The sequence below is a fragment of the Formosa sp. L2A11 genome (genome assembly GCF_009796865.1).
Taxonomy (GTDB): domain Bacteria; phylum Bacteroidota; class Bacteroidia; order Flavobacteriales; family Flavobacteriaceae; genus Formosa.
Map to the genome: position 1 here is coordinate 2,364,532 of NZ_CP047028.1, position 230,686 is coordinate 2,595,217.

The 230,686-nt window shown below is 32.0% G+C and carries 207 protein-coding genes, 2 tRNA genes, 2 other RNA genes and 6 pseudogenes (1 of these 217 cut by a window edge); 107 read left to right on the forward strand and 110 right to left on the reverse strand.

Features of this window, described 5'->3' with window-relative positions; all coding sequences use genetic code 11:
• Nucleotides 1-59 precede the first annotated feature (59 nt).
• The 8 genes from GQR95_RS10250 to GQR95_RS10285 all read left to right on the forward strand — a co-directional run bounded on the left by GQR95_RS10250 (nt 60) and on the right by GQR95_RS10285 (nt 12,431).
• Nucleotides 60-473, forward strand: a complete 414-nt coding sequence (locus GQR95_RS10250; RefSeq protein ID WP_159023076.1) for a hypothetical protein — start codon at nt 60-62, stop codon at nt 471-473.
• A gap of 95 nt (nt 474-568) precedes the next feature.
• Nucleotides 569-4,318: an efflux RND transporter permease subunit gene (locus GQR95_RS10255; RefSeq protein WP_159023077.1), complete on the forward strand. Its 3,750-nt coding sequence runs from the start codon at nt 569-571 to the stop codon at nt 4,316-4,318.
• 5 nt (nt 4,319-4,323) lie between these two features.
• Nucleotides 4,324-5,565 carry a TolC family protein gene (locus GQR95_RS10260; RefSeq protein ID WP_159023078.1) on the forward strand — a complete coding sequence of 414 codons (1,242 nt, stop codon included), beginning with the start codon at nt 4,324-4,326 and terminating at the stop codon, nt 5,563-5,565.
• A gap of 25 nt (nt 5,566-5,590) precedes the next feature.
• Nucleotides 5,591-6,112: a DUF3347 domain-containing protein gene (locus GQR95_RS10265; RefSeq protein WP_159023079.1), complete on the forward strand. Its 522-nt coding sequence runs from the start codon at nt 5,591-5,593 to the stop codon at nt 6,110-6,112.
• 97 nt (nt 6,113-6,209) lie between these two features.
• Entirely contained in the window at nt 6,210-6,773 is a 564-nt protein-coding gene (locus tag GQR95_RS10270) for an AraC family transcriptional regulator (RefSeq protein ID WP_159023080.1), read from the forward strand.
• 65 nt (nt 6,774-6,838) lie between these two features.
• Entirely contained in the window at nt 6,839-10,171 is a 3,333-nt protein-coding gene (locus GQR95_RS10275; RefSeq protein ID WP_370514550.1) for a heavy metal translocating P-type ATPase, read from the forward strand.
• A gap of 93 nt (nt 10,172-10,264) precedes the next feature.
• Nucleotides 10,265-12,013, forward strand: coding sequence for an efflux RND transporter periplasmic adaptor subunit (locus tag GQR95_RS10280; RefSeq protein WP_159023081.1), 1,749 nt, complete (start codon nt 10,265-10,267; stop codon nt 12,011-12,013).
• A gap of 157 nt (nt 12,014-12,170) precedes the next feature.
• Nucleotides 12,171-12,431, forward strand: coding sequence for a heavy-metal-associated domain-containing protein (locus GQR95_RS10285; RefSeq protein WP_159023082.1), 261 nt, complete (start codon nt 12,171-12,173; stop codon nt 12,429-12,431).
• 517 nt (nt 12,432-12,948) lie between these two features.
• Here the strand turns inward: GQR95_RS10285 and GQR95_RS10290 are convergent.
• Both GQR95_RS10290 and GQR95_RS10295 read right to left on the reverse strand, forming a co-directional pair.
• Nucleotides 12,949-13,698 carry a C40 family peptidase gene (locus tag GQR95_RS10290; protein ID WP_159023083.1) on the reverse strand — a complete coding sequence of 250 codons (750 nt, stop codon included), beginning with the start codon at nt 13,696-13,698 and terminating at the stop codon, nt 12,949-12,951.
• Between the two features lie 65 nt (nt 13,699-13,763).
• On the reverse strand, nt 13,764-14,942 hold the full coding sequence (locus GQR95_RS10295) for an acetyl-CoA C-acyltransferase (RefSeq protein WP_159023084.1): 1,179 nt from the start codon (nt 14,940-14,942) through the stop codon (nt 13,764-13,766).
• Between the two features lie 126 nt (nt 14,943-15,068).
• On the opposite strand from GQR95_RS10295, the gene GQR95_RS10300 reads away from it, so the two are divergent.
• From GQR95_RS10300 to GQR95_RS10340, 9 genes are all read left to right on the forward strand, one after another.
• Nucleotides 15,069-17,120 (forward strand): HD family phosphohydrolase, encoded by a 2,052-nt coding sequence (locus tag GQR95_RS10300; RefSeq protein ID WP_159023085.1) that lies wholly within the window; start codon nt 15,069-15,071, stop codon nt 17,118-17,120.
• Between the two features lie 88 nt (nt 17,121-17,208).
• Nucleotides 17,209-17,292: transfer RNA gene (locus GQR95_RS10305), tRNA-Ser, on the forward strand.
• A 51-nt stretch (nt 17,293-17,343) separates the two neighbouring features.
• Nucleotides 17,344-17,418: transfer RNA gene (locus GQR95_RS10310), tRNA-Pro, on the forward strand.
• Between the two features lie 819 nt (nt 17,419-18,237).
• Complete coding sequence (locus tag GQR95_RS10315) at nt 18,238-19,200, forward strand: FecR family protein (RefSeq protein WP_159023086.1); 963 nt, start codon at nt 18,238-18,240, stop codon at nt 19,198-19,200.
• Nucleotides 19,190-19,786 (forward strand): RNA polymerase sigma factor, encoded by a 597-nt coding sequence (locus tag GQR95_RS10320; RefSeq protein WP_159023087.1) that lies wholly within the window; start codon nt 19,190-19,192, stop codon nt 19,784-19,786. Before GQR95_RS10315 ends, GQR95_RS10320 begins: the two co-directional genes overlap by 11 nt.
• A 33-nt stretch (nt 19,787-19,819) precedes the next feature.
• Nucleotides 19,820-23,197, forward strand: coding sequence for a TonB-dependent receptor (locus GQR95_RS10325; protein WP_159023088.1), 3,378 nt, complete (start codon nt 19,820-19,822; stop codon nt 23,195-23,197).
• A gap of 12 nt (nt 23,198-23,209) precedes the next feature.
• Nucleotides 23,210-24,877 (forward strand): RagB/SusD family nutrient uptake outer membrane protein, encoded by a 1,668-nt coding sequence (locus GQR95_RS10330; RefSeq protein WP_159023089.1) that lies wholly within the window; start codon nt 23,210-23,212, stop codon nt 24,875-24,877.
• 57 nt (nt 24,878-24,934) lie between these two features.
• Nucleotides 24,935-26,179: a YdcF family protein gene (locus GQR95_RS10335; RefSeq protein ID WP_159023090.1), complete on the forward strand. Its 1,245-nt coding sequence runs from the start codon at nt 24,935-24,937 to the stop codon at nt 26,177-26,179.
• Nucleotides 26,180-26,184: 5 nt separating this feature from the next.
• Complete coding sequence (locus GQR95_RS10340) at nt 26,185-28,263, forward strand: glycoside hydrolase domain-containing protein (protein ID WP_159023091.1); 2,079 nt, start codon at nt 26,185-26,187, stop codon at nt 28,261-28,263.
• A gap of 114 nt (nt 28,264-28,377) precedes the next feature.
• Here the strand turns inward: GQR95_RS10340 and GQR95_RS10345 are convergent, their stop codons facing one another.
• Nucleotides 28,378-29,340: a nucleoside hydrolase gene (locus GQR95_RS10345; RefSeq protein ID WP_159023092.1), complete on the reverse strand. Its 963-nt coding sequence runs from the start codon at nt 29,338-29,340 to the stop codon at nt 28,378-28,380.
• A gap of 2 nt (nt 29,341-29,342) precedes the next feature.
• A complete protein-coding gene (locus GQR95_RS10350) occupies nt 29,343-30,359 on the reverse strand; it encodes a phosphotransferase (protein WP_233265906.1) in 1,017 nt (338 codons plus the stop codon).
• A 385-nt stretch (nt 30,360-30,744) separates the two neighbouring features.
• Between GQR95_RS10350 and GQR95_RS10355 the strand changes: the two genes are divergently transcribed.
• Together GQR95_RS10355 and GQR95_RS10360 are read left to right on the forward strand one after the other, a co-directional pair.
• The gene (locus tag GQR95_RS10355) at nt 30,745-31,506 is read left to right on the forward strand and encodes a DUF547 domain-containing protein (protein WP_159023093.1); all 762 of its coding nucleotides are present in this window, start codon (nt 30,745-30,747) and stop codon (nt 31,504-31,506) included.
• 264 nt (nt 31,507-31,770) lie between these two features.
• Nucleotides 31,771-32,157, forward strand: a complete 387-nt coding sequence (locus GQR95_RS10360) for a DoxX family protein (RefSeq protein WP_159023094.1) — start codon at nt 31,771-31,773, stop codon at nt 32,155-32,157.
• Nucleotides 32,158-32,234: 77 nt separating this feature from the next.
• On the opposite strand, the gene GQR95_RS10365 is transcribed toward GQR95_RS10360, so the two are convergent.
• From GQR95_RS10365 to GQR95_RS10395, 7 genes are all read right to left on the reverse strand, one after another.
• Nucleotides 32,235-32,915 (reverse strand): Lipl32 family lipoprotein, encoded by a 681-nt coding sequence (locus GQR95_RS10365; protein ID WP_159023095.1) that lies wholly within the window; start codon nt 32,913-32,915, stop codon nt 32,235-32,237.
• 517 nt (nt 32,916-33,432) lie between these two features.
• Nucleotides 33,433-34,020 (reverse strand): LUD domain-containing protein, encoded by a 588-nt coding sequence (locus tag GQR95_RS10370; protein WP_159023096.1) that lies wholly within the window; start codon nt 34,018-34,020, stop codon nt 33,433-33,435.
• Nucleotides 34,021-34,024: 4 nt separating this feature from the next.
• The gene (locus GQR95_RS10375) at nt 34,025-35,398 is read right to left on the reverse strand and encodes a lactate utilization protein B (RefSeq protein ID WP_159023097.1); all 1,374 of its coding nucleotides are present in this window, start codon (nt 35,396-35,398) and stop codon (nt 34,025-34,027) included.
• A gap of 42 nt (nt 35,399-35,440) precedes the next feature.
• Nucleotides 35,441-36,178: a (Fe-S)-binding protein gene (locus tag GQR95_RS10380; protein WP_159023098.1), complete on the reverse strand. Its 738-nt coding sequence runs from the start codon at nt 36,176-36,178 to the stop codon at nt 35,441-35,443.
• A 69-nt stretch (nt 36,179-36,247) separates the two neighbouring features.
• The gene (gene fucP / locus GQR95_RS10385) at nt 36,248-37,546 is read right to left on the reverse strand and encodes an L-fucose:H+ symporter permease (RefSeq protein WP_159023099.1); all 1,299 of its coding nucleotides are present in this window, start codon (nt 37,544-37,546) and stop codon (nt 36,248-36,250) included.
• Nucleotides 37,547-37,768: 222 nt separating this feature from the next.
• Nucleotides 37,769-39,208 carry an aldehyde dehydrogenase gene (gene aldA / locus GQR95_RS10390; protein ID WP_159023100.1) on the reverse strand — a complete coding sequence of 480 codons (1,440 nt, stop codon included), beginning with the start codon at nt 39,206-39,208 and terminating at the stop codon, nt 37,769-37,771.
• Between the two features lie 517 nt (nt 39,209-39,725).
• The gene (locus GQR95_RS10395; RefSeq protein WP_159023101.1) at nt 39,726-40,625 is read right to left on the reverse strand and encodes an AraC family transcriptional regulator; all 900 of its coding nucleotides are present in this window, start codon (nt 40,623-40,625) and stop codon (nt 39,726-39,728) included.
• Between the two features lie 100 nt (nt 40,626-40,725).
• Here GQR95_RS10395 and rhaD point away from each other — a divergent pair, with 100 nt between their 5' ends.
• From rhaD to GQR95_RS10410, 3 genes are all read left to right on the forward strand, one after another.
• Nucleotides 40,726-41,520 carry a rhamnulose-1-phosphate aldolase gene (gene rhaD, locus GQR95_RS10400; protein ID WP_159023102.1) on the forward strand — a complete coding sequence of 265 codons (795 nt, stop codon included), beginning with the start codon at nt 40,726-40,728 and terminating at the stop codon, nt 41,518-41,520.
• A gap of 18 nt (nt 41,521-41,538) precedes the next feature.
• Nucleotides 41,539-43,326, forward strand: a complete 1,788-nt coding sequence (locus GQR95_RS10405; RefSeq protein WP_159023103.1) for an L-fucose isomerase — start codon at nt 41,539-41,541, stop codon at nt 43,324-43,326.
• 246 nt (nt 43,327-43,572) lie between these two features.
• The gene (locus GQR95_RS10410) at nt 43,573-44,883 is read left to right on the forward strand and encodes an FGGY family carbohydrate kinase (RefSeq protein ID WP_159023104.1); all 1,311 of its coding nucleotides are present in this window, start codon (nt 43,573-43,575) and stop codon (nt 44,881-44,883) included.
• Between the two features lie 379 nt (nt 44,884-45,262).
• Here the strand turns inward: GQR95_RS10410 and GQR95_RS10415 are convergent, their stop codons facing one another.
• The 3 genes from GQR95_RS10415 to GQR95_RS10425 form a co-directional block, all read right to left on the reverse strand.
• Nucleotides 45,263-46,957 (reverse strand): right-handed parallel beta-helix repeat-containing protein, encoded by a 1,695-nt coding sequence (locus GQR95_RS10415; protein ID WP_159023105.1) that lies wholly within the window; start codon nt 46,955-46,957, stop codon nt 45,263-45,265.
• 284 nt (nt 46,958-47,241) lie between these two features.
• Nucleotides 47,242-47,727, reverse strand: coding sequence for a GyrI-like domain-containing protein (locus GQR95_RS10420; RefSeq protein ID WP_159023106.1), 486 nt, complete (start codon nt 47,725-47,727; stop codon nt 47,242-47,244).
• A 79-nt stretch (nt 47,728-47,806) separates the two neighbouring features.
• Complete coding sequence (locus GQR95_RS10425) at nt 47,807-48,373, reverse strand: peroxiredoxin (RefSeq protein ID WP_159023107.1); 567 nt, start codon at nt 48,371-48,373, stop codon at nt 47,807-47,809.
• Between the two features lie 590 nt (nt 48,374-48,963).
• Here GQR95_RS10425 and GQR95_RS10430 point away from each other — a divergent pair.
• The 9 genes and pseudogenes from GQR95_RS10430 to GQR95_RS10450 all read left to right on the forward strand — a co-directional run bounded on the left by GQR95_RS10430 (nt 48,964) and on the right by GQR95_RS10450 (nt 57,283).
• Nucleotides 48,964-49,845, forward strand: a complete 882-nt coding sequence (locus tag GQR95_RS10430) for an NAD(P)-dependent oxidoreductase (RefSeq protein WP_159023108.1) — start codon at nt 48,964-48,966, stop codon at nt 49,843-49,845.
• Nucleotides 49,846-51,072: 1,227 nt separating this feature from the next.
• Nucleotides 51,073-51,816 (forward strand): reverse transcriptase domain-containing protein, encoded by a 744-nt coding sequence (locus GQR95_RS16755; protein WP_233265907.1) that lies wholly within the window; start codon nt 51,073-51,075, stop codon nt 51,814-51,816.
• 108 nt (nt 51,817-51,924) lie between these two features.
• On the forward strand, nt 51,925-52,104 hold the full coding sequence (locus tag GQR95_RS16760; RefSeq protein ID WP_233265908.1) for a group II intron maturase-specific domain-containing protein: 180 nt from the start codon (nt 51,925-51,927) through the stop codon (nt 52,102-52,104).
• Nucleotides 52,098-52,346, forward strand: a complete 249-nt coding sequence (locus tag GQR95_RS16765; RefSeq protein WP_233265909.1) for a hypothetical protein — start codon at nt 52,098-52,100, stop codon at nt 52,344-52,346. Before GQR95_RS16760 ends, GQR95_RS16765 begins: the two co-directional genes overlap by 7 nt.
• 286 nt (nt 52,347-52,632) lie before the next feature.
• Nucleotides 52,633-52,833 (forward strand): phage integrase N-terminal SAM-like domain-containing protein, encoded by a 201-nt coding sequence (locus GQR95_RS16770; protein WP_233266046.1) that lies wholly within the window; start codon nt 52,633-52,635, stop codon nt 52,831-52,833.
• Between the two features lie 151 nt (nt 52,834-52,984).
• Entirely contained in the window at nt 52,985-53,437 is a 453-nt protein-coding gene (locus GQR95_RS16775) for a tyrosine-type recombinase/integrase (protein ID WP_233265910.1), read from the forward strand.
• Nucleotides 53,437-54,573 (forward strand): annotated as a pseudogene (locus GQR95_RS10445) (IS91 family transposase). The gene GQR95_RS16775 and the pseudogene GQR95_RS10445 overlap by 1 nt, the downstream one beginning before the upstream one ends.
• Before the next feature lie 1,431 nt (nt 54,574-56,004).
• Entirely contained in the window at nt 56,005-56,403 is a 399-nt protein-coding gene (locus GQR95_RS16780) for a maturase (protein ID WP_233265911.1), read from the forward strand.
• Between the two features lie 7 nt (nt 56,404-56,410).
• Complete coding sequence (locus tag GQR95_RS10450) at nt 56,411-57,283, forward strand: reverse transcriptase domain-containing protein (RefSeq protein WP_233265912.1); 873 nt, start codon at nt 56,411-56,413, stop codon at nt 57,281-57,283.
• 342 nt (nt 57,284-57,625) lie between these two features.
• Here the strand turns inward: GQR95_RS10450 and GQR95_RS10455 are convergent, their stop codons facing one another.
• The 5 genes from GQR95_RS10455 to GQR95_RS16955 form a co-directional block, all read right to left on the reverse strand.
• Complete coding sequence (locus GQR95_RS10455) at nt 57,626-58,396, reverse strand: acyltransferase (protein ID WP_159023109.1); 771 nt, start codon at nt 58,394-58,396, stop codon at nt 57,626-57,628.
• Between the two features lie 85 nt (nt 58,397-58,481).
• A complete protein-coding gene (locus tag GQR95_RS10460; RefSeq protein ID WP_255473261.1) occupies nt 58,482-59,114 on the reverse strand; it encodes an IS3 family transposase in 633 nt (210 codons plus the stop codon).
• A gap of 288 nt (nt 59,115-59,402) precedes the next feature.
• A complete protein-coding gene (locus GQR95_RS10465; RefSeq protein ID WP_233265914.1) occupies nt 59,403-59,708 on the reverse strand; it encodes a transposase in 306 nt (101 codons plus the stop codon).
• Nucleotides 59,709-59,795: 87 nt separating this feature from the next.
• A complete protein-coding gene (locus GQR95_RS16950) occupies nt 59,796-60,518 on the reverse strand; it encodes a sulfatase/phosphatase domain-containing protein (protein ID WP_159023111.1) in 723 nt (240 codons plus the stop codon).
• Nucleotides 60,519-60,543: 25 nt separating this feature from the next.
• A complete protein-coding gene (locus GQR95_RS16955; RefSeq protein ID WP_255473211.1) occupies nt 60,544-60,966 on the reverse strand; it encodes a sulfatase-like hydrolase/transferase in 423 nt (140 codons plus the stop codon).
• Nucleotides 60,967-63,156: 2,190 nt separating this feature from the next.
• Here GQR95_RS16955 and GQR95_RS16800 point away from each other — a divergent pair.
• Together GQR95_RS16800 and GQR95_RS10485 are read left to right on the forward strand one after the other, a co-directional pair.
• A complete protein-coding gene (locus GQR95_RS16800) occupies nt 63,157-63,534 on the forward strand; it encodes a tyrosine-type recombinase/integrase (RefSeq protein WP_233265915.1) in 378 nt (125 codons plus the stop codon).
• Between the two features lie 73 nt (nt 63,535-63,607).
• Nucleotides 63,608-64,746, forward strand: a pseudogene (locus tag GQR95_RS10485) (IS91 family transposase).
• A 286-nt stretch (nt 64,747-65,032) separates the two neighbouring features.
• Here GQR95_RS10485 and GQR95_RS10490 read toward each other — a convergent pair.
• From GQR95_RS10490 to GQR95_RS10515, 6 genes are all read right to left on the reverse strand, one after another.
• Entirely contained in the window at nt 65,033-65,449 is a 417-nt protein-coding gene (locus GQR95_RS10490; RefSeq protein ID WP_159023112.1) for a T9SS type A sorting domain-containing protein, read from the reverse strand.
• 5 nt (nt 65,450-65,454) lie between these two features.
• Entirely contained in the window at nt 65,455-65,790 is a 336-nt protein-coding gene (locus GQR95_RS10495; protein ID WP_159023113.1) for a hypothetical protein, read from the reverse strand.
• Between the two features lie 191 nt (nt 65,791-65,981).
• Nucleotides 65,982-66,224, reverse strand: a complete 243-nt coding sequence (locus GQR95_RS10500) for a hypothetical protein (protein ID WP_159023114.1) — start codon at nt 66,222-66,224, stop codon at nt 65,982-65,984.
• Nucleotides 66,225-66,280: 56 nt separating this feature from the next.
• A complete protein-coding gene (locus GQR95_RS10505; RefSeq protein WP_159023115.1) occupies nt 66,281-67,918 on the reverse strand; it encodes a YCF48-related protein in 1,638 nt (545 codons plus the stop codon).
• The gene (locus GQR95_RS10510; protein WP_159023116.1) at nt 67,908-68,276 is read right to left on the reverse strand and encodes a YCF48-related protein; all 369 of its coding nucleotides are present in this window, start codon (nt 68,274-68,276) and stop codon (nt 67,908-67,910) included. The genes GQR95_RS10505 and GQR95_RS10510 overlap by 11 nt, the downstream gene beginning before the upstream one ends.
• A gap of 802 nt (nt 68,277-69,078) precedes the next feature.
• The gene (locus GQR95_RS10515) at nt 69,079-69,933 is read right to left on the reverse strand and encodes a hypothetical protein (RefSeq protein WP_159023117.1); all 855 of its coding nucleotides are present in this window, start codon (nt 69,931-69,933) and stop codon (nt 69,079-69,081) included.
• A gap of 793 nt (nt 69,934-70,726) precedes the next feature.
• On the opposite strand from GQR95_RS10515, the pseudogene GQR95_RS16805 reads away from it, so the two are divergent.
• Nucleotides 70,727-71,345 (forward strand): annotated as a pseudogene (locus GQR95_RS16805) (reverse transcriptase domain-containing protein).
• Nucleotides 71,346-71,443: 98 nt separating this feature from the next.
• Complete coding sequence (locus tag GQR95_RS16810) at nt 71,444-71,914, forward strand: group II intron maturase-specific domain-containing protein (RefSeq protein ID WP_233265916.1); 471 nt, start codon at nt 71,444-71,446, stop codon at nt 71,912-71,914.
• Nucleotides 71,915-72,027: 113 nt separating this feature from the next.
• On the opposite strand, the gene GQR95_RS10525 is transcribed toward GQR95_RS16810, so the two are convergent.
• From GQR95_RS10525 to GQR95_RS10545, 5 genes are all read right to left on the reverse strand, one after another.
• The gene (locus GQR95_RS10525) at nt 72,028-73,806 is read right to left on the reverse strand and encodes an ATP-dependent endonuclease (protein WP_159023118.1); all 1,779 of its coding nucleotides are present in this window, start codon (nt 73,804-73,806) and stop codon (nt 72,028-72,030) included.
• A gap of 317 nt (nt 73,807-74,123) precedes the next feature.
• Nucleotides 74,124-74,786, reverse strand: a complete 663-nt coding sequence (locus GQR95_RS10530; protein WP_159023119.1) for a hypothetical protein — start codon at nt 74,784-74,786, stop codon at nt 74,124-74,126.
• A gap of 3 nt (nt 74,787-74,789) precedes the next feature.
• Nucleotides 74,790-75,248 (reverse strand): hypothetical protein, encoded by a 459-nt coding sequence (locus GQR95_RS10535; RefSeq protein WP_159023120.1) that lies wholly within the window; start codon nt 75,246-75,248, stop codon nt 74,790-74,792.
• 178 nt (nt 75,249-75,426) lie between these two features.
• Nucleotides 75,427-75,897 (reverse strand): hypothetical protein, encoded by a 471-nt coding sequence (locus tag GQR95_RS10540; protein ID WP_159023121.1) that lies wholly within the window; start codon nt 75,895-75,897, stop codon nt 75,427-75,429.
• Between the two features lie 252 nt (nt 75,898-76,149).
• Nucleotides 76,150-76,731, reverse strand: coding sequence for a hypothetical protein (locus GQR95_RS10545; protein ID WP_159023122.1), 582 nt, complete (start codon nt 76,729-76,731; stop codon nt 76,150-76,152).
• Between the two features lie 1,045 nt (nt 76,732-77,776).
• Here GQR95_RS10545 and GQR95_RS10550 point away from each other — a divergent pair.
• Both GQR95_RS10550 and GQR95_RS10555 read left to right on the forward strand, forming a co-directional pair.
• Nucleotides 77,777-78,541, forward strand: a complete 765-nt coding sequence (locus GQR95_RS10550) for a tyrosine-type recombinase/integrase (RefSeq protein ID WP_233265917.1) — start codon at nt 77,777-77,779, stop codon at nt 78,539-78,541.
• A pseudogene (locus tag GQR95_RS10555) lies at nt 78,541-79,679 on the forward strand (IS91 family transposase). Before GQR95_RS10550 ends, GQR95_RS10555 begins: the two are co-directional and overlap by 1 nt.
• A gap of 330 nt (nt 79,680-80,009) precedes the next feature.
• On the opposite strand, the gene GQR95_RS10560 reads toward GQR95_RS10555, so the two are convergent.
• The 14 genes from GQR95_RS10560 to GQR95_RS10625 form a co-directional block, all read right to left on the reverse strand.
• On the reverse strand, nt 80,010-80,939 hold the full coding sequence (locus tag GQR95_RS10560; protein ID WP_159023123.1) for a Dyp-type peroxidase: 930 nt from the start codon (nt 80,937-80,939) through the stop codon (nt 80,010-80,012).
• A gap of 781 nt (nt 80,940-81,720) precedes the next feature.
• A complete protein-coding gene (locus tag GQR95_RS10565) occupies nt 81,721-82,689 on the reverse strand; it encodes an alpha/beta fold hydrolase (protein WP_159023124.1) in 969 nt (322 codons plus the stop codon).
• 9 nt (nt 82,690-82,698) lie between these two features.
• Entirely contained in the window at nt 82,699-83,679 is a 981-nt protein-coding gene (locus GQR95_RS10570) for an alpha/beta fold hydrolase (RefSeq protein ID WP_159023125.1), read from the reverse strand.
• 187 nt (nt 83,680-83,866) lie between these two features.
• The gene (locus tag GQR95_RS10575; RefSeq protein ID WP_159023126.1) at nt 83,867-84,613 is read right to left on the reverse strand and encodes an SDR family NAD(P)-dependent oxidoreductase; all 747 of its coding nucleotides are present in this window, start codon (nt 84,611-84,613) and stop codon (nt 83,867-83,869) included.
• Between the two features lie 23 nt (nt 84,614-84,636).
• Complete coding sequence (locus tag GQR95_RS10580; protein ID WP_159023127.1) at nt 84,637-85,080, reverse strand: cupin domain-containing protein; 444 nt, start codon at nt 85,078-85,080, stop codon at nt 84,637-84,639.
• Nucleotides 85,081-85,133: 53 nt separating this feature from the next.
• The gene (locus tag GQR95_RS10585; protein WP_159023128.1) at nt 85,134-85,697 is read right to left on the reverse strand and encodes a TetR/AcrR family transcriptional regulator; all 564 of its coding nucleotides are present in this window, start codon (nt 85,695-85,697) and stop codon (nt 85,134-85,136) included.
• A 118-nt stretch (nt 85,698-85,815) separates the two neighbouring features.
• Entirely contained in the window at nt 85,816-86,748 is a 933-nt protein-coding gene (locus tag GQR95_RS10590) for an alpha/beta hydrolase (RefSeq protein ID WP_159023129.1), read from the reverse strand.
• Nucleotides 86,749-86,818: 70 nt separating this feature from the next.
• A complete protein-coding gene (locus GQR95_RS10595) occupies nt 86,819-87,541 on the reverse strand; it encodes a hypothetical protein (protein ID WP_159023130.1) in 723 nt (240 codons plus the stop codon).
• Between the two features lie 460 nt (nt 87,542-88,001).
• Nucleotides 88,002-88,550, reverse strand: a complete 549-nt coding sequence (locus GQR95_RS10600) for an RNA 2'-phosphotransferase (protein ID WP_159023131.1) — start codon at nt 88,548-88,550, stop codon at nt 88,002-88,004.
• A 173-nt stretch (nt 88,551-88,723) separates the two neighbouring features.
• A complete protein-coding gene (locus GQR95_RS10605; protein ID WP_159023132.1) occupies nt 88,724-89,443 on the reverse strand; it encodes a hypothetical protein in 720 nt (239 codons plus the stop codon).
• Between the two features lie 240 nt (nt 89,444-89,683).
• On the reverse strand, nt 89,684-90,103 hold the full coding sequence (locus tag GQR95_RS10610; RefSeq protein ID WP_159023133.1) for a hypothetical protein: 420 nt from the start codon (nt 90,101-90,103) through the stop codon (nt 89,684-89,686).
• Between the two features lie 6 nt (nt 90,104-90,109).
• Nucleotides 90,110-91,054 carry a peptidase gene (locus GQR95_RS10615; RefSeq protein WP_159023134.1) on the reverse strand — a complete coding sequence of 315 codons (945 nt, stop codon included), beginning with the start codon at nt 91,052-91,054 and terminating at the stop codon, nt 90,110-90,112.
• 472 nt (nt 91,055-91,526) lie between these two features.
• Entirely contained in the window at nt 91,527-91,790 is a 264-nt protein-coding gene (locus GQR95_RS10620; RefSeq protein WP_159023135.1) for a hypothetical protein, read from the reverse strand.
• Nucleotides 91,791-92,087: 297 nt separating this feature from the next.
• Nucleotides 92,088-92,846 (reverse strand): NADAR family protein, encoded by a 759-nt coding sequence (locus tag GQR95_RS10625; protein ID WP_159023136.1) that lies wholly within the window; start codon nt 92,844-92,846, stop codon nt 92,088-92,090.
• Nucleotides 92,847-93,193: 347 nt separating this feature from the next.
• Here GQR95_RS10625 and GQR95_RS10630 point away from each other — a divergent pair.
• Both GQR95_RS10630 and GQR95_RS10635 read left to right on the forward strand, forming a co-directional pair.
• A pseudogene (locus tag GQR95_RS10630) lies at nt 93,194-94,164 on the forward strand (IS110 family transposase).
• Nucleotides 94,165-94,257: 93 nt separating this feature from the next.
• Nucleotides 94,258-95,454 carry an IS256 family transposase gene (locus GQR95_RS10635; protein WP_159023137.1) on the forward strand — a complete coding sequence of 399 codons (1,197 nt, stop codon included), beginning with the start codon at nt 94,258-94,260 and terminating at the stop codon, nt 95,452-95,454.
• Nucleotides 95,455-95,529: 75 nt separating this feature from the next.
• On the opposite strand, the gene GQR95_RS10640 is transcribed toward GQR95_RS10635, so the two are convergent.
• The 5 genes from GQR95_RS10640 to GQR95_RS10660 form a co-directional block, all read right to left on the reverse strand.
• Nucleotides 95,530-97,242, reverse strand: a complete 1,713-nt coding sequence (locus tag GQR95_RS10640) for a hypothetical protein (RefSeq protein WP_159023138.1) — start codon at nt 97,240-97,242, stop codon at nt 95,530-95,532.
• Between the two features lie 152 nt (nt 97,243-97,394).
• Nucleotides 97,395-98,969 (reverse strand): ribonuclease Y, encoded by a 1,575-nt coding sequence (rny, locus tag GQR95_RS10645; RefSeq protein WP_159023139.1) that lies wholly within the window; start codon nt 98,967-98,969, stop codon nt 97,395-97,397.
• A 60-nt stretch (nt 98,970-99,029) separates the two neighbouring features.
• Nucleotides 99,030-99,158, reverse strand: a non-coding RNA gene (gene ssrS, locus GQR95_RS10650) — 6S RNA.
• Nucleotides 99,159-99,210: 52 nt separating this feature from the next.
• Complete coding sequence (locus GQR95_RS10655; RefSeq protein WP_159023140.1) at nt 99,211-99,504, reverse strand: cell division protein ZapA; 294 nt, start codon at nt 99,502-99,504, stop codon at nt 99,211-99,213.
• Between the two features lie 19 nt (nt 99,505-99,523).
• Nucleotides 99,524-99,814, reverse strand: coding sequence for a hypothetical protein (locus tag GQR95_RS10660; protein WP_159023141.1), 291 nt, complete (start codon nt 99,812-99,814; stop codon nt 99,524-99,526).
• 179 nt (nt 99,815-99,993) lie between these two features.
• Between GQR95_RS10660 and GQR95_RS10665 the strand changes: the two genes are divergently transcribed.
• The 3 genes from GQR95_RS10665 to GQR95_RS10675 all read left to right on the forward strand — a co-directional run bounded on the left by GQR95_RS10665 (nt 99,994) and on the right by GQR95_RS10675 (nt 104,774).
• Nucleotides 99,994-101,682: a M23 family metallopeptidase gene (locus tag GQR95_RS10665; protein ID WP_159023142.1), complete on the forward strand. Its 1,689-nt coding sequence runs from the start codon at nt 99,994-99,996 to the stop codon at nt 101,680-101,682.
• Nucleotides 101,683-104,157: a carboxypeptidase-like regulatory domain-containing protein gene (locus GQR95_RS10670; RefSeq protein WP_159023143.1), complete on the forward strand. Its 2,475-nt coding sequence runs from the start codon at nt 101,683-101,685 to the stop codon at nt 104,155-104,157.
• Nucleotides 104,158-104,297: 140 nt separating this feature from the next.
• The gene (locus GQR95_RS10675; protein ID WP_159023144.1) at nt 104,298-104,774 is read left to right on the forward strand and encodes a hypothetical protein; all 477 of its coding nucleotides are present in this window, start codon (nt 104,298-104,300) and stop codon (nt 104,772-104,774) included.
• A 283-nt stretch (nt 104,775-105,057) separates the two neighbouring features.
• On the opposite strand, the pseudogene GQR95_RS10680 reads toward GQR95_RS10675, so the two are convergent.
• The 7 genes and pseudogenes from GQR95_RS10680 to GQR95_RS10705 form a co-directional block, all read right to left on the reverse strand.
• Nucleotides 105,058-106,196: pseudogene (locus GQR95_RS10680) on the reverse strand (IS91 family transposase).
• Complete coding sequence (locus tag GQR95_RS10685) at nt 106,196-106,798, reverse strand: tyrosine-type recombinase/integrase (RefSeq protein WP_233265918.1); 603 nt, start codon at nt 106,796-106,798, stop codon at nt 106,196-106,198. Before GQR95_RS10685 ends, GQR95_RS10680 begins: the two are co-directional and overlap by 1 nt.
• Nucleotides 106,799-106,803: 5 nt before the next feature.
• Complete coding sequence (locus GQR95_RS16815) at nt 106,804-107,076, reverse strand: phage integrase N-terminal SAM-like domain-containing protein (RefSeq protein ID WP_370514551.1); 273 nt, start codon at nt 107,074-107,076, stop codon at nt 106,804-106,806.
• A 556-nt stretch (nt 107,077-107,632) separates the two neighbouring features.
• Complete coding sequence (locus GQR95_RS10690) at nt 107,633-109,129, reverse strand: S10 family peptidase (RefSeq protein ID WP_159023145.1); 1,497 nt, start codon at nt 109,127-109,129, stop codon at nt 107,633-107,635.
• 57 nt (nt 109,130-109,186) lie between these two features.
• On the reverse strand, nt 109,187-109,951 hold the full coding sequence (locus GQR95_RS10695; RefSeq protein ID WP_159023146.1) for a TIGR02757 family protein: 765 nt from the start codon (nt 109,949-109,951) through the stop codon (nt 109,187-109,189).
• Entirely contained in the window at nt 109,951-110,532 is a 582-nt protein-coding gene (locus GQR95_RS10700) for a CPBP family intramembrane glutamic endopeptidase (RefSeq protein ID WP_159023147.1), read from the reverse strand. The genes GQR95_RS10695 and GQR95_RS10700 overlap by 1 nt, the downstream gene beginning before the upstream one ends.
• Nucleotides 110,513-111,175 carry an ABC transporter ATP-binding protein gene (locus tag GQR95_RS10705; RefSeq protein WP_159023148.1) on the reverse strand — a complete coding sequence of 221 codons (663 nt, stop codon included), beginning with the start codon at nt 111,173-111,175 and terminating at the stop codon, nt 110,513-110,515. Before GQR95_RS10705 ends, GQR95_RS10700 begins: the two co-directional genes overlap by 20 nt.
• Before the next feature lie 224 nt (nt 111,176-111,399).
• On the opposite strand from GQR95_RS10705, the gene folE reads away from it, so the two are divergent.
• Nucleotides 111,400-111,996, forward strand: a complete 597-nt coding sequence (gene folE / locus GQR95_RS10710) for a GTP cyclohydrolase I FolE (protein WP_159023149.1) — start codon at nt 111,400-111,402, stop codon at nt 111,994-111,996.
• Nucleotides 111,997-112,047: 51 nt separating this feature from the next.
• On the forward strand, nt 112,048-112,359 hold the full coding sequence (locus tag GQR95_RS10715; RefSeq protein WP_159023150.1) for a hypothetical protein: 312 nt from the start codon (nt 112,048-112,050) through the stop codon (nt 112,357-112,359).
• A gap of 38 nt (nt 112,360-112,397) precedes the next feature.
• On the opposite strand, the gene GQR95_RS10720 is transcribed toward GQR95_RS10715, so the two are convergent.
• The 7 genes from GQR95_RS10720 to GQR95_RS10750 form a co-directional block, all read right to left on the reverse strand.
• Nucleotides 112,398-114,611, reverse strand: a complete 2,214-nt coding sequence (locus GQR95_RS10720) for a TonB-dependent receptor (RefSeq protein ID WP_159023151.1) — start codon at nt 114,609-114,611, stop codon at nt 112,398-112,400.
• Nucleotides 114,612-114,667: 56 nt separating this feature from the next.
• Nucleotides 114,668-115,000 (reverse strand): hypothetical protein, encoded by a 333-nt coding sequence (locus GQR95_RS10725; RefSeq protein WP_159023152.1) that lies wholly within the window; start codon nt 114,998-115,000, stop codon nt 114,668-114,670.
• A gap of 1 nt (nt 115,001) precedes the next feature.
• On the reverse strand, nt 115,002-115,496 hold the full coding sequence (locus GQR95_RS10730) for a DUF6787 family protein (protein WP_159023153.1): 495 nt from the start codon (nt 115,494-115,496) through the stop codon (nt 115,002-115,004).
• 25 nt (nt 115,497-115,521) lie between these two features.
• Entirely contained in the window at nt 115,522-115,962 is a 441-nt protein-coding gene (locus GQR95_RS10735; protein WP_159023154.1) for a DUF6146 family protein, read from the reverse strand.
• Nucleotides 115,963-116,081: 119 nt separating this feature from the next.
• The gene (locus GQR95_RS10740) at nt 116,082-116,540 is read right to left on the reverse strand and encodes a hypothetical protein (RefSeq protein WP_159023155.1); all 459 of its coding nucleotides are present in this window, start codon (nt 116,538-116,540) and stop codon (nt 116,082-116,084) included.
• Nucleotides 116,541-116,798: 258 nt separating this feature from the next.
• Nucleotides 116,799-117,038, reverse strand: a complete 240-nt coding sequence (locus GQR95_RS10745; RefSeq protein ID WP_159023156.1) for a macro domain-containing protein — start codon at nt 117,036-117,038, stop codon at nt 116,799-116,801.
• 42 nt (nt 117,039-117,080) lie between these two features.
• Nucleotides 117,081-117,728, reverse strand: coding sequence for a DUF937 domain-containing protein (locus tag GQR95_RS10750; protein WP_159023157.1), 648 nt, complete (start codon nt 117,726-117,728; stop codon nt 117,081-117,083).
• 181 nt (nt 117,729-117,909) lie between these two features.
• Between GQR95_RS10750 and kdsB the strand changes: the two genes are divergently transcribed.
• From kdsB to GQR95_RS10770, 4 genes are read left to right on the forward strand one after another with little or no spacing between them, the layout of a single operon-like run.
• Complete coding sequence (gene kdsB, locus GQR95_RS10755) at nt 117,910-118,638, forward strand: 3-deoxy-manno-octulosonate cytidylyltransferase (protein WP_159023158.1); 729 nt, start codon at nt 117,910-117,912, stop codon at nt 118,636-118,638.
• Complete coding sequence (locus tag GQR95_RS10760; protein ID WP_159023159.1) at nt 118,629-119,333, forward strand: HAD family hydrolase; 705 nt, start codon at nt 118,629-118,631, stop codon at nt 119,331-119,333. Before kdsB ends, GQR95_RS10760 begins: the two co-directional genes overlap by 10 nt.
• 30 nt (nt 119,334-119,363) lie before the next feature.
• Nucleotides 119,364-120,446 carry an iron-containing alcohol dehydrogenase family protein gene (locus GQR95_RS10765; RefSeq protein WP_199269584.1) on the forward strand — a complete coding sequence of 361 codons (1,083 nt, stop codon included), beginning with the start codon at nt 119,364-119,366 and terminating at the stop codon, nt 120,444-120,446.
• Between the two features lie 24 nt (nt 120,447-120,470).
• Nucleotides 120,471-121,022, forward strand: coding sequence for a 1-acyl-sn-glycerol-3-phosphate acyltransferase (locus GQR95_RS10770; protein WP_159024287.1), 552 nt, complete (start codon nt 120,471-120,473; stop codon nt 121,020-121,022).
• On the opposite strand, the gene GQR95_RS10775 is transcribed toward GQR95_RS10770, so the two are convergent.
• The 9 genes from GQR95_RS10775 to thrA all read right to left on the reverse strand — a co-directional run bounded on the left by GQR95_RS10775 (nt 121,019) and on the right by thrA (nt 130,444).
• A complete protein-coding gene (locus tag GQR95_RS10775) occupies nt 121,019-121,345 on the reverse strand; it encodes a multidrug efflux SMR transporter (RefSeq protein ID WP_159023160.1) in 327 nt (108 codons plus the stop codon). The two genes, GQR95_RS10770 and GQR95_RS10775, sit on opposite strands and share 4 nt — an antisense overlap.
• 59 nt (nt 121,346-121,404) lie before the next feature.
• Complete coding sequence (locus tag GQR95_RS10780; protein WP_159023161.1) at nt 121,405-122,187, reverse strand: DUF3050 domain-containing protein; 783 nt, start codon at nt 122,185-122,187, stop codon at nt 121,405-121,407.
• A 168-nt stretch (nt 122,188-122,355) separates the two neighbouring features.
• Complete coding sequence (locus GQR95_RS10785) at nt 122,356-123,084, reverse strand: YebC/PmpR family DNA-binding transcriptional regulator (protein WP_159023162.1); 729 nt, start codon at nt 123,082-123,084, stop codon at nt 122,356-122,358.
• A 73-nt stretch (nt 123,085-123,157) separates the two neighbouring features.
• Nucleotides 123,158-123,451 (reverse strand): 4a-hydroxytetrahydrobiopterin dehydratase, encoded by a 294-nt coding sequence (locus tag GQR95_RS10790; RefSeq protein WP_159023163.1) that lies wholly within the window; start codon nt 123,449-123,451, stop codon nt 123,158-123,160.
• Nucleotides 123,452-123,506: 55 nt separating this feature from the next.
• Nucleotides 123,507-124,337, reverse strand: coding sequence for a sugar nucleotide-binding protein (locus tag GQR95_RS10795; RefSeq protein ID WP_159023164.1), 831 nt, complete (start codon nt 124,335-124,337; stop codon nt 123,507-123,509).
• Between the two features lie 33 nt (nt 124,338-124,370).
• The gene (gcvT, locus tag GQR95_RS10800; RefSeq protein WP_159023165.1) at nt 124,371-125,441 is read right to left on the reverse strand and encodes a glycine cleavage system aminomethyltransferase GcvT; all 1,071 of its coding nucleotides are present in this window, start codon (nt 125,439-125,441) and stop codon (nt 124,371-124,373) included.
• Between the two features lie 222 nt (nt 125,442-125,663).
• Complete coding sequence (gene thrC / locus GQR95_RS10805; protein WP_159023166.1) at nt 125,664-126,962, reverse strand: threonine synthase; 1,299 nt, start codon at nt 126,960-126,962, stop codon at nt 125,664-125,666.
• 47 nt (nt 126,963-127,009) lie between these two features.
• Nucleotides 127,010-127,933, reverse strand: coding sequence for a homoserine kinase (locus GQR95_RS10810; RefSeq protein ID WP_159023167.1), 924 nt, complete (start codon nt 127,931-127,933; stop codon nt 127,010-127,012).
• Nucleotides 127,934-127,996: 63 nt separating this feature from the next.
• Nucleotides 127,997-130,444: a bifunctional aspartate kinase/homoserine dehydrogenase I gene (thrA, locus tag GQR95_RS10815; RefSeq protein ID WP_159023168.1), complete on the reverse strand. Its 2,448-nt coding sequence runs from the start codon at nt 130,442-130,444 to the stop codon at nt 127,997-127,999.
• Between the two features lie 366 nt (nt 130,445-130,810).
• On the opposite strand from thrA, the gene GQR95_RS10820 reads away from it, so the two are divergent.
• On the forward strand, nt 130,811-132,358 hold the full coding sequence (locus GQR95_RS10820; protein ID WP_159023169.1) for an NAD(P)H-hydrate dehydratase: 1,548 nt from the start codon (nt 130,811-130,813) through the stop codon (nt 132,356-132,358).
• Nucleotides 132,359-132,434: 76 nt separating this feature from the next.
• Here GQR95_RS10820 and fumC read toward each other — a convergent pair whose 3' ends face one another.
• On the reverse strand, nt 132,435-133,832 hold the full coding sequence (fumC, locus tag GQR95_RS10825; RefSeq protein ID WP_159023170.1) for a class II fumarate hydratase: 1,398 nt from the start codon (nt 133,830-133,832) through the stop codon (nt 132,435-132,437).
• A 175-nt stretch (nt 133,833-134,007) separates the two neighbouring features.
• Between fumC and GQR95_RS10830 the strand changes: the two genes are divergently transcribed.
• Both GQR95_RS10830 and GQR95_RS16615 read left to right on the forward strand, forming a co-directional pair.
• Nucleotides 134,008-134,649: a peroxiredoxin gene (locus GQR95_RS10830; RefSeq protein ID WP_159023171.1), complete on the forward strand. Its 642-nt coding sequence runs from the start codon at nt 134,008-134,010 to the stop codon at nt 134,647-134,649.
• A gap of 94 nt (nt 134,650-134,743) precedes the next feature.
• Nucleotides 134,744-134,920 (forward strand): hypothetical protein, encoded by a 177-nt coding sequence (locus tag GQR95_RS16615; protein WP_199269585.1) that lies wholly within the window; start codon nt 134,744-134,746, stop codon nt 134,918-134,920.
• A gap of 78 nt (nt 134,921-134,998) precedes the next feature.
• Here GQR95_RS16615 and GQR95_RS10835 read toward each other — a convergent pair whose 3' ends face one another.
• Nucleotides 134,999-135,322 carry a YbaB/EbfC family nucleoid-associated protein gene (locus tag GQR95_RS10835; RefSeq protein ID WP_159023172.1) on the reverse strand — a complete coding sequence of 108 codons (324 nt, stop codon included), beginning with the start codon at nt 135,320-135,322 and terminating at the stop codon, nt 134,999-135,001.
• A gap of 82 nt (nt 135,323-135,404) precedes the next feature.
• On the opposite strand from GQR95_RS10835, the gene GQR95_RS10840 reads away from it, so the two are divergent.
• The 3 genes from GQR95_RS10840 to GQR95_RS10850 all read left to right on the forward strand — a co-directional run bounded on the left by GQR95_RS10840 (nt 135,405) and on the right by GQR95_RS10850 (nt 139,966).
• Nucleotides 135,405-137,462: a S9 family peptidase gene (locus GQR95_RS10840; RefSeq protein WP_159023173.1), complete on the forward strand. Its 2,058-nt coding sequence runs from the start codon at nt 135,405-135,407 to the stop codon at nt 137,460-137,462.
• A gap of 74 nt (nt 137,463-137,536) precedes the next feature.
• Nucleotides 137,537-138,577, forward strand: coding sequence for a PLP-dependent cysteine synthase family protein (locus GQR95_RS10845; RefSeq protein ID WP_159023174.1), 1,041 nt, complete (start codon nt 137,537-137,539; stop codon nt 138,575-138,577).
• 132 nt (nt 138,578-138,709) lie between these two features.
• On the forward strand, nt 138,710-139,966 hold the full coding sequence (locus GQR95_RS10850) for an aminotransferase class I/II-fold pyridoxal phosphate-dependent enzyme (RefSeq protein WP_159023175.1): 1,257 nt from the start codon (nt 138,710-138,712) through the stop codon (nt 139,964-139,966).
• A gap of 67 nt (nt 139,967-140,033) precedes the next feature.
• Here GQR95_RS10850 and GQR95_RS10855 read toward each other — a convergent pair whose 3' ends face one another.
• Entirely contained in the window at nt 140,034-141,152 is a 1,119-nt protein-coding gene (locus tag GQR95_RS10855) for a GTP cyclohydrolase (protein WP_159023176.1), read from the reverse strand.
• Nucleotides 141,153-141,219: 67 nt separating this feature from the next.
• Nucleotides 141,220-142,230, reverse strand: a complete 1,011-nt coding sequence (locus tag GQR95_RS10860) for a transporter (RefSeq protein WP_159023177.1) — start codon at nt 142,228-142,230, stop codon at nt 141,220-141,222.
• A gap of 114 nt (nt 142,231-142,344) precedes the next feature.
• Between GQR95_RS10860 and GQR95_RS10865 the strand changes: the two genes are divergently transcribed.
• Genes GQR95_RS10865 through GQR95_RS10880 form a run of 4 tightly spaced genes read left to right on the forward strand, consistent with a single transcriptional unit; the run spans nt 142,345 to nt 147,833 of the window.
• A complete protein-coding gene (locus GQR95_RS10865) occupies nt 142,345-142,623 on the forward strand; it encodes a DUF4834 family protein (protein ID WP_159023178.1) in 279 nt (92 codons plus the stop codon).
• Nucleotides 142,624-142,652: 29 nt separating this feature from the next.
• The gene (locus tag GQR95_RS10870) at nt 142,653-145,073 is read left to right on the forward strand and encodes a YfhO family protein (RefSeq protein ID WP_159023179.1); all 2,421 of its coding nucleotides are present in this window, start codon (nt 142,653-142,655) and stop codon (nt 145,071-145,073) included.
• A 25-nt stretch (nt 145,074-145,098) separates the two neighbouring features.
• Entirely contained in the window at nt 145,099-146,376 is a 1,278-nt protein-coding gene (locus GQR95_RS10875) for a glycosyltransferase (RefSeq protein WP_159023180.1), read from the forward strand.
• The gene (locus GQR95_RS10880; RefSeq protein WP_159023181.1) at nt 146,376-147,833 is read left to right on the forward strand and encodes a lipopolysaccharide biosynthesis protein; all 1,458 of its coding nucleotides are present in this window, start codon (nt 146,376-146,378) and stop codon (nt 147,831-147,833) included. The genes GQR95_RS10875 and GQR95_RS10880 overlap by 1 nt, the downstream gene beginning before the upstream one ends.
• 57 nt (nt 147,834-147,890) lie before the next feature.
• Here GQR95_RS10880 and GQR95_RS10885 read toward each other — a convergent pair whose 3' ends face one another.
• Nucleotides 147,891-148,955, reverse strand: coding sequence for a hypothetical protein (locus GQR95_RS10885; protein ID WP_159023182.1), 1,065 nt, complete (start codon nt 148,953-148,955; stop codon nt 147,891-147,893).
• 163 nt (nt 148,956-149,118) lie between these two features.
• Nucleotides 149,119-149,691, reverse strand: coding sequence for an NUDIX hydrolase (locus tag GQR95_RS10890; RefSeq protein ID WP_159023183.1), 573 nt, complete (start codon nt 149,689-149,691; stop codon nt 149,119-149,121).
• Nucleotides 149,692-149,781: 90 nt separating this feature from the next.
• Here GQR95_RS10890 and GQR95_RS10895 point away from each other — a divergent pair, with 90 nt between their 5' ends.
• Nucleotides 149,782-150,765 carry a DUF3667 domain-containing protein gene (locus GQR95_RS10895; protein WP_159023184.1) on the forward strand — a complete coding sequence of 328 codons (984 nt, stop codon included), beginning with the start codon at nt 149,782-149,784 and terminating at the stop codon, nt 150,763-150,765.
• 9 nt (nt 150,766-150,774) lie between these two features.
• Here the strand turns inward: GQR95_RS10895 and uvrA are convergent, their stop codons facing one another.
• The gene (gene uvrA, locus GQR95_RS10900; protein WP_159023185.1) at nt 150,775-153,558 is read right to left on the reverse strand and encodes an excinuclease ABC subunit UvrA; all 2,784 of its coding nucleotides are present in this window, start codon (nt 153,556-153,558) and stop codon (nt 150,775-150,777) included.
• A gap of 235 nt (nt 153,559-153,793) precedes the next feature.
• Between uvrA and GQR95_RS10905 the strand changes: the two genes are divergently transcribed.
• A complete protein-coding gene (locus GQR95_RS10905) occupies nt 153,794-154,378 on the forward strand; it encodes an RNA polymerase sigma factor (RefSeq protein ID WP_159023186.1) in 585 nt (194 codons plus the stop codon).
• Nucleotides 154,379-154,593: 215 nt separating this feature from the next.
• Here GQR95_RS10905 and nth read toward each other — a convergent pair whose 3' ends face one another.
• The gene (gene nth / locus GQR95_RS10910; protein ID WP_159023187.1) at nt 154,594-155,253 is read right to left on the reverse strand and encodes an endonuclease III; all 660 of its coding nucleotides are present in this window, start codon (nt 155,251-155,253) and stop codon (nt 154,594-154,596) included.
• Nucleotides 155,254-155,282: 29 nt separating this feature from the next.
• On the opposite strand from nth, the gene bcp reads away from it, so the two are divergent.
• A complete protein-coding gene (bcp, locus tag GQR95_RS10915; protein WP_159023188.1) occupies nt 155,283-155,735 on the forward strand; it encodes a thioredoxin-dependent thiol peroxidase in 453 nt (150 codons plus the stop codon).
• Here bcp and GQR95_RS10920 read toward each other — a convergent pair.
• Nucleotides 155,732-156,652, reverse strand: coding sequence for a hypothetical protein (locus GQR95_RS10920; protein WP_159023189.1), 921 nt, complete (start codon nt 156,650-156,652; stop codon nt 155,732-155,734). The genes bcp and GQR95_RS10920 overlap by 4 nt on opposite strands.
• 87 nt (nt 156,653-156,739) lie before the next feature.
• On the opposite strand from GQR95_RS10920, the gene GQR95_RS10925 reads away from it, so the two are divergent.
• Nucleotides 156,740-157,888: a cysteine desulfurase family protein gene (locus tag GQR95_RS10925; protein ID WP_159023190.1), complete on the forward strand. Its 1,149-nt coding sequence runs from the start codon at nt 156,740-156,742 to the stop codon at nt 157,886-157,888.
• A 50-nt stretch (nt 157,889-157,938) separates the two neighbouring features.
• Here GQR95_RS10925 and GQR95_RS10930 read toward each other — a convergent pair whose 3' ends face one another.
• Genes GQR95_RS10930 through GQR95_RS10940 form a run of 3 tightly spaced genes read right to left on the reverse strand, consistent with a single transcriptional unit; the run spans nt 157,939 to nt 160,857 of the window.
• Entirely contained in the window at nt 157,939-158,520 is a 582-nt protein-coding gene (locus GQR95_RS10930) for a tRNA-(ms[2]io[6]A)-hydroxylase (RefSeq protein WP_159023191.1), read from the reverse strand.
• Between the two features lie 5 nt (nt 158,521-158,525).
• Complete coding sequence (locus GQR95_RS10935; protein WP_159023192.1) at nt 158,526-159,113, reverse strand: hypothetical protein; 588 nt, start codon at nt 159,111-159,113, stop codon at nt 158,526-158,528.
• On the reverse strand, nt 159,106-160,857 hold the full coding sequence (locus GQR95_RS10940; protein WP_159023193.1) for a DNA polymerase III subunit gamma/tau: 1,752 nt from the start codon (nt 160,855-160,857) through the stop codon (nt 159,106-159,108). The genes GQR95_RS10935 and GQR95_RS10940 overlap by 8 nt, the downstream gene beginning before the upstream one ends.
• 147 nt (nt 160,858-161,004) lie before the next feature.
• Here GQR95_RS10940 and rnpB point away from each other — a divergent pair.
• An RNA gene (gene rnpB, locus GQR95_RS10945) (RNase P RNA component class A) lies at nt 161,005-161,321 on the forward strand.
• Between the two features lie 85 nt (nt 161,322-161,406).
• Here the strand turns inward: rnpB and GQR95_RS10950 are convergent.
• The 4 genes from GQR95_RS10950 to GQR95_RS10965 form a co-directional block, all read right to left on the reverse strand.
• Complete coding sequence (locus tag GQR95_RS10950) at nt 161,407-161,928, reverse strand: nuclear transport factor 2 family protein (RefSeq protein WP_159023194.1); 522 nt, start codon at nt 161,926-161,928, stop codon at nt 161,407-161,409.
• 188 nt (nt 161,929-162,116) lie between these two features.
• Nucleotides 162,117-162,674, reverse strand: a complete 558-nt coding sequence (locus GQR95_RS10955; protein ID WP_159023195.1) for an RsmD family RNA methyltransferase — start codon at nt 162,672-162,674, stop codon at nt 162,117-162,119.
• Nucleotides 162,674-163,495 (reverse strand): DUF3822 family protein, encoded by an 822-nt coding sequence (locus tag GQR95_RS10960; RefSeq protein ID WP_159023196.1) that lies wholly within the window; start codon nt 163,493-163,495, stop codon nt 162,674-162,676. The genes GQR95_RS10955 and GQR95_RS10960 overlap by 1 nt, the downstream gene beginning before the upstream one ends.
• Nucleotides 163,479-164,225, reverse strand: a complete 747-nt coding sequence (locus GQR95_RS10965) for a hypothetical protein (RefSeq protein WP_159023197.1) — start codon at nt 164,223-164,225, stop codon at nt 163,479-163,481. Before GQR95_RS10965 ends, GQR95_RS10960 begins: the two co-directional genes overlap by 17 nt.
• 128 nt (nt 164,226-164,353) lie before the next feature.
• Between GQR95_RS10965 and GQR95_RS10970 the strand changes: the two genes are divergently transcribed.
• Nucleotides 164,354-165,781, forward strand: a complete 1,428-nt coding sequence (locus GQR95_RS10970) for an ATP-dependent RecD-like DNA helicase (RefSeq protein ID WP_159023198.1) — start codon at nt 164,354-164,356, stop codon at nt 165,779-165,781.
• A gap of 306 nt (nt 165,782-166,087) precedes the next feature.
• Here the strand turns inward: GQR95_RS10970 and GQR95_RS10975 are convergent, their stop codons facing one another.
• From GQR95_RS10975 to GQR95_RS10985, 3 genes are all read right to left on the reverse strand, one after another.
• Nucleotides 166,088-167,038, reverse strand: coding sequence for a D-2-hydroxyacid dehydrogenase (locus GQR95_RS10975; RefSeq protein WP_159023199.1), 951 nt, complete (start codon nt 167,036-167,038; stop codon nt 166,088-166,090).
• Nucleotides 167,039-167,088: 50 nt separating this feature from the next.
• Nucleotides 167,089-168,153, reverse strand: coding sequence for a 3-phosphoserine/phosphohydroxythreonine transaminase (gene serC / locus GQR95_RS10980; RefSeq protein WP_159023200.1), 1,065 nt, complete (start codon nt 168,151-168,153; stop codon nt 167,089-167,091).
• 78 nt (nt 168,154-168,231) lie between these two features.
• Nucleotides 168,232-169,290 carry an acyl-CoA reductase gene (locus tag GQR95_RS10985; RefSeq protein ID WP_159023201.1) on the reverse strand — a complete coding sequence of 353 codons (1,059 nt, stop codon included), beginning with the start codon at nt 169,288-169,290 and terminating at the stop codon, nt 168,232-168,234.
• 68 nt (nt 169,291-169,358) lie between these two features.
• Here GQR95_RS10985 and GQR95_RS10990 point away from each other — a divergent pair, with 68 nt between their 5' ends.
• The 5 genes from GQR95_RS10990 to GQR95_RS11010 all read left to right on the forward strand — a co-directional run bounded on the left by GQR95_RS10990 (nt 169,359) and on the right by GQR95_RS11010 (nt 176,467).
• Nucleotides 169,359-169,712, forward strand: a complete 354-nt coding sequence (locus GQR95_RS10990) for a 4Fe-4S dicluster domain-containing protein (protein ID WP_159023202.1) — start codon at nt 169,359-169,361, stop codon at nt 169,710-169,712.
• 600 nt (nt 169,713-170,312) lie between these two features.
• Complete coding sequence (gene ychF / locus GQR95_RS10995) at nt 170,313-171,407, forward strand: redox-regulated ATPase YchF (RefSeq protein ID WP_159023203.1); 1,095 nt, start codon at nt 170,313-170,315, stop codon at nt 171,405-171,407.
• Between the two features lie 127 nt (nt 171,408-171,534).
• Nucleotides 171,535-173,400 (forward strand): DNA topoisomerase IV subunit B, encoded by a 1,866-nt coding sequence (locus GQR95_RS11000; protein WP_159023204.1) that lies wholly within the window; start codon nt 171,535-171,537, stop codon nt 173,398-173,400.
• A complete protein-coding gene (locus GQR95_RS11005) occupies nt 173,390-173,872 on the forward strand; it encodes a hypothetical protein (protein WP_159023205.1) in 483 nt (160 codons plus the stop codon). The genes GQR95_RS11000 and GQR95_RS11005 overlap by 11 nt, the downstream gene beginning before the upstream one ends.
• A 6-nt stretch (nt 173,873-173,878) precedes the next feature.
• The gene (locus tag GQR95_RS11010; RefSeq protein WP_159023206.1) at nt 173,879-176,467 is read left to right on the forward strand and encodes a DNA gyrase/topoisomerase IV subunit A; all 2,589 of its coding nucleotides are present in this window, start codon (nt 173,879-173,881) and stop codon (nt 176,465-176,467) included.
• 152 nt (nt 176,468-176,619) lie between these two features.
• Here GQR95_RS11010 and GQR95_RS11015 read toward each other — a convergent pair whose 3' ends face one another.
• On the reverse strand, nt 176,620-176,991 hold the full coding sequence (locus GQR95_RS11015) for a DNA topoisomerase IV (RefSeq protein WP_159023207.1): 372 nt from the start codon (nt 176,989-176,991) through the stop codon (nt 176,620-176,622).
• Between the two features lie 31 nt (nt 176,992-177,022).
• Nucleotides 177,023-177,442 (reverse strand): helix-turn-helix transcriptional regulator, encoded by a 420-nt coding sequence (locus GQR95_RS11020; protein ID WP_159023208.1) that lies wholly within the window; start codon nt 177,440-177,442, stop codon nt 177,023-177,025.
• Nucleotides 177,443-177,745: 303 nt separating this feature from the next.
• Between GQR95_RS11020 and GQR95_RS11025 the strand changes: the two genes are divergently transcribed.
• Nucleotides 177,746-178,900: a M14 metallopeptidase family protein gene (locus tag GQR95_RS11025; RefSeq protein ID WP_159023209.1), complete on the forward strand. Its 1,155-nt coding sequence runs from the start codon at nt 177,746-177,748 to the stop codon at nt 178,898-178,900.
• A gap of 73 nt (nt 178,901-178,973) precedes the next feature.
• Nucleotides 178,974-179,453 (forward strand): Lrp/AsnC family transcriptional regulator, encoded by a 480-nt coding sequence (locus GQR95_RS11030; RefSeq protein ID WP_103191616.1) that lies wholly within the window; start codon nt 178,974-178,976, stop codon nt 179,451-179,453.
• Between the two features lie 56 nt (nt 179,454-179,509).
• Here GQR95_RS11030 and GQR95_RS11035 read toward each other — a convergent pair whose 3' ends face one another.
• The 7 genes from GQR95_RS11035 to GQR95_RS11065 all read right to left on the reverse strand — a co-directional run bounded on the left by GQR95_RS11035 (nt 179,510) and on the right by GQR95_RS11065 (nt 185,869).
• The gene (locus tag GQR95_RS11035) at nt 179,510-179,833 is read right to left on the reverse strand and encodes a hypothetical protein (RefSeq protein WP_159023210.1); all 324 of its coding nucleotides are present in this window, start codon (nt 179,831-179,833) and stop codon (nt 179,510-179,512) included.
• Nucleotides 179,834-179,913: 80 nt separating this feature from the next.
• Nucleotides 179,914-180,987 carry a 3-dehydroquinate synthase gene (gene aroB, locus GQR95_RS11040; RefSeq protein WP_159023211.1) on the reverse strand — a complete coding sequence of 358 codons (1,074 nt, stop codon included), beginning with the start codon at nt 180,985-180,987 and terminating at the stop codon, nt 179,914-179,916.
• Between the two features lie 388 nt (nt 180,988-181,375).
• On the reverse strand, nt 181,376-181,753 hold the full coding sequence (locus GQR95_RS11045) for a hypothetical protein (protein WP_159023212.1): 378 nt from the start codon (nt 181,751-181,753) through the stop codon (nt 181,376-181,378).
• Nucleotides 181,754-182,953 carry an alanine dehydrogenase gene (locus GQR95_RS11050; protein ID WP_159023213.1) on the reverse strand — a complete coding sequence of 400 codons (1,200 nt, stop codon included), beginning with the start codon at nt 182,951-182,953 and terminating at the stop codon, nt 181,754-181,756.
• Nucleotides 182,954-183,015: 62 nt separating this feature from the next.
• Complete coding sequence (locus GQR95_RS11055) at nt 183,016-183,537, reverse strand: hypothetical protein (protein WP_159023214.1); 522 nt, start codon at nt 183,535-183,537, stop codon at nt 183,016-183,018.
• Nucleotides 183,538-183,823: 286 nt separating this feature from the next.
• Complete coding sequence (tsaE, locus tag GQR95_RS11060; protein ID WP_159023215.1) at nt 183,824-184,243, reverse strand: tRNA (adenosine(37)-N6)-threonylcarbamoyltransferase complex ATPase subunit type 1 TsaE; 420 nt, start codon at nt 184,241-184,243, stop codon at nt 183,824-183,826.
• A gap of 69 nt (nt 184,244-184,312) precedes the next feature.
• A complete protein-coding gene (locus tag GQR95_RS11065; RefSeq protein ID WP_159023216.1) occupies nt 184,313-185,869 on the reverse strand; it encodes a bifunctional response regulator/alkaline phosphatase family protein in 1,557 nt (518 codons plus the stop codon).
• A gap of 76 nt (nt 185,870-185,945) precedes the next feature.
• Between GQR95_RS11065 and GQR95_RS11070 the strand changes: the two genes are divergently transcribed.
• The 19 genes from GQR95_RS11070 to hisIE all read left to right on the forward strand — a co-directional run bounded on the left by GQR95_RS11070 (nt 185,946) and on the right by hisIE (nt 207,199).
• Nucleotides 185,946-187,166: an HD domain-containing protein gene (locus GQR95_RS11070; protein WP_159023217.1), complete on the forward strand. Its 1,221-nt coding sequence runs from the start codon at nt 185,946-185,948 to the stop codon at nt 187,164-187,166.
• 24 nt (nt 187,167-187,190) lie between these two features.
• Nucleotides 187,191-188,204 carry a UDP-3-O-(3-hydroxymyristoyl)glucosamine N-acyltransferase gene (gene lpxD / locus GQR95_RS11075; protein ID WP_159023218.1) on the forward strand — a complete coding sequence of 338 codons (1,014 nt, stop codon included), beginning with the start codon at nt 187,191-187,193 and terminating at the stop codon, nt 188,202-188,204.
• Nucleotides 188,204-189,610, forward strand: a complete 1,407-nt coding sequence (locus tag GQR95_RS11080; protein ID WP_159023219.1) for a bifunctional UDP-3-O-[3-hydroxymyristoyl] N-acetylglucosamine deacetylase/3-hydroxyacyl-ACP dehydratase — start codon at nt 188,204-188,206, stop codon at nt 189,608-189,610. The genes lpxD and GQR95_RS11080 overlap by 1 nt, the downstream gene beginning before the upstream one ends.
• A 10-nt stretch (nt 189,611-189,620) precedes the next feature.
• On the forward strand, nt 189,621-190,406 hold the full coding sequence (gene lpxA, locus GQR95_RS11085) for an acyl-ACP--UDP-N-acetylglucosamine O-acyltransferase (protein WP_159023220.1): 786 nt from the start codon (nt 189,621-189,623) through the stop codon (nt 190,404-190,406).
• A gap of 9 nt (nt 190,407-190,415) precedes the next feature.
• Nucleotides 190,416-190,985 (forward strand): elongation factor P, encoded by a 570-nt coding sequence (gene efp, locus GQR95_RS11090; protein ID WP_159023221.1) that lies wholly within the window; start codon nt 190,416-190,418, stop codon nt 190,983-190,985.
• A gap of 4 nt (nt 190,986-190,989) precedes the next feature.
• Nucleotides 190,990-191,928: a UDP-3-O-(3-hydroxymyristoyl)glucosamine N-acyltransferase gene (locus tag GQR95_RS11095; protein ID WP_159023222.1), complete on the forward strand. Its 939-nt coding sequence runs from the start codon at nt 190,990-190,992 to the stop codon at nt 191,926-191,928.
• Between the two features lie 114 nt (nt 191,929-192,042).
• A complete protein-coding gene (gene sucD, locus GQR95_RS11100) occupies nt 192,043-192,924 on the forward strand; it encodes a succinate--CoA ligase subunit alpha (RefSeq protein WP_159023223.1) in 882 nt (293 codons plus the stop codon).
• A 109-nt stretch (nt 192,925-193,033) separates the two neighbouring features.
• The gene (locus tag GQR95_RS11105; RefSeq protein WP_159023224.1) at nt 193,034-196,021 is read left to right on the forward strand and encodes a pitrilysin family protein; all 2,988 of its coding nucleotides are present in this window, start codon (nt 193,034-193,036) and stop codon (nt 196,019-196,021) included.
• A gap of 114 nt (nt 196,022-196,135) precedes the next feature.
• Nucleotides 196,136-196,882 (forward strand): 3-oxoacyl-[acyl-carrier-protein] reductase, encoded by a 747-nt coding sequence (gene fabG / locus GQR95_RS11110; protein WP_159023225.1) that lies wholly within the window; start codon nt 196,136-196,138, stop codon nt 196,880-196,882.
• Between the two features lie 3 nt (nt 196,883-196,885).
• The gene (locus tag GQR95_RS11115) at nt 196,886-198,913 is read left to right on the forward strand and encodes a VWA domain-containing protein (RefSeq protein ID WP_159023226.1); all 2,028 of its coding nucleotides are present in this window, start codon (nt 196,886-196,888) and stop codon (nt 198,911-198,913) included.
• Between the two features lie 10 nt (nt 198,914-198,923).
• Nucleotides 198,924-199,739, forward strand: a complete 816-nt coding sequence (locus GQR95_RS11120; RefSeq protein ID WP_159023227.1) for a prohibitin family protein — start codon at nt 198,924-198,926, stop codon at nt 199,737-199,739.
• 246 nt (nt 199,740-199,985) lie between these two features.
• A complete protein-coding gene (gene hisG, locus GQR95_RS11125; RefSeq protein ID WP_159023228.1) occupies nt 199,986-200,843 on the forward strand; it encodes an ATP phosphoribosyltransferase in 858 nt (285 codons plus the stop codon).
• Between the two features lie 15 nt (nt 200,844-200,858).
• The gene (hisD, locus tag GQR95_RS11130) at nt 200,859-202,148 is read left to right on the forward strand and encodes a histidinol dehydrogenase (protein ID WP_159023229.1); all 1,290 of its coding nucleotides are present in this window, start codon (nt 200,859-200,861) and stop codon (nt 202,146-202,148) included.
• Nucleotides 202,148-203,194, forward strand: a complete 1,047-nt coding sequence (hisC, locus tag GQR95_RS11135) for a histidinol-phosphate transaminase (RefSeq protein ID WP_159023230.1) — start codon at nt 202,148-202,150, stop codon at nt 203,192-203,194. Before hisD ends, hisC begins: the two co-directional genes overlap by 1 nt.
• Nucleotides 203,191-204,327 carry a bifunctional histidinol-phosphatase/imidazoleglycerol-phosphate dehydratase HisB gene (hisB, locus tag GQR95_RS11140; RefSeq protein WP_159023231.1) on the forward strand — a complete coding sequence of 379 codons (1,137 nt, stop codon included), beginning with the start codon at nt 203,191-203,193 and terminating at the stop codon, nt 204,325-204,327. The genes hisC and hisB overlap by 4 nt, the downstream gene beginning before the upstream one ends.
• Nucleotides 204,328-204,432: 105 nt before the next feature.
• Nucleotides 204,433-205,065, forward strand: a complete 633-nt coding sequence (gene hisH / locus GQR95_RS11145) for an imidazole glycerol phosphate synthase subunit HisH (RefSeq protein WP_159023232.1) — start codon at nt 204,433-204,435, stop codon at nt 205,063-205,065.
• An 18-nt stretch (nt 205,066-205,083) separates the two neighbouring features.
• The gene (hisA, locus tag GQR95_RS11150) at nt 205,084-205,812 is read left to right on the forward strand and encodes a 1-(5-phosphoribosyl)-5-[(5-phosphoribosylamino)methylideneamino]imidazole-4-carboxamide isomerase (RefSeq protein ID WP_159023233.1); all 729 of its coding nucleotides are present in this window, start codon (nt 205,084-205,086) and stop codon (nt 205,810-205,812) included.
• Between the two features lie 6 nt (nt 205,813-205,818).
• Nucleotides 205,819-206,574 carry an imidazole glycerol phosphate synthase subunit HisF gene (gene hisF, locus GQR95_RS11155; RefSeq protein WP_159023234.1) on the forward strand — a complete coding sequence of 252 codons (756 nt, stop codon included), beginning with the start codon at nt 205,819-205,821 and terminating at the stop codon, nt 206,572-206,574.
• 25 nt (nt 206,575-206,599) lie between these two features.
• Nucleotides 206,600-207,199 (forward strand): bifunctional phosphoribosyl-AMP cyclohydrolase/phosphoribosyl-ATP diphosphatase HisIE, encoded by a 600-nt coding sequence (hisIE, locus tag GQR95_RS11160; RefSeq protein ID WP_159023235.1) that lies wholly within the window; start codon nt 206,600-206,602, stop codon nt 207,197-207,199.
• A 64-nt stretch (nt 207,200-207,263) separates the two neighbouring features.
• Here hisIE and GQR95_RS11165 read toward each other — a convergent pair whose 3' ends face one another.
• The gene (locus GQR95_RS11165; RefSeq protein ID WP_159023236.1) at nt 207,264-207,665 is read right to left on the reverse strand and encodes a hypothetical protein; all 402 of its coding nucleotides are present in this window, start codon (nt 207,663-207,665) and stop codon (nt 207,264-207,266) included.
• 106 nt (nt 207,666-207,771) lie between these two features.
• On the opposite strand from GQR95_RS11165, the gene GQR95_RS11170 reads away from it, so the two are divergent.
• The 4 genes from GQR95_RS11170 (at nt 207,772) to GQR95_RS11185 (ending at nt 210,572) form a co-directional block, all read left to right on the forward strand.
• Nucleotides 207,772-208,560: a tRNA pseudouridine(38-40) synthase TruA gene (locus tag GQR95_RS11170; RefSeq protein WP_233265919.1), complete on the forward strand. Its 789-nt coding sequence runs from the start codon at nt 207,772-207,774 to the stop codon at nt 208,558-208,560.
• Between the two features lie 175 nt (nt 208,561-208,735).
• On the forward strand, nt 208,736-209,236 hold the full coding sequence (locus GQR95_RS11175; protein WP_159023237.1) for a Dps family protein: 501 nt from the start codon (nt 208,736-208,738) through the stop codon (nt 209,234-209,236).
• A 47-nt stretch (nt 209,237-209,283) separates the two neighbouring features.
• Nucleotides 209,284-209,823 (forward strand): hypothetical protein, encoded by a 540-nt coding sequence (locus tag GQR95_RS11180; protein WP_159023238.1) that lies wholly within the window; start codon nt 209,284-209,286, stop codon nt 209,821-209,823.
• 80 nt (nt 209,824-209,903) lie between these two features.
• Nucleotides 209,904-210,572, forward strand: a complete 669-nt coding sequence (locus tag GQR95_RS11185; RefSeq protein WP_159023239.1) for a DUF2461 domain-containing protein — start codon at nt 209,904-209,906, stop codon at nt 210,570-210,572.
• Between the two features lie 22 nt (nt 210,573-210,594).
• On the opposite strand, the gene GQR95_RS11190 is transcribed toward GQR95_RS11185, so the two are convergent.
• A complete protein-coding gene (locus GQR95_RS11190; protein WP_159023240.1) occupies nt 210,595-211,008 on the reverse strand; it encodes a glyoxalase in 414 nt (137 codons plus the stop codon).
• Between the two features lie 121 nt (nt 211,009-211,129).
• On the opposite strand from GQR95_RS11190, the gene GQR95_RS11195 reads away from it, so the two are divergent.
• The 3 genes from GQR95_RS11195 (at nt 211,130) to GQR95_RS11205 (ending at nt 212,814) form a co-directional block, all read left to right on the forward strand.
• Nucleotides 211,130-211,522, forward strand: a complete 393-nt coding sequence (locus GQR95_RS11195) for an acyl-CoA thioesterase (RefSeq protein ID WP_159023241.1) — start codon at nt 211,130-211,132, stop codon at nt 211,520-211,522.
• Between the two features lie 92 nt (nt 211,523-211,614).
• A complete protein-coding gene (locus GQR95_RS11200; RefSeq protein WP_159023242.1) occupies nt 211,615-211,836 on the forward strand; it encodes a hypothetical protein in 222 nt (73 codons plus the stop codon).
• A gap of 303 nt (nt 211,837-212,139) precedes the next feature.
• Nucleotides 212,140-212,814: an OmpA family protein gene (locus tag GQR95_RS11205; protein WP_159023243.1), complete on the forward strand. Its 675-nt coding sequence runs from the start codon at nt 212,140-212,142 to the stop codon at nt 212,812-212,814.
• An 85-nt stretch (nt 212,815-212,899) separates the two neighbouring features.
• Here GQR95_RS11205 and GQR95_RS11210 read toward each other — a convergent pair whose 3' ends face one another.
• The 3 genes from GQR95_RS11210 to GQR95_RS11220 form a co-directional block, all read right to left on the reverse strand.
• Nucleotides 212,900-214,141, reverse strand: coding sequence for a mechanosensitive ion channel family protein (locus GQR95_RS11210; RefSeq protein WP_159023244.1), 1,242 nt, complete (start codon nt 214,139-214,141; stop codon nt 212,900-212,902).
• Nucleotides 214,142-214,432, reverse strand: coding sequence for a DUF3817 domain-containing protein (locus GQR95_RS11215; protein WP_159023245.1), 291 nt, complete (start codon nt 214,430-214,432; stop codon nt 214,142-214,144).
• 144 nt (nt 214,433-214,576) lie between these two features.
• Nucleotides 214,577-215,410, reverse strand: a complete 834-nt coding sequence (locus GQR95_RS11220) for an OmpA family protein (RefSeq protein WP_159023246.1) — start codon at nt 215,408-215,410, stop codon at nt 214,577-214,579.
• Between the two features lie 325 nt (nt 215,411-215,735).
• Here GQR95_RS11220 and GQR95_RS11225 point away from each other — a divergent pair, with 325 nt between their 5' ends.
• The 8 genes from GQR95_RS11225 to GQR95_RS11260 all read left to right on the forward strand — a co-directional run bounded on the left by GQR95_RS11225 (nt 215,736) and on the right by GQR95_RS11260 (nt 222,796).
• Nucleotides 215,736-216,452, forward strand: a complete 717-nt coding sequence (locus GQR95_RS11225; RefSeq protein ID WP_159023247.1) for a 3-ketoacyl-ACP reductase — start codon at nt 215,736-215,738, stop codon at nt 216,450-216,452.
• A 154-nt stretch (nt 216,453-216,606) separates the two neighbouring features.
• Nucleotides 216,607-218,154 (forward strand): SDR family NAD(P)-dependent oxidoreductase, encoded by a 1,548-nt coding sequence (locus GQR95_RS11230; RefSeq protein ID WP_159023248.1) that lies wholly within the window; start codon nt 216,607-216,609, stop codon nt 218,152-218,154.
• Nucleotides 218,155-218,257: 103 nt separating this feature from the next.
• Nucleotides 218,258-218,593, forward strand: a complete 336-nt coding sequence (locus GQR95_RS11235) for a helix-turn-helix transcriptional regulator (protein ID WP_159023249.1) — start codon at nt 218,258-218,260, stop codon at nt 218,591-218,593.
• 51 nt (nt 218,594-218,644) lie between these two features.
• Nucleotides 218,645-219,118: a DUF6428 family protein gene (locus tag GQR95_RS11240; RefSeq protein ID WP_159023250.1), complete on the forward strand. Its 474-nt coding sequence runs from the start codon at nt 218,645-218,647 to the stop codon at nt 219,116-219,118.
• A gap of 10 nt (nt 219,119-219,128) precedes the next feature.
• Nucleotides 219,129-219,737: a low molecular weight phosphatase family protein gene (locus GQR95_RS11245; RefSeq protein WP_199269586.1), complete on the forward strand. Its 609-nt coding sequence runs from the start codon at nt 219,129-219,131 to the stop codon at nt 219,735-219,737.
• 2 nt (nt 219,738-219,739) lie between these two features.
• The gene (arsB, locus tag GQR95_RS11250) at nt 219,740-220,804 is read left to right on the forward strand and encodes an ACR3 family arsenite efflux transporter (RefSeq protein ID WP_305038391.1); all 1,065 of its coding nucleotides are present in this window, start codon (nt 219,740-219,742) and stop codon (nt 220,802-220,804) included.
• A 61-nt stretch (nt 220,805-220,865) separates the two neighbouring features.
• Nucleotides 220,866-221,753, forward strand: coding sequence for a carbon-nitrogen hydrolase (locus GQR95_RS11255; RefSeq protein WP_159023251.1), 888 nt, complete (start codon nt 220,866-220,868; stop codon nt 221,751-221,753).
• A gap of 2 nt (nt 221,754-221,755) precedes the next feature.
• Nucleotides 221,756-222,796 (forward strand): agmatine/peptidylarginine deiminase, encoded by a 1,041-nt coding sequence (locus GQR95_RS11260; RefSeq protein WP_159023252.1) that lies wholly within the window; start codon nt 221,756-221,758, stop codon nt 222,794-222,796.
• A gap of 79 nt (nt 222,797-222,875) precedes the next feature.
• Here GQR95_RS11260 and nhaA read toward each other — a convergent pair whose 3' ends face one another.
• From nhaA to GQR95_RS11285, 5 genes are all read right to left on the reverse strand, one after another.
• Nucleotides 222,876-224,210, reverse strand: coding sequence for a Na+/H+ antiporter NhaA (nhaA, locus tag GQR95_RS11265; RefSeq protein ID WP_159023253.1), 1,335 nt, complete (start codon nt 224,208-224,210; stop codon nt 222,876-222,878).
• Between the two features lie 89 nt (nt 224,211-224,299).
• On the reverse strand, nt 224,300-225,979 hold the full coding sequence (locus tag GQR95_RS11270) for a SulP family inorganic anion transporter (protein ID WP_159023254.1): 1,680 nt from the start codon (nt 225,977-225,979) through the stop codon (nt 224,300-224,302).
• 47 nt (nt 225,980-226,026) lie between these two features.
• Complete coding sequence (locus GQR95_RS11275) at nt 226,027-226,503, reverse strand: hypothetical protein (RefSeq protein ID WP_159023255.1); 477 nt, start codon at nt 226,501-226,503, stop codon at nt 226,027-226,029.
• Nucleotides 226,504-226,661: 158 nt separating this feature from the next.
• Entirely contained in the window at nt 226,662-228,050 is a 1,389-nt protein-coding gene (locus GQR95_RS11280) for a HAMP domain-containing sensor histidine kinase (protein ID WP_159023256.1), read from the reverse strand.
• Nucleotides 228,040-228,738: a response regulator transcription factor gene (locus GQR95_RS11285; protein ID WP_199269587.1), complete on the reverse strand. Its 699-nt coding sequence runs from the start codon at nt 228,736-228,738 to the stop codon at nt 228,040-228,042. The genes GQR95_RS11280 and GQR95_RS11285 overlap by 11 nt, the downstream gene beginning before the upstream one ends.
• A 188-nt stretch (nt 228,739-228,926) precedes the next feature.
• Between GQR95_RS11285 and GQR95_RS11290 the strand changes: the two genes are divergently transcribed.
• The gene (locus GQR95_RS11290) at nt 228,927-229,778 is read left to right on the forward strand and encodes a universal stress protein (RefSeq protein WP_159023257.1); all 852 of its coding nucleotides are present in this window, start codon (nt 228,927-228,929) and stop codon (nt 229,776-229,778) included.
• 177 nt (nt 229,779-229,955) lie between these two features.
• On the forward strand, nt 229,956-230,686 hold the 5' portion of the coding sequence (locus GQR95_RS11295) for a universal stress protein (RefSeq protein WP_159023258.1). It continues 121 nt past the right edge of the window; only the first 731 of its 852 coding nucleotides appear in the window; the start codon lies at nt 229,956-229,958; its stop codon lies beyond the right edge, outside the window.

A 230,686-nucleotide genomic window follows, 5' to 3' on the forward strand; every position in this document is an offset into this window, starting at 1 on the left:
ATTAGAAAATTAAGGCGCTTAAAAATAGTTTAAATTAAAATGACTAGTTTTGTATTCTAATGAAAAGTATTTTCCACAACATATTATCTGTTTCTATGGCCATTGTAGTCTTGTTATCTACAGTGTCTTTTAGCTTAGATATGCATTATTGTGGCGATACTTTGGTAGATGTGGCTTTAAATACCAATGCAACAACTTGTGGTATGGATAGTATGCAGAGTTTGTCTTCAAAATCATCAATTACTAAAAAAGGATGTTGTACAGACCATAAAGTGGTTGTAAACGGACAAGATGAATTGAATACATCTCCGAATCAATTGTCTGTAGATCATCAATTATTTTTAACTTCATTTGTATACGTTTATCATTCTTTATTCGAAACGTTACCAAAACAAATTACTCCATTCCAGGAGTATCATCCGCCTATACTCGTCTCCGATATTCAATTGGATTGCGAGATTTTCTTAATCTGATTTTTTAAACAATAAAACACTGTTTTAACCATGAGTTAGAACAAAACTGCCTTGTGCGGTTCATTTTTCTATGTTTAATTGTTTATATATATATCATGCTGAATAAAAGCATAAAATTTTTAATAGAACATAAGTTTGTTGCTGTTTTAATGCTTGCCCTTTTTGTGGGGTGGGGAACGGTAAATTCACCTTTTGGTTGGCATACTGGGATTTTACCTAGCGATCCGGTGTCTGTAGATGCGATTCCTGATATTGGAGAAAATCAGCAAATTATCTTTACAAAATGGGACGGGCGTTCACCTCAAGATATTGAAGACCAAATTACGTATCCGCTTACCACAACCTTATTGGGCATTCCTGGTGTAAAAACTATTAGGAGTTCTTCCATGTTTGGCGTGTCTAGTATTTATATCATTTTTGAAGAAGACATTGAGTTTTATTGGAGTAGGAGTCGTATTCTTGAAAAACTAAACGCTTTACCAAGCAATTTATTACCTGCCGATGCAAAACCCGCTTTAGGTCCAGATGCTACCGGTTTGGGACAAATATTTTGGTACACTTTAGAGGGGCGTGATCAGGATGGTAATGTTACTGGAGGTTGGGATTTACAAGAATTACGTAGTATTCAAGATTATTTTGTGAAATATGGCTTGTCTTCTGCAAGTGGTGTTTCTGAAGTTGCTTCTATTGGTGGTTACGTTCAGGAATATCAAATAGATGTGAATCCAGAATTGATGAAGCAATATCAAATTTCACTTCAAAATGTGGTAAAAGCCATAAAAAGCTCTAATCAAGATATTGGTGCGCAAACCCTAGAAATTAATCAAGCTGAATATTTAGTAAGAGGTTTGGGGTATATTAAATCTATAGCCGATTTAGAGAATGCTGTAGTAACATCTACAAATTTTAAATCTATTCGTATAAAAGATATCGCTCATGTTGTTTTAGGGCCAGAAGCAAGACGTGGCATTCTCGATAAAGAAGGAGCCGAGGTTGTTGGAGGTGTTGTTGTGGCTAGATATGGTGCAAATCCCATGGAAGTGATTACCAATGTGAAGGAGAAAATTGCAGAAATGCATAAGGGTTTACCTTCAAAAGTATTAGCAGATGGCACTGTGTCCCAGCTTACTGTTGTACCGTTTTACGACAGAACTGTGCTTATAAAAGAAACCTTAAATACGCTAGATGAAGCCTTAACTTTAGAGGTTTTAATTACCATTTTAGTTATTGTTGTTATGGTATTTAATTTAAGAGCTTCTATTTTAATTTCTAGCTTATTACCTGTTGCTGTTTTAATGGTGTTTATTGCCATGAAATTTTTCGATGTTAGTGCTAATATTGTAGCGTTATCGGGTATTGCAATTGCTATTGGGACTATGGTAGATGTCGGGATTATTTTAGCCGAAAATATTATAAGACATCTCGATGAATACGATGATAATGCACCTATTAATGAAGTGGTTTATAATGCGACTACCGAAGTTTCAGGGGCAATACTCACAGCGGTTGCTACAACCATTATCAGTTTTATTCCTGTATTTACTATGGTTGGTGCAGAAGGGAAATTGTTTACACCTTTAGCTTTTACAAAAACCATGGCATTAGTAGCATCTGTTATTGTGGCTTTGTTTTTAATTCCGCCGTTTGCTGCATTTTTATTCAGAAAAAGAATCCTTAAAACCCAATTCAAGATTGTTATAAATAGCATTTTAATAGGAATAGGATTTTGGGCAGTTTTTAGCGGTTATACCATAGGCGTATTACTGGTTGCTTTTGGTGTTTTAGGATTTTTAAAACTAAAATTTAATTGGTCCGAAACTCGTGTAAATACTATTAATAGTATTCTTGTAGCGGTTTCAATTGTCTTTTTGTTAGCAGAATATTGGAGACCTTTGGGTGTTTCAAAAAGTGTATTGGTTAATCTTATTTTTGTATTTGTTATTTGCTTTGGTGTACTCGGTTTTTTCTTCGTTTTTAAACGTTATTACTCACAAATATTAGGTTGGGCTTTAGCAAACAAACTCTTGTTTTTATTAATTCCAACAACCATAGTGGTTCTTGGTTTTTTAATTATGAGAACTACAGGAAAAGAATTCATGCCTTCTTTAAATGAAGGTTCATTTTTACTTATGCCAACATCTATGCCTCATGCGGGAGTTTCCGAAAATAAACGTGTGCTTCAGCAGTTAGATATGGCTGTGGCAAGTATTCCAGAAGTAGAAACAGTGGTTGGTAAAGCTGGTAGAACAGCATCTGCTTTAGATCCTGCACCGTTGTCTATGTATGAAAATATGATTCAATATAAACCTGAGTATATGTTGAATGCTGAAGGGAAACGTCAAAGATATCAAGTGGATATAGACGGTTTTTTTATACTAAAAGATGGCCGTTTGGTACAAAATATAAATGCGGTCTATTCAGATGAAGCCATAAAAGATTCTAAAGCGATTTTATCAACTAAAATTAAAGTTTCAGCAGATCAATTAACAGCAGACGAGGATGGTGAATTCTATAGAAACTGGCGACCAGAAATTACATCGGCCAACGATATTTGGAATAAAATTATTTCTAAAACGAATCTTCCAGGTGTCACTTCTGCACCAAAATTACAGCCTATAGAAACTAGATTGGTCATGTTACAAACAGGAATGCGTGCACCAATAGGCATAAAAATTAAAGGTCAAGATTTAAAACAAATTGAAGCTTTTGGAAAAGCGCTAGAACCTATTCTTAAAAGCGCTAAAGGAGTAAAGAAAGAAGCTGTGTTTGCAGACCGTATTGTTGGAAAACCATATTTACTAATCGATATAGATCGTGAAAAATTAGCGCGTTATGGGGTTTCTATAGAAACGGTGCAAAACGAATTAAAAGTTGCTGTTGGTGGTATGGTTTTAACCCAAACAGTTCAAGGTCGGGAACGTTACGGTGTACGCGTGCGTTATCCTAGAGAATTACGTTCTAGTCCAGACGATTTAAATGGGATTTATATTCCTGTTGCAGAAGGAAATCCTGTGCCTTTAAGTGAATTGGCCACCATTCGTTACGAGCAAGGTCCGCAGGTTATTAAGAGTGAAGATACTTTTTTAGTAGGGTATGTTTTGTTCGATAAATTAGATGGTTTTGCTGAGGTTAATGTGGTAGAAAATGCTCAACAATTAATACAAGATCAAATAGATAATGGCAAATTAAACGTGCCAAAAGGGATTACCTATCAATTTACAGGAACGTACGAAAATCAGTTACGTGCAGAGCAAACATTACGTGTCGTTGTACCTCTGGCTTTAGCTATTATTTTCTTGATTTTATACTTTCAGTTTAAATCGGTGTCTACGTCTTTAATGGTGTTTACAGGCATTTCTGTAGCATTTGCGGGTGGATTTATCATGATGTGGTTATATGGTCAAAATTGGTTTCTTAATTTTAATGTGTTTGGAGAGAATTTAAGAGATTTATTTCAAATGCATCCCATACATTTAAGTGTTGCCGTTTGGGTTGGTTTTATCGCGTTGTTTGGTATTGCCACAGACGATGGAGTGGTTATGGCAACCTATTTAACGCAAACTTTTAATACTGAAAAGCCACAAACTATTAAGTGTATTCGCGAGGCTGCAATTCGCGCAGCAGAGAAACGTATTCGTCCGTGTTTAATGACAACGGCAACTACCATTTTGGCGCTTTTGCCTGTGTTAACTTCTACAGGACGAGGAAGCGATATTATGATTCCGATGTCTATTCCCGCATTTGGAGGGATGATTATAGATATTACCTCTTATTTTATCGTTCCCGTATTATACAGCTGGAAACAAGAATATATCATTAAAAGAAATCAAACTAAAATTGAATAAAACACATGAAAAAGTATAAAAAACAACTTCTAAAAATTTATGTGATAACCTTTTGTGTTTTAGGGTGTTTAGAAAGCTTAAAAGCACAAGATTTAGGACAATTAATTGAAATGGGCTTACAACAAAATACAGGTGTAAAACAAGCCGATTTACAATACAAATTGGCATCAGAAAAAGTAAATGAAGTACAGGTTATTCCGAATACAGAGTTTAGTGTTGGCTATTTTGCAACTGCGTTGGAAACACGTACAGGTGCACAAAAAATGAAAGCTTCTGTTGTACAAATGTTGCCTTGGTTTGGATCTATTACTGCTCGGGAAAATTATGCCGCGTCTCTTGCCGACGCGCAATACGAAAGTATAGCCATTGCCCAACGTAAATTGGTAATGGATTTGTCTCAAAATTATTATGAATTGTGGTCAAATATTTCACAACAACGGGTTTTGCAAGAGCAACTCGAAATTTTGAAACGTTATGAAATTTTAGCTTTAACAAGTATAGAGGTTGGGCAAGCTTCTGCTGTAGATGTTTTAAAATTACAAATGCGAGAGAATGATATTTTAGAAGATATAGCGATTTTAAAACAAGACTATTTAGCAGTTCAATCTCAAATTAATTTAGATTTAAATCGCGATAAATCTAATCCCATTATAGTAAAACCTGACTTAGAAATGCCAACTGATGAGGTGTTAGAATTAGATGAAATCACTAATTTGCATCCTGAATTATTACAGTATGATAAATTGTATGAATCTGTAGAACAATCCGACTTACTAAATCAGAAAGAGCGTGCACCTATGATTGGTTTCGGATTGGATTATATCGCTATTGAAGAACGTCAAGATTTAGAGATAGTACATAGTGGGGATGATATTTTTGTACCTATGGTTTCGGTGTCTATTCCCATATTTAACTCTAAATATAAATCTAAAAGTGTTCAGAATAAAATTCAAAAGGAAGCGTATAAATTACAGAAACAAGATAAAAAAAATAGTTTAACGGGAATTTTAGATGTAGCGGTAAAACAAAGAAATTCTGCTCAGATTAGTTTTGTAACACAGACTAAAAATTTAGAACAAGCAAAGAATGCGCAAGATATTTTATTGAAAAGTTATGAAACGGGTATGATTGATTTTGATGATGTTCTAGACATAGAAACGCTTCAATTGAAGTATGAAATTAACCGAATAGCTTCAATAAAATCATATTATAAACAACAAACAGTAATAAATTATTTAACACAGTAAATTAAATCAAAACAGCTTTTAAATTATGAAAAATGTAAAAAAAATAATGAGTATAACGGTATTAGGAATTGCTTTGTTTTCTGTAATCTCATGTAAAAATGAACCTAAAAAAGTAGAAAAACAAGAAGTTGCAGCGGCCGATATAAAACAATCAAATCCAGAATTTAAAGACACCATTGTAGCGGCAACATTTCAGCATTACTTACATTTAAAAACGGCTTTAGTAAAAACCGATGCTGTAGATGCTAAAAAGGGAGCAGAAATGATTGCCAATACTACAGAAAATCCAGAAATTAAAGCTTTGGCAACTCAAATTGCTTCAGAATCTGATATCGAGAAGCAACGTAAACTGTTTTCTGATTTAACAACAGTATTAAAACCAATTCTAGTTACTAGTTTGTCTTCTGGAGAAATTTACGAGCAAAATTGTCCGATGGCATTAAATGGAGGTGCAAATTGGTTTGCTATAGAAAAACAGATTAATAACCCTTATTACGGAGACCAAATGTTGCATTGCGGATTAGTGCAAGAGACTTTGAAATTGTAGGTGTATTTTAAAATTATTAGCCTAGCGGTATCCTGAACGTGTTTTAGGGACTTATTATGTAATTTATTTGAACATTTAATACACAGAAATAGAACTAATGGAACAACATCTTTATATAAAAAATATGGTTTGCGATAGATGTAAAGCATCTGTAAATCAGTTATTGGTAAGCATGAATGTGCCTGTGTATGCATTAAGTTTAGGCGATGTTATTGTAGAGCAAATGGATAATGAAACTCACGTTGCTTTAAAAGATAAGCTGAAACAAACGGGGTTTGAATTGATTGAAAGTGAAGACGATGTGCTTATTGAGCAAATAAAAACGATAATTATTGAAAATTTAGAGGATGAAGACTCTCCAATTTTAAAAGTATCTGAGTTATTGACAGGGAAAATTCCGAAAGATTATTCTGTACTAAGTAAGTTGTTTAGTAAACGTATGGGAATAACGATTGAGAAATATGTGATTCAGCTAAAAATAGAAAAGGTTAAGGAGTTTCTGCAATTGGGACAATTACAATTTTCTGAAATAGCAGATTGTTTAAGTTATACAAGTAGTAGTCATTTGGCAAATCAGTTTAAGTCTGTCACAGGAATGTCTATGAGCGATTATAAATCGTTACAACAATGGGACAGAAAAACCATTGACAAAATTATATAAGTATAGTCCATAATAATGCAATTGGAGTTGGTGATTAAGCGGTAATTTTACAGTCAATAAAAAAGATAATGAAACATATATATAGTATATCAGGTATGACGTGTAACGGTTGTCGTGGTCATGTAGAAAAGATTTTAAGCGCCATTGAAGGTGTTTTAAAAGCTTCGGTAGATTTAGAAAAATCTGAAGCGACTATTGAAATGGAACAAGCTATTTCGTTGGAGACATTTCAGCAAGCTTTAAAAGCCGATGGCGATAGATATAGTATAGAAAATCCCGATCAACAAAAGGAGAATGACAAAAGAGTAGCATCTACATGTTGTTCCAAAAAAGAAACTTCAAAATTAATATCTCATACATTTCATGTTCACGGCATGACGTGTAATGGCTGTCGTGGTCATGTAGAAAAGATTCTAAGCGAGGTTGAAGGTGTTTTAAAAGCTTCGGTAGATTTAGAAAAATCTAAAGCGACTATTGAAATGGAACATGCTATTTCGTTAGAGACATTTCAGGAAGCTTTAAAAGCCGATGGCGATAGATATAGTATAGAAAATCCCGATCAACAAAAGGAGAATGATAAAAGAGTAGCATCTACATGTTGCTCTAAAAAAGAAACTTCGAAATTAATATCTCATACATTTCATGTTCACGGCATGACGTGTAATGGCTGTCGTGGTCATGTAGAAAAGATTTTAAGCGAGGTTGAAGGTGTTTTAAAAGCTTCGGTAGATTTAGAAAAATCTAAAGCGACTATTGAAATGGAACATGCTATTTCGTTAGAGACATTTCAGGAAGCTTTAAAAGCCGATGGCGATAGATATAGTATAGAAAATCCCGATCAACAAAAGGAGAATGATAAAAGAGTAGCATCTACATGTTGCTCTAAAAAAGAAACTTCGAAATTAATATCTCATACATTTCATGTTCACGGCATGACGTGTAATGGCTGTCGTGGTCATGTAGAAAAGATTTTAAGCGCCATTGAAGGTGTTTTAAAAGCTTCGGTAGATTTAGAAAAATCTGAAGCGACTATAGAAATGAAACAAGCTATTTCGTTAGAGAAATTTCAGCAAGCTTTAAAAGCAGACGGAGACACATATACTATTCATCCGTTAGGCGTAAAAGAACACGAATTGCCTAGAAAAAAAGTAAAAGATACAGGTGCCGGAACGTATTATTGTCCCATGCATTGCGAAGGCGAAAAGACGTATGATGCACATGGAGATTGTCCTGTTTGTGGTATGGATTTGGTGAAGGAGCAGAGTTTAAAAGCTGCAAAAACGGAATATACATGTCCGATGCACCCAGAAATTATTGAAAATAAACCTGGAGATTGTCCTATTTGTGGGATGGATTTAGTACCAATAAAACCAGAAGCTTCTGCAGAAGAATTGGCATATCAGAAATTACTAAAAAAACTAAAAATAGCAACCGCATTTAGTATTCCTATTTTTATAATAGCGATGTCTGATATGATTTCAGGCAACCCGCTATATCATATTATGCCTTTAAAATATTGGAATTGGGTGCAGTTTACATTGTCTATTCCAGTTGTGTTTTATGCAACGTGGATGTTTTTTGAGCGTGCTTATAAAAGTGTAAAAACTTGGAATCTAAACATGTTTACTCTAATAGGTATAGGCGCGGGAATTGCTTGGTTGTTTAGTGTGTTTGGATTACTGTTTCCAGATGTAATTCCAGATCAATTTAAAACAGGTTCCGGTACTGTACATGTGTATTTTGAAGCCGCAGCAGTCATTTTAACTTTAGTGTTAATGGGGCAAGTTTTAGAAGCGAGAGCACATAATAAAACGAATGATGCCGTTAAAGCACTCTTGAAATTAGCACCTAATGAAGCCACTCGTGTTGAAAAAGGAAAAGAAGAAGTTGTTTCTATAGATGATATTATTTTAGGTGATTTATTACGTGTTAAACCAGGAGATAAAATTCCAGTAGATGGTGTTGTTTATGAAGGAGAGAGTAGCGTAGATGAATCTATGATTACAGGAGAACCTATTCCAATTCGAAAAACGGAAGGCGATGCTGTAAGTGCAGGAACGATTAATGGGAAACAGTCTTTTATTATGACTGCCAAAAAAGTTGGAGCAGATACTTTATTATCTCAAATTATCGAGATGGTAAATACCGCAAGTAGAAGCCAAGCACCAATTCAAAAATTGGCCGATAAAATTTCAGGATATTTTGTGCCTGTTGTTGTCGGAATTTCTATTCTAACATTTGTTTTATGGGTAATTTTTGGTCCAGATCCTAAATATGCGTTTGCCTTTGTAAATGCGATTGCAGTATTGATTATTGCGTGTCCGTGCGCGTTAGGTTTAGCAACTCCAATGTCGGTTATGGTTGGCGTTGGTAAAGGTGCACAAAATGGTGTGCTTATTAAAAATGCAGAGGCTTTAGAACATATGAATACTGTAGATGTCTTAATTATAGATAAAACAGGAACGATTACAGAAGGAAAACCTTCGGTAGAAAAAATAGAAGGTATTTCTACTAGCATAGACGAAAATACAATGCTTCAGTATATTGTATCGATTAATACATTAAGTGAGCATCCGTTAGCAGAAGCAACTGTAAAATATGGAAAAGAGAAGGATGTAAGTCTTTTAAAAGTGAGTGATTTTAATGCTGTTTCAGGAAAAGGAGTTACCGGAATTGTAGACGGTAAACATTTAGCTTTAGGAAATGTTAAAATGATGGCAGAAGCAAACGTTTCTATTTCTAAAACTTTAGAAGAATCTGCTTTAAGAGATCAAAAGAAAGGAAAAACAGTATCATTTTTATCAGTCAATAATGTTGCTGTTGGTCTTATTGTTATTGCAGATAAAATAAAATCGACAAGTAAAAAAGCCATTAAAACCTTACAGGATTCTGGTTTAGATGTGGTGATGCTTTCTGGAGATAATCAGGAAACAGCACGTGCTGTAGCTCAAGAATTAGGAATAAAACATTTTAAAGGCGGAATGTTGCCTCAAGATAAATTAAGTGAAGTAGAACGTTACCAAAACGAAGGTAAAATAGTGGCTATGGCTGGAGATGGTGTAAACGATGCACCGGCGTTGGCAAAAAGTAATGTGGGTATTGCTATGGGAACAGGAACAGATGTTGCTATAGAAAGTGCCGCAATAACATTGGTAAAAGGCGATTTACACGGTATTGTAAAAGCTAGAAAACTAAGTGAAAATGTAATGAAAAATATAAAACAGAACTTGTTTTTTGCTTTAATCTATAATTCTGTTGGAGTGCCAATTGCTGCAGGTATTTTATATCCCATTTTCGGACTATTATTATCGCCAATGATTGCGGCTTTAGCAATGAGCTTTAGTTCGGTTTCGGTTATAGCAAATGCATTACGATTACGTACAAGACGTATTGATTAATTACAATTGAATTTTATAAACCAGTTTCTATTTTTTTTTAGAGATAGATAAGGCTGTTTTATTATTTAATTCATTTATTAGAACAACATAAAAATGAATAAGAATACCATTTATATCGTATTGGCTTTAATTCTAGGGCTAGGATTGGGGTTTGTGTTTTTCGGAAATTCGGAAGCAGAAGTTGCTTTAGAATCACACGATCATGTTGTGACCGAAACTTCTGAAAAATGGACGTGTTCTATGCATCCTCAAATTGTGCGAAACGAACCTGGCGCGTGTCCTATTTGTGGGATGTCGCTTGTGCCTATAAATGGTGATGATAATGCGTTTACTGAGCAACAATTTCAATTAACAAAAACAGCTGCAGCTCTAGCAAATGTAGAAACGTCTGTAGTTGGTGAGAGTTCTGGTTATAATAAGTCTTTAGTTTTATCTGGATCAATACAAGTTAACGCTGATAAAACAGCTGTACAACCAGCGCATTTTAACGGGAGAATAGATAAATTATATGTTACGTCTGTAGGGCAGAAGGTAAGTAAAGGGCAGTTAGTGGCTGTTGTATATTCTCCTGCATTAATAAGTGCACAGCAGGAGTTAATTACGGCTTATAAAATGAAGGCTACACAACCAGAATTGTATCGGGCTGTTCGTAATAAATTTAAAAACTGGATGATTCACGACGGACAATTACACACTATTGAGACGACTGGAAACGTGATAAACCAATTTAAAATTTATGCTCATGTTTCTGGAACAGTTTCAGAAATTTCAGCGAAAGAAGGCGATCATGTAATGGATGGGAAATCTATTTTTAAGGTTTCTAATTTAAGTACCGTTTGGGCAGAGTTTGATGCTTACGAGAATCAAATTGCTACTCTAAAAGTGGGACAATCTATAGCTGTTTCGGCGAAAGCATACCCGAATACTATTATAAAATCTAAAATTACGTTTATAGATCCTATTTTAAATGCCTCTACGAGAACGGTAACAGTGAGAGCTGTTTTACAAAATAAAGAGGATATTTTTAAACCAGGGATGTTTATTGAAGGCACAATTTTAAATCTAAATGATGGTGAAAAAGCGCCATTAACAATTCCAGCTTCTGCAGTGATGTGGACCGGAAAACGATCTGTAGTATATTTAAAGGTAGATCCTGAACAACCTGTTTTTGAAATGCGAGAAGTGACTTTAGGAACAAAATTGGGTGATGCTTACAACGTTTTAGATGGATTGTATGAAGGAAATATTATTGTAACTAATGGTACCTTTACAGTTGATGCGGCAGCTCAATTACAAGGAAAGGCGTCTATGATGAATCAAAGTCAAGTGTCTAATGACGTAGTGAATACAATTGTTTCAAAACAAATTTCTAATGAAGAATTTAAAGCAGTTCCAGAAGTGTTTCAGAAACAAATAAAGACGGTTTTTTATTCATATATTTTATTAAAAAACACCTTGATAGCTAGTGATTTAGAGTCTGCTAAAATACAGTCAAATCTCCTTCTGAAATCTTTAAAAGCTGTTGATTCAAAATCTATTTCTACTGATACTAAAATGATGACAGATTGGACTGTAATTTCAAATAAAATGAAAAGTGATGTAGCCCAAATGCAGCATATTAATACTATAGAATCTTTTAGATCTGTATTTTCAAAAGTGTCTTTAGATTTAAAGCAAGGCATAGAAAAATATGGAATAAATGAGAATGTGTATGTTCAATTTTGTCCGATGGCAAATCAAAATAAAGGCGGATATTGGCTTAGTTTAAATGAAATTATCGAAAACCCTTATTTTGGGAATGTAATGCTAAGTTGTGGAGAAAATGATAAATTATTGCATTAAAAAGACTTCTGTTTTTTGTTATTATAACAATATGGTTATTTTGGTGAGAATTCTATAATATGTTAACAATTAAAAATTATAGATTATCACCCTATAATTGGTTTTTTAGTGCTATTTTGCGCTTGAGCTAATAATTTTATTAATCAAAAAATCAAATATGGAAGTCTTATTAGATAATGTAATACCAGAGAACCACCCTCGAACGTTTACAACAAATGCTTCAGAACATAAGGATTTAATTAAAATTAAACAAGCTATTTTGGCAATAGACGGCGTAGAATCTATTGAGTTTATGGATGTTGTTTTTCCTAAACAATTTAAGGTTACGTCTTCTAAAATGATTGAAGTAAGATTTGTTGAAGAAGCAGTTAACGAAGTCGGATTTAATGCTTTGCCAAGGGAGTTTTTATCCTTTTAAAAATAGAAAAGCTAGTAATATGTATTACTAGCTTTTTCATTTTATATATTATGGTATACTAACGGTTATTTTAAGCCATAAACCGTAACATTTGCAGTAGCATTTAAGATGACTTAGGTATTGTACCAAAATTCTATACTTTTTAGTTTACCTCCCTTTAAGTCGTATAATACGATTCTCTCCATTTTCGTAATCTACGACTAAGCGACGCGTGTTTACTGGAGTATCTTTAAATTTAATTTTTTATAGTCATAAAAAAGAAACCAGGAACATTTATTTTATTGTGGTCTCTTGTGTATTTCGCATTTTACCCAAGTTTCTGTTTTTGCAATAGGACTTTTAATGTTTTTTGTTCTGTGAGAAACTGAATGCTAAAGAAGTAAATAGCAAGTTTGGTAATTAAGGTTTTAGTAAGATTTTTATAATAGCGCTGTTTCTTTATTTTGGTTGTTGAAGCAAAAATATACAGAAAAACTTTCGAACATAAATTCGATTTTCACAAATGAAGTTCTCTTATTTAAATAATTTTCTTAATTACCCGTAATTTATGGGTGTGTACATTTCTATCTACATTATAGATTCCAGAATGATCTAACCTGTCAATTCTAACTTTTCCGTGAGCGTGAATAATATAGTTGTCGTTCATGATAATACCAACATGAACAATTTTTCCTTCACTATTGTCGAAAAAAGCGAGATCTCCAGCTTCACTTTCTTCAATAAAACTAAGCGCTTCACCTTGATTTGCTTGTTCTGAAGCATCTCTAAAAATAGCATAGCCATTTAGCTTGTAAACCATTTGTGTTAATCCTGAGCAATCTATACCAAAAGGTGTTTTTCCTCCCCATAAATAAGGTGCATTTAAATACATAAAGGCTGTATTTATAAGATTTGATTTTGGAAGTATTTCTGTAGATACGCTTCCGTCATGCGTATGGTTTAAAACATCTAAACAGTTTAATGTTGCGCCTAAAGGAATAGGGTAGAGCTCGTCGTTTGCATCGTTAATAAACTCTACTAAATCTGTAGCTACTTTAGGTTGCTCACTATTTAATTTGAAATACATCTCTTCAGATATTTCAAAATATTGTTTCGTATCAATCCAGCCTTCATACTTATCGAAAGCTAATCGAATTTTACACCAGTTTTTTCGTTGTTCCAAAACTTTAAAAAGGTCACCATAGAGTACTTGAGAAATAAGTTCTGAAGCATCAGATGGTTCAATTCTTAAAGGGACAATGCTTAAATTACAAACGCCGTATTGCATTAATTAACTATTGGATTTGGGTCTAAATATAGAATTTAATGAGTTTTTAAAAAAAATATTCTGATTTAAAGTCGTTCTAAAATTATTGATGAAGCACCGCCACCGCCATTACAAATTGCAGCTGCACCTATTTTTGCATCATTTTGTTCTAAAACATTTAAAAGTGTAATTATAATTCGTACTCCAGAACACCCTAATGGATGACCTAGTGATACAGCGCCACCGTTAACATTTACATTTTTATCTGTTAAGCCAAGAATTTTCATATTTGCTAAACCAACTACAGAAAAAGCTTCGTTAAATTCAAAGAAATCTACGTCTTCTAACTTAAGTCCTGCTTTGTCTAATGCTTTTGGTAAAGCCTTAGCTGGTGAGGTTGTAAATAATTCAGGAGCTTGAGAAGCATCTGCATAACTTTTTATTATTGCTAGAGGTTTTAACCCCAAAGCATCTGCTTTGTCTCTACTCATTAAAATTACTGCACCTGCGCCGTCGTTTATAGTAGATGCGTTTGCAGCTGTTACGGTACCGTCTTTAGAGAAAGCAGGACGTAATGCTGGTATTTTATCAAATTTTACATTGGTAAATTCTTCATCTTTTTTAAATATAATAGGTTCTCCACGTCGTTGAGGTACTTCTACAGGAACGACTTCATTATCAAACTTTCCGGCTTCCCATGCAGCAGCAGAGCGTGTATACGATTGTATAGTGTATGCATCTTGGTCTTCTCGATAAAAATTATATTCTGTAGCGCAAGCATCTGCAAAAACGCCCATGGCTTTGTCGTTGTAAGGGTCTGTTAATCCGTCTTTTTGAAGTCCGTCTATTATATTTAGAGGTCCAAATTTGGTACCTGTTCTTGCTTCCATATAATGCGGAATAAGGCTCATGTTTTCCATACCACCAGCAACTACAATTTCTGCATGACCTAAAGCAATAGTTTGAGCTGCATTCATAACTGCTTTCATACCTGAAGCACATACTTTATTAGTAGTTGTACAAGGTACAGAGCTAGAAATTCCAGCATAAATAGCGGCTTGCTTAGCAGGTGCTTGTCCAGAATTTGCCTGAACGACTTGTCCCATAAAAACTTCATCAACAAGATTTGCATCTAAATTAATTTTGTCTAGAGCACCTTTAATAGCAATAGCTCCTAATTTTGGTGCAGGAATTGTTGACAACGCACCTAAAAAACTTCCGATAGGAGTTCTAGCAGCAGAAACTATAACGACTTCTTTACTCATAACTATGTTTTTAGGTTTAATAGTCGCGAAAATAATGAAATTAATAGGAATTAAGAAGTATTACTCTCTTATAAACCTGTTAAAACGCTTTAATTTTTATTACTTTTGATGTACTTAATTCCATACATGAAAGACTTTGTAAATACCCTATACAGGAATCATACCTTGTTATATAAAGCATTACTATTTATTTGTACGACTTTTTTAATCGTGTATCTGTTTCCTAAAAGCGGACGGTTTAAATACGACTTTGAGAAGGGTAAACCATGGCAGTCAGAAAATTTATATGCACCTTTTAATTTTGCGATTAAAAAGAGCAATGAAGAAATTACGACAGAAAAACAAGCGATTACAGCTACGGCTATCCGTTATTTTGATATAGATAGCGGTATAAAACAGCAAGTATTCAAAGATTTTAAAATCACGTTTAAAGAAACGGTTCCTGATACCATTCCAAAACAAGATTCTAATGCCTTGTATACAGAAGGTATAAAAATCTTAAACGAGTTTTATCATTTTGGTGTGCTTCACGAAGATTATAATTTTAATGCAAAAACTACGGTTGTTTTATTAGATAATCGGGTAGAAAAACTGAATTCAGAATATTCGAATTTAGTAAAGCAAGAGAATATAAAACCGCAGTTAATTAAAACATTAGTTGATCATAAACTACAGCGATACGAAAAATTGTTTTTGTCTGTTTTTTACGATGTTATTCAGCCTAATTTAACTTATAATAAGGAGTTTACAGAACGCGCTTTAGAGGAAGAATTAAGTAAGATATCTTACACGCGTGGTAGTATAGAGAAAGAAACGCTCCTTATCTCTAAAGGAGAAATCGTTGAGGGCGATAAATTCCAGGTATTAAAATCTTTAGAATCTGAATACGAATCTCAGGTTTGGACTGCTTCAAATTATAATTGGATTGTTTTTGCTTATACACTATTAGTGTCTTTAGCTTTATTAATGTTATTGCTGTTTTTAAGAAAGTATAGACGCGATGTTTTCGAAAATAATAACAAGGTAACCTTCATATTTTTTAACGTATTATTTATGGTTTTTATAACCTCGTTGGTTGTAAATTATAATGCGCATTATATTTATGTGGTTCCTATTTGTGTACTTCCGTTGGTGTTAAAAGCCTTTTTCGATGCTAGGTTAGGGTTGTTTACTCATGTGGTTACGATGCTATTATTAGGGTCTATTGTGCCTAATAGTTACGAGTATATGTTTCTTCAAATTATAGCTGGAATTGTTACTATTTTAACGGTTTCAGAACTTTATAAACGTGCCAATTTGTTTATTTCTGTTGGTCAAATCACGGTTATTTATATTATCGCATATTTTGCATTTTTTGTAATTCATGAAGGCAGTATAGATAATTTACAATGGGAAACTTTTTTAATGTTTATTCTATGTGGATTGGCAACGTTATTTGTACAGCCGCTAATTTATGTTTACGAAAAAATGTTTGGACTGGTGTCGGACGTCTCTCTTTTGGAACTTACAGATACTAATACTAAGTTATTAAAAGAATTAGCAGAAAAGGCACCCGGAACGTTTCATCACTCTTTAAACGTTGCTAATTTAGCAGAAGCTTGTGCAAATGAAATTGGAGCAAACAGTATGCTAATGCGAGTAGGTGCATTGTATCATGATATTGGTAAGATGAAGAATCCTACGTATTTCACCGAAAATCAATCTACCGGTATTAATCCGCATGATGAATTAGCGCCTAAAGAAAGTGCAAAAATTATTGTAGATCATGTGCTTAACGGAATTGAAATAGGGAAGAAAAATAATTTGCCAGATCGTGTCATCGATTTTATAAGAACACATCATGGAACGAGTGTGGTGTATTATTTTTATATGATGGAAAAGAAATCGCATCCAGACGATGTAAATATAGACGATTTTAGATATTTAGGTCCGAAGCCTTTTAGTAAAGAAACAGCCATTTTAATGATGTGTGATAGTGTAGAGGCAGCGTCTAAAAGTTTAAAAGAACCAACCTCTACAAAAATCGATGCTTTTGTTGAATCTATTATAGATAAACAAATGGACGAGGGGCAATTTTTAAATTCTAATATTACTTTTAAAGATATTCAATCTATTAAAAAGGTGCTAAAACTCAAGCTAGCAAACATTTACCATTTAAGAATAGAATACCCAGAATAATTTTTAGAAAAAAAGACAAAAAAAGGTTGCGTATTTAATAACAAAGCTTAAATTTGCAATCGCAAAAATAACGAAATATTTATTTTTAGGAGAGGTGCCAGAGTGGTAATGGAGCAGATTGCTAATCTGTCGACGCGCAAGTGTCGCCAGGGTTCGAGTCCCTGTCTCTCCGCAATAAGTCTTTAGATATTAATATCGGGAATTTAAAGATAAACATACACCTCGGGGTGTAGCGTAGCCCGGTTATCGCGCCACGTTTGGGACGTGGAGGCCGCAGGTTCGAATCCTGCCACCCCGACGAAAAAAAAGCTTTACAGTTTCTGTAAGGCTTTTTTTAGTTTTAGACCTTTTCTACTGGTTTAAACTTATGCACGCTTTATAGGTTATAAAATAGGTGTTGAAATTTAATGATGCCTAATTGTTGTGTTTAAGCAAAAAGCATAATTAATATAAGCTGGAAGAATTCTATATTTTTTACACCTCTAAACTGTGCTTTAAAATAGATTCTACATTAGTTCGATATAAAATCATTTCAAGTGTTCTCTTTCTGCTCTTTGTTTTTACAGTGTGTGGTTTAGTCAATGCCTAAGTGTTCTGCCATATTCTCAATATAAATCTCCTAATCTTTAGCGTATTTTATTTCTTTCTAATCTTTACATTCATTTAAATAATCTAGATGTTTTATTTGGTACGTTTTGTCTTTAATATTATAAAATCTAGTAATAATATTACAATTAGAAGCTCTAATAACGGTTCATTTATTTAAAAATAAAGGGGCGAATTCAGAAGTTGTTTTTGATCTCTTTGTAACACTGTTCTAATCTCTGTATATAGCATTTCTAGTTGTTTTATCTAGATGTCCTGGAGTTCTACATGAAGATAAACGGTATTTCCTTCTAAAGGAAAGTCTAGAATAGTTCCTTCTTTTTAAAAGCATGAGTAATTATGATAATCTATTTTTTAGTGAATATGTAGATTTAACACTGTATTTGTTTTGAATTTCTTCAAATATTAAATAAATATTAAGAAAAAATATTTTGATTTTACCTTTTGTTGATATTAGAAACTAGGGGATTTTCCAACTTTCGTGCTCTTAGTATTAAACGCATTAAGGTAAATGAAAAATATTACGGAAAAGGATAAGAAATGTATTAGATATATTACTAATGAGATGTCTAATGAGGATCGTTCGGTCTTCGAAATAGAATTTTCCATAGATGATGAACTTAAACATTCTTACGAGTATTATAAGAAAATATGGGATGTATACCCTAAGAGAATAGTCGACTTAAATTCAGAAAGTAGTCTACAAAAAATAGAAGGGAATATAAAGAAAAGGACTGTTTTTAAAAAACGATATGCCATTGCAGCTGCATTGTTGTTATTACTTTTAACCGTGACATCTGCAATCTTACTTTCAGACACTACCGGTTATACCAATATTAAATTTGCAGATAAAGGTGAGCGATTACACTTTTTACTTCCTGATGGTAGTAGCGTTGTTCTAAACGCAGGATCTACTTTAAAATACAATAATAAATTTTCGGATGTAAGATCTGTCCTTTTAGACGGAGAAGCTTTTTTTGAAGTCGTTAAAGACCATGGGAATGAATTTATTGTTCATACAAAGGAAATTGATGTTAAAGTTCTTGGAACAAGTTTTTCTGTGTTTTCTTCTATAGATAAGCAATCTGTTTCCTTAGAAACGGGGAAGGTTAATGTTTTATTAAAGAAGACCAAGGATAAATTTAATCTGCTTCCTAAAGAACAGCTTATTTGGAATATAAAATCAAACGAGATTTCTAAAAAGAATTATAATCCAGAAAATACTTTGTCATGGAAGGACGACATATTGTTTTTGGACAATCTTCCTTTTTCAAAAGCAATACATAAGATTAATAAATTTTATGGTGTAGAATTTATAATTGAAGGAGATGCTATAAAAAAGCAAAGAATAACGGGGTCCTTTAAAGATCAGGGTTTAGATGAGTTTATTTCGACTTTGGAATACATAACAAATGTAAAAGTGACAAAATATAAAGATAAAGTATTCACTATAAAAGCTTCAGATGAAAACTAAAGATAAAGAAAATATACAATTACAGTATCAAAGTCAAGATCAAGAGCTTTTTTATAAAATATCAGAAGGAGAATATAAATCCTTAGAGACTTTATTTAATAAATATTATGAGAACCTCTGTGATTTTGGTTTAAGATACGAATCTAATCTAGCTATAGTAGAAGAAAAAATTGCAGATGTATTTATTCTTTTATGGAACAAACGTAAACAACTAAAAAGTATTGATAATCCTAAACCTTATATATATGTAATTGCAAAAAACAACCTTATAAAAAAAACTAAAATTAAACTGATGGATCGTCTAGACGAAAATTACGGTAAACATGTTTTGCTGTCTCCAAGTAAAGAGGAAGAAATGATAGTTAAAGAAGAAGAAATTTTAAATACAAGTGTCATGCTTTCTATAATGGATAAGATTCCTAAGAAATCTCTTAGAATTTTTGAACTCAGTAGAATTGATGGATTTAAATACAAAGAAATTTCAGAAATAGTAGGTCTATCTCCTCGTACAGTAGAGAATCATATTGCTTTAGCGATGAAATACATTCGTAAAGAATTAGAAGAATTAAATAAAAACAGAACATAAAATAGGTTACAACTTATAAACTCTTAATTTAAAATGAAAAATAAAATTTTACTTTTCTCTTTGGTTTTACTGTCCATTACACATGGGATGAAAGCAGAGCACACTAATCAGAATAATTTCAAAACTATCGAAATTGCTGAAAAAATTAATTTAAACCTTGAAAATTCAACTATAGAAGCTGTCTTTAAATTAATAGAGTCTCAAGCTAATAAATTGTTTATCTATAGATCAGATCAAGGTTTTCTTAAAGAAAAAATTAATATCAATATTGTTAACGCTAATTTAGAAGAGACACTTTCTAAGCTTGAAGAAATAACAAGTTTAGAATTTAAAATTTCTGTAGATGGCATTTTGGTAAAAGAGAAAGCAGAAAGAGCTAATCAGCAGGAACAACAAATTTCAGGAACAGTAAAAGATAATAATAGTTTACCTATTCTAGGAGCCAGTGTTTTTGTTGAAGGAACAAAAATTGGTACATCTACAGATTATGATGGAAACTTTAAATTAACGGTCCCAGCTAATACTAAGTCTATATCTGTAACTTATGTTGGGTACAAAAGACAAAATGTTAGTGTTTTAGGTAAGAAAACTATTGCTGTTGTATTACAAGAAGATACAAATCAATTAGACGAAATATTAGTAGTAGGATACGGAACAGAAAAACGAGAAAATATAACTGCAGCTATTTCTTCTGTAGATCCAGATGAAATAAAAACGTTACCAAAAGCTAACGTAGAAGAAATGCTACAAGGTAGAATGCCTGGTGTTCAGGTCATGAGTGATAATAGTCCTGGTGGAGGAACATCTATTCGTGTAAGAGGTTTTAGTACGATTAATAATAACGATCCCTTAGTTGTTATTGATGGTGTGCCAACGTCTAATGGATTAAATAGTATTAATCCTCAAGATATAGAAAGCATACAAGTACTTAAAGATGCTGCCTCTTCTTCTATTTATGGTTCTCGTGCAGCAAACGGAGTTATCGTAATTACAACTAAAAAAGGAACAAATAAAGATTCTTTTGAAGTGAATTTTGATGGTTACGCAGGAATTCAGACAGCTATTAATTTACCAAGAATGTTAAATGCACAACAGTATGGAGATTTATTATGGCAAGCATACCAAAATGATGGGCAAACACCATCACATGATATTTATGGAGATAATCCAAATCAAGCAGTAATTCCTACATGGTTAAATAGTGAAGAAACCTTACCTAGTAGTGATGTAGATTGGGTACAAGAAATTATGCAACCTGCTTTTGTTCAAAATTATAATCTTTCTATTCAGAAGGGGTCAGAAAAAGGTCAACATTCCTTTTCTTTAGGATATTACGATCAAGAAGGTGTTGTGAAATATACCGGATTTACAAGATATTCAGCGCGTTTTAATTCAAATTATAATATTACAGATTGGTTATCTGTAGGAGAGAATTTCACGGGATCTTATACAGAAGATGTTTCTGCAGGTACAAATAGTGCTTTAGGAAGTATTATTTATGATGCCTTTCAATTTCCTTCAATAGTACCTGTAAGAGATATAAATGGAGAATTTGGAGGTAACCCAGTTAATGATGTTGTAAATCCACTTGCTAGTCTTTATAGATCAAAAGATAATAAAGATAAGAATGTTCGTGCTTTTGGTAATGTTTATGCCGCTCTTAATTTTGGAGACTTTACATTTAAATCTTCTTTTGGTTTAGATTATAACAGTTATAATTATAGAGGCTTTTCTCCTGTCTATGATGAGATTCTTTCTCAAAATACAATAAACAGTTTAAGTACTTCAAATAGTTTTAATCACCAGTTTACATATACAAATACAGTAAATTATAATAAATCTATCGGACATCATAATTTAGATATATTACTGGGTCAAGAAGCCATTGAATATTATTCAGAATCGTTCTCTGCGTCTAGACAAGATTTTTTATATGAAGATCCTAATTTTTGGTATTTAAGTTATGGAACAGATAATCAGTTAAATTCTGGTAGTGCAAGTGAATGGAAGTTAAACTCTTATTTTGGAAGAATGCGATATAATTTTGATGAAAAATATCTTGTAACAGCAACAGTAAGAAGAGATGGTACATCGCGTTTAGCAAATAATAACTGGGGAACATTTCCTGCGTTTTCAGCAGGTTGGAGATTAGATAAAGAAGATTTTTTCGATTTCGGAACTACTTTTACAAGTATGATGCTTAGAGCGAGTTGGGGGCAAACAGGTAATCAAGAAGTGCCTTCTTATTCTACTGTAGATAGTTATACAAATAATAGTAGTAATAGTGATTATGCTATAGACGGTGGTCAGAATTCTGTATCTACTGGGCTTACGCAAACTAGAATTTCTAATTCAGATTTAAACTGGGAAACGACAACACAAACATCGGTAGGTGTCGATTTAGGTTTTTTTAGTAATAAATTAAACATAACAGCCGAGGTTTATAAGAAGGTTACAAACGATATTCTTGTTTATAATTCTGTTCCATTAACGTATGGTGGTACAAATGATGGACAGTGGATTAATGATGGTGTTATGGAAAATAAAGGATACGAGCTTAACTTAAGATATAGCGATAAAAGTAATGATTTTGGTTACGACATAGGTTTAAATATATCTGGTTATAAAAATGAGTTAACAGAGCTTCATAATGTCGCTTATTTAGGGATTCCAAGTTCTTCTTTACATAGTGTAAATTTCGATCAGGAAGTGTCTAGAAGTGCAGTTGGAGAGTCTATAGCATCTTTTTATGGGTATCAATCAGAAGGCTTATTTAGAAGTCAGGCAGAAGTAGATGATTACGGTTTACAACCAGACGCACAAGCAGGAGATCTTAAATTTGCAGACGTAAACGAAGACGGTGTGATTGATGATCAAGATAGAACTTTTATAGGTTCTCCGCATCCAGATGTTGTTATCGGTTTAAATATAAATTTAAATTATAAGAATTTCGATTTAGGTATGTTTTTTAATGCAAGTATTGGTAATGATATTTATAATCTAACAAAATATAAAACGTATTTCTTTAACCAATCGGCATATAACAAAGATTCTGCCTTATTAGGAGCTTGGAGTACAGATAATCCTAATTCAAATATTCCAAGATTAAGTTTAGACGATCCAAATAATAACATCAGACCTTCATCTTATTATGTTGAAGATGGATCTTATTTAAAATTAAATAATTTGCAAATTGGTTACACATTACCTGCAGAGATTTTAAATAATTTAGGATTAAGAATATATGCTCAAGCTAGTAATGTATTTACAATTACAGATTACAGCGGGATGACACCAGAAATTGGACTTCAAAATTATTCAAGCAGTAGCAGAAACTTAGATATTGGTGTAGATAGAGGAATTTATCCTCCTTCTAGAACGTTTATATTAGGATTTAACCTTAATTTTTAAAATTACTTAGCGATGAAATTTAAAATATATTTTACAAAGATTATGGTTGCTTTTACAGCCATATTAAGTATTACTTCGTGTTCAGACGATTATTTAAATGAAGTAACATACGGAGAAGTTTCTCCATCAGAAATGAGTACTCCAGAGAATGTAGAACTGGCAATAATTTCTGCTTATAGTGTATTAAATGGCCAGTTTGATGATGCTAGTAATGCCTATAATTCTCCTGCTTCTAACTGGAGTTTTGGAGATGTAGTTTCAGACGATGCCTACAAAGGAGGTGGAGGTACTGGAGATCAGAATAATATTCATCAAATGGAAATCTTCAATACATTACCTACTACTATTGATGTTGAACGTAAGTGGATGGCCTTGTATGAAGGTGTTAAAAGAACTAATGAAGCGATGCGTTTACTTGATGCTTCTGAAGGTTTTGATGATGATTTGAAAACTCAAAGAATAGCCGAATTACAATTTTTACGCGGACATTTTTATTTCGAATTGAAAAAGATTTATAATCATATCCCTTATATAGATGAAACTGCAGAAACAGTTAATGACTATGCTAAATCTAATACAGAATTTACATCAGATGAATTATGGGAGAAAATAGAATCCGATTTTCAAGCCGCTTACAATGTATTACCAACCACTCAATCCGAAGCAGGAAGACCTACAAGAATTGCTGCAAAAGCATACTTAGCTAAAACCTATTTGTTTCAAGAAAAATGGCAATTGGCTTTTGATGCTACAACAGAGGTTGTAAACAGTAGTTATGGTTTAATGGACGATTTTCAAGAATTATTCTTACCAGAAAACGATAATAACAAGGAAATTATTTTTGCAGTACAGCATTCAGTAAATGATGGTCAAGCAGATAATTATAATGGAAGTATTGGAGATCGATTATTAGCTCCAGGAGGTCCTTTTTATTCGCAATACGGGTTTCATAGGCCATCACAGAATTTAGTAAATGCTTTTAAAGTAACAGCAGAAGGTGTGCCTGCAAATAGCAATGAAAACCTAACAGATACCGATCTTGTAGATCCTAGATTAGATGTCACTATTGGTAGACCTGGAATTCCTTATAAAGATCTTGGTATTCTGTATGATTCAAGTTGGGCAAGAGATTTAGCAACGTATGGAGAATTTAGTCCTAAGAAACGAATTGTTTCTGCAAACTCAGCTTATTTCGTTACAGTATGGCCTTATGTAAGTGCTTTAGATTATTACATTATAAGATATGGAGAAGTATTATTATGGAGAGCAGAAGCTGCTGTAGAGATTGGGCAATTAGAAGAAGCTCGTACACTAGTTAACCAAATTAGAGATAGAGCTAAAAACTCAATTTATGTGCAAACATTAGATGGTAGTAACGACGCAGCAAACTATAAAATTGATTTATATGCTAATGTGTGGAGTAATCAGGATGAAGCTAGAGACGCTGTGCGTTTAGAGTCTCGATTAGAATTAGCTTTAGAGGGACACCGATTTTTTAACTTAGTACGTTGGGGAGAAGCAAACAATGTAATTTCAGATTATCTTCAGGTAGAGAAAACGAGAAGAACACATTTGTCTAATGCAGCGTTTCAAAATGGTAAAAATGAATATTGGCCAATTCCTCAAGCCTATATAGATGGCGTAGAAGATGGCTTGGTTACTCAAAATGCTGGGTACTAATTAACTTTTTAATTCAGCAGAGGTATTATAATGCCTCTGCTTTTTATTTTATAAGACATGAGAAAATATATCATAGTATTATGCTTATTACTAACGGTAATAAGTTATGGTCAGGCTTTAAAAAACACCAATCCTAAAGTTTATGAAACCTTAGCGAATAAAAATTATTACTTGTTAGATGCAATTAATAAAAATCAAGCTGTAAAAAATCTTTTTGAAACGGATGAGGTTTTAAAAGACATTTCAAAAAATAAACATGCCGCAATTTTAGCATCAGCTTCAGGTGAACCACAACAAGTAAATGCGAATAAGCTAGTGGGATCTTATCTTTTTTCTGATTCTGAAATCACTAAAATAAGTACACGTTTAGAAGCATTGTATGGCACTTCGAATGTGTTAAGAGATTTTGTGAAGTCGGAAATAAGAACCTCCGGAGCGTATAATTTATATGACGATAAAGGAGATCAAAAATTATTATCCCAAGCATGGGAATCATGTGCTCGAGGCGTAAATCATGTTCTAAAAGTTTATGGACAAGGTGAGTCACCTCAATACGCGTCAATCGATTCTATTTCTTATAATGTGAATAGTGTATATTATAAACAGACATTATATGTTTGGAGTCAACACATGTCTTCAATGAACGTAGAAGCTTTTTATTCTGAATCTACAAATTTTGCATTATCGCTTTTGTATTTAAATCATAGAGATGAAGCTGTTAGATATGAACCATTAGCAGAACTTGAAAATAAAAAAGTTAAAGAGAAAATTTATAGTATAGATTTTAATAAGTATAAGTACACTTCTGTTTTGGTTTTAGGAAATGGTCCTGAAAATTACAGAGATAGACTTTCTGCTTTAGGAAAATTGAATATTAGATTGGGAGCAGAGAAATTTCTATCAGGACAGGTTCCTCTTATTATGGTATCCGGAGGTCATGCACATCCTTATAGAGCTGCATTTGCTGAAGCTATAGAAATGAAAAAAGAATTAATAGAGGAATATAATATTCCAGAAGATCAAATTATTATAGAACCTTATGCAAGACACACCACTACAAATTTAAGAAATGCGAGTAGGCTTTTAGCAGCGTATAACGTACCAATGGATCGTCTTTCTTTAGTTGTTACTAATAATTTTCATAGTGAATATGTAGGTAGTGAGTTGTTTGTTAAACGTTGTTTAGAAGAATTGGGATATCAACCTGCTGTTATTAAAAAACGTTTAAATAAAACGACTTTAGAGTTTCTGCCAAGAATAGAATCTCTTCAGCAAAACCCTTTAGAACCTCTAGATCCTTAGAATTTATGTGTAGATCCTTTTTTGTAATTTTAGTACTTGTCTTAACGATAAGTAAAGCAACTGCTCAAGCAAATATTAATGCCTCAAGCAGTCCGGCAGATATGGTGAATGTGTTTCTAGGTACTTCTGGAGATCATGGGCAATTATCGCCAGCGGCGTCTTCTCCTTTTAATATGATGAGTATTGGTCCACAAACACGACCACATATTCATACGGGTTACGATTATTATGCAAAAGAATTTGAAGGCTTTACACATACACGAATAGAAGGTGTAGGTTGCAAAGGAAGTGGAGGAAATATTCTTATAAAACCAATTTTAGGAGAAGATAAAACGACATGTCTATCTAAAAAGAAGGAAAAAGCTTCTTCGGGATTTTATAGCGTGTCTTTCGATAATGGCATCTCGGCTGCAATGACAGTAGATACAAATGTTGGTATCCATGAATATGCCTTTCCAAATGAAAAAAGCAGCTTATGGATTGATTTATCATTTGCTTTTGATGACCGATTTGTATCAGAAACTCATGTTATAAAAGATAATGTAATTACGGGGTATATCGATACAAAAACTACGTGTAGTGTTGGAGTGTATCGTATTTATTATGCGCTTCAAATTAGCAATGTTTCAGAAATTAAATCTAGCGGAAATCATGGTTTGTTAGCGTTGCGTAAAAATAGGATAAAGCCTATGGAAGTTCGTGTCGGGTTTTCTTCAGTAAATGAAGATTATGCAATACAGAAAATAGAAAAGACACCTCCAACGCTTCAAGATGTAAAAGAAAAAACTAAAAATAACTGGAATCAATTACTTTCTCGTGTAGAGGTAAAGGGAGAGAAAGCACGAGAAGCTCTTTTTTATTCATTACTTTATAGAGGTCTCCAAGCGCCTTACCTTATTTCAGAGAAAGATGGTACTTATCGTGCTATAGATGGATCTAAACAAAAATCAGATTTTCCTGTGTATAACGGTTGGGCAATTTGGGATAATTATAGAGAACAGTTACCCATGTTGTCATTGCTTTATCAGGATAAATTCGAGCCAATAGCAAAATCTATAGCTAATTTGTATCCCTACGGAAAAAAAAGTTGGGCAACCATGCACGAGCCTTCTCCTACAGTGAGAACGGAGCATGCCATTGTTGTGCTTTTAGATGCGTATAAAAAAGGGTGTGATATTAATTTTGAAGCTATAAAAGATGCATTACTTAATGAAGTCGAACACCTTGATTATAGTTCGCCAGATAAAGCTTTGGAGTCTTCTTACGATACTTGGGCTATGGCAGAAATATTAAAAATAACAGGAGATACGGTATTAAGTAAAACGTTTACAAACAAAGCTTTAGAATATAAAGCCTATTGGAAAAAAGATTTTGCAGATTTATCTAAAGACGATGTTGATAAAATGCAAGCACGTGGTCTGTATCAAGGTACAATCTGGCAATATAGATGGTTTGTTCCGTTTGATGTTAGTGGGCTAAAATCATTAGTAGGAGGAGAAGACGTATTTTTAAAACAGCTAGACCAGTTTTTTGACGATTATAATTATAATCATGCCAATCAGCCAGATTTACAAGTTCCTGGTCTTTATAATGCAACAAAACAACCTTGGAAATCACAGAAGCTTTTTAGAAATATTATGTTAGATACGGTTGTGCAAACTTACTTTAATGATAATAGTAAAGGGGTAGATCCTTATATTGGTACAATATATAATAATAAGCCTAAAGCGTATTTACGGACTATGGATGACGATGCCGGAACGTTATCTTCTTGGTTTGTAATGAGAAGCATTGGGCTTTCTCCTGCAAATGTTGGTGATCCTATTTATTATGTAACAGCTCCAATATTTAAATCTGTTAAAGTGGATATGGGAGATGGTAAATTTCTAAGTATAGAAGTAAAAAACTATAACAAGGATTATTTTTATATTCAATCCGTTACCTTTAATGGAAAAGAATTAGATAGAAATTGGTTAACTCAAAAGGAACTGACACAAGGTGGCGAGATTATTATAGAAACAGGGGCTGAACCCAATAAAAATTTTGGAATTAGAAATCAATGGATTTCATGTGTAGATAAGTAATTTCTATTAAAAATAGATTAATCAAGAATAATTAGCTCAATTAATGTTTGTGCTGTTTTAAGCTAGAAGTTGTGAAAACTGAAATGATTTATTTCTAATAAAAAAAAAGTGCGACTATCTTGTCGCACTTAATGTTTCTAAAATCTTTTCTTCAAAGCCTAATAAAGCTCTTCGGGCATATTTTACTTTCTTTTTAGTCTTGAAATCATAAGAGACTTCTAAGAATTTTTTAGAAGGTGTATCTGGCTGAACCACTAAGGCATCATTCTTTTTGTAAGTGACTTTAATAGGGATGTCTTCATAATATGTGAAATACTCAGGGTGAGTGACTATTCCTAATGTAGAACAATCAAAAGGGATAAAACCACGAATTCCAAACAGTTTTTCATTAAACTCCATCCAAGGCTGAACAATATCAAATAACCATTTATCTGCTTCGTTTGTCATGTCTAAACTTGCTAAATCTATGTTGCCAATAAAGGTATAAGAACTAGGCTCGTATCCTGCAAATTCTAAAGGAACAGCTGTGTTTAATAAAACATCCATAGATTGGGTGTCGAACTCGTAATTGTAATCAAAAAGATTAAGTTTTCCATGTCCTGGATTAAAAGTTAAATCGGGTGTTCTAGCAGCACAAATAACTACGCGTTCTATTTGCGGAATAATATCTGGATGATTCTGAACTAATGTAGCAATATTAGTCATTGGTCCGAGAGCCAAAATAGTCAGTTTTTCTTTTTTTAAGGCTTTGTATAACGCTCTAGTCGCATCGTTTTCTATTCCCGTATCATTAGCTAAATTCGAGCCTTTGTACACAGGGATTACTTCACCTTTATTGTGCCAGTTTAAAATTTTATTAATCACATCGTAACCATAATCTACGTATGTAATGTTGCTTATGCCTACAATTTCAATTTCAGGTTGTTTTAATGCCATTATAAGTGTAATTCCATCGTCTACCTCACGGGCGCGATTATCTGGCATTCCAATCATAATATCGGTATCAAACCAAACCTTAGTTTGTGCCCTAATACCGTTACTAATTAGTAAAATTAAAATTAATGTATATGTTTTCATCTCTAGTTTGTTATTAATTGATATGCTAATTTTAAAAGTCTTTCTTTGTCTTTTAAGTCCGATTTTAAAGGTAATTGTGCGAGTCCTATTAAGCGACGCATAATTTCAACACCTATAAAACCATTTAATATAGCACTATTTAATTCTTGATAATCGTTATAATATTTTTTTACTTTATCTATTGTGTTTTCATCTTGATTAGATAAATATAAATGTGCTATAAATACACCCAAATCAAATTCTCTTAAGCCATAATAACAAAATTCAGGATCTATAATTTTAATTCCATCTGCTGTGTGTAACCAACTTGCAGGATAATAATCGCCATGTAATAAGTAGTTTCCTTTAGTCATGTAAGCAGTGCCTAAAAGTTCTATTTTTTGCTTCAGAATAGCATCTTTTTTATAAATTAAAGCAAGTGTTTGTAAACCGTCCTGTATTGTGTCTAAATTAAACCCATTGTCTTCTAAAAAAGGATAATGAAAAATGTGTTCGTAGTTTAATTTACGCATCTCCAAATTAGCCAATTCATCATCAATTGTAGGTTTTTTAAAATTTTGATGTAATACATTTAAATAACTTACTAATACGCTAATTTCTTCTTCTGTAATATTCTGCTCCAGATTATATAATACATTAAAATCGTTAGCCTGTCCTAAATCCTCTAAAATCATAATGTTATTTAAAGTATCTAAACCTAATAGTTTAGGCATTCTTTTCTGGATGGTTTTCTCTGTGCTAATTTTTTTATAGAAAGCAGCTTCAGTAAGTACGCGTTTTTCAGGAGCTGCAATTTGAGGATATTTTTCAACGTAAGCACGAGACTGTTTTATAATAAAAGAACCTTGCATAGTTGTTACTCGCAATACATAATTCATGTTTCCTTGTCCGGCTACAGATAACAATGTAATGGCATCGTTATCAGATATCCATTCATTTTTTTTTAAGTAATATGCCAATTCATTAGGCTCATTAGCATTTAATATAAACATAATTGTTTTTTGTTTCGTAAGTATCATATTCCAAATTTATGGACTTGTTAATGACGTGCTTTATTACGTTTCTTCTTTGTAATTTACCACACCTAATTATTTGGAATGGAATTAATTCTAAAAGCCTTAATTTACAATTTAAATCACAGTTAAATGATTTAGATATTTTGAAAAGTATTAAGAATCTCTACTTTAATTTTCTCTACAATAATACATTTTGTTTTGTGTAAATAGAAGCATTATCGCTGTTGAAGAATCGTTCTTTTAAAATTCATATAGAAAATAGACGAAACGATCTTGTATTCCTAACAATTTAGTTGTGTAGAATATAAAAATATAGTTTTTAAAAATATTTTAAAATTATATTTGTTAGGAAAGTATAAACGCATCGTCTGTTTAATAAATAACATAAATGAAAAATTATATATTATTAATAGTTGTCCCGTTGTTGTCTCTTTTTGCTTTTAATAGTATAAATAAAGCACCTATTGGTTTTCAAACTTATAATGAGAATACTATTGAAGCTCCAAAACCTATAGATCATACTTTATGGAATGCGTTACTGTCTAAATATGTGTCTAAAGATGGACATGTAAATTATAAAGGCTTTAAAGCAGATGAGCAACGTTTTCAAGAATATTTAGAAATTTTGAAACAAGATACACCTTCAAGTTCTTGGACAAAAAACGAAAAATTAGCTTATTGGATTAATGCCTACAATGCGTTTACAATTCAATTAATTCTTGATAATTATCCTGTTAAAAGTATAAAAGATATAAAAGATCCTTGGGATTTAGAATTTATTAAAATTGCAGATAAAACATATAGTTTAGGAGATATTGAACATAAAATTCTTCGTAAAATGGATGAACCTCGTATTCATTTTGCTATAAATTGTGCATCTTATTCTTGTCCTAATTTATTGAATGAGGCTTATAATGCAGAAGATTTAAATGAACAATTAAACGTGGCTGCAACACAATTTGTGAATGATACTTCTAAGAATACAATCTCTAAGGATAAGGTTGAGGTTTCAAAGATTTTTGATTGGTTCTCTAGTGATTTTAAAAAGCAGGGGAGTGTAGTCGATTTTCTGAACACGTACAGCACCATTAAAATAGATAGTAAAGCCAAAGTTAAATACAGAGATTATAACTGGAATTTAAATGACTAATTTAGTTCTGTCTGAATAAAAAATGATAATAAAGTAGACTTAAAGTGTTTTAAATACAACTTATTAATGTCTATATAAAGAATTTCCTTTTTTACATCTAGAATTAAAAGACATGCAATGTGATTATAATATAATCCATGTTGTAAGGGGAAGATTTGCCTTGTTTTTATAAAATTAGTTTTATAAACAAACCCTTTAAATAATAGAATTACCTTAATATAAGTATGATAATCATGCTTAACACTAATTACATATAATTATACAATGAATAGAACAACAATTTTAAATAAAGCGAGTAATATAATAGCAGCAGCACTCATGATATTTTTTGCAATACCAAAATTATTGGGGGCAGAAAAAAGTATACAAGGGTTTGAGCAATTTAAATCTTTAGTACCATTAGATCCCAATGTGTTTCGAGTTTTTACAGGTGTAGTAGAATTTATAATTGCATTACTATTAATTTTTTATACCATTAAAAATACAAATAACTTAGGGAAATTAGCTTATTTTTTATTGTTGTCTACTATGATTGGTGGTTTAATTATGGAATTTTTTGCAAGACCAGAACCTGCCATGCCGCTTGTTATTATTGCTATAATTCTTTCTGTACTTTCTGTGTTTAAACTTAAATCATTACTTAAGAAGTAACTCGTAAAACAAAATTTAGAAACAAAAAAAAATCCAAGTCTTAAGACTTGGATTTTTTATATGTTAAATAAAAATAATTATTTCATTTGTTCTAATAAACCTTCAATGGTGTTAGACATTACAACACCCGGTAATTTTACTGGAGAACCTATTTGAGCAAGGAACGTTCCGTTTACTTCACCTGTTTTGTATGTTGTAAATCCAATTCTGTATAATCCTTTAGTTAACGCTTTTACAGGGTCACTAGTTTGGCTTTCGTAACGTAAAAGAGAGTTGTAAGAACTACCACTTGGTTGTTTAGGCATTTCTCCACTATCATCATTACTTGCTAATTTAGTCCACGTTGCACTTGCAGAATCAGCAATTTTATCTTCTGTAAATACTGTAGATCTTTCTAAAGTAATGTAAGTATCGAAGAAGTCATCAGAACCTTTGTTGTCCTCATATCCAGCTCCAATAATTGCATTTTTAGTTTTTGCATCTCCAGCAGGAGACATCATTCTTAATCCTAATTCAGGAGCAACAGCAGGAATCCATACATAAATGTAGTAAAATTTCTTACCGTCTTTTACTTCGTCTTCAGAACCAGGAGCAGCATGTCCTAAGTAACTAATAACATCTGTGTAAGGTACTTTTTTTGTAACAGGACCTACTTTTTTCTCGATAGAACTCCCGAAAGATTTTAATTTTTGAGCATTAACTGTGGTCATTGTAAGTGCAAAAACAAATAATAGACTTACATTTTTAATAAATTTCATGTTGTAGTGATTTTTAATTTGATGCAAAATAAAGCTTTTAACTTAAAAATGTATAATTATATTATTAATTATTAATTTTGATTTTTTAATAAAAAAACTACTTAATTTAACTTTTTTTGTTGATAATAATGATTTTATAAAGTTTTTTTGAGATTATATAGCAATAGAAAAATAAGGGTAATAAAGCTGTTTATTAGACGTGTAAACGAAAAATTAACGCCAAATAGAGGTGTGTTTTTTCTGAGGACATAAGTTTAAAGTAAATATATTTTAGAACTTTTTTAGAGGTTGGACAAAATTGGAACTAGATCGTATAAAATGATTATTGCCAGTGTTTTAACAAGAAACTAGTTTTGTAAATAGTGGAAATTTTAGCTTAATTATAAGTTTGTATATAATATACAGCCTATTAATATTTTAAAAATTACGATTTAGTAATTCAAATTTCTAAGAAAAATCTGTTTGTTTTGAGACGATGTTGAATACTGTTTTAAAGAAAAATCGACTTTAACTAATTTTACTGTTTTAAGAATATGGTAATACTTAAGGCGCCTTGAGCACCAATAACTAAAGATTGCTCAATATCTGCTGTTTTTGAAGGTCCAGCAAGGAAAACACCATAATTAAAACCTGAAAGTCGACTGTAAGCTTCATGCATATATTCTACAAGATCTTTTTTTGAAATTACCACGGCTAAATGTTTTGTTATAAAAGGTAACACGCGAACAGGAATTTCTTGATCCGATAACCATACTGATCCATTTTCAGCAACACCTAGTGTGCTTTCTAAAATCAAGACATCTAAATTTTCTAGATCATGTGGATTTTGAATCGTTTCTAAACTAATTGTATTGAATCCTTGAGTGCCTTTTATATGAGAATAACAGACTTCTTGGTTTGTAAAAGTTGACTCAATTTTATTAATGACATCTTGATTAGATGTAACTTCTAAAACATTTCCGCCAACAACTTCTACTTTTTTTATAAATTCCTTAATAATATCTAAACCTTCATCTCTAAAAATTGAAGTCTCTATTAAAGGTAAGTCGATTAATTTTGGCTTATTAGTCTTTAGTTTTGCTAATATTTGGTCTCTACTATTCATAGAATTAGTCTTTTTGGTTGTTTTTGCGTTCTTCGTACCATTGGTCAAAACTTTGTTTTGGTCCTTCAGGTAAATCTCTAGCTTTTCCCCAAGTATTAAGTTTAGAGTTAATCACAGATTTAGGTAAGTTTCTTAGCGACCAACGTACTGCTTTGCCTACTCTTTCAAATTGAGAGGGTTTAGAGAACATTTGTCCCATAATTTTCATGGTTTGTGCCTTTACAAAAGGTTGAGGTGTTTCTTTAGTAATTATTTGACGCCATTTATAAAGCTGAGAATGAATATCAATTTTTACAGGACATACATCAGAACATGATCCGCATAAGGTCGATGCAAAGGGGAGTGAACTGTATTTTTTTAAATCTTTTCCTGGTGATAAGATAGAACCAATAGGTCCAGGAATAGTAGCATCGTAACTGTGTCCGCCGCTTCGTCTATAAATAGGGCAGGTGTTCATACAAGCACCACACCTAATACAGTGTAGCGATGTTCTAAAATCTGGTCTGCTTAATTGCTCAGTACGTCCATTGTCTACAATAACAATGTGCATTTTTTCTCCTTTTCTAGGTTTTTTAAAGTGAGAAGAATATGTTGTGATGGGTTGTCCTGTAGCACTTCTTGCTAAAAGACGTAAAAACACGCCTAAATGTTCTTGTTTCGGAATAATTTTTTCAACTCCCATACAAGCAATATGAACAGGAGCTAGTTGTGCTCCCATATCTGCATTTCCTTCGTTTGTACACACTACAAAACCTCCGGTATTGGCAATTGCAAAGTTAACACCTGTGATGGCAACATCTGCTTGAATAAATTTTTGACGTAAATGTTTTCGAGCTTCCCCAGTTAAATATTGCGGATCACCATCGCAAGGTTTTGTTCCTAAATGTTCCTGAAATAGTTTGTCTACTTCATGTTTGTTTTTATGAATTGCAGGTAACACAATGTGACTTGGTTTCTCTTTTGCTAACTGAACAATGCGCTCCCCTAAATCGGTATCTATAACTTCAATACCATGGGCTTCCAAAAATGGATTTAAATGACATTCTTCTGTCAACATCGATTTACTTTTTACAACTTTTTTCCCGTTGCTTTCTTTTATAATATTGTGTACAATGCGATTATGTTCGTCTCCATCTGCAGCCCAATGTACTTGAATATCATTTTTTATGGCATTCGCTTCAAATTCTATTAAATAATTATCTAAATTAGATAACGTATGCGCTTTTATGCCATGCCCTAAGTTTCTTAATGCTTCCCAACCTTTAACCTCATGAACAGAAAGATCTCTTTTATGACGTACAAACCATAAGGCTTTGTCGTGCCAATCTACCTTTTTTTCATTTTTATTGAAGATACTAGCTAATTCTGAATGACTCATTTTTTTTTGTGTTTTAAAACTAAACCAAGGTGTGTTTTTCGCTTAAAGATTACTGTTTAAAATTTCGGCAATATGTAGCACTTTTAAAGGCTGATGATTTCGAGTAATTAAACCTTCCAAATGCATTAGGCAAGATGTATCTGTTGCTGTTATAACTTCTACACCGCTTTCTAAATGGTCTTTAATTTTGTCTTTTCCCATTTTTACAGAAATAGCCTCTTCTACAACTGCAAAGGTTCCTCCAAATCCGCAACATTCATCACTTCTTTGTAAAGGCATTAATTCTACGCCTTTAGTATGTTGTAGTAATTCTTCAATATAAGAATAGGACGCTTCGACTCGTTCTGAGCAAGACCCTAATCGTAATCCTCTTAAGCCGTGGCAACTTTTGTGTACGCCAACTTTATAAGGGAAAGACGCACCAATATCTTTGATTTTTAATATGTTTAGAATGAAATCACATAATTCGTAAACGTTATTTCTTACGTTAATAACATCTTCTGTTTGCGGAATAATATCATAATGTTTTTTTACGTGATACGCACAACTTCCAGAAGGCGTAACAATATAATCGAAGTCTTTAAAATTATCTATAAAATGATTGCAGGCACCAATAGATTCGGATTCGTATCCGGAATTTGCCATAGGCTGTCCGCAACAGGTTTGACCAGAAGGATAAGATACTTTTACATTCAGTTTTTCTAAAAGCTCTAAAGTTGCTTTTCCTACTTGTGGATATAATTGATTGATATAACAAGGGATAAATAAGCCTACTTTCATTAGTTTGAATTTAGTTTTTAAAGTTCAGTTTTCAATCTATTATTGGGAAAATCATTATAATAAGATTACTTAGTTATGTACTTTTAAAGTTCGGTAGCCATAGAATGCAATGATTGTAAAGCAAATAAATGGAAGTATAAATGAAAAATTAACTCCAGAAAAAGCACCTATTTTTTCAATATCGATTAACGAGCCTTGTAATATTGGCATTAATGCTCCGCCAACAATTGCCATGACTAAGCCAGCAGCACCTAAAGCAGAATCTTCTTCGCTTAAACCATTAAGAGCAATACCGTAAATAGTAGGGAACATTAACGACATAAAAGCCGATGTAGCAACTAATAAATATAGTCCCATTATGCCTTCAATTAAGATTACACCAGACATAGTTGCCATGGCGCATAATGCAAAAATCATAAGTAGTTTTCTCGAATTAATGTATTTCATTAAAAAAGTACTTACAAAACGGCTTACCAAAAAGATAGACATGGCTATTATGTTGTAGTTTTGAGCGTCTGCTTTAGAAATGCCTAAATGCCCTGCATATTGAATAATAAATGTCCAACACATAATTTGCGCAGCAACATAAAATAATTGTGCGATAACACCTTCTTTGTATTTTTCGTTTTTAAATAATCTTTTAAAAGATGAGTTTGCACTCGAATAATTTTGCTTATTATCTGTCTGTGGCATTTTAGTAACAGCAATAAGAACTAACATAGCAATAACTACAAACCCTAAAATAACATAAGGATCTCTAATAATAGCAAGATCGTGTGTACGTACAATGGCTTTTTTTGCTTCAGTTAATGAACTAAAAATAATCTCTCCCATTGCATTTCTTTTGTCAGAATCTAAGGCAACTAATATAAATTTAGATGCTACAAACATGCCAAAAAGGGACCCAATTGGATTAAAAGATTGTGCTAAATTTAAACGCTGTGTCGCGGTTTGCGAATCTCCCATAGATAAAATATAAGGATTAGCAGTGGTCTCTAAAAAGGCTAAACCAAAGGTTAAAATATATAGCGACCCTAAAAAGAATCCGAAAACTTCATATTTAGCTGCCGGAAAAAATAATAAAGCGCCAATAGCATAAAGCGTTAACCCTAGTAAGATTCCTTTTTTATAAGAGTATTTTCTAACAAATAATGCCGCCGGAATAGCCATAGTTGCATAGCCGCCATAAAACGCCAATTGTACTAAGGCTGCTTTAGCTGTAGATATTTCCATAACCGTTGCAAATGCAGCAACCATAGGGTTGGTAATGTCGTTTGCAAAACCCCAAAGCGCAAATAAAGATGTTATTAATATAAAAGGTATTAAATATTTTTTTGGAACAATTGGCGGGTTTTCTGTCGTATTCATAGTCAGTTAGGTTGTATACTATTTATGAATTCTATGTTATTTTAATTGGTGTTATTACGTTTTAAGTATTAATTTTTAAAATCTATATAGATAAGAATACCGGTTAAAATGCAATGAATTTAATTAGTAGGTTTGTTGGTTATAATATAAGAATTCAAGTTGAAACAGAAAGACTATTTCAATTTGAACTTTTATATTCTTAAGTGTAATTTTAATACAGACTTATCTATATTGTGCGTAAATTACTTTAGTTTGAAGATATTCTTCCATACCATGTTTTCCGTCTGCTCCACCAATACCAGATTTTTTCCATCCTGCATGAAATCCTTGAATAGCTTCAAAATGTTCTCTGTTTATATATGTTTCTCCATATTGTAATTCTTCTGCAGCATGCATTACTTTATTAAAGTTTTCTGAGAAGATAGAAGATGTTAATCCAAATTCACAATCATTCGCTAAAGCAATAGCTTCATCTAAAGTACTAAATTTCATTACAGGTAAAACAGGACCAAAGACTTCTTCTTGAATTATTTGCATGTTTTGTCTTACATTAGTTAACAGTGTTGGTTGGTAATAATATCCTTTATCAAATCCTGGAGTTCTAGTTCCTCCAACAACAACTTCTGCACCTTCCTTTTTGGCGTATTCTACCATTTCAGAAACTTTATCTAATTGCGCTTTAGAAACTAAAGCACTCATATCTGGATTGTTTTTAGAAAACGCATCTTCTACTTTTAAAGCTTTCATTTTTTTAGTAACCATATCCAAGAATTGATCGTGAATAGTGTCTTCCACATATAGACGTTCGGCACAATTACATACTTGTCCGCTAAACGTAATTCTAGAAGTTACAACAGCATTAACAGCTAATTCTAAATTAGCATCTGCACAAACAATTGCAGGTGCTTTGCCTCCTAATTCTAGAGATACTTTTGTAATATTTTTAGACGCGGCTTCCATTACCATCTGACCTGCGCCAACACTTCCTGTTAAACTAATAATACCCGTAATTGGGCTTTTAGAAAGTGCATTACCTACAATGCTACCTTTACCACAAACATAATTTAAAACACCAGCAGGAATTTTTATAGCTTCTATTAATTTAGCAAATGCCATAACTGTATTTGGCGCTATAGAACTTGGATTAATAACACACGTATTACCTGTAATTAAAGACCCTGCAACTTTTCTAGCCATTACAAAAAATGGAAAGTTCCAAGGTAAAATCCCCACAGCTACACCAATTGGTGCTTTATGTAAAAAGATATGTTCTTTACTACGATCGCTTTGTATAATTTCTCCTTCAATACGTCTTGCAAACCCTGCGTAGTAATCAAAATAATCTGCAGTCACATCAATTTCAACTTGTGCTAATCCCATTACCTTAGCTTGTTCTGCGGCTAAAGTTTCAGCCAAAAACACGCGGTTGTCTCGAATAACATCAGCCATTTTATTTAAATAAACACCTCTTTCAATTGCCGGAAGTGATTTCCAAGCATGTTGAGATGCTTTTGCTGCTTCTAAAGCTAAATCGGCATCTATTACACTTCCTACAGGCATTAAGGATAGTACTTCTTCTGTACACGGATTTAAAATTTCGATAACATCTGTAGACGTCGATTCTACAAATAATCCGTTTATAAACTGCTTAAATGGTTTCATAATTTCTTTTAGGTTTCATAAAAACAAATCTAAAAGCCGATTCATTTTTAAACGTTTTGTTTGATTTTAACTTCAGCATATTTATTCTAGAAGTTCATGCTCTAGGCATAAACTTTGGTTCAAAGAATACATATGGTATTTGTGTTTATCAAACTTAAAGATATGAGTCCTATTAATGTTATCTATAATTATCTATTTTGTGTATTATTTAAACATTTACTGTTTTGTAACGTGTTTTTTTAGTTAACTTAATAAAGATTTAGTCTAATTAATGTATTGTTATTTAGTTGTTTGTAAATGTTGTATTGTTGTGCTAAACTGTGAGTTTATTCTTGTTGTATTAGTGTTTTTAACATATTGATTAGAATATTATGATTTTAAATATACAATTAAATAAAAATGTGAATATTATAGACGAGAATAATAGGTATGTAGTATTGTATCTAAAGGTGTTTTAGAATATATGAAGCATTCGACCTTATTAGTAATGTAGAAGTAAAATAAAAGAAGCTTTAGTTTAAGTATATTTTCCCGATTTATAAACAGCCGGTGTTAATCCTGTAACAGATTTAAATACTCTTGAAAAATGATACCGGTCTGAGAATCCCAAATTAAAAGCAACCTCTTCTATAGATTTATTAGTGTGTTCAAAAAGCTCGCAAGCTTTGGCAATTTTTCTATTTTGAATAAAATTATGAAGTGTGACATGCATTTCGTCTTTAAATAAGCGTGCAAAAGAATTGGGAGCCATATTTATTAGAGACGACATGTCTGTGTTTTTTAATTTTTTTTCAATATTGGCTTCAACGTAACGAATTACTTTTAAAACACGTTCATCAATAATTGTAGTTTTCCATAATTCGGGACCAATATTGGTGAGCGCCTCTTTTATAAAAGCTTGAAGTTTTAAGTTAAAAGTGAGTTTGAAGTCTTTATTTTCAATTTTTAATCGTTCTGTTAAGTACTCTAACCGTTCTTTTAGATAATCGGTCATTTCAATTTTTAATATTCCTGGATATACACTATCAAAAGGGACTCCTAAATTAAAATGAATAAAAAAATGAATTAGATAATGCTCCTGATAATCTTTTTCATTGATAATGTTAGTGTATTGTTTTCCGGACACATGAATTCCTGTGCTATATCTATGGTTTTTTTTAAATTGAGAAGAGAAAGAAGTAAATGGCGGAATGATGTAAATATGATCAGAATCCATATCGTAAACCGTGTCCTGATGGATTAATTGTCCGCCCGAATTTTTGTTCCAATATAACCTCCAAAACGGAAAAACCATATCATGACAATCCCATAAATTTAAGAGCCAATATCTGCAACACATTAATCGTAATCTAAGGTCAATAAAATTTTGCTTGTTAGAAGATGGATCTCCTAATTCAATATTTTTTACAAATTTCATAATTCAAGAATGTTTGAATTAGATACGAAAATACAGATTTTGAATATTTATTAGAAGCTATAGGGTAACTATTTTTGTAGTATAAACATAATTAATTACTATGAAAACTTTAAAACTTCCAATAGAAGTAGAGGCTGAATTAAAAAAAGTATCTACTGTAGCAGGCTACTTATGGCAAAGAGAATGGGCAGAACGAAATGCAGGTAACATTTCTATGAATTTAACGTCTTTCTTTTCTAAAGAAGATGTTCAAGGGATTGGAGAAAAAGTGCCTTTCGATTTTCCTAAAGAAGCAGGTGGGTTTGTTTTGTACATTACAGGTACAGGTTGTTACTTAAGAGATTTAGTAGATAAATTAGAAGAAGTGTCTTGTATACTATACATCAACGAAGCTGCAACAGCATATTCTATCTTATGGGGAGGAAACAGACCAAATTTTGGTCCCACTTGCGAATTAATTTCTCATGCAAGTATTCATTTATTTAACTCACAACATCATCCAGAAAACTTAGCGGTAGTACATACACATCCATTAGAATTAATTTGTATGAGTCACCACGAATTATTTGACGATGAGGAAGAATTAAACAGACAAATTTGGATGATGTGTCCAGAAGTAAAAGTATTTGTACCAAAAGGTATTCACTGCACGCCTTATGCATTATCTAGCACGGCCGATTTAGCAAAAGTGACTATAGATGCTTTTAAAACAAGAAACGTATCCCTTTGGGAAAAACACGGGGCAACTTCTACTGCACCAGATGTTATGAAAGCTTGGGACTTTTTAGATGTAGCAAATAAAGGCGCAAAACTGTTAATGATGTGTTGGGCAGCCGGATTTAAACCCGCAGGTTTATCTAACGAGCAGTTAACAGAATTAGAACAATTTACATAATATAAAAGCATAATAGAGATGAGCAGATTAATAGGTAGATTACCAAAAGTAGGTATTCGTCCAACAATTGATGGACGTGAGCTTGGTGTGAGAGAATCTTTAGAGATTCAAACCATGGATATGGCTAAAGCAGCCGCAAAATTAATAGAAGAAACATTACGTTTTCCTAGCGGAGAAAAAGTAGAATGCGTCATTGCAGATACCACAATTGGTGGTGTTGCAGATGCCGCAGCTTGTGCAGATAAATTTAAAAGCGAAGGTGTAGAGGTCTCTTTAACAGTAACACCTTGTTGGTGTTATGGTACAGAAGTTATGGACATGGACCCTTTAACACCAAAAGCTGTTTGGGGTTTTAATGGTACAGAACGTCCTGGTGCTGTGTATTTAGCAGCGGCTTTAGCAGGATATTCTCAACGCGGATTACCAGCATTTGGAATTTACGGAAAAGAAGTTCAAGATGGCGGAGATAAATCGATTCCAGACGATGTTGCAGAAAAGATTTTACGTTTTACAAAAGGCGCGCTTGCAGTGGCCCAAATGAAAGGGAAATCATATTTATCTATCGGCTACAGTTCTATGGGAATTGCTGGCTCTATGGTAGATGTTAATTTTCTTCAAGATTACTTAGGTGTTCGTGCAGAGTTTGTAGAATCTGTTGAACTTTTAAGACGTATAGAAAATAATATTTTCGATCAAGACGAATATAAAAAAGCATTAACTTGGACTAAAGAGAATTGTAAAGAAGGTGAAGATCGTAACAGCTCTGAATCACAAAAATCGCGTGAGCAGAAAGATGCAGAATGGGAAAAAGTTGTAAAAATGACTTTAATCTGTAAAGATTTAATGAACGGAAACCCGAAGTTAAAAGACATGGGATTTGGTGAAGAATCTAAAGGACGAAATGCTATTATGGGAGGATTCCAAGGACAGCGTCAGTGGACGGATTACCAGCCTAATGCAGATTATACAGAATCTATTTTAAACTCATCTTTCGACTGGAATGGTATTCGTCAAGCTTACGTTTTTGCAACAGAAAACGATTGTTTAAACGCTATTTCAATGTTATTTGGTCACTTATTGACTAATAAAGCTCAATTATTCTCGGATGTTAGAACATATTGGAGCCCAGAATCTGTAGAGCGTGTTACCGGTAAAAAATTAACAGGTCTTGCAGAGCATGGTATTATTCACTTAATTAATTCTGGTTCTACAACTTTAGATGCAACAGCAGAACAATTAGATGCAGAAGGAAATCGAACAATGAAAGCCTTTTGGGACATTACCGAAGCCGATGTTAAACGTTGTTTAGATAATACAAATTGGCCACCAGCAACTACAGAATATTTTAGAGGTGGTGGATTCTCTTCTCAATTCTTAACAAAAGGAACCATGCCTTTAACCATGTGTCGTTTAAACCTTATAAAAGGTATCGGGCCCGTATTGCAAATTGCAGAAGGTTGGAGTGTAGAGTTACCAGAAGATATACACACCGTATTAAATGAGCGTACAGATCCTACTTGGCCTACAACATGGTTTGTACCAAGAACAACAGGGCAAGGGGCTTTTAAAGATGTGTACACTGTTATGGCAAAATGGGGAGCAAACCACGGGGCGATTTCTCATGGGCATATTGGTGCAGATTTAATCTCGTTAGCAGCCATGTTACGTATTCCTGTAAACATGCATAATGTAGATGAAAATGATGTGTTTAGACCAAGTGCATGGTCGGCTTTTGGAGAACATCTAGAAGGTGCAGATTATAGAGCTTGCGAAAACTACGGACCATTATACGGTTTTAAACACTAGTAATATTTAAGCAAAGCAATATTCAGAAGCTATATTTTATAGTTGAATATTGATACTACTTTTTTTATAAAAATTGATAAAGATTATCCCTTTAATAACATTGAAAGCTATTGAAGGGAAAGCTTTATCTATCTAAAACAATCCAAATAAAAACATGAATTCTAGCCGTTTTGATAATTAAAAAAAGGTTTCATGTTTTATTAAAACGTTCCTTAATAGGGATTTAAAGCAATAAATCTAGAGCACATGAAAAACGTTATAGCCATTATAGATATAGGGAAAACGAATAAAAAAATATTTTTATTTGATGAAGATTTTCAAGTGGTGTCTCAAAATAGTATTCAATTTGAAGAGATTAAAGACGATGATGGATTTTGTTGTGATAATATTGAAGCTATAGAACGTTGGATTAAAAATGGAATAGCACAAATTCAAGGAGAAGGTTTATATCGAATAAAAGCTATAAATTTTACTACGCACGGTGCTTCATTAGTGTATTTAAATAGAGAAGGAAAACGTATTACGCCTTTATACAATTATTTAAAACCATTAAATCTCGATGATTATCAAGATTTTTACGAATCTCAAGGCGGTGTAGAGGAGTTCTCTAGAAAAACAGGATCTCCAGCTTATGGTATGCTTAATACCGGAATTCAGATGTTAGCGCTTAAGCGGAATAAACCAGAAATATGGAAACACGTTGCTGCTGTTTTACACTATCCGCAATACTTAAGTTATTTGTTTACTAACAAAATTACAGCCGATTATACATCGGTAGGTGCACATACGGCAACATGGGACTACGATGGTATGCACTATCATAAATGGTTAAAAGAAGAAGGTATTACCTTACCGCAACCTTGCAAAGGGAATGAGGCTATAATTACAGAAATTAATGGTGAAAAAATAGCAGTAGGTTCTGGATTACATGATAGTTCGTCTTCAATTATACCTTTATTAAAAAAAGAAAAAAGTAATAATTTTGTGTTACTTTCTACAGGAACTTGGATTATTGCCATGAATCCGTTTAGTAAAGAAACCTTAACTCAAAACCAACTTCAAAATAACTGCTTGTGTTTTATGACACCCGAAAAACAACAGGTAAAATCGTCTATGCAATTCTTAGGGCGTATTCACGAAGTGTACATTAAAGCGCTAAGCGAACATTTTAAAGTTGATATAAATACACACATACAACTACATTTAAATACAATACTATGTATAAGTGTAATACAGCAAAATAAAGGCGTATTTCTGTCGGAAGGCATTGATACCGATTTTGAAGCACATCCAGAATTATTGCACAAATTTCAGTCTTACGAAACAGCTTATTATCAATTAATTTTTGAAATAAGTAAAAAAGTCATTCAAGGTATTGAGTTAATTTCTGATAAAGACGCAAAATTAAAAGATGTTTATATATCGGGAGGATTCAATAGAAATAAAATGTTTATCAAACTTTTAGAATTATTAAAACCCGGCATAACCATAAAGATTTCGGATTGCAAAAACGAAAGTGCTCTTGGTGCGGCTTTATTAATGAAGGATTATTTGTAAAATATAATCTACTATAGCTTTAAAATATTTAGCTTGTTTATGGCGTTTAAAATATCCAGTAAACTGTTAAGCTATCAATTTTTGATACTGAAAATTTATTTCCCACTTATAACACATAATATCTAAAAAAGGCACACTTCTATAAAGTGTGCCTTTTTATTTTGTAATGCAATTGTTATCTTTTAAATGCTTTTACAGCGGTATTACAGTTCTAATATGTGCATCTATGTCATTAATAATTACAGGTACTATAACTTTATTTTTTTAGAAATAGTAAAACCTTTGTGGTAATTTAAATAACAAATTAGTTACGCTTTGCAAAGCCTCCTAAAAGGTATGATTATAAATGTTGCAATAACGGAGCGAATAATTATAAATGTTAATGTGTTGTATAGGCACCCATATCCCATGAGCCTGTACTTGGTCTAGCAACACTATTAATATCAACTCGTATATCAAGACCATATAACGATTCGAAATGTGCATACACATCAAAAGTTAAATCACTTGAGTTTAAAGCTGCATTAACAGCTGTACTCGTTGCTTGTAATGAGAAATCATCGGCGTTGGCATCTGTAAATAAAGGATCGGCACTAATGCAGTCTTCCCCTTTGTTAAAAGCAGCTTGAAAACTAGCTAGATTATGGGTAACGCCATTACTCCATGAAATTTTAGCTTCAGCATCAAAATGATTATTTTTAAGTGTAGATAGCGTTCCTGTTTGATAACCACTAGCAAGCATGATATCAAAATCTCTGGTATTAGAAAATATATTGTTTTCAATGAACATGGTAGAGTTATAATACCCATTACCAACTGCTATATCACTATTTACAATTGTATTATTAATAATATACCTTGGTGTAGCACCATTGTTTATTTCTATTCCTAAACCACTGGTCGCACCATTATATGCCGTACCGTTTATAGTAGCATCATGAATAAAGTTACCAATTATAAACACACTTTTTCCATTGGTTCCTGCACCACCATTATCACTAGCACCACGAATACCCGTGTATGCATTATAAATTTCATTATAAAGAATCCAAACACGATCGGGTGCATATTGAAATCCAATTCCTTTTGCTGGTGACCATGGTGTATCTATAATATCATGAATCACATTTTCACTGATGATAATGTCCAACGCATATTTTATACCAATTCCTGCTTGAGCAATATCGAAAATATGATTTCTTCCAATATAAATATGATGTGTTGTAGTTTGGGAAGCTAAATTGCTAGCTTCTACTTGAAGTCCGGCTCCAGAATCACTAAATTCATTATCTACAATCCACATATTACTGGTATACTTTTGTACAGCGCAACCACGGGCATCAATATCTACGTCTGAATCTAGAGGTCCGATACCATGTGCTTTGTTATTATAAATAATAATATCACTAGCAGGATCACTTTCTAAACCCACCGTATTAATTAAAATACCACCAGTAACATCGTGTTCTCCTTCCATTTCACTATTTCTAACAAGTATATGGTCTACCTGACTACCAGATTCATACGAACCCAGTTGTATGCGACCTCCAGAATGAAAATAAAATCCATCTAAATAAACATAGCTACCAGAAAGTAACATTTTTTTATCTGTAATTTCAGCTTTATTTTCTGAGTCACTAACAACCCAAACAGGCCCGCTTACACCGGCAACCCAAGTATCGCTAGTACCTTCACCTCTAAGTTTAATGTCGTTTTGTATGTAATTATAATTACCTGCAACAACTACATATGAGCCTGCAGGTACAGGATAAGGTATTGTTTTACGGGGAGCACTTGGTGTTCCATATGTGTTATTAGTGTCAGACCCAGTAGAATACTCAATAAAATAATAACCAACTAGTTCTGTGTCCCATAGATTAGGTCTTTCTGGACTAGAAACATCTGGAGAAATCCATGCATCAGGAATTCCTATAGGTGGTACATACGTTTCTTCTGTTTCAGGGATAGATGAATTATCTACAGCATCATTTTCATCATTATCATCTTTCTGACAACTAGTTAAATTAATAACGATTAAGCTTATAAATGTAATTGTCAATAACAACTTTTTCATGTCTATTTTTATTGATAAAGATAAATTTTATAGAGGCCATATCAAATATATTTAGTTAACTTTTTTTTAACTTTTAAAAGAAATATTTCTGTATAAGTAAAAATAATACCACTTATAAAAATGATATTATTAACATGTTTAAAACTTAAATTACTTGTATTAGAACATAAATTGTGATTATAAATTTGGTGGGAGCGGAGTCTCTTTATTTTTAAATAATATAATTAGCTTTTACGCAGAGTGATAGGAGTAAACTGTAAAATGGCTATTCTAGTTATAGAATATTACGCACGGTCTATATTTTTTATAGGAATCCATATTTCTTCTTCAGAATCCGGGTTATTATTCTTGTACTTTTCTCCTAAGATTTCAAAATGCGGTCTGTTGTCTAATTCATATTCCGAATTAGGTAACCAGGTCCTGAAAATATATTGAAAAATACTATTGTCTTTGCTTGAGCCTTTATAGTCGAAAACGGCATATTTTCCACCTTCCAAATTAAAAAAATCCAGATCTTCAGGTATGTTATTAAAGTCTAAAACTTCTACTGTTGCCCATTTTTCAAATTCAGTCTCGGGATTAAAATTCTCAAAATATGAAGAATCATAAACTTGCATTGAAATTTTATCTGTGGTTAATTTGTTTTTAATGTCTTTAATTTTAGGACTAAAAGATGCCCAAAGCAGTTGTGTTTTATTGTTTATTAAGCTCATTCTAAAACTATAACCAATTAGTTTTTTATGTTCTAAAATTTCTATTCTGGGTTTCATATTGTGTTATGTCTTCAATTAAAATTTCAGCTTTGTAGAATAAGGAAATGATAAAAATTAATTAATAAGATTCTGTATCTTATTTGTTTTTTTCTAGAACCTTTAAAATTTCTTCGGGAGACATTCTTTCTGTATAGTTTGCTTCTACGTGAGCCGCGATTATAGTAAAATTTTTATCTATTATAAAAGTTGCAGGAACAGGAAGTGTTATAGAACCATCTCCGTTTAGAAGCGATAGGTCGCGTCTTTTGTGGTAATCTTCACCAGGATCAAATTGCAAATTATAGGTCTTAATAACATCTTGATTACTATCGCTAAGGACTTCAAAGTCAAGTTCATTTTTTTGTGTAATGCTTAGTGCATCATCAGGTTTTTGCGGACTTATAGCAATTACTTTTGTGCTGAATTTATTAAATTCACTTATATGTTTTTGAATCTCTCTCAGGTCAAGATTACATATAGGGCACCATTCACCTCTATAGAATTTTAAAATTACTGGTCCTGATTTTAAACAATCTGAAAGTGAAATTAAGTGACCAAATGCATTTGGTAAGGTGAAATCTGGTGCTTGTTCTCCGACTATTAATCCTTTTGCGTTTGATGCATTGGATATAACCAATTTTTGAAACTCTTGTAGTGTACTCATAATTGCTTTTTAATTAATGAAAAATATAGATGATAAATGGTTTATTCAATAATAAGATTACCTGCTTTATCATGAGATATTTTATAAAAGTGGATAAGGTTGTATTTTAAAAACTAAGATACAAAAGAACATGTCTTTTTGTTGTAAAAGGTATAATTATAAATTATAGTTACTGCCCGTCGCCATTCTATAATTTGTCCTTTATTATTTAAAAAAGTAATCACTATTATGAATTAATAAGGTGAGTTTTCTTTGTCTTGGTAATGAATTGCTATTGTGGCTGTATTTTATTTTTTTAACATAATATCTTGTAATTATTTTATTTTTTAATTGAAAGATATACAGTTATTAAAGTTCGAAATATGAAGGTTTTAAGTCTTTAAAATTATTGCTAATATCCGATAGGTCTTGGTTTTGAGAAGTTGTTCCGTTTTTTTAAGTTTTATACTTTGCTTAAACTGAATGTTTTCTAGTGTTTATTAAATTAAACTAATCGGAAAAAGCGGGGGAGAGATCTGTTAAAAAATTTCGTAAATGCTTATAGCATGCATATCTTTGTAGTAATAATTAATAAATTAAATAACTTAAATATGAAAAAACCCACTATCGGATTTATCGGACTAGGCCTTATGGGAGGTAACATGGTTGAAAATCTTCAAAAAAGAGGTTTCGAGCTTTCTGTAATGGATCTTAATAAAGATGAAGTTGCAAAAGTTATCGCTCGCGGTAATGCTACTGAAGCTACTTCTCCAAAAGAATTAGCTGAAAAAAGTGATATTATTATGTTTTGCCTTACTACTTCTGCTGTTGTAGAAAAGATTGTATATGGTGAAGAAGGTATCTTAGCTGGTATTAAAGAAGGTGCTGTTTTAATTGATTTTGGAACATCTATTCCTGCTTCTACTAAAAAAATTGGTAAAGACCTTGCAGAAAAAGGTGCTGGTATGATTGATGCTCCTCTAGGACGTACTCCTGCTCATGCAAAAGACGGATTGCTTAACATTATGGCTGCTGGAGATAAAGATACTTTCGAAAAAGTTAAACCTGTTTTAGACGAACAAGGTGAAAATGTATTCTATTTAGGTGCTCTTGGTGCTGGACATACAACTAAGCTTATTAATAACTTTATGGGAATGACAACTGTAGTTGCAATGTCTCAGGCTTTCGCAGCTGCTAAATTAGCTGGTGTAGACACACAACAATTGTTTGATATTATGTCTGCAGGTCCTTCTAATTCTCCATTCATGAAATTCTGTAAGCATTACGCTGTAGATAATGTAAGTGATTTAGGTTTCTCTATTAACAATGCTAATAAAGACCTTGGATACTTTGTACAAATGATGAACGATCTTGGTTCTACTTCTGCTATTGCAGAGGCAACTTCTTCTAACCTTCAGGCTGCAGTAGCTGCTGATATGGGTAACGGAAATGTTCCAGAAATCTTTGATTATTTCGTAAACTTAAAAAAATAATTTAAGTATTAATTCAATTAATACTTTTTAGAACTAAGAGATATATTTTGCACAATTTATTGTGTATTTAAAGTTGCGTGTTTTTATTGTAGTTTTTTCTAAAGGAAATTAGATAAATAATGCGCAACGGTTCTTGGTTTATATTCTTTAATACTGTTTTAATTCCCAAATTTATTTTTCTTCCAATTTAATTGTTCAAGGCGTCCATTTTGGAATCCTATTAAGTGTTCTTGCTTTTTAATCTGAGTTTAGTAAGATAATAGTCTTAAATATGTTATTTTCTAAATGGCAAGTTCTGTTAAAATTTTTCAATGTAAAAGGTTCACAGTACCTTCTAATTACTTTGTTATTTTGTACATCATGTTTAAAATTATGTAGCCTTATTTCAGTACGAGACACTTTTAAAAAAAACATGAGAGTGAAATCATTTGCGCGTAAATCTTGCGAATTGATTCTTTAAAGTCAGTTGAGTAATATTTTGAGTTATTATTTTAAACTACTTTTTAAGCGGTTTTAGAACTTTTTTTTAGAGCCGAGTGAGCATGAATGGCAACGTTAAATATATAGCTCGTAGGGGAGAGGACTAGCAGTAAGTTATTAGAAACCTCTTAGCCAAATGTAAACATTATGTATTGAAATTTTACTTTTCCAATAGCCAAATTTTACATTTGGCGGTCTTTAATTCATCTCTGCTCTTTCTAAAAAAAACGCCCTATGAACTATATATAGTGTGTGTGCCCAGCATGGGCATCTTTTGATTTACCGAAAGGTAAATAATTAATCTATAGGGTGCAAGTCCCTTATGCGCAGGAGTAACGTTCTGAAGCATTAGTAAGTCGCAAGGGTGAAAACCGTGAGGTTTTATCTGAAGGAAGCGGAACTACAAAACTCGGTACTGACGAACAGAAATCGTATACAGAGGCATATTTACTCGGGTAAGCAACCACATCATTGTAACGCCCCAAGATTAACAAAAGGGTAAGTATGTAGATACGGCAGGAATTGAGGGAAAGAAGATGTCATTACCTGGGGAGGTCTCTACAACTACGAGTTGGTTATGTAGAGAAGTCAGCAGAAGTCATAGTACTTACAGGAAACGAGGTGCAACAAGAATTGTACAGGTCTCACGGGTAAGGAAGGACAGAACATTAAATTACGTTGGAATTCGATTAGGATGCTTAGCTAGCCTAGTTTTAAACCAACAGGAGTACACGAATTATTGAATCTATGATTGAACAGGTATTAGAAGCAACAAATCTTTATAAAGCAACACGCCAAGTGGAGCGCAATAAAGGTGCGAGCGGCGTAGATGGTATGAAAACAACGGCACTTTCGGCATACATATTAGAAAACCGTTCGCTTATATTATCTGCTATTCGCACAAATAGCTATGTTCCAAATTCAATTTTAGGAGTAAAGATTCCAAAAGGACAGGGTAAAACCCGACTATTAGGAATACCAACGGTAGTAGATAGGTGGCTACAACAGGCGGTAAGCCAACAATTAATGGTTCATTTTGAATATGATTTTGAGCCCGTTAGTTATGGATTTCGCCCACAAAAGAACATCCAAAAAGCAGTATTACAAGCTCAAGGGTATATCAATTCTGGTTACCAAGATATTGTAGATATTGATTTGCAAGGATTCTTTGATGAAGTAGACCACTGTATTTTACTTCAACTTATCTACCGCAAAGTAAAATGTCCAACCACCTTGCGATTAATCCGAAAATGGTTAAGAGCTCCCATCTTAATAGATGGAACACTCAAAAAGCGCAGAAAAGGTATCCCGCAAGGTAGCCCCATTAGTCCCTTATTATCTAACATTATGTTAGATGTTTTGGATAAAGAAATGAAAAGCATGGGCTTGCTTTATGTACGCTATGCAGACGACTTTAGCGTTTACGCAAAAAGTAAAAGCGAGGCAAAAACTATAGGAAATAAACTGTTTATCTTTTTAAGAGATACTTAAATTACTATAAATAAAGCCAAAAGTGGCATCGCAGACCTGTAAACTTTGAGTTACTGGACATGGTTTTGTACCTGTTTATAAAAAGGGAGTCAAAGGACAATATGTACTGTGGTAGCAAAGAAAAGTTGGGAAAAGTTTAAACGTAACCTAAAAAGCATCACCAAGAAAACCAAACCCATGTCGTTATTCGAACGTCTGGATCGGCTTAATCAAGTTTGCCGAGGCTGGATGAATAATTACCGCTTAACTAACATCTATGCAAAAGTTAAAAAGCTAGATGAGTGGTAAGAAATCGGTTGCGCTATTGTATTTGGCATGATTGGAAAAAGCTAGAGCGGAAACGTAAAAACCTCATTCGATTAGGTATAGAAATCGGACAAGCCTATGCTTGGAGTAGAACAAGAATGGGAGGCTGGGCAGTTGCTCAAAGTCCTATTTTAAAGACTACTATTACAGTTTCTAGACTTAAACGAAAAGGGTATAAACCTTTGCTAGATTACATTAATAATACGCAAACTTCAATTTGGTGAACCGCCGTATACGAGACCCGTACGTACGGTGGTGTGAGAGGCGCAGTGGCGACTTTTAAGTCGTCACCCGTCTACTCGATTGAACGAATCCTCCCTATCGGTCGGAAGCCCTCCTGACTGATTCAGAATAAGTTATTCTTTTGTAAAAGTAATAGATTTATTAACTTATGGGTAAATTTTAAATCTATTATTATGTTTAAAAAAAAGTAAAACCATTGCTGAACGCGCCTTTTCAGATGTAAAGGATTTCAGTCATCTTCAAACCAAACTCGAACAGAGTTTCTCTATTAATGGCAAAGCCAAAAGCACTTTAAACAACTATCTCCGGTGCTTGGCACACTTAGCTTTGCATTACAACCGAAGTCCTGAAAAACTATCGGTAGAACACGTTCAGAACTATCTTTACCATGCCAAAAACTTCACAAAACACCTTCTGAGAGTTTCTTTAAACACACCATTTTCGGACTCAGAGCAGCCTACAAAGTGATGGGCATGGAAGCCAAACGTGTAGCGCTTCCTCAAATTAAAAGAGATATTAAACTACCATGTGTTCTAAATAAAGAGGAAGTTAAGCGCCTTTTAAAAGCGCCTAAATATCTTAAGCATCGTTTGATAATAGGTATGCTTTACGGCTGTGGATGCGTAGCTACGAACTCTGCGCTGTTAAATTATCTGATCTCGATTTTGAGCGTAAAACCGTGTTTATTCCTAAGAAAAAAGGAAAAATAGATCGCTATGTGCCTTTGAGTCCGCTTCTGATTAGGGGATTAAAAAAATACATCACAACAGAAAACCCTCAGGGACATCTTTTTAATAGCCAAGTTTCTAAAGCTGGAGAATCACGCGGATTAACCACCAACGGTATACGCTGGATTATTAAAGAAAACAGAAGTAAAATAGGGAGTTCTAAACAGATAACTGCCCATACTTTACGGCACACGTTTGCTACACATTTATTAGAGTATGGTGTTGATATCGTCAGTTTAAAGGAACTTCTACATGCACATATCGAGATGACACTCACGTATCTTCATGTTGCCAATTTGCCTAGTGGTTCCAAATTTTCTCCCTTGGATAAACTTTACGATTAATGTTTTGTAAACATAAAGTAGCTGACATTTTAGAAATGGAACAGCTACAGCTCAAAACATTGAGTCTGACCTCTTGGCATTACCGTGGGTTACAAGCCATAAGAAGGTGTCGCACCAAAGCTATGGGTGGCCATATTGATAAATGCGATTGTTGCCAAGCCTTACACATTAGTTATAACAGTTGCAGAAATAGACATTGCCCAACATGCCAGGGACACAAACGTGAACAGTGGATAAAAGCCAGAGAAGGCGAACTATTAAATGTGCCTTATTTTCATATCGTTTTTACGCTTCCAAGTGAGTTTAATACCTACGCCCTGAGTCATGGTAAAGTAATTTATAGCAGTTTATTTAGAACCGCATGGCAAACCCTGCAACAGTTTGGAGACAACCCCAAACACTTGGGCGCTAAACTGGGTATGATTGCTATACTTCATACCTGGGGACAAAACATGAGCCTACATCCGCACTTGCATTGTATTGTTCCTGGCGGTGGATGGCGTAAATGGGACATGGAAAAGTGCAAAAAATAAAGGTAAATATCTATTCAATGTAAAATCTATGAGCAAGGTGTTTAAGGCTAAATTTATCTCTGAACTTAGGAAAAGTGAAGTAAAAATCCCAAAGAAAGTTTATAATACAGTGTACAGTAAAAAATGGGTGATCTATGCGAAACAATCTTTTAGAAGTCCAAAATATGTTATTGAATATCTAGGCAGATACACGCATAAAATTGCAATAAGTAACCATCGTATTATTGCTGTAGATCGTGAAAATAAAACGGTGACTTTTACCGCGAAAGATTACCGGCACCAAGCTAAAAAGATAAAGTTGACTTTGTCCAGTGAAGAATTTGTTAGACGCTTTGCTTTGCATATTTTACCCAAGGCTTTACACGCATACGGCATTACGGTATTTTAAGCAGCAGCTGGAAAAAAGAGAAATTACCGAGACTACAAGCCGAACTGGCTTGTAAAAAGATAGTGAGTATTAAAACAGTCGAACCTGTTTTACACCGTCGTTGTCCCGTTTGTAAAAAAGGAAAACTACATACCATACTACTATTTAACGATCGTGGTCCTCCCGAAAATTGGAGGGTATTATTAAGAGATAAAAAATTAAATAGGGTCAATTAAAAAAAACAATCTGCAAGCGCGGACAGACCTCTCAATGGCTAAACTTAAAATTTAAGCCATTATAAAGTGAAATTATATTAAGTGTTACCGAAAAAAGAAACAATCTCTTCCAAATAAAGACTGATCAGCGTAGTTTAAACATGTAAACTACAATCGATTACCAAAGCATCCTTCCCTAAACACATCGTTTTCCCCATAAGAGACATCTTCTGCCGACTTCGTCAACACAATATTCAGCTCTGGCCTATCGGCGAGCCGAATACTTAGTTATTGTAAAACGTTTTCTACGTTTGATTTTAATTCTTCTTTTCCAATCTTCAATTCTCAAATTCAAAGTGTCAATTCGGTATGATTATAAATTCAAAATTCCGTAATCCGTAACGTGATTAAATTGGTATTCTTTTCCAAAGTTTTCAAATTCACGTTATATGGCTTACAATCTTTTCATTGTCGTTTTCTTATTAATATACAAAGTTTTATAATCTCTATATTGAATATCTGGGTCAATTTTTGCAGAGTACACAGCAAGATTTCCAAGCGCAAAAATGAGAGCGAATCCGTTTAAAAAATCAGAAATTGTTTTATTTTCTCGATTTAATGTGTCTTATAATCCAAAATAAAAGTAAAAATAGAGTTGATGATAAAATTCCGAAAGTAATTCCGTAAGCTCTGTTCATTTCATAATTTCCGAAACTGAAAATTTGGAATCAGAAATACAATTAGTAGGCTTGCGATTACATACAACGCCAATATTCCGCCAAATTATTTTCAACTTTTTCTTCTTATTCAATCGGCTTTTTTAATGTTTTACAACGGTTTGCAATAAGAAAATGTAGGGCATTTCGAAGCTCCTATCTTTCATGTTACACAGCTGTTTATTAAATGTTATATCGTTCAAATTTAGCACTTTACGCCCTATGTTTTTTATTGCGTGTGTGTGCCCAGCATGGGCATCTTTTGATTTACCGAAAGGTAAATAATTAATCTATAGGGTGCAAGTCCCTTATGCGCAGGAGTAACGTTCTGAAGCATTAGTAAGTCGCAAGGGTGAAAACCGTGAGGTTTTTATCTGAAGGAAGCGGAACTACAAAAACTCGGTACTGACGAACAGAAATCGTATACAGAGGCATATTTACTCGGGTAAGCAACCACATCATTGTAACGCCCAAGATTAACAAAAGGGTAAGTATGTATATACGGCAGGAATTGAGGGAAAGAAGATGTCATTACCTGGGGAGGTCTCTACAACTACGAGTTGGTTATGTAGAGAAGTCAGCAGAAGTCATAGTACTTACAGGAAACGAGGTGCAACAAGAATTGTACAGGTCTCACGGGTAAGGAAGGACAGAACATTAAATTACGTTGGAATTCGATTAGGATGCTTAGCTAGCCTAGTTTTAAACCAACAGGAGTACACGAATTATTGAATCTATGATTGAACAGGTATTAGAAGCAACAAATCTTTATAAAGCAACACGCCAAGTGGAGCGCAATAAAGGTGCGAGCGGCGTAGATGGTATGAAAACAACGGCACTTTCGGCATACATATTAGAAAACCGTTCGCTTATATTATCTGCTATTCGCACAAATAGCTATGTTCCAAATTCAATTTTAGGAGTAAAGATTCCAAAAGGACAGGGTAAAACCCGACTATTAGGAATACCAACGGTAGTAGATAGGTGGCTACAACAGGCGGTAAGCCAACAATTAATGGTTCATTTGAATATGATTTTGAGCCCGTTAGTTATGGATTTCGCCCACAAAAGAACATCCAAAAAGCAGTATTACAAGCTCAAGGGTATATCAATTCTGGTTACCAAGATATTGTAGATATTGATTGCAAGGATTCTTTGATGAAGTAGACCACTGTATTTTACTTCAACTTATCTACCGCAAAGTAAAATGTCCAACCACCTTGCGATTAATCCGAAAATGGTTAAGAGCTCCCATCTTAATAGATGGAACACTCAAAAAGCGCAGAAAAGGTATCCCGCAAGGTAGCCCCATTAGTCCCTTATTATCTAACATTATGTTAGATGTTTTGGATAAAGAAATGAAAAGCATGGGCTTGCTTTATGTACGCTATGCAGACGACTTTAGCGTTTACGCAAAAAGTAAAAGCGATGCAAAAACTATAGGAAATAAACTGTTTATCTTTTTAAGAGATAAACTTAAATTACCTATAAATAAAGCCAAAAGTGGCATCCGCAGACCTGTAAATTTTGAGTTGCTTGGACATGGATTTGTACCCATTTATAAAAAGGGAGTCAAAGGACAATATGTACTAGTGGTAGCAAAGAAAAGTTGGGCAAAGTTTAAACGTAACCTGAAAAGTATCACCAAGAAAACCAAACCCATGTCGCTATTCGAACGTCTGGATCGGCTTAATCAAGTCTGTCGAGGCTGGATGAATAATTACCGCTTAACTAACATCTATGCAAAAGTTAAAAAGCTAGATGAGTGGCTAAGAAATCGGTTGCGCTATTGTATTTGGCATGATTGGAAAAAGCTAGAGCGGAAACGTAAAAATGGCATTCAATTAGGTATAGAAATCGGACAAGCCTATGCTTGGAGTAGAACAAGAATGGGAGGCTGGGCAGTCGCTCAAAGTCCTATTTTAAAGACTACTATCACAGTTTCTAGGCTTAAACGAAAAGGGTATAAACCGCTATTAGATTACATTAATAATACGCAAACTTCAATTTGGTGAACCGCCGTATACGAGACCCGTACGTACGGTGGTGTGAGAGGCGCAGTGACGACTTTTAAGTTGTCACCCGTCTACTCGATTATGCGCTTTTTTTATTTATTATTTTTCTTAATGGAGTCTCAAAGAACTTATAACTAATAGCAGAAAATAATATTAGAACAGAAAGAGCCGTATAGAAAATAACAATGTTATTATCTATGTTCAAATATTTCATAATACCATTAACCAAGTATAAACGGGCTTTTGTAAAATATAAATTCCATAACTAATCTCTCCTAAAAAAACTAAAGTTTTGCGATTTGACATTCTTGTTATAAACCATTGTTGCTGAAATCAAAATTATCATAGGAGGAAGACAAATGCCAACATACCATTATGATAGTTAATACCAATATTCATTTTGAGTAATACAGATACAAATACTATTAGAATAATAATAGGTAAGTCATAATTTCTCACTTTAATTCCTTTTAAAAAAAACATACCTGCTAAATTTCCAATTAAGAATTCACTTAAGTGCATCAATGGAAAATAAAATATCAAATCATGGCTTTTTGATGGAAATCCATTATAAAAAGACGAATATCTCATAAAATGTAGGGCAATCTGGCTTCCAATAAAGAAAATTAGAATTGGAACAATTAGTTTTTTGTAGGAATATTCTTTATAAAAGTGATTAAAAAGGAAAGGAAAAGATAGGTAAAAGAACATCTCTACAGATAAAGACCATCCAGGTCCATTAAACGAAAGTGCATACCCTGGAATCCAACTTTGAACTATTGTAATATTTAATATCAAAGCTTTATAATCAATAGGTTTACCAATAATTACAAAATAGATTAATAAAACTATTATGGCTAAGAAAAATACGGGATAGATTCTTGCAAATCTTCTTTTCATATAATCCCAAAATTCAATCTTATCTTTATTATTATATGCTATTATCATTACAAAGCCTGATAGAATGAAGAAATAACTGACACCTATATTTGCCTGTCTAAATAAGAAATCAATAGCATCATGACTAAATGGAAAAACATTCTTTCCATAATGAAATACTACAATTGAAATAGCTGCTAAAAATCTTGTAAAGGTAAGTTGTTCTAATCTCATGTTTTTTATTATCTTATTCTATTGTCTCGTGGAACATTGTCTTTAATGTCTAGTCCTGAAATATGGCTACAGGTTAAAATTGAATTTAGGCTGATAATTGATATACCATATTGGGTGTTTTATAATCTAAAGATAAATGTAATCTTATTTCGTTGTATAAATTAATTGCGTTTTTTGTTGCTCTCTTAGCGTGTGCTACGGTAGTAAAGGTTTGATCCAAGTAAAACTCATCTTTTAATATGCCATTTACACGTTCGGCCATAGCATTTTCGTAACAATGGTTTTCTTCTGTCATACTAATATGTATCTTTTTTCTTTTAAGTATTTGTGTATACACATTACTACAGTATTGTATTCCCCTATCAGAGTGATGTATGAGTCCAGTCACGTTTTTAGCTTTATAAATAGCCTTATTAAGTGCTCTTACGCATCCTTTAAGTTCTAGACTATCACTTAGATCGTACCCCACTATTTTTCTAGAATACATATCTGTAATCAGTGCTAGATAGCAAAAGCCTTTTACGGTTCTGATATATGTAATATCTGATGCCCAGACCTGATTAGGTTTTGTGATTTCTAGATCTTTTATGATGTTGTTATATTTATAAAAACGATGATGCGAGTTGGTTGTTCTAGAACTATATTTCTTTCTTAAAGTGAGCATGTTTTGAGACCTTAACACCTTGAATAGTGTGTCTCTACCGACTTTTAGGTTAATCTTTGTTTTGTAAACTCATCATTTAATGATTTTATAAGTTTACGAACACCTTCTCTAGGAAGGGATTTGCGTCTTTTCTTGACTATATTAATAATCTGTTGTTCTCGTTTTAAACGTTATCAGCTCTGTTTTTAAACTTATAATAGGGCATCTCGTTTTAGACCAAAACAACTGGATATAGTAGATAAAGAAGCAAATCCCTTGGCTTTATCTTTTGCTTTTATTAAGGCTAGGTATTGAGTTTTTTTTTGAGTTGTTGGACATTTTTATACCCTAATTTCTCAGCCGCTACTTCCAGGTAAGATCTTCTACCATAGCATCGAGATCCTTTTTAAGAAGTAGTTTTTTAAGTTGTTCGACTTCCTTCTGTAAAGTTTTGATTCTTGTAATTTCGTCTTTTGTTTCCACTTTTACTCTGGTGTTCATTAAGTCTTTACGTTCGTACTTTTTAATCCACTCATTAACCGTTGTAGGAGCGATGGAGTAGAGTTTACAAAGGTCACTCTTTGTGTATTTTCCTGTTGTAAGTTCGGCTAAAATTTTCAATTTAAAAGGTTCACTGTACCTTCTAATCACTTTGTCATTTTTGTACATAATGTTTAAAATTATGTAGCTTTATTTCAGGACGAGACAAATATTTAGTCCTTTTAAGCTCAAATGTAGTATAGCCTTTCTTTAAAGTTATTTACTATAAGGTACAGTACCGGTTGGGTCAACGATATATCCCCATTTTTCTATATATGAAGGTCCTGGTAAAAAATCATCTTCCAAACGATTGAGTTCCTTATTTAGTAATTCTTCTAAATTTCCAGCAATTGATTCATAAGCTGCATTTCCAGCAAGATTATTTAATTGATAGGGGTCTTTCTTATTATCAAAAAACAACCACTCTCCAGACAAATCTTTAGCATAAGTGTATCTTTTTGTTATCACACCTCTAAACTCTTTACCTCCTACAGACCTTTTCCATTGTCCGAAGGGTTGAATGCATCCAACTAGTGCGGCTTTTCTCTTATCTTCTTTTTTACCAAGAATTATATTTGTTACGTCTTCTCCGTCTAAATCGTCAGGAACAGTTAAACCTGACATTCCCAACATTGTAGGTAATATATCCAATGTATTTAACAAGAAATCACTTTTATGGCCCTGTTTTCCAAATAATGCAGGGTATTTAATAATGAATGGCACTTTAGCCGATTCTTCATAAATTCTTTGCTTTTTTGTTTGCTTATGACTGTTTATTAGATCGCCATGATCGGATGTGAAAACAAAAATAGTATTGTCTTCAATGTTGTTTTTCTTGAGAGCGTCTTGTAACTCTTTAATATAACTGTCTAGTGCAGAACAATGTGCGTAATATCCTTTTAATATGGATTTGTTTTTTCGGTTAATTCTTTGGAACATTTGGCCTTATCTTTATGTCCATGTTTCATATAAATCCTGAAAATTCTTTTGGTGCAGTTTTATAAGGAGCATGAGGTGGTCCCCAAGAGAGTATCAAACAAAACGGGCTTTCTTTTTTTGCCTGTGTTTCAATATAGGTAATAGCATCTTTCGTTTGTGCAGCTGCATCGTAGCCTTCCCATGAATGTAATTTATCATCATTTCCCCAATAATTTGAATTATTATAACTGTGAGAACATTCTAGTGCCTTCCAATAATCAAAACCCTGACGTCTTTCTTTAGGTATAAAGGCAGAACGACCATTACCATCAACGTGCCATTTTCCAATATAGGCTGTGTTATACCCTTGCTGTTTATAGAGCTTTGCAAAACTTTTAGAATCGGGATTAAGAGTAACATCATTCATAAACATCCCATTTTTTAATGGATATAGGCCTGTTAACATCATTGCCCTATATGGCGTACATACTGGATTGGTTGAAATTGCATTGGTAAAAGTTATTCCTTCGAAGCTAATTTATCAAGATTGGGTGTTATAACATTTGGGTTGCCGGCATAACCTAGTGCCTGTGCTCTCCATTGGTCGCAAAAATGTATACGATATTAGGCTTTTAATTTTATTAGATTTAGTGATTTTATTAGCACAGGAAATAATGAATGATGATAAGAATAGTATCAGAATAAAGTTTTCATTTTATCTATGTTAAAGTTTGTTTATTGTATAGCTGGATTAAATGTTTTAGCCTTACATATAACGTATTTTAGATTAGTAGATCTCTTAGATGAAGGTGTCTTCTATTTCTATAAGTTAGAAAGAACCATTTGTAATACCAAGATTATAAGATCTCGATATGAAAGTAGTTTTGCAATCTATTTAATTACTCTAATTGTAAAAATATGAAAAATTACAAAGAAATAGTCGGTATTGATGTATCAAAAAAAACAATAGATGTTTATTGTTCTCAGGGTCAATTACACAAAGGTTTTGTTAATAGGAGCTGTTTTTTTTGTTTTGAGAATATTGGGTATTATTCTTTCAAGTTAGCTTTTTGTTTATCTAGTTTAGATATTTTTAATGTAGTATGCTCCCTGATTTGAATTCTTGGCATATTAGAAGAAGTATTTGAGGAGAGAATTAAAGCAACAATAATTACAATTCCATTTAAAATTATGTAGCCTTATTTCAGGACGGGTCAAAGTGTTTTAGTAGAAAATTAATGCCTTTTACTTGTTTTTTACCACATCGCCTTTTTTAATTTATTAGTTTTGATTTCATTTCAAAGTCATATTCGGTAGATTTTAGTCCATATTTTTCAATAGGAATTTTAACATTAAAATGTAAATGCTCAATTGTTGTATATCCAGTCATTCCACTTATTCCGATGGGTTGACCTTTTTTTTACATAATCTCCAAGTTTAATTATACCTCCATTGTAATTTAAATGAACATATGAGAATATAATCCGCTATGTGGATGATATATAGTTATATAATTACTTTTATCATTTCTTTCCATTTTTACTTGTACCAAAACTCTTTATATTTTTCGATTAATCCAACAACATAACCATTGTCAATACTCGTTATTGTGTCTCCAATTTTAAGACTAAAATCAATTGCATATTTGCTAAAAAATTGAATTATGAGAAAATTTCCATTAAAACCTTGTATTATTTTGTATTCTCTCTCTTTAGGGAATGGTAATGCATTTCGTTTTTTTCTATTTTACGATTATAGTCTCCATAATTAACTATGTATTTTACTTTATCTTTAGATTTTAAATTTAGATAATTAATATTAATTATTGTGTCTTGTGATTCTCAAAGTTACTTTCCAAATTGAGTTTCTAAATTGAGATTAGTAGAATCTTTTACGAGTTTTACATTAATAGGACACATCAATGGATTCTTCAAATGAAAAGAAATCATTCCGTTTCAAATGAAGTATCAAAATTATAGTAAAATGGATAGTATTTCTCCTTTGGAAGTTTTCTTAGACCTGCACAAGAAGAAAAAAGTATGATTATTAATAAAATTATAATATTTCTCAATGTCTTGGGTTTATTTTTAAATTACACACGGTGTTGAACGAATCCTCCCTATCGGTCGGAAGCCCTCCTGACTGATTCAGAATAAGTTATTCTTTTGTAAAAGTAATAGATTTATTAACTTATGGGTAAATTTTAAATCTATTATTATGTTAAAAAAAAGTAAAACCATTGCTGAACGCGCCTTTTCAGATGTAAAGGATTTCAGTCATCTTCAAACCAAACTCGAACAGAGTTTCTTAATGGCAAAGCCAAAAGCACTTTAAACAACTATCTCCGGTGCTTGGCACACTTAGCTTTGCATTACAACCGAAGTCCTGAAAAACTATCGGTAGAACACGTTCAGAACTATCTTTACCATTGCCAGAAACTTCACAAAACACCTTCCGAGAGTTTCTTTAAACACACCATTTTCGGACTCAGAGCAGCCTACAAAGTGATGGGCATGGAAGCCAAACGTGTAGCGCTTCCTCAAATTAAAAGAGATATTAAACTACCATGTGTTCTAAATAAAGAGGAAGTTAAGCGCCTTTTAAAAGCGCCTAAATATCTTAAGCATCGTTTGATAATAGGTATGCTTTACGGTGTGGATTGCGTAGCTACGAACTCTGCGCTGTTAAATTATCTGATCTCGATTTTGAGCGTAAAACCGTGTTTATTCCTAAGAAAAAAGGAAAAATAGATCGCTATGTGCCTTTGAGTCCGCTTCTGATTAGGGGATTAAAAAAATACATCACAACAGAAAACCCTCAGGGACATCTTTTTAATAGCCAAGTTTCTAAAGCTGGAGAATCACGCGGATTAACCACCAACGGTATACGCTGGATTATTAAAGAAAACAGAAGTAAAATAGGGAGTTCTAAACAGATAACTGCCCATACTTTACGGCACACGTTTGCACATTTATTAGAGTATGGTGTTGATATCGTCAGTTTAAAGAACTTCTTGGACATGCACATATCGAGATGACACTCACGTATCTTCATGTTGCCAATTTGCCTAGTGGTTCCAAATTTTCTCCCTTGGATAAACTTTACGATTAATGTTTTGTAAACATAAAGTAGCTGACATTTTAGAAATGGAACAGCTACAGCTCAAAACATTGAGTCTGACCTCTTGGCATTACCGTGGGTTACAAGCCATAAGAAGGTGTCGCACCAAAGCTATGGGTGGCCATATTGATAAATGCGATTGTTGCCAAGCCTTACACATTAGTTATAACAGTTGCAGAAATAGACATTGCCCAACATGCCAGGGACACAAACGTGAACAGTGGATAAAAGCCAGAGAAGGCGAACTATTAAATGTGCCTTATTTTCATATCGTTTTTACGCTTCCAAGTGAGTTTAATACCTACGCTCTGAGTCATGGTAAAGTAATTTATAGCAGTTTGTTTAGAACCGCATGGCAAACCCTGCAACAGTTTGGAGACAACCCCAAACACTTGGGAGCTAAACTGGGTATGATTGCTATACTTCATACCTGGGGACAAAACATGAGCCTACATCCGCACTTGCATTGTATTGTTCCTGGCGGTGGATGGCGTAAATCAGGGACATGGAAAAGTGCAAAAAATAAAGGTAAATATCTATTCAATGTAAAATCTATGAGCAAGGTGTTTAAGGCTAAATTTATCTCTGAACTTAGGAAAAGTGAAGTAAAAATCCCAAAGAAATTTATAATACAGTGTACAGTAAAAAATGGGTGATCTATGCGAAACAATCTTTTAGAAGTCCAAAATATGTTATTGAATATCTAGGCAGATACACGCATAAAATTGCAATAAGTAACCATCGTATTATTGCTGTAGATCGTGAAAATAAAACGGTGACTTTTACCGCGAAAGATTACCGGCACCAAGCTAAAAAGATAAAGTTGACTTTGTCCAGTGAAGAATTTGTTAGACGCTTTGCTTTGCATATTTTACCCAAAGGCTTTACACGCATACGGCATTACGGTATTTTAAGCAGCAGCTGGAAAAAAGAGAAATTACCGAGACTACAAGCCGAACTGGCTTGTAAAAAGATAGTGAGTATTAAAACAGTCGAACCTGTTTTACACCGTCGTTGTCCCGTTTGTAAAAAAGGAAAACTACATACCATACTACTATTTAACGATCGTGGTCCTCCCGAAAATTGGAGGGTATTATTAAGAGATAAAAAATTAAATAGGGTCAATTAAAAAAAACAATCTGCAAGCGCGGACAGACCTCTCAATGGCTAAACTTAAAATTTAAGCCATTATAAAGTGAAATTATATTAAGTGTTACCGAAAAAAGAAACAATCTCTTCCAAATAAAGACTAATCAGCGTAGTTTAAACATGTAAACTACAATCGATTACCAAAGCATCCTTCCCTAAACACATCGTTTTCCCCATAAGAGACATCTTCTGCCGACTTCGTCAACACAATATTCAGCTCTGGCCTATCGGCGAGCCGAATACTTAGTTATTGGGCAATCGTGTTTTTATTTTAAAATTAATTTCGATGTTATTACTCTAGTACTTTCGAAGCTCACTTTGACAAAATATATTCCTTTTCTAAAACTTGACAAATCAATTTTTATGTCAGTTTTATTTTCAGCATCCTCATAATATACACGTTGACCTAAAGCATTGTACAATTTGATAAATTTTATTTTTTCAGAAATATTAGATTTAATATTCACATAATCAGTTGTTGGATTTGGATAAATAAATATGGTGTTTTCTAAATCAAATTCCGTCAAACTAAGTGTACCTGTCGTATATTGATAAGTATCTGAATAGATTATATTTCCATTATTAGTAGCAACTAACCTATAATAATAAGTTTCATTAGGTAATGGGTTATTGATCAATCCAGTTATTAAATTAGTATTATAACCAAAAGTATAATTTGGCATTCCTGTTACTGATGTACCAAAACTTTCTGTAAGCCCATATCGAAATGGATATTTGTTAAATAAGCACCATAACTATTAATTAAGCCTTTTAACTCTAAAGAATTTGATTGAGTTTCTTCTATTGTTCCACTAACTATTATAATATCTCCTGAAAAATTAAAAACTCTTTCTTCACTATAAATTGACTGCCCATTATGAATAGCCTTTAATCTATAATAGTAATTTGAATTTATATCTAAGTTAGTTATTGTTGCACTAACATAGTTTGAACCGTTAGCGTTGACTTGAGAGGGATTGGTTGAGATGCTGTTTTCGTAATTAATAGTGCCGTATTCAAACACAATGTCTGTTATATTTTGACTATAAGAATTTAAATATGCAGATAGCGTAACATCAGCTCCATTAACATTTGGACTATCAAGATTGATATTGTATTCAGGATACGTAGTAAAAGATAGTATGTCTCCATAAATATCTTCTCCTTGATGGGTAGCCTTTAATCTATAATAATATTGTGTTTCAGGTTCTAAATTTATAAACTTGCAGTAATATTTTCAATTGTATTAGCTAATACAGAAGTTGGCGTTCCACTTATAGTACTATCAAGAACATCGGAACTCATACCATATTGAAACTCTACATTAGTAATATCATAGCCATTAGAAATTATATTTCCTGAAATTTCTGCAGTAGTGGCTGAGTAATTAAAAGCGTAATTTGTTGTTATTTCATAATCGGAAAGTGTTGTAAAACTTAATATCTGACTAGATCCCAAATTAGAATTTTGTGTTCCAATGAGTCTGTAGTAATATGTAGTGTTTGACGTTAAGTTTAATAAATCAACAGAGATATTAACAGATCCATTTGCACTAACTGTACTTGGTGTAGCTGTAATGGAATTACTAAACGTATAATCTTCACTAAATGAAACTCAATTAGAAATGAAGTGTCATTAGAAGTTGCATTACCTGATAAAGTTACTCCAGTAGCAGTAATATTTTCAGCAGAATCAACATTAAAAACCATAGGACTATACTGAATAGCATTACTACGATATATTTTGCCATTTGAGCCTGCTAAAAATATTTTAGAATCAGATATTTGCAAATCGCTAATTCCCGAAATTGTAGTCATTAATTGCCAACTATTACCTGCATTTTGGGTTTTATAAATACGTCCACTATTACCTCCAGCAAATCCAACATTTTGGGTGTGAAATTCTACAAACACATAATCTTCATATGGGACGTCAAGTGCTTCCCAATTTGTACCACCATCATTGGTTTTATAGATTAAACCTTGATCACCAACAAAATATCCATTGTTTTCATCTACAAAATGGAATGCGTTAATATCTTCACCTTCTAATTCAAGACTTATATTCCATGTTTCACCACCATCAATAGTTTTATACATGGCACCATAATAATTACCTATTCTATTTCCATAGCCAACCTGGTTATTGATAAATTGTATTTGACCAAATTCTTGATTAGAAACTTGAGTCCAGTTAACACCACCATCCACAGTTTTCATTACTTTTTTCCAGTTAAAACCTCCAGAAATAAATCCGATATTTTCATCTATAAAGAAGACTGAACTTAACCCTTCATCAACATAAATACTTAATTGATTCCAAGTATTACCACCATCTGTAGTTTTAAAAACGTCACCAGATATACTGTTGGTACCGCCTCCAATAGAGTACCCAATATTTTCATTAACAAAATAAAATCCACTGCAGTAGCTAAAATGATCTGCTGTAGATATATAAGACCAATTGTCTCCAAAATCGGTTGTTTTATAATAATTGCTTCCTGATCTAGCAAAACCAGTACCACTATCAAATATTCTTATATCATTAAAATCATTATAATTTTCTGAATGCGGTGTCCAAGTATTACCACCATCTATAGTTTTAATAATACGACCACGAGCACCAGTAGCATAACCAATATTATTGTCTTGAAAATAAATGCCATACATAGAGGTATTGTAAACAAATCCATTTTGAAAAAAGATTTGTATCCATGAAGTACCACTATCATTTGTTTTATATGTTGCTCCATGGTCACCAGTTGCAAAGCCATTATTCTCATCTAAAAAATGAAAATCGTAAATAGCTTCTCCTGGTCCTGAAATTTTTATCCAAGTTTCACCAGCATCAGTGGTTTTATACATGTCATCATGCTCTCTTGTTGCAAATCCTATGGTTTCATTTACAAAGTAGACAGTAAAAAAATCTGATGGGAATGTATTAGTACTTTGCGTCGTATACCAATTTTGTCCGCCATCAATAGTTTTTAATATTGTTCCTCCATTGCAAACAGCATGCCCTATTAATGAATTAGTAAATGATGTTTTGTTAACTCCAAAGTTTGGAATACTTAAACTTTCCCATGTAATTCCTCCATCATCAGTCTTTACAATACTATTTGAAGTTGATAAAATAATATTGTTATTTATCAATAATATTAACAGTATTAAAACTGCTATTAAATCCTGTAGATATTTGATTCCATGATGTTCCATTATCTGTAGATTTTAGGACGTATCCATAGTTTCCAACAATATAACCTATTGTATTGTAAAAGCTTAAGTCATTTCCGCTAGAGATATTTTGTTTTTTTAACCAAGTACTGCCAGCATCTAATGTTTCTAATAGTTCATTAGAGGTTATTATATATCCAATATTAGTTGTAACAAACTCAACATCTTTTCCAGTATTAGTTGTTGGTTTAGGATTTAATAATTCCCAATTTGTTTGAGAGTGAATTTTATTTATAAATAAGGTAATGCAAAACAGGAAAAGTAGATTTTTTTTCATTTCAATTTATTAATTTAATTATTCAATTGTGTCCAACATGTTACCCAACGTCTCCGTATATGAAACGTAGCGTGTAAAAAGACACTATCGTTTCGGGTTATACACGAGCCAAATTTAAAAATTTGGCGGTCTTCGCAAATACACACAAACCTTCCGGAAAGCCTATATTAGCCCCTGTTTTTTATATACATTGTGTGTGCCCAGCATGGGCATCTTTTGATTTACCGAAAGGTAAATAATTAATCTATAGGGTGCAAGTCCCTTATGCGCAGGAGTAACGTTCTGAAGCATTAGTAAGTCGCAAGGGTGAAAACCGTGAGGTTTTATCTGAAGGAAGCGGAACTACAAAACTCGGTACTGACGAACAGAAACCGTATACAGAGGCATATTTACTCGGGTAAGCAACCACATCATTGTAACGCCCCAAGATTAACAAAAGGGTAAGTATGTAGATACGGCAGGAATTGAGGGAAAGAAGATGCCATTACCTGGGGAGGTCTCCAAAACTACGAGTTGGTTATTTGGAGAAGTCAGCAGAGGTCATAGTACTTACAGGAAACGAGCAGAGGCAATACCTCCGATGGACTCACAAGTAGGGAAGGACTGAACGTAATTCTCTTCAAAATTCGCATAGGAGCCCTAGTGGTAGCCTATGCTTAAACTAGAAGATAGTGCCAAGGGTGAAAAGAGCTTTGGTGTGATGATTTACGAACCGCCGTATACGAGACCCGTACGTACGGTGGTGTGAGGGGTGCACTCCGTCATTTGATGGCGGAGCCATCCACTCGATTACAAACAGTTTTTATTTCGACAAACATTTTAAATATGCTCTAATCTTTTTAGCAGAGTCAATATCTACTGTTCCGTCATAGATATAAAGTCTTTTATCTGTAATATTTTTTTCGGTCAAAAGTTTTATTTCAGATGGTGTTGGTTCGATAAACGCACTATAAATATATCCACTACCTCCACTAACCTTTACATCTATATCCGCTTCTGGTCGAGTGAGTTTTGAGCCATCTTCAAATAAGAGATTTAATCCTTTCTTGCCAACGTTTGGTGTACTTCCGTTAATTCTAACGCTTAAATAAATAGTTGGCTTTCCGTTTACGATTGTTTTCATAAAACTTATTCCATTTTCATATGGGCTAAAAAAAGTTTCTTTGTCCTCAAATTTGTCTTTTTGATATTCAATTTTTGAGCAAAAGAAATCTTCCGGATAGTCTAAACCACCGACAACTTCTAATTCGTAACTGGATTCATATTTCGGGTTATACTTGTAAAATATTACACCTATTTCAGGATTCTCTAATTCAATTGCATATTCCTTTCCACTAAATGAGTATTTTGGTATTATTTCAAAAATTTCTAATACTTTAAATTCCTTCCCAACAAGCTTTGAGTAGTCAGATACCAATGAGTAGCTTGGTCCAGATGGGAAAGGCTTGTTATTCTTTTCGTTCTTGGTAAATTGTTTTTGCTCTTTGTCAAATTCAAGGAAAAAGTTTTTATAAGCGTATTGTTGTAAGCTTTCATTAATTTCTTTAGGCTTTACTGTTTTGTTTAGTAATAATTCTGGATTGTCTTCAGGGAAACTTTGTCCAAATAACGCTAATGAAAGTAGGCTTACCGCCACAGAAAGAATTGTTTTTCTCATAATTTTCGTTTTAAATTGTTTGTAACGTCTACGTATAAGAAACGTAGGGCAGTTAATAAGCACTATCGTTTCAGTTTATAACTTAGCTAAATATAAATATTTTGCTTTTATTTTTTCTTCTATAAACGCCAAATTTTATATTTAGCGGACTTTGTAAATACTCACAGACCTTTAGGTTTAGCACAAACGCCCTATGTTTTTTATACATTGTGTGTGCCCAGCATGGGCATCTTTTGATTTACCGAAAGGTAAATAATTAATCTATAGGGTGCAAGTCCCTTATGCGCAGGAGTAACGTTCTGAAGCATTAGTAAGTCGCAAGGGTGAAAACCGTGAGGTTTTATCAGAAGGAAGCGGAACTACAAAACTCGGTACTGACGAACAGAAATCGTATACAGAGGCATATTTACTCGGGTAAGCAACCACATCATTGTAACGCCCCAAGATTAACAAAAGGGTAAGTATGTAGATACGGCAGGAATTGAGGGAAAGAAGATGTCATTACCTGGGGAGGTCTCTACAACTACGAGTTGGTTATGTAGAGAAGTCAGCAGAAGTCATAGTACTTACAGGAAACGAGGTGCAACAAGAATTGTACAGGTCTCACGGGTAAGGAAGGACAGAACATTAAATTACGTTGGAATTCGATTAGGATGCTTAGCTAGCCTAGTTTTAAACCAACAGGAGTACACGAATTATTGAATCTATGATTGAACAGGTATTAGAAGCAACAAATCTTTATAAAGCAACACGCCAAGTGGAGCGCAATAAAGGTGCGAGCGGCGTAGATGGTATGAAAACAACGGCACTTTCGGCATACATATTAGAAAACCGTTCGCTTATATTATCTGCTATTCGCACAAATAGCTATGTTCCAAATTCAATTTTAGGAGTAAAGATTCCAAAAGGACAGGGTAAAACCCGACTATTAGGAATACCAACGGTAGTAGATAGGTGGCTACAACAGGCGGTAAGCCAACAATTAATGGTTCATTTTGAATATGATTTTGAGCCCGTTAGTTATGGATTTCGCCCACAAAAGAACATCCAAAAAGCAGTATTACAAGCTCAAGGGTATATCAATTCTGGTTACCAAGATATTGTAGATATTGATTTGCAAGGATTCTTTGATAATAGACCACTGTATTTTACTTCAACTTATCTACCGCAAAGTAAAATGTCCAACCACCTTGCGATTAATCCGAAAATGGTTAAGAGCTCCCATCTTAATAGATGGAACACTCAAAAAGCGCAGAAAAGGTATCCCGCAAGGTAGCCCCATTAGTCCCTTATTATCTAACATTATGTTAGATGTTTTGGATAAAGAAATGAAAAGCATGGGCTTGCTTTATGTACGCTATGCAGACGACTTTAGCGTTTACGCAAAAAGTAAAAGCGAGCAAAAACTATAGGAAATAAACTGTTTATCTTTTTAAGAGATAAACTTAAATACCTATAAATAAAGCCAAAAGTGGCATCTGCAGACCTGTAAACTTTGAGTTACTCGGACATGGTTTGTACCTGTTATAAAAAGGGAGTCAAAGGACAATATGTACTTGTGGTAGCCAAGAAAGGTTGGGCAAAGTTTAAACGTAACCTGAAAAGTATCACCAAGAAAACCAAACCCATGTCGCTATTCGAACGTCTGGATCGGCTTAATCAAGTCTGTCGAGGCTGGATGAATAATTACCGCTTAACTAACATCTATGCAAAAGTTAAAAAGCTAGATGAGTGGCTAAGAAATCGGTTGTGCTATTGTATTTGGCATGATTGGAAAAAGCTAGAGCGGAAACGTAAAAATGGCATTCAATTAGGTATAGAAATCGGACAAGCCTATGCTTGGAGTAGAACAAGAATGGGAGGCTGGGCAGTCGCTCAAAGTCCTATTTTAAAGACTACTATCACAGTTTCTAGGCTTAAACGAAAAGGGTATAAACCGCTATTAGATTACATTAATAATACGCAAACTTCAATTTGGTGAACCGCCGTATACGAGACCCGTACGTACGGTGGTGTGAGAGGCGCAGTGACGACTTTTAAGTTTTCACCCGTCTACTCGATTGTGCTTTCGTGCTTTATTTTCTTTTAGTCATTCTATGTAATCAGCCATGTCACTAAATCTGTTATCTCTGAATGGTCATTGGGCAAAATATTATCTAACTCTTCCGTTTCTAATCTTGCGTTGAAACTTGCCCAGCCCATTTCCTTTTTTGCAATACCACCTAAATGGCTTTCAATTGTTCCTTTTGTCCAAATATAAATCCCTGCTGACTGCATTTTAGCTTTTAAAGATGTTAAATTGGTTTGAATTGCGGATTCCTGAGCTAATAGTTCAAAGGCTTGTGCTGCGGTTAATGCGCTCCCTGCTTTAGTTGGCCAACCATTATTTAGATTTATTGAATGAGTTGGTGCTATTGTCGCTAAATGTGCTTGAATAGCGGCAACATCAGTATCTCCTGTAGTTAGAAAACCCTGTGATTCTCCTTCTTTTAATGCATAATCAAGGTCGACAATTGCTTTCGTAGGAATTGCCATTGCTGACAGAACTTCAATTGTTTTTCTTGTGCTACCTGAACCATCCATAGGTACTAAAGCTGTTTTTAGCAAACCTAAAGTTCTTCCTGTTACTTTTTGTATGATTTTCGGAAGTAATCGATTTTCTGTTTTGCCTTCCGCAAGAATAACCCTTTCAGAAAAAAGTATGTTTGAAGAATTGCTCAAAGAAAATACTATTGAAAGTTGACTCGGATGTGCTGCTGCAACTGTAGAAATAGCAGTTTTTAATGAATTTCTTTTATGTGTTCCTTGTGTGTCATTTTTTCTAATCAACAAAGTGTTTTCAACATCCTTTGATGTAATCATAAAAGGTGAATGGGTAGAGAAAATAACTTGATAGCCCTGTGTTGAAATCGTTTTGAGTGCATCTCTTAAAATTTCAATAGCTTGTGGATGTATGTATAATTCAGGTTCGTCAATTAATAAGATTGTATTTGACACCACCGCTCCAGTTTCTCTTTTTATGTCAGCTAAATGACGAACTAACGCCATTTGAATTGAGCGTTGAGCTCCATGTCCTAATGCAGAGACATCACGACCATCTGGATTTAGATTTTCAAATATTTTAATCGTCCCTTTTGAAAAAACTTCTTTAAGTTCTGGCGTGGGAACGTGAACTTTTATATTTATACCAGGAAAGAATGATTCAACTTTTCCATTAACAGCGGTATCAAAATCATTTAGTTCGGTTGCTCGTGAAGTTCCATCGACATCAAGTAGGTCTCTAATTCCATCTAAAGCAGTTTGAACTTGTGTACTATAGCTTGCTTGAATAGGTCCGATAATTTCAGATAGTAACTTACCTATTGTAGTCGTATTTTTACTCTTGCTAACATCTTCTTCGGAATTTTCCATTGCCCCAATTTGGATGGGTTCAGGAAATAAGACCTGTAATGCTTGGTCTAAACCTGTTGGATTTGCTCGCCATTCGTTTGCACTACCAACATTTGCTGGGTCTTTGATTAATAACCGAATTTGTCCAACTGGAATACTTGGCTGTGCTTGAACTCGCTTTATATAAAGAGCATCTGAAAACAAAAACGGCTCAATTGAAGCTTTTTGATTTTCAGGTAATTGGTCTAGAAGGGTTGCTGAAATTCCAGAAATTTTAGCTTGCATTTCCACAGCTTGAGTATTGTCATAAAAAGCAGTTTCTGCTAATGCCGATTTTCTCAGTAGCCATTTTATAGCTTCAAGAATATTAGATTTTCCTGCATTGTTATAGCCTACTAGAGGTGTAAACTCTGTAAGTTCTAAACTTTCGTTAATTATTGACTTGAAATTTTTGATTGATATCTCAGAGAGTAAATGTGTCATTGTTAAATTTCGATTAGTTCGTTAGCAGTTTTTTTTGGCATGAAGCACAACTCCTTTTATATAAATACATTATTTGTTTATAAGGATTGTATTTAGTGTTAAACAATACTGATACTAAATATAAAGATTTTGTATGCTATATAATTACGGGTTTTCCGTAAAAAAAGGAATTTATTATAAATGTTAATGCTTTGTTTAAAAACGGTAGTATAATCGGTGAGACGTGTGTTTTATAAAAGGATACAGGTTAATTAATATAAAAAAAGCCGAATTCAATATACATTGAATTCGGCTTTGAAAATATAACACTATAAAAATTAGCTTTTTACTTTTAAGTTGGGGTACTGTGTACTTATTTTAGTGTAAAATTGTTCTCCCATAACTCTGTTTTTAGTTAAGGTTTTAGAATAATTACTGCCTAACATTGAAGATACATTAGCATTAAATTCTAATGCGTTATGAATTTCTATAGTATTTTTTATTCCATCAATATTAAAGGTAAAAATGTATTTACTAGGGATGATTTCTTTAGATTTACTAGGTGTTAGTGAAACGGTTGCGTTACTTAAACGGTCTGAGTTAAATATTAAATGTTCTTTTAAATCTCCATCTACATCTGTACTAAAATAGTGCATTTTACCTTCACTTAATACAACAAAAGCTGGAGTTTCTACAGTGGTGTATTTTACGGCACCTAACGTCATTGCCGATTTTAAGATGTCTTTCCCCATGTCTTTAGCTTTATCTGCATTTGTATAAGGAATAGAAGCAGATGTAAATGCATCTATTGTAGCGTTTTTCATCCAACCCTTAATGTAAGCGTATTCTTTATCTAAAAAATCCTTCTGGTATTGGTCTGCATTTAATATTTCTTTGTCTAAATCTTCATTGTTTACATGTTGCTTGTTTCTTCTCATCATATAAAACATCAAGAGAAATCCTACAGATAGTACTATTGCTGGTAATAAAAATGTATTCATAATTTATAGTTCTTTAGCTTCTACGTTATTTTCTGATTTACTAAAAGTGCTCCAAATAATTAGTATTATAAGTAATAGAAGAATGGCTTTTCCTCCATATTTATTATAAAAAGGAACTTTTAAAACAGCTTCTTTATTAATATTATTTTCTTTTAATATGGCTGTCATTTCTTCATCAGAAACGTTATAATATGTCTCTGTTTCTTCATTATATAAAACAAGCCTCGGGTCTTGAGTAATCCATAAAGGTAAAATCCAAGCAACATTAAATTCTTCATGTATAGTAGCCAAATCTAGGTACTCATTACTGTTTTCTGCAGTTTCATACATGTCGTTATCTGGTAATTCAGACACGATAGTAATTACTTCCTTTTTACCAAAAGGAATTCTAGCTTTGGCATAAGTAGTCGTAATTCCAAAAATTAAGAAACTAAATAGAATAACTTTTTTAATTGTTTTCATATTATAATTTTGTTGTTAGTGGTGAATATGTATTAAATAAATTGGGTTAGTTTAATATTTAAAAAGATAAAATAGGAGTGTGTTATTTTTTGTTTTAGAAGTAGGAGAGTGGGTAATTATGCCATCTCTGTTTCTATTAATTTTTATCTAATAATCTGGTTTGTAACTTACATTTAAATTATTTGTCTGTAAGTCCTATTATTTTAACATTGTTTCCGGAAAGTTCTACACTAACACCTAAACTTCTAGAAAACGTTTCATTATCTAAATCTGTTTCTTCTAAAGTCACAGTAATAATTAAAACATTAAGGGGAATACATTTATCTATAATTTCATATCTTGAACTATAAACTTCTGATGAAATTTTAGATGCTGTGATTTCGCTTTTGCCATTAATTATTTTTTTATAAAATGTTTTTAATTCTGCTTCAGAATTCAGAATTTGTTCATTCGAGAGGGCAAAAGGAATTTTAGAGATATTAAGTAATGCATCTGTGTTGTCTGCTTTGTAAAAAAGCTTAATACATTCTATTGCTATATTTTTAGCTGCTTTTTGTTGTGCTAGAGTTTGGGGAATGGAATCGTTCTGGGCACTTAAATTAAAAGTCGAAGCAATTAAAAAAGTGAAAATAAAAAATGAGTTCTTCATGGTTTTTTTCTGGTTTCAATTAAGGTTGGTTAGTTAAATGTATTAATTGCAAACAATAGGATATACTGCTAATGTGTTGGTAAACAGTTGGTAGGTGTTAGTATATTATATGTTTGTAATTGTTTTTCATGCTGGTTACAATATGCTTTATATAATTAGTGGTTACTCCTGAAAAAAAATATTTGAAATGGCTTATACATCTTAATTAGTAAATAATGTATTTTTATGTTAAGATTTTAGCGTGTGGCTTATTTAAAAGTCATTATAGTAATCTTGAATGTCGCTAAAAGGTTCATGCCAAGCCATAAACTTAGCTTTATATAACATTTCGGCTTCATCTATAATATTAATAATATCTTCACTGTAACCGTATCTTTCATCTGTTTTAATATCACAAACCGGATCTAAATTAAATTCTTTTTTTATCCAGTTAATGTATGTTTGCTTGTCTTCGCTCTCTTTATAATCTGCTTTAATTTTAAACATGTCGCTACAAATTTCTACATCAAGAGTTAGTATTTGCATAAACGCTTTAAAATTTTTAGCTATAATTCGCATTGATCCTCCAGAATTAAAATAAATAATTGGAGCATTTTCTATATCTTTATTTTCTTGTACCCAAAAAGCGGTTAAACCATCTCCTGTGTGTCCAAATGGCTTGATGTATTGATTGTATGTAAATACATCGTCTATTGGTAAACTTATTTCTTCAATCGAAATTTGGAAATCTTTACAGAAAAAATGATGTTTTACTTCAAACTGATAGAATTTTGCTAGAGCTTCAGGCATTTCTAAGCTTCCTAGGCATTGGTTTTTAAAACGTTCTAATGTCATTTTATGTTTTTAATTTTTTTAAGCAGGTATTAATCGATTGTTCACTAATTATTTACTGTAATATTAAAGTTTTTTAGAATAGAAAACAGATGCTAATTTATAAGCGCTGGGAATCAGTTAATATTTGCTTTTAATAGTTTTATTAATTTTTTAAGATTACTGTGTGTTCTTATTTTAGTAATAGTACAGAAATTTTTCCTGAATTATGACTACTGGTTAAAATGGATATACCATATTTTGTGTTATGTTTTTGTATCGCTGTTGTTCTGCGGTATTTTTGTTAGTATGTAATACACTATATGGTCTAATTTGTTCTTGATAAAGGAATAATAGAGTGGAAAAGTATCTCTGGGAATTTTTTTGTAATTGTAAAAGTACAACTTGTAATTAAGTTTTTATTCCGAATATATATAAGTGAATTTACTAGCGAAACGCCCCTCTTTTTAAGGTTGTATTGAAGTTGTGCTAACTATTCGAGATGTTTAAGGGATTTTTAGTCTTTATTTAGAAGTAAGTATTCTTATTCGCTTATCATTTAATTTTTAAATATGTATTAGATATAACGCAAGCTGCTAAAACAAAAAAGGGAGTATAAAAAGTAACAAAATATTAAGCTACTGTAGGTTTACTTGTTTATCCTGAAATTGCAGTAATAATTTTATAAAAACGAAACACTAACATAAAGCCATTTAAAGAGTCTCCCGATTTTTAAATGGCTTTTTTGTTTTAAAATAATCAATCAACTTTTTAAACATATTATAAAGTAAATAGTGGTTATCTATGTTATAGCGTGTTGAACGAATCCTCCCTATCGGTCGGAAGCCCTCCTGACTGATTCAGAATAAGTTATTCTTTTGTAAAAGTAATAGATTTATTAACTTATGGGTAAATTTTAAATCTATTATTATGTTAAAAAAAAAGTAAAACCATTGCTGAACGCGCCTTTTCAGATGTAAAGGATTTCAGTCATCTTCAAACCAAACTCGAACAGAGTTTTTCTATTAATGGCAAAGCCAAAAGCACTTTAAACAACTATCTCCGGTGCTTGGCACACTTAACTTTGCATTACAACCGAAGTCCTGAAAAACTATCGGTAGAACACGTTCAGAACTATCTTTACCATTGCCAGAAACTTCACAAAACACCTTCCGAGAGTTTCTTTAAACACACCATTTTCGGACTCAGAGCAGCCTACAAAGTGATGGGCATGGAAGCCAAACGTGTAGCGCTTCCTCAAATTAAAAGAGATATTAAACTACCATGTGTTCTAAATAAAGAGGAAGTTAAGCGCCTTTTAAAAGCGCCTAAATATCTTAAGCATCGTTTGATAATAGGTATGCTTTACGGTTGTGGACTGCGTAGCTACGAACTCTGCGCTGTTAAATTATCTGATCTCGATTTTGAGCGTAAAACCGTGTTTATTCCTAAGAAAAAAGGAAAAATAGATCGCTATGTGCCTTTGAGTCCGCTTCTGATTAGGGGATTAAAAAAATACATCACAACAGAAAACCCTCAGGGACATCTTTTTAATAGCCAAGTTTCTAAAGCTGGAGAATCACGCGGATTAACCACCAACGGTATACGCTGGATTATTAAAGAAAACAGAAGTAAAATAGGGAGTTCTAAACAGATAACTGCCCATACTTTACGGCACACGTTTGCTACACATTTATTAGAGTATGGTGTTGATATCGTCAGTTTAAAGGAACTTCTTGGACATGCACATATCGAGATGACACTCACGTATCTTCATGTTGCCAATTTGCCTAGTGGTTCCAAATTTTCTCCCTTGGATAAACTTTACGATTAATGTTTTGTAAACATAAAGTAGCTGACATTTTAGAAATGGAACAGCTACAGCTCAAAACATTGAGTCTGACCTCTTGGCATTACCGTGGGTTACAAGCCATAAGAAGGTGTCGCACCAAAGCTATGGGTGGCCATATTGATAAATGCGATTGTTGCCAAGCCTTACACATTAGTTATAACAGTTGCAGAAATAGACATTGCCCAACATGCCAGGGACACAAACGTGAACAGTGGATAAAAGCCAGAGAAGGCGAACTATTAAATGTGCCTTATTTTCATATCGTTTTTACGCTTCCAAGTGAGTTTAATACCTACGCTCTGAGTCATGGTAAAGTAATTTATAGCAGTTTATTTAGAACCGCATGGCAAACCCTGCAACAGTTTGGAGACAACCCCAAACACTTGGGCGCTAAACTGGGTATGATTGCTATACTTCATACCTGGGGACAAAACATGAGCCTACATCCGCACTTGCATTGTATTGTTCCTGGCGGTGGATGGCGTAAATCAGGGACATGGAAAAGTGCAAAAAATAAAGGTAAATATCTATTCAATGTAAAATCTATGAGCAAGGTGTTTAAGGCTAAATTTATCTCTGAACTTAGGAAAAGTGAAGTAAAAATCCCAAAGAAAGTTTATAATACAGTGTACAGTAAAAAATGGGTGATCTATGCGAAACAATCTTTTAGAAGTCCAAAATATGTTATTGAATATCTAGGCAGATACACGCATAAAATTGCAATAAGTAACCATCGTATTATTGCTGTAGATCGTGAAAATAAAACGGTGACTTTTACCGCGAAAGATTACCGGCACCAAGCTAAAAAGATAAAGTTGACTTTGTCCAGTGAAGAATTTGTTAGACGCTTTGCTTTGCATATTTTACCCAAGGCTTTACACGCATACGGCATTACGGTATTTTAAGCAGCAGCTGGAAAAAAGAGAAATTACCGAGACTACAAGCCGAACTGGCTTGTAAAAAGATAGTGAGTATTAAAACAGTCGAACCTGTTTTACACCGTCGTTGTCCCGTTTGTAAAAAAGGAAAACTACATACCATACTACTATTTAACGATCGTGGTCCTCCCGAAAATTGGAGGGTATTATTAAGAGATAAAAAATTAAATAGGGTCAATTAAAAAAAACAATCTGCAAGCGCGGACAGACCTCTTAATGGCTAAACTTAAAATTTAAGCCATTATAAAGTGAAATTATATTAAGTGTTACCGAAAAAAGAAACAATCTCTTCCAAATAAAGACTAATCAGCGTAGTTTAAACATGTAAACTACAATCGATTACCAAAGCATCCTTCCCTAAACACATCGTTTTCCCCATAAGAGACATCTTCTGCCGACTTCGTCAACACAATATTCAGCTCTGGCCTATCGGCGAGCCGAATACTTAGTTATTGTAAGTTGATTTATGTTTTTGAATAACTTAAATTAAGTACGCACTTAATCTACATTTACTAATTACTTATTTTATCTAAGAAATTTTGTGGCGGAATAAAATAAAGTGTTCCTGTTTTTGCAGTTACAAAATCCAATAATTTATCGTGATGTCCTTTTTCTCCGGGTTCTATCATTTGTTTTAAAGATGTTTCCATTATACTTGCTGCCTTTGCAAAACCTATAAACATGGTTCCGTGCTCCATGGCATTTCCAAAAGCTCTATTTTGGCGTAACATTTTAATTTCTACCCCGTCAATCTCTACTTTAGATTTTACATTGTGTGCATAAGGCATCTTCTTGTCGTCTGCGATTTCTATGTCGTCTACTTTTGTTCTACCTATTACTCCTTCTTGATATTCTGTTGTTTGTGAATCCCACTTTTCTTGTTTATCAATATATTGTTGTACAATAAGATAACTACCTCCAATATACGGCTCGGAGTCTATAATAACAGCTTTAGCACGCTCTATACTCTTTGGGTTTTCTGTACCATCTACAAAATCGATTAGGTCTCTATTGTCTAAATATTTATAACCTTGAATATCTTGAATTGGATTAGCTATTGGTTTAAATGTAGAAAGAATATATTTTGATGCTTGGTAGTTTAAATCCATTCTCATAGATTTTACCATTAAAAAGATATCTCCTGGAGTTGAAGGAAAATGTCTATCTGCATACTTCATTTCAATAAATGGATGTAATTCATTTGGTATTGGTTCATTAGGGAATAAAGAAGTCCATCCTTTGAATGAAAACCCAATGGTAACCGTCATTAAAGCAGTGGTATCTTTTTGACCAATAGATTTCGAAATTTTTAAAAATTCATCTAATATGTCAAAAACAGTTTCTGCTTTATATTTATCCTCTTTTAATTCTAAGGTTAAGTACTCTACAAATGGAGTAGGGTCGGATAATAAGCCTTCTTGTGTTTTATTTACTAAATTCATTGTTATTTATTTAGATCTTAACTAATATTTTTTATTGTATTGAAAATCAGTCTTAAGTATTCTTTTTTAATCTTCTATTTTGCTTTTTTACTAGGAGAGGAACTACGTGATTGTATACAATTAAAGTACTAAAATTTATATGTACTAAGTTAACATTTTAATAAAAAATAAAGCATAAAACGGAGTAATAAAGTTATTATATACAGAGCGGCAGAGGTCTTGTTACTATTTAAAATTTTCTTTCTAAACAGATTCCGTACTAATTCTTATAGTTTAAAAAAAACGATGGTTAAAATTGTGAATTACCGATGGTATATTTTTGTATTCACACCTCCAATTTTCCTTAGTTTGTCTGGATATATACTGTTTTCAGTGTGACAACCAAATATTTTTGTTCTGTTTTAAACAAGTATGAGATTAGTTACTTCACTTAATTTAATATGATTGAAGAATGTTTTATATGTAGAATCCTCAATACTATCTAATCGATACGTATTATACGCTTTCAACCATTTACATTTGATTTGTTTTGTGAGTAAGAAATTAGAAGTATAAAAAATAAAGGACATAATAGTCTGTTTATTTCTGCTTTGTAGCATAAAGTAAGTCCCCCATTTAGTGAATAAAAAAGGAAAGTAAAGATGATAATATTTTAAAAGTAGGCAAAAGCCACCAATTAATTATATACGGTTTTGGTGAGGGTTTTCTGTATTAAAATCAGACATTACAAACATGTAACTGACGTTGTTTGAGTATTAATTTTACATGAAATTGTGGCGAGTTATTTTATCTCATTTTTAGATAAAAATTCTAAAATTAATTTAGCTATTTCTCTTGTTTTTTCTTCAGCTGCAAAATGGCCTGCATCCAATAAGTGTAACTCAGCATTGGGTAAATCTTTTAAATACGCCTTCGCTCCATTAGCGTTAAACTTCAAATCTTTTTTTCCCCAAGTAATTAATGTTTTTGGTTGATTGTCTCTCAACATCTTTTGCCATTTAGGGTATCGAATTAAATTGGTATTATAATCCTGAAATAACTGCACCTGAATTTCTCTGTCTTTTTTAGATTTTAGAAATTCCAAATCGTGTGTCCAAGCATCTGGACTTTGAATGTTGATATTTGTGCTATCTAAATCAAATAAATACTGCTTATTTATTATGGCATCTTCACTTGTTAAGCTATATAAAAAATCATGTTTTGCTTGCGATGTATCTGTTTGTGCTGTTCTAAAAAAATCTTGTCGCTTGGGCGTTAAACCTTCCAAATAAGCATTGGCATTCTGAACAATTAAAGCTTCTATTCGTTTTGGGTTTTTCATCATCATTCGGTAACCAACCGGTGCACCAAAATCTTGCATGTACATCACATAGTTTTTAATTTGAAGCGTATCGATTAACTTCTCCGTATAAGCTGCCAACAAATCAAACGTATAGTTTGTTGTTGCTGGATCTAAATGCGTGCTGTAACCCGAGCCTAAATTATCGGGTGCAATAACATGATAATGCGTCGCCAACATAGGAATCAAGTTTCTATACGAATGGGAAGACGATGGGTAACCATGTAGCAATACAAGCGTTGGCTTGTTTTTATCTCCCGCTTCTCTATAAAACAGTTTTACACTATCAATTTTCGCATAATTATACGTAGTCTCTGGCGGTAAAAAGAACTGTTTTTCATTCTTTTCCGTTGTATTCTTACACCCAAATATAGAGGCTATAATTATTAAAAGTAGTGCAAATTGTTTCATACTGTATGTCTATTTATTTAGATTTTTCATAAAAACTCTTATGTTTTCAATAATAGCATGGCCATCTTCTTCTAAAGCAAAATGACCTGTATCGTAAATGTTGTAATCTATGTTTTTTACGTCTCTTTTAAAAGCTGCGGCACCACTTTCAGGAAAAAACGCATCGTTTTTACCCCAAACGATTAATAATGGTGGTTGATGGTCTCTTAAATACTGTTGCCATTTTGGATATAGTTTCATATTATTCTGATAATCATAAAACAAATCTAAATTTACAGCATGTGCATTTGGTCTAGATAATCTTAAGAAATCTAAATTATAAGTATCAGGATCTACAGTTTCAACATCTCTAACACCATGTGTGTATTGCCATTTTAAACCTTCTAAAGAAAAAGCAGGTAATATAGCATTTTCTGTTTCTTGAGTTCTGTTTTTCCAAAGTGCTCTTATTCCAGCCCAAGCTTCACCTAAACCTGCTTCATAAGCATTTCCGTTTTGGTTTATAATTGCCGTAATTCTTTCAGGATGCGCTGTGGCTAATCTAAAACCAATAGGAGCACCATAATCTTGAATCATAATCGCATAAGAATTAATCTTTTTTTGCTCTAAAAAGGAATCTACCACGGTTGCTATATTATCAAACGTATAATCAAACGTTTCAGCATCTGGAAAATCACTATTACCAAAACCAGGGTAATCAGGAGCAATTAAATGATACTCGTTAGAGAGTTGCGCTAATACTTTTCGATATTGATATGATGATGCAGGAAAACCATGCAGCAAAACAATGGTTGGGTTATTAACATTACCAGCTTCTCTGTAGGCGATGTTGATGCCATTAACGGCTAATGTTTTATATTTTATAGTTGATTTTTTACTTTCACTAATAGTTTGTGAAGTATTAGAATCGGTGTTCGTTTCTGTTGTTACCTGCGCTTTACAAGAAATAAAAAGTAAAACAATACTTAAGGTTAAGATTATTTTTTTCATAATTTAAATTGAAGTCTCAAATTAATTTTGAGACATGTGAATAGAAGAGGTTGTTTAAAAAGCAATGAATCTTGTCATGCTGAACTTGTTTCAGTATCTTAATTTATTGATATTTAAATTTCAAAAGAATCTTAAATAAATTCAGATTCATAAAAAATTACTTTTAGACAACCTCTTCCTTTGTTTTTTAGTTTCTACCAGCCATAACACCACCATCGGTATCCCAAATAGCACCTGTTACCCAAGCCGCTTTGTCTGATAATAAGAAAACAATACTATTGGCAATATCTTCAGATTCACCAAAACGACCTATGGGATGAAAACCATTAAAGCCAACCAATGCTTCTTTTGCAGCTTCTTCACCACCAAAAACACCATGATACACAGGCGTGTTTACTAGGGCAGGAGAGACCGCATTTACACGAATGTTATCGTCCGCTAATTCCATTGCTAAATGTTGAGTTAAGGAATGTAAACCGGCTTTTTGCATAGAATATGCAGAAGAAGGTGTTGCTTTTACAGCTTGTTTTGCCCACATAGAACCTACGTTTACAATAGAACCTCCATTAGTTGCTTTCATTTTTTTAGCAACACTTTGTGTGATAAAAAAGAAACCTCTGTTTAAATCTTGGTAAGAATTATAGTCTTCCATAGTGTGATCTAAAAATGGTTTTGGGCCAAAAATCCCTGAAGCATTTACTAAATAATCTAAGTTATCTAAACCATCAATTTTAGCTATTAGCGCCTCAACTTCTGTGGTGTTAGATATGTTTGCTGTGTGTTTAATTAAGTTTGCTGCATCGGCAATTTTATCGGTATTTCTTCCTACAACATGTACGGTTGCACCGCCTTCTAATAACGCATTTGTTGTTGCCTGACCAATACCACTTGTTCCGCCAATGACTAAGGCTACTTTGTTTGCAAATTCTTTCATTTTATTTTTTATTTAAGTATTAATTAATTCCAATTTGGTTTTTTCTCTATTAAGTATCCGTCAGAAACAGTGCTTCCTTCGAATGAATTTTCTTTGGCTTGTATTACGATAAAAGAGAAAAGTGAATCCGAATTATTTCTGATAGCTCTTTCTGTATCTGTTGCAACTCTTACAACCGTTCCTTCTTTTAGATCTACATAATTATCATTGAGAAGTAATTGTCCTTTTCCTTTAACGGCGATATATATTTCTTCGTTCTCTTTGTGTTTATGAAGTAGAGGGATTGCCGTATTCGGTGCCATTGTATTAAACGATATTTCTGAGCTGGTTAATTCGAGCTCATCTTTTATAAACTTTTTACCATCTAATTTAAAATCTGGACTTGGCTGAAATACATTTTTAGTCAAATTTGAGAATTCCCCTAATTCTAGTTTTGAGTAATCGATTGATGTGTTATTTTTTTTCATAATGAATTGTTAATTAAAGACAGACAAGTCTGTCTTAGTTTGTTTAAATTTTTTTAAGTTATTATTTTTTCACATAAATTTTTAGACTCTATAATAGGCCAATCTTTTTGATGTAAATGGCTTTCGCCTACCGCACTTTCGTATAGTAAATAAATTTGTCTAGCTAGTGAACTGACTTGCTCACTTTTTATATGTTCTAGATTATTGGTAACAAGTTTGGTGATAAGTGCAATGAATTCGTTTTTTTGAGACTGAATTTCATGTCTAATAATGGCATTATCTTTTGGTATTTCTGAAACCGTTTTAATACACCAACATCCATTAAAATCTTTATCTTGATAAAATAATTGAAGGAAATCGAATATCGCTAGTATCTGATCTGTTCCTTTTGGTTTTGATGTGGTGAACTTTTCAAAATCTTCAATAAAATTGATATTCTTGTATTGAAGGTAAGCCAAACAAATCTCTTCTTTAGATTTAAAATGACTGTAAAGCGTAGCCTTAGCAATACCTGCTTCTGCTATTATTTGGTTTATACCAGTAGAATTATACCCATTTTTATAAAATAAAAATGAAGCTGTTTCCGTAATTCTATTTTTGACTTCACTATGTTTCATACTGCAAATATATAAAAATATATTTAATACAGACAAGTCTGTCTTTTTTTTGTTGTTCTAATTAGATAAACGTTTGGTACATGGCGTATTTTAATACGTTATATATTTTTTAGCAGGATTAATTTTTGAAATTGGTTTTTGATAGCCAAGAAAACATGTTGTCAAAACTACGTGCTCTGACTGTTTTTGAGGATAAAAATATATCGTGTAGCCCATTTTCAAAAGGCAATAAAGTGACTTTTTTTCCTAATTTTTTTCCAACTCTTTTAATGTCCTCAATATTTAAGACAATGTCATTTGACATTGCTCTATTTGAAAATTTTGATGTTTTAAAAGAACTAGAAGAATGTAGAATTAAAATAGGTACTTCAATATTTGATTTTTCTAAGCTTTTCTGGGCTCTTGCAATTGCAGATAACCACTTAAAATAGGTTGGGAATCCTTTTATAGGTTTCCAATCTAGATTAAAGTCCCATTCTCCGTAAAAATCTTTGTGAATGCTTTGCGCATAAGCAGGAGATAATGCGCCTTCTATCTTTGCGTAATTTGAGACTTTTGAAATAATATTTGCAAGACCTACCGTAAGTGATTTTTCAATTTTAGATTGATTGAAATCTAGAAAAGGAGAGTTTAAAATTAAACCATCTATTAAATGTTTTTCTTTGCCATAATTCATATAACAGCTAGCCGTTAAACCTCCTGTAGAATGCGCCAATAAAAACAGAGATTTGTTTTTACTTTTAATAGTTTTAATAGAAGTAGATATTTCCTCAAAATACTCTTCTATGTCTCTACAATAATTGGGATGTTGATGCTGTAATAGCGACCTGCCATGTTTTCTTAAGTCGAGCGCATAAAAATCAAAATCGTGCGCATTAAATTGTTCTCCTAAATGTGGATGAAAAAAATAGTCTACATAACCGTGTATATACAACAGGCTTTTTCTATTGCCTTTATTATAGTTTGAAGCCGTTAAAACTGCAGTTACTTCTCCCTCATAATCAGGTTTTAGATGTATCGTTTCACTTGTATAATCTTTGGTTAAATCCATTTATTATGTCTTTAATTATGTCTTTTATCGAAATATGACTACAGGTTAAAATTGATTTAATATCAATTAGTTATAGTGCGAAACGCTGTATCTTATCAAAGAATAATTTTCCTAATTTATGAGGTAAAAGTGTTCCTTTTAACACATCATCTTTAGTCTGATTCATTGCCATATTTCCAATTTCATTTTCTACTTCAAAACCAGATCCAAATTCTACAGCGTCGTAAACAAAAAACGCATACTTTTTATCTTTACTTTCAAAAGATAATTTATGTAAGTCACTGTTTTTTTGAGAATCACCACTTTCACCGCCATTTTTTAATTTAAAAGACATAGATTGGTTTAAATTATCTGTTAATTGTCCTTTTTTAAACTCAAGATTACTAATGTTTTGTTTGGTAAACTCCCAATGTTCAGCAGAAGTTTTACTGCCCGTATTGTATTCTATATAATGAATTTTATTATTTTGAAGCACTAATAGATGCTCATTTGTGTTTTCAACAACAACACCAGTAAGCATTGTTTTTGCTGTGTCTGCAACAGCGCCAACTACACTTTTTGGTTTTTTACATGAAGCTATTGCATCAAAATCTCCTCCAACAATATCTACTATGGGTTTAAAAGTATTCGGATCATTTTTGAAGTCTTTAAAATAGTCATCAAATTTTTCTGTAGCTTCTTTTTCTGCTTCTACATAATTATTTCCTAAAGCATCAAATTTTCCAGATTTTTTCATGTAAAAAAAATATCCGCCAATGGCTAGAATAATAATTAATGGAATAATGTAAGTCATGGTTTTTGTGGTTATTTGGTTAAGGTTATTTCGTTTTTTTTATGGAATTACTATTTATATCTTTTTTACTTATTGTTAGAGAAATTAAACTATAACCAATTGTAAATAAAACGCATATAATTATAAAAGGAAGTGTGTAATCTAGGCCTTCTTTAAAATACAGAAATAGGGACAAAATACCGAATGCTATTATTCCTTTTCTGAATACATATTTTAATCGTATTCTCATTTTTTTAAATTGTGTGAAACACTTAGTCTATGAAAAGTGATCCTGATTTAGAGGACAGTAAGTTAATAATTAATAACTAAAAAATTATTTAGAATTGATGTTGTTAAGTGTTAGTATATTAATTAATTACTTGTTTGTGAGCTGTATAAAGGTTTTACATAAATAGCATTAATATGTATGTGGCTAGGTGTTTTTTCATGTTGATTAAAATGTAATTATGTGGCTAATTTTTCATTTCTGTTTTAAATATTTTTTAGGAACATTATTTGTTAGCCAGACTCCATTTTCTGAAAGAAAGAACTCGAAATTGTCTTTATACATTTGCTCTGCGAGAACTAAAAACACATAAGGCTTTCCGTGACGTTGTCCTACCTTTGTAGCGGTTTCAATATTGCTACTTAAGTGAACGTGTTGTCTGTCTTGTTTTTTTAGTCCTTTTTCTAAAATAGATTGTAAAGATTTTTCTGCTGTACCGTGAAAAAGTATTTCAGGTGGTTTTTGATTTTTATAACCTAATTGTATTGCTATAGAATGCCCTTGACTTGCTCTTATTTTATCTTGTTTATCATTAAAAGCAAATCGTTTTTTGGAATTGGTTGCAACAATATGGTTTAAGGTGTCTCTATCAAAATTAACGCCGTATTTACTAGATTTATTAATCAATTCATTAATTTCAATCCAGCCATTTTGGTCAAGTTTTATACCAATTGTTTCAGGTTTGTGTCTTAATACTAAACTTAAAAACTTACTTATATGTGTTTGTTCTTTTTCGCTAATCATTTTTAATTTAGTTCTAGATAGTATCTAAATATTGAATTATTTTTTTCTATCATGTTTATTAATGCTGTGAGTCTCATTAAATAAATAGCATCATTTATACGTTAGTACTGGAATAAAAATACACTTTGGGTTAAACATTAACGCTGTATTACTTAAAGCTATTTATGTAACTTTTAGTTTTTTATGCTTTCAATTTTTTCTGCAAAATGGTCTCCATTCCATATCAAAAATATTTTATTAACGATTTTACGTGTTTCAAATTCTTTCTCCATCCAAGTGTAAAGTGATACTTCTATGGTTTTGTTATTTATAAACGTATAATGCAATACGGGTTGATATGTATCTGGTAATTTATCTGCTTTACTAACAAAATCATTGGCATTATATTTTTTTAATATGTTAGTTTCTTGAAGGGTTTCAGTTTTATTGAAATATTTCCATGAATATATATTGTTGTTTTCTCCATTTACTATCTCGGCACATAAAAGACCATCTAAATTGTCTTTATTTTTTAAAAAATAGAAGGTAACCTGACTAGAATTATTTTTATTTTGAATTGCTAGTTGTGTCTGATTTTTAGTGATAATCTTCCAAGAATCGGATTCTCCGTTTTTGAGCAACTCTTTTTTTTCGGAAAGACTAAGACCGTCTGTTGTTTTATCAAATATTGATAACGGACTCAAGTTAAAAAGAATTGTAATGTTCTTGTAATCCTCCTTTAAAGGATTGGTTTTAGCACTTTCTAATTTGTTGTTTAACTCTTTAATAGAATCTTTTTTTATATTAGATTCTGTTCCCGTTTCTTTTAAATTGCTGCTTTCTACGGTTTTATTATTTGCCTGATTACAAGAAAATAATAATATAATTATATGGAATAGAACTACTTTTTTCATTGTATTATTTTAGTAACACACAGCGTGTATTTTTTTAATTAGTTTATAGCGAAACAGATGTGAATTGTAAGCTGTTTTAGAGTTACAGATTAATAATATTGCCCAAAACAGGTATAAGTTAGTTGCTTATTTAAACGGTATAAATTTAGCAAAGAAAAACCGAATAGCACTTTTAATAAGATTTTTTTGAGTAGGCTAGAGGTGGTAATTCATTGTAAACGGTTTATATACAGGGTTCTCTTATGTAATAATATGATGAGATTTTCCTAATAAAGCAGAATTTCCAATGGGTTCAATGCCGTCTTCATTTTCTTTTGGTATATAACGTTGACATAATTTAAAACCCTCGTCTTGAGTTTTGTCAAATGCATGAACAATAATAGCATCATATTTTTTTTCTTCCCAGTTTATAAACCCGTCAAATGCAATTAATGCAAAATCCGGTTTTATAGTCATACTTTTTAAAGTGTTTTCTGCTGCTATAATTCCGTCTTCATATTTTTCTGTAACAAATCTTTTTAGCTCTTTTTTATCTCCAGATTGGGTCATTATAAAGGGAATTAATGGTCCGCCAAAGTTTCTTATAGAGTCAATTCCGTGATCAAGTCCACCAAATATAAATGCTATAAATTTTTGATCTTGATTATTAAATTCTGCCATTTTATTTTAATTGTTTTTTGCTTTTTCAAATTGTATTAATAATTCTTCAATTTCTTCTGTTCCATATTTACGAGAAAAATGAACAGGAATAGCTTTTTTAACTTCACATGCTTTCATAATTTGCCCAGACATAGAGGCGTAACTATGATAATTGCTACTTGCAAATTGTTTGTCTTCGTCTTTATAAAAACATTCAATAAAAACGTGATCACACTTAAAAAATCTGTTTTTAATTTTTTTATGATTTTCTGCATTTGCAGCATGGTCCATAATAACTCCTAATTTTTCTCCTTCTTCTTTTTTTACCATATAAAAAAGATCTTTAGATAAATGATTAACTCCATGAACATCAATCATTACATCTTCTGTATTCATTTCGAAAGATTTTTTTAAATCGGCGACCCATTTTCCTCCTTTAAAATTATTATCGAGTGCTATTTTTATTTTATCATTTGCTTTAAATAAGTAAGAGATAGAATCTGTTTTATGGTCAAGAATTTCAAATTCGACACAAAAATCTTTTTCTTCAAAAATTTTAGAACCTGTTATTTCTCCTTTTTCTTCTTGTTCCCAAAATGGCGGGTTTATTGTGGCCGTTTTAATAGTGCCATGTTCTTGTATTTCTCTTATCTCGTAAGAAATAGCATCTTTTTCAATTAAATTCCAACAATAACTTTTTATTCGATTTTGAACTTGATTAATTATTCCCTTTGGGCCACAAATAATTACTTTTCTTCCAGTTCCAATTTGATGCCTTAAAATGGTGTCAAAATTTACAAAATGGTCAATATGTGTATGACTAATAAAGATTGCTTTTGTGTTCTGGCATTCTTTTACACTTAAACCTGTAGCTTCGCCACAGTCACAGATGTAATTAAATGAATGATTTTCTACTTTTATTAATATGCAGATATCTTCATCTTGTTTACTCTTTATTTTTGCTTTAAACATTTATTTTACTTTTTTTTCGTAAATCCATATTACTAGAGTAGGAGAGAGCGCTTAGTATTTGAGAATAATTATACCAAAATTCACCGTCTTTCTGTTTAATTTATTTTTGAGCTACTTCAAGATCAGGCAATAACTCTTGCCTATATTTTTCGTCATGAACTACTAATATATTTTCATCTTGTTGTTCTCAAATTGCTAGTGTGTTCTTGTAGGTTTAAGTAGTAAAGTTAGCAAATTAAACACAAACCAATAAAATCCTTAAGGACTTTTGTAAGTAGGCAATTACCAGCAATAAATTATATATGGCTTAAGTTATCCATCGTTTTTTATTCAGATGTTTCTCTTTTCTTTTGTTTGTAAAATGAATCCCAAAAGGTTTTATTATATTCTACACGATTTAATACTGTTTGTTCCTTCTTATGAAACTCATATTCCTATTTCTTCTACATTTTTCACATTAAAGTTATATAGATCAGAATCCATTCTTGTTCATCTTCCATATTTCGTACATAGAAGATGCCATGGCAATAGTTGTAAAACCTAATTCTTGATGAAGATATTCTAAAACTCGTGCTTTCATCTCAAATATGTTTCCATACCTATGAGTTTGTTCTCCAAGCATTACAAGTTGTTTTCCTTGTAATTCATTTTTTAGAAATGTTAAATCGTTGTGTTCTTTTGATTGTGGAGGAAGAAGTTCTTTTATTTTTAATTCTTGTGATTGTATTAGATTCACAAAAAGGAAAGTGCAAATAATAATTAATTTCTTCATAAATAGATTGCAATTAAAATACAATACTATTAATCTCATTTTCATAAATAGATTTAATCTTTAATTTTTAACAAAAATTCACAAAGAATAATAAGCTTTTATGTAAATGTGTTAAGTTATTTTTAGCGTGTCTTTGTCTGATTTTTTCAGCTAATAAAGTAACTAATTTAGAACATACAAACCGAATAGTAAATGCTTGTGTATTTTTGAAAGTAGACGAGAAGCAGACAATTAATTAGATATGTTATTGCCTTTAGTTTTTTAATTGTTAGTATACCAACCTTTCCATTCTCCAATTTCAGGATAAGTTAGTTTATAAATTTTCTTTTCAGATTTACTCAAGCTGTTCATGTATTTACTGACTTTTATAATATGAGTTTCTCCATACCCCATTCGCCAACCTATGCTATATTTGTCTATTTCAGGATAAGCTAACCAAGGTGGTAAAATCGGATTTTCAAGAGTTTTAAATTCTCCAATTTCATTAAGAATATCTCTTGTTTCCATTAAGGCGTAACCTAGTAAATTAAGTCCATGCCAGCAGGAAGGATTTTCAGAATCTTCATTATTCTGTGCGAGTCCAATTCCCCAGATAGTGTCTACAGGACTTGCCTCAACTAAAATTTGGTTATTAGTGTCGCATAAAAATTTAGATAATTTGGTGTTCTGACTGAACTTATGAAAATTACCTCTTACAACTATTTCAAATCTATTTTCTTCCCAAATTTGTTGATTGAAGTTCTTGACTTTTCTCCCCAGTGCTTTAACTGTTTCTGCTTTTGAACTCTTAATTATTTGTTCATAAATATCTTTGTCATTAAACAGCAAAGCTTTTTCTGCCATCATAAAATGTTCCGCAGTTTGAAATTCAATTCCATTAACCTTAAAAGGGGATTCGTACCATTGACTGAAACAAGATTTAGTTATTATTTCAGATTTTTTATGCCCCCAAAACAGTAAAAATTTTAAATTTTCGCCTAATTCAAATCGTTCAATTATTTTCTTGTTAGTGTAGTTCATTCTAATTAATAGTAACGTTTATGTGTATAGAATACTTGTGTGTTTTAAGCATTAAAACCCTTAATATTGGGGAATAAGAAGGAGTTTCCAAACAAACTAAAATTAGTAATAAATTATATACGGCTTAAGTTAGCATTATAATAAAAAAGACTAATTTAAACCTATAAAAGAGAAAGCACAAAAGAGAGGAATAAGGTTATTATATACGCAGAGACTATAGATCTCGTCAACATTGAAAATCCCCTCTCTTTTTCTACACAGATTTCGTACAGTTCTATGAGGCTTTAAGACCTCGATTTTAAGTCGTTGAAACTCGCGTAGCTAGTACTTTCAAATACTATATTGTTATGAATAAAGATATTAAATATTTTGGAATTGACATCAGTCATTTAGTTTTTGATGTTACGGATTCTGAAGGGAAATATTACCAGTTTAAAACAACCCTATGGGCTTTAAAAAGTTCTTAAAACTGTTAGATGCTAATAGTCATTGTGTCATGGAAGCCACAGGTTATTATCATTACCAATTAGCCTATTATTTACAAGAAGAAGGCGTTAAGGTTTCCGTAGAGAACCCATTAGCAGTAAAACGTTTTATACAAATGAAGTTGTCAAAAATCAAGACAGATAAAAGTGACTCTAAGTTGATTTGTGAGTATGCCAAACATGTAGAATTAAAGCTTAGGAAAGGAAATTCAAAGCATCAATTAGAATGCCTTCAGATGACCAGACTCCTTTCTGTGTATACAAAGCAGAGCACTATGTTGAAAAATAAATTACATGGAGAAGCTGTTTTAGGGCATCCAAGTAAAGTTGTTGTAAGTTCTTTAAAACGTAACATGAAACAGGTTCAGAAAGAGATGAAAATGATAGAAGATAAATTGTTAGTTTTAGTAAAAGAAGTACATCAAGGTGTTTTAACACGCTTAAAAACTATTCCAGGAATTGGTCCAAAAACATCTCTAATGTTGGTGGTTTTAACGGATGGATTTGATCGTTTTACAAGTGGTAGTGAATTATGCAGTTATGCCGGATTAACCCCTGTAATACGACAAAGTGGAAGTAGTGTAAAAGGACGCCCGCGAATCAGTAAAATAGGTAATCAAAAGCTTCGGAATTTATTATTTATGTGCAGTTTTAATGCTTGTAAGTATAACTATGCTTGTAAAGCAATATACGACCGATTAGTTGCCAAAGGAAAAAGTAAAAAATTAGCATTAATAGCCGTGTGTAATAAGCTCCTAAAACAAGCTTTTGCCATAGCTAAATCAGGATTAACCTATGATAATAATTATAGAAGTGTTTTAGTGGAAAATTAAGGCAGTATCTCATAAACTGTGTAAGTTTTAAAATCTCAGGTTAAATATTAATCTGAGATTTTTTTATTCATTAATTTTAACTTTTACACACTTATGAAACCAGAAGATTTATTAAACGAAGACTTTTTAAAGCAATTCAAGAATGCACCAGAGCTAACATCCTTTTTAGAACAGTTGCACAAACGTGGTATTGAGAAGTTACTAGAAGGGGAACTAGATGCCCATTTAGACTACGATAAGCACAAAAAAAGTAAAGCAGCCAATCTTCGAAATGGTTACACTAAAAAGAAATTAAAATCCGTTTTAGGAGAAACAGAGATTCAAGTTCCTCGAGACCGTGATAGTTCTTTTAATCCTTTAATTGTAAAGAAAAGAGAAAGTACAACAGAAGGCATCGAAAATATTATTATATCGCTTTATGCCAAAGGCATGAGTAACAGTGATATTGAAGAACAAATACGTGAGCTGTACGATTTTAATATTTCTACATCTACTATTTCAAGGATTACAGATAAGATAACCGAAGATGTTATTGCTTGGCGGAACAGGCCTTTGGAGGCCACTTACCTAATTGTTTGGATGGATGGCATCGTATTTAAAGTTAGGGAAAACTCTAAAGTCATAAACAAGACTATTTATATTGCAGTAGGCCTGAGAACTGATGGCAAAAAGGAAGTCCTAGGATTATGGTTAGGTAAAAATGAATCTTCAGCCTTTTGGATGAGTGTTTTAACCGATATTAAAGCTCGAGGAACTCAAGATATACTTATCACAGCTACCGATAATTTAAATGGATTTACAGATACTATTAAAACTATTTTTCCGAACTCAACAACACAAATATGTGTTGTGCATCAAATAAGAAATTCGTGTCGTTACGTGGTCTGGAAGGACAAAAAGGAATTTACTCGTGATATGAAGCAAATCTATACTGCTCCTACAAAAGAAGCAGCAAAAGCTGCTTTAAATGACTTCAAAACTAAATGGGATTCTAAATATTCTTACGCCATTAAAAGTTGGGAAAATAATTGGGATGAGCTTACAGTATTCTTTGATTTTCCTATTGAGATAAGAACCATTATTTACACCACAAACCTTATAGAAAACCTAAACGGAAAAATAAGGAAATACACCAAAAACAAACTCTCGTTTCCAACAGATGAAGCCGTTATGAAATCGGTCTTTCTAGCCCTCAGAGAAAGTACTAAAAAATGGACAATGCCCATCAGGAATTGGGGAGTGATACTAAATCAATTTTTAGCTATATTTGAAAACAGGATTAAGCTATAAATAACTTAACCCTGAAATTTTGAACTTACACACTTTTTAGGATAGTGTCAAAATTAATGCCTTTTTACTTGTTTTTTACCACAGTACTTTGTTGTACTCCGTTATTGCACGTTTTATTTTTCTCTTCACTACTTCAAAATCATATCCTTCATCAACAATTATTAAAGTACAATTATTCACTTTACACTTTTCCATCTTCCTTTTATCACGTTCAATGGTTTTTTCCAATGCTTCTTGCCCACCAAAAAAATCAACTGCTTGATAATGTTGTTTACCTTGATATTCAACACCTATATTCCTTCCTGGTATATAGATGTCTAAATGTTGTCTACCTAACCATTTAGGAGAAGCATGTTGAATTACCTCTAAATCTGAAAATGAAGTCTTTATTTTATAAAACAATTCAGTTTCACTAATCCATCCTTCTCCAATTTTTGGCATGCCAATAGATTCACGGTATAAATCCTCGGCTTTTTTTAATATAATTCGGAACTGATTAAATATTGATTTTTCAACAACATGAGTTATTTCAGGTGTATAATCAAGGTTTTTACCTTGGTCGTCGAATGCTTTGTATAACTCATCCTCTGATAAAAAGTACTGTTTGTAATAATCAACATCATACATATCACTGAATTTAGTGACCTTTATCTTTACACCTAAGCCAAATTTTGACAATAAACTTTTGTCCTCTTTCTTTTGGTATAGTTTTCCATTTTCAAAAAACAATCCGAAGAAAGGTTTTCCTTTTTCCTTTTCGTAGTTTTTTAACTCGTCAATCACGAAAGGATAAACTTCTTTTAGGTTACCCTGCCCAAAATTTGTTAGATGTGATGTACCTCCAAGTCTTGATATTAATTTACCATCTAACAAAGAGTGTCCAATGTTCCTCTCAAATTCAACGATTGAGATAATCCCAATATGATGATTATTGTTATATTTTATATCCCATGCTTTTTGGAATTGTTTTAATTCTAAATGTTTTTCAATTAGTATTCCATCTGCATAACCTTTTGTCTTTGGATAGTATTTTGTAATTTTCTCATACTTATCTATTAAAACATCTATTTCTACTCCAAATTCTTTGAGTAAATCGTATAATAGAATAAATGAATAGTTATCATTACCCTTTAAGTCTAGATAGGTATCTGAAAGAAAATTTCTTTTGTACTCACGATAGAACTGTTTTTGCGACTGTGTACCTGATTCAATTTCATCGTAATTGTAAATATATTGATGATTCCAAGAAGGAACACCATTATCACTTTCTATTAATCCTAATTCTTTTTTGGTTTTATTAGTCACTCTACTTTTGCAATCATTCCAAAATCTAACATTTCCTTTTATTGTAACTCCATCAATATCAATAATACCCTCAAGTCTCTTTGGTAGAAATAGATTACCACCAACACTTTTTAAATTTGAAATATTTTCTACAAGAGTATCCCTTAAAGTTATATCTCCTCCTACTTCTTGTAATTCCCCAATATCTTTAATATTAGAATAGCGCAACCTTACATCTCCTGATACTTTATTAATCTTACATAGTGAAGTTATTTTTGTTTCATTAGAGTATGAACTAACCCAAAAATCACCTATAACTTCCTCTAGTTCTCCTAAATCAATTATTGTAGAAGAGGCTAATCCAAAGTTGCCAATTATCTTTTTTACACCATTTATCTTAGTAATTCTTTCACCTCTAATTACAATATCTCCATGAATTTCACTATTTCGAATTAGTTTTTCTAATTCCGAATAATCATAAATAGGTATTGGTTCAGTATACATGATTGATGTCTTTTTAATGGAGTACAACATAAATATATAAAACATATGTTATATATATCGTCTTTAAAGTGTATTACAATTTACATGATAAAAACAAAAAATCCAGCTAAATAGCTGGATTTTTAAATTTTATATAAATGTAACTTTAAATATTACTTCGCAATATTTACAGCTCTTGTTTCTCTAATAACAGTAACTTTTACTTGACCAGGATAGGTCATATCTGTTTGAATTTTTTGAGAAATGTTGAATGATAAGTCCGATGCGTTTTGATCTGTTACTTTTTCACTTTCAACAATCACACGTAATTCTCTACCGGCTTGAATAGCGTATGCTTTCTTAACTCCTGGGAAACCAAATGCAATATCTTCAAGATCTTTTAAACGTTGTATATAACTATCTAAAACCTGACGTCTTGCTCCTGGTCTTGCACCTGAAATGGCATCACAAACCTGAATAATTGGAGCTAATAAACACTTCATTTCTATTTCGTCGTGGTGAGCTCCAATGGCATTAATAACATCGTCTTTCTCTCCGTATTTCTCTGCCCATTGCATACCTAAAATAGCGTGAGGCGTTTCCATATCTACTTCTGCATCTGGCACTTTTCCTATATCGTGTAATAATCCGGCACGTTTAGCTAATTTCGGATTCAATCCTAATTCTGCTGCCATAATTCCACAAAGCTTAGCCACTTCACGCGAGTGTTGTAGTAAGTTTTGACCGTAAGACGAACGGTATTTCATACGTCCTACCATTTTAATAAGCTCTGGATGTAAATTGTGTATTCCAAGATCTATTACTGTACGTTTACCAACTTCAATAATTTCTTGTTCAATTTGTTTTCTTGTTTTCTTAACAATCTCTTCAATACGTGCTGGGTGAATACGACCATCTGTTACTAATTTATGTAACGATAAACGTGCGACTTCACGACGTACAGAATCAAAACAAGATAAGATAATAGCTTCCGGAGTATCATCTACAATAATCTCTACACCAGTTGCAGCTTCAATAGCACGAATATTTCGACCTTCACGACCAATAATACGTCCTTTAACATCGTCACTTTCAATATTAAATACAGACACACAGTTATCTACCGCTTCTTCTGTACCAATACGTTGGATGGTATTAATAATAATTTTTCTTGCTTCTTGTTGTGCTGTAAGTTTAGATTCTTCAATAGTGCTTTGAATAAATACTAAAGCATCATTTTTAGCTTCACCTTTTAATGACTCTACTAATTGCGATTTTGCTTCTTCTGCAGATAAACTAGAAATAACTTCTAATTGATCGATCTGACTTTTATGAAGTCGCTCTATTTCTTCTTGTTTCTTATCTAAGAAATCTAATCTGTAATTGTAATCTTTTAATTTAGCGTCGAATTCTGAATTTAATTTTTTATTTTTAGAAAGCTCATTAGAGACTTGAGATTCTTTATCTCTTGTGCGCTTTTCTGCTTCTGCCATTTTCTTATCGCGACTTAAAATCACTTTCTCATGTTCAGATTTTAGCTCAATAAATTTCTCTTTAGCTTGTAATATTTTATCTTTTTTAATGGCTTCACCATCAACGTTAGCATCTTTTACAAGTTTTGCTGCTTCTGCTTTTGCATCAGAAACGATTTTTGATGCATTGTTCTTTTCTAAAATTCGGGCTATTATAAAGCCAATTATTACGCCTAATAGCGCTCCTCCTGCAATTAATATAATTGAGTTATCCATGGGTTCAGTTAGTAATTATTAATATATAAAAAAAGCCTGTATTGGATCTGTGTTTTGTATAAACTCCTTAAAAATAAGTTTAGGGCTAACAAGCTGATCAAGTATCTGCCCAAACATTGAACAAGTTCAATATTAGCAGCACGCTTTTACAACTTAAACTCACCCTCTTTAAAAGAAATAACGTTGAGTTTATCAAAAAAATGACCAATACAGGCAGTAACTTTGTTTATTTTAAAGATCGTTAAGAATTCAATTGGTTCTCTAACAAGCGATTTAAAGTGTTTAACTTCTCCTCTACATGTCCACTAATCGATTCTTTATCTATTTGTTTTTGTTCTACTTGAGATGCAAACTGTAAAGCACACATGGCTAAAACATCTTGTTTATCCCTAACAGAATAACTTTGCTCAAATTGTGCTATCATCGCTTCAATTTCTTTCGCTGCCTTACGTAACCCTTCTTCTTGCTCTGGGGCAATGGTTAAGGGATATACTCTATTGGCGATAGAAAGTTTAATTTTCAGCATCTCTGACATAAATCAATTTATAATTACATTATTCAGAGAGTTGTGAAATACAATAATCTATCTCTCTAACTAATGAATTTATTTTAAGCTTTGTTTCCTTTGTATTATCGTCACTGCCAAGCATGCTTTTTGCAATTTTGAGTGCTTCATATTTTTCTACCCAAGCTTCAACTTCTTGTTTATTATTTTGAAGGTGGTGTTGAGATTGTTGTAAATCCTCTTTTAATTTAGCATTTTCTTGCTGTAACGCAACAACTTTGTGTAGCATTTTGCTAATTTTATCTTCTAGAGCATCTACAATTTCTTCAATATTACTCATTTACAATTACCATACTTATCTCACAAAGTTAACATACCTTATTAAAAATAACAATTGTTTTAGATATAAAATTTAAAATAGTTTGTTGTCTCTCATTATCAATATGATGTGAGCCTAATGTAATATTATACTTTGCATATTGACTACAAATAATTACTTTAGTGCCTCAATTATAATATATGCGAATTCCCTTCCTTTTATTTTTATTAATACCTTTTGTTTTATTTTCACAAAACCCTTATCCTCAAGATTATTTTAGCGATCCGTTAGAAATTCCTATTGTTTTAGCAGGAACATTTGCCGAGTTAAGAGCGAATCATTTTCATTCTGGAATGGATATAAAAACGCAACATCGCCAAGGGTTAAAGGTTTTGGCTGCTGCAGATGGTTTTGTAAGTCGTATAAACATTTCACCTTTTGGTTACGGTAAAGCACTATACATAACTCATCCTAACGGATATACAACGGTATATGCACACTTGTCTAAATTAGCGCCTAAAATTGAAGCTTATTTAAAAGAGCAACAATACGAGAAGGAATCTTACGCAATAGGATTATACCCTCCTATTAAAGCTTTATTAGTAAAAAAAGGAGAAGTTGTAGCTTACAGTGGAAACACAGGAGGTTCTGGCGGACCGCATTTACATTTCGAAATTAGAGATAAAAACGAACATCCGTTAAACCCAATGCTATTTGGTATTACAACTAAAGATACCAAGAAACCTTTAATTAGTGGTTTATATGCATACCCAATTAGCGAAGATGCACAGATTAACAACTCTAATAGCAAGCAAAAAATTAGACTTAGAAAACAAGCAGATGGTAATTTTACAGCAGGACCTATTCAGGCCTTTGGAAAAATTGGTCTTGGGGTTGAAGCCGTAGATCAGCAAGATTTAGCTAATAACAAAAATGGCGTTTACACTATTAAAACCCAATTTAATGGGAATCCTAATTTTGAAATCGATTTTAAATCATTCTCATTCTTAGAGACCAACGATATTAACCGTTTAATAGATTTTGATATTTATAAAAAAGATAAAGATCATATTCAGAAATTATTTATCGATACAAATAACGAATTAAGTTTATATAAAAACACTATAGATCGTGGGTATTTAACCATTGCAGATAGTACTTCTGGTGTTTATAAAATTAAAGTGAGTGATTTTAAAGGAAACGCAAGTTGGATTACAGTATCTATAAACGGAAAAAAGAATCCTGATGTGTTAACTAAAACGCCTAAAGTTACTCCTTATTATATCTATGAAGATAAGTCGCTTACATTAGAAGAAGAAAATGTAACTGTAAACATGTACAAAAATACGTTTTACGATAATTTCTTTCTAGATTTTAAAGTCGCTAACGACACTTTGCAATTGCTTCCTATTGGGTATGCCGCTAGAAAAAACTTTAGAGTAGCCTTCGATATTTCTAAATACAATGAAGCCGATAAAGACAACCTTTTTATTGCCGAATTAGTTGGATATAAAAAATGGCCAAGTTATTCTAAAACCTTAAGAAAAGACAATACACTTTATACTTATACTAAAGACTTAGGCTATTACACCTTAGTTTCAGATACTGTGGCACCTACCATTAAAGCGCTTAATTTTAAGAACAACCAATGGTTAAGCAGCTCTAAAACACTTGAAGTAGAAATTGAAGACGATATGTCTGGTATTTCAGATTATAGAGCAACCATAAATGGAAAATGGGTTTTAATGGAATACGAGTATAAAACAAACATTTTAACGTACCATTTTAGCGATCAGAAAACCGTAGAAGGGCAAAACGATTTTAAACTAATTGTGACTGATAATGTAGGAAATAGTTCTACTTTTGAAGCTAGTTTTCATAGAAAATAAATGAACATACATACTAACTACAAACATTTCTTTTTAAACGTACTCTACTTTTTAATTCCTTTTATGGCGGTAGCCCAAAGCGGAACTTTACAGGGTGTTATTTTAGACGAACAAAATCAGCCAATTTCTAACGTTAATATTAATGCGGGGTCACAGGGAACACAATCTAACGAGAATGGGTTTTATATTATAAAAATACCTCATAGCAAAAATGTAAAAATAGTATTTACACATCTCTCTTTTAAATCTATTACGGCAAGTTTTAATTTAAAAGATGGCGAGATTTTCGAATTTAATCCCGTAATGAATACCAAAGTAGAACAAATTGCTACCGTGGTTTTATCGGGAACAAAACGTAAAGACGTACAAGGAATAGTGACTTTAAACCCTACCGTAATTCGAAAAATACCGGGAGCAAATCCAGGAATAGAAAACCTTTTAAAAACGCTTCCTGGTGTAAGTAGTAATAACGAGCTAAGTACACAGTATTCTGTACGTGGCGGAAATTACGACGAAAACTTAGTGTATGTAAATGGTATTGAAGTTTACAGACCGTTTTTAGTCCGTTCTGGGCAACAAGAAGGATTAAGTTTTGTAAACACAGATATGGTACAGAATGTAGATTTTTCTGCCGGAGGGTTTCAAGCCAAATACGGCGATAAATTGTCTTCTGTTTTAGACATAACCTATAGAAAACCTATAGATTTTGGAGTTAATGCAGATTTAAGTTTACTTGGCGGAAGCGTGTCTGTAGAAGGTATAAGTAAAGATTCTAAATTTACAAGTCTTGTAGGTTTGCGTTACCGCGACAACAGTTTATTGGTAAATGCTAAAGAAACAGAAACCAATTACGATCCTAAATTTGCAGATATTCAGACCTTTTTTACATATCAGTTTACAGATAAATTCAGTTTAAATTTCTTAGGAAATGCTTCTATTAATAAATACAATTACGAGCCAGAAACACGCCAAACTAATTTCGGAACTATAGACGATGCACAAGCCTTAATTGTATATTATGAAGGCGAAGAAAAAGACACATACCAAACTCTTTTTGGTGCTTTAGATGCAACGTACAATGTTAACGATAATTTAAGTTTACATTTAGTAGGATCTACCTATCACACTACAGAAGAAGAGTATTTTGATATTTTAGCAGAATACAGATTAGGGGAAGTAAATAGCGATATAGGAGGTGAAAATTTAGGCGAAGTAGAATATAGCGAAGGTATTGGCGGACAACTTAATCACGGAAGAAACGATTTAGATGCTTTAATTACAAACATAGAACACAAAGGAACGTACACAACTCATGGAAACGATTTTAATTGGTCTGTAAAATACACCAATGAAGATATTCGTGACAGATTGGTAGAATGGGAAGTTATAGACTCTGCAGGGTTTTCTATAAATGCACCAGATTATTACGTCCCTAACGACCAACCTTACAATGCTTACGAAGGTCCGTTGGTTGCCTACCAGAATGTAAGAGCAACAAACAACACAACTATAAATCGTATTCAAGCGTATGTACAATGGAGTCGTCGTTTTGAAATGGGAGAACATGAAATTTGGGTAAACGCCGGGGTTCGCTCCCATTCGTGGACTGTAAGCGGAGACGATATTAATAAAACATCGCAAACTGTATTTAGCCCAAGAGCACAATTTGCCATAAAACCAAATTGGAAAAACGATATGTTGTTTAGAGTCTCTGGAGGATTATACTATCAGCCCCCTTTTTACAGAGAATTAAGAGATGCTGCAGGAACAGTTGTCCCTGATGTAAAGGCACAAAAATCTGTTCATTTTGTTGTGGGTAACGATTATAGTTTCCAAATGTGGGATCGTCCTTTTAAATTAACTACCGAAGCTTATTACAAAGACATAACAAACGTAAACCCATATACAGTAGACAATGTTCGTATTAGATACGCTGCCAATAATAATGCTGTTGCTTATGCTTACGGTTTAGACTTACGTTTAAATGGCGCCTTTGTACCAGGAACAGAATCTTGGTTTAGTTTTGGGTATTTAAAAACAGAAGAAAACATAGATAACCGTGGGTATATTGCAAGACCTACAGATCAGCGTTTAAAATTTGGTGCTCTATTTCAAGATTATGTGCCAAACATACCTGCTATGAAAATGTATTTAAACCTGGTATATAATACAGGATTACCTGGTGGTTCTCCTAGTTATGCAGACCCTTATGTTTACCAAACCAGATTACCAGATTATAAACGTGCAGATTTAGGATTACAATATGTTATTGTAAACGAGAATAAAGAATTTAAAAATGGTTGGAAAAAGCCTTTTAAATACTTGTCTGTAGGATTTGAAATTTTTAATGTATTCGATGTACAAAACTCTATTACAAATACTTGGGTACGCGATGTATATAGTAAAACACAATACGCTATCCCTAATTACTTAACACCTAGAGTTTTTAATATTAGAACCACTATGAAGTTTTAAATATATTGTATTAATAGAGAGGTCTAAACATTGGTTTAATAGAAGTTGTGTGTAATTTGAGAAAAATGAGTAGAACTCGGAAAATTATAATAGTAATCTCAATTATCGTCTTAGGATTTATAATACTCCGATTGTTTTTTATGAATTACTATTATGACTTTTCAGAATATTTGACACTTAAGGATAAAATTGTTTGGACAGAAAACAGGAAACTTAAATATTCCGACTTTAATTTTACAATTGACCCTGAATTGAAAAATCTTGACGCAAGAATTGGACTTCATTCCAGATTTAATACAAATGACCCGATTTTATTCAGGTCGCACACGGTTTTTGAACCTAAAAACGCAACAATATCTGACACAACCGACCCAAGAGATTTAAGAGTAGCTCAAGTTAAATTTGATTTACTTGAAACATATCGGCGTAGAATGGAAAAAGAAGTTAATAGTTTAAGAAAATCAAATGTAACAGAATTATATCCATCCGATTTTGATAAAATGCATAGACGATATTATTCTGATTTTACTAAGGAATGGTTAAGTTATAGCGATTCTATTTATAACATACAAACATTAGAACGTTTGGAAAAGAAAGTAAAAACTGAATTAAAATAAAAACTACACACAATAACTAAGTATTCGGCTCGCCGATAGGCCAGAGCTGAATATTGTGTTGACGAAGTCGGCAGAAGATGTCTCTTATGGGAAAAACGATATGTTTAGGGAAGGATGCTTTGGTAATCGATTGTAGTTTACATGTTTAAACTACGCTGATCAGTCTTTATTTGGAAGAGATTGTTTCTTTTTTCGGTAACACTTAATATAATTTCACTTTATAATGGCTTAAATTTTAAGTTTAGCCATTGAGAGGTCTGTCCGCGCTTGCAGATTGTTTTTTTTAATTGACCCTATTTAATTTTTTATCTCTTAATAATACCCTCCAATTTTCGGGAGGACCACGATCGTTAAATAGTAGTATGGTATGTAGTTTTCCTTTTTTACAAACGGGACAACGACGGTGTAAAACAGGTTCGACTGTTTTAATACTCACTATCTTTTTACAAGCCAGTTCGGCTTGTAGTCTCGGTAATTTCTCTTTTTTCCAGCTGCTGCTTAAAATACCGTAATGCCGTATGCGTGTAAAGCCTTTGGGTAAAATATGCAAAGCAAAGCGTCTAACAAATTCTTCACTGGACAAAGTCAACTTTATCTTTTTAGCTTGGTGCCGGTAATCTTTCGCGGTAAAAGTCACCGTTTTATTTTCACGATCTACAGCAATAATACGATGGTTACTTATTGCAATTTTATGCGTGTATCTGCCTAGATATTCAATAACATATTTTGGACTTCTAAAAGATTGTTTCGCATAGATCACCCATTTTTTACTGTACACTGTATTATAAACTTTCTTTGGGATTTTTACTTCACTTTTCCTAAGTTCAGAGATAAATTTAGCCTTAAACACCTTGCTCATAGATTTTACATTGAATAGATATTTACCTTTATTTTTTGCACTTTTCCATGTCCCTGATTTACGCCATCCACCGCCAGGAACAATACAATGCAAGTGCGGATGTAGGCTCATGTTTTGTCCCCAGGTATGAAGTATAGCAATCATACCCAGTTTAGCGCCCAAGTGTTTGGGGTTGTCTCCAAACTGTTGCAGGGTTTGCCATGCGGTTCTAAATAAACTGCTATAAATTACTTTACCATGACTCAGGCGTAGGTATTAAACTCACTTGGAAGCGTAAAAACGATATGAAAATAAGGCACATTTAATAGTTCGCCTTCTCTGGCTTTTATCCACTGTTCACGTTTGTGTCCCTGGCATGTTGGGCAATGTCTATTTCTGCAACTGTTATAACTAATGTGTAAGGCTTGGCAACAATCGCATTTATCAATATGGCCACCCATAGCTTTGGTGCGACACCTTCTTATGGCTTGTAACCCACGGTAATGCCAAGAGGTCAGACTCAATGTTTTGAGCTGTAGCTGTTCCATTTCTAAAATGTCAGCTACTTTATGTTTACAAAACATTAATCGTAAAGTTTATCCAAGGGAGAAAATTTGGAACCACTAGGCAAATTGGCAACATGAAGATACGTGAGTGTCATCTCGATATGTGCATGTCCAAGAAGTTCCTTTAAACTGACGATATCAACACCATACTCTAATAAATGTGTAGCAAACGTGTGCCGTAAAGTATGGGCAGTTATCTGTTTAGAACTCCCTATTTTACTTCTGTTTTCTTTAATAATCCAGCGTATACCGTTGGTGGTTAATCCGCGTGATTCTCCAGCTTTAGAAACTTGGCTATTAAAAAGATGTCCCTGAGGGTTTTCTGTTGTGATGTATTTTTTTAATCCCCTAATCAGAAGCGGACTCAAAGGCACATAGCGATCTATTTTTCCTTTTTTCTTAGGAATAAACACGGTTTTACGCTCAAAATCGAGATCAGATAATTTAACAGCACAGAGTTCGTAGCTACGCAATCCACAGCCGTAAAGCATACCTATTATCAAACGATGCTTAAGATATTTAGGCGCTTTTAAAAGGCGCTTAACTTCCTCTTTATTTAGAACACATGGTAGTTTAATATCTCTTTTAATTTGAGGAAGCGCTACACGTTTGGCTTCCATGCCCATCACTTTGTAGGCTGCTCTGAGTCCGAAAATGGTGTGTTTAAAGAAACTCTCGGAAGGTGTTTTGTGAAGTTTTGGCAGTGGTAAAGATAGTTCTGAACGTGTTCTACCGATAGTTTTTCAGGACTTCGGTTGTAATGCAAAGCTAAGTGTGCCAAGCACCGGAGATAGTTGTTTAAAGTGCTTTTGGCTTTGCCATTAATAGAAAAACTCTGTTCGAGTTTGGTTTGAAGATGACTGAAATCCTTTACATCTGAAAAGGCGCGTTCAGCAATGGTTTTACTTTTTTTTTAACATAATAATAGATTTAAAATTTACCCATAAGTTAATAAATCTATTACTTTTACAAAAGAATAACTTATTCTGAATCAGTCAGGAGGGCTTCCGACCGATAGGGAGGATTCGTTCAACACCGTATAAACTTTATTGCTGGTTTTAGCTCACTTGGGAAATTCCTCCAGAATTTCGCCCTTCACTTTTTATTTACTAAATAAGTTACTCGAAACACGCAACAAAACTTATACAAACTCGTTGCCTACAATACTTGGAAAAATGAACCTAAAGGAGAGTTACAAGAATTGGAAAATAAAATATTAAAATTTTCAAAATAACTGCTACAAATACAATGTATAACTAATTGCTTAATTCTCGTTTGCTTAAGGAAAATATAATGATCTAACTTTCGTACTAAAGCATGCTATTAATTATATATACTTGCCATTGGTGTATAAGCTTAACTACTGATTTCAAGTTCACTTATAAAAAAAAAACGATTGATTAAACTTATAGTTAACCAATCGTCTTATTAAGTATTAATAGGTGTTTAAAACCTTATTCTTTAGTATATTTTGCTGCTTTTCCGTTAGTAGATGCTTCTTTTATAAACTCACGAATATCATCATTAGCAGAAATTAAATCATCTTTTCTTAAGTACATCATGTGTCCGCTTCTATAACCTTTAACAGTAAAACGGTCTTTAAATTTACCACTAGGATCTATTTGTCCTACAGTATATTTAGCCGAAAAATACGTTGTTGCTCCATCATAATATCCAGATTGAACTAATACTTTTAAATACGGGTTTTGTGCTAAAGCTTCTCTTAAACCGTCTCTAACATTGTTGTTTTTTTTATCCCAAGGATGTACATCTCCAAACATATTATATTTTAAATCTGTTTTAAAGTTTAATTCCTCTCTTATGTAGTAATTAATAGCAGGTGTAAAAGAATGAGACCACGAGCTAATTTCTGCATTATAGTCTGGAGAAATACCCGTTTCTGTTTTGTCTATTCCTAAATATCTAGAATCTAAACGGCCAATAGTTTGCCCTGTTTTATCTCGTAATAAAGCTTTCCAGAAATAACTATTAGGCACTTCTAAGTTGCTTTGTAAGACTTCTTTTTCTGTTAAACCAGAATAATAGGCTACTTTTTTTGCGACTTGTTGTTTTTTTGTTTGAGAAATAAAACCACCTTTAGCAATGGCTGGCATAAGGTTATTTATGGCGTAATCTTCTACTTCTGGTAATATCTCTAATAAATCTTTTTGTTGTAATTCTGGAGGTAAAACGTTGTGATACCATGCAGTAGCAGTAAAATAAGGTAAATTTAAAGCAGAATAAATAGGTTGTCCTGTGCTGTATAATTTATAATCTGCTGGCGAGACCATAATTACACCATTTAAATACATCCATTGTTTAGACTGTAATTCGTTAGCCAAGCCCATAACACGTGTACCACCGTAACTTTCGCCAATAATATATTTAGGGGATTCCCATCGGTTTTTTCTAGTTACAAAAGTATTTACCCATTCAGCCAAGTACTTAATGTCTGCATTTATACCAAAAAAGACATCGCGCTCAGGTAATTTTCCATCTTTATCGGGAATCATTCTAGAATATCCTGTGTTTACCGGGTTTACGTAAACAATATCTGCAACGTCTAAAATAGAGTTCGGGTTATCCTTTACACCATAAGGTTGAACGGGATAACCTTCGTCATCAATATTTAAAATTTTAGGACCTGTATACGCAATATGCATCCAAACAGAAGCAGAACCCGGACCGCCATTAAAAGAAATTAATAAAGGTCTGTTGGCTTTATCCTTAACATTGTTACGTTCGTAATATGTGTAATATAATGAAGCTATTGGGGCTCCTTTTTTATCCCAAACGGGTTGTGTTCCTGTTGTTGCAGTGTATGAGATACTTTTATTTTTAATAGTAGTTGTATGTGTGGTTACAACCATAGTATCTATAGGGATTTTTACAGATTGAGAAATGGCGCAAACCGTAAAGAGCGTAAATAGAACAGTGAAATAATGTTTCATAGCGTGTTGTTTTTTATAAGGAATTGGAATCGTATTATAAATATAATAAAACAGAGTTTAAAATCCTTCAAACACCCCTAAACCAAAGAGTGCGAAGTCGTATTTTACAGGATCTTTTTTATCTAATTTTCGTAAAGCGCCATCTAATTCTGTTAATGCTTTACCGTCGTTTTGTTTTCTAGTAAGCACACCTAATTTTCTGGCGACATTTCCAGAATGCACATCTAAAGGGCAGGAGAGTTGTGATGGAGATAATTTGTTCCATATTCCAAAATCTACGCCAGCATTATCGTTTCTAACCATCCAACGTAAAAACATATTGATGCGTTTTGCTGCTGAATTTTTTTTAGGATCGCTAATGTGTTTTTGTGTACGTTGTAAATGTCCGTTTTCAAAAAACACTTGCTTAAATTCGTGAATAGCTGGCTGTAAAGAATCTGTAACAGCATGTTTTGCAAATAGAGCTTCTAAACCGTTATGTTGCGTGTAAATATGTTTCAGACTTATCAGAAACTGAGATAAATCGTCGCCATTAAACGTACGGTGTACAAATGTTTTTAGAGTTTCTAAATCTTTTTCAGAATGATTTATAACAAAATCGTAAGGCGATTGATCTAGCAATTCCATTAACTGTTTTGCATTCTTAATAATACTTTTTCTGTTTCCCCAAGAAATTGTTGCAGTAAGAAATCCGGAAATTTCGATATCTTCTTTTAAACTAAAAAGGTGCGGGATTTGTATCGGGTCACTTTCAATAAACTTAGGATTATTGTATTCTAGAACTTTGGCGTCTAGGAATTCTTTTAGTTCTTTTTTTGTCATTATTTTGGAAGGAAAAATATAGCGGGAATAATTAAAACACCATTATAAATAGCATGAAATAACATGGAATATACTAGTCCGTATTGCAGTCTTATCACACCTAAAAATAGACCAATTATAATTTGTGGTGCCACAAGAATTGGAGATAATAACAATACATTTCTAGTGATTTCAAAATTAGTGATATGTACAAATCCAAAAGCTAGAGTAAAAAAATAAAATACGTATATATAATGTTTCGTTTTGAATAATGTTAGTGGGCCTCTAAAAAACAATTCTTCTAAAATAGGGGCGAGGACTACACCTAACAAGACGACAACGTAATACGGATAATCTTCAAATAATTGTGCAGAAGCATGATCGTCAAAATTAACAAGGCCAAAGGCTTCAATAATTGAAAATAAAATGGTAAAACCAATATTTAAAACAAAAGCGACAATTAAAGCCGTAACAAAAACATTGATTTTAGAGTATCCCTCAAATAAAGTTTTGTCTTCCTTTAATTCGGGGTTTTTAATAAACTTCAGGTACTGTTTTAAAATGGCACCATAAGTTTCTATTTTAGATTGTAATATTTCCATCTACCATAACTAATTTTCTGTCGGCCAAATTGGCTAATTCTTCATTGTGCGTTACTATAACAAAAGTTTGTCCGAATTGTTCGCGTAATTTAAAAAATAAACTGTGTAATTGTTCTGCAGATTCGCTATCCAGATTCCCAGAAGGCTCGTCGGCAAAAATTAAACCTGGATTGTTTATTAAAGCACGTGCTACAGCAACACGTTGTTGCTCTCCTCCAGAAAGTTCGTTTGGTTTGTGGTTATGACGATGAGATAATCCTAAAAAATCTAATAATTCTTTAGCTCTTGGTTCCGCCTCACTTGTTTTTACGCCTTTTATATATGCAGGAATACATACGTTTTCTAAGGCCGTAAATTCTGGTAATAATTGATGAAATTGAAAAATGAAACCAATATGTTCGTTTCTAAATTTTGCTAAACCTTTTTCTTTTAAGTTTTGAATATTCACACCATTGATTACGAGCTCGCAATCTTCCTTTTTTGAAGGAGAATCTAATGTGCCTAAAATTTGAAGCAGTGTTGTTTTTCCTGCTCCTGAAGCCCCAACTATAGATACGATTTCTCCTTTTTTAATATGAAGATTTACGCCTTTTAAAACATGAAAGTCGTCGTAATATTTATGAATGTTTTTTGCTTGAATCATGCATTGTTATTAAGATTAGTAAAGTAATACTTTAATAGTAATCTCACAAAATTAAATAGATTTTGATTCAAACAGATTACAAATCGTATTATAATTTATAAAAGTTGGCATTAGTTTACAATGTATTTGTGTTTACTTCCTATAGAAATGAATTGGTTAAAGGATAAATTGAAAGAGTCAACATTAAAATCTATATCTTTGATGTAATTAAAATCAGACGACTTATGTCTTACAAACATTACGAAGAATACAATATTGAAATTACAGACGAAATTAAATCACAGTATCAAAATATTATTGAAAATATTGGTGAAGATGTTTCGCGAGAAGGATTACTTAAAACACCAGAACGTGCTTCTAAAGCCATGCAATTTTTAACGCAAGGTTATGATTTAGATGCCGCTGAAATTTTAAAAAGTGCAATGTTTAAAGAGTCTTATAATGAGATGGTTATTGTGAAAAATATCGAATTATATTCCCTTTGTGAGCACCACATGTTACCTTTTTTTGGAAAAGCACATATTGCATATATTCCTAATGGGCATATTGTTGGACTAAGCAAATTACCGAGAATTGTAGATGTATTTGCAAGACGATTACAAGTTCAGGAACGCTTAACTAAACAAATCTTAGATTGCATAAACGACACCCTTAAACCACAAGGAGTAGCTGTGGTTATTGAAGCAAGCCATATGTGTATGATGATGCGCGGTGTACAAAAACAAAACTCTGTAACAACAACATCTGGTTTTCGTGGTCAATTTGAAAAGATTGAAACTAGAAATGAGTTTTTAAAGTTGATAAGTGCAGATTTGTCATAATTTATTTTTGGTATGTTTCTTGTTAATATATAGTTATAAATACTAATATATATGCCTAAGACCAAAAATTATAAAAAACTAGCCTTATGTATTCTTTTAGATGCTGTAGGATATACTAGTTTTATCATTCCAGGAATAGGAGAATTTTCAGATATTATTTGGGCGCCTGCTTCGGCTTGGATTATGACCAAATTGTATAAAGGACAACAAGGAAAAATAGCTGCCGGAATTTCATTTTTAGAGGAAGCCATGCCTGGTTTAGATGTTATACCAACATTTACATTAATGTGGTTTTACACGTATGTTTTTAGTGCTAATAAAAATGAAAACAAAGTATTAAAATCAAAAAAGACACTTATATAAGTGTCTTTTTTTTGGGGGTATAAAAAATGTGCTTTAGCTTATATTTTATAAGTTAAGCCCACACTAATGTTTCTGCCCATGTTGTAAATACCATCAGATTTTAATCTAGATAAATGATTGATGTATCGTTTATTTGTAAGATTGCTTCCTGAAATACTCACGTTTAAAGTGTTTTTAAATACCTGTAAATCTCCTCCAAGACCAACACTTAATAAATTATAACCATCTGTATCTGTTTCAAATTCGCTAATATTATTTTGTGCTAGTGTACTGCTTAGCTTAATAAAGGCGTATCCTTTTTCTATCCAATTATTATCGAATTCAACTCGAACGGTATTATTAAAATTGTTTGCAGGAATTAAAGGTAAATAGGCTCCACCATCTTGTTTTCCGGTAACGGTTTCAAAGCTACTTTCAAAATGTAACCAGTGAATAGGATGTGGATGAAAATGAATACCAACTTCACCACCAAATAAAGCAGCATCATCTTGTAAGTATAAATACACAGGATCGCTATTTATTTCTTCTCCATTTGGAGAAATATATATGTAATTATTAATGTTATTGTAGAAACCATTAGCAAAAATTTCAAGATGTTTATTTTTATATTCTAATGCTAAATCGGTTTGAAAATTTTGCTCGTTTTTTAAATTGGCATTACCAATTTCGAAACGATTTGTACCTTCGTGTGCTCCGTATGAAGTTAGCTCGGCAAGATTTGGTGCTCTAAATCCAGTTGCTAAATTTAAGCGTAAAGTGATTTTTTTAGCAATATTAGTTTTTACACCTGCGGCACCATTAAAACTATTAAAATTTCTGTTTAAATCATTTTCTGTAGAAATGTTTCTGTTATCATATCTGCCTCCTAATTGTATATCTACAGTATTAAAATGGATGTGAGACATTGCTAATATACCAATATCATTGGTTGTTGCATTGGGAATTAAAGTTTCTTCTCCGTAATTGGTATTTATTTGATTCATCCCTTGAACACCAACAATAGTTTGAAACTTACCATAAGTTGGCAAGTTGTATTTTACATCGTAATTAAAGGTTTTAAGCTTCATGTGTAATGCTGGATCTAAGATTTCATCTTCATCATGATCTTCCTCTTCACTTTCATCATGCTCGTGTTCTTCTTCAAACTCTTTTCTATCATTATATAAATATCCAACAGTAATATCTAAACTTGAATTATCGAAAAAGATATTAGACTTAGAGCTAAAAACATGATTGGTAATCTTTTGATATGGTAATAATGGATCTTTATCTGTAGATTGTATACCTATTTCTTCTGGAATACCCAATTTAGAGTCGTTTAAATTATATCTAAATTCTGTTTTAAAATTGGTGTTTTGATATCCGAAACCTGCTTTTAAATCCTTTTCTTTAAATCTTGTGTTTGTAACGCGATAGTCTTTAGTGTCGTAATCTGCATGTTCTGCTGCACTTCCACGAATTAAAAATTTAAAACCATTACCTGAAGTTTTATAACCAACATTTGCACTTGTACCTTGGGTGTTTACGTAATAGCTTGCTCCAAAATCGGCATGAGTTTCGTCTTGATTGGCAAAACGTTCAGGGTTTAAATATAAAACACCACCTAATGCATCGCTTCCATAAAGTAAAGATGCTGGGCCTTTAATAACTTCTATACTTTCTACTCCTGCATCATTTAAACCTAAACCATGTTCGTCTCCGAATTGCTGATTTTCTAATCGTACACCTTGAGTGTAGACTAAAACACGATTGGAGCTTAATCCTCTAATTACAGGTTTTCCAATACTCATTCCTGTTGTTATAGATTCTACTCCAGCTATATCAGAAATTCCTTGTGCTAGTGTAACGGCTCCGCTTGCTTTTAAATCGGCAACTTTTGCGCGCTCAACTTTCATAACATTATCGCGTTGTAATTTATGAAAGGGGGTAGAGACAATAACTTCCTCCATTTCTATAGCCGATGTTTTTAATGCTATAGAGAGATGTTCTTTATAAGGTATAGAAATTATTTGTCCGTAAGTTTCGTAACCCATAGACGAGCACACTAATTTGTATGATCCTGTAGGTAGATTTTCAATTTTGAAATGCCCATTTTCATCTGTAGTACCTCCTTTTTCAAGTTGCGGGAAATAGACGTCAATAAATGGTAAAGGTGATTCTGTCGTATTATCAATTACACGACCTTCTATTATGTTTTGAGAGACAACAGGAGTTGCTATAAAACATAATAAGATAATTATAAATAATCTCATTGTATTTGTGTTAAAACATTATAAAATACTGGTTTTTAGTCAGTAAAAATCTGTGTTTAAATACAAATAGGAGGTCCTCTTAATGAAAAATGAAGTTGTTGATAATCACTTAAAAAATAATATTGCGATGCTATTAGTTGGTGATTTTCTTCAACTAAAGGGATATTTGCAATAAATTCTGGAATTGTAAAAAGATGATTTAATTGAAACTTATAGAATTCACAATCTACATTTGCTGTATGTAAATGTGTTTGTTGTTCTCCATGACAACGTTCACGATGGTGGTTTTCGAACACATGGTTAAACTTCACAAGAGTTGGTGTTAAAAGTGTTAACACTAAAACTAGAGTGAAAAACTTAAAAACAATATGTTTTTTTAGTTTACTCATATTAATCTACAAATCGTTTAAACCCAAAACGGCGTAGCATTTTCTTTTCAAACTTCCAGAAGAATTTAAATTGACCAAATAGCCATCCGAAAAACACAAGAAGTATTTGATAAAACAATATTCCTAAAAGAATATAAAGTGTCCAATACAAAAACGGATTTAAATTATCTTTAGTTATACCAATCCATTTTATAATAGGTCGACCTATAAAAAGTGACGACGATCCTGTAACAGCAAATACCATAAATACACGAATCATTTCCCATTTATAATCTAAAACCCATTTGTTTTCTAATTTTTTAAATAAAAAAAGAAAGAATTTTAAGAGTATAAAAGTAAGGATAGCAGTAGATATAACAAGAAGAATTATGTTATTGTTTCCTAAAATTGAACGTCCAATTTTAAAGGCACTATAAATAAGAACCAGAAACCCTAAAACAGGAAATAAGAATTGCCAATTTTTTGTAATTTCCCAATGTTGTTTGAATTTTTCCATAAATATTTACAGCTGCAAATATATATTAAATTCTAGGAACAAAACCAGACAATTTTTGTTTGTATTTTAACTGAAAATAAATAAAGTAATTATACATTTTGTAATTTACTTCGTAACCATAGTCTACATTTGGTCTGTAATCTATACTTAATTCGTATAAATTTGGATCGTACCGATGCGGATTAGAAACTCTGTTATTCCATTCGGTTACTAGAATGTAATTTTTAGATTCTAAATATTGTTGCGAGTAATAACCTTCTGGTTTAGCAGTACTTGTAAGCCAACTATTAAAACCAGGTTCTATAATAATAATTTCGTATTCTAAACTGTCGTTTTCTATACGTACGGTATCACTCTCTATAATATTAATCTCTTTATTATCACTAGATTTTTTTATGTTCGTTTTACTCGCATTGCAGCCAATACCACATAAACAAATAAGAAATATGTAAAATAAAGTTTTCATAAGGTGATTATATAATCTTAATTGAATGTTTAAGTCTTAAAGTTAGTAAATAAAATCTGTGATTTTTTATAAATAGGGTAGAACCTAATTAGTAATTATATAAAATTAAATAGTTGTTTTTAGTCCGCTAGATTATTTTTTACGGTATCTTTTATTAAAGCATTGTAAATATATTCAGGTGTTTTTTCTTTTATTTTGTTCATTTGATTCTTGAAATGTTTATTTAGAAACTCTTTTTCTTTAGCATTTATATTTTCTAAAATTCCTACTCTGCCATAAAAACTTATGTTTTCATTTTCTTTAAGCACAAGAACTATTAAAGGATATCCCTTTTTTGCTTCAAACACTTCTAGGTTTTCTTCAATTCCTTTTTTTGGATTTGGACGATCTAAGAAATAAGTAAAGCTCACATTTTTTTTGGTAGGACTATCAAAAGGATTACTTGTTGGGTTTGCATAGTTTATAATGCCCTGAACTTGATAAAATTCTGATTCCTTATAATCTGAATATTGCGTATTAGATTCACATGAAAGGAGTGTAATAGAAAATGCGAGTAAAACGATTATAGTTTTCTTCAATTATTTATAGTTTTTACACTGTTTTTATTAAAAAATCAGCTTTTTGAATGGTTTGTTTGTGAAACTTTTTAAGTTTTTTATAAGCTTAACCGAAACTTTTTAATTGTTTTTAGTAAATATAATAATCTTTATGGTGACTATCGAATATAAGGTTAATTGCTGCTATTATTACTTATAAGTTTTAGTTAAATTATTATATATGTTGTAGGTTTTTTCGTTATAACAAACAAAATATACCTTTTTAATACTATTTTCGTTTTATTGTTTTAATAGCAATTTTAGCGGATTTATTTTAGAAAATTCATAAATCTCAGTACTTATATTTGGGAAAGCAATTGCTTCTATTTTATTGTCTTCAGTAATGTTTAAAGAAGTTATGTAACACGATTTAAGCATTTCGTCTTCGTTAGAGTTTCCTTCATTCCATCGTGAGCCAACTGTATAAATTACGTGGTTTGAAGGTGAATTTCCTGTATTAATAAGACATAAAAAAGCCAAGCTGTGAAAGCTTGGCTATAAAACTATATTATTAAAAGTGTTTTATTTCATTAGATTTCCTAACATGCCAGTAATTCCGCCTCCATTAGAGTCCGATTTGTTTCCGTCTAAAAACATTCCAGCAACATCATCTACAATACTACCATCTCCATCGGCATCTAACATAGATTCTAAAAAGCTTTGTTCTCCACTTGCAGAATTTCCTTGAACTAATCCGCCTAACATACTTCCTAAATCACTAGAACTAGAAACATTGTTTTCACGTTGTTGTTTTCCTAAGTATCCCATTAATAAAGGTGTTGCCATTTTTAATATTTGAGATACAGAACTTGCGTCTATTCCTGATTTCTGACTTAAAGCGAGTTCAATATTTTGTTGTTTTTTACCTAATACATGATTTAAAATGTTTCCACCATCATTAACTTCACTTTCATCTACACCTCCATTAAAGAAACCATCTAAGTTGTCTAAAATACTACCATCGTGTTTTCCACTATTAAGAGCATTTAACAACCCATCTGCACCTTCAGGAGAAGCTTGTGCATTTCTAGTCATTGCTTGTGTAAGTAACGGTAAAGCCATTGTAAGTAGGCTACTTGTTTTGCTTGTGTCTTGTCCTGTTTGTCCTGCAAGTCCGCTTACAACACTTTTTCCTAAGTCACTATTTAATAAATCTAATATACCAGACATATTTGTTTTTATTTTAAATTAAAATATCAAGATACAAAAAAAATAAAATAGGTGTTAGAAAGTATGTAATATATTTAAAAACGTTCTTTCTACAGATTTTCAATCTTATAAAAATATTACTAAGTACGAACCTAAATTCTATTTTAAAACCTTATTTTTGGGCTATATTTAGTTTTAGTATATGAAGATAATTTCAATGATTCCTGCGCGTTATAGCGCATCTCGTTTTCCTGGAAAATTAATGCAAGACTTAGGAGGTAAAACAGTAATTCTACGCACTTACGAAGCGACTGTGGCAACCCAATTGTTTGATGATGTTATTGTGGTTACAGATAGTGATATTATTTATAAAGAGATTGTAAATAATGGAGGTAAAGCCATGATGAGTATTAAAGAACATGAATGTGGAAGCGATAGAATAGCAGAAGCAGTAGAGTCTTTAGATGTAGACATTGTAGTAAATGTTCAAGGAGACGAGCCTTTTACCGATGTAGAATCTTTAGGAAAATTAATAGACGTGTTTAGAAGTGATGCTGAAAAACAGATTGATTTGGCGTCATTAATGGTGCATATCACAGAAGAAGACGAGATTAACAATCCGAATACCGTAAAAGTTATTGTCGATAATTTTAACTTTGCATTATACTTTTCTAGAAGCCCGATTCCTTATCCTCGAGATAAAACTATCGATGTAAAATACTTCAAACATAAAGGGGTTTATGCGTTTAGAAAAGATGCTATTTTAGACTTTTATAAGTTGCCAATGAAACCATTAGAAGCTTCAGAAAAAATTGAATGCATTCGCTATTTAGAATATGGGAAACGTATAAAAATGGTTGAAACAGATGTACAAGGTGTAGAAATAGACACACCAGAAGATCTAGAACGAGCTAAGAAATTATGGAAATAGATTACAGTAACATTAAAGTTATTGGTTTTGATGCAGATGATACGCTTTGGGTTAATGAAACTTATTTTAGAGATACCGAAGTAGAATTTGGTAAATTATTATCGCAGTTTGAAACTATAAATAAGATTGATCAGGAGTTGTTTAAAATGGAGCTTAAAAACCTACCTATTTATGGTTATGGAATTAAAGGTTTTGTTTTATCTATGGTTGAAATGGCTTTAGAATTATCTAATAATACAGTCTCTAACACCACTATAAAAGCTATTTTAGATCTTGGTAAAGATATGATTAATAAACCTGTAGAGTTGTTAGATGGTGTAGAACTTGTTTTAAAAACACTCTCAGAAAAATACCGTTTAATTGTGGTTACTAAGGGCGATTTATTAGATCAAGAACGCAAATTAAAACAATCCGGATTATTAGATTATTTTCATCATATAGAGGTAGTTAGTGATAAAAAAGAAGCTAATTATTTAAACTTATTGAATCATTTAAATATAGATCCGACTCAATTTTTAATGGTAGGAAATTCATTAAAATCAGATATTTTACCATTAATAAACATAAAAGCAAAAGCCATTCATGTTCCATTTCATACCACTTGGGTACATGAACAGGTTTCAGAACAAGACTTAAAAGGTAAAGCCTACAATACTGTGAATGAATTAACCAATATTTTACAGTTTTTCAAATAAATTATTACATACGTTATTATCCAAAATACAATGAATTTTAAGAATTTTCCGATGGTGTCCAAAGTTGTATTTGGACGAGGTAGTTTTAATCAATTAGAAGAAATATTACTTCTTAAACGCTTAAATGTAAATGCTCCATTTATATTTTTAGTAGATGAAGTGTTTCAAGGGAATGATAAAATTACTTCAAGAATACCGTTATCTTATGAAGATGAAATTATTTTTATTTCAGCTGAAGAAGAACCTAAAACAAAACAAGTAGATGCTTTAGTAGAGCATATTATATTAAAGTACAAAGACAGACCTTCTGGAATTATTGGTATTGGTGGAGGTACGCTATTAGACTTATCTAAAGCGGTAGCTATAATGCTAACCAATAAAGGAGAAACTAGTGATTATCAAGGTTGGGATTTAGTAAAAAACCCAGCTATTTATCACGTAGGTATTCCAACTATATCAGGGACTGGGGCAGAAGTTTCAAGAACAACAGTATTAACTGGACCAGAAAAAAAATTAGGAATAAACTCTGATTATACACCGTTTGATCAGGTTCTTTTAGATCCTGAATTAATTGAAGATGTACCCACACAACAGTGGTTTTATACAGGTATGGATTGTTATATTCATTGTATTGAATCGTTAACAGGGACGTATTTAAATGCTTTTAGCCAGAGTTATGGCGAAAAAGCGCTTGAGTTATGTAAAGAGATTTTCTTGAATGACGATTTAAGTAAAAAAGAATCGCAAGACAAATTAATGATGGCATCTTGGCATGGTGGTATGAGTATTGCATATTCACAAGTAGGAGTAGCTCATGCTATGAGTTATGGTTTATCTTATTTATTAGGCACAAAACATGGCGTAGGGAATTGTATTGTTTTCGATCATTTAGAAGAGTTTTATCCAGAAGGAGTAAAGTTGTTTAAAGAAATGAAAGCTAAACATAATATAAAATTACCTCAAGGGCTTTGTAAAGATTTAAGCGATAAAGATTTTGAAATGATGATAGATGTTGCCTTAGGAATGGTTCCTCTTTGGGAAAATGCACTAGGTAATAATTGGCATAAAACCATGACTAGAGAAAAGTTACGTGCTATGTACGAATTAATGTAGTTGAATAATAAAAAGATGTTTATGATGAAATCGCTGTATAAGTTTATATATTTTAAACTGATGAAATGGAAACTTATAGGTGATTTCCCTTCCGATTTAAAAAAGTATATAGTAATTGCTGTGCCTCACACCAGTTGGCACGATTTTTATATTGGTTTACTTTTAAGGAAAATTAAGGAAACACCTATAAATTTTGTTGGTAAAAAGGAGTTGTTTAAAGGCCCTCTAGGATGGTATTTAAAACAAGTTGGTGGTGTAGAATTAGATAGAACACCAGGACAGAATAAAGTAGAGTCTATTGCAAAATTGTTTGAAACTCGAGATGAATTCCGTTTAAATATAGCTCCAGAAGGAACACGTAAAAAAGTAGATAAATGGAAAACAGGATTTTATTATATCGCTAAAGCAGCTAATGTACCTATTGTTATGATTACGTTCGATTTTGGTAAAAAGCAAAATATAATTTCTGAACCATTTTATCCAACAGACGATATGGAAGCCGATTTTATATTTATGCATGCCTTTTTTAAAGACGTTGTAGGAAAAATTCCAGAGTATAGTTTTAAGAAAGATTAATGAGAAACAAACTTTAGTCCGATAATAGACATAATGAGGGTTGAAATGAAAAATACACGCCAAAAATCGGCAGGTTCTTTAAATATAAATATACCAACTAAAACGGTTCCAACAGCACCAACACCGGTCCAAACACTATAAGCAGTTCCTATTGGTAAAGTTTCTGTAGCTTTTACTAATAGGATCATGCTAAAGGTTAAACAAATTAAAAATCCAATATACCAATAAGTAGCAATTTGTCCTTCGGCATATTTTGCTTTACCTAGACAGGTTGCAAAACCAACTTCAAACAAACCCGCAATTATTAATAGAATCCAATTCAAAGTCTCTTATTCGATTTAGTATATATATGTTGTTTAAATTAAAGTGTATATGTCTTAATTTAAGCTTCTTTTTCTTTATTTGTAATAATAATATCGTAAATATTATCCCAAAGTATGGTACGATGCTTTAATGCTTCTTTAGCAACAGTTAAAACGCCATCCCATTTTTCAGTATCATTGCCGCACAATTCATTTAACATTTTATAAGATAATGCACGCTGATCTTCTTGCTTTAAGAATAAATATCTGTTTAATAAATAAGTAAGCTTAGTACAAGGTGTTTTATCTGTTTCTATGTTACTCACTACATTTAGTACTTTTTCAGAAATAATATCTTCTCTTCCAAAAATAAATACAGAAGCCATCAGGTGTGGTTGTTCTGTTTCAATAATATTGAATGTAAATTCAATAAAATCTTTTATAAATTCTGGTATATATACCAAATTAGAAGCTTTAGAAACGTCAATACCATTTTCTATAAGCTCTGTAAAAGTATTTATAAGTGTTGTGCTTGCTCCAATTTGCTCCATACAATCGATGTACATCTCGAAATGGCTTCTAATTTGACCTAATTCGTTAACATCGCTTTCTTCAGCAGCAACAATTTCATTTATGAATTTAAAAATTTCAGGATTTTTATTAGGAACCCAAGGCAATTTATAAGTTACAAACTGTAACTGTAATGTTTTAAGTAACGACATAAAATCCCAAGTGGTATACACATGGTTTTCCATAAAGAGTTTTACATCTTCAGTAGTTTTAAGTACGTTATATAATTTATGATGACGAAGATCGTGTTGTAAAGGCGATAATTCGGATTCTATACGCTTAATGTAAGGCATACGGTAGTTAGATAAATGAATAATTTTTAAAGTGGGCAAATTTACAAAACCGTTCTCACTTATTTATACGATTAAATCCTTTATTCGTTTTCAGTATAAATAATAAAGATAAATTGAATAAAAAAGAGGACAGTGAGTCCTCTTTTTTAGTATATAAATTTAAGGTGTTTATTCTTCTTCTTCAGAAGATTCCTTCATGGTGTGATATACATTTTGTACATCATCATCTTCTTCAATTTTTTCTAAAAGTTTATCAACATCAGCAGCGTCTTCTGCAGATAATTCTTTTGTTACCTGAGGAATACGTTCAAACCCAGAAGATAAAATTTCAATGCCTTTACTTTCTAATTCAGACTGAATGGCTCCAAAGCTTTCAAAAGGCGCGTAGATTAAAATATCATCTTCGTCTGCAAAGACTTCTTCTGCACCAGCATCAATCAATTCTAATTCTAATTCTTCTGGATCTAAGCCTTCACCAGAAATTTTAAAGTTACATGTGTGGTCAAACATAAATACTACAGAACCAGAAGTTCCTAAGCTTCCATCACATTTATTAAAGTAACTACGTACGTTTGCAACGGTACGTGTGTTGTTATCTGTAGCAGTTTCAACTAAAATAGCAATACCATGGGGAGCGTAACCTTCAAAAAGCACTTCTTTGTAGTCTCCTAAACTTTTGTCGCTTGCGCGTTTAATGGCACGTTCTACATTGTCTTTAGGCATATTTACAGATTTAGCATTCTGTATAACGGCTCTTAACCTAGAGTTGCTATCAGGATCAGGACCACCTTCTTTTACAGCCATTACAATGTCTTTACCAATACGAGTAAAAGCTTTACTCATGGCAGACCAACGTTTCATTTTGCGTGCTTTACGAAATTCAAAAGCTCTTCCCATTTCTTATGTGTATTTTAATTTTGTATTAATTAGTTGGCTGCAAATTTAAAAAAAATATACCAACTGTGTTTAGTTAATCTTCATCAGGTTCTACAATAGATTCTATAGCTTCTGCTAATTTAAAATCTTTGTCTGTTACACCGTTATCACTATGTGTAGTTAGTGCAATTGTAAGTACATTATAAACATTTGTCCATTCTGGATGGTGGTTTAATGCTTCGCATTCAAAAGCAATTCTGCTCATGGCACTAAAACAATCTTTAAAATTTTCAAATTCAAATTCGGCATGTAATGCGTTTTCATAATATTCCCATTCTGGAAATTGTAATAAACGATTTTCAATATCGTGTTCGGTTAATTTACTCATAATAAATTGATTTTTTTCTGCTATTAAAAATAGTGATTTTTAGTCTGAAAATCAATTACACCTCTAATTCTGTTAAAATTTGTTTACTTAAAACATGTAAATGTTTAGGTAATAGATTTTCCTTTGGTAAAACAGCTAAATATCTATCGTTATTGGTGGTATATACTTGTTTAAAAATAGGATTGTAAAGGCCTATAGATGATATGATTTCTTGAGTAAATTCGTTATGATATACTAAATCGGTACTTCCTAAATGAAAAATTCCATATTTATTCCTGTTTATTAAATAATGAACTTGTTGTGTAATTTTAGAATCTGTAGTTACATTCATTATTAAATTAGGAAACAGCTCTATTTGTGTTTTTTCGTGTAAATGTTGTTTAATTTCTTTTATTCGGGGCGAATGTGCTCCAAAAACCATTGGCAGTCTTAAAATAGCGATTTGTTGTTTAGGCAAACGCATGAGCATATTTTCAATTTTAATTTTGAAATGCCCATAAATACTGTGGCTTAATGTTTTGTCTAATTCGTAACTAGGAAACTGACTATAAGCATCGAAAACATTTGCCGAAGACATAAAAAAGAGTCTCGCGTTAGTGGCTAAAATATATTCTGCTAAATGATTGTGAGCAATAACTTGAGCAGAAAAGTCGCCACGTAAAGCCGAAATAATTATAGTTGGACGAATGGCTTCTAGAATTTCGAAAACATCGTCTTCTTCAACATTATACTGAAAAAAATGCTTGTTGTCTTCAAATTCACGTCGTGCAGTATTGAAGGTTCCAAACGTATTAAAATAGGAGCAAAGCTCTTTATAAATAGCATTACCTATAAAGCCGCTTGCTCCTAAAATTAAGATTCTATGTTTACTTCTGCTCTCGCTCATTATATCTGATTCCTGAGAAGTTTTGTTCTCTTATTATCCTTTGTAAAATGGTAATTTAACCACTGTTGCTGGAATTGCTTTTTTTCGAATTTGAATGTTTACTTTTCCATCTACGGCAGCAAATTCTTTTGGTACATAACCTAATCCTATTCCAATTCCTAAAGACGGAGACATGGTTCCAGAGGTTACAACTCCAATTTTATTTCCGTCAGCATCAACAATATCGTAACCGTGACGCGGAATACCACGTTCGTCTAAAGTAAAAGCAACTAATTTATTTTTTAAACCTGCTGTTTTTTGTGCTAATAAAGCTTCAGAATTTGTAAACTCTTTGGTAAATTTTGTAACCCAACCTAAACCAGCTTCTAGAGGCGATGTGGTATCGTCTATATCGTTTCCGTATAAGCAATAGCCCATTTCTAAACGCAAGGTGTCACGTGCAGCCAATCCGATTGGTTTTGCTCCAGCTTCTACAACTTTATCCCAAATTTGTTTCGCTTCTTCGTTTTTACAATAAATTTCGAATCCGCCGCTTCCTGTATATCCAGTTGCCGAAATGATTACATTATCAATACCTGCAAAATCACCTATTTCAAAACTATAAAATTTAATAGCAGAAAGATCATGACTTGTTAAAGGTTGCATGGCTTCAATAGCTTTAGGACCTTGTATGGCTAAAAGTGAGTAGCCTTCGCTTAAATCGCGCATGTCTGCACCTACATCGTTTTTAGACGAAATCCAATTCCAATCCTTTTCAATATTACTAGCATTAACAACTAATAAATACGTTTCTTCTTTGATTTTGTAAATGATTAAATCATCTACAACACCACCATTATCGTTAGGTAAATAACTGTATTGCGCTTTTCCAATAGTTAGTTTTGTAGCATCGTTACTACTTACTTTTTGAATAAGAGCTAAGGCATTTGGACCTTCAATTAAGAATTCTCCCATATGACTTACATCAAACACACCAACAGATGTTCTAACTGTTTCGTGTTCTATATTTACACCATCGTACTGAACAGGCATATTGTAACCTGCAAAAGGAACCATTTTAGCACCAAGGTCTTCGTGAGTTGTTGTTAAAGCTGTATTTTTCATCTAGTTTATATTGAATGTGGCGCAAAAATAGATAATTTATTCTGTTTAGAAGTAACAGGACTTTATAAAATAAGGTTAAATAGAAGCACTGTAAATTTTAGATTTATATGATGATAGTTTTGGATTTTAATATTTTAAATGAAATAATGATTATTAAAAACCAAAAAGGTCATAAATATTAATTTATGACCTTTTTTTATATAATTCTTAACTTTACAGGTGTTAACGATTAAGTAAATATGATTTTAAATCTTCGTATGTACTTGTCTTAATAGACTTCTTCTTTTTATCCATTACAGCTAAAACCTGAGACGGAAGCTCTATATTTTCTCTAATAACTTCGCCTACAACATCTAAAAATTTAGTTGGGTGTGCTGTTTCTAAACATACACAATGAACATCTGGATGTGTTTCAATATATTTTTTAGCTCCTAAATAACCTACAGCACCATGCGGATCTGCAACATAACTATAGTTGTTATAAATGTCTTTCATCGCTACTTTAGTTTCTTCGTCTGTAAAACTGTAAGACGATAGATTTTCTTTTAAAAGATTGAAATCGTTTTTATAGATTTCTTGAATTCTAACAAAGTTACTTGGGTTACCAACATCCATAGCGTTAGATATGGTTTGTACCGATGGTTTAACATCGTAATTTTCAGATTCTAGGTATCTTGTTACTACATTATTTTCGTTGTTAGAAGCGATATAATGTTTAATAGGTAAACCTAATTGTTGCGCCATCATTCCGGCACAAATGTTTCCGAAGTTTCCGCTAGGAATAGAAAATACTAAATTATCGTATTTGTTATGAAGGGCTTTATAAGCAAACATAAAATAGAATAACTGAGGTAACCAACGTGCAACATTTATAGAGTTTGCAGAGGTTAACTTCATGTTATCGGTTAATTCTGTATCTAAAAAGGCTTGTTTTACCATATCCTGGCAATCATCAAACGTACCATCGACTTCTAAAGCAGTAATGTTCTTCTTTAATGTTGTTAATTGTTTTTCTTGTATATCGCTTACTTTTCCGCTAGGGTAAAGAATAACAACTTTTACACCTTCTACACCTAAAAAACCATTTGCAACAGCACCTCCTGTATCTCCAGAAGTGGCTACTAAAACAGTAACATCTTGTTTTTTATCTTTTTTAGAAAAATGACTTAAACAACGTGCCATAAAACGTGCACCTACATCTTTAAATGCCATGGTTGGACCATGAAACAATTCTAAAAATGAAATGTTTTTATTTAGTTCTACAACCGGAAAATCGAAAGCTAAAGTGTCTTCAACAATTGTTTTTAAATCTGCTTCAGGAATTTCTGGAGACACAAATTGTTTAATCGCCTCGAAAGCTATTTCAGAATGAGATAAATTATCAATATTCTTGAAAAAGGATTCTGGTAAAGGCGTTATTGTTTCCGGGAAATATAACCCTCGGTCAGGAGCAAGTCCTCTAATTACAGCATCCTTGAACGTTGTATTTGGGGCTTTTTTGTTTAAACTAAAATAATTCATAGCAGTTTGTTTTGGTTTTTGTCTAAGCTTTTTCTTTTTTATTTGTATTACTTCAGGATTTTCATGCCTTCAGCATTAATTTTCGACACATACGTATCGAATTCTATATCACTTTCTGCATATACTTTTCTAATGGCTTGCTCTACTTTTTTGGCTGAATCGATACCCTCGCAAAGAGAGAAAATAGAAGGCCCTGATCCTGAAATACCACAACCTAATGCACCTGCTGCTTTTGCTGCCGCTTTTACATCTTGGTATAATGGAATAAGTTTACTTCTGTGAGGCTCTACAATAGCATCGTGAAGTGAGCGTTCAATTAATCCGTAATTACTCGTATGCAATCCGTGAATTAGGCTCCCTACATTTGCCCATTGTGAAATAGCATCTTTTAAAGGTACTTCTTTAGGTAAAATAGCACGCGCTTCAGAGGTTTTAATTTCTATTTGCGGATGAATAATTGTTGCGTATAAATTATTTGGCGTTGGAATTTCTAGAATTTCTAACGGAGATACACTTTTAACAAGTGTAAAGCCTCCAAATAGGGCAGGAGCAATATTATCTGCATGTTCACTTTGGCTCGCTAAGGCTTCACCTTTCATAGCAAAGTAAGACAACTCGGTATTGTTATAAGGAGATCCTAATAAAACATTCATTCCGTAAACGCTACCAGCAGCACTCGCAGAACTACTACCAACACCACTTCCTGGTTTAATTTTTTTATAAATTTCTATTTCAAAACCAAAATCAGGTTTAGCAGCTTCGTACATAGCTAAAGCAGAAACTCCAGCAACATTCTTTTCTGCTTCATAAGGTAAATCGTAACCTTCAATTTTAGTAATAAAAATACCTTTTTTGTCAGTTTTACGTATTACCATTTCATCACCAGCACTATCTAGGCAAAAACCTAAGACATCAAATCCGCAAGACACATTTGCAACAGTAGCAGGAGAAAATATTCTTATTTCGTTCATAAGTTCTAAAGCGACAACTTTAATAGGTTTTTAAGGTAAAAAAGTTGTCTTTATTAGTTTAAATTAGTTGTTTCCTACACGTATAATATCTGCAAATAAACCAGAAGCAGTAACATCTGCACCAGCTCCAGCACCTTTAATAATCATAGGTTGTTCTGGGTAGCGTTGTGTGTAAAACATAACAATATTGTCTTTTCCTTCTAAATTATAGAATGGGTGTCCTTCAGGAATTTCTTTTAATCCAACTTTTGCTTTACCGTCGTTAAATTCGGCTACGTATTTTAACTGACTATTATTTGCTTTTGCTGAAGCATATAATGCTTGATAATGATCTTCGTCTGCGATTAAAGTGTCGTAAAAATCTGGAACAGTATCACTCTTAATTCCAGAAGCAGATAAGAATGGTGTGTTGTGTATGTCTTCTAAATCCATTTCAGTACCGCTTTCTCTGGCAAGAATTAAGATTTTTCTAGCAACATCTACACCACTTAAATCAATTCTAGGATCTGGTTCTGTGTAGCCTTCTGCAGCAGCTTGTTTAACTACATCGTAAAACTTAGTAGTATCGTTAAAATTATTAAAAACAAAGTTTAAACTTCCTGATAATACCGCTTGTATAGAAGTTACTTTATCTCCAGAAGCAATTAAATTGTTTAAAGTATCAATTACCGGTAAACCAGCACCTACATTGGTTTCAAATAAATAAGGCGCGTTGTATTTAAACGATAATTGTTTTAATTCTTTATATTTTTCTAATTTACTAGAACATGCAATTTTGTTACACGCTACAACAGCAATACTCTGCTTTAAATACTTTGCATATAAATCTGCAACGTCTTTATTAGCTGTAACATCTACAAAAATACTGTTACGTAAATTTAATTTTTTAACAGACTCGTAAAAACCTTCTAAAGTAGCATCTTCACCATTAGTTTCTAACTGTTCTTTCCAGTTTTTTAATGATAAACCTTCTGTATCAAAAAGCATTTTTCTTGAATTAGATAGACCAGCAACACGAAGATTGATTTTTAGATTTTCTTTTAAGTATTTACGTTGTTGTTTAATTTGTTCAACCAAACGCTCACCAACATTACCAACACCTGTAATAAATACATTTAGTTGTTTAATGTTACCTTCAAAAAAGACTTCGTGTAAAATATTCAACGCTTTTTTCACATCTTTTTGAGAGATGATTGCTGAAATATTACGTTCTGAAGCACCTTGAGCAATGGCACGAATATTAATATTGTTTTTACCTAAAGCACTAAACATTTTACCGCTAATACCTTGGTGACTCTTCATACTATCACCAATAAGAGCGATAATAGAGAGGTCGTGTTCTACAAGAATAGGATCTATTTTCTTTAAAGAAATTTCATTTTCAAATTCTGTATCAATAGCAGCTTTTGCAGAAACAGCATCTTTTTCGTCTATACCAAAACAAATAGAGTGTTCTGAAGAGGCTTGTGTAATTAAAATTACATTTATTTTTTCTTGAGATAAGGTTTGGAATAAACGTCTAGAAAACCCAGGGATTCCAACCATTCCATTTCCTTGTAATGTTAATAAAGCAACATCACTAATGTTACTAATTCCTTTTGCTGTATTGTGTATGTTACTACTATCTTTAGAGATAATGGTTCCGACAGCATCCGGATCTAAAGTGTTTTTTATATGTATAGGAATTTGTAAACTTAATACCGGTTGCACTGTTGGCGGATATAATACTTTTGCACCAAAGTGAGATAATTCCATAGCTTCCTGATACGATAATTTGTTTATAGGAAGTGCTTGTTTTACTAATTTAGGATTTGCAGTGTACATACCGCTAACATCTGTCCATATTTCTAATTGATCGACTTCTAAAGCAGCAGCTACAATTGCCGCAGTAAAATCAGATCCGCCACGTCCTAAGGTTGTGATTTCTCCAGTAACCGATTTAGAAATAAATCCTGGAAGTATAGTAATATCGAAAGTACTTGTTTTAAAATACTCTTGAATATTTGCGTTTGTAATGCCGTAATTTACTTCTGCTTTAGTAAAGTTAGAATTTGTAGTAACTAATTCTTGACTGTTTTTACGTTCTGCATTGGCACCTTTACTTTTTAACGTTTCACCAATAATGTAAGACGATAATAACTCTCCATAACTTACTAGTTTATCAGACGTTTTAGGAGATAATTCGTTAATTAAATAAATACCATCTAAAAGGTTTTTTAAAGAGTCTAGTTTGGTTTCTACATATTGTATTACAGCCTCATTATTAGTAGGGATTAATTCCTTAATAATGTTTAAATGAATGTTTTTTATGTTTGTAAAAGCATTTTTGTAAGTACTGTTTTTAGACTGTGCTAATTGACCAGCATCTAGTAATTTGTCTGTAACTCCACCTACTGCAGAAACTACACATATAACTTTGTCTGTTTGAGCATATTTGGTTAAGATGGATACAACGTTAGTTATGTTTTTTGAGGACCCTACAGATGTTCCTCCGAATTTTAATACTTTCATTTTAAAGTAGATTGTATAAATTTAAATAGCTTATTGTTTTGTTGATATTGTAACATCATAATATTACAAATTCTGTGGACGGAAGATATATAATTAATTACCCCAAGGGGTAATACTGTTTGTAATTGAAGTAATAATAATAGCAATGCTACCAACGATTGTTGGTCTAGAAATAAAACGAGTTGTGTATTCTGTGTTTTGCATTTTTTACTACTAAGCTTCTCAAATGTATTACTTTTACTCTTATAAAAAAATGTATGATACGTTTTTACAGATTATTTACTGTTATGGATAAATCGTTTATTTAAAACCAATTTAAATCTATTTAACTGAATAATCTCTAATGAATTTTTTAAAAAAATAACCATGAAAATTTTTTCTAAAGAACAAATCTATGAAGGAGATAGATTAACTATAAAAAAACAAAATATAAGCTCTACCGATTTAATGGAACGTGCTGGTATAAGTTTGTTTAATTGGTTGAATTTACGCTTACAAGGAGCGCCTGTTCCCGTTTTAGTCTTTTGTGGTATAGGAAATAATGGAGGAGATGGTTTAGTGTTAGCACGGCATTTAGTTGCTCATGGATATAATGTAAAAACATTTATTGTAGATTTTAGTGATAAACGTTCTCCAGATTTTTTACAAAATTACGAACGCTTAAAAGAAACCACTACAGATTGGCCAGAGAGTATACATGCTGTAGATGATTTTCCTGAGATTACAAATAAAGATATTATTATAGATGCTGTTTTTGGTGTGGGGTTAAATAGACCAATATCAGACTGGGTAGTTGCTCTGTTTAAGCATTTTAAAACGGCTAATGCGTTAACTATTTCTGTAGATATTCCATCTGGATTATTTACAGATAGCATACCAAAGCATGAAGATCAGGTTGTGAAATCTAATTTTATTCTGAGCTTCCAGACGCCTAAATTGGTGTTTTTCTTGCCAGAAACTTCAAAATATATAGAACAGTGGGAAGCGTTGAATATTGATATAGATGCAGAGTATTTACAAAATACAGAAACAGAAGCTGAAATTCTAGGAAAGTTTGATGTGTTGCCTATGTATAAACAACGCGATAAATTTTCTCATAAAGGCACCTTTGGTCATAGTTTAATTATTGGCGGAAGTTATGGTAAAATAGGAGCAGTGCAATTGGCATGTCGATCTGCTTTGGTTGCAGGAGCGGGTTTGGTCACTGCATTTGTACCTAAATGTGGTTATATCCCTTTGCAAACCGCATTTCCAGAAGCAATGGTAATTACAGATGCGCATAAAAAAGTAATTACCAATATAGAATTTACAATTAAGCCAACGGTTGTTGGTTTAGGCGTAGGTATAGGGATTGATAAAAAAACGATACATGCTTTTGAAACGTTTTTAAAAACGAACACGATACCGTTAGTTATAGATGCCGATGGATTAAATATGCTGTCTGAAAATAAAGATTTATTGAAGTATTTAAAAGCAGATTCTATTTTAACGCCACACCCCAAAGAGTTAAAACGATTAATAGGTGCTTGGGAAGACGATTTTGATAAGCTACAGAAAACAAAAGCATTTGCTAAAAAGTATAATGTTTTAGTGCTTATAAAAGGTGCTAATTCTATAGCGGTATATAAAGATAAGCTTTATGTGAATTCTACAGGGAATCCAGGATTAGCTACTGGCGGAACAGGAGATGTGTTAACAGGAATTATAACAGGATTAGTATCTCAAGGATATGCTACACTAGAGGCTGCTTGTTTTGGAATGTATTTACATGGAAAATCTGCAGATATTGCTGTAGAAACGAAAGGGTATCAAAGTTTAATAGCATCGGATGTGATTTCGTATTTACCACAAGCCTATTTAGATTTGTTTGAACAGCCTGAAATGCCATTAGAAACACCTGCCCAGAAAGCTTAATAGTGTTTTTGTAGAAAAAATAAAAATCCCTTGAAGTTTAAATTTCAAGGGATTTTTAATATGATTTATAAAGGGATTATGATAAAGATCCGATCATGTCTTCTGGTTTAACCCATTCGTCATATTCTTCAGCAGTAACATATCCTAAATTAACTGCTTCTTCTTTAAGCGTCGTACCGTTTTTGTGAGCGGTGTTCGCAATTTCAGCAGATTTATAATATCCAATTTTTGTGTTTAATGCAGTTACAAGCATTAATGAATTGTTTAATAATTCATTAATTTTTGAATGATTAGGTTTAATACCTTGAGCACAGTGAATATCGAAACTTACACAAGCATCTCCTAATAATTGAGCAGACTGTAAGAAGTTTAAAGCCATAATTGGTTTAAACACATTAAGTTCGTATTGTCCTTGTGTTCCTGCAATAGAAATAGCAACATCGTTACCAATAACTTGAGCACAAACCATAGTTAAAGCTTCACATTGTGTAGGATTTACTTTTCCTGGCATAATAGAACTTCCTGGTTCGTTTGCTGGAATAATAATTTCTCCAATTCCACTACGTGGTCCAGAAGCCATCATTCTAACATCGTTAGCAATTTTATTTAAAGAGACGGCTAATTGTTTTAAAGCTCCATGAGTTTCTACAATAGCATCGTGAGCAGCTAGGGCTTCAAATTTGTTTTCAGCAGTAATAAAAGGAAGACCTGTAAATTTTGCAATAAATCCGGCAACATTTTCAGAGTATCCTTTAGGTGTATTTAAACCCGTACCAACAGCAGTTCCTCCTAAAGCTAATTCGCTCAAGTGTGGTAATGTGTTTTTTAAAGCTTTTAAGCCATGATCTAATTGAGAAGCATATCCTGAGAATTCTTGACCTAAAGTAAGCGGAGTTGCATCCATTAAGTGTGTACGTCCAATTTTAACGACACTTTTAAATTCTTCAGTCTTTTTTAGAAGAGTATCACGTAATTGTGTAACAGCAGGAATAGTTTGTTCTACTACTTTTTTATATGCAGCAATGTGCATTCCAGTAGGGAAGGTGTCGTTAGAAGATTGCGATTTGTTTACATCGTCGTTAGGCTGAATTGTTTTTTCGCCTTCTCCAATAACTTTACCAGCAAGTTGGTGAGCCCTGTTGGCAATAACTTCATTGGCATTCATGTTACTTTGTGTACCAGAACCTGTTTGCCAAACCACTAATGGGAATTGGTCGTCAAGCTTTCCTTCTAAAATTTCATCGCAAACTTTTGCAATTAAATCGCGTTTTTCTTTTGAAAGTACACCTAAGTCGTGGTTAGAATATGCTGCAGCTTTTTTTAAATATGCAAATCCATAAACAATCTCTATTGGCATCGATGCAGGAGCACCAATTTTAAAATTATTACGAGAACGTTCTGTTTGTGCACCCCAAAGTTTGTCTGCAGGCACTTTAACTTCGCCCATGGTGTCTTTTTCTATACGATAGTCCATTTTAATTATAGTTTTATGAGTAACAAATTTAACGATTTTGAACGTCATTTTAACACTTCTAGCATATATTTTTTATAACGTAAATTTAAGATAAACTTAAGATTGATTAGTTGAATATATTCTATAAATCTATTAATTTAGTAGGCATTAAAATAATCAATAAAATCAAAAAATTATGTCAACAATTAGATTAGGAGATGAAGCTCCAAATTTCACAGCAATATCAACAGAAGGAGATATTAATTTTCACGAATGGTTAGGGAATAGTTGGGGAATATTATTTTCTCACCCGGCAGATTATACGCCAGTTTGTACAACAGAGTTAGGTACAGTTGCAAAATATAAAGATGAATTTGATAAACGTAACGTTAAAGTTGTTGCTTTAAGTGTAGATGGTTTAGAATCTCATAAAGGGTGGATAAACGATATTAACGAAACTCAAAATACAACAGTTAATTTTCCTATTATAGCAGACGAAGATCGTAAAGTTTCAGAATTGTACGATATGATTCACCCAAATGAAAATAATAAATTAACAGTACGTTCTGTGTTTGTTATAGATCCAGACAAAAAAGTAAAACTAATTATTACATATCCTGCATCTACAGGTCGTAATTTCGATGAGCTTTTACGTGTTATAGATTCTCTTCAGTTAACAGCTTATAATAAGGTAGCTACGCCTGCAAACTGGAAAAACGGAGACGATTGTGTGGTGTCTCCAAGTATTGAATCTAAAGATATTCCTGCTATTTTTCCAAAAGGATATACAGAAATTAAGCCATATTTAAGAATGACACCACAACCAGATTTAAAATAATTTAAAATCTTTTAATAAAATATTAAATAGCTATTGTTTAAAAAAAGCATTTAATATATATTTGCCACTATTATAATATAGAAACACACCAATTATGTTCGAATTTGATCAATATTTAGGCTTTTTAGCATTTTTAACAATCTTAACTATAGGGTTTTGGTTATTGACATTTTTATTAACTTTTGTAGTTCCTTATTGGATTAGTGGAGCTTTAATAGAACATTTTAAAGAAGTTAGAGAAGAAAAGAAAGCAAAAAGAGAAGCACTTTAATTTTTACTTTTAAATACTATATATAAAAGGAAGCTACATTGTAGCTTCCTTTTTTTATTATAATTAAGTGTGTTTTTGTTATTTAAACATATCCATTCCTGGAATATTAGGCATGCCATCTTTAGCTACAGCAGCTAATTCGGCTTCATTTATAGCCGTTGCTTTTTCTATTGCTTTATTCAGCGTTAAAATTAAATAATCTTCTAGTTGCTCTTTGTCTTCAAGTAAAGACTCATCTACTTCAATAGATTTTATTTCTCTATTAGCAGTTAAAGTCACTTTTAATTTACCATCATTACTTTTCTCGTCAACTAAAACTGTATTTAATCGTTTCTTAGTGTCTTCAACTTTTTGTTGGGTTTCTTTTAATTTACCCATCATACCCATAAGGTCTCCAAACATATTTTTAATATTTTAAAATTCGATACAAAATTATTTAATTTTTATACTTTTGAGCGTTAATTTAAGAATAAATACAAAGCATTTGAAAAAAGATATATATCCACCAGTAGCAAAAAAAATACCAGAAAAATTAATTGCTCATAACGATGTGAGAATCGATAATTATTTTTGGTTGAATGATAGGGAAGATGAAGAGGTTATTTCTTACTTAAATGCAGAGAACGAGTATACCAAACAAAAAATGGCTCATACAGAGCAATTTCAGAAGGATTTGTTTGAAGAAATGAAGTCAAGAATTAAGGAAGACGACGAGTCTGTACCTTATAAACTTAACGGATATTGGTATATTACACGTTACGAAAAAGGTAAAGATTACCCTGTTTACACTAGAAAAAAAGAGTCGTTAGATGCAAAAGAAGAGATCCTTTTTGATTGTAATGAAATGGCTAAAGATCTCACTTACTTTAAACTTGGCGGTATTTCTATAAGTGAAGATAATAAATTAGCTGCCTTTTCTGTAGATACCGTAAGTAGAAGGCAATATACGCTTCAAGTAAAAAACCTGATTACAGGAGAAGTTTATGAAGACAAAATATTAAATACTACAGGAAGTGCAACTTGGGCTAACGATAATACAACCTTCTTTTACACAAGAAAAGATGAGGTTACATTGCGTTCAGACAAAGTGTACAAGCATAAATTACATGCTAATATAGAAGACGCAGAAGTGTTTCATGAAACAGACGAAACTTACAATACATTTGTATATAAAACAAAGTCTGATAAGTTTATTGTTATTGGTTCTTCAAGCACATTAACTTCAGAATATAGATTTGTAAATGCAGATACTCCAGACGAAGAATTTAAAATATTTCAAGAACGTATTCGCGAATTAGATTATGGTATTGCGCATTATAAAGATAGTTTCTATGTCATAACAAATGCAGATGGTGCAACAAATTTTAAACTTTTAAAAACAAGCGAAACACAAACAGGAAAAGAGTTTTGGAAAGAAGTTTTGCCGCATAGAAAAGATGTGCTTTTAGAAGATATTGAAATTTTTAAAGATTATTTAGTTGTTAGCGAGCGAGAAAACGGTTTAAATAATATTAGAATTATGAGCTGGGATGGGACAGAAGATTATTATTTGCCCTTTAACAGTGAAACTTACACTGCAAATACAGGTAATAATCCAGATTTTGATAGTGATTTTTTACGCTATAGCTATAATTCATTAACGACTCCAAGTTCTGTTATAGATTATAATTTTAAAACCAAAACCGAAATAGTTAGAAAAGAACAACAGGTTTTAGGCGATACTTTTAATAAGGACAATTACACTTCTAAACGTGTGTGGGCTACGGCTCGAGATGGCGTAAAAATTCCGGTCTCTTTAGTCTATAAAAAAGACTTAGAAATGAATGGAGAAAATCCGTTGTTACTCTATGCTTATGGTTCTTATGGGGCGACAATCGATCCGTATTTTTCTACCGTAAGATTAAGTCTTTTAGATCGCGGATTTATCTATGCAATTGCACATATTAGAGGAGGCGAATATTTAGGAAGAGATTGGTACGAAAACGGTAAATTATTAACAAAGCTTAATACATTTTACGATTTTATAGATTGTACTAAACATTTAATAAACGAAAAGTATACATCTACCAAACACATGTACGCTTATGGAGGTTCTGCTGGCGGATTGTTAATGGGAGCGATTATTAATATGAATCCAGAGTTGTATAATGGTGTACTTGCAGCAGTTCCTTTTGTAGATGTTGTAACGACTATGTTAGACGACACTATTCCTTTAACTACAGGAGAATATGACGAATGGGGAAACCCGAATGATGAGACGTATTATAACTATATGAAGTCTTATTCTCCATACGATAATGTAGAAGCAAAAGCATATCCAAATATGTTAGTCACTACAGGATTACACGATTCTCAGGTGCAATATTGGGAGCCTGCAAAATGGGTAGCAAAGTTAAGAGATGTTAAAATAGATTCTAATCTTTTGCTGTTTCAAACAGACATGGATGCAGGACATGCTGGAGCTTCAGGCCGATTTGAAAGTTTAAAAGAGGTCGCTTTAGAATACGCTTTTCTATTGGAATTAGAAGGAATTAGGTGTTAAATAAAAAAAAATGCTTATTTTTGTCAGGTTTTGGTTAATTCATGTAACAATGAAGGCGCTTTAATTTAGCATTTATGAAATACAAAAATCAAGTTTTTGATAGCGTACTGGATTTAGTTGGAAGCACTCCCTTAATAAAACTAAATAAAATTACGTCTCAATTACATGGTGATTTTTATGCTAAAGTAGAAGCTTTTAATCCAGGGCATTCCTCTAAAGATAGGGTTGCATTATATATTGTAGAACAGGCCGAAAAACAAGGATTTTTAAAACCTGGAGATACTATAATAGAAGCCATATCTGGTAATACGGGATTTAGTATTGCTATGGTTAGTATGATTAAAGGGTATAATTGTATACTCGCTGTAAGTTCTAAAGCATCGGTAAATAAAATCGATATGTTAAGAACTATGGGAGCAAAAGTTTATGTCTGTCCTGAAAATGTAAGTGCAGATCATCCAAAATCGTATTATAAGGTTGCTAAAAGGTTACATAAAGAAATAGAAGAATCTGTTTACATCAATCAATATATTAATCAATTAAATATTGATACACATTATAAATCTACTGGACCTGAAATTTGGAAACAAACGGCAGGTAAGATTACACATTTAGTAGCGTGTAGCAGTATGGAAGGAATAATTTCCGGTACAGCAAAATATTTAAAAGAACAAAACCCAAATATTCAAATATTAGGTGTAGATACTTTTTGCTCGGGGTTAAAAACACAACACGACACTAAAGTATTCAACGAAAGAGAAATTTATTCTTATCGTATAGAAGCATTAGATGAAAAATTAATTCCTACAGCTACAGAATTTGATGTTGTAGATGAGGTTGTAAAAGTAAGTCACTCAGAAAGTGCTCATACAGCAAGATATCTTGCAAAAACAGAAGGTATGTTTGTTGGGTATACATTTGGAGCTGTCATGCAAGCTGTTTTTCAGCTAGGAGCAGAGAATAGGTTTTCTGAAAAAGATGTAGTAGTTGTTATTTTTCCAGATCATGGTTCTCGCTATATGAGTAAGATTTATAGTAATAAATGGATGAATGAACAAGGTTTTTTTGATCATTTTAATAAAGAAACAGTACAAAATATAGAATTTATAAGATAATAATTGAGCATAATGTTTTGATTATATAGACATTGTGCTTTGTTATTAAGTTTGTTAACAACGGAGTAAAAAATTATTATGCCATAATGTCAAAAATGGCTAATTTTGCATAACATAATATTAGTAGCTTAAATGAAAGATTTATTTGAAAAAATATATAAGGATAAAGGACCTTTAGGAAAATGGGCATCTCAAGCAGAAGGTTATTTCGTTTTTCCTAAAATAGAAGGAGAAATATCTAACAGAATGAAATTCCAAGGCAAAGATGTAGTTACTTGGAGTATTAATGATTACTTAGGATTAGCTAATCACCCTGAAGTGAGAAAAGTAGATGCAGAAGCAGGAGTTGCTTACGGATCGGCTTATCCAATGGGAGCAAGGATGATGTCTGGTCATACAGATCTTCATGAAAAGTTACAAAAAGAGTTAGCTGAATTTGTCAGTAAGGAAGCTGCTTATTTATTAAACTTTGGTTACCAAGGAATGTTATCTACTATTGATGCTTTAGTGTCTAAAGATGATATTATTGTTTACGATGTAGATGCGCATGCATGTATTATTGATGGTGTTCGTTTACACATGGGTAAACGTTTTACTTATAAACATAACGACATGGTAAGTCTAGAAAAAAATCTAGAACGTGCTACGAAAATGGCAGAACATACTGGAGGAGGAATTTTAGTGATTTCTGAAGGTGTTTTTGGTATGCGTGGAGAACAAGGTCGTTTAAAAGAGATTGTTGCTTTAAAAGAAAAATATAGCTTTAGATTCTTAGTTGATGATGCACATGGTTTTGGAACTCAAGGTAAAACTGGAGCTGGAACCGGTGAAGAGCAAGGTGTACAAGACGGAATAGATGTCTACTTTGCAACATTTGCTAAAGCTTTAGCAAGTACAGGTGCTTTTATTGCTGCCGATCAAGAAATTATAGATTATTTAAAATATAATTTACGATCTCAAATGTTTGCTAAATCATTGCAAATGCAACTGGTTGTTGGTGCTTTAAAGCGTTTAGATATGCTTAGAACTATGCCAGAATTGAAAGCTAAACTTTGGGAAAATACAAATGCTTTACAATCTGGATTAAAATCTCGTGGTTTTGATATTGGTACAACACAAAGTTGTGTAACACCAGTATACTTAAAAGGAAGTATCCCTGAAGCTATGGCTTTAGTGAAAGATTTACGTGAAAACTACGGAATTTTCTGTTCTATAGTTGTATATCCTGTAATTCCTAAAGGATTGATTTTATTAAGATTAATTCCTACGGCTACTCACGATCTTCAAGATGTAAATGAAACATTAGATGCTTTTGATGCTATTCGTTCTCGATTAGAAAATGGAACATACAAACGTTTATCTGCTTCTGTTGCTGCAGCAATGGAATAAGAAAAATAGTTTATTACATATAAAAAAAATCCGAAACGTTTAGTTTCGGTTTTTTTTTGTTTTAATATTATTCTAAATCTTTACGATACGTTTTTCTGCGTTTATACGTTTTAGCATCAAAATGTTTCCAAATTTGATGTGATGCATAATTCTCTTCTAATTCAGGAGTACGAATACAGTTTTTAACACCCATAGGTTTTAAGGTTTCGTAGTATTCGTTAAAGATAATGGCTGTAACACCTTTGTTTTTATATTTAGGGTCTACACCAATCAAGTAAAAAGATACTGTTTCACATTTCTTTTTAGCTCTTAATAAATGTAAAAATCCAAAAGGGAAAAGCTTACCATTTGCTTTTTGAAGCGCTTCTGCAAATGAAGGCATAACTACAGCAAAGGCAACCATATTCTCATCTTCATCCATAACAAATTTTATAAATTCAGGATTGATAAATGAGATAAATTTTTCTTTAAAATAAGCTTTCTGTCTTTCTGTAATTTCAACAAAAGAAGCTAATTCTGAATAACTAGAATTAAACAAATCGAACATCTGATCTACGTAAGGCATTAAATCCTTAGTTTTTGTAAAATTTAAAGGGTGTAAACCGTAACGTTTTTTTACTAAATCATTTACTCTTTTAAAGAATTCTGGTTTAACATTAGAAAACGGAAATTTGTTTTCTTGATATTCTTTTTCTTGTATTAAACCTAGTTTTTCTAAATGCTCTACATAATAAGGGTGATTATACCAAGTAATCATAGATCCAATATGGTCGTAGCCTTCTGTTAAAACTCCAACTTTATCTAAGTTAGAAAAACCAATTGGCCCTTCCATATATTCTAATTGGTGTTGTTTACCAATAGTGTTTACTTTGTCTAGCAATGTTTTGGTTACTTCTACATCGTCTATAACATCGAACCATCCAAAACGGATTTTCTTTTGCGATTGTTTTAAATCTAAATTATTTATAATTATAGCAATTCTACCTACTATTTTATTATTTTTAAGAGCTACAAATAAATGTGCTTCAGCATTATTAAATATTGGATTTTTGTCTTTGTTAAAAACCTCCATTTCTTGAGAGATAATAGGAGGAACCCAATATGGAGAATCCTTATAAAGTTCGAAAGGAAATTCTACAAAAGCTTTTAATTCTTTTTTTGTTTGTACTTCTTTTAATATAATCATTTAATGATTTCTACGTATTCAAATATTTAATAATGTAATATACTTTGGAGTTGCCTTACAATTAAAGCTAATCCATTTTATATTCTGTTGGTGCAGAATCGTTGTTTTCTTCCTCACCAAATTTATAGAATTCTTTGTTGTTTTGACGCTCAGTTTCTTGTTTTGCAGATGTTCCGTTTTCTTTTGCAGTTATTTCTTTGTCTTTATGTAAATCTATACGGTAAGAGGCTCCGAAGTTAAGACTAAACACAGTTGGAGTATCTTTTACATTAAAGGTAACCGCTGTATCAAATTGTAAGTTTTTATTCCATAAATACGCGCCACCTAAACGAAATAAATCATCTGAATAAAAATCATTCTTTATTCCTTGATATTCTCCAAAAGCAACCCATTTTTCATTAAACCCATGCGTTAAAGTAAAAATATATTGCAGGTCTGATGCGCTTGTACCGTAACTATCTTTCATTCCAATTCGGTTTTTAGAAAGATTCATTATAAATACCCATCCATTTGCAAAATTATGTTGTGTTGCTATAGATACTTTCGGACTAAATCCTTCAATACCATAAGGTGTGTATGGATTAAATTCTGTATCGTAATTTACACCTGCATATACAGAAACAGCAGGAATTAAACGACTCCATTTAAATTTTCTATTGGCTTTCCAGCTGTAAAGATTTGGTTTGTCTTCGCCTGCATTTTTATTCGGATCGTAAACTAAATATTTAGCACCCATAGAAAAGTACTTCATATTAGAACGTTTATACTCTTTATCTACGTCAGAACCGTAATAAGTTTGTTTGTCGTTTTGAAAAGTTCCATCTACAATAATTTCTAAAGGCTCCCATAATAATCCGTAACGTGCTGCAAAATCTACACCAGCTCCACTAACATCGTAATCTAAAGTTTCATGTTTTTCCTTAACATAATAAGGTCCTGCTTCTACTTGTATAACGTTAACACCTACAGAATAAGCACTTTTAGATACTCCTGGGCGGTTGGAATTAATAAGATCTGTGTACTGTGCAGAGCATAAAAAGGGAACGGCACATAAAATTATAGCGATATAGGTTTTCATAGGTTAAGTACTTTTGTGGTATTAGCCTCCAAATATAGAGATTTTATATTTTTTTTATCAATTTACAATTCATTTTAAAGTATAAGAATTGTATTTTTGTGCAAAACAACAACTATGCTTCAATACGCTTCGGCGCCAGGTTTAATTAGAACGATATTAATAATTTTATTGATTTGGTTTGGTGGTAAGATTCTTTTAAGATTATTTGCCCCTTTTATTATGCAGTTTTTTGTAAAAAAAGCCGAAGAAAAGTTTGGATCTCAATTCAATCCTAATCAACAAAAACGTCAACAATCTCAACCTGAAGGAGAAGTTGTTATAGATAAGATGCCTAAGCAAGAAACTTCAAATAAAAATGTAGGTGAATATGTAGATTACGAAGAAATTGATTAATTTTCGCAATCATAGATTAATACATATTCATGTCATTTTCAATTAAACGATTTCTACCACATTTATTAGTTTTTATAGGTTTTGTTATTATTTCATTAGCCTATTTTAGTCCAGTTTTAAAAGGAAAAGAAATTTTTCAGAGCGACATCATGCATTATATTGGGATGTCTAAACAACAAAACGACTTTAAAGCCCAAACAGGAGAAGAAACCTATTGGACTAATAGTGCATTTGGTGGTATGCCAACATACCAGTTAGGTGCAAAATATCCTCATAATTACATTAAAGCATTAGATTTAACGATTCGATTTTTACCAAGACCGGCCGATTATCTGTTTTTATACCTTATAGGATTCTACATTCTTTTATTGACTTTAAAAGTAGACTTTAAACTCGCTGCACTAGGGGCTCTCGCTTTTGGGTTTTCTACCTATTTAATTATAATACTTGGCGTTGGGCATAATAGTAAAGCACATGCGATTGCATATATGCCTTTGGTTTTAAGCGGAATATTACTCACATTTCAACGAAAATATATTTCAGGGTTTTTATTAACCACAGTTGCTATGGGGCTAGAATTGGTCGCAAATCATTACCAAATGACCTATTATTTAATGTTATTGGTATTGGTTCTAGGAGTTGCCTATTTAATAGATGCTTATAAAAATAAAGAATTACCACACTTTTTTAAAACTGTAGGGATTTTATTGGCGGCTGTAATTCTATCTATAGGATTAAATGCAACCAATATACTTGCAACTCAAGAATACGTTAAAGAAAGTACACGTGGGCAAAGTGAATTAACAATAAATGCAGACGGCTCTCCAAAAGAAGTAACTACAGGTTTAGATAAATCTTATATTACCGAATATAGTTATGGAAAATTAGAAGCCCTAAATTTATTTATTCCTAGAATTTTTGGAGGAGGAAGCCATGAAGATGTTGGTACCGATTCTGAATATTATCAGTTTAATTTAAAACGTGGTGCAACACCTTTACAAGCTAGACAAGCTGTAAAACAAACACCAACGTATTGGGGAATACAACCTATTGTAGAAGCACCTGCATACGTAGGAGCTGTTATTTTATTTCTTTTTGTATTGGGATTATTCCTTGTAAAAGGACGAAAAAAATGGTGGTTAGTTGGAGGAACCGTGTTGTCTTTATTATTATCCTTCGGAAAACATTTCGGATTATTAACAGATTTCTTTATCGATTATGTACCTATGTACAATAAGTTTAGAGCCGTAAGTTCTATTCAAGTGATTTTGGAATTATGTATTCCTGTTTTAGGAATTTTAGGTTTAGCAGAGTTGTTTAAAGCAACAGAATCTAATGATGAAAAATTAAAAGCTTTAAAATTTTCTGCAGGAATTGCAGCAGGTTTAGCTGTACTTATATTGCTATTAAAATCTACTTTATTCGATTTTGTTGGCGGAAATGATGGGTATTACTCACAAAATTATGGGCCAGATTTTATAGATGCTATTCGTGCAGATAGAGCATCTATGTTTACTCAAGATACGTTAAGAACCTTAATATTTGTGTTATTATCTGCATCTGTTATCTTTATGTTTTTAAAGAAAAAACTATCAGAAACACTTGTAGTTGTAAGTTTTGCTGTTTTAATCTTATTCGATTTAATAAGCGTTGACAAACGTTATGTAAATAACGATGATTTTAAATCTGCAATGCAGGTTAATAGACCATTTCAACCGAATGCTGCAGATTTACAAATTTTAAAAGATACCACGCATTTTAGAGTTTTTGATGTAACTTCTGGTGCCGCAAGAGCGTCATATTTTCATAATTCTTTAAACGGTTATCACGCTGCTAAATTGGGAAAATACAATGAAGTGTTCAATTTTTATATTTCTAAAAATAACATCAACGTGTTAAACATGTTGAACACAAAATATATTATTGCGCAAGACGAAAAAGGAGCTTATTTTCCTTACGAAAACACAGATGCAGACGGGAATGCTTGGTTTGTTAACCGAGTTAAAACGGTAGAATCTGCAAATCAAGAAATACAAAAATTAGATAGTTTAGATACAAGACATGTTGCTGTAACGACTTCTAAAACTATAAAATACACAACGAATGTTGTAGACTCTACAGCGTCTATTAAAGCTGTAAATTACAAGCCTAATTATATTAAATATAAGTCTAGTAATTCTCAAAATGGTTTTGCTGTATTTTCTGAAATATATTATGCAGATGGATGGGATGCTTTTATAGATGGAAATTTAGTGCCACACGAACGTGTTAATTATATTTTACGTGGTTTAGATATTCCTGCAGGAGATCATATTATTGAGTTTAAATTTGAACCAACAGTTATTAAAAAAGGAAGTACTATTGCTTTAGCGAGTTCTGTAGTATTTGGTATTTTAATGTTAATTGGATTATTTTTCGGATTTAAAAAAGCGTCTTTAACTAAAGACTAGTTTTTCTTAATCAAAATACTTTACAATGAAAAAAAATGTGCTTATCGTGACCTATTATTGGCCTCCAGCAGGTGGGCCAGGTGTACAACGATGGCTAAAGTTTGTAAAATATTTACCTGAATTTAATATCAATCCGATTGTTTATATTCCAGAACATGCAAATTACCCGTTAGTAGATGAGAGTTTATTAGCAGATGTTCCTTCTAATTTAACAATTTTAAAAAAGCCTATAAAAGAGCCCTATAAATTAGCTCGTTTATTATCTGGAAATAAGACAAATACTATAAGTAAAGGGATTATTACAGAAGAAACAAAACAGAGTAGAGTAGAACGTTTGATGCTGTATATACGCGGTAATTTTTTTATTCCAGATGCTAGAAAATCATGGATAAAACCGTCTGTTTCCTTTTTAAGCGATTATATCTCTAAACATAATATAGATACCGTAATTACTACTGGCCCTCCGCATAGTTTACACTTAATTGGTTTAAAATTAAAAACGAAATTAAATATAAAATGGATTGCCGATTTTCGTGATCCGTGGACAACAATCGGATACCATAAAGAATTAAAATTAACAGAGTCTTCTGAAGCAAAACATAAAAAATTAGAGTCTCAGGTTTTAAACACTGCAGACGATATAATTGTAACGAGTAATCCCACTAAAGTAGAGTTTGAAGCCATAACAACAAAACCTATTCATGTGATTACAAATGGTTATGATGATATGAAAACGGTAGATTTTTCATTAGATAAAAAGTTTACTATTTCGCATATAGGCTCTTTGCTTTCTAAACGAAATCCTAAAGTATTATGGCAAGTTTTAAGTGATTTAGAAAAAGAAATTCCAACATTTGTTAACGATTTTCAGCTAAATATTATAGGAAGTATTGGTATGGATGTTTTACAGTCTATACATAATTGGGGTTTGGGTAATTATTTTAATAATGTTGGTTATGTGTCGCATTCAGAAGCTATTAAATATCAAAAACAATCACAATTATTATTGCTTATTGAAATAGATTCTGACGATACTAAATGTATAATTCCTGGAAAGTTATTTGAATATATGGTATCTAATCGACCTATAATTGCCTTAGGACCGGAAGACTCTGATGTAGAAAAAATATTAAAATCTACTAATACAGGACAGTACTTTTTATACAATGATTATAGTAATTTAAAACAAACCGTTTTAAAACATTATGAAGCGTTTAAAAATGGAAATTTACAAGCTCACCCAATAGGATTACAAAAATATTCTAGGAGATCACTTACAGAAGTTCTTTCAAAAATAATCTAATGGGAGTTGTTATAAATCAATCCATAAAGAATACCATAATTACGTATTTAGGGTTCGGATTGGGCGCTATAAATACGTTGTTTTTATTCACTCGTTTTTTAAGTGATGAGTATTTTGGTTTAATTACCTTTATATTATCTACAGCAAATATATTAATGCCTTTAATGGCGTTTGGAGTTAATAATACTATTATAAAGTTCTATTCTACGTTTAGAACACGTCAGTCTCAAAATTCATTTTTAACCTTAATTCTATTTTTACCATTAGTTATTATTATTCCTTTTGGAGCGATAGGATATATGGCTTTTGATACTATAAGTACTTGGATTGCTAACGATAATGAATTGGTAAAAGACTATGTTTGGCTAATTTATATTTCTGCTATTGTTTTTGCTTATTTCGAGGTCTTTTATTCTTGGGCAAAAGTACAAATGCAGTCTGTTTTTGGGAATTTTATGAAAGAAGTATTTCATAGACTTGCAACGATGTTTCTTCTTTTTTTACTGTATTTAAAGGTTATTACAGTAGATCAGCTTATCTATTTAATAATTATAATGTATGTGTTACGCATGTGTATTATGATGGTTTATGCGTTTAGCGTTAAACGGCCCGTATTTAAATTTACTAAACTTAATAAGTTATCTAATATTTTAAAATATACCACCTTAATTATTATAGCAGGTTCTGTTGCTAATATTATTTTAGAGATAGATAAATTTATGATTGGGTTTTATAATTTGTTAGAAAACGTGGCATATTATAGCGTTGCTATTTATATTGCTTCTGTAGTTGGCGTGCCTTCTCGTGCCATGCATCAAATTACAAATCCGTTAACGGCTAAATATTTAAACGAAAAAGATAAGGAGAGTCTTAAAGACTTGTACAAGAAATCGTCTTTAAACTTATTTATAATTAGTGGATTTATTTATTTGTTAATCATTTTAAATATTAACGAACTGTATAAATTAATTCCCGAGCAGTTTGGTAGTGGTATTTTAGTGGTCTTCTTAATAGGTTTAGCAAAATTATTCGATAACCTATTAGGGAACAATAATTCCATTCTATTTAATAGCGATTATTATAGAATAGTTTTAATTCAGGGTGTGTTTTTAGCCATTATATCTGTATTGTTAAACATATACTTTATTCCTCATTATGGCTTAAATGGAGCGGCTTATGCAACATTTATTTCAGTGTTTTTATACAACATTATTAAAATCTCTTTTGTATATCGTAAATTTGGAATACTTCCGTTTTCAGAGAATACACTCAAGGTTTCAATACTTATTTTAATAAGCACTTTGGTGTTCTATTTCTGGGATTTTTCATTTAATCCAATTATAAATATCGGATTAAAATCGATGATAATAGGATTGGTTTATGGCGGAATTTGTTATTATTTTAACTTCTCTGAAGATATTACTAAACTCTTAAATAAGATTTTAAAAAGAGCATAACATAGAAAATCCTGCAAAATGCTTTGAAAAAACTATTTTGCAGGATGTATCTGTATATTAACTTCGTTGTCTTGTATTTCTAGAAGATCTTTCTGTAGTTGTAGTACTAGTGTTTGAATTAGAACTACGTTTAGTAGCCGGTTTTACACTTTTAGAACGTGTGCTAGTACTTGTCTTAGCTTTAGTTGTGTTCTGATTGGATCTACTATTATTTTTAGTGCTTCTTTTTGTGTTATTATTTTTATTACTTGATGTTTTTGTATTCGATTTTGACGTATTCTGTCTAGAACTATTATTGTTAGAACTAGCTCTATTACTCTTATTTGAGTTTACACTATTTGTTCTTTTATAAGTATTCGCAGATCGTGTTCTATTAGAATTTGTTGTATTATAACGACTATTTTTATTGTTATTAGAAGATGTTCTAGTACTATAATTACGAGTTGAAGCTATTCTTGAACGGTTATCATAATTACTGTTTTTAGATTTTTTATACCTACTAACAGCAACAGGTCTTCTATTATTCTTGTATGGTTTATTATACGTTTTACGTACAGGACGGTAATATTTTCTGTAAGGCGTATTGTAAACAACACGATAATTTTGTTGTGGAGCACGATAATAGTTATGCCAAGGTCTGTATATATAACCTACATTATATGCATTTATATAACCTGAGTAATGTGAATATCCATAATTGTTATAATAAATATTCATATTACCAATATGAGATACTAAACCGTAATCATTATAATTAATTGCGATATTTCCAGCACCTATAATACGCCCGTAATAATCGTAATATATTGGTACATTTTGTATTTGTACAATTGCTCCATATTCGTCGTATTGTACATAAGGATTATAGTTATACCCCGTATTGAAACTAAACTGTACATTGGGCGAGTTAATAGCAATGTTTACACTTTTATTTACACCTAATATGTAGAAATCGAATTGTCCGTCTTGAAAGATTGAAAATTCTACACCTTCTTCTGTAAAGATAAAAGTCTTAGGATTATTGTAATTTTTAGTTTGTGTTTTACTTGTTGTATATGTTGTGGCCTTCGTGGCTGGAATAGCAAAAAGGAATAATAGTAATAAAGTATAAAATGATTTCATAGCTTTTTTATTTTGTGGTTCGGACAGTGTTAAATACAAACAGCGTGCCAAAAAAAAATAAAGCTATTGAGTTATTATTAATATAATTTGTTTTTTAATAATAATAACTCATAAAAATAAGTCTATTAAATATAAATAGAATAAGTATTTATTAGATCTTGTATTATTTATTTAAAAGATACCATTGTAAAGCTACTATGGTTTTTGCATCTTTAAAAGCTTGTGCTTTTAGCTTGCTTTTTATTTCAGAAATAGGAAATTTAATTAATTGTATATCTTCATGTTCTTCATCTAATCCACCTCCTTTAAATTTTTTATCTGTAGAATTTACTTCAGCATAAAACGCGTGAACTTTTTCAGAACTTCCTCCTGGAGATGAAAAATATTCTACCATAGATTCCATGTTTTTTACCTCGTATCCAATTTCTTCTTCTACTTCGCGTCTAGCACATTCCATCGGGTCTTCTTCTATTTCCATACAACCAGCAACAATCTCTAGAAGCCACCCGTCGTAATTAGGATGTGTAATTGTAGGATATCTAAATTGATTGGTTAATAATATAGAATCTGTATCTTTTTCTACCAAAAGAATGGCAATGGCACTTCCGCGATCCAAACACTCTCTTACCACTTTAATTTGCGTATCACTTTTAAAAGCATCGTGTAAAATTGTAGCTTTTTTTATTTTAAAAAAAGCTTGGTAAACGATATCTTCTTTAACTATAGTATATTTCATGAGTGATTTTTATAAGGGACTAAGGTAATTAATTATAAGATATTTTAAAAAGTTACTTATCTTCACTTTTTAGATATTTTAATTCTATTTATGAGTAAAACCTGTAAAAATTGTAATTTTAGTTTTGATGATGATTTTAAATTTTGTCCCAATTGCGGACAGAATTATCATGAAGAACTAACGGTTAGTGATGTTTTTAAAAATACCATTAATAATTACTTCTCTGTAGATGCACGTTTTTTTAAGAGTTTTTTGCCTTTACTTTTTAAACCAGGATTTTTACCAGAACAATTTGTTGAAGGAAAGCGTTTAAAATATTTAAATCCTGCACAATTTTATCTGTTTGCTAGTATTGTATTTTTCTTTTTATTTTCTTTTGAAGTTACAGAACAAGAAAAACGTATAAATGCAGAGGTACAAGCGAATTTTAAAACAGTAGATGATGCGTTTACTAAAACAGATACTTTACAAGATGCTATTGCAATTAAAGAAAGTACTGATAATATTGAAATGCAAATAGATAATGGCAATAAAATATTATTAAATAGGAAGACTTTAGATTCTTTAGTAAAGGTAGGAGCAACAGGAGATCGCGTTTTAAAAGGTTTAGGCGTAGATCCAGAGGCAGGTACTTTCGAGAAAAAGTTTTATTCTCAAATATTTAAATTTTATAAGCACAGAAGTAGTAGCTCTTTAATAGATACATTTTATAATTATGTACCTCTTTCGTTATTTGTATTACTACCTGTATTTGCTTTCTTTTTAATGTTAATGCATTATAAGAAAAGGAAATTTGCTCAACATTTAGTCTTTAGTTTATACTACTTTGCTTTTCTATTTATAATGTTTAGTTGTTTTACTATTATTCATTTTATGGTAGAATTACCAAGCTTTTCAAATATGCTTATACTTATATTAAGTTTTCTGTATTTATATTTTGCTATTCGTAAATTTTATAAATCTAGAAAACGTACAAGCTTTGTAAAAGCAATATTAATTTCGGTGGTATTTATATCGTTAGTTATTCCTGTTGCCTTTGCTATTATAGGAACAGCTGCATTTTTGTTTTACTAAATAAACGTTTTAAATTTTATCTTTAAGATATTTTGCTGTCACGCTTTTTTTGTTTTTTACAAGTTCTTCAGGTGTTCCAAAAGCAACAACTTCGCCTCCATATTCACCACCTCCAGGACCAAGATCTATAATGTAATCGGCACATTTTATAAGTTCTAAATTGTGCTCTACAACAATTATAGAATGCCCTTTTTCTATTAAAGCTCTAAACGATTTTAATAGTTTTTGTATATCGTGAAAATGTAATCCCGTTGTAGGTTCATCGAAAATAAAGAGTGCTTTTTCTTTTGTATTTCCTTTACCTAAAAACGTTGCCAATTTAATACGTTGTGCTTCACCACCGGAAAGGGTAGAAGAGCTTTGCCCTAAAGTAACATAACCTAAACCAACATCTTGTAGTGGCTGTAACTTGTTTTTAATTCTGGTTTCTTTATGTAAATCGAAGAATGTAATGGCATCATCAATCGTCATATTCAAGACGTCGTCTATAGATTTATCATGAAACGTAACTTCTAAAACTTCCTTTTTAAAACGTTTTCCGTGGCAGGTTTCACACTGTAAATGCACATCTGCCATAAATTGCATTTCTATAGTGACTTCACCTTCACCTTTACAGGTTTCGCAACGTCCGCCATCTACATTAAAAGAGAAATGCTTGGCTTTGTAGTCGCGAATTTTACTTAATTTTTGATTTGCATATAGGTTCCTAATATCATCGTAAGCTTTAACGTAAGTTACTGGATTAGATCGGGAAGAACGCCCAATAGGATTCTGATCTATAAACTCGATGTTTTTTATGGTACTATAATTTCCTTTTAATTCTGAAAATTGTCCAGGTTTATCTCCAAATCCTGTTAGTGCTTTCTGGATAGCAGGATAAAGAATTTTTTTAACCAATGTACTTTTTCCGCTACCAGAAACACCCGTAACTACGGTTAACATGTTTAATGGAAATGTAACATTTACATTTTTTAAATTATTTTCGCGAGCACCAAGAATTTCAATCTGGTATTTAGATGTAATACGTTTCTTGGGTACTTTAATTTCCATTACACCATTTAAATATTTAGCAGTCAGAGATTCTGAATTTAAAATATCTTTATAAGTTCCTGTAGCTACAACTTCACCACCAAAAGTTCCTGCTTCTGGTCCAATATCTATAATTTCGTCTGCAGCTTGCATAATATCTTCGTCGTGCTCTACAACGATAACCGTGTTTCCTAAATCACGAAGTGCTTTTAAAACATCAATTAAGCGCTCTGTATCTTTTGGGTGTAATCCAATACTTGGTTCATCTAAAATATACATAGAACCCACTAAGCTACTTCCTAAAGATGTGGCCAAGTTTATACGCTGACTTTCACCTCCAGACAATGTATTAGAACGTCTGTTTAGTGTTAAATAATTAAGTCCAACGTTAGATAAAAATTCTAATCTGCTATTTATTTCTTTTAATAAGCGATTTGAAATTGTAGTATCATTTTCATTTAATTCTAATTGTTTAAAAAATACAGCTAATTTATCGAAAGGTAATTCTACTAAATCTGTAATGGTTTTACCTCCAATTTTAACGTAGTTTGCTTCTACACGTAAGCGTTTCCCTTGGCACGTTTTACATTTTGTTTTTCCGCGATAGCGAGAAAGCATCACACGATTTTGAATTTTATAGGCTTTAGACTCAAGCTCTGCAAAGAAACTAGATAAGCCTTCAAAATACTGATTTCCATCCCAAACGAGTTGTTTTTGTGCATCAGTTAATTCAAAATAAGGTTTATGAATAGGAAAATTAAATTTATGAGAATTGTTTACCAATTGGTCTCTAAACCAGCTCATACTTTCTCCTCTCCAAGGAAAAATAGCATTTTCGAATATTGAGAGTGCTGTATTAGGAATTACTAAATCGTCGTCTATGCCAACAATATCTCCGTAACCTTCGCAAGTAGGACAAGCACCATATGGATTATTAAAACTGAATAAATGTACATTAGGTTCTAAGAATGTAATACCATCTAATTCAAAGTTATTACTAAATGAGCGTGTATTATTATCGCTTAATGACTGAATAGAGCAAGTTCCTTTTCCTTCGTAAAATGCAGTCTGAATCGCATCTGCCAAACGGTTAAAGAAATCTTCATTATCTCTGAAAATAATTCGGTCTATAACCAATTCAATGGTTTCAACTTTTGCATCTTCAGGTGCTTCTTCAATTCTAATAACGTCTTCGTTAATTTTAATTCTGGCGTAACCTTGTTGTTTTAAAGCGTTCAGTTTATCTTTTAGAGCTCTACCTTCTTCAAGAATAATAGGAGCGAGGAGTAATAATTTGTCACCGTCCTGAAATGTTTTTACAAATGAAATAACATCTGTAACTGTGTCTTTTTTAACTTCGTGTCCAGAAACAGGAGAGTAGGTGCGACCAATTCTTGCAAACAATAGCTTTAAATAATCGTAAATTTCTGTCGTGGTACCTACAGTAGATCTTGGATTGGTAGAATTTACTTTTTGTTCAATCGCTATGGCTGGTGCTATACCTTTAATATAATCAACTTTTGGTTTATTAAGTCGGCCTAAAAATTGTCTAGCATAACTCGATAAGCTTTCTACGTAACGGCGTTGTCCTTCTGCATATAATGTGTCGAACGCTAAACTTGATTTTCCGGACCCAGAAAGCCCTGTAATAACTACAAGTTTATTTCTAGGAATCACTACATCAATATTTTTAAGATTGTGCAATTTTGCACCTTTTATAATGATGTTTTCTTTAGGATTTACTTCAGAAAGGATCTTGCTCATAGCTGTTTTTAAGTATAGTGTACAAAGATAACATAAGTATGTCAGCTTAGAAAATAGATTGTTGTCCTTTAAAATGTTAAATAAATTATAAAAAAAACTTTGTGATTTGTTTAAGAATATTTATATATTTGAAATCAATAATTCTTAATATACAGCCTATACCGCATAATTACTTTTAAACATTTTAACCTACATTAAGAAGATCTACCTTCTTTTGTTTTAAAAGGAATTGATTATGCAAAAAGAACTTATTACTGATGCTGTATTAGTAAACAATTACATACAAGGAAACGAATATGCTTTAGAAACTCTTATCATAAGGCATAAACAGAAAATTTACAGTTTTATTTATTCTAAAGTTTTTGATAGAGATGTGGCTGAAGATATTTTTCAAGACACCTTTATTAAAGTTATAAACACCCTTAAAATGGGTAATTATAATGAAGAAGGGAAATTTATTCCTTGGGTAATGCGTATTGCTCATAATCTTGTTATAGATCATTTTAGAAAGAACAATAGGATGCCAAAATTTGATAATTCTGGTGAGTTTAGTATTTTTTCTGTTTTAAGTGATTCGTCTTTAAATGCAGAAAAACAAATTATAAAAGATCAAGTAGAATCTGATGTTAGAAGGTTAATTGATGAATTACCAGCAGATCAGAAAGAAGTGATTTTAATGCGTATGTATAATGATATGAGTTTTAAAGAAATTTCGAACAAAACTGGAGTTAGCATAAATACAGCCTTAGGAAGAATGCGTTATGCATTAATAAATATGCGTAAAATTATAGAAAAGCATAATATGGTTCTGGTTAATTAATACAATAAAGTAAATAAATGTTCGTTATAATATAAATTTAAAAATATTATAGATGGCTAAACTTTACTCGAAGACTTCATGTCAAATTAATTTAAACCCCAAAAAAGAAACTTTAAAATTTCTTTTTGATTATTCAAAATCATTACACATTGTAAATTGTAATAAGCAAAAGTTAAAAATTAGCATAAACTAAATAAAAAAAAAGTCCTGATAATTCAGGACTTTTTTGATTTATAGTATTTATCGATTTCAGATTTCCGACCAATAGTTTTTGTAATAATGTCTTTGTCTAAATCCCAACCGCGTGCTGGTGAATATTGGCGTCCATACCAAATAATTTGTAAGTGCAAGTCGTTCCATAAGGCTTCAGGAAATAAACGTTTAGCATCTTTTTCGGTTTGAACTACATTTTTTCCGCTACTTAAATTCCATCTGTACATTAAACGTTGTATATGTGTATCTACAGGAAATGCAGGAATACCAAAAGCTTGAGATAATACTACAGCAGCTGTTTTATGGCCAACAGCGGGTAATTCTTCCAGTGCTTCGTATGTTTTAGGGACTTCACCGTTATACTTGTCTATTAAAATTTGAGATAATCCATGTATACCTTTACTTTTCATAGGCGATAAACCTACAGGTCTAATAATATTACGAATCTCTTCAACAGTAAGTTTTACCATATCAAAAGGATTATCGGCCTTTTTAAATAGTAGTGGAGTAATTTGGTTTACACGCACGTCTGTACTTTGCGCAGACATTAACACAGCAATAAGTAAAGTATAAGGGTCTTTATGATCTAAAGGAATTGGAATTTCTGGATATAAATCTTTTAATGTATTTATAACAAACTCTACTTTTTCTTGTTTAGTCATTATTGTATTTTTGTATAAATTTAATAAATATGACAACTTTAAAAATAGGAGACAAAGCTCCAGATTTTTCTGCCAAGGATCAAGATGGCAATATAATTTCTTTAAACGATTATAAAGGTAAAAAATTAGTGATTTTTTTCTATCCTAAAGCAAGTACACCGGGTTGTACAGCAGAAGCTTGTAACTTAAGAGATAATTATGAGCGTTTTAAAGCTTTAAATTATGAAATTCTTGGTGTAAGCGCAGATAGTGAAAAACGCCAAACTAATTTTAAAACAAAAAATGAATTTCAATATCCTTTATTAGCCGATGAAGACAAAAAGGTAATCAATGCTTTTGGTGTTTGGGGACCTAAAAAATTCATGGGACGAGAATATGATGGTATACACAGAACCACTTTTGTAATTAATGAAGAAGGTGTTATTGAAGACATTATCTTAAAAGTAAAAACAAAAGCACATGCCGATCAGATTTTAGATTAAAAATCTGGTGTCACATAACGTTCAGTCTCTGTGTCATCATCATCTAAAGTTCCTAAATAAAACACGTCTTGACTCACACCTGGTAATTGAATATTGGTAAGTACAGTAGTTACCTCATAAGATTGCTCTATGGTGTGTTGTCTATAGGCTGTTGCAGGAACTGTTGTTGCTACATCTGGATTTAAATAATCTGCACCAATACTACTAAATGTAATATCATTAGCAGGATTTTGGTCTTGTGTTTTATTTTCTTCATCTCTGGTTAATACACCATCTCCATCATCATCATCATCTAAATAATCAGGAATACGATCCTCATCTGTATCTAAAGAGTCTACAAAATCTCCTTCATCTTCATCGTAATTAGGAGATTCACTACTTGTTTTTATGTTATCACCATCATCATCATCATCTAAATAATCAGGAATTCCATCTCCATCTGTATCTGTAGGATTGGTACTCGGATCATTATCTCCATCTAAATTTTCATCTTCAACATCTGCAGGAATACCATCGTTATCATCTTCTGTTAAAATAGTTGTAATTGTAGCTTCACCAGATGTGCTTTCTAAATCTGTTGTAATTGTTACGTCAGAAGACGGAACGTCGTTACAAAAATAATCTGAAGCATCTGCATCGTATGCACGATAGTTAAACGGATTTGAAGAACTAATGTCTATAGTTGTTACAAGTGTATTATCGTCTTCGACTTCTAAAAGGTCAGCAAGTGTAAGTTCCGGATCTGTAATTTGTAAGGATAAAGATTCGTAGGGATCATCTTTAGTATTAAAAAATACGAGCTCGCCACAACTTTCATACGTACTGTCAAAATCAAAATCAGCAGTGATAATATCACCATCGTCACAAGACAATACAGAAAATAAACTTAAGCAGAAAATAACCGATAACTTACGCATAGAAATTAATTTAGCTGCAAAAATAATGATTTGATAAATTATAATTAGACTTATTGAAAATAATTTTAATTGGAGTAAATTTGCGGTATGAAAAAGGTATATTTTGATAGTGCTGCAACTTCCAAAATTAGAGAAGATGTTATTGTAAAAATGACAGATGTAATGACAGAAGTTTATGGAAATCCGTCCTCATCTCACAGTTTTGGTCGTGCTTCTAAAACGATAGTAGAAACAGCTAGAAAGACTATTGCCAAGGAATTAAACGTAACCGCTGCCGAAATTTTCTTCACTTCTGGCGGAACTGAAGCTGATAATTTAGTGCTTCTAAGTGCTGTAAGAGATTTGGGAGTAACACGAATTATTACATCTAAAATTGAACATCACGCCGTTTTACACACTGTAGATTTTTTAAAGAAAAACTATAAAATTGAAGTAAATTATGTCCCTTTAGATGTTAAAGGAAACATAAATTTTGAAGCATTGCAGACTTTATTAAGTCAGTCTGAAGAAAAAACATTGGTAAGTTTAATGCATGTAAATAACGAAATAGGAACTGTTTTAGACCTAAAACGTGTAGCCCAACTTTGCCAGTCTAAGAATGTACTTTTTCATTGTGATACTGTACAATCTGTAGGACATTATACAATAGATTTACAAGATATTCCTGTAGATTTTATTGCGTGTAGTGCTCATAAATTTCACGGACCAAAAGGTGTTGGGTTTGCTTTTGTAAGAAAACATTCTGGTATACATGCTACGATTCATGGAGGCGAGCAGGAGCGAGGTCTAAGAGCAGGAACAGAATCTATACATAATATAGTAGGACTAGAAACTGCTTTTAAATTAGCTTATAAAAATTTAGAATCTGATCGTGAATATATTACAGCTTTAAAGGCGTATTTTATTTCAGAGTTAAATAAAGCTTTTCCGGAAGTTACATTTAATGGAGATTCGTCAAACTTGGAGCAAAGTGCCTATACAATATTAAATGTATGTTTTCCTTTTGAAGCTCATAAAACACAATTACTTTTATTTCAATTAGACTTAAAAGGGATTGCATGTTCTAGAGGAAGTGCTTGCCAAAGCGGAAGCCAGAAAGGATCTCATGTTTTGGCAGAGATATTAAATGAAGATGATTTTAATAAACCATCTATCCGTTTTTCGTTCTCTCATTACAATACAAAAGAAGAAGTAGATTATGTGGTTAACGTTTTAAAGGAATTTGCAAACAAATAAATAAAAGTCCTCCTGAAAATTAATTTTTAGGAGGACTTTTTATGTTTTAATTACCCGTGAATTGTTTCACTTTTACTTAAATCGGCCATGATTTCAGCTTCAAAATCTAAAAGATTTTGCCATTTTTCATTAACTTCATCTTTATTCCCGTATTGTCGTGCAAAACCTAAAAACATGGTGTAATGGTTGGCTTCACTAACCATTAAATTTCTATAAAATTCTGCTAATTCTTTATCTTTTAATTCTTCAGATAATAATCTAAAACGTTCACAACTTCTAGCCTCTATTAAAGCGGCATAAAGTAATCTGTGTACCAATTGTGTGGTTCTGCTTCCGCCTTTAGGAAAAAATGTAATGAGTTTTAATACATATTCATCTTTTCTGTCTCGACCTAAAACCCAACCATTGGCTATTATTTTATCGTGAACCATTTTAAAATGACTAATTTCTTCCTTTACTAAAGCTACCATTTCTTGAACTAACTCTGTATATTCAGGAAAACTAACAATTAATGAAATGGCAGTACTTGTTGCTTTTTGTTCGCAATAGGCATGATCTGTTAAAATGTCTTCCACATTTTTTTCTACGATATTTACCCATCTTGGATCTGTTGGTAATTTTAAGCCTAACATACTCTTTAAATTTTAGTTGTAGTTTCAGTGATTTTGTAATCTCCAGTTTTAGAAATAGTAAGTAAAAAAGATTTATTTTGCTTAGCGTCTTCTGGTTTGCTGTATAAAATATTTAATAAAACAGTTTCTTTAGAAGAAACATGATCGTCGTCTATCCAAATACTTTTTAAAATATATGGTTGAAGTAATTCAGATGTATTTTTTATATTATCTGAGATAAATGTTTTTGAAATGGTTTGACTAAATATGTTTTTATTTTCAACTTTTACAGTAACATCTGCTATAGCATTTCTATAAAATGTTTTAATATGTAAACTATCCTTAATTTTAGATTTAAGAATATTAGATGTCATATCCGGATACGTTTTTATGTGTACATTATACCCCGTGTGTAAAATAGTATCGGTTACTGTTTCATAAACATTTTCAGGGACATAATTTATGCGCTCAGAAAAGGAGGTAAGCATGTCTTTGTTTGCTAAAATTTGCATTGGATCCTGATGTGATTTGTCACGTCCATCACAACTTGAAAATGTAATAATTAAAAGCAGTACTAAAAAACAAAAACTATTTTTAATAGGAGTTTTAAACATCTAAATCGAACGTTTTTCTTAAAAGCTCTAAGCTAGGATTTTTTTCGCACATTTTCTCGAATTTTTCACGAGGCGTATAAGCGTATTGTTTTTCCTTTTCTTCATTAATTTTAATGTCTAAGCTGACTTCAAAATTATTTAAACGTTTTCGTATAAAACTCATTAAGTGAAACTGACTTCTTTCCACTTCAACTTTGTTGGTCTGATTAGGGTATACAACGGTCATGGTTGTTTTTCCTTTTAATTTTGGTGTGTCTATAGATAAAATAGAAGCTAAATTATGCTTCCCTTCAGCTTCAAGTACACTTACAAAATCTTTCCAGGCAGTTTGCATATCTTCTTCAGTAAAATCGTCTGTGGGTAGATTTACTTCATCATAAACAACTTCATTTTGTTTAATTTCATGCTCTTTTTTTGCACGAATGCTTTTTAAAGATAATCCAGAAGTACGTTTGTTGTCTTTAGATAATACAATTTTTGGAATAGTTGAATCTGAAAATTGAGAAGTCACTGCTTTTTTTGCAACAGGAGTTGGTTGTGATGCAACTTTAACTGGTTCTTTCTTAACTTCTTGATTATTAGTGTTTGGAGTAGTAGGTTTATTAATCTGAATAGGAGTAATACCCTTTGCTCTGAAATAAGAAGGTGGAATTATGAAGCGTTTGCTATTTTTTTTTTCTCCATCAAAAGTGATAGAGGCAAGCTGCATGAGGCAAAGTTCGACTAAGAGTCGCTGGTTTTTACTGGTCTTATACTTGAGATCGCAGTCGTTGGCGAGCTCTATACCTTTCAGTAAAAGAGCTTGAGGCGATTTGTTTGCCTGTTCCAGATATTTCTGCTTCGTTTCTTCTCCTACTTCTAAGAGTTCTACGGTTTGTGGAGTTTTACAGACTAATAGATCTCTAAAATGAGACGCTAAACCTGCAATATAATGTTGGCCGTCAAATCCTTTAGACAGCGTATTGTTTAATTGTAATAATAGTTGTGGAATATTGTTTTCTAAAATAAAATCTGTACTTGTAAAGAAGGTTTCGTAATCTAAAACGTTTAAATTTTCTGTTACGGCTTGTCTGGTTAAGTTTTTACCGGAAAAACTAACTACACGATCAAAAATTGAAAGTGCATCACGCATAGCGCCATCTGCTTTTTGTGCAATAATATGCAAAGCATCATCTTCTGCAATAACTCCTTGCTCTTTAGCAATATATTTTAAATAATTTTTAGCGTCTTTAACAGTAATACGTTTAAAATCGAAAATCTGACATCTAGATAAGATGGTAGGAATGATTTTGTGTTTTTCTGTAGTCGCTAAAATAAAGATACAGTGTTTTGGTGGCTCTTCTAAAGTCTTTAAAAAGGCATTAAAAGCGGCCTGAGATAACATGTGTACTTCATCAATAATATAAACTTTATATTGACCTATTTGTGGTGGAATTCTAACTTGATCGGTTAGATTTCTAATATCATCTACCGAGTTGTTAGAAGCAGCATCTAGTTCAAAGACATTAAAAGCAAAATCTTCATCAAGATTATCACCTTCACTATCTTTACTATTAATCATTTTAGCAAGTATACGTGCACAACTTGTTTTTCCAACACCACGAGGTCCTGTAAATAGTAGTGCTTGTGCTAAATGATTATTTTCTATGGCATTTACTAAAGTATTGGTAATAGCTTGTTGCCCAACTACATCTTTAAATGTTTGGGGTCTATATTTACGAGCCGATACTATAAAATGTTCCATAGAAATACTTAGAACAACAAAGTTAAAAATTCGGGCTATATTTTAAAGTTATGTCCGTTAAAATTAACATGAGTTATTAACAATTTTCACAAATTTAATAAAAGCGAGTTTTATAGTATACGTTGGTATTTATTGTATTTTTGCGGTCAAGTAAATCGCCTTATCGCTATTCTATTTATAGAGTGGAGGAAAGTCCGGACACCGTAGTGCAACATAGTGGTTAATGGCCACCAGTCGTGAGATTAGGAAAAGTGCAACAGAAAGTATGTACAGGTAATGCTGTAGTGAAACCAGGTAAACTCTATGTGGTGCAATGCCATGTATACCAATGCTTGAGGGCGGCACGCTCGATTGTTGGAGGGTGGGCAGCTAAAGTGTATTAGTAATAATACATTCAGATAAATGATAAGGGCTTTTTCTTTTTAGAAAAAGTACAGGATTCGGCTTATAGATTTACTTAAATAAACAAGCCCTTTTTTAGTTTATAAAAAAGGGCTTTGTTTTAATATTGGTTGGTTGGTTATAAAAAAAATATTGGTTGGTATTATACTATTTATCTTCTTCTAACGTTTTTTCTAGTTTTTCTAATTTTTCTGAAGCTAAATCTTCAAAAGCGACATAACCTGGTAAATTATCCCAATAGCTGTATTCTTTTACAATTTTTCCGTCTTTAAATAAGAAACGAGAAATAATAGGAATTTCAATTTGTTTGTTACTTCCTTTAAGAGTGCCTTTCCAATGTGCCCAACTATTTACCCATTTTTCTCCTTCATCATTAATTATCATTTCGCACTTAATACCTTCTTTAAAGTTGTAATCTTCAATATACGAACGACTATCTTTTCCTTCTGTTATAAGATTTGCGACAGGTCTAGACTCAAAAGAGTTTTCGAAAATTTCTGCATCTTCAGAATATAAATCTTTTAAACCTTCATAATTTCCGTCTTCAAAATATTTATGTAATGTTTTTATTGTTTCAATCTCAGGAGACGAAGTTGTATATTGTTTTACAGGTTCTTTACAAGAAGTCATTACAACTAGAGAAAAAGCAAATAAAAATATTTTTTTCATAATTAAAGCATTAAAAGCTCTATAAAATTACATCTTTTATATTAATTTTAACAAAAATTATGATATTATTTTTTAAATTAATTTTAAAACGTTTGAGTTGTAGTGCTATTTCACTCGTTTTCTTAGGTTTAATTTATTGATTTACAGTATTATATTAAAAAAAAAAACAAGAAGATGTTTACTTTTAACTAATCTTCAGTCGTACTTTCTGGTTTTTTAAAAAAGCTAAACATGTTTCCTCCATAACTTTTAGAATAGTTGTAATATTCTAAATTAGATAAATCTGTATGTTTAGAATGCTCTACAACTAAAAGACCTTCATCTTCTAATAAATTATTTTTAAACACCAATTCTGGAATTTTAGAAAATTCTTCTAAAGGAAAGGCGTAAGGCGGATCTGCAAATATTATAGTTGCTTTAATTGTGGTTTGTTCTAAAAACTTAAATACATCGCTTTTTATAACTTCAATGGGCATTTCAAAACCTTCTGCAGTTTCGCTTATAAATTTTGTACAGCCTAATTCTTGATCTACACACGTTATTTGTGTTGTCCCTCTAGAGGCAAATTCATAGCTTATACTTCCAATACCTCCAAATAAATCAAGCACAGAAATATCATCAAAATAATATGTATTATTTAAAATATTAAATAGGGCTTCTTTAGCCATATCGGTTGTAGGGCGAACGGGTAGCTTTTTAGGAGCTGTAATTCTTCTTCCTTTGTATAATCCAGATATTATTCGCATTAAAAACTATTTAAGATGATAAACTCGGCATGTTGAGTTTTTGGTTGTTTATTAAAGGTGAAATTATTTTTATGCTTACCAAATGATACATGGCGAACATATTTATAAGCAATATCGTATAAATCGCTATTTTCTTCTATGTCTCCCACAAAAACTAATGGAATAGTTTCTGGGTTTAGTTTTAATTGTTCTAAAGTGAATAGTAGATAATAAATAAAATCTTCTTTACTGCTATATTCAAAAGAATTATAAAACTGTAACATACCAGTTGCTACGCTTAATATTTCGAAATTTTTAGGGCCAACATGAATGTATAACTTTGGTTGGTCTGCATTTTTCTCTATTTGTAAGATACTTTCTATTAATACTGTAGAGAAATGTTTAAACGTAAATTCGCCAAATTGTTCGTAAATAAAATTATTTACGTTTACGTAAGGCACGTAAACATTTATACTATCGTTTATTTCTATTGCATCAAAAGTAATGAAATCTGATTTTAAAATTTTAGAGTTGTATTTTAAATAATCAGCTAAACGATCTTTACTAAATAGGGGACTAGGGACTAAGGTAGATAATTCGTTACTATGAATAATTTGTATGTTACTAAATTCTTGTTGCAAGCATGTTTCGTTTTCAAATAAAGATTTTACATGCTCTAATAATCTGTATGGTGTTTCGTGCTTCTTAAAATCTTTATGATTTAAAACTTCAACCTCTTGTGTTTCTGAATTTAATATACAAAAAGAAAGTCCACTCAAACTAATTTGAATGGACAATTCTATATGTGTTGTATTATGTGTGCTATTATTCGTCGTCGCCATAAGTTTTAGGCCAGTTTCCGTTTGTTTTAACTTCAGACATAGATCCTACCATTAAAGCATCTCCGTTTACATCGTCTACCGCAATTACTTGGTTTTCTTGAACAACTAAATCTGGATCTTGGTCGAAAAGGATAACACTTTTCTTAACAGAAGATTCAAATACAGGAATCTTAATATCGTTTTGATCTATAGTTCCAGCTTCCATTTTAAATTTAGCACCTTCTGGTCCAATGCCTTTAGGAAGATTCATCATGGTTTTATAACGAGGCGATGTTTTGAATAAAGAATCTTTTACAGAAACAAAACCTAGCGTATCAATAATAATAATATCTTTTGTAGTTTCTACACCACCATATCTCTTTGTCATTTCTTCGTCAATTATAGTAGAATCACGACGTTGAGTAATTGTATATTTTGCTGTATCAATAAATTTAATTAAATGTTCAAAATCTCCTGCAAATTTACCTGTAACTTGTTTGTGAGCTAATTGAGCATCTCTAATGTCAATAAGTTTTTCAATTACTGCTGCATAACGCTGTTTCTTAATTTTGTTAAATTGAATTGGCGTGTATACCGACATGTACGTTTGGTATCCCAAAAAGGCGATAAGTGCCCATAGTGCAATAATTATAACAGGTTTTAAACTAGTTGGTAAAAATTTGTCAATCAGCCAAACTAAACCAATCGTTAGCAGGATAGAAGCAACTGCAATAAGAATTATTGTAAGCATAGTGTTTTTTGTTAATTAAATTTTATTTAAGGTCTAACGCAAATCTACAATTTTTTTTTATTCGTAAAAACCTAAGAGAGTAAAAATCATTACTATCTTTGAATAAAATTTTTTATGAAGTCCCATAAATGAATACATCTCAATTTTATTCCCTTATAAAACAGGCATTTCCGTTCAATCCAACCGCGAAACAAAATATTGTATTAATTCAATTATCTGAATTTATTTTTAATACCAACCCAAAATCACTTTATGTGCTAAAAGGGTACGCCGGAACAGGTAAAACCACGATAGTCAGCACTATAGTGAGTAATTTGTGGCAAATTAAGAAAAGTGCTGTGCTTATGGCTCCAACCGGTCGTGCAGCTAAAGTTATTTCTAATTATTCTAAAAAAGAAGCATTTACAATACACAAAAAGATATACTTTCCTCGTAAAGATAAAGGTGGAGGCGTAAAATTTGTGCTGCAACCAAACAAACATAAGGACACTATTTTTATTGTTGATGAAGCTTCAATGATATCTGATACTGCAGGAGAATCTAAACTGTTCGAAAACGGTTCGTTGTTAGACGATCTAATGCAATATGTGTATAGTGGCCATCAATGTAAATTATTATTAATAGGAGATACAGCGCAGTTACCACCAGTAAAATTAGATATTAGTCCGGCATTAGAACCTGAAGCTATTAGTTTAAATTACGATAAGGAAGTTGTTAGTATTGAGTTAGATGAAGTGGTTAGACAAAATCAAGATTCTGGAATTTTATTTAATGCCACTATACTTAGAGAAACATTATCTGGTGAGTTTTTTGAAAGTTTTAAGTTTGATGTGAACCCTTTTAAAGACATTATCCGGCTAGTAGACGGTCAGGAAATAATGGACGCAATAAATGATTGTTACAGTGATTTAGGAAACGAAGAGACTGCAATTATTGTTAGAAGTAACAAGCGCGCAAACCTTTATAATCAGCAAATTAGGAATCGTATTTTATTTAATGAAAACGAACTTTCTGCGGGCGATTATTTAATGGTTGTTAAGAATAATTATTATTGGTTAAAACCATCTACAGAAGCAGGATTTATTGCAAATGGTGATATTGTTGAAGTCTTAGAAATTTTTTCAATTAAAGAATTATACGGTTTTCGTTTTGCTGAAGTGAAAGTAAGAATGGTAGATTATCCGCGAATGATTCCTTTTGAAACCGTGTTGCTTTTAGATACCATTACTGCAGAAACACCTTCATTGCCTTATGAGGAATCTAATAGGTTATATCAAGAAGTGATGAAAGATTATGAAGATGAAACCAGTAATTATAAAAAATTCACGAAAGTAAAATCTAATAAGTTCTTTAATGCCTTACAGGTTAAATTTTCTTACGCCATAACTTGCCATAAATCTCAAGGTGGACAGTGGAATACTGTTTTTGTAGAGCAACCGTACTTGCCAAATGGTATAGATAAAGATTACTTACGTTGGTTATATACGGCTGTAACGCGTGCTAAAGAAAAACTTTATTTAATAGGTTTTAAAGATGATTTCTTTGAAGAAGAGTAAAGTGTGTTGAGATTCTATTTAAAGCGATTCTAGGCTTTAAAAAACATATTTATTTATATAATTTTACTTCTTTCTTAACCTATTAAGAGGAGCTTTCTTTTGTAAGATTGTTTGCTACTCGTTAATCTTGAATTGTTTTAAGCACTCAAGGTTAATTATTAACCGTGACTCATGTTTCTTAATTAGGTCTGATTTTTAAACAAATTCAGAATAACGGTGAAAAATTAACGAAAAATAAAACGCATAAAAAAAACCGTCTAAATAACTTCAGACGGTTTTTAATAAAAATTTATATTTTAAATAGACTTATAAAAGAATGCTAGCAATTTGTTGTGCTAATTCTGTTCCAATTCTATCTTGTGCTTCATTTGTCGCAGCACCAGTGTGAGGTGTTAACGATAAAGCGGGGTTCATTAATAATCCCATTTCTGGTTGTGGTTCTTTTTCGTAAACATCTAGAGCGGCTCTAGAAATTTTACCACTTTCAATTGCTTTAACAAGAGCAATTTCATCTACAACACCACCACGAGCAGCGTTAACTAAAATTGCACCATCTTTCATGCTGTTTAATTCAGCTTCACCAATTACGTAGCCATCTTGTGCAGGTACGTGTAGTGTTAAGAAATCTGCTTGTTTTAAAACATCTTCTTTAGATATTGTTTTGATTTCAAAACTTACTTTTTGTCCATCAAAAAATTCTAATTCTAAATCAGCTTTTTCTAAGAAAGGATCGAAAGCAACAACTTTCATTCCTGCTCCTAAAGCAACTTTAGCTGTAGCTTGACCAATACGACCAAAACCTAAAACACCTAATGTTTTTCCTTTTAATTCAGTTCCTTTAGCGTAAGCTTTCTTTAAACCTTTAAAGTTTTTGTCTCCTTCTAAAGGCATTTCTCTGTTAGAGTTATGTAAGAAACGAGATAAACCATATAAGTGACCAAATACTAATTCTGCAACAGAGTGAGAAGAAGCTGCTGGTGTATTAATAACTTTTAATCCTTTTTCGCGAGCATAAGCAACATCAATGTTGTCCATACCAACACCCCCACGACCAATAACTTTTAGGCTAGGGCAGGCGTCTATTAAGTCTTTACGTACAGTAGTTGCACTTCTAACTAATAATACATCGATTTGGTTTTCGTTTATGTAATTGATTAATTGTTCTTGTGCTACCGTTGTTGTGATAACTTCAAATCCATCTTTTTCTAAGGCATCAATTCCGCTTTGAGAGATACCGTCGTTTGCTAATACTTTCATAAGATTTGTCGTCATTTTTAAATGACTGATATTTTATTGATTAATATTTATTATGCTTTTCTTTCTAATTCACTCATTACTTCAACTAAAGCACCTACACTACTTAAAGGTAAAGCATTGTACATAGAAGCTCTGTAACCTCCAACACTTCTATGTCCGTTAATACCGTTCATTCCTGCTTCTTTTGCCATTGCGTCAAAAGTTGCAGTTAACTTATCGTCTACTAAATTAAAAGTCGCATTCATGTTAGAACGATCTTCTTTAGCAGCAAATCCTTTAAATAAAGGATTTAAGTCTATTTCAGAATACATTAACTGTGCTTTCTTTTCGTTTTCTTTTTCTATAGCAGCAATTCCACCTAAATCTTTTAACCATTGTAAGGTTAACATAGAAGTGTAAACTGCAAAAACAGGAGGTGTATTAAACATACTGTCTTTGTCTATAAAATTTTTGTAGTCTAACATAGAAGGAATTTTTCTAGTTACTTTTCCTAACATATCTTCTTTAATTACAACTAAAGTTGTTCCTGCAGGTCCCATGTTTTTTTGAGCTCCAGCATAAATAAGATCGAATTTAGAAAAATCTAATGTTCTAGAAAATATATCACTACTCATGTCGCATACCATTGGTACTGGACTAGTAGGGAATTCTTTTATTTGTGTACCAAAAATAGTGTTGTTAGATGTACAGTGGAAATAATCTAAGTCTGAAGGTACAGTATATCCTTTTGGAATATAGTTGTAGTTTGCATCTTTAGATGAAGCTATTTCTGTAACATCTCCAAAAAGTTTAGCTTCTTTTATAGATTTTGCAGCCCAAGTTCCTGTGTTTAGATAACCTGCTTTGTTTTCTAATAAATTGTAAGCAGCCATTAAAAATTGAGTACTTGCGCCACCTTGTAAAAATAATGCTTTGTAGCCTTTACCTTCTAAGCCTAGTAATTCTAAAGCTAAAGCACTTGCAGTATCCATAACTTCTATAAATGGTTTACTTCTGTGCGATATTTCTATTAAAGATAAGCCGCTGTTGTTAAAGTCGATTACGGCTTCTGAAGCTTTTAGTAAAACTTCTTGAGGAAGGATACAAGGGCCAGCACTAAAATTGTGTTTTTTCATTATTTCGATTATTATGTGATAAGCACAAAGGTGCTAAATAATTGATGAATTTATATAATAAAATTAATATTTTTTATGCTAAATTTTTAATAAAAACTCCACAGTATCAACGTTATCTGCATAATCCCATAGGTTTGGCGTTTGTGTGTTTCCGAAAACAATTTCGTAATCGATAAGATTCTTAGAAACAATACATTGGATGTCTGTTTTTCTTGAATTTAAATGCTTTTTAAGCTCAATTACATCGTTGTAGTATTCATAGAATATAGTTGCAATAGGAGAAGAGAAGCTAGAGTCTTCTTTAATCATTAAGAATCCATTTTCTAGTATATCAAATTCACTCATTAAGTATACAGCCTTGTTGTAATCGTAATTATTAGCGTATTTATGGTCGTTAATAACGTCTTTCCATTTATACATGGCTTGAAAAAAGTTTTGAAAATCATAATCTTTAGGAACATATAATTTAGATACATTTCTGCAACCTAATCCATAATATCTAAAAATATCCTCTGCTAGACCTTCTAATTCTTCATTGTTTTCGTTTCCTGTAAGTATAGCAACAGAATTTCTGTTTTTTCTTATTATAGAAGGTTTGTCTTTAAAATAATATTCAAAATAACGTGCAGTATTATCGCTTCCTGTTGCTATTACGGCATCGAAATTTTCTAATTTACCTTCAATAAAAGTGATTTTAGATTTAAATTCTGGTTCTACATGTTCTAAATATTTCGCTAAAAAAGGAAGAAGATGCTTGTCGTTAGACGATTGCTTTACAACAACGTCGTGCCCAGAAATTAGCACCGATATAAAATCGTGAAAACCTACTAACGGAATATTTCCTGCCATAATAATCGCAACCTTTTTTGGGGGAACTGTATTAAAGTTATACTTCTCTAACCAGGTGTTAATATTGTTTTCTGTTAAAGATTTAGCCCATCCATTTAAAGAGAAGTTTAAATTGTCTGTATTAAACCATCTATTGTTTTCTTGAGCTAGTTTTAGTTGATGCTTAAAGCCGTCAAAAAATAAATCATTAAAAGGAATATTTTCTTTTTTCTGAATATTTTTGTCTGAGAACTGACTTATAAAATCACCTAATTTTGAAAAAGCTTTAATTCTTTGCTTTAAATTCATAGTCTAATTTGGTTATGAAAGGTTTTGGCTTTAATTTAGCCGCACAAAGTTAGAAAAAGAAAAACGCTATGGCAATTATAATAACAGACGAATGTATAAATTGTGGTGCATGTGAACCAGAATGCCCAAATACAGCGATTTATGAAGGCGCAGACGATTGGAGATATAAAGACGGAACAGGTTTAGATGGTTCTGTTGTGCTTCCTAATGGGAAACAGGTTGATGCCGATGAGTCTCAAGAACCTGTAAGTGATGAGATTTATTATATCGTTCCAGATAAATGTACTGAATGTAAAGGGTTTCATGAAGAGCCACAATGTGCAGCAGTATGCCCTGTAGATTGTTGTGTTCCGGATGAAGATCACGAAGAAACAGAAGAGCAATTATTAGGGAAACAACGTTTTATGCATCCTAATAATTAAATCATTAAGATTATATGTTAACAAAAAGCCGAGCATTTGCTTGGCTTTTTTGTTTTCTAAAACTACTGCCTTCTAAATTTCATCCTAGTCTGGGAAGTAAATATCCTTTGTCAGATTTTTTTTTTTTTTTTTTTCATTATTCTAGCCATCTAATTGATTAAAAGGGCAGGTGTTGAGTTTTCTGTAAGCTTATGGTTTAAACTTAAATCTGTAGCTAAAAGCGCTTCATAAATATCTATATCGTCTTCTTTTTAACGTTTGCTTCTGTAGAAAAAAAAGATAATAGAAGAATCTTTCTGTTAAAAACCGTGTAGCTTCACTTCATTTAATGGTGTAAAGATACGTTTACATCTAATTTAAATATCTTATACCTTATATTAACCTCGAATTTATACTTGGCAGCGTTAATGCTTGTAATTTATTTAAGTTTCTTTTAATGAGGTGTTAAATAAGAGTTTAAGCGATGTTATATGGCCTTAAGCTAGCCTGTATTGGTTTGATTGCTTTTTATAAAAATAAATTCATATAATTACTTACATTTGCACTCGCAAAAACCAAAGGCTTGGTTCTTGTGTCTTTAACCTAATTACCTAAAGAAAAATGAAAGCAGGAATTGTAGGATTACCAAACGTTGGAAAATCAACTTTATTTAATTGTTTATCTAATGCTAAAGCGCAAAGTGCAAACTTTCCATTTTGTACTATCGAGCCAAATATTGGTGTGGTAAATGTACCAGATCCAAGACTTGAGAAGCTTGAAGAATTAGTAAATCCAGAACGTGTTTTACCCGCAACTGTAGAGATTGTAGATATTGCCGGTTTGGTAAAAGGAGCAAGTAAGGGTGAAGGTTTAGGAAATCAATTCTTGGCAAATATTAGAGAAACAGACGCAATTCTTCATGTTTTACGTTGTTTTGATAATGATAATATTGTGCATGTAGACGGAAATGTAGATCCAATTCGAGACAAGGAAACTATCGACATGGAATTACAGTTGAAAGATTTGGAAACAGTTGATAAAAAACTTGAAAAAGTTAAACGTGCAGCAAAAACAGGAAATAAAGAAGCTCAAAAAGAAGAAGCTGTCTTGTTAAAGATTAAAAATAATTTAGAGGCAGGTGTTTCTGTTCGTGCACTTGAATTTGAAGAAGATGAATATTTAGAATTTGTAGAACCTTCTCAGTTTATTACAGCAAAACCAGTAATGTATGTATGTAATGTAGATGAGGCTGCTGCGAATTCAGGAAATGCGTATGTAGATCTTGTAAAAGAAGCAGTAAAAGATGAAGATGCTGAAGTTTTAGTTTTGGCAGTCGGAACAGAAGCAGATATTAATGAGTTAGACGATTTTGAAGAGCGCCAGATGTTTTTACAAGATATAGGTTTAGACGAGCCTGGAGCATCAAAATTAATTCGTTCGGCATATAAATTATTAAATCAACAAACATATTTTACGGCAGGTGTAAAAGAAGTTCGTGCTTGGACAATAGATATCGGAGCAACAGGACCACAAGCAGCCGGAGTAATTCATACCGATTTTGAAAAAGGATTTATTCGTGCTGAAGTTATTGCTTACGAGGATTTTGTAACCTACGGAAGTGAAGCAAAAGTGAAAGAAGCAGGAAAAATGAGAGTAGAAGGAAAAAATTATGTTGTTAAGGATGGAGATGTTATGCATTTCTTATTCAACGTTTAACATTTAATTTTGAATTTATAATAAAAAGCCAATGTGAAAACATTGGCTTTTTTGTTAATAAATACTAGTGTTTGTGTTTTATTTTTGATGCCGAAATGTTATATTAGCGTCTCATCTCTAAAAATCTATGCTAGACCAAACCGATTATACCGAAGATAATATACGTTCATTAGACTGGAAGGAGCATATTCGTATGCGACCGGGGATGTATATTGGTAAGCTTGGAGACGGATCTTCTGCAGACGATGGTATCTATATTCTTTTAAAAGAAGTATTAGATAACTCTATTGACGAGTATGTCATGGGGGCAGGTAAGACCATAGAAATTTCTATTCAGGGTACTAAAGTTATTGTTCGTGATTACGGACGAGGAATTCCTTTGGGTAAAGTTGTAGACGTGGTGTCTAAAATGAATACTGGAGGAAAATATGATTCTCGAGCGTTTAAAAAATCTGTAGGATTAAATGGTGTTGGTACAAAAGCAGTAAATGCACTGTCTTCTTATTTTAGAGTAGAATCTTCTAGAGACGGAAAATCGGCTTCAGCAGAATTTGGACAAGGAACACTTAAAGATCAAGAGTTTTTAGAAGAAACCACAAGACGAAAAGGGACTAAGGTTTCTTTTATTCCTGATGAAGCTATTTTTAAAAATTATAAGTATAGAAACGAGTATGTTTCTAAAATGCTTAAAAACTATGTGTATTTAAATCCTGGTTTAACCATCGTTTTTAATGGTGAAAAATATTATAGCGAAAATGGATTACAAGATTTATTAAGCGAAAATATTAAAGAGAGTGATATGGTTTACCCTATTATCCACTTAAAGGGAGACGATATAGAAGTTGCTTTAACACACAGTAAAACACAGTATTCTGAAGAATATCATTCTTTTGTAAACGGACAAAATACAACGCAAGGTGGGACGCATTTAGCTGCATACCGAGAGGCTGTTGTTAAAACTGTTCGCGAGTTTTATGGTAAAAATTACGATGCCTCAGATGTTAGAAAATCTATTGTAACAGCTATTGCAATAAAAGTAATGGAGCCTGTTTTTGAGAGTCAGACAAAAACAAAATTAGGATCTACAGATATGGGAGGCGACCTGCCAACGGTAAGAACGTATATAAACGATTTTATAAAAACATATCTGGATAACTTTCTTCATAAAAATGCAGATACAGCGGAAAAAATTCAGCGTAAAATTCTTCAAGCCGAACGTGAGCGTAAAGAATTGTCTGGAATTAGAAAGTTAGCAAAAGATCGTGCTAAAAAGGCGAGTCTTCACAATAAAAAATTAAGAGATTGTCGTGTTCATTTTGGAGATATTAAAAACGAACGTAATTTAGAGTCAACTTTGTTTATTACAGAGGGAGATTCGGCTTCGGGAAGTATCACAAAATCACGAGATGTAAATACGCAAGCTGTATTTAGTTTAAAAGGGAAGCCTTTAAACTGTTATGGTTTAAGCAAGAAAATTGTATACGAAAATGAAGAATTTAATTTACTTCAGGCGGCTTTAAATATTGAAGAGTCTATGGAGGATTTACGATATAATAATATTGTAATCGCTACAGATGCCGATGTAGATGGGATGCATATTAGATTGTTATTAATAACATTCTTTTTACAGTTTTTTCCAGAAGTTATAAAAGAGGGGCATTTATATATTTTGCAAACGCCATTATTTAGGGTGCGTAACAAAAAACAAACGGTTTATTGTTATTCAGAGCAAGAACGTGTAAATGCTATAGAATTGCTAAAGCCAAAACCGGAAATTACTCGATTTAAAGGTTTGGGAGAGATTTCTCCAGACGAGTTTAAGCATTTTATTGGCGGAAGTATTCGTTTAGAACCTGTAATGTTAGATAAAGAGATGTCTATAGAAGAATTATTAGGATTCTATATGGGTAAGAATACACCAACACGCCAGCAATTCATTATAAATAATTTAAAAGTTGAAATAGATTTAGTAGCAGAAAAAAATGAGAACTGATAATGGGAAAGTAAAAAATACTATAATTTCAGTATACTTCGTATTAATTGTCTTGGTTATTCTTATGGCTACGGTTTTTAGTGCATTTAGTCATTTAACAGATTATGTCTGGCTGTCTTTTACTGTTGTTTTTTTAGTATTTATAGGTATGTTTTTAGCTGTATATTTAGTGGCTAAGTATTTTGAATATGATAGCGATGGTATTAAAGTTGTAGTTACTAATAAGGGATTATTGTTGTCGGAAAAATTTAATTATAGAACTCATGAAGTCGAGTTTAATAAAGAAGATTTAGTTGGTTTTAAATTTAAAAACTATTTCATATACAAATGTTTAGTACTGCATATTAGAAGTAAAAGTAGAGGTTTTATAAAAGAACGTTTTAATACAACTTTGGTGACGCATAGAAAGCGAAAATATATTAGACAGTCTTTAAGTAAAATGTTAAAAAATAATAGTTCAAATAAAGAGTAAGTATTAATGATTGAAAGCGATAACGACGAATTAAATACTAATCTTCCAGAAGACCAAGAGACGATTACTAAGGTAACCGGAATGTTTAAAGATTGGTTTTTAGATTATGCATCTTATGTTATTTTAGAACGTGCAGTGCCTGCCATAGAAGATGGTTTTAAGCCTGTCCAGCGTAGAATTATGCATTCTATGAAAGATCTGGATGATGGTCGTTATAATAAAGTCGCCAATATTGTTGGACATACTATGCAGTATCACCCACACGGAGATGCTAGTATTGCAGATGCGATGGTGCAAATCGGACAGAAAGATTTGTTAATCGATACTCAGGGAAACTGGGGGAATATTTTAACAGGAGATAGTGCTGCTGCTTCTCGTTATATCGAAGCACGTTTGTCTAAATTTGCTTTAGATGTTGTTTATAATCCAAAAATTACGGAATGGCAAGCTTCTTATGATGGTAGACGAAAAGAGCCAGTAAATTTACCTGTTATGTTTCCGTTATTGTTAGCGCAAGGAGGAGAAGGAATTGCAGTAGGATTATCTACCAAAATTTTACCACATAATTTTATAGAGTTAATAGAAGCTTCTATTAAGCATTTAAAAGGAAAGCGCTTTACAATTTTGCCCGATTTTCCAACAGCAGGAATTGCAGATTTTACAAATTATAATGATGGATTGCGTGGTGGTCGCGTACGTGTACGTGCTAAAATTTCGCAATTAGATAAAAATACATTGGTAATTACCGAAATTCCTTTTGGTACCAATACAACTACGCTTATAGATTCTATTCTTAAGGCAAACGATAAGGGGAAAATAAAAATTAAAAAGATTGAAGATAATACAGCTGCTCATGTAGAGATTTTAGTGCATCTGCCGGCTGGAATTTCTCCAGATAAAACCATAGACGCTTTATATGCTTTTACAAGTTGTGAAAGCTCTATTTCGCCTTTAGGTTGTGTTATCGAGTATAATAAGCCTTTATTTGTTGGTGTTTCGGAAATGCTTCGTCGCTCGACAGATAATACGGTTCAGCTTCTTAAAAGTGAATTGGAAATTAAATTAGGTGAATTTGAAGAGTTGTGGCATTTTGCTTCGCTTGAACGTATTTTTATTGAAAATAGAATTTACCGCGATATTGAAGAAGAAGAAACTTGGCAAGGTGTAATTGAAGCGATCGATAAAGGATTAAGTCCTTTTACAAAACACTTAAAAAGACCAGTTACTGAAGATGATATTGTAAGGTTAACAGAGATTCGAATTAAGCGTATTTCTAAATTTGATATTGATAAAGCGCAACAAAAAATTGATGCATTAGAAGATCAAATAGCTGAAGTAAAACATCACTTAGCGAATCTAATCGACTATGCTATAGCGTATTTTGTTAGATTAAAAAAAGAATACGGAGAAGGTCGTGAGCGTAAAACTGAAATCAGAATTTTTGATGATGTAGATGCGACTAAGGTAATTATAAGAAACACAAAATTATATGTAAACCGTGTTGAAGGATTTGTAGGAACGGCCTTGAAGCGGGATGAATATATAGGAGATTGTAGTGATATTGATGATATTATTGTGTTTACCAAAGAAGGTAAAATGATGGTTACAAAGGTTGATACTAAAACTTTTGTAGGTAAAGATATTATTCATGTTGCTGTCTTTAAGAAAAAAGACAAGCGTACTATTTATAATATGATTTATCGAGATGGTAGCAAAGGGCCTACGTATGTTAAGCGTTTTGCTGTAACTGCAATCACTCGAGATAAGGAATACGATTTAACAACGGGAGCTAAAGGTTCTACAGGGTTGTATTTTACTGCAAATCCAAATGGAGAGGCAGAAGTTGTAACTGTTTTATTGCGCCAAGTTGGAAGTATTAAGAAATTGAAATGGGATTTAGATTTTTCAGATATTTTAATAAAAGGAAGAGCTTCTAAAGGGAACTTGGTAAGTAAATTCCCAATTAAGAAAATAGAGCTTAAAGAAAAAGGAGTGTCTACATTGAAACCTCGTAAAATATGGTTCGACGATACGGTACAGCGTTTAAATGTTGATGGACGTGGAGAATTGTTAGGAGAATTTAAAGGAGAAGATCGTTTGTTAATTATTACGCAGTCTGGTTTAATTAAAACAATTCTGCCAGAGTTAACATCGCATTTTGACAGTGATATGATTGTGCTTGAAAAATGGATCCCTAACAAGCCAATTTCTGTAATTTATTATGAAGGAGAAAAAGAACGTTATTATGTAAAACGTTTTATAGTTGAAAATGAAAATAAAGAAGAGGTGTTTATTTCTGAGCATGATAAATCGCGTTTAGAAATAGTTTCTACAGATTGGTTGCCTATTGCAGAGATTGTTTTTGGTAAAGAGCGTGGTAAAGATCAGAGAGAAGATCAGTCTATTAATCTTGAAGAGTTTATTTCTATAAAAGGAATTAAAGCCCTAGGAAATCAGCTTACTACAGATAAAGTAAAACAAATTAACTTATTAGAATCCTTACCTTATGAAGTTGAAGAGGAAAACGATACTGATGATGTAGATGTAGAAGGTGAAGACGATTCTAGCGACGATTCTGAGCCAACATTGTTTTAGTAAAAAAGAATAATATTAAAAAAATCAGCTAAAGAACATGCGTTCTTTAGCTGATTTTTTTTGTTTAAAATAGTTTTAAGCTATTTTTTATTACTTTTTAGAGTGTAAGTAAGATAAGTGCTGACTTGTAATTAATACTGCGTTAAAGACGCTTATTTGGCGCGATTAGCAGTACCTTTTTGTTTTAAGTCTTCTCCAACATAAGAGTATTCATAAGTGTATGAAGAATCTGTGGTTGATAATATTTTTAGATGAATATCTTTTCTTTCAATTCTATTTTTAGGATTGATGGTTTTAAAAATAACTTCACAATCATTAATCCATCTCACCTCAGAAGAGTCAACTTTACCTTGATAGGTTTCTATTTGTAGGTGGTCTGTTCTGTTAAATTCAGATTTAATAGGTTTTCCATCTATTATAATTTCACTATAAAAATGTCCAGTTTTAAAATCTGTACAGTTTCTTTCTGCATTATAGCAGCTAACCATGCATAAAGCAAAAACGAACAAGAGAAATGGTTTCATTGGGTTTTATTTTTTGGCAAAAATAGTGAAGTTAAATGGAGTTCTCAAAGTTTTTAAAGCTTCCGTCTGTATAAAAAATAACAATACGTTCAATTTGTTTTGAGGAATCGGATTTAAACACCTGACTCGGAATCTCATTAATAGGAGGTTCGGTTGTTTTCTTTGGTTCTGTTTTTTGTTCTGCTTCTTTAGAAAATAAATCGGGGGGTTGTATTGTTTTTGATTCTGCAGGAAAAGAACCTTTGCCATTTAGTAACCAATATAATTCTACCTCAGGATAGGTGGTTAAAATCTTCATAACAAAATCTAAACTGGGTTTATTTCTGCCTGATAATATATGTGAGATAGAAGAGCGTTGTACTCCAATTTTTTCAGAGAAAGAAGACGCAGATTCTCCATAAAAATCAATCACTTTTTGTAGTCGTTTTGTAAACTCGTCGCTGTTTATCATTGTAAACATGTTAGTTGTTGTTTGCTGATTACAAATGTAACGAAAAGAATAACATCATCAACATTTGGTGTGTAAATAGTTGGTTTTATTGTAAATTTTAAGTTTAAGTAAGTGTATTTAACTATTTGATTAATATAGTTTTGATTATCTTTAATGACTAAGCAAGAAAAATAGGTGGTTATAAACTTCTTTTATATAAACAACGGATTCTAGTTGTATATAAATGTATACAATTACGAGGTGAAATCTTGTTTACATTTGTAAATATATATTTGTTTACATTTGTGTACTGATAAAAACCTTATGAATATTACAGAAATTACAAGTCTTTACAAGACCAATAAAGAACAGCATTTAAGCAGTCGTTACATTACAAATTTTCATATTAAACCTCTTTTGGAAATGCTAGATTCTAGTTTCGAAGTTTCTGAAATAGGAACATCTGTTTTAGGAAAATCTATTTCGGCAATTAAAGTTGGTACAGGAAAAAAGAGATTATTATTATGGTCTCAAATGCACGGTAACGAATCCACAACAACAAAAGCGCTTTTCGACTTTATTAATGTTCTTAAACATCGGGATAACACATTGGGATATTTAAAAGAAGCTTGTACTTTATATATTATACCTATTTTAAATCCAGATGGTGCAGAAGCTTATACAAGACTTAATGCTGTAGATATCGATTTAAATAGAGATGCACAAACGTTGTCTCAGCCAGAAAGTAAGGTGTTAAGAGCTGCATATAATACCTTTAAACCTCATTATTGTTTTAATTTACATGGGCAGAGAACCATTTTTAGTGCAGGAAGTACTAATAAAACTGCAACAGTCTCTTTTTTATCGCCAGCACAAGACGAAAATAGAGTGGTAACAGACTCAAGAAAGATAGGGATGGATATTATAGCCCACATGAATGATACACTTCAGGAGTTAATACCAGGACATGTAGGGCGTTACGACGATTCTTTTAATATTAATTGCGTAGGAGATAGCTTTCAGTCTTTTAATGTACCCACTATATTATTTGAAGCGGGGCATTTTAAGAATGATTATAATAGAGATTTAACACGGTTCTATATTTTTTCTGCATACCTATCTGCTTTTAATTATATTGCTAAAGAAGAGGTGACAGGAGATAAATTTGAGGGTTATTTTAAGATTCCAGAGAATGATAAGTGTTTTTACGATATAATAATAAGAGATGCAAATGTAGGAACAATTGAATATCCTGAGATTTCTGACATAGGAATACTATTTGTTGAAAAATTAATTAACAAAAAAATTGAGTTTTTCTCAAAGATTGCGAGTATCGCAATCTTATCTGATTTTTACGGACATAAAGAGGTTAATGCTAATGGAATGAGGGTTTTAGGTGCAGATTCTCAGGAGGTGAAAGTAGGTGTCGAAAACGATTTCGTGACTATAGGAGGTGACAAAAATTTATTAAAATTGTGAAAACCTTAATAATTTGGTAAGATTAATACGTAAAAATGTATTATTTTTGCTGTAAAGAACAAAAAGTACAGATATGGCAAAATTTAAATTAGATGAAATAGACCACCAAATTCTTGATATGTTAATTGATAACACAAGAGTTCCATTTACAGATATCGCAAAGAAATTATTAATTTCGGCAGGTACTGTACATGTTAGGGTTAAGAAAATGGAAGATGCTGGAATAATTAAAGGTTCTTCTTTAACTTTAGATTATAAAAAATTAGGATATTCTTTCATTGCATATATAGGTGTTTATTTAAACAATACGTCTCAAACTAAATTTGTTTTAGAGCGTATTAACGAACTACCATTTGTAACAGTTGCCCATATTACAACTGGCAAATTTAATATTTTCTGTAAAATTAGAGCTAGAAATACAGCTCATGCAAAAGATGTTATCTTTATGATTGATGATATAGAAGGCGTTTATAGAACTGAAACAATGATTTCTTTAGAAGAAAGCATAAACGACAAAAAACGTTTAATGCATTATATTTTTAAAGAACTATAGTCTTAAGACCTTAAGTTTATAAAAAGAGCCGAATAGATATTTATTCGGCTCTTTTTTTATTCTTCTTCGTCTGTAATTATTAAATCTTCATCTAGGCAGGGTGGTAGCTCGTCTGGAAAATCTATTACAATATGTCCAGAACTGTCTAACTCTAAATCGTCATTACCGTCAAAATTAGACATGGTATAGTGTAATTTACAGCTTACTTTTACTAAATAAGTTGTATTATTTGTTTTAACCTCTACCGCTTCAATGATTTCATTATGGTGATTGTCAAATTTTATTATATCTCGATCAGCATATCCATCAGGAAACTTCTCTGTTAATTCTGTTAGAATTTCAGGGGTGAGTTTTTTATAATCAACAATTACTTTTTTCATCTCAAAATGGGTTTAGATGGTTAATAGTATTGTTAAATTTTGCTTTTTATTGGGATACTAAAATTACAAATTATTTTGATTTAATGTGCTTCGTTATAAAAATTTAACGCTTCAATAATAAGTTCGTTAGGGACAAGGCAATCTATTTCTGTTTCTCCTATAGCATTTAAAAGCACAAAATTAATATTACCATGAGAGTTTTTCTTGTCGTATTTTAAAAGCTCTATTATAGGTTCATAATCATCTTTATCTATTTCTACAAAGTCATAAATGCCAAGAATGACATCTTTTATTTCTGTGTTTTCAGCTTCGCTTAATCCTGTAAGTTTTGTCGAGATGTAAGAGGCTAAAATCATTCCTATGGCAACAGCTTCACCGTGTAGTAGGTTTTTTCTGTGACTGTGACCTAGGTAGTAAGATTCTATGGCGTGTCCAATAGTATGTCCGTAATTAAGTGTCTTTCTTAAGCCATTTTCTCTAGGGTCAATATCTACAACATGTTTTTTTATTAAAACAGATTCGTAGATTAATTCATCTAAATGCTCTAAATTCAATACAGACAGATCTTTAAACTTATCCCAATAGGCTTTATCTTGTATTAAACCATGTTTAAGCATTTCTGCTAAACCAGAGCGCATTTCGTTTTGTGGCAACGTTTTTAAGTATGTAGTGTCTATAACAACCATTTCAGGCGTGTTTATAACACCTATTTGGTTTTTTAAAGATCCTAAGTCTACACCTGTTTTTCCTCCAACAGAAGCGTCTACCATAGATAATAGTGTTGTAGGGATGTTTATAAACAAGATTCCGCGTTTAAATGTAGAGGCTACAAAGCCACCTAAATCTGTTATAACGCCGCCACCAAGATTAATTACAAGACTTTTTCTGTCTGCTCCAAGTTCAGAAAGTACATTCCAAACACCAACACAGGTCTCTATAGTTTTATTAATTTCGCCAGCTTCAATTTCAATAATTTCAATGGTTTTTGTCGTGCTAATCTCTGCTAACAAATGTGGTAAGCAAAGTTCGTGAGTGTTTTGGTCTACTAAAATAAATATGTTTGAAGGGTTACTTTCCTCTATATGAGTATTTATTTGGCTGTAAGCACTTAAATTAAAGTGAATTCTGTAAGTGTCTGTATCTATTGTTTTCATAAGAATAGGAGTAAAAAAATAGCTGTGAAAATAAGGAGTTTTTTGCAAAAAAGTAAGCTCGGCTTCATTATATTTATAAAAAAGATTTATAATTAATGATTCAGAATGCAATTTTTGATAATATTGAAATTGCTTTTGCTTTAAAAAGTGATTCCGGATTGGAAAGAGTATTTTTTCTTTTCTAAATAATTTTAATAGAGCCTTTGGTTCGTACAGGAACTGCATACAAATTTTGCATTTAAAGCAAGGTTACCTGTTGAAGAGCTTATTAGGGTAACAGGTTTCGATTATTTTTGCGGTAGTGTTAACGAGGAAGATTGTTTAACAGTAATTTATATGTCTAGTCCTGAATAATTTGTGTAGATTATTCAGGATTAGATAATTTATTTTAGTCCTCTAGTAGTTTTATATCTTCTACAGTGGCTGTTTCTTTACAGTTTTTTATAATTAAGGCTATAGATTTTTTATCTAAAGTACCATTTAAAAAATATGTTTTACAGGGTTTTGTAGATGTTTCACTTTTAGAGAAATCGACATCTCCTTTATGTAAAACATGACTAAGTATAGTGGTGTCTATACTTTGTTCTCTAATTATAGCTTTAGCATTTTCGCTATACACTATATGTTTTGTGTTAATGTTTTTGATTACACGTGCATCAGGTCCGTAACTACATGATGTTTTTTTTCCGCTTAAAAAAAAAGCTAGAAGTATGAGGCCTAAAGAAAATCCTCCAAGATAATATCCAATACGTTGTATAAGTGTCATTTAAAAAATTAAGAGATTAATATCGCTATATTTTAAGTTAAACCATTCTCCTACGGAACGATTCGTTAAAATACCGTGATAAAAGTACAACCCATTTTTTAAACCTTTCTCAAATCTTAAAGAATTTTCTAGTCCACCTTCTTCGGCAATCTTTAAAAGGTAAGGTGTAAAAATATTACTTATTGAAATTGAGGCAGTTCTAGAGAATCTTGCAGGTATATTAGGAACACAATAATGTATTACTCCATGTTTATTAAATGTTGGTACTTTATGCGAGGTAACTTCACTAGTTTCAAAACAACCACCCATATCTATGCTAACATCCATAATAACAGAGCTTTTTTTCATGGATTGCACCATAGATTCAGATACTATAATAGGAGAGCGCGATTTACCTCTAACTGCTCCAATAGCAACATCGCAACGTTTTAATGCTTTAATTAAGTTTTTGGGTTGTAATGTAGATGTAAAAATGGGACGACCTAAATTAGTTTGAATACGTCTTAGTTTAGAAATGGAATTATCAAATACTTTTACGTTTGCTCCAAGTCCGATAGCACTTCGTGCTGCAAATTCACCTACTGTTCCTGCGCCAATAATAACAACTTCTACAGGGGGAACACCGCAAATGTTACCAAATAACAAGCCGTTTCCTTGATTTATGTTAGATAATAATTCTGAAGCTATAATTACGGCGCCTGTTCCTGCAATTTCACTTAATGAACGTACAGCAGGATAGTGGCCATCTTCGTCACGAATAAATTCAAAGGCTATAGCCGTAATGCGTTTAACGGCTAAAGTTTCAAAATATTTTTTATCTTGAGTTTTTAGTTGCAGCGCAGATATTAAAATTGTTTGCGGATTTATAAGATCTATTTGTTCTAGAGTAGGAGGTTCTACTTTTAAAATCATCGGACAAGAGAAAACTTTAGATGTATCGCTTGTAATTTCTGCACCAGCTTCACTATAATCTTTATCTGTAAAATTGGCTCCTAAGCCAGCTCCGGCTTCTATTAATACACGGTGACCGTTACTAATTAAAGCAGAAACAGCATCTGGAGTTAAACAAACACGTTTTTCTTGATAGGATGTTTCTTTAGGAATACCTATAAATAAATTGCCTTTGTTTTTGTAAATTTCTAGTGTTTCTTCTTGAGGAATTAACTCTTGATGTGTGAATGGAGAAAATGATTTTGACATATTTTTTTACACTATAATATGCAGTCAAAATACAAATAATATTTAGATATGCTAAAAGTAATTTAAAAATAATCTTTCATCTTGTCCTTAATTCCTTTAGGTGAAATTTTAAATTCATCTTCTAGATCTTGAAGCGATTTGTCTACCGTATTTAATTGATTAAAAATGCGAGCACGTAATAAGTATATAGAAGGTATAATGAAAATCATTATAGGAATTAAATAAAATATCTGATTACTATCTATATACTGTATGTCGTCATTAATTACGGTAAGAATTTGAAAAATATACATGGCTATTGGGACAATAAGTACATGATACCACCAATGTCTGCATGTAAAAAACCAAATAAATAATAGAAATAAAGGTATTAGTTTACCTGCTAATGTCCATGCTACAATATCTATACCTCCATAAAACCTACTATTATAAGTAAACAAAAAAGTTTCCCATGTTTTTTGGTCAGGAACACTTTCATATAAATAGAAAAAATAAGGAGTAGCAGCAATAAAAGTGGCAATAATACTACCTAAAATTAAGTTTCGATTACCCGTGCGTCGGTATCTTAATTTTCCATTTTTCAATTTGTGGTGCTTGCTGATCATTTAAGTTGACTAGGTTTGTTGCTTGGGCTGAAAAAAACATTACTCCAAAAACCGCAAAGGTTATTACGTACTTTTTAGTTATCATAATTCTAAGGGATTTAATTAATTTATGTTCCAAATATATTGAAAGCAATAACCTAATTTAGTCTCAAATGTTAAACATATGTTAAACTAAGTGTTTTTTAACAAAAGACATTACGGTAAAACCGTAAATAAGTCAATAAAGTCTTATTTGTTTTTTTTAACCCTGCTATACTTCTTGTTTTTAGTTGTTTGTAAATGTTAATTTTCTTGTTGTAGAATCTAAACTTTCAAGCGTTAAGCGATTACAAGGTTCGTTTGCTAAAATGTTTTTTACTTGATCTGGCCATTCTATAAATAACCACTCACCAGACTCTAAATAATCTTCAATTCCGAAATTATAAGCCTCTTCTTCATCATTTAATCTGTAAAAATCGAAATGATAAACTAAACCGTCGTTTACATCATATTCGTTTACTATAGAAAAAGTAGGGCTACTAACATCGTCATTACATCCTAAAGCCTTTACTAAAGCTTTTATTAAGGTTGTTTTTCCTGTACCCATATCTCCGTAAAAAAGTATGGTCTTGGATGTTGCGTTATCAAGTATTTGCTTAGCAACATCATCTAGGTCTTTTAAATTAAATTCTCTTGTGTCTAGCATGGCGTATGACTGCAATTATAAGTAATATTAATTAAAATTACTAATGATTTTTAAGGTTCAAAAAAAGGTTTACTTTTTAGGATTTAAAACAATAAAAGGGATAATCATTTCCTCTAAAGACACACCTCCGTGTTGGTAAGTATTTCTAAAATAACTTACATAATGGTTGTAGTTATTTGGGTAGGCAAAGAAAAAGTCATTTTTAGCAAATATAAACGAGCTACTCATGGTTATACTTGGTAAATGGGCCGATTTAGGATTTTTAATCTCTAATACATCTTTAGACTCAAACGTTAAGCTTCTCCCTGTTTTATATCTTAAATTTAAAGAGGTATCTCTATCTCCAACAACTTTAGACGGGTTTTTAACATTTATTGTACCATGGTCTGTTGTAAGAATTAATTTAAACCCTAATTGTTGTGCTTGCTGAATAATTTCAAATAAAGGTGAGTTTTTAAACCAACTTTGTGTTAGCGATCTGTAAGCCTTGTCGTTAGATGCTAATTCTTTTACCACATCCATTTCTGTTTTAGCATGAGAAAGCATATCAACAAAATTATAAACAACAACTGTAAGATCGTTGTTTTTCATACTTTTAAAGTTGTCGACTAATTTTTTACCATTTTTTAAATTGGTAATTTTATGATATTCACAGGTGTAATCTTGGAGCCCCAAACGTTTCATTTGTGCTTCAAGAAATTCTGCTTCAAATAAATTTTTTCCACCTTCATCTGTATCATTTTTCCAGTATTCAGGATAAAGTTTTTCCATTTCACTTGGCATTAACCCAGAGAAAATAGCATTTCTAGCGTATTGCGTTGCTGTTGGTAAAATGCTGTAAAATGGTATTTCCTTTTCTTTTTTATAATAAGGAGTTAAAAAAGGTTCTAAAGATTTCCATTGGTCGTATCTTAAATTATCTATAACCACAAATAAAGTAGGTTGCTCTTTACTTAATTCTGGAATTACTTTGTTTTTAAATAGGGTATGAGACATGGTTGGAGCTTCATTTTTATGATCGAACCAATCTGTATAATTTTTAGATATAAATTTACCAAATAAGGCATTGGCTTCCGATTTCTGAGATTCTAAGATCTCGAACATACCAGCGTCTTCAATATTTTCTAATTGAATTTCCCAATACACTAATTTTTGGTATAGGTTTATCCAGTCTTCATAACTGTTTACGGACATTAAGTCCATTGCAATTTTTCTGAATTCTTGCTGATAATTAGAAGTTGTTTTTTCTGAAATTAGTCGCGAATGGTCTAAATTCTTTTTCAGACTTAATAAAATCTGATTTGGATTTACGGGTTTAATCAAATAATCTGCAATCTTATTCCCGATCGCTTCTTCCATAATATACTCTTCTTCACTCTTTGTAATCATTACAACAGGAAGGGTATGGTCTAGCTCTTTAATTCCATTTAAAGTTTCTAGACCTGTTAAACCGGGCATGTTTTCATCTAAAAAAACGATATCAAATTTATTGCTTTCTAATACTTCAAGCGCCTCTGTACCGCTGTTACATTTGGTAACTATATAATTTTTTTTCTCTAGAAAAAGAATGTGTGGCTTAAGTAAATCAATTTCATCATCTATCCAAAGTATATTTATGTTGTTCATATCGTTATATTTGTAATGTTTTTGTGGTTTTTTAAACATTTTAGAAGATCATCTCAAGCATTTCTAAACTATATAGATGAATAAACTTAAAATATTAAACGATCCAATTTACGGATTTATTACCATACCAAATTCGTTAATTTTTGATTTAATCGAGCATAAATATTTTCAGCGTTTAAGGCGAATTACCCAAATGGGAATGTCGTATTTGGTATATCCAGGTGCCCATCATACCAGATTTCAGCACGCTATAGGTTGTATGCATTTAATGCAGAAAACGGTGAATGTACTTCGTTTTAAGGGCGTTGAGATTTCTAATGAAGAAGAATTGGCACTAAATATAGCCATTCTTTTACACGATATTGGGCATGGTCCATTTTCTCATGCCATGGAACATAGTATTGTAAATGGGATCTCTCACGAGCAGATTTCACTGCTTTTTATGGAACAATTGAATAAGGAATTTAACGGAAGTTTAACTCTAGCCATCTCTATGTTTAAGGGGGAATACCACAGAAACTTTATGTGTCAGTTAATTTCTTCACAATTAGACATGGATCGCGCCGATTATTTAAAACGAGACAGTTTTTATACAGGAGTTGCAGAGGGAAATATAAATAGCGAACGTTTAATTACCATGTTAAGCGTTGTAGACGATGAATTAGTTGTAGAAATTAAAGGAATTTATAGTGTCGAAAAATTTCTTGTCGCAAGGCGTTTAATGTATTGGCAAGTGTACTTACATAAAACAAGTGTTGTTGCAGAGCAATTATTAATTCGTGTATTAAAACGTGCCAAGGAATTGTCTCATAATAACGTAGATTTATTAGCTAGTAGAGCATTGTCTTATTTCTTAAAAACAGAGATAGATGCGACTGATTTTGATACACATACTTTAGAAACTTTTGCCAAATTAGACGATTATGATATCATTTCGGCCATGAAAGAGTGGCAATATCATGACGATTTTGTACTTCGTAATCTTTGTGAAATGATATTGAATAGAGATCTTTTAAAGATTAAAGTAAAGGATAAAAAGATAAAAAAAGAGTCTTTAAAAGCACAAGAAAAAGAACTCATGTCTACCTTTGATATTAGTGAAGAAGAGGCTGATTATTTTGTGTTTACGGGAGAAATTACCAATCAAGCATACCAGCAAGATGGACCGCAAATAAAAATTTTATATAAAACGGGAAAAATTGAAAATATAGTGAAGGCATCCGATCAATTAAACCTAAAAGCACTTTCAAAACCAGTAACGAAATATTATATATGTTATCCTAAAGCTAAACTTTAGGACATTTTTCCTATTTTTGCGTCGATGAAATTTACAGCAGAACAAATAGCAGGAATTTTAGAAGGGGAAGTTGTTGGTAATCCCGACATTGAAGTTTCAACCTTATCTAAAATTGAAGAGGGTGTAGAAGGTGCGCTTACATTTTTAGCAAACCCAAAATATACTCATTATATATATACAACTAAAGCATCTATTACTATCGTAAACAATACGTTTGTACCAGATCATAAAATTGATACTACTTTAATAAAGGTGAATGATGCTTACAAAGCATTTTCAAAATTATTAGAATATTATAATTCTGTGAAGCAAAATAAAGTAGGTATAGAACAACCTTCATTTATTTCAGAGTCTTCTAAGTTAGGAGAAACTGTTTATGTTGGTGCTTTTGCATATATAGGAGAGCATGTGAAAATAGGAGATAATGTAAAAATTTATCCTAATTCATATATAGGAGATAACGTTATTGTTGGAGACAATACGGTTATTTTCTCAGGAGCAAGAATATATTCACAATGTAGTATTGGAAACAATTGTGTTATTAATTCCGGATGTATTATAGGTGCAGATGGTTTTGGTTTCGCACCAAACGAATCTGGAGAATATGATAAAGTACCACAAATTGGAAATGTAGTTTTAGAAGATTATGTAGATGTTGGTGCCGGTACAACTATAGATAGAGCAACATTAGGATCTACCATAATTAGGCGTGGTGTGAAATTGGATAATCAAATCCAGATAGCGCATAATGTTGAAATAGGAAAAAACACTGTAATAGCAGCTCAAACAGGTATTGCAGGTTCTACAAAAATTGGTGAACATTGCCAAATTGGAGGACAAGTAGGTTTTGCAGGACATTTAACCGTTGGCAACAATGTTAAAATACAAGCACAGTCTGGTATTGGAAGAAATATAAAGGATAATGAAATATTACAAGGTTCTCCTGCATTTTCTTATGCAGATTGGAGTAAATCTTATGTCCATTTCAAGAATTTACCAAAAATAGTAAAAGAAATAAACGAATTAGAAAAGAAATAATGGCAATAGTTACTACAGAATTCAAACAAAAAACCATTAAAAATAGCGCCTCTTTAAATGGCGTAGGATTACATACAGGTAATAATGTATCCTTAACTTTTAAGTCTGCTCCAGAAAATTTTGGGTTTGCTTTTAAACGTATGGATTTAGAAGGCACACCTGTAATAGAGGCAGATGCAATCTATGTAACCAATACAGAGCGTGGTACATGTTTAGAAAAAAATGGTGTTATTATTCAAACTTGTGAGCATGTATTAGCTGCTTTAGTAGGTTTAGGAATCGATAACGTTTTAATAGAATTAAGTGCTGCAGAACCACCAATTATGGATGGATCTTCAAAGTTTTTTGTTGAAGCTTTAGAAGAAGCTGAAATTATAGAACAAAATGCTTTTAGAGAAGAATATGTGGTAACAGAAGTTATTTCGTATATAAATGAAGAAAACGGAAGTGAAATTCTTTTAATGCCTTCTAAAGAATACCAAGTTACCGCTATGGTAGATTTTGGTACTAAAGTTTTAGGAACACAAAATGCGACTTTAAATCAAATTAAAGATTTTAAAGAAACCATTGCAGATTCTAGAACATTTAGTTTTTTACATGAAATAGAAATGCTTTTAGAGCATGGTTTAATAAAAGGTGGAGATTTAAATAATGCTATAGTTTATGTAGATAAGGAATTGTCTCCAGAAACAATGCAAAAATTAAAAGAAGCTTTTAATAAGGATTCCATTACGGTAAAACCAAACGGAATTCTAGATAATTTAACGTTACACTATCCTAACGAAGCAGCTAGACATAAATTACTAGATGTAGTAGGAGATTTAGCTTTAATAGGTACGCGTATTAGAGGTAAAGTAATTGCAAATAAACCAGGTCATTATGTAAACACTCAGTTTGCTAAAAAAATGGCTAAGATTATTAAGAACGAAAGACGTAACAATGTACCTAGCGTAGATTTGAATCAGGAGCCTTTAATGGATGTGAATCAAATTATGAATATGTTACCCCACAGACCACCATTTTTATTGATTGACAAAATTTTTGAATTGTCTAAAACTGGTGTAATTGGTATGAAAAATGTAACAATGAACGAACCGTTTTTTGTAGGTCATTTTCCAGGTTCTCCAGTAATGCCAGGAGTTTTAATTTGTGAAGCAATGGCACAAACAGGAGGTATTATGGTTTTAAGTACAGTTCCTGATCCAGAAAATTATCTTACATTTTTTATGAAAATGGATAATGTAAAATTCAAACAAAAGGTCGTTCCTGGAGATACGTTAATTTTTAAATGTGATTTAATTACACCAATTCGAAGAGGAATTTGCCACATGCAAGGTTATGCATACGCTAATGGAAAATTATGTGCAGAAGCAGAATTAATGGCGCAAATTACAAAAGTAAAATAAAAAACATCACATGAATCAACCCTTAGCTTACGTACACCCCGGTGCGAAAATTGCAAAGAATGTAGTTATAGATCCTTTTACAACAATTCATAACAATGTAGTCATTGGTGAAGGTACTTGGATTGGAAGTAATGTTACCATAATGGAAGGTGCGCGTATTGGAAAAAATTGTAATATTTTTCCAGGATCGGTAATATCTGGAGTCCCTCAAGACTTAAAATATAACGACGAAGATACATTAACCATTATAGGAAATAATGTTACTATTCGTGAATGTGTTACCATTAATAGAGGTACAACAGACCGAATGAAAACCGTAATTGGAGATAATTGTTTAATTATGGCCTATTGCCATATTGCTCACGATTGTATTGTTGGTAAAAATTGTATTTTTTCTAACAATAGTACTTTAGCAGGACACATCTTAGTAGGAGATTATGTGGTTTTAGCAGGTATGACAGCTGTACATCAGTTTTGTTCTATCGGGAATCACGCTTTTGTAACAGGAGGATCTTTAGTAAGAAAAGATGTACCACCATTTGTAAAAGCAGCTCGCGAGCCGTTATCTTATGTTGGTATTAATTCTGTTGGATTAAGACGAAGAGGATTTAGCACAGAAAAAATAAGAGAAGTACAGGATATTTATCGTGTATTATATCAAAAAAATTATAATAATACTCAAGCAGTAGAGATTATAGAAGCAGAGTGGGAAGCTACTCCAGAGCGCGATGAAATTCTTCAATTTATAAGAGATTCACAACGCGGAATTATGAAAGGATATTTTAAATCAAATTAAAAAAATAGAATGGCGGCAACAACATCAGATATTAGAAATGGATTATGTATAAGATATAATCATGATATTTTTAAAGTGATTGAATTTTTACACGTAAAACCAGGAAAAGGGCCAGCGTTTGTAAGAACAAAATTAAAAAGTGTAACAACAGGTAAAGTTATAGACAACACATTTTCTGCAGGACATAAATTAGACGATGTACGTGTAGAAACTCATAAGTTTCAATATTTATATCCAGAAGGTGATTTGTTTCACTTTATGAATATCGAGGATTATAATCAAATCATTTTAAACGTGAATATTTTAGATACTCCCGGCTTATTAAAAGAAGGTGAAGTTGTTACTATTTTAATTAATTCTGAAGATGGTATGCCACTATCTGTAGATATGCCTGCTAGTGTAATTCTAGAAATTACTGCAACAGAACCAGGAATTAAAGGAAATACTGCTACAAATGCAACAAAACCCGCAACTGTAGAAACTGGAGCTATAATTAATGTCCCTTTATTTATTAACGAAGGTGATAAAATTAAAGTAGAAACAGAAAAAGGAACTTACAAAGAACGCGTTAAAGAATAAGACCTTGAAATTTTCGCAACCTTATACATTAAAACAAATTGCAACTATTATAGATTGCGAATTTGTTGGACAAGACGAATTCCCTGTTTTAGGCATGAATGAAATACATGTGGTTGAAACAGGAGATATTGTGTTTGTAGATCATCCTAAATATTACGATAAAGCATTACATTCTGCTGCAACTATTGTTTTAATTAACAAAGAAGTTGAATGTCCAGAAGGTAAAGCTTTGTTAATTTCAGACGATCCCTTTAGAGATTTTAATAAGCTAACCCAGTTTTTTAAGCCGTTTCAAAGCGCTAATAAAAGTGTAGCAGATTCTGTTAAAGTAGGAGAGAATAGCGTTATTCAGCCTAATTGTTTTATTGGTCACAATGTAACTATTGGTAAAAATTGTATCATACATTCAAACGTAAGTATTTATGATGATGCTGTAATAGGGGATAATGTTGTTATTCATGCAGGAACTGTTTTAGGAGCTTCAGCATTTTACTATAAAAATAGACCAGAAGGTTTCGATCAGTTAAAATCTGGCGGCCGTGTGGTTATAAAAGATAATGTGCATATTGGTGCATTATGTACTATAGATAAAGGTGTAACTGGAGATACTATAATTGGAGAAGGTTCTAAATTAGATAATCAAATTCAGGTTGGTCATGATACTGTAATTGGTAAGAAATGTTTAATAGCATCTCAAACAGGTATTGCAGGTTGTGTAGTGATTGAAGACGAGGTTACAATTTGGGGACAAGTAGGTACAACAAGTGGTATTAGAATAGGTGCAAAAGCCGTAATTATGGGGCAAACTGGAGTTACAAAATCTGTAGTTGGAGGGAAAACATATTTCGGAACACCTATTGAAGAATCTAGGAATAAGTTAAAAGAATTTGCTTTACTTAGACAACTTCCTAAAATAATTGAAAAATTAAAAGAGAATCAATAATTTTTCGTTGAAATAGAAAAGATTGTTACTTTTGAATAAAGTGAAAAAAATCTTTAAAGATAAATGTTAAAACTTTACATTTGTAAAGCTTTATAATAAATAAAACAAACAAAAATGAGCGTTTTAGTAAATAAAAATTCAAAAATAATAGTTCAAGGTTTTACTGGTAGTGAAGGTACTTTTCACGCTAGCCAAATGATTGAATACGGTACAAATGTAGTTGGAGGTGTTACTCCTGGTAAAGGTGGTCAAACACATTTAGATCGCCCAGTTTTTAATACAGTTAAAGATGCTGTTGTAAAAGCAGAAGCAGATACAACAATCATTTTTGTTCCGCCAGCATTTGCTGCCGATGCTATTATGGAAGCTGCAGATGCAGGTATTAAAGTAATTATTACAATTACAGAAGGAATTCCTGTAGCAGACATGATTAAAGCTGCAGACTATATTAAAGGTAAAGATTGCCGTTTAATAGGTCCTAACTGTCCTGGTGTTATTACTCCTGGTGAAGCTAAAGTTGGTATTATGCCAGGTTTTGTATTCAAAAAAGGAACTGTTGGTATTGTATCTAAATCAGGTACATTAACTTACGAAGCTGCAGATCAAGTTGTAAAACAAGGTTTAGGTATTACTACGGCTATTGGTATTGGTGGAGATCCAATTATTGGAACTACAACTAAAGAAGCTGTAGAGCTTTTAATTAACGATCCAGAAACAGAAGCTGTTGTTATGATAGGTGAAATTGGAGGTCAGTTAGAAGCAGATGCTGCAAACTGGTATAAATCTAGCGGAAGTAAAAAACCAGTTGTTGGTTTTATCGCTGGAGAAACTGCTCCTGCAGGACGTACAATGGGTCACGCTGGTGCAATTGTAGGTGGTAGTGATGATACTGCTCAAGCTAAAAAAGCAATTATGAGAGAATGTGGAATTCACGTTGTAGATTCTCCTGCAGAAATTGGTAAGAAAATTGCTGAAGTTTTAAGTAAATTAGCTTAAAATAGAGATTCAATTAACAGATTTATACTGTTAATTTTATATAAAATCGTAAATTTAAAACCGTTAGCATTCAGTTGCTAACGGTTTTTTTAATTCTAAACACTTTTATATGAAACAAATCAACATGATTGTTGTGCTTTGTTTATTAGCAGGTTTTAATATTGCTTGTAAACAAAATACAGAGCCTACCACCACGGATACCGCTATTATTAAATCACAAATTGAAACAGACCCAAACGGTTTTACTTACGAAGTCGTAAATAACGATCCAACAGGATTACGTTTATATACTTTAGAAAATGGTTTAGAAGTATATTTAAGTAAAAATACCGACGAACCAAAAATTCAAACTTACATTGCCGTTCGTGCAGGATCAAACTACGATCCAAGTAATTCTACAGGATTAGCACATTATTTAGAACACATGCTTTTTAAAGGTACCGATAAAATCGGAACAATAGACTGGGAAAAAGAGCAAGGTTATATTAAACAAATTTCAGATCTATACGAAGCACATCGTGCAGAAACAGATGAAGCTAAAAAATTAGAAATTTATAAACAAATTGACAAAGTTTCTTTAGAAGCCTCTAACTATTCAGTAGCTAACGAATACGATAAAATGGTTAGTGGTATGGGAGCAACGGGAACCAACGCACATACATGGTTTGAAGAAACCGTGTATAAAAATAAAATCCCTGCAAACGAATTAAACAAATGGTTAGCTCTAGAAAGTGAACGTTTTAGTAAATTGGTATTGCGTTTATTCCACACAGAATTAGAAGCTGTTTTTGAAGAATTTAATAGAACTCAAGATAATGATGGAAGAAAAGTTTATTCTGCTATGCTTGATGGCTTATTTCCAAATCATCCATATGGCCAACAGCACACAATTGGTACAGCCGAGCATTTAAAAAATCCATCTTTAGTCGATATTAATAATTATTTCGATAAATATTATGTGCCAAATAATATGGCTATGGTTTTGGTGGGCGATATCGATTTTGATAAAACCATTAAAGAAATTAATAGTACGTTTGGAAAATTAGAAAAGAAAGAGGTTGTGCATCCTACGCTTCCAAAGGAAGAACCAATAACAGCGCCAATTACAAAAGAAGTCTTCGGGCCAACATCTGAAGGTGTCACTGTTGCTTTTAGAAGTCATGGAATAAATTCTGAAGATGAAAAATTTGTAACACTTGCAGATATGATTCTTACTAATGGGGAAGCAGGTTTAATAGATTTAAATTTAAATCAGAAGCAATTAGTACAAAGTGCTGGGTGTTATACTATGTTTTTAAACGATTATGGTTTACATCAATTTTATGGAGATCCGCAAGAAGGGCAAACACTAGATGAAGTTAAAGATTTACTTTTATCTCAAATAGAAAAGCTTAAAAAAGGAGAGTTTGACGATTGGTTGATTGATGCTGTTGTTAACGATTTAAAACTAAGCCAAACAAGACAGTACGAAAACAGTACAGCTTTAGCTTCGGCATATTATAATGCATTTATTCATCACCAGAAATGGGAAGATCAAGTAAAGTTTTTAGACGAATTAAAAGCAATTACTAAAGACGAGTTAGTTGCTTTTGCAAATCGTTTTTATAAAGATAATTATGTAGTTGTTTATAAAAGAAAGGGTGAAGACAGTACTGTTGTAAAAGTTCAGAATCCTGGAATTACGCCTGTTAATTTAAATAGAGATAAAAGTTCTAAGTATTTAACAGATTTTCAAGCCATAGAGCCAGATGCACTCGAACCTAAATATGTAGATTATAAATCGGCTATAAAAGAAAAAGATTTAGATAGCGGTGTAAAAGTGTCCTATATAAATAATGAATCTAACGATTTGTTTAACCTTAATATCATTTTTGATATGGGTACAGATAACGATAAAAAGTTAAGTCTAGCTGTTGGGTTTTTAGAATACATTGGTACAGAAACCATGTCTGCAGAAGATATTAAGAAAGAGTTTTATAAGTTAGGTGTTAATTATTATGTCTTTACAGAAAATGATGTGAGTTACATTGGTTTAAGCGGATTAAAAGAGAATTTACCTAAAGGGTTAGAGTTGTTAGAAGATTTAATTACCAATCCAAAATCAGATCCAGAGGCTTATGCAAAATATGTAGATAAGATTTTAAAAGGCAGACAAGATGGTAAAACTCAGAAATCGAACATCTTATGGAATGGTTTAGTTAATTATGGTAAGTATGGAGAAAATTCACGTTTACGAAACATTATTAAAGCCTCAGACTTAAAAGCACAAGATCCTCAAGAATTAGTAAATATTGTAAAAGGGCTAAAAGATTATAAGCAACGTATTTTTTATTATGGAAAAGATGTCGATAATGCTGTTGCTGCTTTAAATAAAGAGCATAAATTAAATACGCCACTTAAAGATTACCCTGAAGCTACTACGTATTTAGAAAAAGAAACTGGTGGCCAAGTGTATTTTGCAAATTACGATATGGTACAATCTGAAATGGTATTTCTAGCAAAAGGAAAACCGTTTGATGCTAAAAATTTAGCAGCAACAAGTTTGTTTAATGCTTATTTTGGTAGTGGTTTGTCGTCTATTGTTTTTCAGGAAATTAGAGAATCTAAATCTTTAGCATATTCAGCATTTTCTAGATATGCTACTGCAAATAAAAAAGAAGATTCCAATTATGTATTAGCTTATATTGGTACACAGGCTAATAAAATGGAACAAGCAGTAGATGCTATGATGTCTTTAATGAGTGATATGCCAGAGGCAGAAAAGCAATTTGAGGCAGCTAAAGATGCAGCATTAAAGAAAATTGCAGCAGAACGTATTACTAAAGCTAATATTTTCTGGGAATATGAAGATTTGAAAAAATTAGGTATAGAAAATGATAATCGCGAAGCCATGTATAATGCAATTAAAAACATGGAAATAAGTGATTTAAGAGACTTTTTTAATGAAAATATTAAAGGAGAAAACTATAATATTATGGTTGTTGGGAATAAGAAAGATATAGATTTTAAAGCCTTGAAAAAATTAGGAGAGATTAATGAAATGGATATCGATTACTTATTTAATTACGAAACCACCGACGATAAGGTTAAACTATAGTCACATTATTAAAGCATAAGCTTATTAAAACCTCACAAATATTTGTGAGGTTTTTTTATACAGTCAAAATTTGAATTAGTATCTTTGATTTTCATAAATTATATTTAATTATACATGAAGTTATTACAAGGAAAAACAGCAATTATTACAGGTGCAAGCCGAGGAATAGGTAAAGGAATTGCTAAAGTATTTGCACAGCATGGTGCAAACGTTGCATTCACTTACAGCTCTTCTGTAGATGCCGCTAATGCTTTAGAAATAGAGTTAAATGGCTTAGGCATAAAAGCTAAAGGTTATCAAAGTAATGCTGCCAATTTTGCTGAAGCTCAAACCTTAGCAGAAGATGTAGTAAAAGAGTTTGGAAGCATAGATATATTAGTAAATAACGCAGGAATAACAAAAGATAATTTGTTAATGCGTATTAGTGAAGAAGATTTTGATCAGGTTATTGAAGTGAATTTGAAATCTGTGTTCAACATGACTAAAGCGGTACAACGTACTATGCTTAAACAACGTAAAGGCTCTATAATTAATATGAGTTCTGTAGTCGGTCTTAAAGGAAACGCTGGGCAGACCAATTATGCAGCGTCTAAAGCTGGAATTATTGGATTTTCAAAATCTGTGGCTTTAGAGCTAGGATCTAGAAATATTAGAAGTAACGTAGTTGCTCCTGGTTTTATTGAAACTGAAATGACAGCTAAGTTAGACGAAGAAACAGTAAAAGGATGGAGAGCAGGTATTCCTTTAAAAAGAGGAGGAACACCAGACGATGTTGCTAATGTATGTGTGTTCTTAGCGAGTGATTTAAGTGCGTATGTTACAGGACAAACGTTAAACGTAGATGGAGGAATGTTAACCTAATCTATGCTTACAGAAACAGTATTATATATTATTCTAGCTGGAATACTAGCGCTTTTGTTAGCTTTATTTCAGTATAAGTATAAAGTAAAAAGCATGTCTAAATTGTACATGCTTTTTACTTTTTTAAGATTTATCACTATTTTCTCTGTGCTTTTACTTTTAATAAACCCGAAGTTTGAGCAATTAGAATTAACTACAGAGAAGCCTAAATTATTGGTTGCTGTAGATAATTCTAATTCTATAATGCAATTAGAGCAAAGTAAAAAAGCACAACAAGCAGTGCAAGCTATAAAGTCTAATTCTGAGTTAAACGATAAATTTAATATTAAATATTACAACTTCGGAAAAACACTTAATATATCTGATTCTTTAACGTTTACAGAAAAACAAACCGATATTTCTTCGGCTTTAGAGTCGCTTCAAGATATTTATAAAGATCAAGTTGCTCCAACCATTTTAATTACAGACGGAAACCAAACCTTTGGTAACGATTATGAGTTTTCTAATTACAATCAGCCTGTATATCCAATTATTCTAGGAGATACAACAACATATATAGATTTAAGTATTAGGCAGCTTAATGTGAATAAATATGCCTATTTAAAAAATAAATTCCCTGTAGAAACTATTCTTGTTTATACCGGAAAAGAAACTGTAAACACAACTTTTTCTGTCTCTTCTGGTAAACAAACCGTGTTTACCAAAAATATAACGTTTAGTGCAACTCATAATTCAGAAGTATTACAATTTACGTTACCAGCACATAAAGTAGGATTGTCTGCTTATAAAGCACAGTTAAAACCTTTAGAATCTGAAAAAAATAAGATAAATAACATTAAGAATTTTGCTGTAGAAGTGATTGATGAAAAGATGAATATTGCTATTGTTTCAAGTTTTTATCATCCAGATTTAGGAATGCTTAAAAAGAGTATTGAAAGTAATGAACAACGTTCGGTTTCAATATTAAAACCAAACGAAATTACATCGAAATTAAATGATTTTAATCTAGTTATACTATATCAACCCGATAATCAGTTTAAGTTTATTTTCGATGATATTAAGAAAGAAAGTAAGAATACATTTATTATTTCTGGTACTCAAACCGATTGGTTTTTTCTAAACGAACAAACCAATTATTACGAACACGATATTACTTCGCAAAAAGAAATGTATCAAGGAACGTTCAATACTAATTATTCAAGTTTTATTGTAGACGATTTAGATTTTGAATCTTTTCCGCCATTACAATCGGCATTTGGAGATCTTGTTTTTTATGTACCTTATGAAACTTTATTGTATAAAAAGTATGGAAATATAGTCACTAATGAACCTCTTTTAGCCACTTTTGAAACTAATGGTAGGAGAGAAGCCATACTTCTTGGAGAAAATATTTGGGAATGGCGAGCACAGAGTTTTTTAAATGAAAAATCGTTTAACACATTCGATAATTTTATAGGTAAGTTGGTACAATATTTATCTTCTACTAAACGAAAAACACGTTTGGTTGTAGATTTTGAATCCTTTTACGAAGGTGTAAATAATGTGATTATTAAAGCACAATTTTTCAATAAAAACTATGAATTTGATGCACGCGAATCACTTCAAATTAAAATAAAAAATAAGAATACAGGAGCAATTTCTACAGTGCCTTTTGTGTTAAAAAATAATAATTATCAAGTCGATTTAAGTTCCTTACAAGCTGGCGAATATGACTTTACAGTAAGTGCTACAAGTGAGAAGATATCGAAATCAGGAAGCTTCACTATTTTAGAATATAATGTAGAACAACAGTTCTTAAATGCTAATGTTTCTAAGTTAAATAAATTAACGAGTAAAACGCACGGAACTTCTTATTTAGTAGAAGATTACGGTTCGATTTTTAACGATTTAATTTTGAATAAAAAATATGCGACTATTCAAAAAAGTAATAAGACTACACAAGGATTAATAGATTGGAAATATGTGCTAGGAATCATTGTTTTCTGCTTATCTTTAGAGTGGTTTTTAAGAAAATACAACGGATTAACTTAATATTAAAAAAATGGATAAATTACCTAAAATTGCATTACCCTTTATTATTGCTATCGTAGCATTAATTGTTTTAATTTCTAAATCGGCTGTCACCATTGACTCTGGAGAAGCAGGTGTGCTTTATAAAACATTTGATGGCGGTGTTGTAACAGACGAGCCACCATTAGGAGAAGGATTTCATATTGTTGCACCTTGGAATAAAGTATTTGTTTACGAAGTAAGACAACAAGAAATTTATGAAAAAATGAATGTGCTTTCTTCTAACGGATTAGATATAAAATTAGAGGCTTCTGCATGGTTTCAGCCACAATTTGAAAATCTAGGTAAATTACACCAAGAAAAAAGTGAAATGTATAAAGAACGTATTTTACTTCCAGCAATTCGATCTGCAGCAAGAAGTGTTGTAGGACGTTATACACCAGAACAATTATACTCTAGTAAACGTGATGTGATTCAGCAAGAAATTTTTGAAGAAACAAAAAATATTGTAGAGAGTCAATACATTCAATTAAACGAAATTTTGGTACGTGATGTAACATTACCAGGTACAATAAAAGACGCAATTGAACGTAAATTAAAACAAGAACAAGAATCTTTAGAATACGAATTTAGATTGGTAACGGCTCAAAAAGAAGCTCAAAAACAAATTATTGAAGCACAAGGTAAAGCAGATGCTAACAGAATTTTAAGTGAGTCTTTAAATGAAAAGATTTTACAAGATAAAGGAATAGAAGCCACTGTAAAATTATCGCAATCTGAAAATGCTAAGGTTATTGTAATTGGTTCTGGTAAGAGCGGAATGCCTATTATACTTGGAAATCAATAATAAATTAATATTTTTTAGTTTAAAACTTGCATAAGTGTTTTAAATTTCTGAATATTTGTAATATAACAAAATCAAAAACATGAATTTTATTCAATTACATCATCATCATTTTCATACTTGTACTTAGACGAGCAGAAAGTGTATTGAATAATTTCAAAATAATATATTTTTAAACCCCGTTTGAGTTAATCAGATGGGGTTTTTATTTTTCTCCTAAAGATTACTCAAACCATATTAAATAAGATAATGAGTAAATTAAAAATTGCAGTTCAAAAATCAGGAAGACTTTATGAAGAATCTATGCAAATCCTTAAAGATATAGGGATTTCTATAGACAATGGTAGAGATCAATTAAAAGCTTCGGCTAAAAATTTTCCAGTAGAAGTCTTTTATTTACGAAATGGAGATATTCCTCAATATTTAAAAGACGGTGTTGTAGATGCTGCTATTATTGGTGAGAATGTTTTAATTGAAAAAGGAGGAAACATCCAAATTATTCAAAAACTAGGTTTTTCGTCTTGTAAAGTCTCTATAGCTGTACCAAAATCTGCTAAGTACACAAACATGCAAGATTTAGATGGAAAACGTATTGCCACCTCTTATCCAAACACAGTACAACAGTTTTTAGATAAAAACAATGTAAACGCACAGTTACACATTATTAACGGATCTGTAGAAATTGCTCCAAATATTGGACTTGCAGATGCCATTGTAGATATTGTGTCTAGCGGAAGTACATTGTTTAAAAACGGACTAAAAGAAGTTGAAGTCTTATTAAAATCTGAAGCCGTTTTAGCTGCTTCTCCTTTAATTTCTGACGATAATTTAGATATTTTAAATACTATTAAATTTAGAATAGGCTCTGTATTAAAAGGGCGAAGATCTAAATATGTATTACTAAATGCACCAAATGATAAATTAGAAGAAATTATTGCCATTTTACCAGGTATGAAAAGTCCAACAGTCTTACCTTTAGCGCAAGAAGGATGGAGTTCTGTACATACCGTAATTGATAAAAATAAATTTTGGGAAATTATAGACATTCTTAAAGAGCATGGCGCAGAAGGTATTCTGGTTTGTCCTATTGATAATATGATTTTATAATAAAAGAAAAGTAAAATGAAAATCATTGAAAATCCTAATAAATCAGATTGGTCGGAAATATTAAAACGTCCTACACAAACTGTAAACGACATTGAGAAAACAGTTATTCAGATTTTTGAAGATGTTAAAAGTAATGGTGATGCTGCAATATCTAAATACACATCTCGTTTTGATGGAGTTACTTTAGAGAGTAATTTAGTAAGTTCTGAAGAAGTTGAATTTGCTAAAACTCAGGTTTCAGAAGATTTAAAATTAGCAATTACTGCTGCTTATAAAAATATTGAACGTTTTCATGCAGCTCAAAAAACAGAAAAAGTTCAGGTAGAAACTATGCCTGGTGTAAACTGTTGGCAAGAAAAACGAGCTATTGAAAAAATAGGATTATACATTCCTGGAGGAACAGCACCTTTGTTTTCTACAGTTTTAATGCTTGCCATTCCTGCAAAAATAGCAGGCTGTAAAGAAATTGTGTTGTGTACGCCTCCAAGTGCAACAGGTAAGATTGCTAATGAAATTTTATTCGCTGCCGATTTATGTGGCGTTTCTAAAATTATAAAAGTAGGAGGTATTCAAGCCATTGCTGGTTTAACTTTTGGAACAGAGAATATACCGCAAGTGTATAAAATATTTGGTCCAGGAAATCAGTTTGTTACCGTAGCTAAACAACTTGCTACAAAATATGGTGTTGCTATAGATATGCCTGCAGGACCAAGCGAATTACTTGTAGTTGCAGACGAATCTGCGAATGCAACGTTTGTAGCTTCAGATTTATTAAGTCAAGCTGAACATGGTGCAGATAGTCAGGTTATTTTAGTTTCGACTTCAAAAGCCATGATTAGCGATGTTTTAAAAGCTATAGACCAACAAATACAAGATTTACCAAGACAAGAAATTGCTGAAAAAGCGATTGCTAATTCAAAGTTAATTTATGTTGAAAGTGATGAAATTGCCTTAAATTTAATTAATGAATATGCTCCGGAACACTTTATTATTTGTTCTAAAAACGAAGATCTTTATGTAAACGGTATTAGAAATGCTGGTTCTGTGTTTATCGGGAATTATACGCCTGAAAGTGCTGGAGATTATGCTTCTGGTACAAACCATACGTTACCAACAAATGGATTTAGTCGTGCATATTCTGGTGTAAATTTAGACAGCTTTTTAAAGAGTATTACATTTCAAAAAATATCAGAAAAAGGATTGATAGATTTAGGGCCAATGATAGAAAAAATGGCTCATGCAGAAGGTTTACAAGCACACAAAAATGCTGTGACTTTACGTTTAAACAGCTTAAATAAAAAGTAATGGCAATAGTAACTGTACAAGATCTTTTAAGACCTTCCATAAAAGCATTAAAAGCGTATTCGTCTGCAAGAGATGAGTTTCAGAAAGAAACCAGTAATATGGTGTTTTTAGATGCTAACGAGAATCCGTATAATAATGGAATAAATAGGTATCCAGATCCATATCAACATGGCGTAAAAGACATTTTATCTGAAATTAAAAACGTGTCTAAATCTCAAATTTTATTAGGAAATGGAAGCGACGAAGTTCTAGATTTAATAGTTAGAGCTTTTTGCGAACCTAATAAAGACAACATTATAACTTTACCTCCAACGTACGGTATGTACGAAGTATTGGCAAATTTAAATGCTGTAGCTATTAAAAAAGTATTGCTTTCTGAGTCTTTTCAGCCAGAAGTCGATCAAATTTTAAATGTAGCCGATGCTAATAGTAAAATATTGTTTTTATGTTCGCCAAATAATCCTTCAGGGAACAGTTTTAAAGATCATGAAGTAGAAACATTATTAAAGAAATTTGAAGGTATTGTTATTATAGATGAAGCGTATATCGATTTTTCTTCTCAAGAGAGTTGGTTAGAACGTTTAGAAGAATTTCCAAATTTAATTATCACGCAAACACTGTCTAAAGCTTATGCTATGGCAGGAATTAGATTAGGAATTTGTTATGCTTCAGAAGAGATTATTTCTGTTTTAAATACCATAAAGCCACCGTATAATATTAATGTACTAACACAAAATAAAGCGGTAGAATTATTAAACCAAAGAGAGATTGTAAGTAACGAAGTCGATTCTATTTTAATAGAACGTAGTAAAATGATTTCAGATTTAAAATTGATATCATATATTGAAAAAATATACCCATCAGATGCTAATTTTATACTCGTAAAAGTAGATGATGCAACAACACGTTACAATCAATTAATAAAAGAAGGCGTTGTAGTTCGTAACAGAACAACCCAACCGTTATGCGAAAATTGTTTACGTTTAACCGTAGGAACGCCTTTAGAAAATAAAACGCTAATCACCGCACTTACTAAGTTACAATGAAACAAAAAGTATTATTTATAGATCGTGATGGAACGATTATTAGAGAGCCCGCAGACGAACAAATTGATAGTTTTGAGAAGTTAGAATTTTATCCTAAAGTCTTTCAATATTTAAGTAAAATAGCCAAAGAATTAGATTTCGAAATCGTAATGATTACAAATCAGGATGGTTTAGGTACAGAAGTGTATCCTGAAGATTCGTTCTGGCCCGTTCATAATTTTATTCTTGAAGCTTTTAAAAATGAAGGTGTAGAATTTAAGGAACAATTTATAGATAGAACCTTTGCTAAAGACAATGCACTAACACGTAAACCTAATACAGGTTTATTGACACAATATTTTTCTGAAGCTTACGATTTAGAGAATTCTTACGTTATTGGTGACCGTCTTACAGATATAGAATTGGCTAAAAATTTAGGATCTAAAGGTGTCTTTATAAATGATAATACAAATCTTGGTACAGACGAAATTACTGTAAAACGTGAGGAGCTAAACGATTTTATTACGTTAGAAACGAATGATTGGGAAGCGATTTACAAACATTTAAAAGTTGAAGATCGTACAGGAAGTATTGAAAGAAATACCAATGAAACTAAAATTAAAATTGATTTAAATTTAGACGGAACAGGACAAGGTAACATAGATACCGGAATTGCTTTTTTCGACCATATGTTAGATCAAATTGCACGTCACGGACAATTAGATTTAAATTTAAAAGTAACTGGCGATTTAGAAGTAGACGAACACCATACTATTGAAGATACAGCAATTGCTTTAGGGGAATTATTTAATACCGTTTTAGGAAATAAATTAGGAATAGAACGTTACGGATTTTATTTACCAATGGACGATTGTTTAGCTTCTGCAGGAATCGATTTTGGAGGTAGAAACTGGTTAGTTTGGGATGCAGATTTTAAACGTGAAATGGTAGGTAAAATGCCAACAGAAATGTTTTACCACTTCTTTAAATCGTTTACAGATGGTGCAAAATGTAATTTAAACATTAAAGCAGAAGGCACAAACGAACATCATAAAATTGAAGCAATATTTAAGGCGTTTGCAAAAGCGATAAAAATGGCTGTAAAACGTGATGTGGAAAAAATGATTTTACCTTCAACCAAAGGCATGTTATAAAATAAAGCCATTTAAATCTTCCTGTAAAGAAGAGATACTTTTGTGTTTATTGATGGTAAAATTGCTTTGTTTATAATTTAAAACAAGGTTCAAGGAATAAAGAATATGAGTTTAGATACAGATATTAAAAAACAGAATTTTGAAGGTGTTTCCGTTGTAATAATAGATTACGGAGCAGGAAACATTAAGAGTATTCAATTCGCCTTCAAACGATTAGGGATAGATGCTGTTTTAACTAATGATCCGGAGAAAATTAAAAATGCAGATCGTGTTATTTTTCCAGGTGTTGGCGAAGCTAGTTCGGCTTTAAAAATGCTAAAAAACAGTAAATTAGATAAATTAATTCCTACCTTAACTCAACCTGTTTTAGGCATCTGTTTAGGTATGCAATTAATGTGTAAAACCACAGAAGAAGGAGGTAATACAGAGGGATTAGGAATTTTTCAGGTAGACGTAAAACGTTTTCCAAATACGGTAAAAGTACCGCAAATGGGATGGAATACCGTAACAAATTTAGAATCTGATTTATTTAAAGATATTCCTGAAAACTCATACATGTATTTAGTACATAGTTATTATGCAGAAAACTGTAAAGAAGCCATTGCTTTATCTAATTATAATGGCGAGTATGCTACAGCTTTAAAACATAATAATTTTTACGGTGTACAATTTCATCCGGAGAAAAGTAGTATTGCAGGTGCTAAATTGCTTGAAAATTTTTTAAATCTAGAATCATAAATTGATCAACATATAATTATGAGAATTATACCAGCCATAGATATTATAGACGGGAAATGTGTCCGTTTAACTAAAGGTGATTACGATACCAAAAAAATATATAATGAGAATCCGTTAGAAGTTGCTAAGAGTTTTGAAGATGCAGGTGTAGAGTATTTACATCTTGTAGATTTAGATGGTGCAAAAGCAAGTAAAATTGTTAATTATAAAGTCTTAGAGCATATTACGTCTAAAACCAATTTAAAAGTTGATTTTGGTGGTGGTTTAAAAACAAATGAAGATTTATACATCGCATTTAGTTCTGGAGCTAAACAAGTTACAGGAGGAAGTATTGCGGTTAAAAATAGTCCAATGTTTGAAAGTTGGATTCAGAAATATGGCAGTCAGAAAATAATTTTGGGTGCAGATGCTAAAAATGAAAAAATCGCTATTAGCGGTTGGTTAGAAGAAAGCAGTTTAGATGTCAATCCGTTTATAAAAGGGTACATGAATAAAGGGATTCAGTACGTTATTTGTACAGATATTTCTAAAGACGGTATGCTAGAAGGACCTTCATTCGACTTATATAAAAAGATAATTTCTGAAAATCCGAATATTAAATTGATTGCTTCTGGAGGAATTTCATGTCAAGAAGAATTGCCAAAACTTAAAGAATTAGGTTGTGAAGGCGTAATTATTGGCAAAGCGATTTACGAAAATAAGATTAGCATGAAAGATTTAGAAAAACTGGTTGTAAACTCTCAATAAATTAATATGCTTACAAAACGAATTATCCCGTGTTTGGATATTAAAAACGGAAGAACAGTAAAAGGTGTCAATTTTGTAGATCTTATTGATGCTGGAGACCCAGTAGAATTAGCTAAACAATACGCTTTAAAAGGCGCAGACGAGTTGGTTTTTTTAGATATATCGGCAACTTTAGAAGGCCGAGGAACCACGCTAGATATGGTGTTGCATGTTGCAGAACAAGTTAATATACCATTTACTGTTGGTGGCGGAATTTCTTCTGTAGAACATGTAGACGCATTATTACAATGTGGTGCAGATAAAGTTTCTATAAATTCATCGGCTGTTAAACGTCCGGAATTAGTTAAAGAGTTGGCAGATAAATTTGGAAGTCAGTGTGTTGTGGTTGCCATTGATGCAAAACTAATAGATGGACAATGGAAAGTGCATTTGGCAGGAGGAAGTATTCCTACCGAATTAGATTTATTTGAATGGGCAAAACAAGTTGAGGATTTAGGAGCTGGTGAAATTTTATTCACTTCTATGAATCACGACGGAACCAAAAACGGTTTTGCAAACGAAGCTTTGGCAAAACTTTCTAATATGTTAAATATTCCTATTATAGCTTCAGGCGGAGCAGGGACAATTCAGCATTTTGTAGATACTTTTAAAGACGGAAAAGCAGATGCAGCGTTAGCCGCAAGTGTATTTCATTTCGGAGAAATACCAATTTCAGAATTAAAAGAGCAATTAAAAAATAATAATATCGCTGTAAGATTGTAATATTTTACGGTTCAAAATAATAGTAATGAATATAGATTTCAATAAAAACAACGACGGATTAGTTCCTGCAATTATCCAAGACGCTTCAACAAAAAAAGTACTAATGTTAGGGTATATGAATGCTGAAGCTTTAGAAAAAACGAAAGCAACAAAATTAGTGACCTTTTATAGTAGAACTAAAAAACGTTTATGGACTAAAGGTGAAGAAAGCGGAAATGTTTTAAATTTAGTTGATATTAAATTAGATTGCGATAACGATACGTTATTAGTTTCTGTACTTCCAAAAGGACCAACGTGTCATAAAGGAACAGATACATGTTGGGGAGAACCAAATGAAGAATCTTACGGATTTATTTCTCACTTACAAGATGTAATTAAAGATAGACGCTTAAATTTTGCACCAACAGAATCTTATGTGTCTTCATTATTTGCAAAAGGCATTAATAAAATTGCACAAAAAGTGGGAGAGGAAGCTGTAGAAGTTGTTATTGAAGCAAAGGATAGCGACGATAATTTATTTTTAAACGAAAGCGCCGATTTATTATTTCACTATTTAATTTTACTAGAAGCTAAAGGTTTTCAGGTTAAAGATGTAGTTGAAATTTTAAAAGGAAGAGAAAAATAGCAGTAAATAAAAAAGGAGAATTTAGCATTACTAAATTCTCCTTTCTTATATGTTATTAAGCGTTTTATGTTAGCCAATTTTTTGCTCTAGAAAATTTAGAGAATAAAAGTAACAATACAGCACATACTACTATTGCTATAGGCATAATTAGATTGGGAGTTTTTACATCAAAAAACAAATAACTCATTTGTGCTATTACAGCAATTAAAGAGGTTAATGCCACGGGATAAGCAAACCGTTTTCGAGCCATTAATAAAATGCTAGCTAGAAAACCACATAAAACGGCAACAGCATATGCGCGCATAACCCAGGTTGGCGTTTCTAAAATCTCTTGTAATTGTACTTCGCTATATGTTTCGGTGCTATTTACTTGAATAAAATACTGTTGTACTCCCAAACCATTCCATAATAAAAAGAATCCGGTAACAATCCAGTACCAAATAGGTAGCTTAGTCGTGTTAGTCATAAATTAAAATAATTTGTAGATTTAATTTGGTTTAAAAGTAGTAATTTTTTTGAGAAGTCTTCTAAAATAAGTTACTTGCCGGTCTTAAAAAATAAAACACTTTCAGTTGAAAAAACGCTTTTTTTATCTCATTACTATTCAATATTTAGGCTATCGTTTTCATGGTTGGCAAAAACAACCAAAATTAAAAACGGTACATTTAATGATTGATAAAACCATGCGTTATATCATGGACGGAAAACCTTTTAAAACCTTAGGTTCGGGTAGGACAGATGCTATGGTTTCTGCTCAAGAAGGCGCTTTTGAGTTGTTTTTAGAAGATGAAATTGAAGATAAAGTTGCTTTTCTAGAATTGTTCAATTACAATTTACCTCAAGATTTAAGAGCGTTATCGATTACAGAAGTTAATAAAGACTTTAATGTGATTAATGCATCTAAAATGAAGGAATACGTTTATGTATTTGCTCATGGTGCAAAATACCATCCGTTTTGTGCGCCTTTAATGACAACCATTTTAGATCCTTTAGATATTGAAAAAATGAAATTAGGAGCCAAACTTTTTGAAGGAGCTCACAATTTTAAAACCTACTGTTATAAACCATCAGAAACCGGTGTTTTTAATCGTATAATAGATACTTGCGAGCTTGTAGATAATACATTATTTACTGCAAATTTCTTTCCCGAGCAATCCTATATGTTACGTGTAAAAGGAAAAGGCTTTATGCGAAACCAAATTCGTTTAATGATGGGCGCTTTAATAAAATTAGGGAAACATGAAATTACACTCGAGTATATTCAAGAGAGTTTAAAGCCAGAAAGCACAGAAGTTATGGATTATATTGCTCCAGCTTCAGGTTTGGTTTTAAATGCTGTAGAGTTTGAGAAAACAACCTAATTAATCTTCCAAAATTCATAATTACTTTTAATGTTAATTTTTTTAAGGCTTTAAGATTATACTTAACATAAATTAAGTTAACTAGACGCTAATAGGGTTAAAGTCAGTTAATAAGTGTCTTGGTGTTGGTTATACATTGTACCTTCAGTGTATGTTTAACCAAAACCCGAAGATTATGAATTACTTAAATATTCAAGATGAAAAACTACTTCCTGTAGTTGTAGAATTAAATACTCTTCTAGCAGATTATCATATATATTATCAAAAACTTAGAAATTTTCACTGGAATGTTCTGGGAGAAAACTTCTTTGATTTGCATAATAAGTTCGAAGAGTTATATACAGATGCAAGAATTAAGATTGATGAAATTGCAGAGCGTATTTTAACTTTACGTTATCACCCAATGAGTAAATTTTCAGATTATTTAGAAATTTCTGCTTTAAAAGAAGTGTCTTCATTAATATCTGATAGAGAAATGGTCGCAGAAATTTTAAACGATCATAAATTACTTTTAAATCAAATGCGTATTGTAATTAATAAAGCAGAAAAGGCTACAGACGAAGGTACTGTAGATTTAATAGGAGCTTACATTAGAGAGTTAGAAAAAGCAAGTTGGATGTTAGATTCTTGGTCTAAAAAGAAATCAGAACATTTAAATAGTGCTATTATTGAATAAACGAGATTGTTAATCGCAATTTTTAATAATCTAATAAAAATTAAAATATGAAATTTATATATTTAGGATTAGTCATTCTTTTAGGATTTTCTGCGGTACAGGCTCAAACTGTACCCAAAGAAGTCCTAGACGAAACTAAAACCATAACCACTACAGTTAATGATGGTAAGGAAATTAAAGAAAACACAGTTGAAATTAACAGGCGTGTAGAACAAGATGTTAAATTAGCCGAAAGTGATAAAGATAAAATAAATCAAAGTAGATTAATTACAGAAGGCCAAGTTACAGAAACGGTTAAGATTACTAATAATAGTCCGTTTACATTAGAGAATAAATCTATGACTTATAAATTAGATGGAGAATCTAAAGAGTTTATAATGAGTGATAAAGGGTTTGTGATTTCAGATCCTACAGACTCTAAACTAACTAAAGTTAGACAATCTGATACCGATAATTCACAATTTGTGATGACAGATAATGGGCAAACTGAGATTGGTTTTTTCGATGAAAAAGGTAATTTTATTGTACAAAAATTTGATAATAATTCTAATGAAATTGTATCTAAAATTTATGTTCTAGTACAATAAATTAAGTCGTTGTTTTAACACATTAAGGCCTCAGTTTACTGGGGCTTTTTTATATCTTTATCCCAATAAAATACAGATACATGATTTCTAAAAACATACTTGATTTCTTAAATGCACTCGAAAAAAATAATGACAGAGTATGGTTTCAGGAACATAAAACTGAATTTAGAACTGTAGAAGCAGAAATGAAGGCGGTGTATAATGAACTTTTTACACTAGTAAAAACTCATGATGAAGTAGATGCTGTTAAAGTGTTTAGAATTTATAGAGATGTACGCTTTTCTAAAAATAAGGTGCCTTATAAAACCCATTTTGGAGGATCTATACATCGGGCAAAACCACTATTAAGAGGGGGTTATTATTTACAAATACAGCCCAATAATCAATCTTTTATTGCAACTGGTTTTTGGGACCCAAATAAGGAAGATTTATTACGTATTAGAAAAGAATTTGAAGTAGATGCTCAGGAAATGAGAGAAATTATAGGAGACTCAACCTTTAAATCTACTTGGGGAACAATTGAAGGAGATGAACTTAAAACAGCGCCAAAAGGTTTCGATAAAAACCATCCTGATATTGATCTTATAAGAAAAAAGCAATTTATTTTTACTAGAAAATTTACAGATAAAGAGGTGCTTTCTCCAAACTTTTTAGAGGAAATAAATAATTCATTTAAGGTTATTAGACCTTATTTTAATTATATGAGCGATGTGTTAACTACAAATATTAATGGAGAATCGCTCATATAATAAATATGTTGTGATTGTTTAATTAAACAGATTCAATTAATTGATTATCAAAAATTTGTATATTATCAATAAGTTGTTTTTTTACAATATTCATCATACGTTTATTTAAAGCAGAAGAGTTTTTAATGTATAGTGTGTACTCTTCAATAGTAAACAAACCAATAATCATCCCTTTAATGGAGTTTCGAAATTTAATGTCTTTTTGAATGCTGTTTTCAATGTAGATAATTTTTTTAGGAACACTTAAATCATAGAACTTGTCTTTGTGTTTTTTAAAATAGTTTTTAAGTACTTCTACAAATAAATCTTTCTGAAGTTTAATAATTGGTCGTAATGTTTCGTTCTGAAAACGTTCTTCATTACTCATGTCTTCACTAAGCTTTCCAAAGGAGGTTGCAGGACGAATGGCTTTAAGATTGTTGTGTCTTGTTGTCATAATATTAAACAGTTTTACTAAAAATATTAATTATCTCCATCAATATTTTTATGAACGCTATTACTTGTTAACCTTGTTATGAACAATTAATAATTTATCTTTGCACCCAAAAATAATAATTATGAGATTTCACACTAGAAAATGGGTAAAACCCGAAGATTTAAATGCAAACGGAACATTGTTTGGAGGTCGACTTTTGGCATGGATAGATGAGGAAGCTGCTTTGTATTCAATTATTCAATTAGAAAACACAAAAGTTGTTACAAAATTTATGTCTGAAATCAATTTTATGAGCTCTGCAGAACAAGGAGACATTGTTGAAATAGGAATTGCTGTTGAAAAATTTGGAAAATCGTCTTTAACTTTAAAATGTGAGGTTAGAAATAAAATGACAAGAGAAACCATTATTCGTGTCGCTAATATTATAATGGTAAACTTAGGTGAAGATGGTAAGTCTAAACCACATGGTAAAACCGAAATTGAATTTGTGAAGAATCGTTTAGGTGACGAATAATTAAGAAGTGTATTTCTAGATTTTATGGACGATCTTAAAAAGTTAGTTTTATAATTAATTTAGAAGACTATTAATTTAATAAAAATAACCACATGAAAAAGTTTATTTACATGACTTTAGCGCTCCTAGTGTTTTCATGCTCAGGATCTAAGTCTACAACGGCAAGTAAGCCAAGTAAAAAAATGTTAAAAGGGACTTGGGAAGTATCTAATATTAAATTTATTGGAGACAAAGGATTATACAAGGCGTTTTTATTCGATTTAGCAGACTCTTCTTGCTTTAAGGGAGGAGAATGGGTCTTTCTTTATACCTAATAATGGATCTGGTAAGTTTTCTACACGTGTAAATAGTTCTGTATGCGAAGCCTATACTCAGCCTATACATTGGTCGTTTTTAGAAGGCGCAGACGGATATACACAATTTCAGTTTAAATATGTAGGAGAAGATATTAAGGCTAAAAATGTAAAATCAGGTTATCGTGCTTCAATTCAAGAAATTAGTGATAGCATGATGATTATTAAAGTGCCTTCAGAATATGAAGGAAATCCGTTTGATGTTATTATGACATTTAATAAAACATCAGATAGTATAGAATTATAATATCAAAAATTGTAAACATGAAAAAATCAACAAGTATATTAATTGCTATAGCATTAATGTTCTCATTATCTTTTGTGAGTTGCAATGCCATTAAAAATGCAAATAGCACTCAAAAAGGAGCAGGAGTTGGTGTAGCCGGTGGCGCATTAATTGGTGGTCTTATTGGAGGAAATATTACGGGAGCACTTATTGGAGCTGCCGTAGGTGGTGCTGCAGGAGGACTTATTGGTAACAGTATGGACAAGCAAGCAGATAAAATAGAAGAAGCCTTGCCTGGAGCAGAAGTAAAACGAGTAGGAGAAGGGATTCAAGTGGTTTTTGATGAAAATAGTGGTGTAACATTTGCTACGAATAAAGCAGAGTTAACAACTAAAGCAAAAGAAAATTTAGATGCTATTGCAGATGTATTTTTAGAGTTTCCTGATACTAATTTATTGGTTGAAGGACATACAGATAGTACTGGGAGTGAAGATTATAATATGACATTGTCTGAGAAAAGAGCACAATCTGTTGTTTCTTATTTACAAAACAAAGGTGTGACATCAAATCGTTTTGAAGTTACTGCTTATGGAGAAACAAGACCTAGATTTGATAATACAACTGAAGAAGGACGTTCTAAGAACAGACGTGTAGAAATAGGTGTTTCTGCAAATAAGGACATGATTGAAGATGCTAAAGCGCAAGCAAATTAGAACCTTTAATTACAAGAAATAAAGAATATTTTTAAAATAAAAAGTCGAGCATTTAGCTCGACTTTTTTTATACTTTTTATTTAAATTAAGATTCAGGAATATAATTTGATAACTCATAAATTTCTAAATCAAAATAGGGAACAGCGGCAATACTGTGGTCAAATATATCAGACATAATATATTCGTAGTTTTGCCAGCGTTTATCGCTACTAAAGGCATAAATTTCTAACGGAAGTCCTTGTGGTGTAGGTGCTAATTGACGTGTCATAATTGTCATGTCTTTATTTATAGCCGAGTGATTTTCAATATAATTTTGAATATACTTTCTAAAGACACCTAAATTAGTCATGTTTCTACCGTTTATAAGCATCGATTTATCTGTTTTGTTAACGGTGTTATATGTTGTAATATCTTCTTGTCTTTGTGTTATATACTCTGTTAATAGTTCGATTTTTTTAAGTTCTTCAACTTTATCATCTGTTAAATAATGAACACTTTTTGCTTTAATAATAATGGCACGTTTAATTCTTCTACCTCCAGCATTACTCATTCCTCTCCAGTTTTTAAAAGATTCAGAAATTAAAGCATAAGTTGGTATGTTTGTAATAGTCATATCAAAATTTTGAACCTGAAGCGTATTCAGATTAATTTCAATAACATCTCCGTCTGCACCAAATTTTTCCATGGTAATCCAATCTCCAATTCTTACGGTATCATTAATAGCGACTTGTATACTGGCAACAAAACCAAGAATAGTGTCTTTAAATATTAAAAGAAAAACAGCAGAAGCAGCTCCTAAAGTAGTGAAGAAGGTTTTAACATCAATCCCTGTAAGCATTACAAAAATTAATCCAATACCTACCAACCAAAGAAATAGCATAAGTACTTGTATGTAGCTATCTATTGGTTTGTCTTTTAGTCTAGGAAGCGTTTTAAAATAAGATTCTAAGGTGTTTAATATGCTTCTAATTATCCAGAGTACAAGAATAACACAATAGAGTTGTAGCATTAATTCAACGGCACTTTCAAAATGAGGAAAGTCTGAAAATACAATAGGTAAACACTTTAATGTAAGAATTAAAGGCACAACATGTGCAACGTTTCTAGGTACTTTATGGTTAACTAAAAGGTCATCGAATTTTGTTTTAGATTTTGCCGCAAAAGAAGAAAATGCTTGCAGTAATATTTTCCTTGCTATAAAATCAGACAGAAAAACAATGACTAATAAAATAACAAAAAGGGTAAGCATATTAAGATACTTTGCAGAACCGTCTGAAAAGTCTAATTGTGTAAAATGGTCGTAAAAATAATGTGTAAATTTTTCCATTTATAAAGCAAGTTTAAAGTACTTTTTATCTGCAATAAATGTTCCAAAAGGCACAATAGACGCTAGTAAAACAAAACCTAATGTTTTTTTATTCCATTTTAATTCTGTACCAACTAAAATTGCTAAAACAACATAAGCCACAAATAATAAACCATGTGGCATTCCTAATAGTTTTACGTATTGAGGATCGTGTAGCAAGTATTTTATAGGTACAGCAACGCCTAATAAAAGAAGGTAAGAGATTCCTTCTAGGAAGCCAATAACACGAAGTATTTTTAATAATGAATTCATAAAAAGTAATTTTTTTTTCAAATATACTAAAGCAAAATGGGTTGTTATATCTTTTTAAGAAAATAGGTTTTAGTTAGCCGAATTGATGCCAAAAAAAAAGACTGCCCTTTGGCAGTCTTTTTTTTATAATATGGTATTGCTTAATTATTTGTTAGAATCCATTAAGGCAAAAAATTTATTAATGTTTGGAAGAATTACAATACGTGTTCTTCTGTTTTTAGAACGATTTTCTTTAGTATCGTTTTCTGCAATAGGGTGGTAACTACTACGACCAGCAGCAATCATTTTTTCTGGAGCTACAGCATAATCATCTTGTAATTTACGCACTACAGATGTTGCTCTTAAAACACTTAAATCCCAGTTATCTTTAATAGCACCCGTATTTATGCTTCTAGAATCTGTATGTCCTTCTACCATAACTTCAATGCTTGGCTCAGAATTAATAACATCTGCTAATTTTTGTAAAATGTCGTTTGCTTTACTGCTTACTCTATAACTAGCTGTGTTGAAAAGCATTTTATCAGAAATAGAAATCATAACTACAGTTTCGTTAATATCGATAGCAATATCATCTTCTTCACTAAATTCGCTAGTGTCTAAAGATTTCTGTAAATTATAAGATATTGCAAGATTCATAGAATCTTTAAGCGTTTTTGCTTCACTTAATTTAGCAGGATCTACATGTTCTAATGTCGATAACATTTTCTTTTTAGTATCGTTAGAAATAACAGCAACATCACCTACAGCAACTAATTTAGAATCGTTTTCTTCTGTTAATGAACTTATTTTAGAGTTGTAAGCATTTACACGAGATTGTATTTCGCTAAACTTAGCTTCTAAGTCTTCTTTTTCTACAGTAGTTTTTGTTAACTCACTTTTAATTTCACCATTTTCTTGCTCTAAGGCAACATATTTTTTCTTAGAAACACAAGAAGCCATTAAACATAAAGCGAATACTCCGATTGAAATTCTTTTCATAATTGTTTATTTTGATTTATTATATCTACGCTAAAAATAGGCTTATAGTTTATATAAAAAAGTATTTTTTTAACATTTAAAGTCTAAATATTTGATTCCTTGTAGGATAAGACCTTAAAAAAATGATAAAAAAAAGAAGTTTATATGATTTTACAGTTAAAATGCTGTCATAATCTATAAGCGCAATCAAAATTATAAAAGATAAAACGTCTTTTATAATCTATTTGCCATTGTTTTTAACGCAAACACAACGTGAATTGTTTTTAAAAAAGTGTTTTTATGTCTATTTTTGAAGAGGATTATAATAAGAATAAAAAATATAAATATGGAATCATTAAAAGGACAACGCGCATTAATTACAGGAGCAGGTAAAGGTCTTGGAAAAGCGATGGCGTTAGCATTAGCAGCAGAAGGTGTACACGTTGCTTTATTGGCTCGTACAACTAAAGGTATTGAAGCTGTAGCTAAAGAAGTTAAAACATTTGGAGTAGAAGCCATGACGGTTACTGCAGATGTGTCTTCTATAGACGAAGTAAATGCAGCAGCAAAAACGGTTTTAGGTGAGTTTGGAAAAATAGATATTTTAATTAATAACGCTGGCATCGCTAAATTTGGTTCGTTCATGGAATTAGAAGCAGACGAATGGGAACAGATTATTAAGGTAAACGTTATGGGAATGTATTACGTTACTAGAGCATTTTTACCACAAATGATTGATAATAAATTTGGAGACATTATTAATGTATCATCTACAGCTGGTTTAAATGGTAATGCGATGACAAGTGCTTACAGTACATCTAAATTTGCCGTATTAGGACTTTCTGAATCTTTAATGAAAGAAGTTAGAAAACATAATATTCGTGTTACAGCAATTACTCCAAGTACAGTAGCAACAGATATGTCTGTAGAATTAAAATTAACAGATGGAAACCCAGAACGCGTAATGCAAGCTGAAGATTTTGCAGAATTAGTTGTATCTCAATTAAAATTAAATAGACGTGTGTTTATTAAAGAATCTAGTATTTGGTCTACAAATCCTTAATTTTTTAAATTTCACATTTCATTTTATAATAAATAAAGAGGAGCACAGTTGTATAAACTGTGCTTTTTTATGTGAATAAACTAGATTTAGTACCTTTTAAATTCAGTATTCATCTAAAATTAAAACTATATTTGCGCGCTTAAAGTGTAATACCATGACAGAACCCAAAGAAGATAAAAACACAGAATTAAATCAAGACCAGATTGATGTTTGTATTGCTATGCTTGAAAAATTAGTAGACAATACAAATCAGTTGTTCGAACTTCCTGAAGAGAAACGTATTGCTTTAATGAAAGCCGCCGGACAAATTACACGTCCAAATAGAGACGAATTTCAAAAAAGACGTAAGGATGCTAAAAAAGCAGCCAAACGTAAAATGATTGAGCGCGATAAACACGCACGTAAAGAAACAGGAATTCGTTCTGCTCGTGAAAATCCTATTTTTGTAGCGCCTAAATTAATAGATCTTACTAAAAAAGAGGATAAGGACTTAGAGTTGGAATCGCCTAGAAACTGTTATGTCTGTAAAAAAGTATACACTAAACTGCATCATTTTTACGACACGATGTGTACAGAATGTGGTGATTTTAATTATGCAAAACGTTTTCAAACAGCCGATTTAAAAAACCAAGTTGCCGTAGTTACGGGATCGCGTTTAAAAATAGGATATCACATTACATTAATGTTATTGCGTTCTGGAGCAACAGTTGTTGCAACTACACGTTTCCCTGCAGATTCTGCATTGCGATTTTCTAAAGAAAGCGATTTTACAGAATGGGGACACAGATTGCATGTACATGGTTTAGATTTAAGACACATACCAAGTGTAGAGATTTTTTGTAATTATATAGAACAGAAATACGATAGATTAGACATTTTAATTAATAATGCAGCGCAAACCGTAAGACGTCCTGCAGGTTTTTATAAGCATTTAATGGCTACAGAAGAAATGCCTGTAGACCAATTACCAAAATTTGCTCAAAGTGTTTTAAAAGATCATTTAGATTGTATTCATGAATTAAAATCACTTACACAAACGGCTTCAGATAACAAAAATATGCCTGTAACTTGGCATGGTCCAGAACCTGGAATTGGGTTAAGAGCTTCTGCTAAATTATCTCAAATACCGTATAGTTTCGATAATTCTTTACAAACAAGTGAAGTATTCCCAGAAGGGGAGTTGGATGTCGATTTACAACAAGTAGATTTGCGTAAAACCAACAGTTGGCGATTAAAATTAGGAGAAATTGAAACTACAGAAATGGTAGAAGTTCAGTTGGTAAATGCTGTTGCACCTTTTGTATTGTGTAACCGTTTAGCTCCAATTATGCAAAAAGAAAATACGGGAGAAAAGCATATTATAAACGTTACGGCTATGGAAGGTAAATTTCACCGTTTTCATAAAGAAGATCGTCATCCGCATACCAATATGGCAAAAGCGGCTTTAAATATGATGACGCATACTGCTGCTGCAACTTTAGCTAAAGATGGTATTTATATGAATGCTGTAGATACGGGTTGGGTTACAGATGAAGATCCTGCAGAGTTATCTAAACGTAAAGTTGAAGAGCACGATTTTCAGCCACCGTTAGATATTGTAGATGGTGCTGCTCGTGTTATGGACCCACTAATAGATGGTATAAACACTGGAAAACACTGGTGTGGTAAGTTTTTAAAAGATTATATGCCTATAGATTGGTAGACATTTTTATAAGATTTAAATATTAAGAGATAGTTAAAAAGCTATCTTTTTTTTGATTCAAATCTAATTTATCGTAATATTGCAATGAATAAATAAAAGAAGCATGGGAATCACTAAATCAGAAATATTTTCAGACAAGCAAAATGAGATGGCTAAGATTGCAAAAGTCTTAGGGCATCCGGCTAGAATAAGTATTTTAGAATATTTAATAAAGTCTAATACTTGCGTTTGTGGTGATTTAGTTGATGAAATTGGATTGGCTCAGCCTACAATTTCTCAGCATTTAAAAGAATTAAAAAATGCAGGTTTTATAAAGGGAACCATAGAAGGAACAAGCGTATGTTATTGTATAGATATTGAAAAATGGAAATCTATTCAAACCATGTTAAACCTGTTTTTCGATCAAGGTTTACCATGTTCAGAAACAGATTGTTGTTAAAAAAAATTGAAATCATTCATCGTAATATTACTATTAATAAAATAAAGAAATATGACAGTATCAGAAATTAAAAATCATTTAGAAAAACTAAATCAAATTGCTTTTCAGTTACCAAATGGCGGATTAGTACCTAGTCATTTTCATGTAACAGAAGTTGGTAAAGTAGTTAAAAACTTTATTGATTGTGGCGGAACGGAAAGACAAGAATCTGTTGCGAATTTTCAATTATGGGAAGCAAATGATTACGATCATCGTTTACATCCTGAAAAATTAGTTTCTATTATAGAATTATCTGAGCGTGTTTTAGGTTTAGACGACAACTTAGAAATAGAAGTTGAATATCAAGGCGAAACCATTCAAAAATATAACTTAGATATTAAAGATGGTGTGTTTCAATTAACATCAAAATTCACAGATTGTTTGGCTAAAGATAGTTGTGGAATTTCTCAAGAAAAGCCAAAAAGAAACTTAAAAGAATTAACAACACCTGCAAATACATGCGCTCCTGGATCTGGATGTTGCTAAAATATAGATTATGAATACAAAAATTTCTAACTACATAGAAAGCTTCGATTTTTCACAAATAAGTGAAGCCCGAAAGCAGATATTACAACCATTAGTCGATTTTATTCAAGACAAACATGCAACACAATCTGAAATTAGATTGAATTTTATTTGCACGCATAATTCCAGACGTAGTCATTTATCTCAAGTATGGTCGCAAGCTGCAGCACATCATTTTAACATAAAACAAGTGTATTGCTATTCTGGAGGAACAGAAGCTACAGCAATGTTTCCTATGGTTGCAGAAACGTTGGCGAATAACGGTTTTAATATTCAGCAATTATCTAAAGAAGATAATCCTGTTTACGCTGTTAAATTTGATGATAATCAGGCTCCAGTAGTAGGATTTTCTAAGCGTTTTGATGATGCTTTTAATCCCGAATCTGAATTTGCAGCGATTATGACGTGTTCTCAAGCAGATCAAGGTTGTCCGTTTATTGCAGGAGCGCAAAAACGTATTCCAATTACGTTTGAAGATCCAAAAGCTTTCGATAATACACCGCAACAAGCAGAGAAGTATAATGAAAGAAGTTTACAAATTGGACAAGAAATGTTTTACGTATTTTCTAAAATTAAGTAGTTATGTCTAAAATGAAAAAATTGAGTTTGTTAGATAATTATCTAACGCTATGGATTTTCCTTGCTATGTTAATAGGAGTAGGAGTAGGGTATTTCTTTCCTCAAATCCCAAATGTTATAAATTCTTATAGTCAAGGAACCACAAATATTCCGATCGCTATTGGTTTAATTTTAATGATGTATCCGCCTTTAGCTAAAGTAAATTATGCTTTATTACCTAAAGTTTTTAAAGATGTAAAAGTCTTATCTATATCGTTAGTTTTAAACTGGATTGTTGGTCCGTTTTTAATGTTCTTTTTAGCGATTACCTTTTTAAGAGATTACCCAGAATACATGGTGGGATTAATTTTAATTGGTTTAGCGCGTTGTATTGCTATGGTTTTAGTTTGGAACGATTTAGCAGAAGGAAGCAGTGAATATGGAGCAGGTTTAGTTGCTTTAAATAGTATTTTTCAAGTATTTGGATATAGTTTTTATGCTTGGATTTTTATTACTGTTTTACCACCATTTTTTGGGTTTGAAGGCGCTATTGTAGATATTTCTATTGCAACCATTGCAGAGAGTGTTGCTATTTACTTAGGTATTCCGTTTGTATTAGGGTTTTTAAGCCGATTTATTTTAGTGAAAGCAAAAGGAGAAACCTGGTACACTACTAAATTTATTCCAGCAATTTCACCATTAACATTGGTTGCTTTATTATTTACAATTGTTGTAATGTTTTCATTAAAAGGAGAGCTTATTGTAGAAATTCCAATGGATGTTGTCATTATTGCAGTGCCTTTATTAGTGTATTTTGCTATAATGTTCTTAATCGGATTTTTTGTTAGTAAAGCCGCAGGAGCAACATACGATAAAACAGCAGCAATTGCCTTTACAGCAGCAGGGAATAACTTTGAATTAGCCATAGCAGTTGCTATTGCTGTGTTCGGATTAAATTCTGGTCAAGCATTTACAGGTGTTATCGGACCATTAGTAGAGGTGCCAGCCTTAATTCTATTGGTAAAGGTTTCTTTTTGGTTCAGAAAAAAATATTTCACTAAAACAGAGAAAGTTAATGTGAATTCATAAAATATTTTTTATAATTTCACTTTTATAAAATAGTTACATTTACACTATAATTATAAGAGTTATGTCATTAAAAAAATATAAAATAGCCGTCGTTCAGTTAAACCTGAACGACGTTGCTGAAAACAACTTAAAGAAATGTTTAAGTTGGGTGAGAGATGCAGCTAATCAAGGTGCAGAGGTTATTCTTTTACCAGAATTATACAGTAGTCATTATTTTTGTCAGAGTGAAGATGTCGATAATTTTGCTTTCGCAGAACCGTTATACAGCACGTCTTTTATAGCGTTTAGTGCTTTAGCAAAGGAATTAGGAGTTGTTATTATCGTGCCGTTTTTCGAAAAACGTATGGCAGGAATTTATCATAATAGTGCCTATATTATTGATACTGATGGAACAGAAGCTGGATTGTATAGAAAAATGCATATTCCAGACGATCCTCATTTCTATGAAAAATTCTATTTTACTCCTGGAGATTTAGGGTTCCAAGCTATTCAAACTAAAAAAGGAAAGGTTGGAACTTTAATCTGTTGGGATCAATGGTATCCTGAAGCAGCACGTCTTACCGCTTTAAAAGGAGCCGAAGTCTTATTTTATCCAACTGCTATTGGTTGGCATCCTCAAGAAAAAGAAGAGTACGGAGAAAACCAGCATGGTGCATGGATGAATGTCATGAAAGGACATGCTGTTGCAAATGGTGTATTTGTTGCTGCTGCTAATCGTATTGGACTAGAGCAATATTTACCAGGTACAGATGGTATTCAGTTTTGGGGTTCTTCATTTATTGCAGGTCCTCAAGGTGAAATTTTAGCACAAGCTTCTCACGATCAAGAAGAGATTTTAATTGCAGAAGTCGATTTAGATTTACAAGAAAACGTGCGTCAGAATTGGCCATTTTTTAGAGATCGCCGTATTGATGCTTTTGGAGATATTACTAAACGTGCAATAGATTAATTATGGAGTCATCTACATATCGGTTTCCAGCAGAATGGGAAGACCAAGAAGGCGTGTTGTTGTGTTTTCCGTATAACGGAAATGATTGGCCAGGAAAATTTCAAGCCATACAATGGGCATTTGTGGAGTTCATTAAAAAGGTGGCTCAAGTAGAAAAAGTGTTCTTAGTTGTGACTAGTGAAGTTCAGCAAGAACAAGTTCATGAGAAACTTGAATTAGCATATGTTAACATGAAGTCTATTAATTATATACTTCATAAAACAAATAGAAGTTGGATGCGTGATTCTGGACCCATAATAGTTAAAAAAGATGGTGAGCGTATTGCTTTAAATTTCAACTTTAATGGTTGGGCTAAATATGCAAATCATACATTAGATCGTGGTGTGCCTAAGATCGTTTCAGAAACTATTAAAGCGCCTTTAGTTCAAGTTATGTATAACGGAAAACCTGTTGTTTTAGAAGGTGGTGCGATAGATACTAACGGAAAAGGGACGTTGTTAACTTCTGAAGAATGTTTGCTAGATCCAACAATTCAAGTCAGAAATAAAAACTTTACTAAAGCCGATTACGAAGCTATTTTTAAAGACTATTTAGGAATAACAAACGTAATTTGGTTGGGTGATGGCATCGTAGGCGATGATACTCACGGTCATATTGATGATTTGTGTCGTTTTGTAAATGCCGATACAATAATTACGGTTGTAGAAGACAATCCAGAAGATCCTAATTACAAGGCGTTACAGGATAATTTAAAGCGTTTACAAGCATCTAAGTTAGAAACTGGTAAAATGCCAAATATTGTAACATTACCAATGCCTAAACCGTTGTTTTTTGACGGTCTACAAATACCGGCGAGTTATGCTAACTTTTTAATTCTGAATAAAACCGTTTTAGTACCAACATTTAATGATAGTAAAGATCGTGTCGCTTTAAATATTATAGCAGATTGTTTTCCTGACAGAGAAGTGATTGGTATGAGTGCTATTGATCTTATTTGGGGATTTGGAACTCTACACTGTTTAAGTCAGCAAATACCGTCTTAAGCACTTTAAAATAAATTGTAATAAAAAAGCGACCTGATTAGGTCGCTTTTTTTATATGTATAAGTAATATGTGTATTATTTAGTGTACATCTTTAACCTCTTCAGTGTCTTCAGAAGGTTTTATAGATTTTAGTATAAAGTAACCAATTAATCCAGCAACTGTAGATCCTATAAAGATTCCGACTTTGGCAGCATCTTGGTACAATAAATTAGAGTGAAATGCTAAGTTAGATACAAATATGGACATTGTAAATCCAACACCGGCTAAGAATCCAATACCTAATATGTGTTTAAATTTGGCACTAGCAGGAAAAGCAGCAATACCTAATTTAACAGCTAAATAAGAGAATGATACAACGCCAATACATTTTCCGAAAATTAAGGCTATGGCAATATGAGAAGATAACGCGAAATCTAAATGCGCGACATCATTAAATACAATACCAGCGTTAGATAGCGCAAAAACAGGCATAATAAAATAAGCAACCCAACCATGAAATTTATGTTCTAAATGCTGTAATGGTGATTGTACACGTCCAGATAAAGATTGAATACTTCCTATTAAATTAATTTCTTCATGAGAAAGAATAGGACTATTACTATTGGGTCTGTTTATTAAAGTTGTTGCAATAGATTCTATTTTAGACATACTAAAATTCATCCCTATTTTTTGTTTAATTGGCACCGTTAGTGCAATTAGAATACCAGCAATTGTTGGGTGTATTCCAGAAGTTAAGAACAAGAACCAGATTGCAATTCCTAAGGCTAAATACACGTATTTGTAATAATATCCTTTCCAGCCTAAGTATGCTAAAATAGCTAGAGGTATTAAAGAATATAAAATAGCATTCCAATCAATGTCATTACTATAGAATAATGCAATGGCTAATACAGCAACTAAATCGTCTACAATAGCAAATGCTGTTAAAAATATTTTTAAGGCAATAGGCACACGTTTTCCTAATAATTGAAGTATTGCTAAAGAGAAAGCAATATCTGTAGCCATTGGTATTCCCCAACCTGCATGAGTTTCAGGATTAGCATTTAATGCTAAGAATATTCCAATAGGCACAAAAACACCTCCTAAGGCCGCAAAAATAGGAAGAGAAGCCTTTTTTAAACTATTTAATTCTCCTAATAAGATTTCTCGTTTTATTTCTAAACCGATTACAAAAAAGAAAATCACCATTAAACCATCATTCACCCAATGTAAGAGGTGGTGAGAAAGGTGAAACTCACCAAACTCAAATCCAATCTCATAATTCCAAAGCGCAACATAAGAATCTGAAAGCGGTGAGTTGGCCCAAATTAGAGCTATAACTGCAGCAGAAAAAAGAAGTATGCCTCCAAAGCTTTCAACTTGGACAAATTTTGCTATTGGCTTGACTAATAAATCATTTAACTTTTCTTTCATAGGTTCTTAATTTTTTATAATAAAAAAAAGTCTATAGCTATCAAAAAAACAGATAGTTATAGACTTTTATATAGTGTATTTTTAAAACATTATCCTGCTTTGGTCAACTCCTTAACTTTTAAAATATTTGAAGGAATTTTAAGGCCTTCTTCAATTTCATGTAAAGCAACTTTATCATCATTATCTGACAAGACTGTAGTGACATGGTTAGTGGAATTTTCTATTTTATATTCTTTTCGAAATCCTATCAAATATACATTAATATTTTTATCCTTACAACCAAAATTCACAAAGTCTTTTATCAGTTGTAGCACGTCGTGATCTATATATACTGTGTTTGAGGCATCTACGACTATGCGGCTATCACTAGGTAAGTGTGCAAACGTTTGTTTGATTGCTGCTTTATTTAAGAAAGACACCTCCTGAGCAAGCTCCATTTGTATGGTTTTTCCTTCAGTATGATTCTCTCTCTTAAAGAAATAAGCTAGCTTTAAATTCCCTCTTAAGATGAAGAAAATACTCACAGCCATACCAATTCCAACACCTTTTAATAAATCAGTAAACACAACAGCAATTACAGTGACAACAAACGGAATAAATTGAAATTTCTTACTGTTATTCCACATGTGTATAAACACTTTAGGACTTGCTAATTTAAATCCTACAGCAATAAGTACAGCAGCTAAAGACGCTAACGGAATTTTATTTAAAACGGTTGGAATTGCAACCACAGCGACAAGTAAAAAAACACCATGAGAAATGGCTGATAATTTTGTGCGTCCTCCAGAATTTACGTTTGCAGAAGATCTTACAATTACAGATGTCATGGGTAAACCACCAATCATACTACTAATAATGTTACCAATACCTTGTGCTTTTAATTCTGTGTTGGTGTTAGAGTATCTTTTTAAAGGATCTAACTTATCTGAAGCTTCAATACATAACAAGGTTTCAATACTTGCTACAGCAGCAATGGTTAGAGCAGTAATCCAGATGTTTATATTTCCTATTTGAGAAAAATCAGGAAGACTAAATTGAGACTTAAAAGCATCGAAAGATTCTGGGACTGGTAGACTTACTAAATGTGCAGGTGTAATCGCTAAAGGAGATCCTGTTGCGATAAACGTTTCGTTAATGGCAACACCAGCAACAACTGCAACTAAAGAGCTTGGTATAGATTTAATTTTCTTTAAGAACGGAACTTTAGTAAAGGCTATAATTATACCTAAAGATACCAAAACAACAATAATGGCTCCTAAATGCATGAAATTAATACTGTCTATTACAGTAGAAAACATATCGTGTTTTCCCGCTTTATTAATGTGAAAAAAATCACCTTCGTTAATCGAGTCAAATCCAACGGCATGTGGTAATTGCGTTAAAATAATTATAATACCAATGGCAGCTAACATCCCTTCAATAACATTAGATGGTAAGTAGTTAGAGATAATACCGGCTTTTAAAAAACCTAAAATTAACTGGATAATTCCTGCAATTAAACCGGCTAATAAAAAGGCTTCCCAAGATCCAAGGGTTGCAATGGCAGTTAAAACAATTGCTGTTAATCCCGCAGCAGGTCCAGAGACACTTAAATTAGATCCGCTAAAAATACCTACTACAATACCTCCAATAACACCAGAGATAATACCAGCGAATAGGGGAGCGCCACTGGCAAGAGCAATTCCCAAACACAATGGTAAGGCGACTAAAAAGACTACTAAACCAGACTTTAAATCGGATTTTAAATATTTAGTACTAAAATTTTTCATATGTTATTTCTTCTTTTGATTATTAATTTATAATTATTATTATTATTTTAACTGAATTGAGCTTTAAGTTTCTGAAAAACAGATCGTTTTTGTGATGTGTTCTCGTCAGATTCATAATCTACACGTGATACATTTGGAGAAAATGAATGAATTAAGTCGCAGATGTTAAAACATTTGTTATTAGGAAACTGTGTTAATTTGTTTTTAGGAATTATAGCCGCTTCAATACGATGTGTTTCTAAAAAACTTTTAAAATCTTCATTTGTCTTTCCTGTGTACAGATCTATTTTAACATTTGAAATTTTACTTCCATGTTCTAATTTTATATCCGATAACAGGTTATGAAATTGCTTATCTGATATAATTGAAATTAATTTAGATTTTGTGTAGCAATTAACAGTAGAGGTTTTGTAGCCCGTTGCCAGAACAAGTTTTATAGATTCTTCGGGATAATGTAATACAGCATTTTTTATAAGCTGTAATGATTTCTCGCTAAAATCAGTAGGAATAAGGACTGTTTTCATGCATTCTAAATTTCTAAAACAAACATACTACCATGGTATTAGAGCCGTATAAGAAAGAGATTAGAATGAGATTAGAATTTTAGTTGTGTTTTATTGTACTGAAAACCAGTGTTTTGAGTGTGTTTTTGTCTTGGAAAGGCTTAAATACGAGTGATTTTCTACTTAGAAATAGAAGATTTTTGATGTTTATTAGGAAAAATTAAGGTTACAATAGTTCCTATTTTGTGTTCAGAAAATACTTCTATAGTACCACTGTGTAGTTTCATAATTTTATAGGTTAAAGGCAATCCAAAACCATAACCTTTTACATTTCTAACATTCGCAGCACGATAAAACGGCTGATAAATATTCTTAATTTCATCTGTTGGAATACCTACACCTTGATCGGTAACTACTATTTTTATAGCTGATGTATTGGTGACAATTTTTACCGTAACTTTCTTATTGTCTGAAAACTTAGAGGCGTTATCTAATACGTTATTTAAAGCTATGTTTATTAGGCTATAATTACCTTCTACAACCAATAAATCTGGGTTTTCTGGAAAATCGTTAAAATCGATTTCAATGTGATTGTCCGGATTTATTAAATCTATATTGCTTTTAACTTCTAATATTAATTCATCTAAACGAATAGGCGTAATAAGTAGTCCTTTTTCATCGTTTTCTGTCTGTGCAAATTTTAAAAGACTGTTAATTAGCGCGTCCAAACGTAATGCTTCTGTTTCTACACCTTCTAAAACTTTAGTATATTCTTCTGGAGATCTGTCTTTTAACAGTGCAATTTCTGTTTGTCCTAAAATGGCTGTTAATGGGTTTTTTAATTCGTGAGATGCATTATTTATAAAATTACTTTGTATTTCGAACGAGGTTTCTAGACGATCTAACATGCCATTAAAGGTGTTTGCTAATTGGCTAAGTTCGTCTTTGTTTGGTGTAGTTTGTAAGCGCTCGTGTAGGTTTGTAACACGTATATTGTTTACTTTTTCAATGATTTTGGTAAGTGGATCTAGTGTGCGTTTTGCAAAAAATCTGCCAAGTAAAAGCAATACGACTATGTTTAGTAAAAACAAAAAGATTAAGAGGGTTCTTAAGTTAGATAATTCGTTTGTACCATCGTCGTCGTTGGCTGTTAAAATAATGAGATAATTAGAGTCTTGGTCTTTATAATTTATACCAGAAATAAAGTGTTTTCCAGCATTATATTCGGCATGATTTTTATTAATTAAATTTAAATAAAATGCATGAGGAACATCCATTTGTGTTTTTAAACAAATGTTTTCTAAAGTTGTATTTGTCGGAAAAATAAACTCTTTTTCTTCTGGTAATGTTTGTAAGTGCTTGCGTCTTAATTCTTCATAGATTTCTACACTCAAGGCATCTTTTTCAAAATTAGATTGTTCTGCAATTAAGGTTCGTTTTTTTAGCTTTTCAAAAAACTCATCGGTTCTATAATCTACAGCATAAAAGTAAATAATAGAAAAGATAACCAATTGCATACTTGCAACTAGTATTACGAAAATAAAGGTGATTTTATTTTTAATTTTCATGAGTAGAATCTTTCAAAATATACCCCATTCCCACAATGGTTTGAATTAATTTAGGTGTAAATTTTTTATCAATTTTATTTCGTAAATAATTAACATATACATCTACAACATTAGTGCCCATGTTAAAATTAATATCCCAAACGTGTTCTAAAATATCTACTCGAGATAAGACTTTGTTTTTGTTTTTTAAAAGGTATTCTAATAATCGGAATTCTGTAGATGTGAGTTTAATTTCTAGACCATTACGTTTAACTATTTTGGTGTCGTTATTTAATTCTAAATTGGCTATTTTTAGTAAAGCCGTATTGGGAACATCTCTGTTTTTACGGCGTGCAACAGCTCTAATTCGTGCTAAAAGCTCTTTAAATTTAAACGGTTTGGTTAAATAATCGTCTGCTCCAGTATCTAGACCTTTTACAATATTTTCTGTGCTTCCTAAAGCAGATAAAAATATAATAGGAGTAGAGACGTAGCCTAAACTTTTAATTTTAGCTGCAATCTCGAAACCATTCATTCCAGGCAGAATTACATCTAACAAAATTAAATGAATATCTTCTTGAAGTATCAGTTCTATGCAACTCTCGCTATTGTAAGCAATAAAGGCATGGTAACCCGCTTCTTCTAGTCCTTTTTTTATAAAAGTAGCGACATTGTATTCATCTTCAACAATAAGTATATTTTGTATCATGTAATAGAAATTAAGCTTGTATTTAGTAAATGTACGTAGCTTGAATTGCAAGTTATATTAAAAATTGTTTAAAATAAATTAGATTCAATTTTCTGTCTTTTTTAAAGAAAAATAATTCGTTAATATATGTATAAAATCATTGTATATATCTGTGATTGTTTGTAAATTTAAATAAGAAATTTTATATCATGAGACATATACTTTTACCAACAGATTTTTCTGATAATGCTTGGAATGCAATAGAATATGCATTACATCTTTTAAAGGACGAGACATGTAATTTTTACATTTTACACTCTTTTGATCAGCCCGATTCCGGTTCTTACATGGGAGTTACTTCCGCAATGGCTAAAGAATCTATTTATAAAGCGCAAGTAGAAAATAGTAAACACGGTTTACGTGAGGTTTTAAATAAAGTAAAAACTACATTTTCTAACACAAACCATAACTTTAAATGTTTATCTATTTATAAAACATTTCCTGAAGCTATAAAAAAAGTTGTAACAGAGTTTAGTATTGATTGTATTGTAATGGGAACAAAAGGTGCTGGAGCCATAAAGGAAATTACAGTTGGTAGCAATACTTCTGGTTTAATAGGTTTAATAAATTGTCCAATTATTGCAATTCCTAGACATGCACATTTTAAAGAGATTAAAGACATAGGAATATCTACAGACTACGATATAAAATTTACAGAAAAAGGATTAAGTCTGCTTTTAGATATTGCAAAATCTAACAGCTCTTTAATTTCTGTATTTCATATTATGGATCGTATTAAAACTTTAACAGAATCTCAGGAAGAAAAATCTGAAATCTTAAAAACGATTTTAAAAGATTATTCTGCAAATTATTTCACACTTACAGATATTGGAGTTATTACAGGAGTTCGCGCATTTGTACAAAGCAGAAAATTAGATATGTTATGTGTTGTTGCTAGAGAACAAGATTTTTTAAAACGTATATTAAATCAGTCTTACAGTAAATCTATAAGTAATAAATCTAATGTGCCTTTATTAATTTTAAACATTAAAAGCTTCTAAAGAGTAAAGTTTTTTTAGTGTGAAATTTAAAATAACGCACAATTAATATATAAAAAGGTAGCGATTTTAAATTGCTACCTTTTTGTTTTTAGATATGCATTTCAATAATTAAAATATGAATAAAATCATTGTTTAAATAAGGGAAATGTGCTAACTTTAAATAAGAAACTTAATACCATGAAATACATACTTTTACCTACAGATTTTTCTAAAAATGCTTGGAATGCAGTAGAGTACGCTTTAAATTTATTTAAAGAAGAAATATGTACATTCTATATTTTTAATGTGTATAATCAGCCTGCTTCTGGGCCGTATACGGGGATAACTTCTGCCAAGGCAAGAGAGGCTATTTATCACGCTCAAGTAGAGAATAGTAAAGCAGGGCTTAAAGATGTATTAAGTAAGGTTAACGAGAAGTATAATAACCCAAATCATATTTACAAATGTTTGTCTAAGTACGAGATGTTTTCTACGGCTGTTCTTAATGCAGAAAAAGAGCTTAATATAGACTGCATTGTTATGGGAACAAAAGGAGCAAGCACATTTAAAGAAATGACGTTAGGTAGTAATACAGCCTCTTTAATTGGCATTATAAAATGTCCGATAATTGCAGTTCCTAAAAATAAAGAATTTAAAAAAATTAAAGAAATTGGTTTATCTACAGATTATGATATTTCGTTTACAGATTTAGGATTAAAACCACTTTTACGTTTAGTAAATTATAATAACTCTACGCTTTCTGTGTTACACATCATGGATCGTAATTGTAAATTATCTACAAAACAAACCGAATCTTTAGATAGTTTGAAAACGGTTTTAAAACCTGTTAAATCAAATTTTTATACACTTACAGATATTGGTGTATCTTCTGGAGTTCATGCTTTTGTAGAAAGCAGAAAATTAGATAT

Bases quoted from the DNA above. Each gene is read 5' to 3' on its own strand.
- GQR95_RS10250 (WP_159023076.1), top strand. From the start codon at position 60: ATGAAAAGTATTTTCCACAACATATTATCTGTTTCTATGGCCATTGTA.
- GQR95_RS10255 (WP_159023077.1), top strand. From the start codon at position 569: ATGCTGAATAAAAGCATAAAATTTTTAATAGAACATAAGTTTGTTGCT.
- GQR95_RS10260 (WP_159023078.1), top strand. From the start codon at position 4,324: ATGAAAAAGTATAAAAAACAACTTCTAAAAATTTATGTGATAACCTTT.
- GQR95_RS10265 (WP_159023079.1), top strand. From the start codon at position 5,591: ATGAAAAATGTAAAAAAAATAATGAGTATAACGGTATTAGGAATTGCT.
- GQR95_RS10270 (WP_159023080.1), top strand. From the start codon at position 6,210: ATGGAACAACATCTTTATATAAAAAATATGGTTTGCGATAGATGTAAA.
- GQR95_RS10280 (WP_159023081.1), top strand. From the start codon at position 10,265: ATGAATAAGAATACCATTTATATCGTATTGGCTTTAATTCTAGGGCTA.
- GQR95_RS10285 (WP_159023082.1), top strand. From the start codon at position 12,171: ATGGAAGTCTTATTAGATAATGTAATACCAGAGAACCACCCTCGAACG.
- GQR95_RS10290 (WP_159023083.1), bottom strand. From the start codon at position 13,698: ATGCAATACGGCGTTTGTAATTTAAGCATTGTCCCTTTAAGAATTGAA.
- GQR95_RS10295 (WP_159023084.1), bottom strand. From the start codon at position 14,942: ATGAGTAAAGAAGTCGTTATAGTTTCTGCTGCTAGAACTCCTATCGGA.
- GQR95_RS10300 (WP_159023085.1), top strand. From the start codon at position 15,069: ATGAAAGACTTTGTAAATACCCTATACAGGAATCATACCTTGTTATAT.
- GQR95_RS10315 (WP_159023086.1), top strand. From the start codon at position 18,238: ATGAAAAATATTACGGAAAAGGATAAGAAATGTATTAGATATATTACT.
- GQR95_RS10320 (WP_159023087.1), top strand. From the start codon at position 19,190: ATGAAAACTAAAGATAAAGAAAATATACAATTACAGTATCAAAGTCAA.
- GQR95_RS10325 (WP_159023088.1), top strand. From the start codon at position 19,820: ATGAAAAATAAAATTTTACTTTTCTCTTTGGTTTTACTGTCCATTACA.
- GQR95_RS10330 (WP_159023089.1), top strand. From the start codon at position 23,210: ATGAAATTTAAAATATATTTTACAAAGATTATGGTTGCTTTTACAGCC.
- GQR95_RS10335 (WP_159023090.1), top strand. From the start codon at position 24,935: ATGAGAAAATATATCATAGTATTATGCTTATTACTAACGGTAATAAGT.
- GQR95_RS10340 (WP_159023091.1), top strand. From the start codon at position 26,185: ATGTGTAGATCCTTTTTTGTAATTTTAGTACTTGTCTTAACGATAAGT.
- GQR95_RS10345 (WP_159023092.1), bottom strand. From the start codon at position 29,340: ATGAAAACATATACATTAATTTTAATTTTACTAATTAGTAACGGTATT.
- GQR95_RS10350 (WP_233265906.1), bottom strand. From the start codon at position 30,359: ATGATACTTACGAAACAAAAAACAATTATGTTTATATTAAATGCTAAT.
- GQR95_RS10355 (WP_159023093.1), top strand. From the start codon at position 30,745: ATGAAAAATTATATATTATTAATAGTTGTCCCGTTGTTGTCTCTTTTT.
- GQR95_RS10360 (WP_159023094.1), top strand. From the start codon at position 31,771: ATGAATAGAACAACAATTTTAAATAAAGCGAGTAATATAATAGCAGCA.
- GQR95_RS10365 (WP_159023095.1), bottom strand. From the start codon at position 32,915: ATGAAATTTATTAAAAATGTAAGTCTATTATTTGTTTTTGCACTTACA.
- GQR95_RS10370 (WP_159023096.1), bottom strand. From the start codon at position 34,020: ATGAATAGTAGAGACCAAATATTAGCAAAACTAAAGACTAATAAGCCA.
- GQR95_RS10375 (WP_159023097.1), bottom strand. From the start codon at position 35,398: ATGAGTCATTCAGAATTAGCTAGTATCTTCAATAAAAATGAAAAAAAG.
- GQR95_RS10380 (WP_159023098.1), bottom strand. From the start codon at position 36,178: ATGAAAGTAGGCTTATTTATCCCTTGTTATATCAATCAATTATATCCA.
- fucP (WP_159023099.1), bottom strand. From the start codon at position 37,546: ATGAATACGACAGAAAACCCGCCAATTGTTCCAAAAAAATATTTAATA.
- aldA (WP_159023100.1), bottom strand. From the start codon at position 39,208: ATGAAACCATTTAAGCAGTTTATAAACGGATTATTTGTAGAATCGACG.
- GQR95_RS10395 (WP_159023101.1), bottom strand. From the start codon at position 40,625: ATGAAATTTGTAAAAAATATTGAATTAGGAGATCCATCTTCTAACAAG.
- rhaD (WP_159023102.1), top strand. From the start codon at position 40,726: ATGAAAACTTTAAAACTTCCAATAGAAGTAGAGGCTGAATTAAAAAAA.
- GQR95_RS10405 (WP_159023103.1), top strand. From the start codon at position 41,539: ATGAGCAGATTAATAGGTAGATTACCAAAAGTAGGTATTCGTCCAACA.
- GQR95_RS10410 (WP_159023104.1), top strand. From the start codon at position 43,573: ATGAAAAACGTTATAGCCATTATAGATATAGGGAAAACGAATAAAAAA.
- GQR95_RS10415 (WP_159023105.1), bottom strand. From the start codon at position 46,957: ATGAAAAAGTTGTTATTGACAATTACATTTATAAGCTTAATCGTTATT.
- GQR95_RS10420 (WP_159023106.1), bottom strand. From the start codon at position 47,727: ATGAAACCCAGAATAGAAATTTTAGAACATAAAAAACTAATTGGTTAT.
- GQR95_RS10425 (WP_159023107.1), bottom strand. From the start codon at position 48,373: ATGAGTACACTACAAGAGTTTCAAAAATTGGTTATATCCAATGCATCA.
- GQR95_RS10430 (WP_159023108.1), top strand. From the start codon at position 48,964: ATGAAAAAACCCACTATCGGATTTATCGGACTAGGCCTTATGGGAGGT.
- GQR95_RS16755 (WP_233265907.1), top strand. From the start codon at position 51,073: ATGATTGAACAGGTATTAGAAGCAACAAATCTTTATAAAGCAACACGC.
- GQR95_RS16775 (WP_233265910.1), top strand. From the start codon at position 52,985: ATGCGTAGCTACGAACTCTGCGCTGTTAAATTATCTGATCTCGATTTT.
- GQR95_RS16780 (WP_233265911.1), top strand. From the start codon at position 56,005: ATGATTGAACAGGTATTAGAAGCAACAAATCTTTATAAAGCAACACGC.
- GQR95_RS10455 (WP_159023109.1), bottom strand. From the start codon at position 58,396: ATGAGATTAGAACAACTTACCTTTACAAGATTTTTAGCAGCTATTTCA.
- GQR95_RS10465 (WP_233265914.1), bottom strand. From the start codon at position 59,708: ATGTACAAAAATGACAAAGTGATTAGAAGGTACAGTGAACCTTTTAAA.
- GQR95_RS16950 (WP_159023111.1), bottom strand. From the start codon at position 60,518: ATGTTCCAAAGAATTAACCGAAAAAACAAATCCATATTAAAAGGATAT.
- GQR95_RS16955 (WP_255473211.1), bottom strand. From the start codon at position 60,966: ATGATGTTAACAGGCCTATATCCATTAAAAAATGGGATGTTTATGAAT.
- GQR95_RS10490 (WP_159023112.1), bottom strand. From the start codon at position 65,449: ATGCCAAATTATACTTTTGGTTATAATACTAATTTAATAACTGGATTG.
- GQR95_RS10510 (WP_159023116.1), bottom strand. From the start codon at position 68,276: ATGAAAAAAAATCTACTTTTCCTGTTTTGCATTACCTTATTTATAAAT.
- GQR95_RS10515 (WP_159023117.1), bottom strand. From the start codon at position 69,933: ATGAGAAAAACAATTCTTTCTGTGGCGGTAAGCCTACTTTCATTAGCG.
- GQR95_RS16810 (WP_233265916.1), top strand. From the start codon at position 71,444: ATGGTTTGTACCTGTTATAAAAAGGGAGTCAAAGGACAATATGTACTT.
- GQR95_RS10525 (WP_159023118.1), bottom strand. From the start codon at position 73,806: ATGACACATTTACTCTCTGAGATATCAATCAAAAATTTCAAGTCAATA.
- GQR95_RS10530 (WP_159023119.1), bottom strand. From the start codon at position 74,786: ATGAATACATTTTTATTACCAGCAATAGTACTATCTGTAGGATTTCTC.
- GQR95_RS10535 (WP_159023120.1), bottom strand. From the start codon at position 75,248: ATGAAAACAATTAAAAAAGTTATTCTATTTAGTTTCTTAATTTTTGGA.
- GQR95_RS10540 (WP_159023121.1), bottom strand. From the start codon at position 75,897: ATGAAGAACTCATTTTTTATTTTCACTTTTTTAATTGCTTCGACTTTT.
- GQR95_RS10545 (WP_159023122.1), bottom strand. From the start codon at position 76,731: ATGACATTAGAACGTTTTAAAAACCAATGCCTAGGAAGCTTAGAAATG.
- GQR95_RS10560 (WP_159023123.1), bottom strand. From the start codon at position 80,939: ATGAATTTAGTAAATAAAACACAAGAAGGCTTATTATCCGACCCTACT.
- GQR95_RS10565 (WP_159023124.1), bottom strand. From the start codon at position 82,689: ATGAAACAATTTGCACTACTTTTAATAATTATAGCCTCTATATTTGGG.
- GQR95_RS10570 (WP_159023125.1), bottom strand. From the start codon at position 83,679: ATGAAAAAAATAATCTTAACCTTAAGTATTGTTTTACTTTTTATTTCT.
- GQR95_RS10575 (WP_159023126.1), bottom strand. From the start codon at position 84,613: ATGAAAGAATTTGCAAACAAAGTAGCCTTAGTCATTGGCGGAACAAGT.
- GQR95_RS10580 (WP_159023127.1), bottom strand. From the start codon at position 85,080: ATGAAAAAAAATAACACATCAATCGATTACTCAAAACTAGAATTAGGG.
- GQR95_RS10585 (WP_159023128.1), bottom strand. From the start codon at position 85,697: ATGAAACATAGTGAAGTCAAAAATAGAATTACGGAAACAGCTTCATTT.
- GQR95_RS10590 (WP_159023129.1), bottom strand. From the start codon at position 86,748: ATGGATTTAACCAAAGATTATACAAGTGAAACGATACATCTAAAACCT.
- GQR95_RS10595 (WP_159023130.1), bottom strand. From the start codon at position 87,541: ATGACTTACATTATTCCATTAATTATTATTCTAGCCATTGGCGGATAT.
- GQR95_RS10600 (WP_159023131.1), bottom strand. From the start codon at position 88,550: ATGATTAGCGAAAAAGAACAAACACATATAAGTAAGTTTTTAAGTTTA.
- GQR95_RS10605 (WP_159023132.1), bottom strand. From the start codon at position 89,443: ATGAAAAAAGTAGTTCTATTCCATATAATTATATTATTATTTTCTTGT.
- GQR95_RS10610 (WP_159023133.1), bottom strand. From the start codon at position 90,103: ATGGCAGAATTTAATAATCAAGATCAAAAATTTATAGCATTTATATTT.
- GQR95_RS10615 (WP_159023134.1), bottom strand. From the start codon at position 91,054: ATGTTTAAAGCAAAAATAAAGAGTAAACAAGATGAAGATATCTGCATA.
- GQR95_RS10625 (WP_159023136.1), bottom strand. From the start codon at position 92,846: ATGAACTACACTAACAAGAAAATAATTGAACGATTTGAATTAGGCGAA.
- GQR95_RS10635 (WP_159023137.1), top strand. From the start codon at position 94,258: ATGAAACCAGAAGATTTATTAAACGAAGACTTTTTAAAGCAATTCAAG.
- GQR95_RS10640 (WP_159023138.1), bottom strand. From the start codon at position 97,242: ATGTATACTGAACCAATACCTATTTATGATTATTCGGAATTAGAAAAA.
- rny (WP_159023139.1), bottom strand. From the start codon at position 98,969: ATGGATAACTCAATTATATTAATTGCAGGAGGAGCGCTATTAGGCGTA.
- GQR95_RS10655 (WP_159023140.1), bottom strand. From the start codon at position 99,504: ATGTCAGAGATGCTGAAAATTAAACTTTCTATCGCCAATAGAGTATAT.
- GQR95_RS10660 (WP_159023141.1), bottom strand. From the start codon at position 99,814: ATGAGTAATATTGAAGAAATTGTAGATGCTCTAGAAGATAAAATTAGC.
- GQR95_RS10665 (WP_159023142.1), top strand. From the start codon at position 99,994: ATGCGAATTCCCTTCCTTTTATTTTTATTAATACCTTTTGTTTTATTT.
- GQR95_RS10670 (WP_159023143.1), top strand. From the start codon at position 101,683: ATGAACATACATACTAACTACAAACATTTCTTTTTAAACGTACTCTAC.
- GQR95_RS10675 (WP_159023144.1), top strand. From the start codon at position 104,298: ATGAATTACTATTATGACTTTTCAGAATATTTGACACTTAAGGATAAA.
- GQR95_RS10685 (WP_233265918.1), bottom strand. From the start codon at position 106,798: ATGGAAGCCAAACGTGTAGCGCTTCCTCAAATTAAAAGAGATATTAAA.
- GQR95_RS10690 (WP_159023145.1), bottom strand. From the start codon at position 109,129: ATGAAACATTATTTCACTGTTCTATTTACGCTCTTTACGGTTTGCGCC.
- GQR95_RS10695 (WP_159023146.1), bottom strand. From the start codon at position 109,951: ATGACAAAAAAAGAACTAAAAGAATTCCTAGACGCCAAAGTTCTAGAA.
- GQR95_RS10700 (WP_159023147.1), bottom strand. From the start codon at position 110,532: ATGGAAATATTACAATCTAAAATAGAAACTTATGGTGCCATTTTAAAA.
- GQR95_RS10705 (WP_159023148.1), bottom strand. From the start codon at position 111,175: ATGATTCAAGCAAAAAACATTCATAAATATTACGACGACTTTCATGTT.
- folE (WP_159023149.1), top strand. From the start codon at position 111,400: ATGTCTTACAAACATTACGAAGAATACAATATTGAAATTACAGACGAA.
- GQR95_RS10715 (WP_159023150.1), top strand. From the start codon at position 112,048: ATGCCTAAGACCAAAAATTATAAAAAACTAGCCTTATGTATTCTTTTA.
- GQR95_RS10720 (WP_159023151.1), bottom strand. From the start codon at position 114,611: ATGAGATTATTTATAATTATCTTATTATGTTTTATAGCAACTCCTGTT.
- GQR95_RS10725 (WP_159023152.1), bottom strand. From the start codon at position 115,000: ATGAGTAAACTAAAAAAACATATTGTTTTTAAGTTTTTCACTCTAGTT.
- GQR95_RS10730 (WP_159023153.1), bottom strand. From the start codon at position 115,496: ATGGAAAAATTCAAACAACATTGGGAAATTACAAAAAATTGGCAATTC.
- GQR95_RS10735 (WP_159023154.1), bottom strand. From the start codon at position 115,962: ATGAAAACTTTATTTTACATATTTCTTATTTGTTTATGTGGTATTGGC.
- GQR95_RS10750 (WP_159023157.1), bottom strand. From the start codon at position 117,728: ATGTCTGGTATATTAGATTTATTAAATAGTGACTTAGGAAAAAGTGTT.
- kdsB (WP_159023158.1), top strand. From the start codon at position 117,910: ATGAAGATAATTTCAATGATTCCTGCGCGTTATAGCGCATCTCGTTTT.
- GQR95_RS10760 (WP_159023159.1), top strand. From the start codon at position 118,629: ATGGAAATAGATTACAGTAACATTAAAGTTATTGGTTTTGATGCAGAT.
- GQR95_RS10765 (WP_199269584.1), top strand. From the start codon at position 119,364: ATGAATTTTAAGAATTTTCCGATGGTGTCCAAAGTTGTATTTGGACGA.
- GQR95_RS10770 (WP_159024287.1), top strand. From the start codon at position 120,471: ATGAAATCGCTGTATAAGTTTATATATTTTAAACTGATGAAATGGAAA.
- GQR95_RS10780 (WP_159023161.1), bottom strand. From the start codon at position 122,187: ATGCCTTACATTAAGCGTATAGAATCCGAATTATCGCCTTTACAACAC.
- GQR95_RS10785 (WP_159023162.1), bottom strand. From the start codon at position 123,084: ATGGGAAGAGCTTTTGAATTTCGTAAAGCACGCAAAATGAAACGTTGG.
- GQR95_RS10790 (WP_159023163.1), bottom strand. From the start codon at position 123,451: ATGAGTAAATTAACCGAACACGATATTGAAAATCGTTTATTACAATTT.
- GQR95_RS10795 (WP_159023164.1), bottom strand. From the start codon at position 124,337: ATGAGCGAGAGCAGAAGTAAACATAGAATCTTAATTTTAGGAGCAAGC.
- gcvT (WP_159023165.1), bottom strand. From the start codon at position 125,441: ATGAAAAATACAGCTTTAACAACAACTCACGAAGACCTTGGTGCTAAA.
- thrC (WP_159023166.1), bottom strand. From the start codon at position 126,962: ATGAATTATTTTAGTTTAAACAAAAAAGCCCCAAATACAACGTTCAAG.
- GQR95_RS10810 (WP_159023167.1), bottom strand. From the start codon at position 127,933: ATGAACGAAATAAGAATATTTTCTCCTGCTACTGTTGCAAATGTGTCT.
- thrA (WP_159023168.1), bottom strand. From the start codon at position 130,444: ATGAAAGTATTAAAATTCGGAGGAACATCTGTAGGGTCCTCAAAAAAC.
- GQR95_RS10820 (WP_159023169.1), top strand. From the start codon at position 130,811: ATGAAAATTTTTTCTAAAGAACAAATCTATGAAGGAGATAGATTAACT.
- fumC (WP_159023170.1), bottom strand. From the start codon at position 133,832: ATGGACTATCGTATAGAAAAAGACACCATGGGCGAAGTTAAAGTGCCT.
- GQR95_RS10830 (WP_159023171.1), top strand. From the start codon at position 134,008: ATGTCAACAATTAGATTAGGAGATGAAGCTCCAAATTTCACAGCAATA.
- GQR95_RS16615 (WP_199269585.1), top strand. From the start codon at position 134,744: ATGTTCGAATTTGATCAATATTTAGGCTTTTTAGCATTTTTAACAATC.
- GQR95_RS10835 (WP_159023172.1), bottom strand. From the start codon at position 135,322: ATGTTTGGAGACCTTATGGGTATGATGGGTAAATTAAAAGAAACCCAA.
- GQR95_RS10845 (WP_159023174.1), top strand. From the start codon at position 137,537: ATGAAATACAAAAATCAAGTTTTTGATAGCGTACTGGATTTAGTTGGA.
- GQR95_RS10850 (WP_159023175.1), top strand. From the start codon at position 138,710: ATGAAAGATTTATTTGAAAAAATATATAAGGATAAAGGACCTTTAGGA.
- GQR95_RS10855 (WP_159023176.1), bottom strand. From the start codon at position 141,152: ATGATTATATTAAAAGAAGTACAAACAAAAAAAGAATTAAAAGCTTTT.
- GQR95_RS10860 (WP_159023177.1), bottom strand. From the start codon at position 142,230: ATGAAAACCTATATCGCTATAATTTTATGTGCCGTTCCCTTTTTATGC.
- GQR95_RS10865 (WP_159023178.1), top strand. From the start codon at position 142,345: ATGCTTCAATACGCTTCGGCGCCAGGTTTAATTAGAACGATATTAATA.
- GQR95_RS10870 (WP_159023179.1), top strand. From the start codon at position 142,653: ATGTCATTTTCAATTAAACGATTTCTACCACATTTATTAGTTTTTATA.
- GQR95_RS10875 (WP_159023180.1), top strand. From the start codon at position 145,099: ATGAAAAAAAATGTGCTTATCGTGACCTATTATTGGCCTCCAGCAGGT.
- GQR95_RS10880 (WP_159023181.1), top strand. From the start codon at position 146,376: ATGGGAGTTGTTATAAATCAATCCATAAAGAATACCATAATTACGTAT.
- GQR95_RS10885 (WP_159023182.1), bottom strand. From the start codon at position 148,955: ATGAAATCATTTTATACTTTATTACTATTATTCCTTTTTGCTATTCCA.
- GQR95_RS10890 (WP_159023183.1), bottom strand. From the start codon at position 149,691: ATGAAATATACTATAGTTAAAGAAGATATCGTTTACCAAGCTTTTTTT.
- GQR95_RS10895 (WP_159023184.1), top strand. From the start codon at position 149,782: ATGAGTAAAACCTGTAAAAATTGTAATTTTAGTTTTGATGATGATTTT.
- uvrA (WP_159023185.1), bottom strand. From the start codon at position 153,558: ATGAGCAAGATCCTTTCTGAAGTAAATCCTAAAGAAAACATCATTATA.
- GQR95_RS10905 (WP_159023186.1), top strand. From the start codon at position 153,794: ATGCAAAAAGAACTTATTACTGATGCTGTATTAGTAAACAATTACATA.
- nth (WP_159023187.1), bottom strand. From the start codon at position 155,253: ATGACTAAACAAGAAAAAGTAGAGTTTGTTATAAATACATTAAAAGAT.
- bcp (WP_159023188.1), top strand. From the start codon at position 155,283: ATGACAACTTTAAAAATAGGAGACAAAGCTCCAGATTTTTCTGCCAAG.
- GQR95_RS10920 (WP_159023189.1), bottom strand. From the start codon at position 156,652: ATGCGTAAGTTATCGGTTATTTTCTGCTTAAGTTTATTTTCTGTATTG.
- GQR95_RS10925 (WP_159023190.1), top strand. From the start codon at position 156,740: ATGAAAAAGGTATATTTTGATAGTGCTGCAACTTCCAAAATTAGAGAA.
- GQR95_RS10930 (WP_159023191.1), bottom strand. From the start codon at position 158,520: ATGTTAGGCTTAAAATTACCAACAGATCCAAGATGGGTAAATATCGTA.
- GQR95_RS10935 (WP_159023192.1), bottom strand. From the start codon at position 159,113: ATGTTTAAAACTCCTATTAAAAATAGTTTTTGTTTTTTAGTACTGCTT.
- GQR95_RS10940 (WP_159023193.1), bottom strand. From the start codon at position 160,857: ATGGAACATTTTATAGTATCGGCTCGTAAATATAGACCCCAAACATTT.
- GQR95_RS10950 (WP_159023194.1), bottom strand. From the start codon at position 161,928: ATGAAAAAAATATTTTTATTTGCTTTTTCTCTAGTTGTAATGACTTCT.
- GQR95_RS10955 (WP_159023195.1), bottom strand. From the start codon at position 162,674: ATGCGAATAATATCTGGATTATACAAAGGAAGAAGAATTACAGCTCCT.
- GQR95_RS10960 (WP_159023196.1), bottom strand. From the start codon at position 163,495: ATGGCGACGACGAATAATAGCACACATAATACAACACATATAGAATTG.
- GQR95_RS10965 (WP_159023197.1), bottom strand. From the start codon at position 164,225: ATGCTTACAATAATTCTTATTGCAGTTGCTTCTATCCTGCTAACGATT.
- GQR95_RS10970 (WP_159023198.1), top strand. From the start codon at position 164,354: ATGAATACATCTCAATTTTATTCCCTTATAAAACAGGCATTTCCGTTC.
- GQR95_RS10975 (WP_159023199.1), bottom strand. From the start codon at position 167,038: ATGAAAGTATTAGCAAACGACGGTATCTCTCAAAGCGGAATTGATGCC.
- serC (WP_159023200.1), bottom strand. From the start codon at position 168,153: ATGAAAAAACACAATTTTAGTGCTGGCCCTTGTATCCTTCCTCAAGAA.
- GQR95_RS10985 (WP_159023201.1), bottom strand. From the start codon at position 169,290: ATGAATTTAAAGCAAAGAATTAAAGCTTTTTCAAAATTAGGTGATTTT.
- GQR95_RS10990 (WP_159023202.1), top strand. From the start codon at position 169,359: ATGGCAATTATAATAACAGACGAATGTATAAATTGTGGTGCATGTGAA.
- ychF (WP_159023203.1), top strand. From the start codon at position 170,313: ATGAAAGCAGGAATTGTAGGATTACCAAACGTTGGAAAATCAACTTTA.
- GQR95_RS11000 (WP_159023204.1), top strand. From the start codon at position 171,535: ATGCTAGACCAAACCGATTATACCGAAGATAATATACGTTCATTAGAC.
- GQR95_RS11005 (WP_159023205.1), top strand. From the start codon at position 173,390: ATGAGAACTGATAATGGGAAAGTAAAAAATACTATAATTTCAGTATAC.
- GQR95_RS11010 (WP_159023206.1), top strand. From the start codon at position 173,879: ATGATTGAAAGCGATAACGACGAATTAAATACTAATCTTCCAGAAGAC.
- GQR95_RS11015 (WP_159023207.1), bottom strand. From the start codon at position 176,991: ATGAAACCATTTCTCTTGTTCGTTTTTGCTTTATGCATGGTTAGCTGC.
- GQR95_RS11020 (WP_159023208.1), bottom strand. From the start codon at position 177,442: ATGATAAACAGCGACGAGTTTACAAAACGACTACAAAAAGTGATTGAT.
- GQR95_RS11025 (WP_159023209.1), top strand. From the start codon at position 177,746: ATGAATATTACAGAAATTACAAGTCTTTACAAGACCAATAAAGAACAG.
- GQR95_RS11030 (WP_103191616.1), top strand. From the start codon at position 178,974: ATGGCAAAATTTAAATTAGATGAAATAGACCACCAAATTCTTGATATG.
- GQR95_RS11035 (WP_159023210.1), bottom strand. From the start codon at position 179,833: ATGAAAAAAGTAATTGTTGATTATAAAAAACTCACCCCTGAAATTCTA.
- aroB (WP_159023211.1), bottom strand. From the start codon at position 180,987: ATGAAAACAATAGATACAGACACTTACAGAATTCACTTTAATTTAAGT.
- GQR95_RS11045 (WP_159023212.1), bottom strand. From the start codon at position 181,753: ATGACACTTATACAACGTATTGGATATTATCTTGGAGGATTTTCTTTA.
- GQR95_RS11050 (WP_159023213.1), bottom strand. From the start codon at position 182,953: ATGTCAAAATCATTTTCTCCATTCACACATCAAGAGTTAATTCCTCAA.
- tsaE (WP_159023215.1), bottom strand. From the start codon at position 184,243: ATGCTAGACACAAGAGAATTTAATTTAAAAGACCTAGATGATGTTGCT.
- GQR95_RS11065 (WP_159023216.1), bottom strand. From the start codon at position 185,869: ATGAACAACATAAATATACTTTGGATAGATGATGAAATTGATTTACTT.
- GQR95_RS11070 (WP_159023217.1), top strand. From the start codon at position 185,946: ATGAATAAACTTAAAATATTAAACGATCCAATTTACGGATTTATTACC.
- lpxD (WP_159023218.1), top strand. From the start codon at position 187,191: ATGAAATTTACAGCAGAACAAATAGCAGGAATTTTAGAAGGGGAAGTT.
- GQR95_RS11080 (WP_159023219.1), top strand. From the start codon at position 188,204: ATGGCAATAGTTACTACAGAATTCAAACAAAAAACCATTAAAAATAGC.
- lpxA (WP_159023220.1), top strand. From the start codon at position 189,621: ATGAATCAACCCTTAGCTTACGTACACCCCGGTGCGAAAATTGCAAAG.
- efp (WP_159023221.1), top strand. From the start codon at position 190,416: ATGGCGGCAACAACATCAGATATTAGAAATGGATTATGTATAAGATAT.
- sucD (WP_159023223.1), top strand. From the start codon at position 192,043: ATGAGCGTTTTAGTAAATAAAAATTCAAAAATAATAGTTCAAGGTTTT.
- GQR95_RS11105 (WP_159023224.1), top strand. From the start codon at position 193,034: ATGAAACAAATCAACATGATTGTTGTGCTTTGTTTATTAGCAGGTTTT.
- fabG (WP_159023225.1), top strand. From the start codon at position 196,136: ATGAAGTTATTACAAGGAAAAACAGCAATTATTACAGGTGCAAGCCGA.
- GQR95_RS11115 (WP_159023226.1), top strand. From the start codon at position 196,886: ATGCTTACAGAAACAGTATTATATATTATTCTAGCTGGAATACTAGCG.
- GQR95_RS11120 (WP_159023227.1), top strand. From the start codon at position 198,924: ATGGATAAATTACCTAAAATTGCATTACCCTTTATTATTGCTATCGTA.
- hisG (WP_159023228.1), top strand. From the start codon at position 199,986: ATGAGTAAATTAAAAATTGCAGTTCAAAAATCAGGAAGACTTTATGAA.
- hisD (WP_159023229.1), top strand. From the start codon at position 200,859: ATGAAAATCATTGAAAATCCTAATAAATCAGATTGGTCGGAAATATTA.
- hisC (WP_159023230.1), top strand. From the start codon at position 202,148: ATGGCAATAGTAACTGTACAAGATCTTTTAAGACCTTCCATAAAAGCA.
- hisB (WP_159023231.1), top strand. From the start codon at position 203,191: ATGAAACAAAAAGTATTATTTATAGATCGTGATGGAACGATTATTAGA.
- hisH (WP_159023232.1), top strand. From the start codon at position 204,433: ATGAGTTTAGATACAGATATTAAAAAACAGAATTTTGAAGGTGTTTCC.
- hisA (WP_159023233.1), top strand. From the start codon at position 205,084: ATGAGAATTATACCAGCCATAGATATTATAGACGGGAAATGTGTCCGT.
- hisF (WP_159023234.1), top strand. From the start codon at position 205,819: ATGCTTACAAAACGAATTATCCCGTGTTTGGATATTAAAAACGGAAGA.
- hisIE (WP_159023235.1), top strand. From the start codon at position 206,600: ATGAATATAGATTTCAATAAAAACAACGACGGATTAGTTCCTGCAATT.
- GQR95_RS11165 (WP_159023236.1), bottom strand. From the start codon at position 207,665: ATGACTAACACGACTAAGCTACCTATTTGGTACTGGATTGTTACCGGA.
- GQR95_RS11175 (WP_159023237.1), top strand. From the start codon at position 208,736: ATGAATTACTTAAATATTCAAGATGAAAAACTACTTCCTGTAGTTGTA.
- GQR95_RS11180 (WP_159023238.1), top strand. From the start codon at position 209,284: ATGAAATTTATATATTTAGGATTAGTCATTCTTTTAGGATTTTCTGCG.
- GQR95_RS11185 (WP_159023239.1), top strand. From the start codon at position 209,904: ATGATTTCTAAAAACATACTTGATTTCTTAAATGCACTCGAAAAAAAT.
- GQR95_RS11190 (WP_159023240.1), bottom strand. From the start codon at position 211,008: ATGACAACAAGACACAACAATCTTAAAGCCATTCGTCCTGCAACCTCC.
- GQR95_RS11195 (WP_159023241.1), top strand. From the start codon at position 211,130: ATGAGATTTCACACTAGAAAATGGGTAAAACCCGAAGATTTAAATGCA.
- GQR95_RS11200 (WP_159023242.1), top strand. From the start codon at position 211,615: ATGAAAAAGTTTATTTACATGACTTTAGCGCTCCTAGTGTTTTCATGC.
- GQR95_RS11205 (WP_159023243.1), top strand. From the start codon at position 212,140: ATGAAAAAATCAACAAGTATATTAATTGCTATAGCATTAATGTTCTCA.
- GQR95_RS11210 (WP_159023244.1), bottom strand. From the start codon at position 214,141: ATGGAAAAATTTACACATTATTTTTACGACCATTTTACACAATTAGAC.
- GQR95_RS11215 (WP_159023245.1), bottom strand. From the start codon at position 214,432: ATGAATTCATTATTAAAAATACTTCGTGTTATTGGCTTCCTAGAAGGA.
- GQR95_RS11220 (WP_159023246.1), bottom strand. From the start codon at position 215,410: ATGAAAAGAATTTCAATCGGAGTATTCGCTTTATGTTTAATGGCTTCT.
- GQR95_RS11225 (WP_159023247.1), top strand. From the start codon at position 215,736: ATGGAATCATTAAAAGGACAACGCGCATTAATTACAGGAGCAGGTAAA.
- GQR95_RS11230 (WP_159023248.1), top strand. From the start codon at position 216,607: ATGACAGAACCCAAAGAAGATAAAAACACAGAATTAAATCAAGACCAG.
- GQR95_RS11235 (WP_159023249.1), top strand. From the start codon at position 218,258: ATGGGAATCACTAAATCAGAAATATTTTCAGACAAGCAAAATGAGATG.
- GQR95_RS11240 (WP_159023250.1), top strand. From the start codon at position 218,645: ATGACAGTATCAGAAATTAAAAATCATTTAGAAAAACTAAATCAAATT.
- GQR95_RS11245 (WP_199269586.1), top strand. From the start codon at position 219,129: ATGAATACAAAAATTTCTAACTACATAGAAAGCTTCGATTTTTCACAA.
- arsB (WP_305038391.1), top strand. From the start codon at position 219,740: ATGTCTAAAATGAAAAAATTGAGTTTGTTAGATAATTATCTAACGCTA.
- GQR95_RS11255 (WP_159023251.1), top strand. From the start codon at position 220,866: ATGTCATTAAAAAAATATAAAATAGCCGTCGTTCAGTTAAACCTGAAC.
- GQR95_RS11260 (WP_159023252.1), top strand. From the start codon at position 221,756: ATGGAGTCATCTACATATCGGTTTCCAGCAGAATGGGAAGACCAAGAA.
- nhaA (WP_159023253.1), bottom strand. From the start codon at position 224,210: ATGAAAGAAAAGTTAAATGATTTATTAGTCAAGCCAATAGCAAAATTT.
- GQR95_RS11270 (WP_159023254.1), bottom strand. From the start codon at position 225,979: ATGAAAAATTTTAGTACTAAATATTTAAAATCCGATTTAAAGTCTGGT.
- GQR95_RS11275 (WP_159023255.1), bottom strand. From the start codon at position 226,503: ATGAAAACAGTCCTTATTCCTACTGATTTTAGCGAGAAATCATTACAG.
- GQR95_RS11280 (WP_159023256.1), bottom strand. From the start codon at position 228,050: ATGAAAATTAAAAATAAAATCACCTTTATTTTCGTAATACTAGTTGCA.
- GQR95_RS11285 (WP_199269587.1), bottom strand. From the start codon at position 228,738: ATGATACAAAATATACTTATTGTTGAAGATGAATACAATGTCGCTACT.
- GQR95_RS11290 (WP_159023257.1), top strand. From the start codon at position 228,927: ATGAGACATATACTTTTACCAACAGATTTTTCTGATAATGCTTGGAAT.